At 75.4% G+C, this 180,927-nt stretch carries 178 protein-coding genes, 1 pseudogene and 2 riboswitches; of the genes and pseudogenes, 104 read left to right on the forward strand and 75 right to left on the reverse strand.

The window, feature by feature from the left end; genetic code table 11:
• The first annotated feature begins 218 nt into the window (after positions 1 to 218).
• From ACI79R_RS09775 to ACI79R_RS09810, 8 genes are all read left to right on the forward strand, one after another.
• The gene (locus ACI79R_RS09775) at positions 219 to 416 is read left to right on the forward strand and encodes a Flp family type IVb pilin (protein ID WP_456573411.1); all 198 of its coding nucleotides are present in this window, start codon (positions 219 to 221) and stop codon (positions 414 to 416) included.
• A gap of 96 nt (positions 417 to 512) precedes the next feature.
• Positions 513 to 902, forward strand: coding sequence for a TadE/TadG family type IV pilus assembly protein (locus ACI79R_RS09780; protein WP_456573412.1), 390 nt, complete (start codon positions 513 to 515; stop codon positions 900 to 902).
• Positions 890 to 1,843: a pilus assembly protein TadG-related protein gene (locus ACI79R_RS09785; protein ID WP_456573413.1), complete on the forward strand. Its 954-nt coding sequence runs from the start codon at positions 890 to 892 to the stop codon at positions 1,841 to 1,843. Before ACI79R_RS09780 ends, ACI79R_RS09785 begins: the two co-directional genes overlap by 13 nt.
• A gap of 8 nt (positions 1,844 to 1,851) precedes the next feature.
• Positions 1,852 to 2,589 (forward strand): Flp pilus assembly protein CpaB, encoded by a 738-nt coding sequence (gene cpaB, locus ACI79R_RS09790; protein ID WP_456573414.1) that lies wholly within the window; start codon positions 1,852 to 1,854, stop codon positions 2,587 to 2,589.
• Positions 2,586 to 3,776 (forward strand): AAA family ATPase, encoded by a 1,191-nt coding sequence (locus tag ACI79R_RS09795; RefSeq protein WP_456573415.1) that lies wholly within the window; start codon positions 2,586 to 2,588, stop codon positions 3,774 to 3,776. The genes cpaB and ACI79R_RS09795 overlap by 4 nt, the downstream gene beginning before the upstream one ends.
• Before the next feature lie 28 nt (positions 3,777 to 3,804).
• The gene (locus ACI79R_RS09800; protein WP_456573416.1) at positions 3,805 to 5,208 is read left to right on the forward strand and encodes a CpaF family protein; all 1,404 of its coding nucleotides are present in this window, start codon (positions 3,805 to 3,807) and stop codon (positions 5,206 to 5,208) included.
• The gene (locus tag ACI79R_RS09805; RefSeq protein ID WP_456573417.1) at positions 5,205 to 6,146 is read left to right on the forward strand and encodes a type II secretion system F family protein; all 942 of its coding nucleotides are present in this window, start codon (positions 5,205 to 5,207) and stop codon (positions 6,144 to 6,146) included. Before ACI79R_RS09800 ends, ACI79R_RS09805 begins: the two co-directional genes overlap by 4 nt.
• Positions 6,146 to 7,039: a type II secretion system F family protein gene (locus ACI79R_RS09810; RefSeq protein WP_456573418.1), complete on the forward strand. Its 894-nt coding sequence runs from the start codon at positions 6,146 to 6,148 to the stop codon at positions 7,037 to 7,039. The genes ACI79R_RS09805 and ACI79R_RS09810 overlap by 1 nt, the downstream gene beginning before the upstream one ends.
• Positions 7,040 to 7,089: 50 nt before the next feature.
• Here the strand turns inward: ACI79R_RS09810 and ACI79R_RS09815 are convergent, their stop codons facing one another.
• Complete coding sequence (locus tag ACI79R_RS09815) at positions 7,090 to 7,434, reverse strand: hypothetical protein (protein WP_456573419.1); 345 nt, start codon at positions 7,432 to 7,434, stop codon at positions 7,090 to 7,092.
• A gap of 141 nt (positions 7,435 to 7,575) precedes the next feature.
• On the opposite strand from ACI79R_RS09815, the gene ACI79R_RS09820 reads away from it, so the two are divergent.
• The 7 genes from ACI79R_RS09820 to ACI79R_RS09850 are packed head-to-tail and all read left to right on the forward strand — an operon-like array spanning position 7,576 to position 10,954.
• A complete protein-coding gene (locus ACI79R_RS09820; RefSeq protein WP_456573420.1) occupies positions 7,576 to 8,709 on the forward strand; it encodes a baeRF2 domain-containing protein in 1,134 nt (377 codons plus the stop codon).
• Positions 8,710 to 8,749: 40 nt separating this feature from the next.
• Positions 8,750 to 9,007: a DUF2795 domain-containing protein gene (locus ACI79R_RS09825; RefSeq protein WP_456573421.1), complete on the forward strand. Its 258-nt coding sequence runs from the start codon at positions 8,750 to 8,752 to the stop codon at positions 9,005 to 9,007.
• 9 nt (positions 9,008 to 9,016) lie between these two features.
• The gene (locus ACI79R_RS09830) at positions 9,017 to 9,247 is read left to right on the forward strand and encodes a hypothetical protein (RefSeq protein ID WP_456573422.1); all 231 of its coding nucleotides are present in this window, start codon (positions 9,017 to 9,019) and stop codon (positions 9,245 to 9,247) included.
• On the forward strand, positions 9,244 to 9,636 hold the full coding sequence (locus ACI79R_RS09835) for an acyl-CoA thioesterase (RefSeq protein WP_456573587.1): 393 nt from the start codon (positions 9,244 to 9,246) through the stop codon (positions 9,634 to 9,636). Before ACI79R_RS09830 ends, ACI79R_RS09835 begins: the two co-directional genes overlap by 4 nt.
• A 9-nt stretch (positions 9,637 to 9,645) precedes the next feature.
• Positions 9,646 to 10,215, forward strand: coding sequence for an alpha/beta fold hydrolase (locus ACI79R_RS09840; protein ID WP_456573423.1), 570 nt, complete (start codon positions 9,646 to 9,648; stop codon positions 10,213 to 10,215).
• Positions 10,216 to 10,224: 9 nt separating this feature from the next.
• Entirely contained in the window at positions 10,225 to 10,455 is a 231-nt protein-coding gene (locus ACI79R_RS09845) for an alpha/beta fold hydrolase (RefSeq protein WP_456573424.1), read from the forward strand.
• Positions 10,456 to 10,486: 31 nt separating this feature from the next.
• Positions 10,487 to 10,954 (forward strand): ChaB family protein, encoded by a 468-nt coding sequence (locus ACI79R_RS09850; RefSeq protein WP_456573425.1) that lies wholly within the window; start codon positions 10,487 to 10,489, stop codon positions 10,952 to 10,954.
• Between the two features lie 3 nt (positions 10,955 to 10,957).
• On the opposite strand, the gene ACI79R_RS09855 is transcribed toward ACI79R_RS09850, so the two are convergent.
• Together ACI79R_RS09855 and ACI79R_RS09860 are read right to left on the reverse strand one after the other, a co-directional pair.
• The gene (locus ACI79R_RS09855; protein WP_456573426.1) at positions 10,958 to 12,268 is read right to left on the reverse strand and encodes a M24 family metallopeptidase; all 1,311 of its coding nucleotides are present in this window, start codon (positions 12,266 to 12,268) and stop codon (positions 10,958 to 10,960) included.
• A gap of 80 nt (positions 12,269 to 12,348) precedes the next feature.
• Positions 12,349 to 13,509, reverse strand: coding sequence for a diguanylate cyclase domain-containing protein (locus ACI79R_RS09860; protein ID WP_456573588.1), 1,161 nt, complete (start codon positions 13,507 to 13,509; stop codon positions 12,349 to 12,351).
• A 123-nt stretch (positions 13,510 to 13,632) separates the two neighbouring features.
• Between ACI79R_RS09860 and ACI79R_RS09865 the strand changes: the two genes are divergently transcribed.
• From ACI79R_RS09865 to ACI79R_RS09880, 4 genes are all read left to right on the forward strand, one after another.
• Entirely contained in the window at positions 13,633 to 14,103 is a 471-nt protein-coding gene (locus tag ACI79R_RS09865) for a cupin domain-containing protein (RefSeq protein WP_456573427.1), read from the forward strand.
• A 67-nt stretch (positions 14,104 to 14,170) separates the two neighbouring features.
• Entirely contained in the window at positions 14,171 to 14,353 is a 183-nt protein-coding gene (locus ACI79R_RS09870) for a hypothetical protein (RefSeq protein ID WP_456573428.1), read from the forward strand.
• A gap of 19 nt (positions 14,354 to 14,372) precedes the next feature.
• On the forward strand, positions 14,373 to 15,065 hold the full coding sequence (npdG, locus tag ACI79R_RS09875) for an NADPH-dependent F420 reductase (RefSeq protein ID WP_456573429.1): 693 nt from the start codon (positions 14,373 to 14,375) through the stop codon (positions 15,063 to 15,065).
• Positions 15,066 to 15,088: 23 nt separating this feature from the next.
• Complete coding sequence (locus ACI79R_RS09880) at positions 15,089 to 15,541, forward strand: DUF2784 domain-containing protein (protein ID WP_456573430.1); 453 nt, start codon at positions 15,089 to 15,091, stop codon at positions 15,539 to 15,541.
• Here the strand turns inward: ACI79R_RS09880 and panB are convergent.
• Complete coding sequence (panB, locus tag ACI79R_RS09885) at positions 15,435 to 16,265, reverse strand: 3-methyl-2-oxobutanoate hydroxymethyltransferase (RefSeq protein WP_456573431.1); 831 nt, start codon at positions 16,263 to 16,265, stop codon at positions 15,435 to 15,437. The genes ACI79R_RS09880 and panB overlap by 107 nt on opposite strands.
• Positions 16,262 to 18,097 carry an NAD+ synthase gene (locus ACI79R_RS09890; RefSeq protein WP_456573432.1) on the reverse strand — a complete coding sequence of 612 codons (1,836 nt, stop codon included), beginning with the start codon at positions 18,095 to 18,097 and terminating at the stop codon, positions 16,262 to 16,264. Before ACI79R_RS09890 ends, panB begins: the two co-directional genes overlap by 4 nt.
• A 164-nt stretch (positions 18,098 to 18,261) precedes the next feature.
• Here ACI79R_RS09890 and glnA (ACI79R_RS09895) point away from each other — a divergent pair, with 164 nt between their 5' ends.
• From glnA (ACI79R_RS09895) to ACI79R_RS09915, 5 genes are all read left to right on the forward strand, one after another.
• Positions 18,262 to 19,602 (forward strand): type I glutamate--ammonia ligase, encoded by a 1,341-nt coding sequence (gene glnA, locus ACI79R_RS09895; RefSeq protein ID WP_456573433.1) that lies wholly within the window; start codon positions 18,262 to 18,264, stop codon positions 19,600 to 19,602.
• A gap of 35 nt (positions 19,603 to 19,637) precedes the next feature.
• On the forward strand, positions 19,638 to 20,372 hold the full coding sequence (locus tag ACI79R_RS09900) for a type 1 glutamine amidotransferase (protein ID WP_456573434.1): 735 nt from the start codon (positions 19,638 to 19,640) through the stop codon (positions 20,370 to 20,372).
• Positions 20,369 to 23,464 (forward strand): bifunctional [glutamine synthetase] adenylyltransferase/[glutamine synthetase]-adenylyl-L-tyrosine phosphorylase, encoded by a 3,096-nt coding sequence (locus tag ACI79R_RS09905; protein ID WP_456573435.1) that lies wholly within the window; start codon positions 20,369 to 20,371, stop codon positions 23,462 to 23,464. Before ACI79R_RS09900 ends, ACI79R_RS09905 begins: the two co-directional genes overlap by 4 nt.
• Positions 23,465 to 23,522: 58 nt before the next feature.
• Entirely contained in the window at positions 23,523 to 23,813 is a 291-nt protein-coding gene (locus ACI79R_RS09910; protein ID WP_456573436.1) for a CDGSH iron-sulfur domain-containing protein, read from the forward strand.
• A gap of 113 nt (positions 23,814 to 23,926) precedes the next feature.
• The gene (locus tag ACI79R_RS09915) at positions 23,927 to 24,817 is read left to right on the forward strand and encodes a bile acid:sodium symporter family protein (RefSeq protein ID WP_456573437.1); all 891 of its coding nucleotides are present in this window, start codon (positions 23,927 to 23,929) and stop codon (positions 24,815 to 24,817) included.
• A 9-nt stretch (positions 24,818 to 24,826) separates the two neighbouring features.
• On the opposite strand, the gene ACI79R_RS09920 is transcribed toward ACI79R_RS09915, so the two are convergent.
• The 3 genes from ACI79R_RS09920 to ACI79R_RS09930 all read right to left on the reverse strand — a co-directional run bounded on the left by ACI79R_RS09920 (position 24,827) and on the right by ACI79R_RS09930 (position 29,846).
• Entirely contained in the window at positions 24,827 to 26,332 is a 1,506-nt protein-coding gene (locus tag ACI79R_RS09920) for a methyl-accepting chemotaxis protein (RefSeq protein WP_456573438.1), read from the reverse strand.
• 204 nt (positions 26,333 to 26,536) lie between these two features.
• On the reverse strand, positions 26,537 to 28,627 hold the full coding sequence (locus tag ACI79R_RS09925) for a fibronectin type III domain-containing protein (protein ID WP_456573439.1): 2,091 nt from the start codon (positions 28,625 to 28,627) through the stop codon (positions 26,537 to 26,539).
• 208 nt (positions 28,628 to 28,835) lie between these two features.
• Complete coding sequence (locus ACI79R_RS09930) at positions 28,836 to 29,846, reverse strand: iron-containing redox enzyme family protein (protein ID WP_456573440.1); 1,011 nt, start codon at positions 29,844 to 29,846, stop codon at positions 28,836 to 28,838.
• A gap of 74 nt (positions 29,847 to 29,920) precedes the next feature.
• Here ACI79R_RS09930 and ACI79R_RS09935 point away from each other — a divergent pair, with 74 nt between their 5' ends.
• Positions 29,921 to 30,781 carry an SDR family oxidoreductase gene (locus ACI79R_RS09935; protein WP_456573441.1) on the forward strand — a complete coding sequence of 287 codons (861 nt, stop codon included), beginning with the start codon at positions 29,921 to 29,923 and terminating at the stop codon, positions 30,779 to 30,781.
• 69 nt (positions 30,782 to 30,850) lie between these two features.
• Here the strand turns inward: ACI79R_RS09935 and glnA (ACI79R_RS09940) are convergent, their stop codons facing one another.
• On the reverse strand, positions 30,851 to 32,287 hold the full coding sequence (glnA, locus tag ACI79R_RS09940; protein ID WP_456573442.1) for a type I glutamate--ammonia ligase: 1,437 nt from the start codon (positions 32,285 to 32,287) through the stop codon (positions 30,851 to 30,853).
• Positions 32,288 to 32,455: 168 nt separating this feature from the next.
• Here glnA (ACI79R_RS09940) and ACI79R_RS09945 point away from each other — a divergent pair, with 168 nt between their 5' ends.
• Complete coding sequence (locus ACI79R_RS09945; protein ID WP_456573443.1) at positions 32,456 to 32,878, forward strand: RDD family protein; 423 nt, start codon at positions 32,456 to 32,458, stop codon at positions 32,876 to 32,878.
• 101 nt (positions 32,879 to 32,979) lie between these two features.
• Here ACI79R_RS09945 and ACI79R_RS09950 read toward each other — a convergent pair whose 3' ends face one another.
• The 3 genes from ACI79R_RS09950 to ACI79R_RS09960 all read right to left on the reverse strand — a co-directional run bounded on the left by ACI79R_RS09950 (position 32,980) and on the right by ACI79R_RS09960 (position 36,045).
• On the reverse strand, positions 32,980 to 33,831 hold the full coding sequence (locus ACI79R_RS09950) for a DUF4191 domain-containing protein (RefSeq protein ID WP_456573444.1): 852 nt from the start codon (positions 33,829 to 33,831) through the stop codon (positions 32,980 to 32,982).
• 66 nt (positions 33,832 to 33,897) lie between these two features.
• Positions 33,898 to 34,869 carry a lipoyl synthase gene (gene lipA, locus ACI79R_RS09955; protein WP_456573445.1) on the reverse strand — a complete coding sequence of 324 codons (972 nt, stop codon included), beginning with the start codon at positions 34,867 to 34,869 and terminating at the stop codon, positions 33,898 to 33,900.
• An 84-nt stretch (positions 34,870 to 34,953) separates the two neighbouring features.
• Positions 34,954 to 36,045: a hypothetical protein gene (locus tag ACI79R_RS09960; protein WP_456573446.1), complete on the reverse strand. Its 1,092-nt coding sequence runs from the start codon at positions 36,043 to 36,045 to the stop codon at positions 34,954 to 34,956.
• A 115-nt stretch (positions 36,046 to 36,160) separates the two neighbouring features.
• Here ACI79R_RS09960 and ACI79R_RS09965 point away from each other — a divergent pair, with 115 nt between their 5' ends.
• Together ACI79R_RS09965 and leuS are read left to right on the forward strand one after the other, a co-directional pair.
• Positions 36,161 to 37,090 (forward strand): LLM class F420-dependent oxidoreductase, encoded by a 930-nt coding sequence (locus ACI79R_RS09965; protein WP_456573447.1) that lies wholly within the window; start codon positions 36,161 to 36,163, stop codon positions 37,088 to 37,090.
• 209 nt (positions 37,091 to 37,299) lie between these two features.
• Entirely contained in the window at positions 37,300 to 40,194 is a 2,895-nt protein-coding gene (leuS, locus tag ACI79R_RS09970) for a leucine--tRNA ligase (protein WP_456573448.1), read from the forward strand.
• Positions 40,195 to 40,241: 47 nt separating this feature from the next.
• On the opposite strand, the gene ACI79R_RS09975 is transcribed toward leuS, so the two are convergent.
• The 4 genes from ACI79R_RS09975 to ACI79R_RS09990 are packed head-to-tail and all read right to left on the reverse strand — an operon-like array spanning position 40,242 to position 43,283.
• Positions 40,242 to 40,625, reverse strand: coding sequence for a PPOX class F420-dependent oxidoreductase (locus ACI79R_RS09975; RefSeq protein ID WP_456573449.1), 384 nt, complete (start codon positions 40,623 to 40,625; stop codon positions 40,242 to 40,244).
• Between the two features lie 9 nt (positions 40,626 to 40,634).
• A complete protein-coding gene (lipB, locus tag ACI79R_RS09980; RefSeq protein WP_456573450.1) occupies positions 40,635 to 41,276 on the reverse strand; it encodes a lipoyl(octanoyl) transferase LipB in 642 nt (213 codons plus the stop codon).
• Between the two features lie 21 nt (positions 41,277 to 41,297).
• Complete coding sequence (locus tag ACI79R_RS09985) at positions 41,298 to 42,032, reverse strand: Type 1 glutamine amidotransferase-like domain-containing protein (RefSeq protein WP_456573451.1); 735 nt, start codon at positions 42,030 to 42,032, stop codon at positions 41,298 to 41,300.
• Entirely contained in the window at positions 42,033 to 43,283 is a 1,251-nt protein-coding gene (locus ACI79R_RS09990) for an NAD(P)/FAD-dependent oxidoreductase (RefSeq protein ID WP_456573452.1), read from the reverse strand.
• A 119-nt stretch (positions 43,284 to 43,402) separates the two neighbouring features.
• On the opposite strand from ACI79R_RS09990, the gene ACI79R_RS09995 reads away from it, so the two are divergent.
• On the forward strand, positions 43,403 to 45,118 hold the full coding sequence (locus tag ACI79R_RS09995) for a serine/threonine-protein kinase (RefSeq protein ID WP_456573453.1): 1,716 nt from the start codon (positions 43,403 to 43,405) through the stop codon (positions 45,116 to 45,118).
• Here ACI79R_RS09995 and ACI79R_RS10000 read toward each other — a convergent pair.
• The 5 genes from ACI79R_RS10000 to ACI79R_RS10020 all read right to left on the reverse strand — a co-directional run bounded on the left by ACI79R_RS10000 (position 45,060) and on the right by ACI79R_RS10020 (position 51,383).
• Positions 45,060 to 45,968, reverse strand: a complete 909-nt coding sequence (locus tag ACI79R_RS10000; RefSeq protein WP_456573454.1) for a TIGR01777 family oxidoreductase — start codon at positions 45,966 to 45,968, stop codon at positions 45,060 to 45,062. The two genes, ACI79R_RS09995 and ACI79R_RS10000, sit on opposite strands and share 59 nt — an antisense overlap.
• A gap of 64 nt (positions 45,969 to 46,032) precedes the next feature.
• Entirely contained in the window at positions 46,033 to 47,901 is a 1,869-nt protein-coding gene (gene sucB / locus ACI79R_RS10005; RefSeq protein WP_456573455.1) for a 2-oxoglutarate dehydrogenase, E2 component, dihydrolipoamide succinyltransferase, read from the reverse strand.
• A gap of 51 nt (positions 47,902 to 47,952) precedes the next feature.
• On the reverse strand, positions 47,953 to 49,332 hold the full coding sequence (gene lpdA, locus ACI79R_RS10010) for a dihydrolipoyl dehydrogenase (RefSeq protein ID WP_456573456.1): 1,380 nt from the start codon (positions 49,330 to 49,332) through the stop codon (positions 47,953 to 47,955).
• The gene (locus ACI79R_RS10015; protein WP_456573457.1) at positions 49,329 to 49,868 is read right to left on the reverse strand and encodes a hypothetical protein; all 540 of its coding nucleotides are present in this window, start codon (positions 49,866 to 49,868) and stop codon (positions 49,329 to 49,331) included. The genes lpdA and ACI79R_RS10015 overlap by 4 nt, the downstream gene beginning before the upstream one ends.
• 3 nt (positions 49,869 to 49,871) lie before the next feature.
• Positions 49,872 to 51,383 carry a leucyl aminopeptidase gene (locus ACI79R_RS10020; protein WP_456573458.1) on the reverse strand — a complete coding sequence of 504 codons (1,512 nt, stop codon included), beginning with the start codon at positions 51,381 to 51,383 and terminating at the stop codon, positions 49,872 to 49,874.
• Between the two features lie 65 nt (positions 51,384 to 51,448).
• Here ACI79R_RS10020 and gcvT point away from each other — a divergent pair, with 65 nt between their 5' ends.
• Complete coding sequence (gcvT, locus tag ACI79R_RS10025) at positions 51,449 to 52,567, forward strand: glycine cleavage system aminomethyltransferase GcvT (protein WP_456573459.1); 1,119 nt, start codon at positions 51,449 to 51,451, stop codon at positions 52,565 to 52,567.
• A gap of 44 nt (positions 52,568 to 52,611) precedes the next feature.
• On the opposite strand, the gene ACI79R_RS10030 is transcribed toward gcvT, so the two are convergent.
• Genes ACI79R_RS10030 through ACI79R_RS10045 form a run of 4 tightly spaced genes read right to left on the reverse strand, consistent with a single transcriptional unit; the run spans position 52,612 to position 54,891 of the window.
• On the reverse strand, positions 52,612 to 53,748 hold the full coding sequence (locus ACI79R_RS10030) for a YihY/virulence factor BrkB family protein (protein ID WP_456573460.1): 1,137 nt from the start codon (positions 53,746 to 53,748) through the stop codon (positions 52,612 to 52,614).
• Positions 53,748 to 54,020, reverse strand: coding sequence for a DUF4235 domain-containing protein (locus ACI79R_RS10035; protein ID WP_456573461.1), 273 nt, complete (start codon positions 54,018 to 54,020; stop codon positions 53,748 to 53,750). The genes ACI79R_RS10030 and ACI79R_RS10035 overlap by 1 nt, the downstream gene beginning before the upstream one ends.
• Entirely contained in the window at positions 54,017 to 54,454 is a 438-nt protein-coding gene (locus ACI79R_RS10040) for a DUF3618 domain-containing protein (protein WP_456573462.1), read from the reverse strand. The genes ACI79R_RS10035 and ACI79R_RS10040 overlap by 4 nt, the downstream gene beginning before the upstream one ends.
• Entirely contained in the window at positions 54,451 to 54,891 is a 441-nt protein-coding gene (locus ACI79R_RS10045; protein WP_456573463.1) for a phage holin family protein, read from the reverse strand. The genes ACI79R_RS10040 and ACI79R_RS10045 overlap by 4 nt, the downstream gene beginning before the upstream one ends.
• A 137-nt stretch (positions 54,892 to 55,028) precedes the next feature.
• Between ACI79R_RS10045 and ACI79R_RS10050 the strand changes: the two genes are divergently transcribed.
• Positions 55,029 to 55,241 (forward strand): hypothetical protein, encoded by a 213-nt coding sequence (locus tag ACI79R_RS10050; RefSeq protein WP_456573464.1) that lies wholly within the window; start codon positions 55,029 to 55,031, stop codon positions 55,239 to 55,241.
• Positions 55,242 to 55,278: 37 nt separating this feature from the next.
• Here ACI79R_RS10050 and ACI79R_RS10055 read toward each other — a convergent pair whose 3' ends face one another.
• Both ACI79R_RS10055 and ACI79R_RS10060 read right to left on the reverse strand, forming a co-directional pair.
• The gene (locus ACI79R_RS10055) at positions 55,279 to 56,262 is read right to left on the reverse strand and encodes an aldo/keto reductase family protein (RefSeq protein WP_456573465.1); all 984 of its coding nucleotides are present in this window, start codon (positions 56,260 to 56,262) and stop codon (positions 55,279 to 55,281) included.
• A 29-nt stretch (positions 56,263 to 56,291) separates the two neighbouring features.
• Positions 56,292 to 56,900: a DUF3043 domain-containing protein gene (locus ACI79R_RS10060; RefSeq protein ID WP_456573466.1), complete on the reverse strand. Its 609-nt coding sequence runs from the start codon at positions 56,898 to 56,900 to the stop codon at positions 56,292 to 56,294.
• A gap of 146 nt (positions 56,901 to 57,046) precedes the next feature.
• Between ACI79R_RS10060 and ACI79R_RS10065 the strand changes: the two genes are divergently transcribed.
• Positions 57,047 to 57,403 (forward strand): HesB/IscA family protein, encoded by a 357-nt coding sequence (locus ACI79R_RS10065; RefSeq protein WP_456573467.1) that lies wholly within the window; start codon positions 57,047 to 57,049, stop codon positions 57,401 to 57,403.
• Between the two features lie 74 nt (positions 57,404 to 57,477).
• Here the strand turns inward: ACI79R_RS10065 and asnB are convergent, their stop codons facing one another.
• Genes asnB through ACI79R_RS10080 form a run of 3 tightly spaced genes read right to left on the reverse strand, consistent with a single transcriptional unit; the run spans position 57,478 to position 60,181 of the window.
• On the reverse strand, positions 57,478 to 59,412 hold the full coding sequence (gene asnB, locus ACI79R_RS10070; RefSeq protein WP_456573468.1) for an asparagine synthase (glutamine-hydrolyzing): 1,935 nt from the start codon (positions 59,410 to 59,412) through the stop codon (positions 57,478 to 57,480).
• A gap of 59 nt (positions 59,413 to 59,471) precedes the next feature.
• Entirely contained in the window at positions 59,472 to 59,816 is a 345-nt protein-coding gene (locus tag ACI79R_RS10075; RefSeq protein WP_456573469.1) for a DUF3817 domain-containing protein, read from the reverse strand.
• Positions 59,813 to 60,181 (reverse strand): metalloprotease, encoded by a 369-nt coding sequence (locus tag ACI79R_RS10080; RefSeq protein ID WP_456573470.1) that lies wholly within the window; start codon positions 60,179 to 60,181, stop codon positions 59,813 to 59,815. The genes ACI79R_RS10075 and ACI79R_RS10080 overlap by 4 nt, the downstream gene beginning before the upstream one ends.
• 231 nt (positions 60,182 to 60,412) lie before the next feature.
• On the opposite strand from ACI79R_RS10080, the gene ctaC reads away from it, so the two are divergent.
• Positions 60,413 to 61,282 (forward strand): aa3-type cytochrome oxidase subunit II, encoded by an 870-nt coding sequence (gene ctaC, locus ACI79R_RS10085; protein WP_456573471.1) that lies wholly within the window; start codon positions 60,413 to 60,415, stop codon positions 61,280 to 61,282.
• Between the two features lie 51 nt (positions 61,283 to 61,333).
• Entirely contained in the window at positions 61,334 to 61,735 is a 402-nt protein-coding gene (locus ACI79R_RS10090) for a cytochrome c oxidase subunit 4 (protein ID WP_456573472.1), read from the forward strand.
• 97 nt (positions 61,736 to 61,832) lie between these two features.
• Here ACI79R_RS10090 and ACI79R_RS10095 read toward each other — a convergent pair whose 3' ends face one another.
• From ACI79R_RS10095 to ctaE, 5 genes are all read right to left on the reverse strand, one after another.
• Positions 61,833 to 62,375, reverse strand: a complete 543-nt coding sequence (locus ACI79R_RS10095; protein ID WP_456573473.1) for a putative immunity protein — start codon at positions 62,373 to 62,375, stop codon at positions 61,833 to 61,835.
• A gap of 179 nt (positions 62,376 to 62,554) precedes the next feature.
• Positions 62,555 to 64,231 carry a cytochrome bc1 complex cytochrome b subunit gene (gene qcrB, locus ACI79R_RS10100; protein ID WP_456573474.1) on the reverse strand — a complete coding sequence of 559 codons (1,677 nt, stop codon included), beginning with the start codon at positions 64,229 to 64,231 and terminating at the stop codon, positions 62,555 to 62,557.
• Complete coding sequence (gene qcrA / locus ACI79R_RS10105) at positions 64,231 to 65,343, reverse strand: cytochrome bc1 complex Rieske iron-sulfur subunit (RefSeq protein ID WP_456573475.1); 1,113 nt, start codon at positions 65,341 to 65,343, stop codon at positions 64,231 to 64,233. The genes qcrB and qcrA overlap by 1 nt, the downstream gene beginning before the upstream one ends.
• Entirely contained in the window at positions 65,340 to 66,239 is a 900-nt protein-coding gene (gene qcrC, locus ACI79R_RS10110; RefSeq protein WP_456573476.1) for a cytochrome bc1 complex diheme cytochrome c subunit, read from the reverse strand. The genes qcrA and qcrC overlap by 4 nt, the downstream gene beginning before the upstream one ends.
• A gap of 7 nt (positions 66,240 to 66,246) precedes the next feature.
• A complete protein-coding gene (ctaE, locus tag ACI79R_RS10115) occupies positions 66,247 to 66,861 on the reverse strand; it encodes an aa3-type cytochrome oxidase subunit III (protein WP_456573477.1) in 615 nt (204 codons plus the stop codon).
• 130 nt (positions 66,862 to 66,991) lie between these two features.
• Here ctaE and ACI79R_RS10120 point away from each other — a divergent pair, with 130 nt between their 5' ends.
• Positions 66,992 to 67,423, forward strand: a complete 432-nt coding sequence (locus ACI79R_RS10120) for a hypothetical protein (protein WP_456573478.1) — start codon at positions 66,992 to 66,994, stop codon at positions 67,421 to 67,423.
• The gene (gene trpD / locus ACI79R_RS10125; protein ID WP_456573479.1) at positions 67,420 to 68,475 is read left to right on the forward strand and encodes an anthranilate phosphoribosyltransferase; all 1,056 of its coding nucleotides are present in this window, start codon (positions 67,420 to 67,422) and stop codon (positions 68,473 to 68,475) included. The genes ACI79R_RS10120 and trpD overlap by 4 nt, the downstream gene beginning before the upstream one ends.
• A 15-nt stretch (positions 68,476 to 68,490) precedes the next feature.
• On the opposite strand, the gene ACI79R_RS10130 is transcribed toward trpD, so the two are convergent.
• Both ACI79R_RS10130 and ACI79R_RS10135 read right to left on the reverse strand, forming a co-directional pair.
• The gene (locus ACI79R_RS10130) at positions 68,491 to 68,778 is read right to left on the reverse strand and encodes an Lrp/AsnC family transcriptional regulator (protein WP_456573480.1); all 288 of its coding nucleotides are present in this window, start codon (positions 68,776 to 68,778) and stop codon (positions 68,491 to 68,493) included.
• Positions 68,775 to 70,634, reverse strand: a complete 1,860-nt coding sequence (locus ACI79R_RS10135; RefSeq protein WP_456573481.1) for a DEDD exonuclease domain-containing protein — start codon at positions 70,632 to 70,634, stop codon at positions 68,775 to 68,777. Before ACI79R_RS10135 ends, ACI79R_RS10130 begins: the two co-directional genes overlap by 4 nt.
• 201 nt (positions 70,635 to 70,835) lie before the next feature.
• Between ACI79R_RS10135 and ACI79R_RS10140 the strand changes: the two genes are divergently transcribed.
• The 5 genes from ACI79R_RS10140 to ACI79R_RS10160 all read left to right on the forward strand — a co-directional run bounded on the left by ACI79R_RS10140 (position 70,836) and on the right by ACI79R_RS10160 (position 77,009).
• The gene (locus ACI79R_RS10140) at positions 70,836 to 72,581 is read left to right on the forward strand and encodes a D-alanyl-D-alanine carboxypeptidase family protein (RefSeq protein ID WP_456573482.1); all 1,746 of its coding nucleotides are present in this window, start codon (positions 70,836 to 70,838) and stop codon (positions 72,579 to 72,581) included.
• Between the two features lie 69 nt (positions 72,582 to 72,650).
• Entirely contained in the window at positions 72,651 to 72,956 is a 306-nt protein-coding gene (locus tag ACI79R_RS10145; protein WP_456573483.1) for a hypothetical protein, read from the forward strand.
• 257 nt (positions 72,957 to 73,213) lie between these two features.
• A riboswitch (cyclic di-AMP (ydaO/yuaA leader) is annotated at positions 73,214 to 73,386 on the forward strand.
• A 142-nt stretch (positions 73,387 to 73,528) separates the two neighbouring features.
• Positions 73,529 to 74,503, forward strand: coding sequence for an NlpC/P60 family protein (locus tag ACI79R_RS10150; protein WP_456573484.1), 975 nt, complete (start codon positions 73,529 to 73,531; stop codon positions 74,501 to 74,503).
• Between the two features lie 89 nt (positions 74,504 to 74,592).
• Complete coding sequence (locus ACI79R_RS10155) at positions 74,593 to 75,858, forward strand: M48 family metallopeptidase (protein WP_456573485.1); 1,266 nt, start codon at positions 74,593 to 74,595, stop codon at positions 75,856 to 75,858.
• Positions 75,855 to 77,009: a glycosyltransferase family 4 protein gene (locus tag ACI79R_RS10160; RefSeq protein WP_456573486.1), complete on the forward strand. Its 1,155-nt coding sequence runs from the start codon at positions 75,855 to 75,857 to the stop codon at positions 77,007 to 77,009. Before ACI79R_RS10155 ends, ACI79R_RS10160 begins: the two co-directional genes overlap by 4 nt.
• Here the strand turns inward: ACI79R_RS10160 and ACI79R_RS10165 are convergent.
• Entirely contained in the window at positions 76,997 to 78,790 is a 1,794-nt protein-coding gene (locus ACI79R_RS10165; protein WP_456573487.1) for an AMP-dependent synthetase/ligase, read from the reverse strand. The two genes, ACI79R_RS10160 and ACI79R_RS10165, sit on opposite strands and share 13 nt — an antisense overlap.
• Before the next feature lie 159 nt (positions 78,791 to 78,949).
• On the opposite strand from ACI79R_RS10165, the gene ACI79R_RS10170 reads away from it, so the two are divergent.
• The 4 genes from ACI79R_RS10170 to ACI79R_RS10185 are packed head-to-tail and all read left to right on the forward strand — an operon-like array spanning position 78,950 to position 81,862.
• Positions 78,950 to 79,381: an SRPBCC family protein gene (locus tag ACI79R_RS10170; protein ID WP_456573488.1), complete on the forward strand. Its 432-nt coding sequence runs from the start codon at positions 78,950 to 78,952 to the stop codon at positions 79,379 to 79,381.
• A 7-nt stretch (positions 79,382 to 79,388) separates the two neighbouring features.
• Positions 79,389 to 80,537, forward strand: coding sequence for an ion transporter (locus tag ACI79R_RS10175; RefSeq protein ID WP_456573489.1), 1,149 nt, complete (start codon positions 79,389 to 79,391; stop codon positions 80,535 to 80,537).
• The gene (locus tag ACI79R_RS10180; protein ID WP_456573490.1) at positions 80,534 to 80,866 is read left to right on the forward strand and encodes a hypothetical protein; all 333 of its coding nucleotides are present in this window, start codon (positions 80,534 to 80,536) and stop codon (positions 80,864 to 80,866) included. The genes ACI79R_RS10175 and ACI79R_RS10180 overlap by 4 nt, the downstream gene beginning before the upstream one ends.
• A complete protein-coding gene (locus ACI79R_RS10185; protein WP_456573491.1) occupies positions 80,867 to 81,862 on the forward strand; it encodes an ROK family protein in 996 nt (331 codons plus the stop codon). It begins immediately after the preceding gene.
• A 32-nt stretch (positions 81,863 to 81,894) separates the two neighbouring features.
• On the opposite strand, the gene ACI79R_RS10190 is transcribed toward ACI79R_RS10185, so the two are convergent.
• Together ACI79R_RS10190 and ACI79R_RS10195 are read right to left on the reverse strand one after the other, a co-directional pair.
• Complete coding sequence (locus ACI79R_RS10190; RefSeq protein WP_456573492.1) at positions 81,895 to 82,593, reverse strand: hypothetical protein; 699 nt, start codon at positions 82,591 to 82,593, stop codon at positions 81,895 to 81,897.
• Positions 82,590 to 83,375, reverse strand: coding sequence for an alpha/beta hydrolase (locus tag ACI79R_RS10195; protein WP_456573493.1), 786 nt, complete (start codon positions 83,373 to 83,375; stop codon positions 82,590 to 82,592). The genes ACI79R_RS10190 and ACI79R_RS10195 overlap by 4 nt, the downstream gene beginning before the upstream one ends.
• 128 nt (positions 83,376 to 83,503) lie before the next feature.
• Between ACI79R_RS10195 and ACI79R_RS10200 the strand changes: the two genes are divergently transcribed.
• Positions 83,504 to 84,268 carry a lysophospholipid acyltransferase family protein gene (locus tag ACI79R_RS10200; protein WP_456573494.1) on the forward strand — a complete coding sequence of 255 codons (765 nt, stop codon included), beginning with the start codon at positions 83,504 to 83,506 and terminating at the stop codon, positions 84,266 to 84,268.
• Here the strand turns inward: ACI79R_RS10200 and ACI79R_RS10205 are convergent.
• The 3 genes from ACI79R_RS10205 to ACI79R_RS10215 all read right to left on the reverse strand — a co-directional run bounded on the left by ACI79R_RS10205 (position 84,265) and on the right by ACI79R_RS10215 (position 87,523).
• Positions 84,265 to 84,861 (reverse strand): TetR/AcrR family transcriptional regulator, encoded by a 597-nt coding sequence (locus ACI79R_RS10205; RefSeq protein ID WP_456573495.1) that lies wholly within the window; start codon positions 84,859 to 84,861, stop codon positions 84,265 to 84,267. The two genes, ACI79R_RS10200 and ACI79R_RS10205, sit on opposite strands and share 4 nt — an antisense overlap.
• An 11-nt stretch (positions 84,862 to 84,872) precedes the next feature.
• Positions 84,873 to 85,826, reverse strand: coding sequence for an alpha/beta fold hydrolase (locus tag ACI79R_RS10210; protein ID WP_456573496.1), 954 nt, complete (start codon positions 85,824 to 85,826; stop codon positions 84,873 to 84,875).
• 158 nt (positions 85,827 to 85,984) lie between these two features.
• Positions 85,985 to 87,523, reverse strand: a complete 1,539-nt coding sequence (locus ACI79R_RS10215) for a flavin-containing monooxygenase (protein ID WP_456573497.1) — start codon at positions 87,521 to 87,523, stop codon at positions 85,985 to 85,987.
• Between the two features lie 105 nt (positions 87,524 to 87,628).
• Here ACI79R_RS10215 and ACI79R_RS10220 point away from each other — a divergent pair, with 105 nt between their 5' ends.
• Positions 87,629 to 88,546, forward strand: a complete 918-nt coding sequence (locus ACI79R_RS10220; protein ID WP_456573498.1) for an SDR family oxidoreductase — start codon at positions 87,629 to 87,631, stop codon at positions 88,544 to 88,546.
• Here ACI79R_RS10220 and glpK read toward each other — a convergent pair.
• A complete protein-coding gene (gene glpK / locus ACI79R_RS10225; RefSeq protein ID WP_456573499.1) occupies positions 88,543 to 90,018 on the reverse strand; it encodes a glycerol kinase GlpK in 1,476 nt (491 codons plus the stop codon). The two genes, ACI79R_RS10220 and glpK, sit on opposite strands and share 4 nt — an antisense overlap.
• A 35-nt stretch (positions 90,019 to 90,053) precedes the next feature.
• On the opposite strand from glpK, the gene ACI79R_RS10230 reads away from it, so the two are divergent.
• The 5 genes from ACI79R_RS10230 to ACI79R_RS10250 all read left to right on the forward strand — a co-directional run bounded on the left by ACI79R_RS10230 (position 90,054) and on the right by ACI79R_RS10250 (position 94,624).
• Complete coding sequence (locus ACI79R_RS10230) at positions 90,054 to 90,542, forward strand: polyadenylate-specific 3'-exoribonuclease AS (RefSeq protein ID WP_456573500.1); 489 nt, start codon at positions 90,054 to 90,056, stop codon at positions 90,540 to 90,542.
• Between the two features lie 26 nt (positions 90,543 to 90,568).
• The gene (locus tag ACI79R_RS10235) at positions 90,569 to 91,072 is read left to right on the forward strand and encodes a DinB family protein (protein ID WP_456573501.1); all 504 of its coding nucleotides are present in this window, start codon (positions 90,569 to 90,571) and stop codon (positions 91,070 to 91,072) included.
• Positions 91,073 to 91,147: 75 nt separating this feature from the next.
• Positions 91,148 to 92,173, forward strand: coding sequence for an ATP-dependent 6-phosphofructokinase (locus ACI79R_RS10240; RefSeq protein WP_456573502.1), 1,026 nt, complete (start codon positions 91,148 to 91,150; stop codon positions 92,171 to 92,173).
• Positions 92,174 to 92,200: 27 nt separating this feature from the next.
• On the forward strand, positions 92,201 to 93,538 hold the full coding sequence (locus ACI79R_RS10245; protein ID WP_456573503.1) for a class II 3-deoxy-7-phosphoheptulonate synthase: 1,338 nt from the start codon (positions 92,201 to 92,203) through the stop codon (positions 93,536 to 93,538).
• 84 nt (positions 93,539 to 93,622) lie between these two features.
• The gene (locus ACI79R_RS10250) at positions 93,623 to 94,624 is read left to right on the forward strand and encodes a threonine aldolase family protein (protein ID WP_456573504.1); all 1,002 of its coding nucleotides are present in this window, start codon (positions 93,623 to 93,625) and stop codon (positions 94,622 to 94,624) included.
• A 57-nt stretch (positions 94,625 to 94,681) separates the two neighbouring features.
• On the opposite strand, the gene bfr is transcribed toward ACI79R_RS10250, so the two are convergent.
• The 6 genes from bfr to ACI79R_RS10280 form a co-directional block, all read right to left on the reverse strand.
• A complete protein-coding gene (gene bfr, locus ACI79R_RS10255) occupies positions 94,682 to 95,179 on the reverse strand; it encodes a bacterioferritin (protein WP_456573505.1) in 498 nt (165 codons plus the stop codon).
• A gap of 109 nt (positions 95,180 to 95,288) precedes the next feature.
• Positions 95,289 to 95,486: a (2Fe-2S)-binding protein gene (locus ACI79R_RS10260; RefSeq protein ID WP_456573506.1), complete on the reverse strand. Its 198-nt coding sequence runs from the start codon at positions 95,484 to 95,486 to the stop codon at positions 95,289 to 95,291.
• Positions 95,487 to 95,594: 108 nt separating this feature from the next.
• Positions 95,595 to 96,479, reverse strand: a complete 885-nt coding sequence (locus ACI79R_RS10265; protein WP_456573507.1) for a deoxyribonuclease IV — start codon at positions 96,477 to 96,479, stop codon at positions 95,595 to 95,597.
• Positions 96,480 to 96,487: 8 nt separating this feature from the next.
• Entirely contained in the window at positions 96,488 to 98,488 is a 2,001-nt protein-coding gene (gene pknB / locus ACI79R_RS10270) for a Stk1 family PASTA domain-containing Ser/Thr kinase (RefSeq protein ID WP_456573508.1), read from the reverse strand.
• Positions 98,489 to 98,712: 224 nt separating this feature from the next.
• A complete protein-coding gene (locus ACI79R_RS10275; RefSeq protein WP_456573509.1) occupies positions 98,713 to 100,179 on the reverse strand; it encodes a glycine hydroxymethyltransferase in 1,467 nt (488 codons plus the stop codon).
• A gap of 27 nt (positions 100,180 to 100,206) precedes the next feature.
• Positions 100,207 to 100,292, reverse strand: a riboswitch (ZMP/ZTP riboswitch).
• 16 nt (positions 100,293 to 100,308) lie between these two features.
• The gene (locus ACI79R_RS10280; protein WP_456573510.1) at positions 100,309 to 101,367 is read right to left on the reverse strand and encodes an alpha-hydroxy acid oxidase; all 1,059 of its coding nucleotides are present in this window, start codon (positions 101,365 to 101,367) and stop codon (positions 100,309 to 100,311) included.
• A 13-nt stretch (positions 101,368 to 101,380) separates the two neighbouring features.
• Between ACI79R_RS10280 and ACI79R_RS10285 the strand changes: the two genes are divergently transcribed.
• The 3 genes and pseudogenes from ACI79R_RS10285 to ACI79R_RS10295 form a co-directional block, all read left to right on the forward strand.
• Positions 101,381 to 101,704 (forward strand): Rv2175c family DNA-binding protein, encoded by a 324-nt coding sequence (locus ACI79R_RS10285; protein ID WP_456573511.1) that lies wholly within the window; start codon positions 101,381 to 101,383, stop codon positions 101,702 to 101,704.
• A gap of 10 nt (positions 101,705 to 101,714) precedes the next feature.
• Positions 101,715 to 102,065, forward strand: coding sequence for a lycopene cyclase domain-containing protein (locus tag ACI79R_RS10290; RefSeq protein WP_456573512.1), 351 nt, complete (start codon positions 101,715 to 101,717; stop codon positions 102,063 to 102,065).
• A gap of 44 nt (positions 102,066 to 102,109) precedes the next feature.
• Positions 102,110 to 102,271, forward strand: a pseudogene (locus ACI79R_RS10295) (lycopene cyclase domain-containing protein); the annotation flags it as partial.
• Here ACI79R_RS10295 and ACI79R_RS10300 read toward each other — a convergent pair.
• Genes ACI79R_RS10300 through ACI79R_RS10310 form a run of 3 tightly spaced genes read right to left on the reverse strand, consistent with a single transcriptional unit; the run spans position 102,268 to position 105,832 of the window.
• Positions 102,268 to 103,221 carry a phytoene/squalene synthase family protein gene (locus tag ACI79R_RS10300; RefSeq protein ID WP_456573513.1) on the reverse strand — a complete coding sequence of 318 codons (954 nt, stop codon included), beginning with the start codon at positions 103,219 to 103,221 and terminating at the stop codon, positions 102,268 to 102,270. The pseudogene ACI79R_RS10295 and the gene ACI79R_RS10300 overlap by 4 nt on opposite strands.
• Positions 103,218 to 104,699, reverse strand: coding sequence for a phytoene desaturase family protein (gene crtI, locus ACI79R_RS10305; protein WP_456573514.1), 1,482 nt, complete (start codon positions 104,697 to 104,699; stop codon positions 103,218 to 103,220). The genes ACI79R_RS10300 and crtI overlap by 4 nt, the downstream gene beginning before the upstream one ends.
• Positions 104,700 to 104,701: 2 nt before the next feature.
• Positions 104,702 to 105,832 carry a polyprenyl synthetase family protein gene (locus ACI79R_RS10310; RefSeq protein ID WP_456573515.1) on the reverse strand — a complete coding sequence of 377 codons (1,131 nt, stop codon included), beginning with the start codon at positions 105,830 to 105,832 and terminating at the stop codon, positions 104,702 to 104,704.
• 182 nt (positions 105,833 to 106,014) lie between these two features.
• On the opposite strand from ACI79R_RS10310, the gene metF reads away from it, so the two are divergent.
• A complete protein-coding gene (gene metF / locus ACI79R_RS10315) occupies positions 106,015 to 106,920 on the forward strand; it encodes a methylenetetrahydrofolate reductase [NAD(P)H] (RefSeq protein WP_456573516.1) in 906 nt (301 codons plus the stop codon).
• On the opposite strand, the gene ACI79R_RS10320 is transcribed toward metF, so the two are convergent.
• Positions 106,907 to 107,539, reverse strand: coding sequence for a hypothetical protein (locus ACI79R_RS10320; RefSeq protein ID WP_456573517.1), 633 nt, complete (start codon positions 107,537 to 107,539; stop codon positions 106,907 to 106,909). The genes metF and ACI79R_RS10320 overlap by 14 nt on opposite strands.
• A gap of 43 nt (positions 107,540 to 107,582) precedes the next feature.
• The gene (locus ACI79R_RS10325; protein WP_456573518.1) at positions 107,583 to 108,341 is read right to left on the reverse strand and encodes a lipase family alpha/beta hydrolase; all 759 of its coding nucleotides are present in this window, start codon (positions 108,339 to 108,341) and stop codon (positions 107,583 to 107,585) included.
• 71 nt (positions 108,342 to 108,412) lie between these two features.
• Here ACI79R_RS10325 and ACI79R_RS10330 point away from each other — a divergent pair, with 71 nt between their 5' ends.
• Entirely contained in the window at positions 108,413 to 109,084 is a 672-nt protein-coding gene (locus ACI79R_RS10330; protein WP_456573519.1) for a CDP-alcohol phosphatidyltransferase family protein, read from the forward strand.
• 100 nt (positions 109,085 to 109,184) lie between these two features.
• Entirely contained in the window at positions 109,185 to 110,156 is a 972-nt protein-coding gene (locus ACI79R_RS10335) for a carbohydrate kinase family protein (RefSeq protein WP_456573520.1), read from the forward strand.
• A gap of 111 nt (positions 110,157 to 110,267) precedes the next feature.
• Here the strand turns inward: ACI79R_RS10335 and ACI79R_RS10340 are convergent, their stop codons facing one another.
• From ACI79R_RS10340 to ACI79R_RS10365, 6 genes are read right to left on the reverse strand one after another with little or no spacing between them, the layout of a single operon-like run.
• A complete protein-coding gene (locus ACI79R_RS10340) occupies positions 110,268 to 110,969 on the reverse strand; it encodes a flavin reductase family protein (protein WP_456573521.1) in 702 nt (233 codons plus the stop codon).
• Positions 110,970 to 110,983: 14 nt separating this feature from the next.
• Positions 110,984 to 112,120 carry a glycosyltransferase gene (locus ACI79R_RS10345; RefSeq protein ID WP_456573522.1) on the reverse strand — a complete coding sequence of 379 codons (1,137 nt, stop codon included), beginning with the start codon at positions 112,118 to 112,120 and terminating at the stop codon, positions 110,984 to 110,986.
• Entirely contained in the window at positions 112,117 to 112,917 is an 801-nt protein-coding gene (locus tag ACI79R_RS10350; protein WP_456573523.1) for a carotenoid biosynthesis protein, read from the reverse strand. The genes ACI79R_RS10345 and ACI79R_RS10350 overlap by 4 nt, the downstream gene beginning before the upstream one ends.
• A complete protein-coding gene (locus ACI79R_RS10355; RefSeq protein ID WP_456573524.1) occupies positions 112,914 to 114,551 on the reverse strand; it encodes a phytoene desaturase family protein in 1,638 nt (545 codons plus the stop codon). The genes ACI79R_RS10350 and ACI79R_RS10355 overlap by 4 nt, the downstream gene beginning before the upstream one ends.
• Complete coding sequence (locus tag ACI79R_RS10360; protein WP_456573525.1) at positions 114,548 to 115,141, reverse strand: GNAT family N-acetyltransferase; 594 nt, start codon at positions 115,139 to 115,141, stop codon at positions 114,548 to 114,550. The genes ACI79R_RS10355 and ACI79R_RS10360 overlap by 4 nt, the downstream gene beginning before the upstream one ends.
• Positions 115,138 to 115,656 carry a YbaK/EbsC family protein gene (locus tag ACI79R_RS10365; protein WP_456573526.1) on the reverse strand — a complete coding sequence of 173 codons (519 nt, stop codon included), beginning with the start codon at positions 115,654 to 115,656 and terminating at the stop codon, positions 115,138 to 115,140. The genes ACI79R_RS10360 and ACI79R_RS10365 overlap by 4 nt, the downstream gene beginning before the upstream one ends.
• Positions 115,657 to 115,909: 253 nt before the next feature.
• Here ACI79R_RS10365 and ACI79R_RS10370 point away from each other — a divergent pair, with 253 nt between their 5' ends.
• From ACI79R_RS10370 to ACI79R_RS10400, 7 genes are all read left to right on the forward strand, one after another.
• Positions 115,910 to 116,236, forward strand: a complete 327-nt coding sequence (locus tag ACI79R_RS10370; protein WP_456573527.1) for a DUF6504 family protein — start codon at positions 115,910 to 115,912, stop codon at positions 116,234 to 116,236.
• A complete protein-coding gene (locus ACI79R_RS10375) occupies positions 116,236 to 116,748 on the forward strand; it encodes an SAV_6107 family HEPN domain-containing protein (protein ID WP_456573528.1) in 513 nt (170 codons plus the stop codon). Before ACI79R_RS10370 ends, ACI79R_RS10375 begins: the two co-directional genes overlap by 1 nt.
• Positions 116,745 to 120,500 (forward strand): DNA polymerase III subunit alpha, encoded by a 3,756-nt coding sequence (locus tag ACI79R_RS10380; protein ID WP_456573529.1) that lies wholly within the window; start codon positions 116,745 to 116,747, stop codon positions 120,498 to 120,500. Before ACI79R_RS10375 ends, ACI79R_RS10380 begins: the two co-directional genes overlap by 4 nt.
• A gap of 65 nt (positions 120,501 to 120,565) precedes the next feature.
• On the forward strand, positions 120,566 to 121,183 hold the full coding sequence (locus ACI79R_RS10385) for a GDSL-type esterase/lipase family protein (RefSeq protein WP_456573530.1): 618 nt from the start codon (positions 120,566 to 120,568) through the stop codon (positions 121,181 to 121,183).
• Positions 121,184 to 121,254: 71 nt separating this feature from the next.
• On the forward strand, positions 121,255 to 121,734 hold the full coding sequence (locus ACI79R_RS10390; RefSeq protein WP_456573531.1) for a VOC family protein: 480 nt from the start codon (positions 121,255 to 121,257) through the stop codon (positions 121,732 to 121,734).
• Between the two features lie 58 nt (positions 121,735 to 121,792).
• Entirely contained in the window at positions 121,793 to 122,539 is a 747-nt protein-coding gene (locus tag ACI79R_RS10395) for a class I SAM-dependent methyltransferase (RefSeq protein WP_456573532.1), read from the forward strand.
• Positions 122,536 to 123,705: an alkaline phosphatase family protein gene (locus ACI79R_RS10400; protein ID WP_456573533.1), complete on the forward strand. Its 1,170-nt coding sequence runs from the start codon at positions 122,536 to 122,538 to the stop codon at positions 123,703 to 123,705. The genes ACI79R_RS10395 and ACI79R_RS10400 overlap by 4 nt, the downstream gene beginning before the upstream one ends.
• 19 nt (positions 123,706 to 123,724) lie before the next feature.
• Here ACI79R_RS10400 and ACI79R_RS10405 read toward each other — a convergent pair whose 3' ends face one another.
• The 3 genes from ACI79R_RS10405 to ACI79R_RS10415 all read right to left on the reverse strand — a co-directional run bounded on the left by ACI79R_RS10405 (position 123,725) and on the right by ACI79R_RS10415 (position 126,323).
• Positions 123,725 to 124,696, reverse strand: a complete 972-nt coding sequence (locus ACI79R_RS10405) for a sucrase ferredoxin (RefSeq protein ID WP_456573534.1) — start codon at positions 124,694 to 124,696, stop codon at positions 123,725 to 123,727.
• Positions 124,693 to 125,742, reverse strand: a complete 1,050-nt coding sequence (locus ACI79R_RS10410) for a cupin domain-containing protein (RefSeq protein WP_456573535.1) — start codon at positions 125,740 to 125,742, stop codon at positions 124,693 to 124,695. The genes ACI79R_RS10405 and ACI79R_RS10410 overlap by 4 nt, the downstream gene beginning before the upstream one ends.
• A gap of 257 nt (positions 125,743 to 125,999) precedes the next feature.
• Positions 126,000 to 126,323, reverse strand: coding sequence for a BatC protein (locus ACI79R_RS10415; RefSeq protein WP_456573536.1), 324 nt, complete (start codon positions 126,321 to 126,323; stop codon positions 126,000 to 126,002).
• 251 nt (positions 126,324 to 126,574) lie between these two features.
• Here ACI79R_RS10415 and dinB point away from each other — a divergent pair, with 251 nt between their 5' ends.
• Both dinB and ACI79R_RS10425 read left to right on the forward strand, forming a co-directional pair.
• A complete protein-coding gene (gene dinB / locus ACI79R_RS10420; protein ID WP_456573537.1) occupies positions 126,575 to 127,813 on the forward strand; it encodes a DNA polymerase IV in 1,239 nt (412 codons plus the stop codon).
• A gap of 125 nt (positions 127,814 to 127,938) precedes the next feature.
• Complete coding sequence (locus ACI79R_RS10425) at positions 127,939 to 128,349, forward strand: DUF3040 domain-containing protein (RefSeq protein ID WP_456573538.1); 411 nt, start codon at positions 127,939 to 127,941, stop codon at positions 128,347 to 128,349.
• A 129-nt stretch (positions 128,350 to 128,478) separates the two neighbouring features.
• Here the strand turns inward: ACI79R_RS10425 and ACI79R_RS10430 are convergent, their stop codons facing one another.
• From ACI79R_RS10430 to ACI79R_RS10440, 3 genes are read right to left on the reverse strand one after another with little or no spacing between them, the layout of a single operon-like run.
• Entirely contained in the window at positions 128,479 to 130,866 is a 2,388-nt protein-coding gene (locus ACI79R_RS10430) for a transglutaminase family protein (protein ID WP_456573539.1), read from the reverse strand.
• Positions 130,863 to 132,239: a DUF58 domain-containing protein gene (locus ACI79R_RS10435; RefSeq protein WP_456573540.1), complete on the reverse strand. Its 1,377-nt coding sequence runs from the start codon at positions 132,237 to 132,239 to the stop codon at positions 130,863 to 130,865. Before ACI79R_RS10435 ends, ACI79R_RS10430 begins: the two co-directional genes overlap by 4 nt.
• 2 nt (positions 132,240 to 132,241) lie before the next feature.
• Positions 132,242 to 133,219, reverse strand: coding sequence for an AAA family ATPase (locus tag ACI79R_RS10440; RefSeq protein WP_456573541.1), 978 nt, complete (start codon positions 133,217 to 133,219; stop codon positions 132,242 to 132,244).
• Between the two features lie 389 nt (positions 133,220 to 133,608).
• On the opposite strand from ACI79R_RS10440, the gene mraZ reads away from it, so the two are divergent.
• The 18 genes from mraZ to ACI79R_RS10530 all read left to right on the forward strand — a co-directional run bounded on the left by mraZ (position 133,609) and on the right by ACI79R_RS10530 (position 153,176).
• A complete protein-coding gene (gene mraZ / locus ACI79R_RS10445) occupies positions 133,609 to 134,043 on the forward strand; it encodes a division/cell wall cluster transcriptional repressor MraZ (protein WP_456573542.1) in 435 nt (144 codons plus the stop codon).
• 396 nt (positions 134,044 to 134,439) lie between these two features.
• Entirely contained in the window at positions 134,440 to 135,417 is a 978-nt protein-coding gene (gene rsmH / locus ACI79R_RS10450; RefSeq protein WP_456573543.1) for a 16S rRNA (cytosine(1402)-N(4))-methyltransferase RsmH, read from the forward strand.
• Positions 135,414 to 136,001, forward strand: coding sequence for a hypothetical protein (locus ACI79R_RS10455; RefSeq protein WP_456573544.1), 588 nt, complete (start codon positions 135,414 to 135,416; stop codon positions 135,999 to 136,001). The genes rsmH and ACI79R_RS10455 overlap by 4 nt, the downstream gene beginning before the upstream one ends.
• Positions 136,001 to 137,857, forward strand: coding sequence for a peptidoglycan D,D-transpeptidase FtsI family protein (locus ACI79R_RS10460; protein ID WP_456573545.1), 1,857 nt, complete (start codon positions 136,001 to 136,003; stop codon positions 137,855 to 137,857). Before ACI79R_RS10455 ends, ACI79R_RS10460 begins: the two co-directional genes overlap by 1 nt.
• A 134-nt stretch (positions 137,858 to 137,991) precedes the next feature.
• Entirely contained in the window at positions 137,992 to 139,542 is a 1,551-nt protein-coding gene (locus ACI79R_RS10465) for a UDP-N-acetylmuramoyl-L-alanyl-D-glutamate--2,6-diaminopimelate ligase (RefSeq protein ID WP_456573546.1), read from the forward strand.
• The gene (locus ACI79R_RS10470; protein ID WP_456573547.1) at positions 139,539 to 140,936 is read left to right on the forward strand and encodes a UDP-N-acetylmuramoyl-tripeptide--D-alanyl-D-alanine ligase; all 1,398 of its coding nucleotides are present in this window, start codon (positions 139,539 to 139,541) and stop codon (positions 140,934 to 140,936) included. The genes ACI79R_RS10465 and ACI79R_RS10470 overlap by 4 nt, the downstream gene beginning before the upstream one ends.
• Positions 140,933 to 142,012, forward strand: coding sequence for a phospho-N-acetylmuramoyl-pentapeptide-transferase (gene mraY, locus ACI79R_RS10475; protein WP_456573548.1), 1,080 nt, complete (start codon positions 140,933 to 140,935; stop codon positions 142,010 to 142,012). Before ACI79R_RS10470 ends, mraY begins: the two co-directional genes overlap by 4 nt.
• 92 nt (positions 142,013 to 142,104) lie before the next feature.
• On the forward strand, positions 142,105 to 143,613 hold the full coding sequence (ftsW, locus tag ACI79R_RS10480; protein ID WP_456573549.1) for a putative lipid II flippase FtsW: 1,509 nt from the start codon (positions 142,105 to 142,107) through the stop codon (positions 143,611 to 143,613).
• Entirely contained in the window at positions 143,610 to 144,716 is a 1,107-nt protein-coding gene (murG, locus tag ACI79R_RS10485) for an undecaprenyldiphospho-muramoylpentapeptide beta-N-acetylglucosaminyltransferase (protein WP_456573550.1), read from the forward strand. Before ftsW ends, murG begins: the two co-directional genes overlap by 4 nt.
• A gap of 82 nt (positions 144,717 to 144,798) precedes the next feature.
• The gene (murC, locus tag ACI79R_RS10490) at positions 144,799 to 146,232 is read left to right on the forward strand and encodes a UDP-N-acetylmuramate--L-alanine ligase (RefSeq protein WP_456573551.1); all 1,434 of its coding nucleotides are present in this window, start codon (positions 144,799 to 144,801) and stop codon (positions 146,230 to 146,232) included.
• Positions 146,229 to 147,023: a cell division protein FtsQ/DivIB gene (locus ACI79R_RS10495; protein WP_456573552.1), complete on the forward strand. Its 795-nt coding sequence runs from the start codon at positions 146,229 to 146,231 to the stop codon at positions 147,021 to 147,023. The genes murC and ACI79R_RS10495 overlap by 4 nt, the downstream gene beginning before the upstream one ends.
• 517 nt (positions 147,024 to 147,540) lie before the next feature.
• Positions 147,541 to 148,824 (forward strand): cell division protein FtsZ, encoded by a 1,284-nt coding sequence (ftsZ, locus tag ACI79R_RS10500; protein ID WP_456573553.1) that lies wholly within the window; start codon positions 147,541 to 147,543, stop codon positions 148,822 to 148,824.
• An 81-nt stretch (positions 148,825 to 148,905) separates the two neighbouring features.
• Positions 148,906 to 149,637 carry a peptidoglycan editing factor PgeF gene (pgeF, locus tag ACI79R_RS10505; RefSeq protein ID WP_456573554.1) on the forward strand — a complete coding sequence of 244 codons (732 nt, stop codon included), beginning with the start codon at positions 148,906 to 148,908 and terminating at the stop codon, positions 149,635 to 149,637.
• Positions 149,638 to 149,670: 33 nt separating this feature from the next.
• Complete coding sequence (locus tag ACI79R_RS10510) at positions 149,671 to 150,444, forward strand: YggS family pyridoxal phosphate-dependent enzyme (protein ID WP_456573555.1); 774 nt, start codon at positions 149,671 to 149,673, stop codon at positions 150,442 to 150,444.
• Positions 150,444 to 151,154, forward strand: coding sequence for a cell division protein SepF (locus tag ACI79R_RS10515; RefSeq protein ID WP_456573556.1), 711 nt, complete (start codon positions 150,444 to 150,446; stop codon positions 151,152 to 151,154). The genes ACI79R_RS10510 and ACI79R_RS10515 overlap by 1 nt, the downstream gene beginning before the upstream one ends.
• 93 nt (positions 151,155 to 151,247) lie before the next feature.
• Positions 151,248 to 151,544, forward strand: a complete 297-nt coding sequence (locus ACI79R_RS10520; protein ID WP_456573557.1) for a YggT family protein — start codon at positions 151,248 to 151,250, stop codon at positions 151,542 to 151,544.
• A 94-nt stretch (positions 151,545 to 151,638) separates the two neighbouring features.
• Positions 151,639 to 152,361, forward strand: a complete 723-nt coding sequence (locus tag ACI79R_RS10525) for a DivIVA domain-containing protein (RefSeq protein WP_456573558.1) — start codon at positions 151,639 to 151,641, stop codon at positions 152,359 to 152,361.
• 101 nt (positions 152,362 to 152,462) lie between these two features.
• Entirely contained in the window at positions 152,463 to 153,176 is a 714-nt protein-coding gene (locus tag ACI79R_RS10530; protein WP_456573559.1) for a hypothetical protein, read from the forward strand.
• An 18-nt stretch (positions 153,177 to 153,194) separates the two neighbouring features.
• Here ACI79R_RS10530 and ileS read toward each other — a convergent pair whose 3' ends face one another.
• Positions 153,195 to 156,356 carry an isoleucine--tRNA ligase gene (ileS, locus tag ACI79R_RS10535; RefSeq protein WP_456573560.1) on the reverse strand — a complete coding sequence of 1,054 codons (3,162 nt, stop codon included), beginning with the start codon at positions 156,354 to 156,356 and terminating at the stop codon, positions 153,195 to 153,197.
• A gap of 113 nt (positions 156,357 to 156,469) precedes the next feature.
• Between ileS and ACI79R_RS10540 the strand changes: the two genes are divergently transcribed.
• Complete coding sequence (locus ACI79R_RS10540) at positions 156,470 to 157,981, forward strand: potassium/proton antiporter (RefSeq protein WP_456573561.1); 1,512 nt, start codon at positions 156,470 to 156,472, stop codon at positions 157,979 to 157,981.
• A 57-nt stretch (positions 157,982 to 158,038) separates the two neighbouring features.
• Here ACI79R_RS10540 and ACI79R_RS10545 read toward each other — a convergent pair whose 3' ends face one another.
• Entirely contained in the window at positions 158,039 to 159,532 is a 1,494-nt protein-coding gene (locus ACI79R_RS10545) for a malate:quinone oxidoreductase (RefSeq protein ID WP_456573562.1), read from the reverse strand.
• A gap of 225 nt (positions 159,533 to 159,757) precedes the next feature.
• Here ACI79R_RS10545 and lspA point away from each other — a divergent pair, with 225 nt between their 5' ends.
• The 6 genes from lspA to ACI79R_RS10575 all read left to right on the forward strand — a co-directional run bounded on the left by lspA (position 159,758) and on the right by ACI79R_RS10575 (position 166,953).
• Positions 159,758 to 160,360, forward strand: coding sequence for a signal peptidase II (gene lspA, locus ACI79R_RS10550; RefSeq protein ID WP_456573563.1), 603 nt, complete (start codon positions 159,758 to 159,760; stop codon positions 160,358 to 160,360).
• Positions 160,361 to 160,415: 55 nt separating this feature from the next.
• Positions 160,416 to 161,354: an RluA family pseudouridine synthase gene (locus tag ACI79R_RS10555; RefSeq protein ID WP_456573564.1), complete on the forward strand. Its 939-nt coding sequence runs from the start codon at positions 160,416 to 160,418 to the stop codon at positions 161,352 to 161,354.
• Between the two features lie 8 nt (positions 161,355 to 161,362).
• Positions 161,363 to 162,148: a CPBP family glutamic-type intramembrane protease gene (locus tag ACI79R_RS10560; RefSeq protein ID WP_456573565.1), complete on the forward strand. Its 786-nt coding sequence runs from the start codon at positions 161,363 to 161,365 to the stop codon at positions 162,146 to 162,148.
• Positions 162,145 to 162,588 (forward strand): GNAT family N-acetyltransferase, encoded by a 444-nt coding sequence (locus tag ACI79R_RS10565; RefSeq protein WP_456573566.1) that lies wholly within the window; start codon positions 162,145 to 162,147, stop codon positions 162,586 to 162,588. Before ACI79R_RS10560 ends, ACI79R_RS10565 begins: the two co-directional genes overlap by 4 nt.
• A gap of 214 nt (positions 162,589 to 162,802) precedes the next feature.
• The gene (dnaE, locus tag ACI79R_RS10570) at positions 162,803 to 166,360 is read left to right on the forward strand and encodes a DNA polymerase III subunit alpha (protein ID WP_456573567.1); all 3,558 of its coding nucleotides are present in this window, start codon (positions 162,803 to 162,805) and stop codon (positions 166,358 to 166,360) included.
• The gene (locus ACI79R_RS10575; RefSeq protein ID WP_456573568.1) at positions 166,357 to 166,953 is read left to right on the forward strand and encodes a hypothetical protein; all 597 of its coding nucleotides are present in this window, start codon (positions 166,357 to 166,359) and stop codon (positions 166,951 to 166,953) included. The genes dnaE and ACI79R_RS10575 overlap by 4 nt, the downstream gene beginning before the upstream one ends.
• 99 nt (positions 166,954 to 167,052) lie before the next feature.
• On the opposite strand, the gene ACI79R_RS10580 is transcribed toward ACI79R_RS10575, so the two are convergent.
• Positions 167,053 to 167,856, reverse strand: coding sequence for an LON peptidase substrate-binding domain-containing protein (locus ACI79R_RS10580; protein ID WP_456573569.1), 804 nt, complete (start codon positions 167,854 to 167,856; stop codon positions 167,053 to 167,055).
• A gap of 120 nt (positions 167,857 to 167,976) precedes the next feature.
• On the opposite strand from ACI79R_RS10580, the gene hisD reads away from it, so the two are divergent.
• The 6 genes from hisD to hisH are packed head-to-tail and all read left to right on the forward strand — an operon-like array spanning position 167,977 to position 172,462.
• Positions 167,977 to 169,281: a histidinol dehydrogenase gene (hisD, locus tag ACI79R_RS10585; RefSeq protein ID WP_456573570.1), complete on the forward strand. Its 1,305-nt coding sequence runs from the start codon at positions 167,977 to 167,979 to the stop codon at positions 169,279 to 169,281.
• A complete protein-coding gene (locus ACI79R_RS10590; protein ID WP_456573571.1) occupies positions 169,278 to 170,414 on the forward strand; it encodes a histidinol-phosphate transaminase in 1,137 nt (378 codons plus the stop codon). The genes hisD and ACI79R_RS10590 overlap by 4 nt, the downstream gene beginning before the upstream one ends.
• Positions 170,411 to 171,007 (forward strand): imidazoleglycerol-phosphate dehydratase HisB, encoded by a 597-nt coding sequence (gene hisB, locus ACI79R_RS10595; RefSeq protein WP_456573572.1) that lies wholly within the window; start codon positions 170,411 to 170,413, stop codon positions 171,005 to 171,007. The genes ACI79R_RS10590 and hisB overlap by 4 nt, the downstream gene beginning before the upstream one ends.
• Before the next feature lie 27 nt (positions 171,008 to 171,034).
• Positions 171,035 to 171,211 carry a hypothetical protein gene (locus tag ACI79R_RS10600; RefSeq protein ID WP_456573573.1) on the forward strand — a complete coding sequence of 59 codons (177 nt, stop codon included), beginning with the start codon at positions 171,035 to 171,037 and terminating at the stop codon, positions 171,209 to 171,211.
• Entirely contained in the window at positions 171,208 to 171,777 is a 570-nt protein-coding gene (locus tag ACI79R_RS10605; protein ID WP_456573574.1) for a nucleotidyltransferase family protein, read from the forward strand. Before ACI79R_RS10600 ends, ACI79R_RS10605 begins: the two co-directional genes overlap by 4 nt.
• A 49-nt stretch (positions 171,778 to 171,826) precedes the next feature.
• Complete coding sequence (hisH, locus tag ACI79R_RS10610; protein ID WP_456573575.1) at positions 171,827 to 172,462, forward strand: imidazole glycerol phosphate synthase subunit HisH; 636 nt, start codon at positions 171,827 to 171,829, stop codon at positions 172,460 to 172,462.
• A 6-nt stretch (positions 172,463 to 172,468) separates the two neighbouring features.
• Here hisH and ACI79R_RS10615 read toward each other — a convergent pair whose 3' ends face one another.
• Positions 172,469 to 173,530, reverse strand: coding sequence for a molybdopterin-dependent oxidoreductase (locus ACI79R_RS10615; protein ID WP_456573576.1), 1,062 nt, complete (start codon positions 173,528 to 173,530; stop codon positions 172,469 to 172,471).
• A gap of 107 nt (positions 173,531 to 173,637) precedes the next feature.
• On the opposite strand from ACI79R_RS10615, the gene ACI79R_RS10620 reads away from it, so the two are divergent.
• The 3 genes from ACI79R_RS10620 to ACI79R_RS10630 are packed head-to-tail and all read left to right on the forward strand — an operon-like array spanning position 173,638 to position 176,189.
• Positions 173,638 to 173,970, forward strand: a complete 333-nt coding sequence (locus ACI79R_RS10620; RefSeq protein ID WP_456573577.1) for a hypothetical protein — start codon at positions 173,638 to 173,640, stop codon at positions 173,968 to 173,970.
• 18 nt (positions 173,971 to 173,988) lie between these two features.
• Entirely contained in the window at positions 173,989 to 175,533 is a 1,545-nt protein-coding gene (locus ACI79R_RS10625) for a sensor histidine kinase (protein WP_456573578.1), read from the forward strand.
• A complete protein-coding gene (locus ACI79R_RS10630; protein ID WP_456573579.1) occupies positions 175,530 to 176,189 on the forward strand; it encodes a response regulator transcription factor in 660 nt (219 codons plus the stop codon). The genes ACI79R_RS10625 and ACI79R_RS10630 overlap by 4 nt, the downstream gene beginning before the upstream one ends.
• 38 nt (positions 176,190 to 176,227) lie before the next feature.
• On the opposite strand, the gene ACI79R_RS10635 is transcribed toward ACI79R_RS10630, so the two are convergent.
• The 3 genes from ACI79R_RS10635 to ACI79R_RS10645 all read right to left on the reverse strand — a co-directional run bounded on the left by ACI79R_RS10635 (position 176,228) and on the right by ACI79R_RS10645 (position 178,503).
• Positions 176,228 to 176,539, reverse strand: coding sequence for a hypothetical protein (locus ACI79R_RS10635; RefSeq protein ID WP_456573580.1), 312 nt, complete (start codon positions 176,537 to 176,539; stop codon positions 176,228 to 176,230).
• An 88-nt stretch (positions 176,540 to 176,627) separates the two neighbouring features.
• Positions 176,628 to 177,836 (reverse strand): hypothetical protein, encoded by a 1,209-nt coding sequence (locus tag ACI79R_RS10640; RefSeq protein WP_456573581.1) that lies wholly within the window; start codon positions 177,834 to 177,836, stop codon positions 176,628 to 176,630.
• Positions 177,837 to 177,903: 67 nt separating this feature from the next.
• Positions 177,904 to 178,503: a nitroreductase family protein gene (locus ACI79R_RS10645; protein WP_456573582.1), complete on the reverse strand. Its 600-nt coding sequence runs from the start codon at positions 178,501 to 178,503 to the stop codon at positions 177,904 to 177,906.
• A 62-nt stretch (positions 178,504 to 178,565) separates the two neighbouring features.
• Between ACI79R_RS10645 and priA the strand changes: the two genes are divergently transcribed.
• From priA to hisF, 3 genes are read left to right on the forward strand one after another with little or no spacing between them, the layout of a single operon-like run.
• Positions 178,566 to 179,297 (forward strand): bifunctional 1-(5-phosphoribosyl)-5-((5-phosphoribosylamino)methylideneamino)imidazole-4-carboxamide isomerase/phosphoribosylanthranilate isomerase PriA, encoded by a 732-nt coding sequence (gene priA, locus ACI79R_RS10650; RefSeq protein WP_456573583.1) that lies wholly within the window; start codon positions 178,566 to 178,568, stop codon positions 179,295 to 179,297.
• Positions 179,298 to 179,331: 34 nt separating this feature from the next.
• Positions 179,332 to 179,724, forward strand: a complete 393-nt coding sequence (locus ACI79R_RS10655) for a RidA family protein (RefSeq protein WP_456573584.1) — start codon at positions 179,332 to 179,334, stop codon at positions 179,722 to 179,724.
• Entirely contained in the window at positions 179,721 to 180,530 is an 810-nt protein-coding gene (gene hisF / locus ACI79R_RS10660; protein WP_456573585.1) for an imidazole glycerol phosphate synthase subunit HisF, read from the forward strand. The genes ACI79R_RS10655 and hisF overlap by 4 nt, the downstream gene beginning before the upstream one ends.
• On the opposite strand, the gene ACI79R_RS10665 is transcribed toward hisF, so the two are convergent.
• Positions 180,517 to 180,927, reverse strand: a 411-nt coding sequence (locus ACI79R_RS10665; RefSeq protein ID WP_456573586.1) for a hypothetical protein, incomplete at its 5' end; no start/stop codon positions are given. The genes hisF and ACI79R_RS10665 overlap by 14 nt on opposite strands.

Below are 180,927 nucleotides of genomic sequence, written 5' to 3' on the forward strand. Positions count from 1 at the left end.
GGGGTGGCATGGGCCGGCGCCGGCCCGGGGGGGGGCGCGGGGCGGGGGCCGGGGGGGGGCGGGCGCGGGGGTGCCGCGGCGCGGCGGGCCCCGCGCGGCCCCCCGATGCGGTGGCCGCGGCTCAAGCCGGCCGAACCGGGACCCGACCGGACTCCTCAAGCCGCACGGCCGGGTCAGCCGATCCGGACCAGCCGGCCCCCACCCCCCAGGGAGAGACCGTGATCAACCCGTTCGCCACCCTCGTGACCCTCACCGCGCTGGCCAAGGACCGTCTCCGCAGCGAGGAGGAGGGCGCCACCGCCGTCGAGTACGGCCTGCTGGTCGGCCTCATCGCCGCCATGATCATCGGCGTCGTCGCCTTCCTCGGCACCGACCTGATGAACCTCTTCCAGGACATCGTCAACGCGCTGCCCTGACGCAGCCCGTACGCCCGTGCCGGCGCGGCGGCCCCACCCCCGGGGGGCCGCCGCGCCGTCGCACCCCCCCCGTCCAGCGAGAGGAGGAGCCGTTCCATGACCCGTGCGCACCGCGAACGCGGCGCCAGCGCCGTCGAGTTCGCCCTGGTGATGCCGCTGCTCCTGCTCCTCGTGCTGGGCATCGTCGAGTTCGGCCGGGGCTTCCAGGTGCAGGGCACCCTGTCGGCGGCCGCCCGCGAGGGCGTGCGCCTCATGGCGCTGCAGAACGATCCGGCCGCGGCCCGCGCCGCCGTCCGGTCGGTGGCCTCGTCGCTGGACCCGGCGATCACCGACGCGCAGATCGCCATCACCCCGCAGCACTGCACCCCGGGCACGGGGTCGACGACGGTCCGGCTGACCATCACCTACGAGATGCCCTTCCTCACGGGCTTCTTCGGCGCGGACGTGGACCTCACCGGCACGGGGGTCATGCGGTGCGGCGGCTGACCCGGCGGCTGCGGACCGGGGACGAGCGCGGCGCCGCCGCCGTCCTGGTCTCGCTGCTGCTCGTGCCGGTGTGCGGCTTCGCGGCCATCGCCATCGACGTGGGCGCGGTCTACGCCGAGCGGGCCCGGCTCCAGGTCGCCGCCGACGCCGCCGCGCTCGCCGTGGCGCAGGACTGCGCCCGCGGGGCCTGCGGCGACATGCAGGCGACCGCCGACGCCATGGTCGCGGCCAACGCCGGCGAGGCGACCGCGGCACCCCCGGTGCTGTCCAGCCGGCCGACCAGCGTCACCGTCACCGGCAGCCAGCCGACCGAGCACTGGTTCGCCCCGGTGATCGGCATCGACGCGACCACCGTGACCGCGACGGCGACGGTCGCGTGGGGCGCTCCCGGCGGCGGGACCGCGGTGCTGCCGCTGGCCTTCTCCTGGTGCGAGTTCGCGCAGCAGACCGGTGGCGGCCTGCCGTCGGGCAGCACCGTGCGCACCGTCCGGCTGACCAAGACCTCGGGCACGACCGACTGCACCGGACCCTCGCGCAACATCGTCCCCGGCGGCTTCGGCTACCTGGTCACCGATCCGGGGCGGTGCGCGGCGACCAGCGCGGTCGGCGGCCGGTCGCCGTCCTCGACCGGCAACACCCCGCCGTCGTCCTGCTCGCCGGCGGACTTCACCACGCTGGTCGGGCGCACGGTGCTGCTGCCGATCTTCGACGAGTTCGGGGGCAGCGGCAGCAACGCCTGGTACCACGTGTACGGCTACGCGGCCTTCCACATCACCGGCTACGCGCTGGGCGGCCAGTTCGAGACCCGGCCCCAGCCGTGCTCCGGCAACGACCGCTGCATCTCCGGCTACTTCACCCGCTGGGTGGAGCTCTCCGATGCCTTCACGTCCTCCCCGACCGCGCCCGACCTGGGCGCGGAGATCCTCCGGCTGATCCGATAGGTGCCCGCGTGAGACGACTGCTGGCCGCCCTGGCGGCCCTCCTGCTCGCCCTCGTGGGCACGGTGGTCCTGGCCGCCTACGTCCGGGGCGCCGACGCCCGCGCCCTCGAGGGCGTCGAGACCGTCGAGGTCCTCGTCGTGGCCGAGCCCGTGCCCGAGGGCACCCCGGGCGAGGCACTCGGCGACCTGGTGACCACCGAGCTCCTCCCCGCGAAGGCCGCGGTGCCCGGCCGGGTCACCGACCTGGCCCAGCTCACCGGGCTGGTCGCCGTCGTCGACCTGGCGCCCGGCGAGCAGGTGCTGGCCGAGCGCTTCGCCGAGCCCGAGGCGCTCGGCGTCCCCGGCACGGTGCCGGTGCCCGAGGGCCTGGGCGAGATCAGCGTCGCGCTGGAGCCCCAGCGGGCGGTCGGTGGCCGGCTGGCCGCCGGCGACACCGTGGGCGTCTACCTGTCCCTCGTCTTCGAGGACGGCACGGCCACCACGCACGCCGTCCTCCACTCGGTGCTGGTCACGCAGGTGCAGGGCGCTCCCGTGCAGGGCGCCGAGACCGCCGCCGACGACGGCGGTCCGGCCGCCCCCGTCGGGAGCCTGCTCGTGACGCTGGCCCTGCCGGCCGGCGACGCCGAGACGGTCGTCTACGGCGCCGAGCACGGGACGCTCTGGCTGTCCCTGGAGCCCGAGGGGGCCGACACGGACGGCACGCAGGTCATCAGCCAGATGGACGTCTACGGAGAGGTGCCCAGATGAGTCGCGTGGTGCTCGCGGCGGCCGACGCCGACCTGGCCGGCCGGGTCTCCCTCGCCGCCGACGGCGACGTGGCGGTCCTGCCCCCGGGCCGGCTCCCGGCCGACCCCGCCCGGCTGTTCGAGCAGCTGCTCGACGGCGAGCTGCCCGACGTGCTGGTCGTCGGCCCGGCGGCCGCGCCGGCCGAGGCGCTGTCCCTGGCCGCCCGGCTGGACGTGCAGTGCCCGGGGATCAGCCTGGTGCTGGTGGCCGAGCCGACGCCGCAGCTGTGGCAGGCGGCCATGCGCGCCGGCGTCCGGGACCTGCTGCGGCCCGCCGCCGACCCCGCGGAGCTGCGCGCGGCCATCGAGCGGGCCGGCGCCGCGGCGGCCGGCCGGCGGCGGGTGCTGCGCCCGCCGACCGAGACCGCGCGGTACACCGGCCGGGTCCTCACGGTCGCCTCTCCCAAGGGTGGGGTCGGCAAGACGACCGTGGCCACGAACCTGGCCATCGGCCTGACCGCCGCGGCGCCCCAGTCCACCGTGCTGGTCGACCTCGACGTGCAGTTCGGCGACGTCGCCTCGGCGCTCGGGCTGACCCCCGAGTACAGCCTCCCCGACGCCGTCCACGGTCCGGCCAGCGAGGACACCATGGTCCTCAAGACCTTCCTCACCCAGCACCCGTCGGGCCTGTTCGCGGTCTGCGGCGCGGACTCGCCGGCCGCCGGCGACCTGGTCACCGCCGACGACGTCACCCGGCTCCTGGCCGCCCTCGCCCGGGAGTTCCGCTACGTCGTCGTCGACACCGCCCCCGGCCTGTCGGAGCAGACGCTGGCGGCGCTCGATCGCGCCACCGACGTGGTGATGCTGAGCAGCATGGACGTCCCCGGCGTCCGCGGGCTGCGCAAGGAGCTCGACGTGCTGCGCGAGCTGTGCATGATCCCGGCCGGGCGGCACGTCGTCATGAACTTCGCCGACGCGCGCGGCGGGCTGTCGGTGCGCGACGTCGAGACCGCGATCGGCATCGGGATCGACGTCGTCCTGCCGCGCTCGTCGGCCGTGCCGGCCTCCACGAACGCCGGTGTGCCGCTGCTGCAGGCCGGCACCCGCGACCCGATGGCCAAGGAGCTGCGCCGGCTGGTCGCCCGCTTCGCCGCCACGCCGATCGTCCGTCCCGGCCGGTACCGCGCCAAGCACCGGGCGGCCTCGTGACCTCGGCCTCGATGCACCGGGCGGCCTCGTGAGCTCGCTCGCCGACCGGCTCTCCGCCGCCCGCGGCACGCCCGCCGCACCCGCCGTCCCGGCCGGCGTGCCCGCGCCGCGGCCGGTGGCTGCGTCCGCCGCGCCGCCACCGGACGCGCTGAGCCGGCTCAAGGAGCGCGTCGGCAAGGCGCTGTTCGAGCGCATGGGCAGCCGGATGACCGACGCCGGCCTCGGTGAGGAGCAGCTGCGCACGATCGTCCTCGGCGAGCTCGACGAGGTGGTCGAGGAGGAGAAGGTCCCGCTCAGCGCCGAGGAGCGGGCCCGGCTGACCGCCGAGCTCGCCGACGACGTGCTGGGCCTCGGGCCCCTGCAGCGGCTGCTCGACGACGACTCGGTCAGCGAGATCATGGTCAACGGCCCGGAGTCGATCTACGTCGAGCAGGGCGGCAAGCTGCTCCGCACCGCCGTCCGGTTCGCCTCGGAGGAGCACCTGCGCCGGGTCATCGACCGGATCGTCAGCCGGGTGGGCCGGCGCATCGACGAGTCCTCGCCGCTGGTCGACGCCCGGCTGGCCGACGGCTCCCGCGTCAACGCGATCATCCCGCCGCTGGCCTTCAGCGGCTCGACGCTCACCATCCGCAAGTTCTCGAAGGACCCGTTCACCGTCGAGGACCTGCTCGGCTTCGGCACGCTCTCGCCGGAGATGGCCGAGCTGCTGCGGGCCTGCGTGGAGGCCCGGCTCAACGTCATCGTCAGCGGCGGCACGGGCACGGGGAAGACGACGCTGCTCAACGTGCTGTCCTCGTTCATCCCCGAGGGCGAGCGCATCGTCACGATCGAGGACGCCGTCGAGCTGCAGCTGCAGCAGGAGCACGTCGTCCGGCTGGAGTCGCGCCCACCCAACATCGAGGGCCGCGGCGCGGTCTCCATCCGCGACCTGGTGCGCAACTCGCTGCGCATGCGGCCGGACCGGATCGTGGTGGGGGAGTGCCGCGGGGGCGAGAGCCTGGACATGCTCCAGGCGATGAACACCGGCCACGACGGGTCGCTGTCCACGGTGCACGCCAACTCCCCGCGGGACGCCGTCGCGCGGCTGGAGACGCTGGTGCTCATGGCCGGCATGGACCTGCCGCTGCGGGCCATCCGCGAGCAGATCGCCTCCGCCGTCGACGTCGTCGTCCAGCTCACCCGGCTGCGCGACGGCACCCGCCGGGTCACCCACGTCACCGAGGTGCAGGGGATGGAGGGCGAGACGGTGACCCTGCAGGACGCCTTCCTCTTCGACTACTCCGCCGGGGTCGACGCCTCCGGCCGCTTCCTCGGCCGGCCGGTGCCGACCGGCGTGCGCCCGCGGTTCACCGACCGGTTCGCCGACCTGGGCATCACCCTGTCGCCGCGGGTCTTCGGTGCCGAGCCGCTGCGGCAGCGGGGGTGGGCGTGAGCACGCTGCTCCTGGTGGCCGGCGTCGCCGCGGTGCTGGCCGCGCTGCTGCTCGTCGCCCTCGTCGTCCTGCCGTCCGGGCCGGCGCGCGTGCCGTTGTCCCGGCTCGACCCCGCCGTCGCGCCGCCGGCCTCCGCGCTGGCCGGCGCCGGCGCCGTGGCCGGCGCGGCCGTCCAGCGGGTGCTCGTCCGGCGTGGCCGGCTCGCCGCCGGCAGCGCCGCCCTCGAGCGCGCCGGCCTGGGGGTGTCCCTGGCCGACTTCGTCCTGCTCACCGGGCTGGCCACGCTCGGGCTCGGCGTGGTGGGCGCCCTGCTCGGCGGGCTGCTGCTGTGCCTGCTGCTGGCGCTCGCAGGCCCGCTGGGCGCCAAGCTGCTGCTCGTCGTCCGGACCGGCCGGCGGCAGTCGGCCTTCGCCGACCAGCTCGACGACTCGCTGCAGCTCATGGCCAGCAGCCTGCGCGCCGGGCACAGCCTGCTGCGGGCGGTCGACGCGGTGTCGCAGGAGGCCGAGGCGCCGACGTCGGAGGAGTTCGCCCGCATCGTCAACGAGACCCGCGTCGGCCGGGACCTGTCCGACGCCCTGGACGAGGTGGCCGCCCGCACGGGCAGCGACGACTTCGCGTGGGTCGCGCAGGCCATCGCGATCCACCGGGAGGTCGGCGGCAACCTCGCCGAGGTGCTCGACGTCGTCGGCGGCACCATCCGCGAGCGCAACGCGCTGCGCCGCCAGGTGAAGGCGCTGTCGGCCGAGGGCAAGCTGTCGGCGGTCGTGCTCATGGCGCTGCCCTTCGGCGTCGCCGGCTTCATCGCGCTGACCAACCCCGCCTACCTGAGCGCCTTCACCGAGACCACGGCCGGTGTGGTGATGCTGGTCGTCGCCGGGTTGCTGCTGGTGGTCGGCGGCTGGTGGCTGTCCAAGATGGTGAGCATCCGGTTCTGATGAGCGCCGTCCCCGTTCCGGTCCTGGCGGCCGCGGCCGCCGTCTCCCTCGCCGTGCCGCTGCTCGGCTGGGCGCTGCTCGCCCGCCCCGGGGCGGCCGCCGCCCGGGCGCGGGACAACCTGGTCCGCGGCCTGGACGCCGCCGTCGCCACCCCGGTCCGCTCCGGCCCCCGCCCGCTGACCCGGCTGGTCCGGGCGCTCACGCCGGGCGGCACCGTCTCCCGCGTCGACCGGCTGCTGGCCACCGCCGGCCGGCCGGCCGACTGGCCCGTCGGGCGGGTGATCGCCGCCAAACTGGTCCTCGTCGCCGTCGCCGGCGGGCTCGGGACGCTGGCGGTGAGCGCCCGGCCGGGCCTGCTGCTGGTGCTGGTCGTCACGGCCGTCACCGTCACCGCGTACTTCCTGCCCGAACTGCTGCTCAGCAGCCGCGGTCAGGAACGGCAGCAGGAGATCGCCCGGGAGCTCGCCGACACCCTCGACCAGATGACCATCGCCGTGGAGGCGGGGCTGGGCTTCGAGTCCGCGCTGGCCCGGGCCGGTCGCAACGGCACCGGGCCGCTGGCCGAGGAGCTGGTGCGCACGCTGCAGGACATCGGCGTCGGCCAGCCGCGCCGGGAGGCCTACCTCGCGCTCGCCGAGCGCACCGGCGTCCCGGACCTGCGCCGCTTCATCCGTGCCGTGGTCCAGGCCGACGCCTACGGGGTCTCGATCGCCGACGTGCTGCGCACCCAGGCCGCGGAGATGCGGCTCAAGCGGCGGCAGCGGGCGGAGGAGAAGGCCATGCAGATCCCGGTGAAGGTGATCTTCCCGCTGATGACCTGCATCCTGCCCGTGCTGTTCATCGTGCTGCTGGGGCCCGCGGCCATGGACATCGCGGAGGCGTTCAGCGGCTGACCCGCAGCGCCCGGCGGGACCGCGCGGTCGCGGTCCCGCCGGGGCGGCGATCAGCCGGTGGAGCGGGGCTGCGCGGGGTTGGTCGGGTCGCCCTGGGACGGCGGGTTCATCGCCGGACCGGTGGTCGCCTCCGACACCTTGGACCCCGTGGCGGCGTGCACCGGGTCGTCGGCGGCCGGGGCGGCGGGGTCGCCACCCGAGGGCTGGGCGCCCTCCCGCAGCGACTGCAGGCGGTTCTCCATGATCGTGACGACCTGGAGCCGGTTGGCGTGGGCCCGCTCGTACTCCAGCACCGTCTCGAGCTCGCCGGCCTCCAGCGTGCGGATCCGCGAGGTCAGCCCCTCCACGGGCAGGTGGTCGTAGTCGGGCAGGGGCAGCTGGTCGTGCTCGGTCATGGCGACCGCCTACCCGTGCCTCCGCCATCCGACACCGGGTGTGAGGTGCGGGTCGGTGGGTAGGCGGCTCGGGACGGCGCCGCCGCCCCCAGCCCGCGGGCGCACGCGCACCCCCGATCGACCGAGGAGATGTCCCACCTCATGAACGTGTCCTTCCTTGAGCCGGTCTACGCAGCCTCCGGGCCCTTCGCCACGGTCTGCGCCGACGTCACCCACACCACCGAGAACGCCGACACGGAGCTGGACCTGCGGGTGCGCGCGATCGCCGAGCGGCTCGCCGAGCAGGGCGCGCCGGAGGCGGTGGTCGAGGCGGTGCGCGGGCGGCTGCTCGAGGGCAACGACGGCGGCGAGGCCGGCACCCTCAAGGGCCGCGCCGTCGTCGTGGCCGCCGACGGCAGCGTCGTGCTCGACCAGGCGCTGGCCGACGTCCCGGTGCGCGAGGTCGCCGAGTGGAGCCCCCAGCCTGACCTCCTGCCGGTGCTGCGTGCGCTGCCCGGCCGGGTGCCGCACATCGTCGCGATCGTCGACCGCGTCGGCGCCGACATCTCCTACATCGGTGCCCCCGGCACCGTGGAGGAGGAGGAGACCGTCGAGGGCGACAGCTTCCAGATCCGCAAGTTCCAGGGCGGCGGCTGGGCGCACCACCGCTACCAGCACAACGCCGAGAACAAGTGGATCCACAACGCCGAGGAGGTCGGCAGGACCATCGCCTCGATGACGCGGCGGCTGGCGCCCCGGTTCGTGCTGATGGCCGGCGACATGCGGGCCCGCCAGATCCTCACCGACCGCGCCAGCGACCTGTGGTCGGACCTCATCGTGTCCATGGACGAGGGCGGCCGGGCCGCCGGCGCCGACCGCGAGCCGGTGGACCGGCGCGAGGCCGAGCTGGTCGCCGAGCACGAGGCGCACGCCGAGGCCCAGGCCGTCGAGCAGATCTCGTCGGCGGGCGCGCACGGCCTGGCCGTCACCGGGACGGCGAACGTCGTCGAGGCGCTGCGCAAGGGCCAGGTCGAGACGCTGGTGCTCGCCGACCCGCCGGACGAGGAGAAGCTGCTGGTCGGCTCCTCCCCGCTCGAGCTCGGGGTCGACCAGGCCGACATCGACGCCCTCGGCAGCCAGGAGGCGCACTCGGTGCCCGCCGAGCGCGCGCTGCTCGCCGCCGCGGTGGCCGGCGCCGCCGAGGTGGTCGTCGTCCCGCGGGCGGCGATGCCCGGCGACATCCCGGTCGCGGCGATCCTGCGCTACACCGACGACTCCACGCCGTCCCCGCAGTGACCCCCGCACCCCCCGACCCCCGACGACGAGGAGACCTCCCGTGACCGACCCGCACACGCCCGCCACCGCTCCCGGCACCGACGAGGGGAGCATCGAGCGCCGCGCCGCCCTCGCCGAGGCCCTCGGCAAGGAGGTGTGGCCGGCCGACCGCGACACCCTGCTGGCCAAGGCGCAGGAGGGCACCCCGCCCGACCGCGTGCTGGCCGACCTGCGCCGGCTCCCGGAGGGCCGCACCTTCGGCAACGTGCAGGAGGTGGCCGAGGCGCTGGGCCTGGGCACCGAGCAGCAGCGGTTCTGAGGGGCGTCCGTGACCACGCAGAAGAAGCCCAGCCCGGAGGCGCTCGACAACGTCACCGAGGACAACATCACCACCCGCTCGCAGCTGCTCCCCGAGGAGGCCGAGCTCGCCGGCAGCGGCATGGAGGAGGTGGCGGCCGAGGTGATCCTCGCCGAGTCCGAGGAGCGCACCGTCAACACCGACCCGGACGACGCCCAGGGCGCCCACCGGCAGTCCGCCGAGACGGCGGACCTGCCCTGAGCTGCGTCCACGAGCACGAGGTCCAGCTCCGCTGGTCGGACCCGGACATGCTCGGCCACGTCAACCACGCCCGGGCACTCGCGCTCATCGAGGACGCCCGGCTGGCCATGGCCGACGGGGCCCCGGCCGGGTCGGGCATCGTCCTGGCCCGGCTGGAGGCCGACTACCTCCGGCAGTTGTACTACCGGGTGCACGAGCGGCTCTGCGTGCGCAGCACGGTGACCCGGCTGGGCACGCGGTCGGTCACGGTGCGCCAGGAGCTCGTCCAGGACGACCAGGTCGCCATCCGTGCGTCGGTGGTCCTGGTCTCCTTCGACTTCGCCGCGGATGCCAGCGTGCCGCTGACCGAGGGGCAGCGGGCGCACTGGAGCCGGTACCTGGCCGGCTGAGGAGGGCCGATGCCGTTCTTCGCCGGCTTCGCGGAGTCGCGGATCGAGGTGGGGGACGGCGTCGTCCTCCGGGTGCGCACCGGCGGGAGCGGACCGCCGGTCGTGCTGCTGCACGGCCACCCGCGCACGCACACCACCTGGCACCGTGTGGCCCCGCTGCTGGCCGCCGGCGGGCACACCGTCGTCTGCCCGGACCTGCGCGGGTACGGACGGTCGAGCAAGCCGCCGACCGCTCCGGACCACGCCCCCTACGGCAAGCGCGCGATGGCCGGTGACGTCGTCGCGCTGATGCGCCGGCTCGGGCACGAGCGGTTCGCCGTCGTCGACTGCATCCCGATCGTCGAGCACCTCGACCGCGCCGACGCCCGCTTCGCCACAGCCTGGTGCCAGGAGGACCACCCTTCCCCCCACGCCTCGCAGGCTCGGCGCGGGCCCCTGAAGGGTGGCCGGCCTGGTACGGCGCCCTGCAGCCCGGGCGCCGCGAGGCGATGGGCCCGGAGAACCACGACGACCACCTGGGCGCCATCCGCGACCCGGCCACCGTCCAGGCCATGCTCGAGGACTACCGCGCCGGCCTGACCGTCGACCGTGCCGCCGACGAGGCCGACCGCGGCGGCCGGACGACGGGTTCCGGCGCCCACCCTCGTGCTGTGGTCGGCGCGCGACGACCTCGAGGAGCTGCACGGCGATCCGCTCGCCGTCTGGCGGGCCTGGACGACCGACCTGCGCGGCGGCGGGCCGCTCGACAGCGGCCACCACGTGGCCGAGGAGGCGCCGGAGGAGCTGGTCAGGGCGCTGCTGCCGTTCCTGGACATGTGATCTTGGGGTGCGACCGGGGTAGGGGCCGGTCATGCCCAAGACGACGAAGAGCGGCAAGGCGAAGAAGAGCGAGATCCCGAGCACCCTGCAGCGCTCGGACGCCAAGGCCCAGCGCACGTTCGCCAAGGCCCACGACTCCGCCGCTGATCAGTACGGCGACGAGCAGCGCGCCAACCAGGTCGCGTGGGCGGCGGTCAAGCACACCCACGAGAAGGTCGGCGACCACTGGCAGCCCAAGGAGAAGGGCAAGAAGGGCCCGTCGGACGCGCAGGCCGCGGGCGGCAGGGACACCAACCGGAAGACGGCGGGCGGCGTGGACGCCAACGCCTCCAAGGACCACCTGCTGAAGCTGGCCAAGAAGCTCGACATCAGCGGCCGGTCGACGATGAAGAAGAAGGAACTGGTCGCCGCCATCCAGAAGGCGAACGACAAGGAGACCGGCGCCGCGCGGAAGAAGAAGACGAACGGCACGTCGAAGCCGAAGGCGAAGAAGAAGTAACCCTCAGCCGCCGGGCACGAGCACCAGCCGGGTCTGCCGCCCGCCGAGGTAGCGCACGCCGGCGTCGGTGAGCGCGACGCCCTCCTCGAGGCCCATCCGCACGCACTGGCCGCCCCACTCGGGCACCGCCACGCGCACGCACAGCTCCAGCGCGTAGACGGTGTCCGGGTGCAGGGCGTGCTCACCGGCCCCTGGCACGTGCTCCTGCTGGTCCCACAGCCCGATCGCCGGCCCGGCGCCGTGCCCGTGCACGCCGACCGGGTGCGAGTAGACCTCGCCCTCGATGCCCTCCGCGGCGGCGGCCGCCCGGACGGCGGCCAGCACCTCGTTGCCGGTGCGCCCCGGCCGCAGCTGCGCGGTGGTGAGGTCCTGCAGCCGGTTGCCCAGCGACAGCGCCCGGCGCAGCCCGGCGGGCGCCTCCGTCTCGCCCGGGCGCAGTACGTACGCCGTCCGCTGGCTGTCGGTGCGCAGGCCCAGGGTCGACGTGCCGACGTCGCAGTGCACCAGGTCGCCCGGCTGCACCGGGCTGTCGTACGGGACGGCGGGCAGCAGCGTGCCGCGGTCGGGCACCGGCGGCACCCCCGCCCGCTGCAGGTCGACGACGGGCTGGAACCAGGGCTCCAGCCCCCGGTCGGCGAAGCGCTGCCGCAGCTCCCAGGCGAGGTCCGCGCCGGTGGTCCGGCCGACCTCCAGGACGGCGGGGGAGAGCACCTCGTCGACCACCGCGTGCACCACCGCGTTGAGGGCGTCGAGGACGGCGATCTCCTCCGGCAGCCGGGTCTCCAGCCAGCGCACCACCAGGTGCTCCGCGGAGACCACCCGCTCGGCGTAGGGGCCCAGCGCCGCCAGGAGCAGGCCGTGCTCGGTGTGCGACAGCCCGTCGGCCAGCGCGAAGTCGGCCGAGACGTCGACGCCGATCCGCTGCGGGTCGGCCTGCTCCACGAACCGGCGCACGGTGGCCCACTGCGAGGCCTCGGCGTCGAGGCCGGGCACCTCGCCGGGGGTCCAGGCCGGGAGGAACTGCCCGACCGGGTAGCGCGACACCGCCACCGGGGTGACGCCGTCGTCGCTGCGGTGCAGCGCCAGCACCGTCCGCCGCCGCGCCGACAGCCACGACGCCGGCAGCAGGGTGGCCAGCACCGGGTCCTCGTTGTACTCCCGGCCCACGACCAGCCACAGGTCGATGCCGGCGTCGTCCATCAGACCGGGCAGCACGTCGAGCAGCCGCTGGGTCAGCCAGCGGTCGCGGACGTCGGCCTGCTCGCGCAGCGTCAGCGGCACCGTACGGGTCGGATCCGCCACGACGAGCGTCATGCCGGTCGCCGAACGGTCGTGCCCATGCCACCAGGGAAGCAGAGTTCGGCGTCCCCCACCGGTCGAGACCGGGAGCGAGGTCAGGCGACGTCGGTGCCGGCGGTCTCCCCGGCCGTGCCGGTCGGCCGGTGCGCGTCGTCCGGAGCGGTGCGGGGCCGGGGGGTGATCATGGCCGCGACGCGGTCCCGGCCGGCCTGCTTGGCCTCGTACATGGCCCCGTCGGCGCGGTCGATGAGCCGCCACAGCCCGTCGGCGGGGTCCTCGCCGTCCGCCGGGCGGACCAGCGCGATGCCGATCGAGGCGGTGACCCCGTGGCCGCCGTCGGTGCGGGTCGAGGCCACGGCGCGGCGCAGCCGCTCGGCCAGCCGGTTGGCCTCGGCCGGGTCGGACACCATGCCGAGGACCACGAGCTCCTCCCCGCCGAGGCGGGCCAGCACGTCGCTGGGCCGCACCGACGACGACAGCGCCTCGGCGACCGCCTTGAGGACGGCGTCGCCGGCAGCGTGCCCGTGCTCGTCGTTGAGCGCCTTGAAGTGGTCGAGGTCGAGGACCATCGCGGTGACCCGGCTGCCCTCCCGGCGGGCCTGCCGCCAGACGCGGGCCGCCTGCTCCTCGAGGTGCCGCCGGTTGCACAGCCCGGTGAGCGGGTCGAGGCGCGAGAGCTCCTGGGTGGCGGCCAGCAGCCGCTGCACGCGCCGGCGCAGGAGGTACACCCCGAACGTCGTGCTGGCCAGCACGCCGGCGTTCACGCAGATCTGGATCACCAGCCCGGCGGTGTTGGCGTAGCTGTTCCACAGGCCTGCGGCGACGGCCACCGGCGTGAGCGCGAGGTGGACGGCGAACATCCACCGGTCGAGGAACCAGGCCGCGGCGATGGCGGGGAACAGCAGCATCAGCGGCGTGGCGTACCGGATCGGGTCCTCGATGCAGACGGCGACGACCACGTAGATCAGGTCGCCGAGCAGGACCAGCCCGAACGTCTCCCAGCGGCCCAGCCGGCTGCGCAGCCCGATGGGGACGGCGGCGATCAGGAGCAGCGCCATCGTGCCGCCGTACAGCCACCGGGGGGCGCCGTCGCGCAGGACCCCGTCGACGAGCAGGTTGACCGAGCCCATGAGGCCGCCGAGGAAGGCCAGGGCGGCGACGCACACGGCGGCCAGCCGCGGGTCGACGGCGCGGCTGGCCGGCGGCTCCAGGTACGCGTCGGCGGACCGGGCCTTCTCCCTGCGTGGCCGTCCCATCACCGAGGCAGCATGCCGTACCGATCCCGTTCTGCGGGCATCGGGACGCACGAGAGGACGGCGCCGTTCCGCGGACGCCTTGCAGCTCCCCGCGCCGGCCGGGCCGGTGCCAGGGTGGGCGCCATGTCGCACCCCGATCCCGCCCTGGTCGACGTCCGCCTGGTGGCCGACAACCCGCTGCGCGAGGCGGGCTCGGCCGCGCTCCGGATGGTGGCCCCAGGGGCGGCCACCGCCGGCCGCTTCGGACTGGTCGAGTACCGGCTCGCCGCACGCAGCGCCGGCGCGGCCCCGCACTACCACCAGACCTTCTCCGAGTCGTTCTACGTCACCGGGGGTGAGCTGACCCTCTACGTCGCCGGCCGGTGGCAGCCGTACCGGCCGGGCGACTTCGCCATCGCCCACGAGCGGGGCGTGCACGGCTTCCGCAACGACGGCGACGAGCCGGCCACCTTCCTGATCCTGTTCACCCCCGGCATCGCGCGCGAGCTGTTCTTCGCCGAGATGGCCGAGCTGCGGCGCAGCGGGCGCACCCCCTCGGCCGAGGAGATGACCGCCTTCTACGCCCGCCACGACCAGGTGATGGTCGAGGGCTGAGCGGGTGTCCCGGCCCGGCGGTCTGGGCAGGGAGACGTCGAGCGACGTCGAGCGGGAGGAGACCGGCATGACCACCGGGCCGTGGTTCTACTGCCTCAAGCACAGGACCGTGGAGACCAAGGACGGCTGCGCCGAGCGCCACCGGCTGGGCCCCTACGCGACCCGCGAGGAGGCCGAGCACGCCCTGGAGTCGGTCGCCGAGCGCAACGAGAAGCTGGACGCCGAGGACCGCGCGTGGGAGTCGGACTGACCGCGTCCGGAGCGCGGCGATGACCGACGGGCGGGTGGTGGAGGAGCTGCTGGTCGGGGTGCTCGGCGGGCCCGGCACGCAGGGCCCCGGCCTGGCGGTGCGGCTGGCGGCCGCCGGGCAGCGGGTGCTGCTCGGCGCGGCGGACGCCGGGCAGGCCGAGGCGACCGCGGCCGGGCTGGCGCGGGCGGCCGCCGCCGCGGCCGGCGGCGAGGTCTGGCTGCGCGGCGGCGCGGACGTCGACGTCGCCGGGGCGGCGGACCTCGTCGTGGTCGCCGTGCCGTTCGCCGGGCACGCGCGGCTGCTGTCGGCGCTGGCGGCGCCGCTGGCCGGCAAGGTGGTCGTCGACTCCGTCGTCCCGGTGGACGCCGACGAGTTCGGCCCCTACGTGCTGGCCGTGCCCGAGGGGTCGGCCACCCAGCAGGCCGCGGCACTGCTGCCCGACAGCCGGGTGACCGGCGCCTTCCACCACCTGCCGGCCGCGCTGCTGGAGGACCTCTCCCGGCCGACGCTGGACGCCGACGTCCTGGTCGTCGGCGACGACCGGGAGGCGACCGACCTCGTGCAGGCGCTGGCCGGCCGGCTGCCGGGGATGCGCGGGGTGTACGCCGGGCGGCTGCGTGACGCGCGCCCGGTCGAGGCGCTGGCGGTCAACCTCGGCGCGGTGCAGGCCCGGTACGGCGGCCACGCGGGGCTGCGGGTCACCGGCGTCTGAGCCGACGGTGCGACACTGCGGTCGTGCTGCTCGTGACCGCGGTGGCCGTCCTGCACGGCCTCGCCGTCCTCGTCATGCTCACCGGCGCGCTGCTCGCCCTCCGGTGGCCCCGGCTGGCGCTCGTGCACGCCCCGCTGGCGGCGGCGATCCTGGCGGTCAACCTCGCCGGAGCCGACTGCCCGCTGACCGACCTGGAGCTCGCGCTCCGCGAGCGCGCCGGCGCCGGCGGCCTCGACGGTGGCTTCCTCGGCCACTACCTGTTCGGTCCGCTGGGGCTCGACGTCCGCGCCGCCTCCGTGCAGGTCGGGATGTACGCCGTCGCCCTGGGCCTCAACGCCCTCGGCTACGGACTGCTGGCCGCCCGCGCCCTCAGTCGAACGAGTGCTCCGGACCCGGGAAGGTCCCCCCGCGGACGTCGTCGGCGTACTCCCGGGCCGCCCGCAGCAGCTCGCCCCGCAGGTCCGCGTACTTCTTGACGAACCGCGGCACCCGCCCGCCGTTGAGCCCGGCCATGTCCGGCCAGACCAGCACCTGGGCGTCGCAGCCGGCGCCCGCGCCGATGCCGACCGTCGGGATGGCCAGCTCCGCGGTCACCCGGGCGGCCAGCTCGGCCGGCACCATCTCGAGGACGACGGCGAACGCGCCGGCCTCCTGCACCGCGCGGGCGTCGGCGAGCAGCTGCTCGGCGCCGGCGCCGCGGCCCTGCACCCGGAACCCGCCGAGGGCGTGCTCGCTCTGCGGCGTGAACCCGATGTGCGCCATGACCGGGATGCCGGACTCGGTGAGCAGCCGGATCTGCGGGGCGACGCGCACGCCGCCCTCGAGCTTCACCGCCTGCGCCCCGCCCTCCTTCATCAGCCGGACGGCGCTGTCGAAGGCCGGCTGCGGGCCGGACTCGTAGCTGCCGAAGGGCAGGTCGGCGACGACCAGCGCGCGGGTGGTCGACCGGGTGACCGCGCGGGTCATGAACAGCATGTCCTCGAGCGTCACCGGCACGGTGCTGGTCAGCCCCATGACCACGTTGCCGGCCGAGTCGCCGACCAGCAGCACCGGGATGCCGGCCTCCTCGAACACCGCCGCGCTGTAGGTGTCGTAGGCGGTGAGCATCGCCCAGCGCTCGCCGCGCTCCTTGGCCTGCTGCAGGTGGTGGATGCGGACGCGGGCGGTCGAGGCCCCGCCGTAGAGGACCGACTCGGTCATGACTGCTCCGCTCCCTCGCGCACCGTCGGCAGGGTCTCCCGCCAGCGGTTGGTGATCGGCAGCCGGCGGTCCCGGCCGAACGCCTTCAGGCTGATCTTGGTGCCCGGGGCGGACTGGCGGCGCTTGAACTCCGCGGCATCCACCAGACGGAGGACCCGCGCCACGACCTCGGGGTCGTGCCCGCGCTCGAGCAGCTCGGCCATGCCGAGGTCGCGGTCGACGTAGTCGGCGACGACGGCGTCGAGCTCCTCGTACGACGGCAGCGAGTCGGTGTCCTTCTGACCCGGCGCCAGCTCGGCCGACGGCGGCTTGTCGATCGAGTTCTGCGGGATGGGCTCGACCTCGCCCCGCTCCCGGGCGTACGCGTTGCGCCAGCGGGCCAGCTCCCAGACGAGGGTCTTGGGGACGTCCTTGATGGGGGCGAACCCGCCGGCGGCGTCCCCGTAGAGGGTGGAGTAGCCGACCGCGACCTCGCTCTTGTTGCTGGTGGCCAGCAGCAGGTGGCCGTGCTGGTTGGACAGCCCCATCAGCAGCGTGCCGCGCACCCGGGCCTGCAGGTTCTCCGCGGCCACACCCGACAGCTCCACCGAGCCCTCGAACGCCGCCACGATCGGCGCGATCGGGACGACGGAGTAGTGCAGCCCCAGCCGCTGGGCCGAGTCCTCGGCGTCGGACAGCGAGTGCTCGCTGGACCACCTCGACGGCAGGCCGACGCCGTACACCCGGTCGGGCCCGAGCGCGTCGACGGCGAGCGCGGCGACCAGCGCCGAGTCGATCCCGCCGGACAGGCCGAGCACCACCGAGGGCAGGCCGTTGCCGTCGATGAAGTCCTTCAGGCCCAGCACCAGCGCCCGCCACACCTCCTCGCAGTCGGTCAGCGGCTCGGCGACGCTGCCCGGCCGCGCCTCGAACGCGGCGACCGGCTCCTCGGAGAGCACGGAGCGGGTGACCGTCATCGGCCCGACCCGGCCCTCCCGGCGCTCGGGGACGGCGGCGGGGTCGACGGTGAGGTCGACGGTGAGCAGGTGCTCGACGAACTGCGGCGCGCGGGCCAGGAGCGTGCCGTCGGCGGCGACGGCCATCGAGTCGCCGTCGAAGACCAGCTCGTCCTGGCCGCCCACCTGGTTGCAGTAGACGATCGTCGCCCGCGCCTCGGCGGCGCGGCGGCGGACCAGCGGCAGCCGCAGGTCGTCCTTGGCCCGCTCGTAGGGCGAGGCGTTGGGGGAGACCACCAGGTCGACGCCGGCCTGCCCGGCGACGCCGCACGGACCGCCCTCCACCCAGAGGTCCTCGCAGACGGTCATCGCGATGTCCACCCCGTGCAGCCGGACGACGGGCAGCTCGGTACCGGGCACGAAGTACCGGGCCTCGTCGAAGACGCCGTAGTTGGGCAGGTGCCGCTTGTAGTAGCGGGCCACCACCTCGCCGCCGTGCAGCAGCGCGGCCGCGTTGCGGGGGGCGCCGCGGCGCGGGTTGGCGTCGGCCGGCCGGTCGTCGTCGGTCGGCGGGGTGTCGATCGGTGCCGGCCCGCTGCCCTCGGTGTGGGCGAGGTAGCCGACCACCACCGCCAGCTCGCCGAGTCCCTGCTCGGCCAGCTCGCGGGCCAGCTCGACGACCCCCCGCTCGCTGGCCCGGGCGAACGACTCGCGCAGCACGAGGTCCTCGGCCGGGTAGCCGGTGAGGGTCATCTCCGGGAAGACGACGACGTGCGCCCCGGCGTCCCGGGCCTTCGCGCTCCACTGCCTGACCCGCTCCGCGTTGCCGGCGAGGTCGCCGACGCGCGTGTCGACCTGGGCCAGCGCCACCCGCAACTGCACCGTCTGTCCGCTCACCAGGCCATCCTCGTCTGCGGGCCGCGGCATCGGCCACCGGGTGCGGGCGTGGCCGGCGACACGTCGGCGGGTCGCGGCCCGCGATGATGTGCCCGGACGGCGGAGCAGGCAGGCTGGGGGACGACGTCACACCCCGGAAACGAGCGGACGCGATCATGGCGAGCATGGACCGACAGCAGGAGTTCGTCCTGCGCACCCTCGAGGAACGCGACATCCGCTTCGTGCGGCTGTGGTTCACCGACGTCTCGGGCTATCTCAAGGCCGTCGCCGTGGCACCGGCCGAGATCGAGGCCGCCTTCGCCGAGGGCATCGGCTTCGACGGGTCGGCGATCGAGGGCTTCGCCCGCGTCTACGAGTCCGACATGCTCGCCAAGCCCGACCCGGGCACCTTCCAGGTGATGCCCGCGCGCGAGGGCCGCGCCAGCGACACCGCGCGGATGTTCTGCGACATCACGCTGCCCGACGGCTCGCCGGCCTGGGCCGACCCCCGGCACGTGCTGCGCCGCGCGCTCGGCAAGGCCGCCGACATGGGCTTCACCTTCTACACCCACCCCGAGGTGGAGTTCTTCCTGCTCAAGGACCTCCCGACCGACGGGCGGCCCCCGGAGCCGGCCGACACCGGCGGCTACTTCGACCTGTCCACGCACAACGTGGCGCACGACTTCCGCCGCGAGGCGGTCTTCGCGCTCGAGGCGATGGGCATCTCGGTGGAGTTCAGCCACCACGAGGTCGCCCCCGGCCAGCAGGAGATCGACCTGCGCTACGCCGACGCGCTGTCGATGGCCGACAACATCATGACGCTCCGGCACGTCGTCCGTGAGGTCGCGCTGGCCCAGGGCGTGCACGCCACCTTCATGCCCAAGCCGTTCACCGACCTGGCCGGCTCGGCGATGCACACCCACCTGTCGCTGTTCGAGGGCGACCGCAACGCCTTCCACGACCCCGACGACCCGCTGCGGCTGTCGACCACCGGCAAGCAGTTCATCGCCGGGCTGCTCACCCACGCCCGCGAGGTCACCGCGGTCACCAACCAGACGGTGAACTCCTACCGGCGGCTGCTCGCCGGCACCGAGGCGCCGACCGCCGCGACGTGGGGCCGGGCCAACCGCTCGGCCCTGGTGCGGGTGCCGTCGTACAAGCCGAGCAAGGCCCAGTCGGCGCGGGTGGAGGTCCGCTCGCCGGACTCGGCCTGCAACCCGTACCTCACCTTCGCCGTCCTGCTCGCCGCCGGGCTGCGCGGCATCGAGAAGGGCTACGAGCTGCCGCCGGAGGCCGAGGACGACGTCTGGTCGCTGACCGACACCGAGCGGCGCGCGGCCGGCTACGAGGACCTCCCGGTCTCCCTCGGCGAGGCGCTGACCGCGATGCAGGGCAGCGAGCTGGTCGCGGAGACCCTCGGCGAGCACGTGTTCCAGTTCTTCCTGCGCAACAAGTGGGAGGAGTTCAACTCCTACCGCCAGAACGTGACGCCGTTCGAGCTGCAGCGCTACCTCCCCGGCTTGTAGCGGGAGGCGACGGCGGCCGAACTACGCTCGGGGTCGTGTCCGGCCGCCTGCTCGTCGTCGTGCCCAGCCCCACGGACCCACCCGCCCGGCTGGGCGAGTGGCTGGCGGAGGCCGGCCTCGAGCTCGACGTCCGCTCGGTGCTCGAGGGCGACGAGCTGCCGGCCGACCTGAGCGGCCACGAGGGGCTACTCGTCCTCGGCGGGCCCCAGTCGGCGACCGACGACCCGGCCCGGCGGCCCGAGCTCGTCGGCGTGCGCGACCTGCTGGCCAAGGCACTGGCCGACGACGTCCCCACCCTCGGGGTGTGCCTCGGCGGCCAGCTGCTGGCCCAGGTGGGCGGCGGGCGGGTGCGGGTCGGGGCCGACGGGCCGGAGGTCGGCGCCTCCCTCGTCGCCAAGCGGGACGCCGCCGAGCGGGATCCGCTGTTCGGCCCGCTGCCGCTGTCACCCGACGTGGTGCAGTGGCACCACGACGAGATCTCCGAGCTCCCGCCCGGTGCGGTGCTGCTGGCCGGCAGCCCGCGCTATCCCCACCAGGCCTTCCGCGTCGGGCGGCAGGTCTACGGCGTGCAGTTCCACGTCGAGACCACCCCGGAGATGGTCCGCGAGTGGGCCGAGGGCGATCCGGTGGGCGTCGCGTCGACCCCGTTCGACGTCGACACGCTGACCGAGCGGGCCGCCGCCGTCGACGACGACCTCGCCGAGGTCTGGTCGGCGTTCGCCGCCCGGTTCGCCGACCTGGTCCGCGCCGCCGCGGCGCAGCGCCGGTGAACCCCGCGCGGGAGATCCCGCGCCGCGCCGTCGTCCGGCTGGTCCGGTTCGGCTTCGAGGACGGCGAGCGCGCGGCCCGGCTGCTGTCCGATCCGTCCCTCGGGCTGTGGGACCTCGACCTGAACGAGCCGGCCGATCCCGAGGCCGGCCCGGTGGTCTCCGCGCTGGCCCGCGCCGGCGACCCCGACCTCGCCGTCCGCTCCCTGGCCCGGCTGGTCGAGGCGCTCGACGCCGCCGACCCGGCCGGCGGCTCGGCGGCGGCCCTGCTGGCCCGGCTGCGCGGCTCGGCCCGGCTGCGCAGCCGGCTGCTGTCGGTGCTCGGCGCCAGCTCCGGGCTGGCCGACCACCTGGCCGCGCACCCCGGTGACTGGACGGTGCTGGACGCCGATGACCGCGGGGCCTTCCGCCCCACGTCGCAGGCCCTGGTCCGGCAGATGCTGGTCGCCGTGGGTGCCGACCCCGACGATCCGCCGTGGGGCGTGCGGCTGGGCAAGCCGGCGCCGGACGCCTCCCCCCAGCGGATCGCGGACCTGCGGCTGGCCTACCGGCGGGCGATCCTCTCCCTCGCCGGCCGCGACCTGGGCGAGGGACTGGCCGCCGAGGACGCCGCCGCCGAGCTCGCCGACATCGCCGGTGCGGTGCTCACCGCCGGGCTGGCGATCGCCGTCGCCGAGCAGCCCGCCGGTGCCGCGCCGTGCCGGCTCGCGGTCATCGGGCTGGGCAAGTGCGGCGGCCGGGAGCTCAACTACGTCAGCGACGTCGACGTCGTCTTCGTCGCCGAGCCCGTCGAGCCCGGCGATCCGGAGTCCGCCGCGCTGGGCAGCGCCACCCGGGTCGCCGCCGCGCTGATGCGGATCTGCCACGAGGCAGCCTGGGAGGTCGACGCCGCGCTGCGCCCGGAGGGCAAGGCGGGGGCGCTGGTGCGCACGCTGGCCGGGCACGCCGCGTACTACGACCAGTGGGCCAGCACCTGGGAGTTCCAGGCGCTGCTGAAGATGCGGCCGGTGGCCGGCGACCCCGACCTCGGCCGGTCCTACGTCGAGCGGCTGTGGCCCCTGGTCTGGAAGGCCGGCGACCGGCCCGGCTTCGTCGCCGAGGTGCAGGCGATGCGCCGACGGGTCGAGGAGAACATCCCGCCCGCGCAGGCCGACCGGGAGCTCAAGCTCGGCCGGGGCGGCCTGCGCGACGTCGAGTTCGCCGTCCAGCTGCTGCAGATGGTGCACGGCCGGGTCGACGAGCGGCTGCGCGTCGGCGGCACGCTGCCGGCGCTGATGGCGCTGTCGGCCGGCGGGTACGTCGGCCGCGAGGACGCCGCGACGCTGATCGCCTCCTACCGGTTCCTGCGCACCGTGGAGCACCGCCTCCAGCTGCTGCGGCTGCGCCGCACCCACCTGCTGCCCACCGACGAGCAGCAGCTGCGCTGGCTGGCGCGGTCGCTGGGCTACAAGCCCGACCACCGCGGCAGCGCGGTCGACGTGCTGGACGCGGAGCTCGCCCTGCACACCCGCGAGGTGCGCCGGCTGCACGAGAAGCTCTTCTACCGCCCGCTGCTGTCGGCGGTGGCGCGCGTGCCGGGCGAGCACCTGCACCTGGGGTCGAAGGCGGCGGGGGACTGGCTGCGCGCCCTCGGTTTCGCCGATCCGGACGGCGCGCTGCGGCACCTGGCCGCGCTGACCGGCGGGGTGTCGCGCTCGGCGTCCATGCAGAAGTACCTGCTGCCGGTGGTGCTGCAGACCCTCGCCGACGCCGCCGACCCCGACGCCGGCCTGCTGGCCTACCGGCAGGTCAGCGAGGCGCTCGGGGGCAACCAGTGGTACCTGCGGCTGCTGCGGGACGAGGGCCAGGTGCCCGAGCGGCTGGCCAGCCTGCTCGGCAGCGGGCAGTTCGTCGCCGGGCTGCTCACCCGCACCCCCGAGGCGCTGCGGCTGCTGGCCGACGACGACGAGCTCGTGCCCCGCTCGGCCGAGGCGCTGTGCCGGGCCTGGCGGTCGGCGGCATCCCGCGCCGCCGACCCCGAGGGCGGCATCCGCACGCTGCGCGGGCTGCGCCGGCAGGAGCTGCTGCGGGTGGCCTCGGCCGACCTGCTCGGCCGGCTCGACGTGCTGCAGGTGGCGCGGGCCCTGACCGACATCGCCGTCGCCACCCTGCAGGTCGGGCTCGACCTCGCCGTCCGCGCGTACGCGGGCACCGCCGGGCTGACGCCCGAGGAGGTCCCGATGGACCTCGCGGTCATCGGCATGGGCCGGCTGGGCGGCGCGGAGATGGGCTACGGCTCCGACGCCGACGTCCTGTTCGTGCACCGCCCGCGGGCCGGCGCCGACGAGACGAAGGCGACCTCGGCGGCCAACGCGGTCGCGCACACCCTGCGCCGGCTGCTCGGCGAGCCGGCCCCCGACCCCGCCTTCGAGGTCGACGCCGACCTCCGCCCGGAGGGCCGGCAGGGCGCGCTGGCCCGGAGCCTGCCGGCCTTCAAGGAGTACTACGAGCGCTGGGTCTCGGTGTGGGAGATCCAGGCGCTGCTGCGCGCCGCTCCCGTGGCCGGCGACGCGGACGTGGGCGCGGCCTTCGTGGAGCTCGTCGATCCGCTGCGCTACCCGGCCGAGGGCCTGGCTGCCGACCAGGTGGCCGAGATCCGCCGGATCAAGGCGCGGGTGGAGCGCGAGCGGCTGCCCCGCGGCGCGGACCCCGCCACGCACACCAAGCTCGGCCGCGGCGGGCTGGCCGACGTGGAGTGGACCGTGCAGCTGCTGCAGCTGCAGCACGCGGCGGCCGAGCCGGCGCTGCGGGTGACCTCGACCGTCGACGCGCTGGAGGCCCTCGGCCGGGCCGGCCTGCTCGACGACGAGCAGACCGAGGCGCTGCGGTCGGCGTGGGAGCTGGCCAGCCGCGCGCGCAACGCGGTCTTCCTGGTCCGCGGCCGGGCCAGCGACCAGCTGCCCCGGCCCGGCGTGGAGCTGTCCCGGGTGGCACGGGCCAGCGGCTACGGCGCCGACACCGACCCCGGGCAGTTCCTCGACGACTACCGGCGGGCCACCCGGCACGCGCGGGCCGTCGTCGAGCAGGTCTTCTACGGGCAGCCGGCCGGTGGCTGATCGCCCGGACGGGGGCCCGGGCGTGTGCGCACCGGACGGGCCGGGCACGGGGGAGGGCGTGACCCGACCCCTGCCCGACGAGCCCCGCGAGCCCGCGACCGGCGGCGCCACGATCACGCCCTACCGCGACGGCCCGCTGATCGTGCGCGGCGACTTCCGCCTGGTCGACCAGGACGGCGGCGAGATCGACCCCGGGCGCGACACCGTGGCGCTGTGCCGGTGCGGGAAGTCGGGCATCAAGCCGTTCTGCGACGGGTCGCACAAGCGGGCCGGCTTCTCCGCGCCCAGCGCGCCGAGCCGGCCGCGGCCGGCCGCGCAGATCGTCCGGGCGGAGCGCCGGGAGGGCTGAGCGCCCCGTTCGGCCGATCCCGGCCGCCGTCGGCTACCGGAAGCGCCGCCCGTCCCGCAGGATGAGCGCCACGTCGGCGGCGGACCCCCGCGCCGCGTCGGATCGGAGGTCGCGTGGACTCGGCTCTGAGCACCGTGGCGCTGCCGGCGGCCCTCGCCGTCGTGATGCTGGGCCTCGGCCTCTCCCTCACCGTCGGCGACTTCGCCCGGGTCGGCCGGCACCCGCGGGTCGTCGTGCTCGCCCTGGCCCTGCAGCTGCTGGTGCTGCCGGCCGTGTGTGCCGGGCTGGTGCTGCTGTTCGACCTGCCGCCGCTGCTCGCGGTGGGCATGCTGCTGCTCGCCGCCTCGCCGGGCGGCACCACGGCGAACCTGTTCAGCCACCTGTTCCGGGGCGACGTCGCGCTCAACATCACCCTGACCGCGGTGAACTCGCTGATCGCCGTCGTCACCCTGCCGCTGATCACCAACCTGGCCATCGACTGGTTCGACCCGGCCGGGGCCGGGAACCTGGGCCTGCAGTTCGGCAAGACCGTCCAGGTGTTCGCCGTGGTGCTCGTCCCCGTCGCGATCGGCATGGTCGTCCGGCGGCAGGCACCGGCGTTCGCCGACCGCATGGACCGCCCGGTCCGCGTCCTGTCGGCCGTGGTGCTGGCCCTGGTCATCGTCGGCACGATCCTCGCCGAGCGCGAGAACGTCGGCGGCTACCTGGCGGACGTCGGCCTGCCGGCCCTGCTGTTCTGCCTGCTCAGCCTGACCGTCGGCTTCGCCGTGCCGCGGCTGCTCGGGATCGTGCGGCGGCAGGCGATCGCCAGCGCGTTCGAGATCGGGGTGCACAACAGCACGCTGGCGATCACGGTGGCCATCAGCGTGCTGGACAGCGTGGAGCTCGCCGTCCCCGCCGCCGTCTACGGCGTCCTGATGTTCCCGGTCGCGGCGGTGTTCGGCTGGGCGGTCACCCGGTGGACCCGCGAGGAGGCGGGCACCGACCGTCCGGTCCCCGCCTGAGCCGGGAGGTCAGCCGCGGCCCTCGAAGGCCCGCGCCATCTGCACCTGCTGCTCGAGGACGTCGTTCATCCGGGCCTGGACGGCGTCCAGCCGGCCGATGACCTCCGACGTCGCCAGGATCCCCGCCGACACCTGCTCGCTGCTGGCCTGGATGCCGGCGATCTGCTCGGAGACCCGCTTGGTCGCCGCCGCGGTCTCGCGGGCGAGGTCCTTGACCTCGCTGGCCACGACGGCGAAGCCGCGGCCGAGCTCGCCGGCCCGGGCGGCCTCGATGGTCGCGTTGAGGGCCAGCAGGTTCGTCTGGTCGGCGATGCCCGAGATGATCTGGATGACGTCGCCGACGGCGGCCGACGCGGTGCCCAGGGCCTCGACCTCGGTGGTCATGGCCGACGCCTGCGACACGGCGTGCTCGGCGACCCGGCCGGCGTCGGCCGCGGCGTCCCGCAGCGCGGAGACGGTCTCCAGCAGCGCGCGCGAGTTGGCCGTGTCGGCGGCCGACCGGCGCAGGATGTCCAGCCGCTGCGACACCAGCTGCTGCACGTTGCGCAGCGCGGCGGCGCGGGACTCGGACAGGTCGATGGTCTCGGTGACGAAGAAGTCCATCGTCCCGACGACCTGCCCGTCGGCGGTGACGGGGAAGCAGACGCCGGAGCGGACCCCCGCCCGCTGAGCGGCAGGTGCCCGCACGCAGTCGGTCACCTGGGCGAGGTCCCGCACGAAGACCAGGTCGCGAGCGCGCCAGGCCCGGCCGGACAGGCCGACGCCCTCGGCGAAGCTGGCGGCCAGGGTGACCTGGCGGAACTCCTCCCCGGCGGAGCCGGACTCCTGGCTGAAGCGCAGCACGGAGGCGGTCTCGTCCAGCGCCCAGAACGAGCCGTAGGCCCACCCGAAGGCGCTGCGCACGGTGTCCAGCGCCAGCCGCAGCGCCTCGGCCTCGTCGCGGGCCTGGCCGACCCGGGAGACCACGGTGGTGACCGCCTCCCGGTCGTCGAGCGTCTCCTGGAGGGCGGCGGCGGCCAGCGCCTGGCGGCGGGCGTGCGCGGCCACCCGCCCGATGGCCCGCCACTTCTCCGCCCGGCCGCCGAAGAACGGCAGGTCGCCCCGGGTGTAGTACTCCTGGAGCGCGACCACCCGGCCGTCCTCGACGATCGGCAGGAAGCACCCGCGCCGCGCGCCGGCCGCCGCGGCGGCCGCCCAGCGCAGGCACGACCGGGTCTCGGTGGTGCGGTCGCACTGCACCTCCCGCATCTCCCGGACCGCCTGGCCGCCCAGCCCGTCGCGCGAGGTCATGACGTCCTCGCGGCGCCACGCCCGCCCCATCGCGGGGGCGAGCTCGCCCATCTCCGCCACCAGCCGGAACCCGTCGTCGCCGGCCGGGAGCCACACCGCGCCGTACGCCATGCCGAGCGCCTTGCACAGCGCCGTCATCACCTTCACGTGCGCGTCTGTCTCCCCGGACACGCCTTGGTCGAGGACGGCGAGCACGTGCTCCAGCGCCTCGACGTCGCGAGGCATCCCCCCGGGCGGGAGGGGGGCGGGGGAGTGGAGTTCGGTGCGGCGCCACATGGGGGTCCTCCGGGGGATCGGAACTGCGGGGGGAGTTTCGGCACCGGGTGCCCGGAGTGCAGCGGAACCGGCCGGTCCGGTGCCGCACGCGCGCCGGCCCCCGCACCCGCCGGGCAGGCGGGTACGGGGGCCGGTCGCGGAGCGCGCAGCCGGTCAGTCGGCCGGCCGCGGCTCCACCGCCGTGCCGACCGCGCGGCGCCGGCGGCCGGTGACCACCAGGGCCGCACCGGCGACGAGCAGCAGGCCGCCGGCGACGGCCACCGGGACGGCCTCGAACGGGGTGCCGGTGTAGGCGAGGCCGCCGGTGACCGTGCTGGAGGCGACGGGGGTCGCACCCGGCTCGCCCACGGTGATGGCCATGGCCATGCTGTGCGGGTCGCCGTCCGGGTCCACGCCGTAGGCGACCAGCGTGTGCTGGCCCGCGGCCAGCGTCGTCGGCACCCGGATCGTCTTCACGAAGTTCCCGTTGGCGTCGGTGGTCGCGTAGCCGAGGGTCTGCGGCGTGGAGTAGACGACGAGGGTGACCGTCGAGTACGGCAGGAAGCCGTGGCCGATGAGGGTGATCTCCTGGCCCGGCTCGGCCGTGGTCAGGTCGCCCTTGTCGGTGGTGAGGTCCGTCGTCGTGGCCGGGTCCGGCGGGGACGACGGCACCTCCGGCTCGGCGACGGCCGTGGTCACCACGGTCGCGGCCGGGCCGCTCAGGCCCTCGGCGGAGACCGCCACGACCGAGATCGTGTAGGCGGTGTCGGCCTCCCCGCCCAGCACGCAGGAGGTGCCGGTCGTGGTGCAGGTGGCCTGGCCCGGGGTGGCGGTGACGCGGTAGCGGGCGGCCGCCGTGCCGGAGGACGGCGGGGTCCACGAGACGCGGATCGAGGAGCGCTCGGCCGCGGCGGTCAGCGTGCCCGGGGCGCCGGGGGCGGTGGGCGACGGCGGGGTCGTCACCACGGGAGGAGTGACCGGCGTCGACGGGGTGCTGACGGTGAGCGTGGAGCTGCCGACGCCGTTGGACAGACCGGTCAGCGCGCTCGCCGAACCCCGGGCGATCGCGTACGAGCCGTCGGACGACGCGGTGACCGGCACCGAGGTCACGCAGTTGGTCGTGGCGCCCACGCTGCCGCCGGCCAGCGTGATGCTGCCGGCCCCGGCGGACGCGGTGAGCGTGCCGCCGCAGCCGTTCACCGGGGCGCCGGCAGCGACGGTGAGCCCGGCCGGGAGGGCGAAGGTGTAGCCGATGGGGCTGGTCGGCTCCAGCGCGGTGTTGACCACGTTGAGGTCCAGCAGCACCGGGGCGCCGGGCGCGGCGGTGCTCGCGCGGAAGGCCGCGGTCAGGCTGGCTCCCTGGAAGTTGACGAACGTCTCCATGGCGTGGGTCTGCGTCCCCGCGGTGGTGCCGAGGTCCCACTGGACCATGAGGCCGGCGTCGTGCGACTCGGTCTCGGTGACGAAGCCGATGTCCTGGCCGGCGGCCACGACCTCGTACGGGTCCCAGTAGTCCGCGGCCCGGGCGCCGTCGAACGGCTTCTCCCCGGGGATCTCCCGCTCGCCGACCTGGATGTGCGAGCTGGGGTTCAGCGAGATGACCGAGCGCACCGGGCTGGTCAGCTGGATGCCGTAGCCCTCGTCGCTGGAGCCGGGTGCGGTGTCGCCGCCCTTGTAGAAGCGGACGACCTCGCTGTTGCCGGCCGGGATGGTGAAGGTGTACCGGTCGGTGAAGTAGTCGTTGGGGTAGGTGTAGCTGACCGTGCGGTCCATCGTGTAGGTCAGCCCGCCGCGCTCGACGGTGTACCGGAGGGTGGCCGAGGCGTCGCCGGTGGCCGTGCCGCCGGTGGTGCTCGCCGCGCCCGAGGTCGAGACGACGGACAGGCCGGTGAAGCTGGCGGCCGTCCCGTCGCCGTCGTCGTACGCGGGGCCGGCCTCGCCGTAGAGGTCACCGCCGATGCTCAGCATCGGGGCGACGGCGGTGCAGCAGTACTGGTAGGTGCCGGCGAAGTGGAGCTGGTCGCCTCCGCGCGCGCTCGAGTCGCCGCGGTTGAGGACGATGCGCAGCCCGTCGGCGCCACCGGCGTCCTGGCCTCCGCCGGGATTGAGGACGACCTCGGGCTGGCCGTGCTGGTCGTTGCCGGCCGAGGCGGCGGTCGCGCCGCCCAGCACGGTGAGGCCGGTGACGCCCAGCGTCACGGCCAGTCCGAGGGCCGCCGACGCCCAGCGCGTCGCGCGTCCACCCCCGTGGGTTCGTGTGGTCATGCGGCGACGCTAAGTCACCGCTGATCACGCACCGTCGACGTCAGCGACGACGCGCGGGCCGGCGCCCCGCTGTCACCTCGGACCACACCGTCACAATGCGTGGAGCAACCAGTCACGGAAACGCACCAAGCGTCAGGTCGTCGACGCGCCGTTGCTGTCGGATCGTGACGTGTGATGACGCCCACCGCCGCACGAGCTGCCAGGGTGCTCAGGCGGCGAGCGGACCCGCTGTGCGCAGCGCCGACCGGCCCGACTCCCACGCCCCCAGCAGGTGGCGCGCGGTCAGCCCGTCGGCGGCCAGGGCGCACGCGGCCCCGAACAGCACGTCACCGGTGAGCTCGGGGAACTCGGCCACCAGCGAGCCGCACATGTCGACCGCGGCGATCTGCTCGTGGACGGCGTCGGCCTCCACGTGCTCGTCGTAGAACACCGTCGTCGACTCGTCGAAGCCCAGCCGGCGCAGCCCCGCGGAGTAGCGGCGGCTCGGCTCCGAGGAGGTCATCTCCACGGCGGTCAGGTGGCCCAGGGCGGCCGCTCGCCAGCGGCGGTGCAGCCCGAACAGCGACATGGTGTTCACCGACGCGAAGGCCGGCGCCGGCGCGGCGTCCCAGAGCGCGCCGTAGCCGCTGTCCAGCTCCAGGTCCCGCATCAGGCCCGCGAACAGCTCGCTGTGCATCCGCTGCGGCGAGCCGCCGCCGTACTCGTCGGCCTGGATCTCCACCATCGCAGCCTTGGTGCGGCCACCCAGCCGCGGGATGGCGAAGGTGTGGGGATCGCCTTCCTTGAGGTGGTAGACCGAGCGCAGCGTCAGGTACTCGCGCCACTGCTCGAGCGTGCCGCGCTTGGCCATGTAGCTGGACAGCGACGGGCCGTCGTCCGCGGCGATGAGCGCGGTCAGCTGCCGGTCGACCGGATCGCCGGTCACCGTAAGGGGGCCGACCAGCTCGCGCAGCGCGGTGCTGTGCGCCCTCTCCAGGTGTGCCCGCAGCGTGAGCAGCGCCGGATCCCACTCCCAGCCGTCGTCGACGCCGTCGAAGCCGCGGTAGTGCAGCTCGTAGCAGACGGCCAGGGACAGCTGGAGGTCCTCGTCGCCGAGCGGGTCCGCGCTGGTCCGGGCCACTCGCCCGGCCAGCGTCACGGTGGTCGCGGGGAGCTCGCCGGTGGTCAGGGCGGTGGTCAGGGCATCACCGAGAGGACCCCGTGGCTCAGGGAGCTGCATGACCCGGCCATGCCCAGCCGGGCGACGATCGATGCACCCCTGTGTGCGAGGTCGCCCGCGGGTAGGACATGCCCATGCGACGCGACCCCTCGTCCCCTCTCTCCGACCGGGTGGTCCTGGTGACCGGCGGCAGTGCCGGCATCGGCCGGGCCACGGTGACCCGGCTGGCCGCCGCCGGCGCGCGCGTGGTCACCTGCGCGCGGGGTGGTGACCGGCTCGAGGAGGCGCTGGCCGGGCTGCCGGGCGTCACGGGGGTGGTCGCCGACGTGGCCGACGGCCGGGACCGGACGGCCCTGCTCGACCGCGTGCTGACCGAGCACGGCCGGCTCGACGCCGTCGTCCACAACGCCGGGCTGGGGTACGCCGCGCTCCTGGAGGACACGCCGGGCGAGGCGGTCGAGGGGATGATCGCGCTCAACCTCACCGGTGTGGCCGAGCTGACCCGGCTGGCGCTGCCGCACCTGCTGGCCGCGGCGGCCGGGCGCGGCCGCGCGGACGTCGTCTGCGTCGCCTCGGCCGCCGGCTGGTCGCAGGTGCCCCCGCTGACGGTCTACTCGGCGACCAAGGCCGGCGTGGTCGGCCTCGTGAAGGGCCTGCGCCGCGAGCTGACCGCGCGCGGCGTGCGGGTGCACAGCATCAACCCGGGGCCGGTCTCCACCGAGTGGCTGGTCCGCGGCCGGGGCGCGCCGCCGGTGTCGGACGCCGACGCCCCGGGGCGGCTCTCGCCGGGCATCGCGCCGGAGCGGGTCGCCGTCCAGATCGGCCGGTGCCTGACCTCGCCGTGGTCGCGCACCGTCGCCGTCCCGCGGTGGTTCGGGATCGCCCGCCTCGGTGAGGTGCCCCCGGTCGACCGGTTGCTCGACGTCGTCCTGTCGCGGCAGGCCGACCGGATCCGCCGGGGCACCGACCGGATGGTCGACGAGCGCACCGGCTGAGGCGGCCCGCACGCACCGCGGCCCCCGACCTCGCAGGAGGTCGGGGGCCGCGGCGGGTGGGACGGTCGATCAGATGTCGTAGTACATCGCGAACTCGTGCGGGTGCGGGCGCAGGCGGATCGGGTCGATCTCGTTCTCCCGCTTGTACTCGATCCACGTCTCGATCAGGTCGGGGGTGAACACCCCGCCGTCGATGAGGTACTCGTGGTCGACCTCGAGCCGGTCGAGGACGGCGTCCAGCGAGGCCGGCACCTTCTCGATGCCCAGGGCCTCCTCGGGCGGCAGCTCGTAGAGGTCCTTGTCGACCGGGGCCGGCGGCTCGATCTTGTTCTTGATGCCGTCGAGGCCGGCCATCAGCATCGCCGAGAAGGCGAGGTAGGGGTTGGCCGACGGGTCGGGCACGCGGAACTCGATGCGCTTGGCCTTGGGGCTGTCACCCGAGATCGGGATGCGGCAGCAGGCCGAGCGGTTGCGGGCCGAGTAGACGAGGTTGATCGGGGCCTCGTAGCCGGGCACCAGGCGGTGGTAGCTGTTGACCGTCGGGTTGGTGAAGGCCAGCAGCGACGGGGCGTGGGCCAGCAGGCCGCCGATGTAGTGGCGGGCGGTGTCGGACAGGCCCGCGTAGCCGGTCTCGGCGTGGAAGAGCGGCTCGCCGTCCTTCCAGAGGCTCTGGTGGCAGTGCATGCCCGAGCCGTTGTCACCGAACAGCGGCTTGGGCATGAAGGTGGCGGTCTTGCCGTGCGCCCAGGCGGTGTTCTTGATGATGTACTTGAACAGCATCAGGCTGTCGGCCGAGCGCAGCAGCGTGTCGAACTTGTAGTTGATCTCCGCCTGGCCGCCGGTGCCCACCTCGTGGTGGCCGCGCTCGAGCTCCAGGCCGGCGCGGGCCAGGTTGACCATCATGTCGGCGCGCAGGTCGCTCTGCTGGTCGTAGGGCTCGACGGGGAAGTACCCGCCCTTCATCCGGGCCTTGTAGCCCAGGTTCGGGCCGACGCCGTTCTCGCCGGTCGGCGACCCGGTGTTCCAGGAGCCCTCGACCGAGTCGATGTGGTAGTAGCCCTCGTTGATGCCGGTCGAGTGCCGGATCGAGTCGAAGACGTAGAACTCGGCTTCGGGGCCGAAGTACGCGGTGTCGGCGATCCCGCTGCTGGCCAGGTAGGCCTCGGCCTTCTTCGCCACGTTCCGCGGGTCGCGGCTGTAGGCCTCGCGGGTGATCGGGTCGTGGATGAAGAAGTTGACGTTCAGCGTCTTGTGCTTGCGGAACGGGTCCACGAACGCGCTGTTGGCGTCGGGCAGCAGCAGCATGTCCGACTCGTTGATCGCCTGGAAACCGCGGATCGAGGAGCCGTCGAAGCCCAGGCCGTCCGAGAAGGTGTCCTCGCCGAACGTCGACGCCGGGATGGTGAAGTGCTGCATGACGCCGGGCAGGTCGCAGAAGCGCACGTCGACGAACTCGACGTCGTTGTCGCGGATGTAGGCGGCGACCTCGTCGGGACTGGTGAACATCGATCCTCCGGGATTGGGCGGACAGCCGTCGAACACGCTAAGAGCGCGCCGTTCCCCCCGGGTGTCTCCCGTGTTTCCGTCCGGTAACACCGCGCCCCGGCGTGTCGGGCGGGGGAGCGGTCGGCGCTGCTCGGGGTGCCGCGGGGGCGGGGTCCTACGCTTGCGGTCATGGTCAGGGATGCGCAGCCACCCTCTCAGGAGCGTCGGCGCGGCGCCTCCCTGGGGTTGCCGGCCGAGGGGCCGGGCTCCCTGGCGACGTTCGGCAGCCGGCTGGGCGCCTTCTTCGTCGACGCCATCGCCTCGGCCCTGGTGGCCGGCGCCTTCACCGCGCCGTCGTTCCCCGGGAACTGGAGCCTGCTGGCCTTCGCGCTGATCACCGTCGTCAGCCTGGTCGCCGTCGGGCAGACGCCGGGCATGCGGCTGTTCTCCCTGCGCCTGGCACATCCGCGGGAGGGCGAGCGGCTGGCGCTGTGGCGCGGCGTCGTCCGCACCGCGCTGCTGTGCCTGCTGGTGCCGGCGCTGGTGGTCGACGCCGACGGGCGGGGGCTGCACGACCGGCTGACCGACACCGCCGTCGTCCGGGAGCGCTGAGGGAGGACCTCCCGCCCCCAAGGCATAGGAGGCTCTACGCACGTCTTGGGCTCCAGGACGTGCGCGAAGCCTCCTATGCCTGCACAGGACGGCGCGGGCGACTACCGCCGGCGGACCTGCCGCTGGCTCACCGACATCTGCCGGCCGCCGGGCAGCGGGCCGCCGGGCACCGGCATCCGCTGGCCGCCGAGCGCGGCCATGCGCTTGCCGAGCGCGTTGAGCTCGGCGCCGGAGAGGTTGCGGGGCAGCTTCATGACGTGCGCGCTGAGCTTGCGCAGCGGGATCTGGCCCTCGTCGTCCCCGACGATGATGTCGTAGATCGGGGTGTCACCGACGACGCGGGCGATCTTCTTCTTCTCCTGCGCCAGCAGGCTGCGCACGCGGGACGGCACGCCCTCCGCGACCAGGATGACCCCGGGCCGGCCCAGCACCCGGTGGACGGCGTCGAGCTGGGTGGTGCCGGCCACGCCGGAGGTCACCCGCCAGTCACCGCGCATGCCCTCGAGCACCCACGCGGCGGCGCCGGGCTGGCCCTCCACCTGCCGGTAGGCCGAGCCCTGCGCGCGGCGGCCGAAGACGACCAGCGCGGCCAGCAGGCCGAAGGGGATGGCGATGACGAGCGTCAGGAACGGCGCCCCGAGCAGGATGCCGATCAGCTCGATCAGGCCGGCCACCACCACGAAGGCGATGAGCATGATCCACGGCAGCTTGGGGTCGTTCTTGTAGGTCAGCGAGTAGGCCTGCTTGATCATGCGGGCCTGGTTGCCGGCCCGCTTCAGCCGGCCGACCTTCGGCTTGCCGTCCTTGCCGAGCTTGCCCTCGGCCTTCTCGGCCCCGCGGGCCGCCCGGCCCGATGCCGTCGCACCCCCGGACCGGCCGCGGCCGCCCGCGCTGGGGCCCCGGCCGGCCTTGCCGGTCGGAGCGGGGGAGTCGGTGGGCTTGCTGCGTGCCATGTCCCCAGGATAGGGGCGCCCGGCATCCGCTCCGGAGGACGGCGCGCACCGGCCGACCCGCAGGGGTCAGGCGCGGCCGGCCAGCCCGCGCGCCTCGATCGCCTGCTGGTACAGCCGGCCGGCCCGGTACGAGCTGCGCACGAGCGGCCCGGCGAGCACCCCGGGAAAGCCGATCCGCTCCGCCTCGGCCTGGAACTCGACGAACTCGTCGGGCTTGACCCAGCGGACGACGGGGTGGTGCCGCGGCGAGGGCCGCAGGTACTGGGTGATGGTGAGCAGGTCGCAGCCGGCCTCGTGCAGGGCGCGCATCGTCTCGACGACCTCCGCCGGCTCCTCGCCCATGCCCAGGATCAGGTTGGACTTGGTGACCAGGCCGGCCTCGCGGGCCGCGGTGATGACGGCCAGGGAGCGCTCGAAGCGGAAGCCGGGCCGGATCCGCTTGAAGATCCGCGGCACGGTCTCGACGTTGTGCGCGAGCACCTCCGGCCGGGAGGAGAACACCTCGGCCAGCTGGTCGGGGTCGGCGTTGAAGTCGGGGATGAGCAGCTCCACGCCGCAGCCGGGCAGGGCCGCGTGGATCTGCCGGACCGTCTCGGCGTAGAGCCAGGCGCCGCCGTCGGGCAGGTCGTCGCGGGCGACGCCGGTGACGGTGGCGTACTTCAGGCCCATGGTGGCGACGCTCTCGGCGACCCGGCGCGGCTCGTCGGCGTCGAACTCGGCGGGCTTGCCGGTGTCGATCTGGCAGAAGTCGCAGCGGCGGGTGCACTGGTCACCGCCGATGAGGAACGTCGCCTCCCGGTCCTCCCAGCACTCGTAGATGTTGGGACAGCCGGCCTCCTCGCACACCGTGTGCAGGCCCTCGCGGCGGACCAGCGACTTGAGCTCGGTGTACTCGGGGCCGGTCCTGAGCCGGGTCTTGATCCACTCGGGCTTGCGCTCGATGGGCACCTGGCTGTTGCGCACCTCCAGGCGCAGCAACTTGCGGCCGGCGGGCCCGATCTCCGAGGGGGAGGACGTGGTGGCCACCGGATCACTCATGCCCTGCACGGTACTCCCGGACGCACACCGCCCCCGGTGCCTGCGGGCAGGCGCCGGGGGCGGTGTCGGACGGGCAGCGGGCGGTCAGACCTGCTTGTCGTCGGGACCCGCGGTCGCACCGCCGGAGAGGTTGCCGCCGCTGGTGAACGGCTCCGGCGCGGTCTCGGTCGGGTCGGTGGCCCCGGTGTTGTCGTCGCCGGCGACGTTCTGCGCGTCGCGGATGCCCATGTCGGACTCGTCGGGTGCGGAGTCGCCGGCCTCGAACTGGGCGTCGGAGACGGTCTTGCCGGACATGTCGTTGCTCGGGGAACTGGGCACGGGGTCCTCTCGGTAGCTGGGCACGGGCCCGTCGCCGGCCGGCGCAGGAGTCCACGTGTCGTCGGAGCGGCGGCGGAGGACGGCGACCGCCGCGACCGCTGCCGCGATCGCCAGCAGCCAGGGCCAGCGCCGCGACCGCGTCTCCAGCCCCGCCTTCGCCCTGGCCTTGGCCGCGGCCTTCGCCGCCTTGGCGTCGGCCTTCTTCTTGGCCTGCTTGCGGGCCTTCTTCGCCTTCCTACCCGTCTCCTTGGCCGCCAGACCCGTCGCGGCCACGAGTTCGTCGCGGCGGGTCTCCAGCTCGGTGCGGGCCGTCTCCAGCCCGGCGGCCAGCGTGCCGCGGGCGTTCTCCAGGGCGGGGCTCACCGCCTCGCGGGCGGCGGCGACCCGGGGCAGCACCTCGGTGGTCAGTGCCTTCTGGGCGGCCTTCTGCGCGGCCTCGACGCGCGGCGCGAGGTCGGCCGCGGCCTTGGTGGCCGCCGCGGTCGCGGCCGCCACGGCGGAGGTCACCGCGGGACCGGCCGCCTCGCGGGCGGCCTCCACGCGGGGGGCGAGGGCCTCGAGCGCGGCCTCGACCCGGGGGGCGAGGGCGTCGCGGGTGGCCTCGACGCGGGGCCCGAGCGCCTCGCGGGCGGAGGCCACGGCGGGCGCGGCGACGGCGACGGCGGCGGCGACCTTGGGGACGACGGCCTCGCGGGCGGCCTCCAGGGCGGGGCCGGCCGCGTCACGCGCGGCCTCGATGCGCGGCGCCAGCTGTTCCGCCGCCGCCCGCCCTGCCTCGGTGACCGCCACCCCGATGTGGCTCAAGCCCTCCTGGAGTTCGGCGCCGATGACCTGGCCGCGGGTCTTCTTGCGGAACACGGGATGCACCTCCGGTTGATCGACTCGGCGGCCATCCTGCCCGGTGATCGCGATGAGCACACCCCGAGCGGGCGCCGGATCGGCGGGCCGGGACGGCGCTGGTTAGCGTCGGCGGGTGCAGCTACGCATCTTCACCGAGCCCCAGATGGGTGCCACCTACGACGACCTGCTGGCCGTCGCCCGCCGCACCGAGGAGTGCGGCTTCGACGCCTTCTTCCGATCCGACCACTACCTGACGATGGGTGGCACCGGGCTGCCCGGCCCGACCGACGCCTGGCTCACCCTCGCCGGCCTGGCCCGGGAGACCAGCCGCATCCGGCTGGGCACGCTCGTGACCGCGGCGACCTTCCGGCTGCCCGGGCCGCTGGCGATCTCCGTCGCCCAGGTGGACCAGATGAGCGGCGGGCGCGTCGAGCTCGGCCTCGGCGCCGGCTGGTTCCAGGCCGAGCACGAGGCCTACGGCATCCCGTTCCCGGAGGTGGGGGAGCGCTTCGACCGGTTCGAGGAGCAGCTCGCCATCGTCGACGGGCTGTGGCGGACGCCGCTCGGGGAGACCTTCGACTTCGCCGGCGAGCACTACCGCGTCCAGGACTCACCGGCCCTGCCCAAGCCGGTGCAGGAGGGTGGCATCCCGATCGTGATCGGCGGCAAGGGCGCCCGCCGGACCCCGCGTCTGGCGGCCCGCTACGCCGCGGAGTTCAACGTGCCCTTCTCGCCGGTCGAGGAGAACACCCGCCTGTTCGCCGGGGTCCGGGCCGCCTGCGAGGAGTCCGGCCGCGACCCGGGCTCCATGGTGTTCAGCTCCGCGCTGGTCCTGTGCGTCGGGCGCGACGAGGCCGAGATCGCCCGGCGGGCCGCGGCCATCGGCCGCGAGGTCGACGAGCTCCGCGAGCACGGGGTGGCCGGCACCCCCGCCGAGGCGGTCGACGTGATCGGCCGCTACGCCGAGGCCGGCGCCGAGCGGGTGTACCTGCAGGTGCTGGACCTCGCCGACCTCGACCACCTGGACCTGGTGGCCGCCGAGGTCGCGCCGCAGCTCGGCTGACGCTCGGGGCGGCCGCCGGCTCGCGGCCGCCCCGAGCACCGCCCGGGCCCGTGAGCCGCGGCGGTAGAGTGATCGCGTGACCGGGCGGCGGCTCCTGCTCCACCGGCCGCGCTGACCGACCCGTTCGACAGCGCGGCGACCCCTCCTGTGCGAGGGGTCTTTTCATGTCCGCCCGCAGCAGCACCCGCAGACGACCCCGGAGCCCGACGATGAGCCAGACGGCGAGCCAGCCCACCACCGACCCGACCGGCGACGGGGTGCCGCCGCACCGCTACACGCCGGCGCTGGCCCAGGAGATCGAGCTGGCGTGGCAGGACCGGTGGGAGCGCGAGGGCACCTTCCACACGCCCAACCCGACCGGCCGGCTGGCCGCGGGCTTCGAGCGGGTCGCCGACCGGCCCAAGTACTTCGCCATGGACATGTTCCCGTACCCCTCGGGGGCGGGCCTGCACGTCGGGCACCCGCTGGGCTACCTGGGCACCGACGTCACCAGCCGGTTCCGCCGGATGGACGGCGACAACGTGCTGCACCCGATGGGCTACGACGCCTTCGGGCTGCCGGCCGAGCAGTACGCCGTCCAGACCGGGCAGCACCCGCGGGTGACCACCGAGGCCAACATCGCCGCGATCCGGGCGCAGCTGCGCCGGCTGGGCGTCGACCACGACGACCGGCGGTCCTTCGCCACGATCGATCCGGGCTACTACAAGTGGACCCAGTGGATCTTCCTGCAGATCTTCGGCTCCTGGTTCGACGAGACCGCCGGCAGGGCGCGGCGGATCGAGGAGCTGGTCGCCGAGCTGGACGCCGGTACCCGGGAGCCGGCGGAGGGCACCAACCCGTCCGGCCGGCCGTGGGCGGAGCTGTCCGACGTCGAGAAGCGTGCGGTCGTCGACGCGCACCGGCTGGCCTACCTGCACGAGGCACCGGTCAACTGGTGCCCCGGGCTGGGCACCGTGCTGTCCAACGAGGAGGTCACCCCGGACGGCCGGTCCGAGCGGGGCAACTTCCCCGTGTTCCGGCGTCCGCTGAAGCAGTGGATGATGCGGATCACCGCCTACGCCGAGCGCCTGCTGGCCGACCTGGACCGGCTGGACTGGTCGGACTCGCTGAAGCAGATGCAGCGCAACTGGATCGGCCGCTCGACCGGCGCGCGCATCCGGTTCGCCTGCGGCGACCGGTCCATCGAGGTCTTCACCACCCGCCCCGACACCCTGTTCGGCGCCACCTACATGGTGCTGGCGCCGGAGCACCCGCTGGTCGGCGAGCTGACCGCCGACGCCTGGCCCGACGGCACCGACCCCCGCTGGACCGCCGGCGCGGCCACGCCCCGCGAGGCCGTGGCGGCCTACCAGCGGCAGGCCTCCCGCCGGTCGGAGCTGGACCGCCAGGCCGAGGGCCGGGAGAAGACCGGCGTCTGGCTGGGCGTGACGGCGGTCAACCCGCTGACCGGCGGCGAGCTGCCGGTGTTCATCGCCGACTACGTGCTGACCGGCTACGGCACCGGCGCGATCATGGCGGTGCCCGGTGAGGACACCCGCGACTGGGAGTTCGCCGAGGTCTTCGGCCTGCCGGTCGTGCGGACGGTGCAGCCGCCGGAGGGCTTCGACGGCGGCGCCTACACCGGCAGCGGCCCGATGATCAACTCGTCCAACGAGGAGATCTCGCTGGACGGCCTGGAGGACAAGGCCGCGGCGATCGCGGCGGTGACCGACTGGCTGGTCGCCAAGGGCCACGGCGAGGCCACCACCACCTACAAGCTGCGCGACTGGCTGTTCAGCCGGCAGCGGTACTGGGGTGAGCCGTTCCCGATCGTGTACGGCGAGGACGGTCTGCCGCGGGCGGTGCCGGAGTCGATGCTGCCGGTGCTGCTGCCCGAGGTCGACGACTACTCGCCGAAGACCTTCGCCGACGACGACGCCGACTCCGCACCCGAGCCGCCGCTGTCCCGGGCCAGCGAGTGGACGACGGTCGAGCTGGACCTGGGCGACGGGCCCCGGCGCTACCGGCGCGAGACCAACACGATGCCCAACTGGGCCGGCTCCTGCTGGTACTACCTGCGCTACCTGGACCCCGGCGACGACACCCAGATGGTCGACCCGGAGCTGGAGCGCTACTGGCTGGGCCCGCGCGAGCCCGGTGACGTCGGCGGCGTGGACCTGTACGTCGGTGGCGTCGAGCACGCGGTGCTGCACCTGCTGTACGCCCGGTTCTGGCACAAGGTGCTGTTCGACCTGGGCTACGTCTCCAGCGAGGAGCCGTTCCGCCGGCTGGTCAACCAGGGTTACATCTCCGCCTACGCCTACACCGACGAGCGGGGCTTCTACGTGCCCGCCGCGGAGGTGGTGGAGTCCGACGGGCAGTTCCTGTACGAGGGCAAGCCGGTCAACCGTGAGTACGGGAAGATCGGCAAGAGCCTGAAGAACATGGTCACGCCGGACGAGATGATCGGCGCCTACGGCGCGGACACCTTCCGGGTCTACGAGATGTCGACTGGGCCGCTGGAGCAGTCGCGGCCGTGGGAGACCAAGGCCGTGGTCGGCTCGCAGCGGCTGCTGCAGCGGATCTGGCGGGTCGTCGTCGACGAGGAGACCGGCGCGGTCCGGGCCGCCGACGACGTGCAGCCCGACGACGACACCTCGCGCGCCCTGCACCGGGCGATCGCGGGCGTGCGCGACGGCATGAGCACGCTGCGGTTCAACATCGCGATCGCACGGATCACCGAGCTGACCAACGCGCTGACCGCGACCTACGGTGCGGACAGGCCGGTGCCGCGCTCGGTGGCCGAGCCCCTGGTGCTGATGGTCGCGCCGCTGGCCCCGCACGTGGCCGAGGAGCTGTGGGCGCGGCTGGGCCACGCCGAGTCGCTGGCGTGGGCGCCGTTCCCGGTGGCCGACGAGCGGTGGCTGGTCGAGGACACCGTGGAGGTCGCCGTCCAGGTCAACGGCAAGGTGCGTGCCCAGGTCACCGTGCCGGCCGACGCGGACGCCGCGGCGCTGGAGGCGGCCGCGCGGGCGGAGGAGAAGGTGGCCGCCCAGCTGGAGGGGAAGACGGTGCGGCGGGTCGTCGCGGTGCCCGGCCGGCTGGTCAACTTCGTCGTCGGCTGAGCCGGGCGGAGTGGCAGGGCGCGGGGAACGCGCCCCTGCCACTCCGCTCAGGCCGGCCGGATGCGCAGGATCGCGTGTCGCTCGGTGCCGCGCCGGGTGAGCCGGTGCCACAGCCGTGAGGCGACGTAGCCCAGCTGGAAGCGCAGGCCGTAGGTGCGGCGCAGCGCTGCCAGGGCCTGCGGCCACTCCGCGCGGTCGACGAACTCGCCGGTGGCCTCGACGGCCGGCCCGCGCACCCGGCCGCGGACGTCGCACGGGGCCACGGTCACCCGTGCCGTGTGCCGCAGCCGCTTGACCTTGCCGGAGTCGGCGCGGGTCCAGACGACGAGCGAGTCGCCGTCCGGCGCCGCCCACACCGGGGTGGGGACGGCGGCGCCGGTGCGCCGGAACGTGGTGAGGCTGACGTAGGTGCTGTGCGGGAGCGCAGCCATGCGGCGCGGTCAGCCGGCGACGACGGGGGAGAGGACCCGCCGCATCGCCGTCTCGACCGCGTCGATGACCTCGCCGACCGGGACGTCGCGGCCCAGCTCCGCGCTCAGGGACGTCGCGCCGGCGTCGACGATGCCGCACGGGATCATGTTCGAGAACGCCGCCATGTCGGGATCGCAGTTGAGCGCGAAGCCGTGCATGGTGACCCCCCGGGCGACCCGGACGCCGATCGCGGCGACCTTGCGGTCGGGGCCGCGCGCGTCGGCACGGACCCACACCCCGCTGCGACCCTCGACGCGCTCGGTCGCCAGGCCCAGATCGGCGCAGACCTCCATCAGCGCCTGCTCCAGCCGGCGGACGTGCGCGACGACGTCCACCGGATCGGGCAGCGCGACGATCGGATATCCGACGAGCTGGCCGGGGCCGTGCCAGGTGATCTTCCCGCCGCGGTCGACGTCGATGACCGGGGTGCCGTCGAACGGCCGCTCGTGCGGCTCCGTGCGCCTGCCGGCGGTGTACACCGGCAGGTGCTCCAGCAGCAGCAGGGCGTCGGGGCCCTTTCCGGCCACCCGGGCGGCGTGCAGCTCGCGCTGCATGGCCCAGGCCTCCTCGTAGGGAACCGTGCCAGCCCGGATCACGCGCAGCTCGCTCACGGGCCCAGCCTATGCCCGTCGTCAGCGCAGCCGGCGCGGCTCGACCCGCGTCTCGACGGCGTCGCCGCCGGGACCGCGTGCCACCCGGTAGGCGGCCTTGCCCGGACGGTCGGCCACCGCCTCGACCAGGTCGGTGCCGCGGTAGACGAGACCGACGCCGTCGTCGGTGGCGTGCCCGGCGGGCAGCGTGCCGTCGGCGACCAGCCGGTGGTACAGCGGCCGGCGCTGCGCCTCGGAGTCGTAGTGCACCCCGTTGGAGGTCGGGATCAGCCCCAGGCCGTCGGTGACCGGCCGGAGGTCGGGGCCGTAGGAGTCGGTCGTGCCGCCGACGTGCCAGCACAGCGACCCCGCCGACACCCCGCCGAGCACGACGCCGGCCTCCCACACCTCGCGCAGCACCTCGTCGAGACCGTGCACCCGCCACACCGCGAGCAGGTTGGCCACGCTGCCCCCACCCACCCACACCACGTCCTGGTCGAGCAGGTGGCGGCGGAGGTCGGGCACCGTGGGCATGGGGAACAGGCTCAGGTGGCTGACCCGCACGGAACTGCCGGCGAACGCCCCGTAGACCCCCGCGAGGCGGACCGGGTCGTCGCCGGTGGCGGTGCCGAGGTAGCACAGCCGCGGCCGCTCGGGCGCCCCGGCGAGCTCGATCGCGAGGTCGAACACCGGGCCGGGCGCCCAGTCGTAGGGCCCGCGGCCGCGCGAGTCGAAGCCGATGCTGGTGGCCAGGATGGTGGGGGCGGTGGCGGGCACTCAGGCGGCTCCTCGGTTCGTGCCGGACGGGCGCAGGGCGTGGAGGACGGCGCGCGCGGTTCGCGCGCCGCTGGCCATCGCACCCTGGATGGACGGGGTGTCCCGGTGGTCGCCGCAGACGTACAGGCCGTTGCCGAGGTCGACGGGGCGTCGCAGCTGCAGCGGCGGCAGCGCGGCCGGCTGCGCGCCGGGCACGGTGACCGTGGTCAGGTGGGCGAGGTCGGCGGTGACGACCCCGTGCAGCTCCGCCACCTCGTCGCGGATCTCGTCCTCCCGGGTGGGGGCCAGGCTGGAGCTGGCGACGAGCGCGCGGCCGTCGGGGGCGTAGGCCGGCTGCGCGTCGGTCAGCACGACGGTGTTGACCAGCCGTCCGCCGGGCCTGCCCAGCACGATCAGCGGATCGGGCCACGGCGAGGCCGGCAGCACGTGCAGGTGCGTGGTCACCTGCCGCGGCGCCGACGCGTCGAGGCCGGGCACCAGGACCGCCGCGGTCGCCGGGTCGGTGGCGACCACGACGGCGTCGGCCCGGACCTGCCCCTGCGCCGTGGTGACCGAGGTGCCGGTCACCGCCGTGACCGCGACCCGCAGGTGCATCCGCTCCGCGCCCACCCGGCCGGCCAGTTGCTCGCCGACGGACTGCATGCCCCGGGCCGGCAGCCCGATCCGGCCCCGGGCGAAGCTCCGCCACAGCAGGTCCAGGTAGCGGCTGGAGGTGGCCAGCTCGGCCTCGAGCAGCACCCCGGCGAGGAACGGCCGGAAGAACCGCTCCAGCGCCGGCTCGCCCACGCCGGCGCCGCGGAGTCGCTGCTCGGCCGTCCGTTCCGGCGCCCGGAGCAACAGTGGGACCGGCGTGTAGCCGGCCAGCGCCGAGTACGCGGCGATCGCCGCCTTGGCCGGCAGGCCGCCGATGGGCGAGCGCAGCGTGGCGGCGGCGTCCTGCGGGCGCTGCCGCGGGTCGACGACGCGGTGCGCCCGCCCGTCGACGCGCACCACCGCGCCGGAGAGGAACCACCCGAGGTCGAGGTCGGCCAGGTCGAGGTCGGCGACGCGGGGGTAGCCGGTGTTGAGCACCTGGAACCCGCGGTCGACGACGAACCCGTCGACGACCGCGGTGGCCAGCCGCCCTCCGGCGTGCCCGCCCGCCTCGAGCACGTGCACGTCGCACCCCGCGGCGGCCAGCCGGTGCGCCGCCGACAGCCCGGCGAGGCCCGCGCCGACCACCACGACCTCGGCGCGGGTGGGGAGGGACACGGCACGAACCTATGCCGCTGGACGGCGTGCCACCCGTCGGTCACCGCCGTTGTGGACGGCGGGGCCGCCTGTGGACAGCCGCCGCGTCGGGGGCGCCGACCGCCCTACCGTCCCGACCCGTGACCGATGCCAGCCCTCCTGCCCCCGACCTCGGCGTTCCGCCGCCGGTGCCGGGCTACCGGCTGCGCCGGCTGCTCGGCCGCGGTGGTTCGGGAGAGGTGTGGGAGGCGGAGCCGCGCACCGGCGGCGACCCGGTCGCGGTCAAGGTGCTGGTCGCGGGCGACCCGGAACGGCAGGCCCGTGAGGCCGCGCTGCTCGGGGAGCTCGACCACCCGCACCTGGTGCGGCTGCTGGAGGTGGTGCACCAGCCGCGCCTGGGCGGCCGGGCCCGGGTCGCCCTGGTCCTCGAGCTGCTGGAGGGCGGCAGCCTGGCGGCGCTGATCGCCCGGCGCGGCAGGCTGCGGCCCGGCGAGGTGGTGACCGCGCTGGCCCCGGTGGCCGCCGCGCTCGCGCACGCCCACGACCAGGGGGTGGTGCACGGTGACCTGTCCCCGGGCAACGTCGTCTTCACCGGCGAGGGTCGCCCGGTCCTGACCGACCTCGGTGTGGCGCGCGTGATCGGGGACGCCGCGGCGGCGGAGGTGACGCCGGCGTACGTCGACCCGACCGTCGCCCGGGGCGGCGCCCCCGGGCCCTCCTCCGACGTGTTCGGAGTCGCTGCCGCCGCCTTCCACGCCCTCACCGGGGTGGCGCCGTGGAACGGGGCCACCCCGGCCGACGTGCTGGCCGTCGCCGCCGCCGGGGAGCTGCCGGACCTCGCCGCCCTGGCACCCGAGGCCCCGGAGGAGTTGCTGGCGGTGGTCCGGAGCGGCCTGGCCGAGGACCCGCACGACCGCCCGACCGCCGCGGCCTTCGCGCTCGACCTGCGGCACGCGTGCATCCCTGAGCCGGTGCGGCTGGCCAGGGCCGGCGCCGCGGGGGAGGAGCCGGGAGGTACGGGAGCGCGGCCGAGGACCGAGCTCACCGCGGAGGTGCCCGGTCGCCGGCCCCGCCCGGCTCCGGTCGTCCGCGCGCGGCGCGGTGGCCGCGGGCGGGTGCTCGCCGGCCGGGTGCTCGCGACCGACCCGGTGTCCCGGCGCCGGGCGGCCGTGGTGCTCCTCCTCGGCGCCGTGCTGGCCGGCGCGGTGTGGCTGGGCGGCCGGTGGGGGGCCGATGCGGTCGACCCGGTGTCGGCCGATCCGGCGGTGTCCTCGGCCGACCGGTCGCCCGGACCCGCGCCTGCCTCCTCCGCGGCTCCGTCCCCGTCGGCAGCGCCCTCGACTGCCACGCCCGCCTCCTCACCGCCGAGCCCCGGCGAGGCGGCGTCGGAGGACCCGGTCACCCCGGAGGGCTGGGCGGACCTCCTGGCGGAGCTCTACGACCGGCGCGCCCAGGCGTTCGGGACGGCCGAGGCCGAGGCCCTGGACGACGTCTACACGCCCGACAGCCCGCTCCTCGTGGCCGACCGGGCGGCCGTCGCTGCGCTGGCCGCGGCCGGCGAGGTGCTCGGCGGCTTCGCTCCCGAGGTCGTCGAGGTGCGGTCGGTGGCGGTCACCGGTGACCGGGCGGTCGTCGAGGCCGTGGACCGGCGACCGGAGCACGCCGTGCTGGCGGCGTCCGCGCCGGACGGGCCACCCCTGCGGATGCAGCCGGGACGGGCGGAGGCCGCGGTCCGGCTGGAGCTGGTCCGGACGCCGGACGGCTGGCGGATCGCCGCCGCAGCGCTCGGCGAGCCGCTCAGTCGCGGCCGAGTGCCGCCCGCAGCGCCGCGCCCAGGTCCCGGTGGGTCCAGGTGAACCCGGCGGACTCCAGCGCTGCGGGAACGGCACGCTGCCCGGCCAGCACCCCGACGGCCGCGAACTCGCCCAGGGCGATGCGCAACGCGATGCCCGGCACGGGCAGTACCGCAGGACGGTCCAGCACCTGGGCGAGCACGCGGGTGAACTCGGCGTTGGTGACCGGGCCGGGGGCGGTCAGGTTGACCGGGCCGGACACCGGTGCGGTGAGCAGGAACCGGATGGCGTCGACCTCGTCGCGGAGGCTGATCCACGGCCAGTACTGCCGCCCGGAGCCCAGCCGTCCGCCCAGCCCGAGGCGGAACAGCGGGGCGAGCCGGCCGAGCAGTCCTCCTCGGCCGAGCACGAGGCCGGTGCGCAGGGTCACCATCCGTACGCCGGGGGCGGCCGCAGCAGCGGCGGTGGCGGCCTCCCACTGCTCGCAGACCGAGGAGAGGAAGTCCGCGCCCGCCGGCGCGCGCTCGTCGACGATCCGGTCACCGGTGTCGCCGTACCAGCCGACCGCGGATCCCGACAGGAGCACCCGCTCCCGGGCGGGATCGGCAGCCGCGGCGTCGGCGAGGGCCTGGCTGATCGTGGCGGTCGCGTCGACCCTGCTGCGCAGCACCGCCTGCTTGTGCTTCTCGCTCCAGCGGCGGTCGGCGATGCCGACCCCGGCCAGGTTCACCACCGCGTCGACGTCGGTCAGGAGACCGGGGTCGATCCGCCGGTGCTGGGGGTCCCAGCGGTGCTCGTCGGCGGTGCGGGGCGTGCGCCGGACCAGCCGGAGGACGTCGTGGCCGTCGTCCTGCAGTGCCGGCACCAGCGAGGAGCCGATCAGGCCGGACGAGCCGGTGACCGCGATCCGCATCGAGCACCTCCGCGAGCAGACAGCGGAGGGGCCCCGGCAGAGGCCGGGGCCCCTCCGGGGAACGTCAGGCCAGTCCGAGGTCGCCCTGGAACTGACCGGCCTCGAGCCGCTCCCGCACCGTGGTGAGGAAGCGGGCGGCGTCGGCCCCGTCGACGATGCGGTGGTCGTAGGTCAGGGCCAGGTAGACCATCGACCGGACCGCGATGACCTCGCCCAGCTCCGGGTCCTGGACGACGACCGGCCGCTTGACGACGGTGCCGGTGCCCAGGATCGCCACCTGCGGCTGGTTGATGATCGGGGTGTCGAACAGCGCGCCCCGGCTGCCGGTGTTGGTCAGCGTGAAGGTGCCGCCGCCGAGCTCGTCGGGCGTGACCTTGTTGGTGCGGGTCCGCTCGGCCAGATCGCTGATCTTGCGCGCGATCCCGGCGAGGCTGAGGTCACCGGCACCGTGGATGACCGGCACCAGCAGCCCGCGCTCGGTGTCCACCGCCACGCCGAGGTTCTCCGCGTCGTGGTAGGTGACCGTGCCGGCCTCCATGTCCACCGACGAGTTCACCGACGGGTGCGCCTTGAGGGCCTCGACCGCGGCCTTCGCGAAGAACGGCAGGAAGGAGAGCTTGACGCCCTCGCGGGCCTCGAAGTCCTTCTTGGCCTTGTCCCGCAGCTTCGCGATCCGGGTGACGTCGGCCTCGACGACAGTGGTCAGCTGCGCGCTGACGGCCAGCGACTCCACCATCCGCCGGGCGATGACGCCGCGCAGGCGCGACATCTTCTCGGTCCGGCCGCGCAGCGACGGGTCCGGCTGCGCCGCCGGGGAGGGGGTGGTCGGCCGGGAGGTGCTCGCGGCCGGCGCAGCGGGGGCCGCAGCCGGAGCCGAGGCCTTCTCGGCCGCGGCGAGCACGTCCTGCTTGCGGATCCGGCCGCCGACCCCCGTGCCCGTCACCGTCGACAGGTCCACGCCCTGCTCGGCGGCCAGCCGCCGCACCAGCGGGGTGACGTACTGACCGCCGCCGTCACCCGAGGACGCCGCGGAGGACGACGCCTGCGGAGCGGGCGCCGAGGACGCCGGAGCCGGCGCCTGCGGTGCGACCGCAGCCGCGGGGGAGGGCTGGTCGGTGGGGGACGCGGTGGGCAGCGCACCGCTGGACCCGTAGTCGCCGCCGGGGATCTCCGAGGCCGGCTTGGCGGTGGCGGGCTCCCCCTGCTGCGGCGCGGGAGCCGCCTGCTGCTCCGCGGCAGGGGCGGCGGGGGCCGGGGCGGCGCTGCCGCCGCCGGCGGAACCGCTGCCGATGACCGCGAGCTGGGCGCCGACCTCGACGGTCTCGTCCTCGTTGACGGAGATGGAGAGCAGGGTGCCCGACACGGGCGCGGGGATCTCGGTGTCGACCTTGTCGGTCGAGACCTCGAGCAGCGGCTCGTCGGCGGTCACCTCGTCGCCGACTGCCTTCAGCCAGCGGGTCACGGTGCCCTCGGTGACGCTCTCGCCGAGCGCCGGCATCGTCACCGGGGTGCCCTCGCCGCCACCGGCCGAGCCACCCGACGCGCCGCCGTCCCCGGACGGGGCCTGCGGTGCGGGCTCGGACTGCTGCTCCGGCTCCGGCGCGGCGTCGTCGACCTGCTCGGTGGGCGTCTGCGGGAGGTCCTCGTCCTCGGCCGACGCCGGCGGGGCGCCCGCGGGGGCGCCGCCGCCGTCGCCGTCACCGCCGATGACGGCCAGCTCCGCGCCGACCTCCACCGTCTCGTCCTCGGCCACGAGGATCTTGGTGAGCACGCCCGCGGCCGGCGACGGGATCTCCGTGTCGACCTTGTCGGTCGACACCTCGAGGAGGGGCTCGTCGACCTCGACCTGCTCCCCCTCCTGCTTGAGCCATCGGGTGACCGTGCCCTCGGTGACGCTCTCGCCCAGGGCGGGCATGGTGACGGAGGTCGGCATCGGGGCGGGGCTCCTTCGTGGTGGCGCTGGGTGGGGGTGGGGGAGTCAGGGTCAGCCGTGCACGTGCAGGGGCTTGCCGGCGAGGGCCAGATGGGCCTCGCCGAGAGCCTCGCTCTGCGTCGGGTGCGGGTGGATGAGGCTGGCGACGTCGTCGGCCTCGGCCTCCCAGTTGTAGATCAGCTGCGCCTCGGCGATGAGCTCGCCGACCCGGCTGCCGACCATGTGCACGCCGACGACCGGCCCGTCGACGGCCTGCACGAGCTTGACCGCGCCCTGGGTCTTGAGGATCTGGCTGCGGCCGTTGCCGCCCAGGTCGTAGGTGAGCGTCTTGATCTCGCCGAAGCGCTCCTTGGCCTGGGCCTCGGTGAGCCCGACCGAGGCGACCTCGGGGTCGGAGTAGGTGATCCGCGGAACGCCGGCGTAGTCGATCGGCGCGGGGTTGAGGCCGGCGAGCCGCTCGGCGACCAGGATGCCCTCGCCGAAGCCGACGTGGGCCAGCTGGAGGGTCGGGATGAGGTCGCCGACGGCGGAGATGGTCGGGATGTTGGTCTGGCAGTACTCGTCGACGAGGACGTAGCCGCGCTCCATGGCGACGCCGACCTCCTCGTAGCCCAGCCCCTGGCTGACCGGACCGCGGCCGACGGCGACGAGCACGAGCTCGGCCTCGATCTCCTTGCCGTTCTCCAGCGAGACCTTCACGCCGTTCTCGGTGGTCTGCACACCGGAGACGCGATTGCCCAGCTCGAAGCCGATCTTGCGGCGGCGGAACGCGCGCTCGAGCAGCTTGGACGAGGACTCGTCCTCCAGCGGGACCAGGTGCGGCAGGGCCTCGACGATGGTCACGTCGACGCCGAAGGACTTCCAGGCGCTGGCGAACTCGCAGCCGATCACGCCACCGCCGAGGATGACCGCCGAGGCGGGCACTCGGTCGAGGTTGAGGGCGTGGTCGCTGGTGATGACCTTCGTGCCGTCGATCTCGATGCCGGGCAGCGTGCGGGCGTAGGAGCCGGTGGCCAGAAGGACGTGGCGGCCCTCGTAGGTCTGGTCGCCGACCTGGACGGCGGTGGCGGAGACCAGCCGGCCCTCGCCCTCGACGTAGTTGATCTTGCGGCTCTTGATCAGCCCCTGCAGACCCTTGTGGAGCCGCGAGATGACGCCGTCCTTGTAGCCGTTGACGCCGTCCATGTCGATGCCGGCCAGCGACGTCTTCACGCCGAACTGCTCGCCCTCGCGGGCGAGGTCGGCGACCTCGCCGGCGTGGAGCAGGGCCTTGGTCGGGATGCAGCCACGGTGCAGGCAGGTGCCGCCGACCTTGTCGCGCTCGATCAGGACCACCGACATGCCGAGCTCGGCGGCGCGCAGCGCGGCGGCGTAGCCACCCGAGCCACCACCGAGGATGACCAGGTCGGCGGGGGACGTGGGTGCGCTCACGAGGACTCCTCGATGCTGTCGTTGCCGCCCCGCTCGAACGCGCGGGACGCGGTGCCGTTGTCATCCTGCCACTCCGGGAACGGCGGGGCCGCCAGCGCCGTTGACGTGCCGGAACGCGCCGTGTCACAGGACCGGGCGACGGGGAGCGGGGCATGGGGCTGTTCGACCGATTGCGCGGCCGGCGCCGCCGCGACCGACCCGGGAACGACGGGCGCGGCACCCTGGACCGCGCCTCGGGGCGGGGTGACCTCGGCCACCTCGAGCAGTTCGTCGCCAGCCGCCGCGGCGTCGAGGGCTATGTCGAGCCCCGCACCGCCGTCACCGAGACGACGATCGTCCTCGTCGCCGCCGACGGTGAGTGGACCCGGCGCCGGATCGCCGGCCCCGAGGTGGCCCGCAGGCTCTCCCGTGACCTGGGCGTCCCGGTGTACGACGCCCAGGTCACGGGCTATCCGCAGCGGATGCGGGACTGGAGCAAGGACCGCAGGCCCCCGCCGCTCGCTGACGCCCGCGTCGGACCCCCTGCCTGCGGCCACACCTCACCGGGCGATGAGGTCCTCGATGGTGGCCAGGAGGGTGCGCACGGGGACGCCGGTGCCGCCCTTGGGGGTGTAGCCCCACGGGCCGCCGGTGTTGTAGCTCGGCCCGGCGATGTCGATGTGCGCCCACGGCAGGCCGTCGGGCACGAACTCCGCGAGGAAGTGGGCGCCGACCAGCATGCCGCCCATGCGGTCGGCGTTGGCGTTGACGAAGTCGGCGATCGGCGAGTCGAGGCCCTTGCGCAGCTCCGGCGGCATCGGCATGGCCCACATGGCCTCGCCGGTGCGGCGGCCGGCGGCGACGACTGCGTCCCGCAGGTCGTCGCTGCCCATGACTCCCGAGGTCCGGGTGCCCAGCGCGACCATCTGCGCGCCGGTCAGCGTGGAGGTCTCGATCAGCACGTCCGGCCCGTCCTCGGCGGCGCGGGCGATCGCGTCGGCCAGCACCACGCGGCCCTCGGCGTCGGTGTTGGTGATCTCCGCCTTCTTTCCGTTGCGGAAGATCACCACGTCGGCCGGGCGGTAGGCCGTCCCGCTGGGCAGGTTCTCGGCGATCGGCACGGTCGCGGTCACCTCGACCGGCAGGCCGAGCTGGGCGACCAGGCACACGGTGGCGATCACGGCGGCGGCGCCGGCCATGTCGCTCTTCATGTCCTCCATCTTCAGTGCGGGCTTGATGGACAGACCGCCGCTGTCGAAGGTGATGCCCTTGCCGACCAGCGCCACCTTCTTCGTCGCCTTCTTGCCCGAGTAGGTCAGCCGCAGCAGGCGCGGACCACGGGTGGAACCACCGCCTACCGCCAGGACGCCGCCGTAGCCGCCGGCGCGCAGGTCGTCCTCGTCGAGCACCTCGACCGAGAGGCCGGCGGCCTTTCCCGCCGCGGCGCCGCGCGCGGCGAGCTCGGCCGGGTAGAGGTCGTTGGGCGGGGTGTTCACCAGGTCGCGCACGAGAGCCACCGCGTCGGCGACCGCGCGGACGCGGGCGAGGGGCTCCTTGGCCGCGCCGGCGTCCGGCACGACGACCGTGTACTCCCGCGGCGGGGTCGGCCGGTCGGCCGGCAGGTCGGACTTGTAGGCGGTGAACTCGTAGGCGCCCAGCAGCGCCCCCTCACCGACGGCGTGCAGCCGCTCCGCGTCCGGAGCCCCGCCCACGGCGGCGAGCAGGGTCACCACCGAGCCGCGCCCGGTCAGGGCCCGGCTGGCCGCCCCGGCGGCCCGGCGCACCGCCTCCGGCGAGTAGGCGCCGGTGGCCGACGGCGCGCCGAGACCCACCGCCGCCACGACGGGGAAGGGGCCGGTGCCGAGCGTCGGCACGCGGGTGACCTCGTCCTCCGCGCCGCGGGCGCCCAGGTCGGCCAGCGCGGGCAGCAGACGGCCGCCGAGCAGACGGTCCACCGCCTCGGCACCCGGGGTGGGCAGCAGTCCCTGCGGGCCCTTGCCGATGCCCACGACGACGGCGTCGGCGGGGACCTTCTCGAGGGGACGGTCGGTGGCGGAGATCGTGGGCGGCACGGCGTCGATCGTAGGAGGACCCTTCCGACCCCACCGTCCGCAGGCCCCGGCGCTACCGTGCCGACGTGACCGCCCGGACCTCGCCCCTGCACGACCGCCACGTCGCGGCCGGCGCCAAGCTGGCCGACTTCGGCGGCTGGTCCATGCCCATCGAGTACGCCGGCGGCGGAGTCCTGGCCGAGCACACCGCCGTCCGCACGGGGGTCGGCCTGTTCGACGTGTCGCACCTGGGCACCGGCACCGTGCGCGGGCCGGGTGCGGCCGCCTTCGTCGACTCCTGCCTGACCAACGACCTCGGCCGCATCGGTCCGGGGCAGGCCCAGTACACGCTGTGCTGCGTCCCCGACGGCGAGGCCTCCGCGGGCGGCGTCATCGACGACCTGATCGTCTACCTGCACGGTCCGGACGACGTCCTGCTGGTGCCCAACGCGGCCAACGCCGCCGAGGTGCTGGGGCGGCTGGCCGACGCGGCGCCGTCCGGGATCACGGTCACCGACCGGCACGAGGAGGTGGCGGTCCTGGCCGTGCAGGGCCCGCGCTCCCCGCAGGTGCTCGCGCTGCTGGGCCTGCCGGGCGAGCTGCCCTACATGTCGTTCGTCACCGGGGTGGGCGGCGGCCGGGCCGAGGTGACGGTCTGCCGCACCGGCTACACGGGGGAGCACGGCTACGAGGTGCTCGTGGGTGCCGACCGTGCGGGCGAGCTCTGGGACGCCCTGGTCGACGTCGGCAGCGACGAGGGTCTGCGGCTGTGCGGCCTGGGCGCCCGCGACACCCTGCGCACCGAGATGGGCTATCCGCTGCACGGCCACGAGCTGTCCCGCGACATCACGCCCAACCAGGCGCGCAGCGGCTGGGCGGTCGGCTGGGGGAAGCCGGCCTTCTGGGGACGCGAGGCGCTGCTGGCCGAGCGCGAGGCCGGCGCCGCCCGGCTCCTGTGGGGGCTGCGGGCCAGCGGGCGAGGCATCCCGCGTCCGGGCATGGCCGTGCTCGGCCCGGGAGGTGAGCGGATCGGTGCGGTCACCAGCGGCACCTTCTCGCCGACGCTGCGGACCGGGATCGCCCTCGCACTGCTCGACCGGGCGGCGGGGATCGAGGAGGGGGCGGAGCTGGCGGTCGACGTCCGCGGCCGGCCGCAGCCGGTCATCGCGCAGCGCCCGCCGTTCGTGCCGTCGCACGTCCGCTGACGCCGGGGGCGCGGGGCGCCGGGCAAGCCGGCGCCCCGCGCCCGTCACTGCTTCGGGTGGGTCTCCTTCGTCGGCACCGGCGGATCGGGCAGCTCGTCGGCCATCGTCGCGTTGCGCTGCCCCATCGGCACGGGGTCGCCCTCCGTGGTGTCCACCGCGGTCTGGTGCTCGGCCTCGGAGTTGATCTCCGCACCGAGCAGGACGAGGTAGCAGGTCAGGTACAGCCACAGCATCAGCACGATGACGCCGGCGATCGTGCCGTAGGTCTTGTCGTAGGACCCGAAGTTGTTCACGTAGAAGCTGAAGCCCAGGCTCACCAGCGCCCAGATGACCGTGACCACGACGGCGCCGAGGCTGACCCAGCGCAGCCGCGGGGCATCCCGGTCCGGGGCCACCCGGTAGAGCACCGCCAGCGACCCGGCGAAGACGCCGAGCAGCAGCACCCACCGCACCACGTGGGCGAGGATCGTGCCGACGATGCCCAGGGGGAGCGCGTCGAGGACGATCGGGACCACGGCCACCAGCGCGAAGGTCACGAGCACGAAGACGATCGCGCCGAGGGTCAGGCCGAGGGCCAGCGCCTTGCGCTTGACGAAGCTGCGGGTCTCGACCTCGTCGTAGGCGATGTTGATCGCGCTGATCACGTTGCCGGTGCCGCCGGACGCCGACCACAGGGCACCCAGCACCGAGATCACCAGGCTCAGCGACAGCGCGCCGCCGCTGTTCTCGGTGATCGCGGTCAGCTGCTCGCCGATCAGCTCCGCGGCGCTCGCCGGCAGCTGCGCCGAGAGGTCCTCGACCTGCTGGGCAACGGTCTCGGGGGAGGCCACCAGGCCGTAGATGGAGATCGTCGCGATCAGCGCCGGGAAGATCGCCAGGAAGGCGAAGAACGCGACGCCGCCGGCGATGATCGGCATGTTGTCGGCGTTGTTCTCCGCCCACGCCCGCTTGACGATCTGCTTCCAGCCCTGCGCCGGGATCCGGGTGGGCCGGTCCGCGTGGATGCCCGGCAGCTCCTTCGCCGACGGGGAGCCGGCCGGGGGCCGGCCCGGGTCCGGCGCCGGCTCCCCGCGGGCGGCCCGCTCGGCCGCCTCCCGCGCCGCCGCGCGCCGCGCCGCCTTCTCCTCGACCCGCTCCCGGATGCGGTCGACGGCGCTGTCGCGGTGCCTCGTGCCGGCCATCAGTCGCCCGGCCAGCTACCGGTCAGCTTGGTGAACCCGCGCGCGCCGGCCCGGTCGATCGCGGCCTTGGTCGCGGCGAAGATCGCACCCTGGAGCGCGGCGGCGATGACGACCTCACGCATCCGGTACTCGCTCTGCAGGGCGCCCGGGGCGTCGTCCTCGTTGGCGGCGAGCTTCCAGATCTGCTTGAACAGCGCGCCGGACAGGACACCGGCCAGGACGCCCCCGAGCAGGCCGATCGGACGGTAGGCGAGCTTGGCTCCCTTGCTCACTTCTGCTTCCTCCTCGCGGCCCGGCGGGCCCTCTTCGCCGCGGTCGCGGCGTCCTTGCGGGCTGTCCTGCGTGCGGCGGCGACCTCGCGGACCGCCCGCCGGCGGACCCGGCGCGTCTCGGCCTGCGCGGCCGCGACCGCACCCACTGCGGCGGCCCGGCGCCGCTTCCTGCGGCGGCGCCAGACAACCAGACCGACCAGGCCGGCGACCGCGGCACCTGCACCGATGACCGCCGGCGGGCTCTCCCGGTAGGTCTCCACGGCGGTGTCCTTGGCCCGCGCCGCACCCTCCTTGGCCCGGGCGGGGACGTCGAGCCGGTGACTGAGCTCGTCGACGGTGCGGCTCAGCTGCTCGCGGGTGGCCTCGATCTCGGCCTTGATGGCGTCGGGGTCGTTCGACCCGCCGGCCGGCGTCCTGTCCTGGGGGGTGCTCATCGGGCGGCCGCCTTCTTGACGGTGGCGATGTCGGCCTTGGTGCTGGCGATCGCCTCGGTCGGGATCGGCGGGGTGCCCTGCTGCACGTCCTTCTTGCCGACCAGTGCCAGGACCCCCGCGCCGGCGAAGAGGACGACGGCCACGATCAGCGCCGCCAGCCACGCCGGCAGCGCCAGGGCGAGCAGCAGCACGATCGCCGCGATCAGCACGCCGAAGCCGAAGAAGGCCAGGAAGCCGGCCGCCCCGAACAGCCCGGCGCCGATGCCCAGCCGCTTGGCCTTCTGGGTGACCTCGGCCTGGGCCAGCCGGGCCTCGTCACGGACCAGGCGGCTGATCTGGTCGGTGAGCTGGCTGACCAGCTGCCCGGTGGAGGTGTCCTCGGGGGCCGGCGGTGGCGCGGTCGCGCGCGAGGCGCCGCCGGTGGTCGGCAGGGTCATCGGTCCTCCGGTGCTGGGGAGACGGTCGATGCACCTCCATGCCCGGGGAGATCGCCCGGATAACCAGCGCCGCGTCACACCCCGGCCACGATCTGGCGCCGCACGCGCTCCGGCCGCCCGGTCACTAGCCTCGGCCCATGAGCTGGCACTGGCGCCTGGAGGCCCCCACGGGGGAGACGGTGGACCCCGCCGCGCTGGGGATCGAGGTGCCCGAGTCGGACAACCAGAGCGACGCCGAGTCCTGGCTGGGGGAGCACTGGCGCGAGCTGCTGTCCCTCGGGGTGGCCTCGGCGACCCTGTTCGACGGGGAGACGAGGGTCTACGGGCCCATGGCGCTCGCCCCGAGCTGACGCCGGTCCGGGCGGCGGGCCCGGACCGGCGCCGGGCTCAGCCCCGGGCGGTCCGTGCGGGATCGCGCTCGACGACGTCCCCGAGGACCTCGTCGATCCGGGCCAGGACGTCGGCCTCCAGCCGGACGCCGGCGGCGGCGACGTTGTCGTGCACCTGCTCCGGCCGGGTGGCGCCGATGATCGCGGCCGCGACGTTGCGGTTCTGCAGCACCCAGGCGACCGCCAGCTGCGCCATCGACAGGCCGAGGTCGCCGGCGATCGGGCGCAGCTGCTGCACCCGCGTCAGGACGTCGTCCCGGAGGAACCCGCGCATCGACTGCCCGGCCTCGGCGTGCCCGCCGCGGCTGTCGGCCGGCGGCTGCTCCCCGGGCAGGTACTTGCCGGTGAGCACGCCCTGCGCCAGCGGCGACCACACGATCTGCGACAGGCCCTCCCGCTCGGAGGTGGGCACGACCTCCTCCTCGATGACCCGCCAGAGCATCGAGTACTGCGGCTGGTTGCTGATCAGCTGGATGCCGAGGTCGCGGGCGAGCGCCGCGCCGGCGGCGATCTCGTCGGCCCGCCACTCCGAGACGCCGACGTAGAGCACCTTGCCCGCGCGCACCAGGTCGGCGAAGGCGGTCATCGTCTCCTCCAGCGGCACCGTGGGGTCGTACCGGTGCGCCTGGTAGAGGTCGATGTGGTCGGTCTGCAGCCGCTGCAGCGAGGCGTGGCAGCTCTCGGTGATGTGCTTGCGGGACAGCCCTCGGTCGTTCTGTCCCGGTCCGGTCGGCCAGTAGACCTTGGTGAAGATCTCCAGGCCCTCGCGGCGCTGCCCGGCCAGCGCGCGGCCGAGCACCGACTCGGCGCGGGTGCCTGCGTAGACGTCGGCGGTGTCGAAGGTGGTGATGCCGGCGTCGAGCGCGGCGGCCACGCAGGCGCGGGCGGCGTCCTCCTCGACCTGCCCGCCGTGCGTGAGCCAGTTGCCGTAGGCGATCTCGGAGATGGTCAGGCCGGAACGGCCGAGGCGTCGGTACTCCACGCGCTCCGACCGTAGTCGCGCCGCGTTCCTCAGACCTGGGCGCCGACCTCGACCTCGGGCTTGGGGAAGCGCCAGCGGCGGATCATGGTCGACCGGCTGATGCCGTACCAGACGAGGCCCTTCATCTTGTGGTCGCCGTCGGGGAAGCGGGCCCGGATCGTCTTCGACAGCCGCCGGCCCAGCACGACCGAGTCGACGATGAAGAACAAGAAGTAGGCCATCCACACCAGGACGGTGTAACCCTGCACTGCAGGGTTGGGGATGAAGTAGCCGATGAGGATCAGCGCCGCGATCGGCAGGAAGAACGAGCCCAGGTTGCGCCGCGCGTCGACGACGTCGCGGACCAGCTTGCGCACCGGCCCCCGGTCACGCGCCGGCAGGTAGGAGTCGTCGCCGCGGGCCATGCCCTCGCGGACGCTGGTGCGGCGGGCGGCCTGCTGCTCCCGCATCCGCTTGTACGCCTCCTTGCGCGTGGTCGGCGGCGGGGGAGGCGGACCCGGACGGCGTCCCTGGGCCTCGCTGCGCTTGGGGGTGGGCCGCCCCTTGCCGGTGGTCCGGACCAGGTGCTCGGTGAGGTCGGCGGCGGTGTCCGGCGCGGTCTCGGAGCGGTCGCGGCGGCCGGGGAGGCGGAGCTTCACGACTCCGCAGTCTACGTGCGCGTCCGGGTGATCCCCCGCGTCCGGCGGGAGGTTCGCCGTACAGTGGGAAGAGGCTCCGCCACGGCGGTGTTGGTCCGCGGCAGGGAGTGCCGCAACGGACGCCCTCGGATGTGGGAGGACACGACATGACGGTGCAGGACACCACGACCCCCGGCAGCACGGGCGTGCTGCTCAGCGAGCCGGCCGCGGCCAAGGTCAAGGCGCTGCTGGACCAGGAGGGCCGCGACGACCTGCGACTGCGGATCGCGGTGCAGCCCGGTGGCTGCTCCGGTCTGCGGTACCAGCTCTTCTTCGACGAGCGCTTCCTCGACGGCGACCAGACCTTCGAGTTCGGCGGCGTCGAGGTCATCGTCGACCGGATGAGCGGCCCGTACCTCGGCGGTGCGGTGATCGACTTCGTCGACACGATCGAGAAGCAGGGCTTCACCATCGACAACCCGAACGCCACGGGCTCCTGCGCCTGCGGCGACTCGTTCAGCTGAGGTGAGGCCCCTCTGCTCCTAGCAGAGGGACGGACGACGGCCCGGCTCCCCAGGGAGCCGGGCCGTCGTCGTCCTCAGAGCCGCACGGGGTAGACCGTCTCCGGGACGTCGGGCTTGATCCGCTCCTCGACGAAGATGCCGTGCCAGACCATGAAGACCAGGACCTCCCAGACCTGGCGGGCGGTGCGCTTGCTGGGCACCTCCGCCGTGCGCAGCCGGTCGAGCAGCGTGAGCACGTGCCCGCGGTCCAGCCACTGGTCGGTCTGGCTGTCGCCGACGATGTCGCGCGCCCACTGGTGCAGCGGTCCGGCGAGGAACTCCGCGGTCGGCACGGGGAAGCCGAGCTTGCGCCGGTTCATGATCCGGGGCGGCACGATCTGCTTCATCGCCTGGCGCAGCGCGTACTTCGTCGCGTCCCCGCGGCGGGGCACCCGCTGCTCGACCGGGATGGTGCTGGCCAGCGCGAACACCTCGGGGTCGAGGAAGGGCACCCGCAGCTCGAGGGAGTTGGCCATCGTGACCTTGTCGGCCTTGACCAGGATGTCGCCGCGCAGCCAGGTGAACAGGTCGACGTACTGCATGGCGGTCACGTCGTCGTAGCCGGCCTCGCGGGTGCGGCGGTAGAGGTCCTCGGTCACCGCCACGTGCGACAGGTCGGGGTCGCGGCCGGGCAGCAGCGCGGCCAGCTCGTCGTCCCGCAGGTTGCGGGCGTTGCCGTAGTAGCGCTCCTCGAGCGGCATGGAGGCCCGGCGCAGCAGGTCCTGGCCGCGGACGCCCTCGGGCACCAGGCGGGACAAGCCGGCCAGCGCCCGGCGCCCGGCGGCGGGCAGCTTCGACGCCCAGGCCAGGCTGAGGGGCTCGCGGTAGATCGTGTAGCCGCCGAACAGCTCGTCGGCGCCCTCGCCGGAGAGCACCACCTTGACGTGCTTGCGGGCCTCGCGCGCCACGAAGTACAGCGGCACGAGCGCGGGGTCGGCCACCGGGTCGTCGAGGTACCAGACCACCAGCGGGATCGCCTCGGCGAACTGCTCGGCGGTGACCTCCACCGGCACGTGCCGGACGCCGAGGATCGACGCCGACTCCGCGGCGATCTCGATCTCGGACTGCTCCTGCCGCTGGAAACCGACGGTGAAGGTCATCAGGTCGGGGTTGTAGCGGTGCGCCAGCGCGGCGATCGCCGTGGAGTCGATGCCGCTGGAGAGGAAGGACCCGACGGTCACGTCGGCGCGCATGTGCTTGGCCACCGACTCGTCGAGCGTGGCGGCGATCCGGTCGTAGAGCTCCTGCTCCCTCCCGGCCGGCACCGGCTGCGGCTTCCACGCCGGGTGGAAGTAGCGGCTGGTGCGCAGCTCGCCGTCGACGACGGTGAAGCTGGTGCCGCTCTCGATCCGGCGGATGCCGCGGTGCAGGGTGGCCGGTTCCGGCACGTACTGCAGCGTCAGGTAGTGCTGCAGGGAGGCGGGGTCGACGCCGCCGGCGGCCTCGCTGCCGCCGAGCATCTCGAGCACGGCCTTCTTCTCGGAGCTGAACACCAGCCCGCCGTCGGCCAGGCGGGCGACGAACAGCGGCTTGATGCCGAACGGGTCGCGCGCGCCGAACGCCGTCTTCGTCTCGGTGTCCCAGATGACGAAGGAGAACATCCCGCGCAGCTTCCGGACGACGTCCTGGCCCCACAGGTGGTAGCCGGCGACGATCGTCTCGGTGTCCCCGTGCGTGGACAGCTCCGCGCCGGCGGCGGCGAGCTCCTCGCGCAGCTCGACGTAGTTGTAGATCTCGCCGTTGAACAGGATGCGGTAGCGGTCGCCGGCGTAGGGGAGGGGCTGCGGGCTGCCCTCGACGTCGATGATCGACAGCCGGTTGAAGCCCAGGACGACGCGCGCGTCGGACCACACGGCGGTGTCGTCGGGCCCCCGGTGGTGCAGGCAGTGGAGGGCGTCGCGGACACCCGTGACGATGGGCTCGCCCACCCGGTCGGCGTCGGTGGACAGGTAGGCCAGCAGGCCACACATCAGGCGCAGGTCCTCGGAGTCGGCGGGGTCCCCGGGCGGGGAGGTCGGTCTCGGGGTGGTCAGACGCGCTCGCCGGCGCGGGTCCGGCGGGTCACGATGCGCTCGGCGACGAACGACAGGAACGGGATGGTGCCGGCCAGCAGGACCAGCACGGTGCCCTTCGCCGACCACCGGGCGCGCAGCGCGAGGTCGAAGGCGGCCAGCAGGTAGACGGCGTAGAGGAAGCCGTGCGCGGTGCCGATGACGGCGACCGGACCCGGGACGTCGGCCAGGTACTTGAGCGGCATCGCCACCAGCACCAGCAGGATCAGCATGACGCCGACGATGTAGGCGAGCGCCCGGTAGCGGACCAGCGCGGCCGGCACCCCCGGACGGGCAGCGGTCGTGGTGCGCCCGGCGGTCACCGGCGGCCTCCCTGGTCGGCCTGGCCGAGGGCGCGCTCGTTGAGCTCGGCCAGGTAGGCGTTGTAGGCGGCGAGCTCGGGGTCGCCGGTCGTGTCGATCCGGGGCCGCTGGTAGAGCACGAGCTCGTTGCCCGGGGCCCCCTCGTCGGGATCGCGGTTGAGCTCGTCGCGGACCATGCGCACGTAGAACCACAGGCCCATGAAGCCGTAGAGCGGCCACTGCAGGGCGTAGCTCCAGTTGACCGCGCCGCCGCCGTTCTCGGCCTTGCTCAGCTGCCAGTACCCCAGGAAGAAGGTGGCCACGAAGAGCACGGCCACCAGGAGGTGCAGCAGCACCCACTTGGGGGTCAGCAGCCGGGAGAACACGAGGTCGACTCTAACCGCCGTCCCTCGCGCGCCGGGGACAGCAGTGAGGGCTCTCACCACCCGCGCCGCGACCCGCCGCGGGTCGCACCTCTCCGGTGCGGAGCCGACCTGCGGGGTCGGCTAGTCTCGCCGCAGACTGTGGTCAGCGGATCGGGCCGCCCGCCGGGACGGCGGCGGCCCACCGTGAGGACCGTCCGGACCGCCGGACGGAGGACGAGGAGGCAGCGAGCAGTGGCTCGAGGCAGCAGGCTCGCGCGGGGTGCCGCGCTCGGTCTCCTGGGGGCGCTCACCCTCACCGGGTGCGACCTCAACAACGAGTTCTGGCGCTGGGGCTGGCCCGAGGGGGTCACCGACCAGTCCGAGGACATGCGCCAGCTGTGGGTGTGGTCGGTCATCGCCGCGCTGATCGTCGGCATCCTCGTGTGGGGCCTCATCGCCTGGTCGGTGGTCATGCACCGCAAGAAGAGCGACGAGCTGCCGCGGCAGACGGCCTACAACCTGCCGCTGGAGATCGTCTACTCGATCATCCCGTTCTTCATCATCGCCGGCCTGTTCTTCTTCACCGTCGGTGTGCAGAACCGCGTGCAGGAGCGCAGCGAGGACCCGGACGTGACGGTGACCGTCCAGGCGTTCAAGTGGAACTGGGAGTTCATCTACAACGACACCGGCGACAGCGACGAGGAGCGCGTCAGCACGGTCGGCAACAGCGACGAGATCCCCGTCCTGGTGCTGCCGACCAACGAGACGGTGCAGTTCCACGTCCGCTCCGCCGACGTCATCCACTCGTTCTGGGTGCCGGAGTTCCTCTTCAAGCTCGACGTGATCCCCGGCAACCAGAACGGGCGGGACAACGTCTTCGAGGTGACCATCCGCGAGGAGGGCGCCTTCGTCGGCCGGTGCGCGGAGCTGTGCGGCACCTACCACGCCTACATGAACTTCGAGGTCCGCGCCGTCTCCTCGGAGCAGTACCGGGAGTACCTCGACCTGCGCGAGCAGGGACAGAGCACCTACGACGCCCTGGAGCAGGTGACCGGTGAGGGTGCCGCGATCTCCACGAAGCCGTGGGACCTCGCCGACGACCCGCAGATGGCCGATGGCTGAGCCGCGGCCGGGTCAGCACACCATCTCGACGACGCAGGGGGGACGACGCTCGTGAAGGTCGAAGCCATCATCTTCAACATCCTGGCCGTCTTCTGCTTCGTGGTCGCCGTGGTCTACGGCGTCTGGTCGAGGGAGCCGATCGGGACCACCGCGCTGGCGCTCTCCGGGGGCCTGACGCTGCTGGTGGGTGGGTTCTTCTGGTTCGTCTCGCGGCGCATCGACGCCCGCCCGGAGGACCGCAAGGACGCCGACATCGCCGACGGCGCCGGCGAGCTGGGCTTCTTCAGCCCGGCCAGCTACTGGCCGTTCGGCCTGGCCCTCTCGGCCGCGCTGATGGGCCTGGCGCTCGCCTTCTTCTACGCCTGGCTGATCATCCTGGCCGCTGCCGCGCTGCTCATCACCGTGGGCGGTCTGCTGTTCGAGTACTACGTCGGGCAGAACGCGCACAGCTGAGGCCACCGGCCGCCTCAGCCACCGAGGGCCCCTCCCGCAGTGCGGGAGGGGCCCTCGTGGCGTCCGGGCGTCCTCGCGGCGGGGGAGGGTCACGGCCTCACCGCCGGCAGCGCAGCGCGGCGTCGAGCCGGCGGACCAGCTCACCGACCCGGCCGCCGCCTGCCGGCGCCGGTGGGTAGCGGCGGAGGACGGCGACGACGGTGGGGCCGGCTCGCTCCGCCGCGGCTGCCAGGGAAGCGGTGCCCTCGTCCGGGCCGCCCCGGTCGGCGAGCTCGGCTGCGTGCGCGGCGTGGGCGGCCGACCCGAGCAGGTGCCGCACCTGGGTGGCGTGGGCCAGAGGGTGGAGGTAGGCCGCCCCGGCAGCCGCCATGGCGGCCCGGGCAGCCTCGCGTGCGGCGGGTGTGCCGGCGTCCTGCGCGGCCCTCAGGGCGGCCCAGGCGGTGTCGCGCAGCGCCCGCCCGCGGTCGCCGCCACCGGCGAACCGCTCCGCCGCGGCGATCGCCTCCCGTGGTCGCACGTCCTCCGGCCGGCCGGCCTCGAACACCTCGAGCACCACCGCCGCGCAGGCGGCGGCGAACCGCGTCACCGCGCGCAGCTCCTCGGTGGACAGCGCCACGTGGTCGGGCCGGCCGTCTGGCACGCAGCCATCCTCGGCCACGGGCGGACCGGATCGGGCAGCGGTCGGGCCGACCGGGTGCGCGCACCGCCCGCGGCCGGGGGAGGGGAGTGCTCACCGCTGGAGGGCGCAGCGGTCCCCTGGGAAGCAGCAGGGCCCCGGCGGGAGTCCGCCGGGGCCCTGCTGTCGGTGCTGGAGTGCGATCAGTCGCGCGGCTCCTGCGGCCGCCCGCCCTCGGCGGGGCGGCCACCCTCGCTCGGCCGGCCGGAGCTGGTCAGCTCGCGGTCGGCCGAGGCGGCGCCGTGCTCCTCGCGACGCTGCTCGAGCTCGACCTGGGCCGGCTCCTCGATCGGGGTGAAGAAGCCCCGGATCGCGCGGCGGGCGCCACCGATCTGGTTCATCTTCTTCGGCACCGGGGCACCGCCGTAGGCCAGCTGGCCGTGGCCGTGCTCGTCGACCGGCCCCAGGGGCTGGTGCACCTCGATGAACTCACCGTGCGGCAGACGCCGGATGACACCCGTCTCGATGCCGTGCTCGAGGACCTCGCGGTCGTGCTTCTGCAGACCGAGGCAGATCCGGTAGGTGAGCACGTACACCAGCGGCGGCAGCAGGACCAGGCCGAGGCGACCGATCCAGGTCATCGCGTTCAGGCTGATGTTGAACTTGTCCGCGAGGACGTCGTTGCCGCCCGAGATGAGCAGCACCACGTAGAACGTCAGCGCCATCGTGCCCAGCGACGTCCGCACGGGCACGTCGCGCGGCCGCTGCAGCAGGTGGTGCGACGCGGTGTCGCCGGTGAGCTTGCGCTCGATCATCGGGTAGAGCGCCAGCAGGGTGAACAGGATGCCCGGGAGCACCAGCGTCGGCCAGAACAGCGCCGGGATCGTGTAGTCGCCGGGCAGGTTGATGTCCCACGCCGGGAACAGACGCGTGGAGCCGTCCAGGAACATGACGTACCAGTCGGGCTGCGACGCGGCCGAGACCTGTGCCGGGTTGTACGGACCCCACAGCCACAGCGGGTTGATCTGCACCAGGCCGCCCAGCGCGGCGATGACACCGAAGACCACGAAGAACAGACCGGTCGCCTTGCCCGCGAAGGTGGGGAAGAGGCGGTTGCCCACGACGTTGTGCTCGGTGCGGCCGGGGCCGGGGAACTGCGTGTGCTTCTGCTTCACCAGGATCAGCAGGTGGACCGCGATCAGGGCCAGCAGGATCGCCGGGATGAGCAGCACGTGGACGATGTAGAACCGGCCGATGATCAGCTCGCCGGGGAAGTCCCCGCCGAAGATCGCGAAGTGCGCCCACGTACCGATGACCGGGATCGCCAGGAAGATCGCGCTGATGATCCGGAGGCCGGTGCCCGACAGCAGGTCGTCGGGGAGGGTGTAACCGCTGGCGCCCTCGAGCAGGGCGAGCACCAGCAGGGCGACACCGATCAGCCAGTTGGTCTCACGCGGCCGGCGGAAGGCGCCGGTGAAGAAGATCCGGAGCAGGTGGCAGATGATCGACGCCACGAACAGCAGCGCGGCCCAGTGGTGCACCTGGCGGATGAACAGGCCGCCGCGGACGTCGAACGAGAGGTCGAGCGCCGACTCGTAGGCGGCCGACATCTCCACACCGCGCAGGGGTGCGTACGCGCCGTTGTAGACGACCTCGCGCATGGAGGCGTCGAAGAAGAACGTCAGGTACGTGCCGCTGATCAGCAGGATGACGAACGAGTAGAGCGCGATCTCCCCGAGCAGGAAGGACCAGTGGTCGGGGAAGACCTTGTTCAGCGTGCGCCGCAAGGGCCCGGCGACGATGAGGCGGTCGTCCACCTCCAGCGCCATCTTGCCCAGCCGGGTGGTGGGAGCACCCGGTGCCGTCGCGGTTCGGGCCATCAGATGCGCTCCCGATTCCAGTAGGTGGGGCCTACGGCCTCAATGTAGTCGCTGCGGGCGACGAAGTAGCCCTCCTCGTCGACCGTGATCGGCAGCTGCGGCAGCGAGCGGGTGGCCGGGCCGAAGACCGGCTTGGCGCCCTGCGTGACGTCGAACTGCGACTGGTGGCACGGGCAGAGGATGCGGCTGGTCTCCTGCTCGTACAGCGACACCGGGCAGCCGGCGTGCGTGCAGATCTTGGAGTAGGCGACGTAGTCGCCGTAGCCGAAGTCCTCCTGGCCCTCGCGGTACTCGAGCTGGTCGAGCTGCTCGGGACGCAGTCGGATGAGCATCGTCGCGGCGTCGGACTGCCGGTTGCCGCCGGGGACGTTCGGGAACACCGTCTCCAGCGAGCCGGGCTCCTGGTCGCCGGGACGGACGAAGCTGCCGTCGTCCCGGGTGAGCCGCACGCCCTCCGCCCACTGGGTGGTGCCCAGCGGGTCACCCTTGTTGGGGTCGCGGATCAGGCCACCGAGCGGGGCGACGAGCATCAGGCCCAGGCCGCCGCCGAGGAACAGCAGCGAGCGGCTGATCAGCTTGCGCCGGGCCAGCCCGCTGTTGTGCAGGCCGCCGACGAGCGTCGCGCCGGTGGTGACCCGGTCGAAGTGCGAGCCGTCGTGCTTGTCCTGCACGGCCGTCTCGTGGGGGAGGAGCTTCTTCGTGTAGAGCACCAGGCCCACGCCGACCAGCAGCAGCGACAGGCCCATGAGGGTGCCGAGCAGCGGGGTGAACAGCGTGCTCCAGGTGCTGCTGTCGATCTCCCACTGCCAGTCGGGCAGGAACCAGCCCGAACCGACGTAGACGACGACGAAGGCGAACCCGGCCAGGCCGGCGAGGAAGAACGTCAGCCCGACCTGGCGGACGGCCCGGCGCTCCATCGGCGAACCCGGGTCGGGGCCCGGCTCGACGTGCAGGATCTCCACGCCGTCGTAGCGGGCGCCCAGGCGGTCGAGGTCCTCCCGCCGCATGGCGGCGAGCTGCTCGGGCGTGTAGTCGTCGTCCGGTCCGCCGTGCAGCGGGCCCGGGGTGTCCGCACCACCGGCGGCGCCGGGGCGGGTGTCGTGCGTGGTCACGCCTTGGTCCCCATCCAGAAGATCCCGAACATCAGGGCGCTGATGCCGACGAGCCAGATCACCATGCCCTCGCCGACCGGGCCGATGCGACCGATGCCGGCGCCACCGGGATCGGGCATGTTCTTCACGGTCTGCACGTAGTTGATGATCGAGGCCTTCTCCTCGGGCGTGAGCTGGTTGTCACCGAAGACCGGCATGTTCTCCGGCCCCGTCAGCATCGCCGTGTAGATCTCGAGGTCGTTGGCGTCGTGCAGGTTCGGCGCGTGCTTGCCGGACGAGAGGGCGCCGCCCTCGCCGACGAAGTTGTGGCACGAGGCGCAGTTCAGCCGGAACAGCTCACCACCGAGGGCGAGGTCGCCGTCGCGGATCTGGCCGCTGTCGTCGGTGGGCGGGATGGCCGGGCCACCGCCGTTGGCCTGCACGTAGGCGGCCAGCTGCTGGATCTCGGTCTCGCTGAACACGGTCGGCTTGTCCGGCGCCTGGGCCTCCTGGCGGACCAGGGGCATGCGTCCGGTGTGGACCTGGAAGTACACCGCCGCGGCACCGACGCCGACCAGCGACGGACCGCGGTTGTCGACGCCCTCGAGGTTCTCGCCGTGGCAGGTGATGCAGCTGTTCTCGTAGATCTCTCGGCCGGCCTCCTGGGCAGCCGCCGAGCTGCCGTCGACCTCCTCGGCGGAGCTGGCCGGGGCGAGGGCCCCGTACAGCACGCCGGTGAGGACCAGGCCGGCCATCAGGGCGGCCACGTTGGCCGTGCGGCGGCGGGCCTTGGACAGCCGCCGGGCACGTGCGGCGGCGGCCGGCGTGCCCGCAACGGGGCGGCGGCCCCAACGCCGGCGGGAGTGACGCGACTCGTCGCCGGGCTGGGCCTCGGACTGCGGGTTCGTGGTGGACACCGGTTCCCTAGCGGATCAGGTAGATCGTGGCGAAGAGCCCGACCCACACGACGTCGACGAAGTGCCAGTAGTAGGAGACCACGATCGCCGAGGTCGCCTGTGCCGGCGTGAAGCGGCCCATGGTGGACCGGATGAGCAGGTAGACGAACGCGATCAGGCCACCGATCACGTGCAGGGCGTGGAAGCCGGTCGTGATGTAGAAGACCGAGCCGTACGTCGAGCTGGCGATCGTCGTGTCGTGGTCGACCACCAGCACGCGGTACTCGTTGGCCTGGGCCAGCACGAAGATCAGGCCCATCACGAACGTGATGGTGAACCAGCGCCGCAGGCCGTAGACGTTGCCGTTCTCCGCCGCGAACACGCCGAGCTGGCAGGTCACCGACGACGCCACGAGGATGATCGTGAAGACCAGGGCGTACGGGAGGTTCAGCTCGGTCGGCTCGGGCGGCCACTCGCCCTGGGCCCGCGCCCGGGCGGTGAAGTACATGGCGAACAGGCCTGCGAAGAACATCAGCTCGCTGGCGAGCCAGATGATCGTGCCGACGCTGACCATGTTCGGTCGGGTCAGGGAGTGCACCCGTGAGGTGTCGAAGGTGCCGCTCGCGACGGGAGCCGTTGTCACGCCGCCCATCATGGCATCGGCACTGCGAGGGCCACGACCGCGGGTGGGCGGGCGTGGCGACCCGTGACCTCCCCGAGATCAGACGGTCGGGTGACCGGGCCCGGGGGCCCGGACCACTAGGCTCCCGGGCGTGAGCGCCACCGGTGGAAGTGCGGCCGTTCCGGCCACCGTCCTGGTCTACAGCTCCCGGCCCGAGGTGCGGGAGGCCGTGCGCACCGCCGTCGGCCGCCGGCCGGCCCCGGACGTGGGGCCGATCACGTGGGTGGAGTGCGCCACCGGCGAGGACGTCGTCGACACCGTGGACGGCGGCGGGATCGACCTCTGCATCCTCGACGGCGAGGCCCAGCCGACCGGTGGGATGGCACTCAGCCGCCAGATCACGGTGGAGGTGGCCGACCGCCCCGCGCTGTGCGTCCTCATCGCCCGCCAGCCCGACCGCTGGCTGGCCCACTGGTCCCAGGCCGACCTGACGCTGCCGCTGCCGATCGACCCGCTGACCGCGCCCGGCGCGGTGGCCGATGTCCTCCGCGCGCGCGTGGGACGCCCGGCCGTGCGGCGGTGAGCGGCCGCACCGCGGCGGGGCCGACCTGGCCGGCCCTGCTCACCCGGCTGCTGGCCCGCGAGGACCTCACCGCCGCCGACACCGCCTGGGCGATGGGCGAGATCATGAGCGGCGAGGCGTCGCCGGCGCAGATCGCCGGTTTCGTGGTGGCGCTGCGGGCGAAGGGCGAGTCGCCGGCGGAGGTCGCCGGCCTGGCCGACACGATGCGCGACCGGGCCACGCCGGTGGACCTGCCGCTGGCGTGCGTCGACATCGTCGGCACCGGCGGCGACGGCGCGCACACGGTCAACATCTCCACGATGGCGTCGGTGGTCACCGCGGCGGCCGGGGTGCCGGTCGCCAAGCACGGCAACCGCGCGGCGTCGTCGTCCTCGGGGGCCGCGGACGTCCTCGAGGCCCTCGGCGTGGTCATCGACCTGCCGGCGCCGGCGGTGGCGCAGTGCGTGCAGGAGGCGGGGATCGGCTTCTTCTTCGCCCCGGTGTTCCACCCGGGGTTCCGCCACACCGCCGCGCCCCGCCGGGACATGGGCATCGGCACGGTCTTCAACTTCCTCGGGCCGCTGACCAACCCGGCCCGCCCGGTGGCCGCGGCCATCGGCTGCGCGGACCGGCGGATGGCGCCGGTGCTCGCGGCCGTCCTGGCCGGCCGGGGCACCAGCGCGCTGGTCTTCCGCGGGGACGACGGGCTGGACGAGCTCACCACCCAGACGACGTCGTCGGTGTGGATCGTCCGCGACGGGGGCGTCGAGCCGGCGCAGCTGGACCCCGCGGACCTCGGCGTGGAGCCGGCACCGGAGGGTGCCCTGCGCGGCGGGGACCCGGCGCACAACGCCGAGGTGTTCCGCCGGGTGGTCGGCGGGGAGCGCGGACCGGTCCGCGACGCGGTGCTGCTCAACGCCGCGGCCGCGCTCGCCGCGTCCGCCGGTGTGCCGGGCTCGCTGACCGAGGCGCTCGGCGCGGGGCTCGAGCGGGCCGCGGCGGCCGTGGACGACGGCCGCGCGGCGGCGCTGCTGGACCGCTGGGTGACCGTCAGCCGGGCCGCGCGTCCCTGAGCGGCCCCCTCCGCCTCAGTCGGTGCTCTCGAAGCCGATCGCGAAGGCCGCCTCGAGGTCGTGCCGGGAGTAGGCGCGGAAGGCGATGTGGGTGTCGGTCTCCAGCACCCCCGGCACCTTGTTGATCCGCCCGGCGATCACCTCGGCGATCTGCTCGAACTCGCGCACGCGGACGATGGCGATGAGGTCGGCGTCGCCGGCGACGGAGTAGACCTCGCTCACGCCCTCGAGGTCGGCGACGGCCTCGGCCACCTCGCCGATGGCGTCGGTGGCCGCGTCGATCATGACGATGGCGGTGATCACGCCGGGGATGCTATCCGGGCGAGCGGCTCCGCGGAGACCGCACGCGGGGTGGGGGAGACCCGCTCCGGGCGGGCCCGGGTGCCCAGGGACCGCCCGTCGGCGAACGGATCCCGGTCGCGGTGGCCGGCCTCCACCCGGTCCAGGAAGCCGGAGTAGCCGCCGGTGCCCGGCACCGGGCAGGCGAGCGTGCCGTCGACCTCGACCAGCCGGGTGCCGGGCTTCTCCATCCAGCGCAGCACCAGCTCGGTCTCGTCGACCGAGGCGGCCAGCTCGTCGTCGGGGCCCAGCGGGGTCTCGGAGGTGGCCAGCAGGCCGCTGAGCGCCGCGCGCACCGACGTCCCGCGGGGGGCGCAGCCGGCCGCCACCAGCCGGCCGCGGCGCACCACCGACAGGTGCCAGCCGCCCTCGCCGTCGGGCCGGGCGAGGACCAGCTGCGGCACGCGCGCCAGCGACTCGAGCCGCTGCCGCCGGCGGACCGCGCGCACCAGGACCGCGATCCGGTCACGGAGGACGGCGGCGTCCTCGTACCGTTCCTCGGCGGCCAGCCGGTCGACCCGCTCCAGCAGCGGGCGCAGCAGCGCGTCCGGGTCGGCGGCGACCGCGGTGCGCAGCACCGCTGCGACGGCGGCGTAGTCCTCGACCGACTGGGCGCCGGTGCAGGGCGCGCCGCAGCGGCCCATGCCGGCCAGCGCGCAGGCGGTGCCGAGCACCCGCAGCGACAGGCGGGTGGTGCACTGGCGCAGCGGCAGGGACTCGTGGATGGCGGCGACGGCGGCGTCGGCCGCCCGCCGGTCGGGGAAGGGGCCGAGGGACACCCCGGCCCCGGGTTGCACGCGGCGGACCACCGACAGCCGCGGGAAGGTCTCCTCGGTGAGCCGGATCCACAGCGCCCGCTCCGGGAACCGGGACCGGCGGTTGTAGCGCGGCTTGTGCTCGGCGATCAGCCGCAGCTCGCGGACGGCGGCCTCGAGGTCGTGCGCGCAGGAGACGGTGTCGACCCGCTGCGCGAGGCCGACCATCTCGGTGATCCGGCTGCGCTGCTCGCTGGAGGAGAAGTAGCTGCGCACCCGGCTGCGCAGGTCGGTCGAGGTGCCCACGTACAGCGGCTCGTCGCGGGGCCCGCGGAAGAGGTAGACGCCCGGGCCGGAGGGCACGCCGTCGGCCAGGTGCCGCTTGCGCCGCCGTTCCGGGTCGACCTGGCGGGTGAGGCCGGTGAGCTCCTCGAGCGAGGTGATGCCCAGCGGCCCGAGGCGCTCGAAGAGCCCGTGCAGGACGTCGACGGTGGCCCGGGCGTCGTCCAGCGCGCGGTGGCAGGGGGCGGTGTCGGCCCGGAAGAAGGGCGCCAGGGTGGCCAGCTTGCAGTTGGGCACCTCGTCGCGGCTGAGCAGCCGGCGGGCGAGGACGGCGGTGTCGACGGAGGCGGCCGCGGGCCAGGCGATGCCGTTCTCCGCGCACGCCGCCTTGAGGAAGCCCAGGTCGAACGGGGCGTTGTGGGCGACGAGGACCGCGCCGCGGGCGAACTCCAGGAAGCTCGGCAGCACGCTGCCGATGCGCGGCGCGGCGGCCACCATCGTCGTGGTGATGCCGGTCAGCACGCTGATGTAGGGCGGGATCTCGCAGCCCGGGTCGACCAGGGTCTGGAACTCGCCGAGCACCGCCCCGCCGCGCACCTTGACCGCGCCGATCTCGGTGATCGCGCTGTCCTTCGGCGACCCCCCGGTCGTCTCGAGGTCCACCACCACGAAGGTCACGTCGGCCAGCGGCGTGCCCAGCTCGTCGATGGTCGCCTGCACGTAGCGCGGCGGCCCTCCGGCCGCGGGAACCGGTACGGCAGGGGCGGGAGGGAGCGGTGGCACGTCGTGGACGCTAGGTCGCAGCAGTGACAACTCCGTGGCTCCCACGCCGGGGGCCGGGCCGGTCCGTCCCGGGTCCGGCGGCGCCCCGGGGTCGCCCGCACAGGGGAACGTGCAGGTCGTCGCGGTGGCGCGGCTCCATGACCTGGGTCACCATGCTCCGTCGGGGGCCACCGTCGGCCCCCTCGTCGCAGAGGTGGTCCGATGCTCCCGCGCTCCCGGTGGCGCGCCCGTCGTCCGGTGGTCCCCGCCGCGGTCGTGGCCGCGACGGCGGCGCTGCTGCTCGCCGTCCCCCTCGCGGGTCCGGCCGGGGCCGTCCCCAGCGACCAGCCCGGGGGCACCACCGCCGTCCTCGACAGCTCGGCGCTCGACGCGCTGCAGCAGCGGGCCGCCGAGGTGCAGGCCGACCTGCAGGCGCGCCAGTCGGAGGTCGTCGACGCGCAGGAGGCGCTCGCCGCCGCGCAGGCCCTCGCCGCCGAGGCGGAGTCGGTCGTCTCCGACGCCGACGCCGAGCTCGCCCGCCACCAGGCCGTCGTCGCGCAGTACGCCTCCGCGGCCTACCGCGACGGCGGCGCGCTGAGCCCGCTCACCCTGCTGCTGACCGGCGCCGACCCCGGGGAGGTCATCGCCGCGATGGGCTACCTGGAGGCCGTCGACCGGCACACCGCCTCCGTGGTGGCCGCGGCCGAGGAGCAGCGGCGGGCCGCCCTCGCCGAGCGTGACGGCGCGGCCGCCGCGCTCGCCGAGGCCCAGGCCCGGGCCGACGCGCTGGCCGCCGAGGTGCGTGAGCTGGAGGACGCCGCGGCCGCGGTCACCAGCGAGCTGGACGCCGCGCTCGGCGACGTCGACCGGCAGCTCGCCCAGCTCCAGCAGGAGCAGCTCGACGTCAACGACCGGACCGCGGCCAGCTGGCAGGCCTACCTCGACGAGCTCCGGGCGGCCGGCGTCACGCCGCCGCCGGCGGCGCAGATGCGCCAGCCGGCGGCGGGTCTGCCGGGTGGGCTGGTGCCCGTCGCGGCCTCGGGCGGCGGTGCCCAGGCGGGCGCGGCGCAGCTGCCCCGCCAGCCGACGTCGCTGCTGGTGCTCCCCGCCGAGACCCTGACCGCCGTCACCACCGCCATGGACGCGCTGAGCCTGCCCTACGCGCCGGGCACCGCCGGGCCCGAGTCGTGGGACTGCGGCTCGCTGGTCCAGGCGGCCTACCGCTCGGCCGGGGTCGAGCTGCCCGGTGACCAGGCCGGGCTGTTCGCCGTCACCGTGCCGGTCGCCCCGGCCGACGTGCTCCCCGGCGACCTCGTCTTCCTGGGCACCGGCGAGTCCGGGCTCGGGCACGTGGGCATCGCCCTGGACCCGCAGACGATGCTGGCCGCCGACGCCCGCGCCGGCGCGGTCGTGGTGCGGCGGCTGCCGGCCGACCAGGTGCTCGGCATCGGCCGGCCGAGCCTCGGGCAACGACCGCCGGTCGACGCCCCGGCGCCGACCGGCGGAGCTCTGCGGGTGGAGTGCGGCAACACCGTCTACCCGCCGAGCTACGACGGCGCGCGCTCGTGGGGCGGCTACCCCAACGGGCTGATCCCGCCCAGCGCCATGTGCCCGTTGGGCGTCGCCGGGCACACGCTGCGCTGCGACGCGGCGGCGGCCTACCGGGCCATGAGCGCGGCCTTCGCCGCGTCCTTCGGGACGCCGATCTGCATCACCGACTCCTACCGCACCTACGCCAGCCAGGTGCGGCTCTACGGGCAGAAGCCCGCGCTGGCGGCGGTGCCGGGCACCAGCAACCACGGCTGGGGGCTGGCGGTCGACCTCTGCGGGGGCATCGAGGTGTTCGGCACCCCGCAGTACCAGTGGATGGTCGCCAACGCCGGCCGGTTCGGCTTCCTGCACCCCACGTGGGCCGACCCGGGCAACGGCCGCGAGGAGCCCTGGCACTGGGAGTACGCCGGCACCTGAGCCGGAATTGTCGGTGGCGCTCCCTACCGTCCGGCGCGGAAGAGAGACCAGCCATCGAGGAGAGCAGCCATGCTCATCGACTGCGACACCTGCACCGCCCGCGGCACCGGCTGCGCGGACTGTGTGGTCACCGTGCTGCTCGGCGTCCCGCCGACGTGGCAGACCGAGGACCCGGCCGTCGTCCCCCTGGCCGGGCGTCCCGCCCGGACGCCGGCACCCGAGGTGGCCGCGCCCGGCCCGGGCGTGGTCGTCGACCTGGACGACGTCGAGCGCCGGGCCGTGCGGGCGCTGGCCGACGTCGGCCTGGTGCCGCCGCTGCGGCACGAGCCGGGGGCGGCCCCGGGGCGGGGGAGCGGGCGCCGGCGGACCGGCTGAGGGGGCGGCCCGGTGACCGGCACGGATCACGGACAGCAGCCGCCGTCTGACGCTGCGTGGGCTCGCGCACCCCAGTGGTCACGCCACGGAGTGGCGTCGCTCCTCACAGTGGGTATTCCCACAATCCAGGGGGTGCGCGTTTGTCACAACTGCATCACGTCCGTACCGTGTCAGCGTCCGACCGAGTGGTCGTCACCCGACACGGGGTGACCTCGGCCGGGCACCGCCGAATCACCGTCCGGTGTGCGGGGGCCCTCGGGTCCGCGTCGCCGGGGGTGAACCGGGGACCCACCGCAGCACTGGGGTGAGTTCTCGCGTGCGCCGGTCCGCCGGGGCACACGTCCCGCGGCAGCGGGGCGCAGAGATAGGGCACCTTTTCTTCCCAGCCCGAACCCGTCAGCTAACTCGGTAGGCGGTTGCTGAGGAAGAACGGAGAGCCGCCGCCCGTGGCGACCCCTCGCCCTGTACTGGGGCATGCACGCGAACAGCTCCACCCCGGCTCCGCGAACGGAGCGGGCCGCCTTCCCCTCTTCCGCCGCCCCGTCGTCCGACGGTTCAGCCGCGGCGTCCTGGTGGGGACCACCGCCGCCCTGACGCTCACCTTCCTGCCGGGCACCGCCGCGGCGGACCCGGAGCAGGCCGGCAGCGCCGCCGAGGCCGCCCAGCTGGTGGCCGACGCCAGCCACCAGCTCGAGGTCGTCTCCGAGCAGGTCAACGAGGCCCGCGAGCAGCTGGCGGCCCAGCAGGCGGCCGCCGAGGCCGCGCGCCAGGCCGTCGCCGACGCCGAGGCGCAGCTCGGCGAGCTGGACGGCCAGATCCGCCAGGTCGCCCGCAGCGCCTACACCAGCAGCAGCGACATGGCCACGCTCGACCTGCTGATGACCAGCGAGTCGGCCGAGGACTTCGTCGCCTCGCTGGCCACGCTCGACCAGATCGCCGGGCACACCACGGCCGTCCTGGCCGACGTGTCCGAGGCCGCCGAGGCCGCCGAGCAGGCCCAGGCCGACGCCGACGCCGCCGAGGCGGAGGCCGAGCAGACGCTGGACGACCTCACCGCGCAGGAGCAGCAGCTCCAGGACGACATCGCGGAGTACCAGGCCCAGTACGACCGGCTGTCGGCGCCGCAGCAGGCAGCGGTCGTCGCGGCGCACGCCGGTGAGTCGGTGCCCGTGGTCGCTCCGGTGGCGGCCGCCAGCGGCGCTGCCCAGGTGGCGGTCGACACCGCGCTGGCACAGGTCGGCGACCCCTACGTCTGGGGCGCCGGCGGGCCGAACTCCTTCGACTGCTCGGGCCTGACCCAGTACGCCTACGCGGCGGCCGGGATCAGCCTGCCGCACTCCAGCCGCATGCAGTCGCAGATGGGCCAGGCCGTCTCCCGGGCCGAGCTGCAGCCGGGCGACCTGATCTTCTACTACAGCCCGGTCAGCCACGTCTCGATGTACATCGGCAACGGCCAGATGGTGCACGCCTCGACCTCCGGCCAGCCGGTCAAGGTCGTCAGCGTGGACTCGATGGGCGGGATCACCGCGATGCGCCGGATCGCCTGACGACAGGGTCCAGCGACGCGGGCCGGTGACCTCCCTCGAGGTCACCGGCCCGCGTCGTCTCCAGGGCCGGCCGCTCTAGGATCGGCCGGGTGAGCGCCCGTCGGGCCGCGCTGGTGGTCGCGGGCGTACTCGCCGCGGCCCTGGTGCTGGTCATCGTCCTGCGCACCCCGTGGACGCTGCTGCCCGAGCCGCCCGGCGGAGCGACACCGATCCGGCCGGGCGAGGGGCTGCCGGCGGACGTGGTGGCCCGGGCCGAGGCCTTCGCCGCGTCGATCCGCCCGGCGTCGCTGACCTCGCTGCTGCTCGGCCTCGCCGTCTCCGCCGTGCTCGGCCTCACCCGGCTCGGCGGGCGGCTGGTGCGCCTGGTGGCCCGTCCGCTGGGTGGTGGCTGGGGATGGCAGGTGCTGCTCGGCACGATCGCGCTCCTCGTCGTCGGCCGGCTGGTCACCCTTCCGGTCTCCGCCTACGGCGAGGTGCTGCGCCACCGGTACGGACTGTCCACCCGCAGCTGGCCGCTGTGGCTCCGGGACGTCGCCGTCTCCACCGCCATCGACGCCGCGCTGACGGCGGTGGGCCTGCTGCTCCTCGTCTGGCTGGTGCGGCGGGCTCCGCGGACCTGGTGGGCCTGGGCGTCGCTGGGCGCGGCCGGCCTGGTCGTCGCTGGCTCGTTCCTGTACCCCGTGTTGATCGAGCCGGCGTTCAACCGCTTCGAGTCGCTGCCGGCCGGCCAGCTGCGCACCGACCTGCTCGAGCTCGCCGAGGAGAGCGGCACCCCGGTCGAGGACGTCCTGGTCGCCGACGCCTCGCGACGGACGACGTCGTTGAACGCCTACGTCTCCGGGTTCGGGTCGACGCGGCGGATCGTCCTCTACGACACGCTGCTCGACCAGCTGCCCGACGACGAGATCGAGTCGATCGTCGCCCACGAGCTCGGCCACGTGGCCACCGACGACGTCCTGACCGGCACGCTGATGGGTGCGCTCGGCGCCGCGGCCGGCATGGCCGCGCTCGGCTGGCTGCTGAGCTGGACGCCGCTGCTGCGCCGGGCCGGCGCCGAGTCGCCCGGCGATCCCCGGGCGGTCCCGGTGGTGCTGCTGCTGATCGGCGTGGGCGCCCTGCTGGGCACCCCGGTGCAGAACCTGGTCTCCCGGCACGTCGAGGCCCGGGCCGACCTGCACGCCCTCGACCTCACCGGGGATCCGGAGGCCTTCGTCGCGATGCAAAACCGGCTGGCGGTCACCAACCTCTCCGACCCCGATCCGCCGGCCGCCTGGCAGTGGTTCTTCGGCTCCCACCCGACCGGGCCGCAGCGGGTGGCGATGGCCGGTGACTGGACGAGGCTGGGACCGCGGTGACCGGCACCGGGCGCACCCTCGTCGTCACCAACGACTTCCCGCCGCGCCAGGGCGGCATCCAGACCTTCGTGGCCGCCCTGCTGGCCCGCCGGCCGCCGGAGTCGCTGGTGGTCCTGGCCTCCCGGTCCCCGGGGTGGGAGGAGTACGACGCCGCGCTGCCCTACCCGGTGGTGCGCCGGCCGACCGCGATGCTGCTGCCGACACCGGGGACGGCCCGGGTGGCGGTGGACCTGGTGCGCCGGTACGGCTGCGACACCGCGTTCTTCGGGGCGGCCGCGCCGCTGGGCCTGCTGGCACCGCGGCTGCGCGCCGCAGGGGTCCGGCACCTCGTCGGCGCCACGCACGGGCACGAGACCGGCTGGGTCGCCGTGCCCGGCGGGCGGGCGCTGATGCGCCGGATCGCCACCGGGCTGGACACGCTCACCTACATCAGCGAGTACACCCGCAGCCGGCTGGCGCCGGCGCTGGGGGAGCGGGCCCGGCTGGCCCAGCTGTCCCCCGGGGTGGACGTCGAGGCGTTCTCCCCGGCCGCCGACGGCGCGGTGGTGCGCCGCCGGCACGGCCTGGGGGACGCGCCGGTGGTCGTCTGCGTGTCCCGGCTGGTGCCGCGCAAGGGCCAGGACGTGCTCGTGGCCGGCTGGCCGCAGGTGCTGGCGCGCCACCCGCGCGCGCGGCTGCTCCTCGTGGGAGGGGGGCCGGAGGAGGCACGGCTGCGCCGGGCCGTCGCCGCGCGCGGCCTGCAGGACTCCGTCGTCCTCACCGGTCCGGTGCCGCCGGACCAGCTGCCCGCCCACTACGCGGCCGGCGACGTCTTCGCGATGCCGTGCCGCACCCGGCGCGGGGGCCTGGACGTCGAGGGGCTCGGGATGGTCTACCTGGAGGCGGCCGCGGTCGGCCGCCCGGTGGTGGCCGGCACCAGCGGGGGAGCGCCCGAGGCGGTGCAGGACGGCGTCACCGGCCGGGTCGTGCGGGACCCCCGCTCACCCGGCGAGGTCGCCGCGGCCGTCGCCGACCTGCTGTCCGACGCCGGCCTGCGCCGCGCGATGGGCGCGGCCGGCCGGGCGTGGGTGGAGCAGCGGTGGTCGTGGGAGACGATCGCGGCGACCTTCGCAGCGTTGCTGGCGCCGGGACCCGGCGCTCAGCGGGAGTAGAGGGCCTCGACCTCGGAGCCGAACTCCTTGAGGACCACCCCGCGCTTGAGCTTCAGGCTCGGGGTCAGCATCCCGTTGTCCTCGGTGAAGTCGGTGGTGAGGACCCGGTACCGCTTGATCGCCTCGGCCTGGGAGACGGCCTTGTTGGCGTCGGCCACCGCGGCGTCGAGCTCGGCCTTGATGTCGGGGTCGTCGACGAGGTCGGCGACCTTGGTGTCGGCCGGCTTGCCCTTCGACTGCAGCCACTGCGGCAGGGCTTCCTCGTCGAGGGTGATCAGCGCCGCGATGTACGGGCGCTGGTCGCCGACGACGATGCACTGGCTGACCAGCCGGTGGGCGCGCAGCCGGTCCTCCAGGACGGCGGGGGCGACGTTCTTGCCGCCCGCGGTCACCAGGATCTCCTTCTTGCGGCCGGTGATCTTGAGGAAGCCGTCCTGGTCGATCTCGCCGAGGTCGCCGGAGTGGAACCAGCCGTCGGCGTCGATGGCCTCCTTGGTGGCGGCCTCGTTCTTCCAGTAGCCCCGCATGACCACGCCGCCGCGGAGCAGGATCTCGCCGTCGTCGGCGATCGCGGCCGCCACGCCCGGCAGCGGCCGGCCGACGGTGCCGATGCGCAGCGCGTCGTCGTGGTTGACCGCGGCGGCGGCGGTGGTCTCGGTCAGGCCGTAGCCCTCGAAGACGGTGACGCCGATGCCCCGGAAGAAGTGGCCGAGCCGGTCGCCCAGCGGAGCGCCGCCGGAGATGGCGCCGACGCACCGGCCGCCGAGGGCGGCGCGCAGCTTGCCGTAGACCAGCTTGTCGAACAGCGCGTGCTGGGCGCGCAGCGCCAGGCCGGGGCCGCCGGTGTCCTGGGCGCGGGACCAGTCGATGGCCACCTGCGCGGCCTTGTCGAAGATCTTGCCCTTGCCGTCGCCCTCGGCCTTGGCCTTGGCCTGGTTGTAGACCTTCTCGAACACCCGCGGGACGGCGAGCACGAAGGTCGGCTTGAAGGCGCCGAGATCCTCGACCAGGTTCTTCACGTCGGGGGTGTGCCCGGTGACGGTGCGGGTCTTGACCGCGCCCACCTGCAGGACGCGGGCGAGCACGTGGGCCAGCGGGATGAACAGCAGCAGCGAGCCCTGCATGTTCATGAACCGGCCCAGCAGGCTCATGCCGTTGCCGATCTCGAACAGGAAGTTGCCGTGCGTGAGCTCGCAGCCCTTCGGCCGGCCGGTGGTGCCGCTGGTGTAGATCAGCGTGGCCAGGCTCTCGGCGTTGAGGGTGGCGCGGCGGGCGGTGAGCTCGCTGTCGGGCACCTCGGCGCCCGCGGCGATCAGCGTGCCGACGGCGTCGTCCTCGATCACGTAGACCGGGCCGAGGTCGGGGGCCTGGTCGCGGACGGAGTCGACGGCCGTGGCGTGCTCGCCCTTCTCCACGATCATCGCCGTCGCGCCGGAGTCGGCGAGGATCCAGGCGACCTGGTCGGGGCTGGAGGTCTCGTACACCGGGACGGTCACCGCCCCGGCCGTCCAGATGGCGAAGTCGATCAGCGGCCACTCGTAGCGGGTCTTGGCCTGCAGGGCGACGCGGTCGCCGGCCTGGACGCCGGCGGCGATCAGGCCCTTGGCCACGCCGCGCACCTGCTCGCCGAACTCGCGCCAGGTGACGTCCTGCCAGGTGCCGTTCCGCTGGACCCGCAGGCCCACCTCGTCGCCGTGCTCACGGACGTTCTCGTCGAGCATGTCCGTCAGGGCCTCGTCCGGGCCGACCTCGATGGTCGCGGGGACGCTGAACTCGCGCACGCCTCGTCCTCTCCTCCCCGCCCGGCCCCGGGCACCGTCGCCCGGCCGCCCTCGGTGGGGCACGTCTGGCGCCAAATCTAGCGGCTCCCAGCTACCGATGAGTAGCTGAAGCGGGGACGTCGTCCCTGCACGCACGCGGGGAGCGGTTAGCCTGCTGGCATGGCCGACCAGTCCACCCAGTCGATCGTCGTCGACGCCCCCGCGGCCGACGTCATGGCGGTCATCGCCGACTTCGACGCCTATCCCCAGTGGGTCGCCGCCGCCAAGCGCGTCGAGGTGCTCGAGGCCGGCCCCGACGGGCGCGCCAAGAGGGTGCACTTCGTCCTCGACGCCGGGGCGGTCAAGGACGACTACGTCCTCGACTACACCTGGGACGGCGACCGCCGGGTCTCCTGGAACCTGGTCAAGGGCCAGATGCAGAAGCGGCAGGAGGGCTCCTACACCCTCGTCGAGAACGACGGCCGCACCGAGGTCACCTACGCGATCACGATCGACCTCTCCATCCCGATGCTCGGGATGATCAAGCGCAAGGCGGAGAAGGTCATCCTCGACACCGCGCTCAAGGAGCTCAAGAAGCGCGTCGAGGGCTGACCGCCCGGTGCCCACGCTGCTCCTGACCGGCCCCGGTGGGGCCGGTACCTCGACGCTGGCCGCGGCCGCGGCCGTGCGGTCGGCCCGTTCCGGCGCCCGGACGCTGCTGCTCACCCGCCAGGCGCCGGCCGTTCCGGACCTGGCCGGCGTGCCCGGGCTGACGGTGCGCACCGTCACCGCCCAGCGCGCGCTCGAGGACCTCTGGTCCGGCAGCGCCGCGGCCGTGGCGGCCGCGCTGCCCGAGCTCGCCCTGCCCCCGGCCACCTCGGTCGTGCCGCTGCCCGGTACCGCCGACGTCGCCCTGCTCGCCGAGGTGACCCGCGCGGACGCCGACCTCGTGGTGGTCGACGCCGGCCCGCTGGAGGCGGCGACCGCGCTGGTCGCGCTGCCCGGGGTGCTGCGCTGGTGGCTGACCCAGCTGCTGCCCACCCGCCTGCGGATGCTCGGGGCGGTGCGCACCGCGGCGGTGCGCTCGGGCACGGTCCGACGCGGCCCGGTCGACGCGCTCCTGGCCCTGGTGCCGGTGCTCGAGGGGCTGCTCGAGCGGCAGACCCTCGACGACCCCGCCCGCACCGAGGTGCGGCTGGTCGCCCCGGCCCGGCCGGGCGCCCCGGCCGTCCTGCGGGCCGCGGTGACCACCCTCGCGCTGCACGGTCAGCGGCCGGCCGCGCTGCTCGCCCGCCCGCTGGCGCTCGACCCGGGCGCCGGCGGCTGGGCCGCCGAGCGCGCGGCCGAGCAGGCCGCGGTCCTCGACGAGCTGGCCGGGATCGCTCCGCTGGTGAGCGTTCCGGAGACCGCGCGCGCCCCGCGGGACGCCGACGCGCTGGCCGCCCTGGCGGCCGCGGAGGCACCCTCGGCGCCGTCCGCGGAGCCGCCGGGTCCCGAGCGCGTGCCCGGCGGCTGGCGGCTCACCCTGCCGCTGCCCTTCGCCGAGCGGGGGCGGCTGGAGCTCACCCGCTGGGACGACGACCTGGTGGTCACCGTCGGTGGCGCCCGCCGGTCGGTGCGGCTCGACGCCCTGCTGCGCCGGTGCACGGTGACCGGGGGTAGCCTCCTCGACCCCGGCACGGCGGCCGCCCGGCTCGAGGTCACGTTCGCGCCCGATCCGCAGCAGTGGCCGGCCGATCTGCTGGCCGCCGAGGGGAGTCCGTCATGAGCACAGCGAGCGACTGGGTCGAGCAGGCCCGCCGGCTGGTGGCCGGTCTCGGCCAGACCCTGGCCGCCGACGCCGGGGCGTCCGAGGGGCAGGCGGGCGCCGAGCACGCTGCCGACTGCCGCTGGTGCCCGGTCTGCCAGGTCGCCGGCCTGGTGCGCGGCGAGCGCCCCGAGTTGGCGCACGCGCTCGCCGACGCCCTGACCGCCGCCGCCGGCGCGCTGCGCACCTTCGCCGCCGCCCACGAGCCGGCCGCGACCACGGAGGACGCCGAGACCCCCGAGCCGGAGAGCCGGCCGGAGGCCGCGGTGCAGCACATCGAGATCGCCTGAGTGACCGCCGGCAGCGATCCGGCGGTCCTGCCCGCGCTGGGCATCGACATCGGCGGCACCAAGGTCGCCGGAGGCGTGGTGGCCCCGGACGGCCGGGTGCTGGCCACCGCGCGGCGGGCGACCCCGGGCGGCTCGGTGCCGGAGACCGAGGACGCCATCGCCGCCGTCGTCGAGGAGCTCGTGGCCGGCCACGAGCAGCCGGTCGTCGGCGTCGGCATCGGCGCCGCCGGCTGGTTCGACCGCACCGGGGACACGGTGCTGTTCAGCCCGCACCTGGCCTGGCGGCACTCCACGCTCCGCGCCGACCTCGCCCGCCGGCTGGGCCGGCCGCTCTGGGTGGGCAACGACGCCGACGCCGCCGCCTGGGCCGAGTACCGCTTCGGTGCGGCGCGCGACGCCGAGCTGGCGCTGGTCATCACCCTGGGCACCGGCATCGGCGGCGGCATCGTCGCCGGGGGCCGGCTGCAGCGGGGGGCGCACGGCGTCGCGGGGGAGTGGGGGCACATGCGGGTGGTCCCCGACGGCCGGCTGTGCGCCTGCGGCAACCGCGGCTGCTGGGAGCAGTACGCCAGCGGGACGGCCCTGGCGCAGACCGCGCGGGAGGTGGCGCGCAGCTCCCCGGCCGTGGCCGCCCGGCTGCTGGAGCGGGTGGCCGGCGAGCCGCAGCGGCTCACCGGCGAGGACGTCGCCGAGGTCGCCGCGGCCGGTGACCCGCTGGCCCGGGAGCTGATCGCCGAGGTGGGCGAGTGGCTCGGTCAGGGCATCGCCGACCTCGCCGCCGTCCTCGACCCCGACGTCGTCGTCATCGGCGGGGGGCTCAGCGCGCTCGGCGAGGCGGTGCTCGGTCCCGCCAGGGACCGGCTGGAGCGGGTGCTGCCCGGGCGCGGCTTCCGGCCGGGCCCGCGCGTCGTCGGTGCCCGGCTGGGCGCGTCGGCGGGACTGGTCGGCGCCGCGGACCTGGTGCGCAGCGAGGTCGCCGCGACGCGAGCGGAGTAGGAGGGGCGCGGAAACCGCGCCGTGGCACTCCGCTAGACCACGGCGCCGTCGTCGCCGTCGTCGGTGGACCGCTCGCGCATCCGCGAGACCAGCAGCCCGACCCCGCCGACGACCCCGGCCACGCCGAGCACCAGGCCGACGTCGGAGGACAGCCCCAGCAGCCGCGGCGCGACGACCAGCACCGCTCCGGCGGCGATCAGCAGCACCGCGTACAGCGAGGCGGGCGCGGGCAGCGGCACCGGCGGCGCCGGCGGCGGCTCGAAGTGCTCCTCCGGCCGGTCGAGGACAGGGAGCTCGGCCGGTGGTGGCGGCGGCAGGACGGCGGGCTCCTCGTCGACGACCCGCCGGCCCTCCTCGGCCTCGTAGGCGGCCACGATCCGCGCCCACTCGGCGTCCTCGTCGAGGTCCCGGCGCAGCGGCAGGCGCTCGGGCAGCGGCCCGCGGGCGTGCTCCTCCACGTGCTCGTCGACGTGCCGCTCCACCAGGCTGCGGCCCTCACCGGAGCGGGCCCGGTCCACGTAGAGCCGGTCGGTCGGCGGGCTGGGCAGGAAGACGGTGCGGGTGTAGGGCCCCACGTCGGCGGCCGGCTCCAGGTACGCGGCGATCCCGGCGTCGCGGAGCACGTCGAGCAGGTGCTCGCCGACCCGCGGGTCGACGTCGCGCAGCGGGGTCCACAGGGTGGCGTCCAGGCCGTTGTCCCGCCGCCCCCGGCCCCGGCGGGGCGCGCTCACGCGCCGGCCTCCCGGGCCGGCACCCGCGCGCGGATCCAGTCCACCGAGCCGGCGAAGATCCTCGGCGCGTCGTTGTCGAGGGTGGCCACGTGGTAGCTGTCCTCGAGCAGCACCTCGGTGGCGTCGGTGCTGCCGATGCCGGCCATCAGCACGCGGCCGGAGGCCGGTTCCACGACGTGGTCGACGGTGCTGCGGAACAGCAGCACCGGGCAGGTGACCGAGGCGAGCTCGGCGCGGGTCGCCGTCCAGAGCCGGCGCAGGCCCAGCACCGCGCGGGTGGGCAGCTTGGGATAGGCCCGCTCGCTGACGCCGGGCTTCTTGATGTCGTCGCCGATCGCCTTCCAGCTGGGGGTCAGCCGGGCCAGGACCGGCAGCAACTTGGCGTCCAGCCGCTCGGTGAGCAGCGAGGGGTTGACCAGCACCAGGCCGGCGACGTCGTCCGGGCGCAGCTCGGCGAGCCGGATCGCCAGCGTGCCGCCCATCGACAGCCCGGCGACGAACACCCGGTCGCACTGGGCGAGCAGCTCCTCGAAGGCGCCGGTGACCGCGGTCAGCCAGTCCTGCTCGGTGGTCAGGTTGCAGTCCTGCCAGCGGGTGCCGTGGCCGGGCAGCAGCGGCGCGCGGACGGCGAAGCCCTCGGCGGCCAGGTGCTCGCCCCAGGGCCGCATGCTGAACGGCGACCCGGTGAACCCGTGCACCAGCAGCACGCCGGTGCCGGCGCCGGCCGGGGAGCCCGGGAAGGCGAACGGCTCGGCGCCGGCGAGGGGCTCGGGAGTGGGCACGGAGGTCCTCCTCGGCGGCCGGCGGGGCGCCCGGCACGGGGATCGGCGGGGGAGTGGCGAGCGGAACGCCGGCGGCCGATTGTCCAACCGCCGTCGGGCTCCCTAGTCTGGCAGTTCACAGGGGAGGCGTGTTGTTCTACTGGTTCCTCAAGTTCGTGGCGGTCGGGCCGGTCGCCAAGCTGGTCTTCCGGCCGCAGGCCGAGGGCGTCGAGCACGTCCCGTCCTCCGGTGCGGCGATCATCGCGAGCAACCACCTGTCGGCGGCGGACTGGGTGTTCATGCCCCTGTCGCTGCGCCGGCGGGTCACCTTCCTCGCCAAGGCCGAGTACTTCACCGGCACGGGCGTGAAGGGCTTCCTGCAGCGCGCCTTCTTCTCCGGTGCCGGGCAGGTGCCGATCGACCGGTCCAGCGCCTCGGCGGCGGAGAACGCCATCCAGACCGGCATCCGCATCCTCCGCGAGGGCAAGCTCCTGGGCATCTACCCCGAGGGCACGCGGTCGCCCGACGGCCGGCTGTACCGCGGCAAGATCGGCGTGGCCCGCATGGCGCTGGAGACCGGCGTCCCCGTCGTCCCGGTGGCGATGACCTACACCCCGCGCAAGCTCCCGCTGATCGGCAAGCGGCTGCCCCGGGTGCGCGTCCGGTTCGGGCCGCCGCTGGACTTCTCCCGGTACGAGGGCCTGGCCGGTGACCGCTTCGTCGAGCGGTCGGTGACCGACGAGATCATGTACGAGGTCATGACGCTGTCTGGCCAGGAGTACGTGGACGTCTACGGCGCGACGGTGAAGAAGTCGATGGACGCCACCGGCGCCAGCGCCTCGGACGTCGTCCGCTCGCTGCAGCCGCCGCCGCAGGAGGCCGCGGACCGGGCACCGGAGAGCCTCGCAGGCTAGTCGCCGACGGCCGTCGGGCTGACCAGGACGTCGAGCACGCGACGCAGCTGCGCCAGCAGCTCCTCGCGGCTCGTGGTGGGCTCGCGCACCCAGGAGTGCACCAGCTCCTCGGTGAAGGCGAACCACGCCCGCACCAGCTGCCGGCGGGCCGGCTCGTCGGGCAGCCCGAGCGCGCCGAGGGCGAGGTCGACCAGCTGCTCGCGGGTCTCGTCGTAGACCTCGGCCACCCAGGGATCCCCGCCGGAGGCGCCCCGGACGAACGCGAGGTGGGTCTCCCGGTAGGTCTCCACCCAGGTCACGTAGCGGTCGAGCATCCCGGTGGCCTGCTCGTCCCGGGGCACGCCCGGCCGTGGCGCGAGGTGGCCGATCAGCAGCTCCGCCGCCGCGCGGGTCACCGCCGTGTAGTACTCGCGCTTGGTGCTGAAGTAGTGGAACAGCAGGCTGCGGCTGATGCCCGCCCGCCGGGCCACCTCGTCGATGGTCAGCTCCTGCACCGGGGTGGTGGGCAGCAGCTCCAGCCCGATGGCCACCAGCTGGGCCCGCCGGTCGCCGGCCGAACGCCGGGACCGGGCGGGACCCTCCTCGCCGGCCACGCGCGCCACCGTCAGGCGGCCACCCGGTCGCCGGCGGCGACCTCGAGCAGCCGGCCGATCGCCGCCACCACGAGCTCCGGGTGCTCCTGCAGCAGCATGTGCCCGGTGCGGGGGACCACCTGCAGCCGCGCCTCCGGCAGCGCCTCGACCAGCTGCTCGCTGTGCCGCTTCGGGGTCAGCTTGTCGCTGTCGCCGACCAGGATCTCCACCGGCACCCGGCTCAGCGCGGCCAGCTCGGCGCGCTTGTCGTGCGCCCCCAGCGCCGGGTAGAAGACGGCGAACGCCCGGACGGTCGACGCGTGCATGATCCGCGCGCCCTCGAGCACCATGTCGTCGGTCGCGTCGGGCCCGTAGACGAGGTCGCGGACGATCGTCCGGTGCCGCCGGCTGGTCGGTGGCACGGCCTGCCGCAGCGCCTCGACCACGCGGGCGCCGGCCAGCGCACCGGCCACCAGGCCGGGAGTGAGCCGGCGCAGCAGCTTCTCCGGCGCCGTCCGCGGCTCGGGGGCCAGGTCGCCGGCCGACGTCGACACCAGCACCGCGCCGCGGACCCGGTCCCCGAACAGGTCGGGCCGGGCTGCGGCCAGGCACATGATCGTCATGCCGCCCATGGAGTGCCCGCCGAGCACCACCGGACCGGTGGGCGCCAGCGCGTCGAGCACCTCGCCCAGGTCCTGGCCGAGCCGGTCGATGGTGACCTCGGCCGGCTCGTCGGCGGCCGAGCCCCAGGTGGAGCGCCCGTGGCCGCGCTGGTCGTAGCGGATCAGCCGCAGCTCGCCGTCGGCGATCCGCGGCACCAGCGCCGCGACCGGGTCGTCCCAGGAGGCCTGGGAGAGCGTCCAGCCGTGGGCGAGCACGAGGGTGACCGGCGCGTCGTCGGACCCGTCGATCGTCGCGTGCAGGAGGGCGCCGTCCGGGGTGCGGACGGCGGCCGTCCGCCGCTGCCGGGTCCGGGTGCTGCTCACGGCATCTCCTGGTTCGCTCCCGCGGGGCGCTCCGCTCCTCGCTCGTGCCTCGCTGCGATGCTCACGCCCCTGTCCGCTCACGGCGCCTCCTGGTTCGCTCCCGCGGGGCGCTCCGCTCCTCGCTCGTCCCTCGCTGCGATGCTCACGCCCCTGTCCGCTCACGCGGCCACCTCCTGGGCCGGCGCCGCCGCCGGCACGCCCACGTAGTTCTCCCGGTCCAGCTGCCGGGTCAGCCTCCGGAACCGGAAGGTGAAGTCCGGCCACAGCGTGGTGTTGTGCCCGTGCTGGTCGAGGTACCAGCTGGCGCAGCCGCCGGTCAGCCACACGGTGCCCTTCGACTTGCGGGCGATCAGGTCGCGGTAGGCCTGCTGGGCCTCCGGCGTCGTCTCGAGGACGGCCAGGCCCTCGGCGGCCATCGTCTGCAGGGCGTCGTCCACGTAGGCCACCTGCGACTCGATCATGTAGACCATCGAGGTGTGCCCGACGCCGACGTTCGGGCCGACCAGCAGGAACAGGTTGGGGAAGCCGGCCACCGTGGTGCTGCGGTTGCTGACCATGCCGTCGGCCCAGACCTCGGCCAGTGTGCGGCCGTCGCGCCCGGCGATCCGCTCGGCGATCGGCAGGTCGGTGACGTGGAAGCCGGTGGCGAGCACCAGGGTGTCGGTGGGCCGCTCCAGGCCGTCGCGCGTGACGATCGAGTGCGGGCGGATCTCCGCGATGCCCGCGGTCACCAGCTCCGTGTTGGGCGCGCTGATGGCCGGGTAGTAGTCGTTGCTGATCAGGATGCGCTTGCAGCCGATCGTGTAGTCCGGCGTCAGGGCGTCGCGCAGCCTGGGGTCGCGGACCTGCCGGGCGAGGTGGGCCTTGGCCAGCCGGCCCACCGGGGCGAGGAAGCGCCGCCGCTTGGCCATGCCCACCACGAGGAACTCGCGCAGCACGTAGAGCAGCGCGCGGACCAGCTTCTGGAAGCCGGGCACCCACCGGTAGAGCCGCTGCATCCACGGCTTCACCGGGTGGTCGGTGCGGGGCACGATCCACGGCGGCGTCCGCTGGTAGACCGCCAGGCTCTCCACCACCGGCTGGATGGCCGGCACGATCTGGATCGCCGAGGCGCCGGTGCCGATCACGGCCACCCGCTCGCCGCGCAGGTCGTGGTCGCCGTCCCAGCGGGCGGAGTGCATGACCGTGCCGGCGAAGGTCTCCAGGCCGGGGATGTCGGGGTAGGTGGGGTCGGCCAGCGCGCCGGCCGCCGAGATCAGCACGGTGGCGCGGAACTCGCCGGCCGTCGTCGTCACCAGCCAGCGCTGGGCGGCGTCGTCCCAGCGTGCGGCGGTGACCTCGGCGCCGAAGACGCAGCGCTCGCGGACGCCGTAGCGGTCGGCGGTGGCCTGCAGGTACGCCTGGATCTCCGGCTGCTCCGAGTAGGACCGCGGCCAGTCGGGGTTGGGCGCGAAGGAGAACGAGTAGAGGTTGGACTGCACGTCGCAGGCCGCCCCCGGGTAGTGGTTGTCCCGCCAGGTGCCCCCGACGTCGTCGGCCCGCTCCAGCAGGACGAAGTCCTCCTGGCCGCGGCGGCGCAGGGCCACGGCCATCCCCAGCCCGGCGAAGCCCGAGCCGATGATCGCCACCCGCACCTCCCGCGGCGCGCCGGCGGACCCGGCGGCGGGGGAGGGGGTGGTCTCGAGCGTGCTGGTCACCGATCGGCTCCTTCGCAGGTCCCGGCTTGCTGCCCGTCCGCGGGGACGCTACAACGGCAGTTGAGCAGTGCTCAACACGAGCGCGAGAGACCCCGAGGAGCACCGATGGCGCGACGCCTGCCCCTGCTGCAGCGGAGCCGCACCCCGCTGACCGGGAAGACCGTGCTGATCACCGGCGCCGCCCGAGGCATCGGTGCCGAGCTGGCCCGCAAGGCCGCCGCCCGGGGCGCGCGGGTGGCCCTCGCCGGTCTGGAACCCGACCTGCTCGCGCAGGTCGCCGACGAGCTGGGGCCCGAACACCTCTGGGTCGAGTGCGACGTCACCGACCCGGAGGCGCTGAAGGCCGCCGTGCAGCGGACCGTCGACACGTTCGGCGGGCTGGACGTCGTCGTCGCCAACGCCGGGATCGCCCCGCTCACCACCGTGCTGACCAGCTCGGCGCACGCGCTGGCGCGCACGATCGAGGTCAACCTGACCGGCGCGATGCTCACCGCGCACGCCGCGCTGCCGGAGATCGTGGAGCGCCGCGGCCACGTGCTGCTGGTCAGCTCGGCCGCGGCGTTCACCGTGCTGCCGGGCATGAGCGCCTACTGCGCGGCCAAGGCCGGGCTCGAGCGCTTCGGCGACGCGCTGCGGTTGGAGGTGGCGCACCGCGGCGTCACCGTGGCCAGCGCGCACCCGACCTGGATCGACACCGACATGGTGCGCGACACCGAGGCCGCGCTGCCGACGTTCGCCGAGACCCGCAAGCGGCTGCCCGGCCCGCTGGGCGCCTACACGTCGGTGGAGGAGTGCGCCGAGGCCCTGGTCGAGAACCTCGAGACCCGTGGCCGGCGGGTGTTCGTGCCGCGCTCGGTCGGCACGGTCGCCGCGCTGCGGCAGGTGGTCACCGGTGCCGTCGCCGAGAAGCTGATGCTGCCGATCACCCGGAAGGCAGTGCCCCAGCTGGAGGCCGACATCGCGAAGCTGCAGGGGCGGGAGTTCGGCGCCTCGTCGGTGGGGGCGCGCAAGCGGGCCTCCTAGCCCGCCCAGCGGCCGGCCCGGCCCAGCGCCTCCCGCCAGCGGTCGTGCCGGCCGTCGTCGCGGCGGCCGGGCTCGGGCTCGAACCGCCGGTCCAGTGCCCAGGTGGCGGCCAGCTCGTCCTGACCGCTCCACACCCCGGTGCCGAGGCCGGCGAGGAAGGCCGCGCCGAGCGCGGTGGTCTCGGTGACCTCCGGACGGCGCACCGGCACGCCGAGCTGGTCGGCCTGCAGCTGCAGCAGCAGGTCGTTGGCGCTGGCCCCGCCGTCGGCGGACAGCTCGGGCACCGACAGCCCGGCCTCGGACACCATCACGTCGACGACGTCGCGCACCTCGAAGGCGATGGCCTCCAGGGTGGCCCGCGCCAGGTGCGCCCGGGTGGTGCCGCGGGTGATCCCGACGATCGCGCCGCGGGCGTGCGGGTCCCAGTGCGGCGCGCCCATGCCGGTCAGCGCGGGCACGAAGACGACGTCGCCCGAGTCGGCGACGGTGCGGGCCAGCCCCTCGATCTCGGCGGCGGAGTCGATGAGGCCCAGCCCGTCGCGCAGCCACTGCACAGCTGCGCCGGTCACGAAGATGGAGCCCTCGAGGGCGTAGGTCAGCCCGTCGCCGAGGTCCCAGGCGACGGTGGTCAGCAGGCCGGCGTCCGAGCGCACCGGCGTGCTGCCGGTGTTGGTGAGCACGAACGACCCGGTGCCGTAGGTGCACTTGCTGTCGCCGGGGGAGTAGCAGGCCTGCCCGAACAGCGCGGCCTGCTGGTCGCCGGCGATGCCGGCGACCGGCAGCTCCAGGCCGAGGAAGGCGTCGGGGTCGGTGGTGCCGACGACGCCGGAGCTCGGCACCACCTCGGGCAGCGCCGCGCGCGGGACGTCGAACAGCTCGCACAGCTCGTCGGACCAGCCGCCGGCCTCGAGGTCGTAGAGCAGCGTCCGGCTGGCGTTGCTGGGATCGGTCACGTGCGCCGCGCCGCCGGTCAGCCGGTACACGACGTAGGAGTCGACCGTGCCGAGCGCCAGCGACCCGTCGCGGACGCCGTCCCAGAGCCGCGGTTCCTCAGCGGCCAGCCAGCAGTACTTGGTGCCGGTGAAGTAGGGGTCCAGCCGCAGCCCGGTGAGGGCGGCGACCCGCTCCTCGTGCCCGGCCTCGCGCAGCCGGTCGCAGACCCCGGTGGTGCGCCGGTCCTGCCAGACGATGGCCGGCCGGGGTGCCTGCCGGGTGCGGCGGTCCCAGACCACGGCGGTCTCGCGCTGGTCGGTGATGCCCACGCAGGTCGGCTGCTGGTCGGTGCCGGCGAGGGCCTGGCGGCAGGCGGCGACGGTCGCCGTCCAGATGTCCTCCGGCTCGTGCTCGACCCACCCGGGGCGCGGGAACAGCTGCGCGAACTCGCGGTAGCCGCGGGAGAGCAGCCGTCCGTCCTCGCCGACGACCAGCGCGGTCACCCCGGTGGTCCCTGCGTCGATGGCCAGCACTGGCATGGAGGCGAACCTATCGGCGACCTACGGTGGTCGCCGTGCGGCGCTTCTTCTACGACACCGAGTTCATCGAGGACGGGACGACGATCGACCTCGTCTCCATCGGCGTCGTCGACGAGACCGGCCGCGAGTTCTACGCGGTGAGCACCGAGTTCGACGAGCGCAAGGCCATCCCGTGGGTGCGGCGCAACGTGCTCGACCAGCTGCCCGCGCCGTCGGACCGCGCCTGGCGCGACCGCCGCCGCATCCGCGACGACCTGCTGGCCTTCCTCACCGCCCCCGGCGAGGAGATCGAGCTGTGGGCCTGGTTCGGCGCCTACGACCACGTGGCGCTGTGCCAGCTGTGGGGCGCGATGCCGGCGCTGCCGCGGCCGGTGCCCCGGTTCACCCGCGAGCTGCGCCAGCGGTGGGACGACCTGGGCCAGCCGCCGCTGCCGCCCAAACCGGCCGGCACCCACGACGCGCTGGTCGACGCCCGCTACAACCTCGAGCGCTGGCGGGCCATGGAGGCCGCCCGGCCCCGCTGAGCGCGGCACCGACGGAGGCGATCGACGTGGACGACGGGCGCACCGAGGTGCCGCGCACCGGCGGCGAGCGCGAGCTGCTGCGCGCCTACCTGGACTTCCACCGGGAGACCCTGGCGCTCAAGTGCGCGGAACTGCCGGACGACGAGCTGCGCCGGGCGCCCACGGCGTCGTCGCTGTCGCTGCTCTCGCTGGTCCGGCACATGGCCGAGGTGGAGCGAGCCTGGTTCCGGCGGGTGCTCGACGGGCAGGACGTGCCGCTGGTCTGGTCGCCCGAGGGGGACGTCCAGGCCGCCTACGACGCGTCGGGCGCGGCACCGGAGGAGGCCTTCGCGGCGTGGCAGGCCGAGATCGCCATCGCCCGCGACATCGAGGCGGCCGCGCCGGACCTCGACGTGACCGGGGTGGACCGCCGGTCGGGCGAGGTCTACTCGCTGCGCCGGGTGATGGTCCACCTGGTCCAGGAGTACGCCCGGCACAACGGCCACGCCGACCTCATCCGGGAGGCGCTCGACGGCAGGACCGGCGTGTGACGCAGCCCCTCCATCGGGTCTGACCTGCGGCATCATGACGCCGGCACCGTCCGCCCCGTCCCCCGGAGGTCCTCCGTGCGCATCGGCATCCTGACCGGCGGAGGCGACTGCCCCGGGCTCAACGCGGTGATCCGCGCCGTCGTCCGCAAGGGCACCGGCCAGCACGGCGACGAGGTCGTCGGCTTCCGCGACGGCTGGCGCGGCGTGCTCGAGGACGACGCGGTCGACCTGGACCTCGCCGCGGTGCGCGGGCTGCTGCCGCGCGGCGGCACCGTGCTCGGCACCTCGCGCACCAACCCGCTGGCGCTCGACGACGGGCTGGCGCGGGTGCTGGCCACCCTCGAGCGGCGGCGGATCGACGCGCTGGTGCCGATCGGCGGGGAGGACACCCTGGGGGTGGCCGCCCGGCTGGCCGAGGCCGGCGTCCGCGTGGTCGGCGTCCCGAAGACGATCGACAACGACCTCGACGCCACCGACTACACCTTCGGCTTCGACACCGCCGTCGGCGTGGCCATGGAGGCCATCGACCGGCTGCACACCACCGGCGACAGCCACCACCGCACCCTCGTGGTGGAGGTGATGGGCCGGCACGCCGGCTGGATCGCGCTGCACGCCGGGATGGCCGGCGGCGCCACGGTGGTGCTCATCCCGGAGCGGCCGTTCGACGTGGAGGCCGTCGTCGAGCACTGCCGCCGCCGGTTCGCCTCGGGGTTCTCGCCGATCGTCGTCGTCTCCGAGGGCGCCCGGCCGGCCGACGGCGACCTGGTGACCTCGACCGGGCAGACCGACGCGTTCGGGCACGTCCGGCTCGGCGGCATCGGCGCGGCCCTGGCCCAGGTGATCGAGGAGCGCACCGGACGCGAGTCGCGGGCCGTGGTGCTCGGTCACGTGCAGCGCGGCGGCACGCCGTCGCAGTTCGACCGGGTGCTGGCCACCCGCTTCGGGCTGGCCGCGGTCGACGCCGTGCACGACGGGCAGGGCGGGGTCATGGTGGCGCTCCGCGGCACCGACATCGTCCGCGTGCCGCTGGCCGCGGCCACCGCCCAGCTGAAGCTGGTGCCGGTGGAGCGGTACTCGGAGGTGGAGGTGTTCTTCGGCTGATCCGACCGGCCGCCTACCCTGGGGTCTGTGAGTCTGACCCAACCTGCTGAGCTGGTCCCCGATCTGGACCGGTGGCGGGAGCTGCCCGCCGCCCAGCAGCCCGAGTGGCCCGACCGCGCCGCGCTCGACAGCGTGCTCGGCACGCTGACGACGGTGCCCCCGATCGTCGCCCCCAGCGAGGTCGACGCGCTGCGCGCCCAGCTGGCCGACGTCGCCCAGGGCAAGGCCTTCCTCCTGCAGGGCGGCGACTGCGCCGAGACCTTCGACCTCAACACCGAGCCGCACCTGCAGAGCACCACCCGCACGCTGCTGCAGATGGCCGTGGTGCTCACCTACGGCGCCAGCGTGCCGGTGGTGAAGGTCGGCCGGGTGGCCGGTCAGTACGCCAAGCCGCGCTCGTCGAACACCGACGCGCTGGGCCTGCCCTCCTACCGCGGCGACATGGTCAACTCGCTGGAGCCGGTGCTCGAGAAGCGCATCCCCGACCCCCACCGGCTGGTGCGGGCCTACGCGAACTCGGCCGCGGCGATGAACATGATCCGCGCCTACGCACGCGGCGGCCTCGCCGACCTGCACGCCGTCCACGACTGGAACAAGGACTTCGTCGCCAGCTCGCCGGCCGGCGTGCGGTACGAGGTCATCGCGCGGGAGATCGACCGCGCGCTGGCGTTCATGAAGGCCTGCGGCGTCGACGACACGGCGCTGCGCGGCGTCGAGCTCTACAACAGCCACGAGGGCCTGATCCTCGACTACGAGCGCGCGCTGCTGCGGGTGCACGAGGGCCGGGCCTACGCCTCGTCGGCGCACTTCGTCTGGATCGGCGAGCGCACCCGCCAGCTGGACGGCGCGCACGTGGAGTTCTTCTCCCGGATCGCCAACCCGATCGGCGTGAAGATCGGCCCGACGACGACGCCGGAGCAGGCCGTCGAGCTGGTCGAGCGGCTCGACCCCGACGGCATCCCCGGCCGGCTGACCCTGATCAGCCGCATGGGCAACGGGAAGATCCGCGACGTCCTGCCGCCCATCGTCGAGAAGGTCACGGCCAGCGGGCACAGCGTCGTCTGGCAGTGCGACCCGATGCACGGCAACACCCACGAGTCCTCGACCGGCTACAAGACGCGGCACTTCGACCGCGTCGTCGACGAGGTGCTCGGCTTCTTCGACGTGCACCGGGCGCTGGGCACCTGGCCGGGCGGCATCCACGTCGAGCTGACCGGTGAGGACGTCACCGAGTGCCTCGGCGGCGCGATGGAGATCAGCGACGAGGACCTCAACAGCCGGTACGAGACCGCCTGCGACCCGCGGTTGAACACCGGGCAGTCGCTGGAGCTGGCGTTCCTCGTGGCCGAGATGCTGCGTGGCTGAGGACCCCCTCCTCCTCACCCTTCGCACGCTCGGGGCGGGCCTCCCGACGGGGCCGTCCCCATCCGAACCCCATGGGGTGCTGCTGTGTCCCTGATCGACCTGCGCTCTGACACCGTCACCCGCCCGACGGCGGGCATGCGGAAGGTGATGGCCGACGCCGAGGTCGGCGACGACGTCTACGGCGAGGACCCGACGATCCGCGCCCTGGAGGAGCGGGTCGCCGGGCTGCTCGGGCACGAGGCCGGGCTGTTCGTGCCCTCGGGGACCATGGGCAACCAGATCGGGCTGCGGCTGGTCTGCGAGCCGGGCCAGGAGGTGGTCTGCGACGCCGACGCCCACATCGTCACCTACGAGATGGGCGCGGCCGCCGTCCTGTTCGGCATCTCCACGCGCACCGTCGTCTCCGCCGGTGGCCGGCTGGACGCCGACGCGCTGCTCGACCAGGTGCGCCCGCGCGACGACTGGCACCTGACGGCCACCGCGGCGGTCGCGGTCGAGAACACCCACAACCGCGGCGGCGGCCTGGTGCAGCCGCTGGACCAGCTGCAGCGGCTGTTCGACCGGTCCCGCGCGGCCGGGGTCGCCGTCCACCTCGACGGCGCGCGGCTGGCCAACGCCTCCGTCGCCTCCGGCATCGACCTCGCCACCTACGGCCGGCTGGCCGACACCGTCTCGCTGTGCCTGTCCAAGGGCCTGGGCGCGCCGGTGGGCTCGGTGCTGGTGGGCTCGGCCGAGCGGATCGCCGCCGGCCGGCTCTGGCGCAAGCGCCTCGGCGGGGGCATGCGCCAGGCCGGCGTGCTGGCCGCCGCCGGGCTGTACTCCCTGGACCACCACCTCGACCGGCTGGCCGACGACCACGCGCACGCCCGGCTGCTGGCCGAGCGGCTCGGGGTCGACCCCGCGGGCGTGGACACCAACATCGTCGTCCTGGACGACGTCGCGGCGCCGATGGTCGCCGAGGCGGCCAAGGGCGAGGGCGTGCTGGTCAGCCAGGTGAGCCCGCGGCGGCTCCGGCTGGTCACCCACCTGGACGTCGACCGGGCCGCCGTCGAGCGGGCCGCGGACGTGCTGGCCGCCCTGGTCTGACACGACGACGGGCCCGCACCCCGGGAGGGTGCGGGCCCGTCGGCCGTGCGGGGGGAGTTACTCGTTCTCGCCGGCGCCGGTGGCCGGCTGCTCGATCTGGCTGGCCAGGTAGAGCGGCTCGCCGAGGGTGTCCAGCAGGTGCAGCTGGGTCTCGAGGTAGTCGATGTGGTGCTCCTCGTCGGCGAGGATCTGCTCGAAGAGGTTCTTGCTCACCCGGTCGCCCACCGACTCGCAGTAGGGGATCGCCTCGCGCAGGCGGGCGATGACCTCGACCTCGATGGCCATGTCGGACTCGAACTGCTCGCGCACGTTCTGCCCGATGCGCAGCGGCAGCAGCTTCTGGTAGTTCGGCAGGCCCTCGAGGAAGAGGATGCGGTCGGTCAGCCGCTCCGCGTGGACCATCTCCTCGATGGACTCCTTGCGGGTGTAGGCCGCGAGCTTGTTGTAGCCCCAGTTCTCCTGCATCTTCGCGTGCAGGAAGTACTGGTTGATGGCGGTCAGTTCACTGGTGAGCTGCTCGTTGAGCAGCTCGATGACACGGGCGTCACCCTGCATGGTGGTCCTCCTGCGGTCCGGCTGGGCCGAGGTTAACCGGAGGTGCGGAGGGGCCATCCGCTCAGGTTCCCCTTGCCAAGGACAGGCTCGCCTGCGGTTTCGCGGGCGGTCAGGCGGCGGGGGCGGCGACCCCGAGGCCGTGCAGCGGGTCGACGGCGCGCAGCGTGTCGCAGATGCGGTCCAGGCAGTTGCCGCAGCCGGTGCCGGCGCCGCAGGCGTCGCCGACCTCCTCCTCGGTCCGCGCGCCGTCGGCGATGACCGCGTCGAGCTGGCGGTCGCTCACGGCGTAGCAGATGCAGACGTACACGCGGGCTCCCGGAGTGACTCAGGCAGGGAAGGCATGCCTAAGTTAGCGGAGCCTCACCGATCTGCCAAGGGGTCGGACCGATCCGTTCCGCGCACCGGGAGGAACGCGTCAGGCGGCGGCGTCCACCGCGCCGTCGCGCAGCGCGCACAGCAGCGCGATGTCCTTGGCGTGCCCGTCGTCCTCCGACGGGGTCTCGACGACCACCGGGACGCCGGACGTCGACGGGTGCGCCAGCAGCTCGGCGAACGGCGTCACCCCGAGGGAGCCTGCGCCGATCGTGGTGTGCCGGTCCCGCTTGCTGCCGCAGGTGTCCAGCGAGTCGTTGGCGTGCACCAGGCCGAGCCGGCCGGGCCCGACGGTGGCCTCCAGTGCGTCGAGCGTGGCGGTCATGCCGCCCGGGCTGGCCAGGTCGTGCCCGGCGGCCCAGGCGTGGCAGGTGTCGAAGCAGACGCCGACCAGCGGGTGCATGTCCAGCGCGGCCAGGTAGGGCCCCAGGTCCTCCACGGTGGCCGCCAGCGACTTCCCGCCACCGGCGGTCGGCTCGACCAGCAGCCGGGGCGCGCCGTCCGGCAGCGCGTCGAGCACCGGCAGCAGCCGCTCGTGCAGCTGGCGCAGCGCCGGCTCGTAGCGGTCCTCGCCGACCGCCGAGCCCGCGTGCACGACCACGCCCTGCACGCCCAGCTGGGTGCCGCGGGCCAGGTTGTGCGCGATGGTCGCGATCGACTGCTCGACGGTGGCCTCGGTGGGCGAGCCGACGTTCACCAGGAAGGGCGTGTGGATGAACGAGGGCACGCCCCGCTCCGCGCAGCCGGCGGTGAAGGCGGCGTCCTGCTTCGGGTCGCCGGCGGTGAGCTTCCACCCGCGCGGGTTGCCGACGAAGACCTGCACGGCCCGCGCGCCGACCGCGTCGGTGTAGGCCAGGCCGCCCTTGGCGAGGCCGCCCTTGATCTGGATGTGCGCGCCGATGGGCGGCGCGACACGAGCTGTGCGCACGAACCGTCCTAGAAGAAGCTGACGAGGATGTCGACCGTCGTCCCGAGCTCGACGACCTCACCGCCGCGGGGGCTCTGCGAGCGCACCCGGTCGCCGGCGATGAAGTTGGTGACCTCCGCCTGCAGGCCCGCGGCCTGCAGCGCGGCCACGGCGTCGGCCTCCGACAGGCCGGTGACGTCGGGGACGGTCACCTGGGGCAGCCCCTCGGAGACCTGGATGGTCACCTGGCTGCCGTAGGGCGCGGCCTCTCCGGGAGCGGGGGACACCGCCATGACCTCGCCGGGGTCGACGTCGGCGCTGCGGCCGGTGGTCTGGGTGACGGTGAAGCCGAGCGCCTGGAGGTTGGTGGTGGCCGCCTCCGGGGTCAGGCCGACCACGTCGGGCACGGCCACCGGCTCGTGCCCCTTGCTGACGAACACGGTGAGCGGCTGCCCGCGCTGTAGCTGGGTGCCGGCCTCGGGCTCGAAGCCGGTGACGTTGCCGATCGGGATGTCGTTGTCGAAGTCCTCGACCACGCTGATGACCACCGGGACGTCGGCGAGCGCGGCCAGCACGTCGTCGCGCGGCTGGTTGACCAGCGCGGCGTCCACCACGAACCGCTCCGGGCCCTTGGAGACGACGAGCTCCACGTCGCTGCCGCGGATGGCATCTCCGCCGTCGGGGTCGGCGGAGATGACCACGCCCGCGGGCACGGTCTCGCTGAACTGCTCGTCGGCGAAGACGGGGTCGAGGTCGGCCTCCTGCAGCCGGCCGATCGCGGTGTCCTTGTCGGCGCCGACGAGCTCGGGCACCTGGGTCCAGCGGCCCGAGCCCAGCCACCAGCCCACCGCGCCGACGGTGACGGCGAGCAGCAGCACGATGGCCACGGCCAGCCGGGTACGGCGCCGCCGCACGTGCTCGGGAACGCCGGGGCGTACCCGCGCGAGCGGCGGCCGGGCGTCGCCCACGTCGGTGGTCGGGCCGGCGCCCATGCCGGGCAGCATGCTGGTGCGCGAGCCCCGGCCGCCGGGGCGTGTGCCGCTGCCGAGCACCTCGGTGCCGGGGTCGCCGGCGCGGCCGGGGTCGCTGGGGTGCTTGGGCCGGGTCGGCCGGTTGGTCGGCCGCAGCGTGCCGGGGCCGGCCGACGAGCGGCCGGTGGGCACGGGCACGCGGGGGACGCCGACGTCCTTGCGGACGTCCTCGAGGTCGGCCAGGAACGCGCCGGCGTCCAGCGGCCGGACGGCGGGGTCGCGGCGGGTGGTGCGGGCCACCAGCTCGTCGACCTGCCAGGCCAGGCCCGGCACCTCGTCCGACGGCGCGGGCACGTCGTGGTGCACGTGCTGGTAGGCCACCGCCAGCGGGGTGTCGCCGCCGTAGGGCGGGTGGCCGGTGAGCATCTCGTAGAGCACGACGCCGGCGGCGTAGACGTCGCTGCGGGCGTCGGCGCGGCCGCGCTCGAGCTGCTCGGGGGAGAGGTAGGCCACGGTGCCGATCAGCACGCCGCCGGTGTGGCTGGTCTGCCCCGTGCCGGCGACGGCGCGGGCCAGGCCGAAGTCGGCGACCTTGACGACGCCGTCGTGGCCGATGAGCACGTTCTCGGGCTTGATGTCGCGGTGCACGATGCCGGCGCGGTGCGCGGCGGTCAGGCCGGAGAGCACCGGCTCGAGGACGGCGAACGCCTCGCCGACGGTGAGCCGGCCGCGGGCCTGCAGCAGATCGCGCAGCGTACGGCCGCGGACCAGCTCCATGACCAGGTACACCAGCCCCTGGTCGCTGCCCTGGTCGCTGACGCTCACCACGTTCGGGTGGCTGAGCATCGCCGCGGCCCGCGCCTCGCGGGTGAACCGGTCGACGAACGTGGGGTCGTGGGCGAGGTGCTCGGCCATGACCTTCACCGCGACGGTGCGGTCCAGCCGCAGGTCGGTGGCCGCGTAGACCACCGACATGCCACCGCGTGCCAGTCGCTCCTCGAGGCGGTACCGCCCCTCGAGGAGGAGGCCGACCACGGGGTCGGTCACGGCGGTGTCCACCTGATCGAGTGTAGGAGCGGCGGGACATCGATCGGCCCGTACACGCGGGCCGTCGTCGTCAGCGGGCACCTCCCGTCCCACCGGTCCCGGTGGGGTGGGCGCGAAGATGATCAGGGTCCCTGATCGTGCAGGGTCCTCCCCGGCGGTGCACGGTCGGGGAGGACCCCACATGACCAGGGACCCTGATCATGTCCGCGGGCAGCGGACAGCGGGCGCAGGGCGCCTCAGGCGAGGTCGAGCCCCGGGTACAGCGGGTGGGCGGCCAGCAGCTCGGCCGACGCGGCGAGGGTCTTGTCGGCGATGCCGGCGTCCATCGCGTACTTGGCCTTGGAGACGCCGCCGTCGCGGGTGGCCGTCGGCGTGGTGGCCGACAGGACGTCGACGATCAGCTCGGCCACCCGGTCGAACTCCGCGGCACCGAAGCCGCGGCTGGTCAGCGCCGGGGTGCCGATGCGGACGCCGGAGGTGTACCAGGCGCCGTTCGGGTCGGCCGGGACGGCGTTGCGGTTGGTCACGATGCCGGCGTCGAGCAGCGCCGACTCCGCCTGCCGCCCGGTCAGCCCGAAGGAGGTGACGTCGATGAGCACCAGGTGGTTGTCGGTGCCGCCGGTGACCAGGGTCGCGCCGCGGCGGGCCAGCCCCTCGGCCAGCGACTGCGCGTTGTCCGCCACGGCCTGGGCGTAGGTGGCGAAAGCCGGCCGGCGGGCCTCGGCGAAGGCGACCGCCTTGGCGGCCATGACCTGCGGCAGCGGGCCGCCGAGCACCATCGGGCAGCCGCGGTCGACGGCGTCGGCGTACTCGGGCTGGGCCAGCACGAACCCGCCGCGGGGGCCGCGCAGCGACTTGTGGCTGGTGCTGGTGACCACGTGCGCGTGCGGCACCGGGTCGAAGTCGCCGGTGAGGACCTTGCCGGCGACCAGCCCGGCGAAGTGCGCCATGTCGACCACGAGGGTCGCGCCGACCTCGTCGGCGATCTCGCGCATCTTCGCGAAGTCGACGCGGCGCGGGTAGGCCGAGTAGCCGGCCATGAGGATCAGCGGCTTGAACTCGCGGGCCCGGGCGCGGACGGCGTCGTAGTCCAGCAGCCCGGTCGCCGGGTCGGTGCCGTAGGAGGACTGCTCGAACATCTTGCCGCTGATGTTCGGGCGGAAGCCGTGGGTGAGGTGGCCGCCGGCGTCGAGGCTCATGCCGAGCATCCGCTGGTCGCCGAGGGCGTGCCGCAGCGTCGTCCAGTCCTCGTCGGTGAGGTCGTTGACGTGCCGGACGCCGGCCTTCTCCAGGGCCGGGGCCTCGACGCGGGTGGCGAGCACGGCCCAGAAGGCGACCAGGTTGGCGTCGATGCCGGAGTGCGGCTGGACGTAGGCGTGCGGGGCGCCGAACAGCTCGCGGGCGTGCTCGGCGGCCAGGGCCTCGACGGTGTCGACGTTCTGGCAGCCGGCGTAGAAGCGGTGGCCGACGGTGCCCTCGGCGTACTTGTCGCTGAACCAGTTGCCCATGGTGAGCAGCACCGCGGGGCTGGCGTAGTTCTCGCTGGCGATCAGCTTCAGCGACGCCCGCTGGTCGGCCAGCTCGGCGGTGATCGCGTCGGCCACGCGCGGCTCGACCGCACCGATGACCTCCAGGGCGGCCCGGTAGGCGGTGGTGGCCGCCGCGGCGTCGAAGGGCGTGGCGTGGCTGGGTGCGTCGGTCATCGGGGGCTCCTGCGCGGGTGTCGACGGAGAAGGTGCCCAGGCGCCCGGCGGGGGACTGCAGGCCGCTCCCCGGTGGTCGGCTCCACCTCGATGCGCCAGTCACGGCCCGCCTGCGATGGTACCGGCGGCTCAGCGGGCCGGGGTCACGGTGTCCCGCGCGACGGAGGTGACGTCGGTGACCCCGCAGAGCGTCATCGTCGTCGCCAGCTCGGCGGTCAGCCCGCCCAGGACGGCGGCCACGCCGTCGGCGCCGCCGGTGGTCAGCCCCCACACCGCCGGCCGGCCGACGAAGACCGCGCGCGCCCCGAGCGCCAGCGCGGTCAGGACGTCGGAGCCGGCGCGGATGCCGCCGTCGACGTAGACCTCGGCGTCGTCGCCGACCGCGTCGACCACCTCGGGCAGCGCGTGCGCGCTGGCCACCACCGGATCGGCCTGGCGCCCCCCGTGGGTGGACACCCAGACGGCGGCGGCGCCGGCCCGCACGCAGGCGGCGGCGTCGTCCCCGCGGAGCACCCCCTTCACCACCACGGGCAGGCCCGAGAGCCGGGCGAAGCGTCCGATGTCGTCGAAGGTCCACGCCGGGCTGTCGGCCGGGCCGAGGGTGCCGTCGACGGGGCGGTTGGGCATCGCCAGGCCGGCCGGCCAGGTGAACCCGTTGACCAGGTCGCGCAGCCGCCGCCCAGCCACCGGCACGTCCGCGGTGAGCACCAGGGCGCGGTAGCCGGTGTCGCCGGCCCGGCGGGCGAGGTCGTCGGTGGCCGCGGGGGAGGACAGCCGGTAGAGCTGGAACCAGCGCGGCCCGGCGGGCTCGGCGGCGGCGACCTCGGCCAGCCCGGTGGTCGCCGCGGTCGGCACGGTCATCAGCGCGCCGACCGCGGCCGCGCCGCGCGCGGTGCCGCACTCGCCGTCGGGGTGGGCCAGCGCCTGGAACCCCCACGGGGCCACCCCGATCGGCGTGGCGACGTCGGTGCCGAGCAGCGTGGTGCCCAGCGCCACCGACGTCGCGTCGCGCAGCACCCGCGGCCGCAGCCGCCACGACCGCCAGGCCGGCGTCGCCTCGCGCAGCGTCGTCTCGGACTCCGCGCCGCCGGAGTAGTAGTCGGCGATCCCCCGGTCCAGCAGCTCGCGGCCGCGCGCCTCCAGGGCGTCGAGGTCGAGGTGCGGTCGAGCGGGGTCGGGCAGCGCCATAGGCTGGGAGCCTATGGAGACGCTCACGCCCGCGGAGGTGGCCGAGGCCCTGGGCATCTCGGCCAACCGCGTCCGCCAGCTGCTGCGCGAACGCAAGCTCATGGCGGTGCCGGGAAGCGGCAACAGCAAGATCCCCGCGGCCTTCCTGCAGGACGGCGCCGTGCTGCGGCACCTGCCGGGCCTGCTCACCGTCCTCAAGGACGGCGGGTTCAGCGACGAGGAGGCCTTCGAGTGGCTCTTCCGCGCCGACGACTCGCTGCCGGGCACCCCGGTGGAGGCGCTGCGGCACGACCGGCACACCGAGGTCACCCGCCGCGCCCAGGCACTGGCGTTCTGAGCCCCCGACCGTGGGCTCCCTGACCTACCTGGCGCTGCTGGCCGGCTGCCTGGTGGTCACCGCGCCGCTGGAGCTGGTGCTGCGGGTGCGGGTCTACGCCCGCTGGCGGCGGCTGCTGCTGGCGGTGCTGCCGGAGTTCACCGTGTTCGTGGTGTGGGTGCTCTACGCGATCGCGCAGGGGCACTGGGACTACTCCTCGACGCTGACCCTCGACGTCCGGCTGCCCGGCGGCATCCCGGTCGAGGAGGTGCTGTTCTTCCTCGTCGTCCCGCTGTGCTCGGTGCTGGCGCTGGAGGCGGTGCGCAAGGTGACCGGGTGGGACGCGGGCTATCCCGCCGAGGAAGCGGAGACGGGCCGGTGAGCTACTCCGCGCTCGCGGTGACCGCGGTCGTCGCCGTCCTGGTGGTGGACCTGGCGGTCTACCGCACCCGGATGGTCACGCGACGGGTGTTCTGGGTGGCCTACGCCATCGTCGTGACCTTCCAGCTGCTGATGAACGGCGTGCTCACCGGGCTGGAGGTCGTGGTCTACGACCCCGAGGAGATCTGGGGGCCGCGGATCGCCTACGCGCCGGTCGAGGACCTGCTGTTCGGCTTCGCGATGGTGACCCTCACCCTGGCCAGCTGGGCGGCGGTCAACCGGCGGGCGAACACCGCCAGGCGGCGCGGCTTGGACACCCGCACCCGGCGGTCGAGCACCCGGTAGTCGGCCCGCTCGATCTCGGTGAGGATCCCGCCGTAGAGGTCGGTGGCGGCCCGCACGCAGTCGCGGGACTCCGGGGCCAGCATCGGCGTGCCGGGCGCGGCGTCGTCGTAGCGCCGCCGCACGATCGCCACCATCTCCTGCATCAGGGCGCGGAACCGGCCGTCGAAGCGCTTGGCCTCCAGCTGCTCGCGGGTGACGCCGTGCGCGGCCATGAGGTCGGCCGGCAGGTAGACGCGGCCGCGGTCGACGTCCTCGGCGACGTCGCGCAGGAAGTTGGTCAGCTGGAACGCCTCGCCCAGCGCGATGGCGTGCGGGGCGGCCTCCTCGCGGCCGACGCCCGGCGCGGTGCCGAGCACCGGCAGCACCTGCAGGCCGATGACCGCCGCCGAGCCCCACATGTACCGGTCGAGGGCGTCCATGTCCGCGTAGCCGGTGACGTCGAGGTCGCTGGTCATCGCGGCGAGGAAGTCGACCAGGTGCTCGACGGCGATGTCGTACCGGCGGTAGGTGTGCACGAGCGCCAGCCGCACCGGGTCGTCGGACCAGCCGGCCTCCAGCTCCTCGAGCACCGCGCGCGACCAGGCGGCGAGGTCGCCGGCGGGGTCGGCACCGGGATGGTCGACGAGGTCGTCGGCGGTGCGGGCTGCGGCGTAGAGGGCGTGCACGGCCGGCCGGCGGTCGGGGGTCAGCAACCGGGTGGCCAGGTGGTAGCTCTTGCCGTGCGCGGCGGCGATGGCCGCGCAGTGCCGGTAGGCGGCGTCGAGCAGCGCCTGCTGCTCGTCGCGGGAGCGGGGCGGGCGCAGCGCGGTCATCCGGTGATCCGTTCCGCGGCCAGCCGGCCGCTGATGACGACCATGGGGACGCCGACGCCCGGCTGCACGCTGGACCCGGCGAGCACCACGTTCTCCGGACCGCGGCGGGGCAGCGTCGAGGGCCGGAAGGGCCCGGTCTGGCCGAAGGTGTGGGCCAGCGCGAACGGCGTGCCGGCGGCCATGCCCTGCGCGGCCCAGGTGAGCGGGGTGTCCATGTGCTCGACCTCGATGGCGTCGGAGACCCCGGTGTACCCGCGCGCCTCCAGGGTGGCCAGCAGCTCCTCGCGGTAGCGGGGCGCCAGGGCCGTCCAGTCGATGCCGGGGTTGCCGCCGCTGCGCCGGTCGAGGTTCGGCGTCGGGGCGACGACGCTGAGCACCTGGCCGCCCTCGGGCGCCAGGCTGCGGTCGGTGACCGAGGGCATGCTGATCAGCAGGCTGGGGTCGCTCATCGGCCGGCCGTCGCGGGTGAGCTCGTCGAACACCTGCCGCCAGGCCGCGCCGAAGCTGATCGTGTGGTGCGCCTGGCCGGCCAGCGGGGTGCGCACGCCCAGGTGCAGCGCCACGCAGGACGGCGAGTAGACCGGCCGCCGCGGGCCGCGCAGGCCGGGCACCAGCGTGTGCGGCGCGTCGGTGGTGACGACGACGGCGTCGGCGGGCAGCCGCTCGCCGTCGTCCAGCACCACGCCGGTCACCCGGCGGCCGCGGACCTCCAGCCGCGCCACCCCGGTGTCGTACCGGAGCGCCACACCGGCGTCGGCGGCCGCGCCGGCCAGCGCGCGCGGCACCGCCCCGATGCCACCGGCCGGGTGCCAGACCCCCGCGCCGATGTCGAGCTGGGCGATCACCGCGTAGGCGGCGATCGCCCGGTACGGCGACACCCCGGCGTAGAGGGCCTGGAAGCTGAACAGCCGGCGCAGCCGGTCGTCGGTGAAGAACCGCTCGACGTGGCGGGACAGCCGGCCGAAGCCGCCGCGCCGGACCAGGGTCAGCAGCTCGGGGCCGAGGAGGTCCAGCGGGGTGTCGAGGTTGCGGTCGATGAAGGTGTCCAGCTGCAGCCGGTACAGCGTGGCGAGGTCGGCGAGGTAGCGGCGCAGCGCCGCGGCCTCGGCGGGCCCGCACAGCGTCTCGACCTCGGCGGCGAAGGCGTCGGGGTCGGCGTGCACGTCGAGGTGCGAGCCGTCGGCGAACTGCGCGCGGTAGGAGGTCTCCAGCCGCACCATCGGCAGCCGGTCCTCGAGCTTCTCGCCGACCGCGGCGAGGGTGTCGGCGACCAGCTCGGGTGCGGTGAACACCGACGGGCCGGTGTCGAGGGCGTAGCCGGCGGACTCGATCCGCCCGGCGCGCCCGCCGGGACCGGCGGCCCGCTCCACCACGGTGACCTCGCGGCCGGCGCCGCGCAGCCGCAGCGCGGCCGACAGCCCGGCCAGGCCCGCGCCCACCACGACGACCCGCCCGGTGGGGCCGGGGACGGTGCGCACGCTCAGGCGGTGCGGGACGTCGCGGCCACGGCCAGCGCGTCCAGCGCGGTGCGGGCCTCCTCGGCCAGCGGTGCCTCGGCGATCGCGGCGCGGGCGACGGCGGTGTTCTCGGTGATCCGCTCCTCGACCCGGGCGCGGGCGCCGGTGCTCTCGATCAGCCGGCGCAGCGCATCGAGCTCGCCGGCGGCGCAGTCCGGGTTGCCCAGGCAGTCGCGCAGCAGCCGGCGGCCGTCGGCGTCGGCGGCCTCCTCGGCCAGCGCGATGAGCAGCGTCTGCTTGCCCTCGCGCAGGTCGTCGTCGGCGGACTTGCCGGTGACGTCGGGGTCGCCGAAGACGCCGAGGACGTCGTCGCGCAGCTGGAAGGCCTCGCCCAGCGGCAGGCCGATGGCGGTGTAGACCTCGGCGGCCCGCGGGCCGGCGCCGGCGATCGCGGCGCCCAGCTGCAGCGGGCGCTGCACGGTGTAGCCGGCGCTCTTGTAGCGGGCGACGGTCAGCGCGCCCTGGGCGCCGGGCAGGCCGCCGGCGGCGCGGAGCAGGTCGAGGTACTGCCCGGCGGTGACCTCGGTGCGCATGGTGTCCCAGACCGAGCGGGCGCGGGCCAGCGCGGCGGGGGAGATGCCCGAGCGGCGCAGCAGCTCGTCGGACCACACCAGCGCGAGGTCGCCGACCAGGATCGCCGCGCCCACGCCGAAGGCGGCGCCGTCGCCGGTGAACGCCTCGTCGCCGTGGCGGGTGGCGAACCCGACGTGGGTGGCGGGACGGCCGCGGCGGGTGACCGCGCCGTCCATGACGTCGTCGTGCACCAGGGCGCTGGCGTGCACGAACTCCAGCGCGGCGACCGCGCGGAGCACCGCGGCGTCGTCCTCCCCGGGGGCGGGAACGCCCTCGGTGACCCCGCGCCAGCCCCAGTAGGCGAAGGCCGGCCGCAGCCGCTTGCCGCCGTCGGCCACCGCGCACACCTCGTCGACGACGGGGGCCAGGGCGGCGTCCATGCCCGCGAGCACGGTGCGCTGCTCCTCCAGGAAGCCGGTCAGCGCCGCGGCGACCGCGCCGCGGATCCGCGGCAGGTCGGCCGCGGTCAGGTCGGGTGCGGGACGGGGCGCGGGAGGGCGCCGCTCCGTCCCGGTGATCACCGGTCCAGTATCGCCCCACAGGGTCGCGGACGTCCTGTCCGGGCAGGGCTGCTCACGCAGGGTCACGGGACCGTCCTCCTCGGTCGGCGGGCTTCGGGAACCCTTCGCCGGGGAGGGCGCGGTCGGATGCACGCGGCGGCGCAGCGGGGACCGGGACGGCGGCGCACGTATCCTCCCGACCCATGACCAGCACCGTCCGCGAGCTGCTCGCCCAGGGCCGCCCGACGTGGTCCTTCGAGTTCTTCCCGCCCAAGACGCCCGAGGGCGAGGCCCAGCTGTGGACGGCGCTGCGCCAGCTCGAGCGGCTGCAGCCCTCGTTCGTCTCGGTCACCTACGGCGCCGGCGGCTCCACCCGCGAGGGCACCGTCGCGGTGACCGAGCGGATCGCCACCGAGACCACGATGACGCCGCTGGCCCACCTGACCGCCGTCGACCACAGCGTGGCCGAGCTGCGGCACGTGGTCAGCCGGCTGGCCGCGGCCGGCGTGCGCAACCTGCTGGCGCTGCGCGGCGACCCGCCGGGTGCCGATCCGCAGGCGGAGTGGATCGCCCACCCTGAGGGGCTGCAGTACGCGGCCGAGCTGGTCGAGCTGATCCGGTCGATGGGCGACTTCTCCGTGGGCGTCGCGGCGTTCCCCGAGCGGCACCCGCGCTCGCCGGACTTCGACACCGACGTGGAGATGTTCGTCGCCAAGTGCCGGGCCGGCGCCGACTTCGCGATCACCCAGATGTTCTTCCGGGTGGAGGACTACCTGCGGCTGCGCGACCGGGTGGCCGGCCGGGGCTGCGACGTCCCGATCATCGCGGGGGTCATGCCGGTGACCAACGCCCGGCAGATCGCGCGGATCGTGCAGCTGTCGGGCCAGGCGTTCCCCGAGGAGCTCGCCGCCCGGTTCGCCGAGCTCGACGGCGACCGCCCCGAGGACAAGGCCGCGGTGCGCGCCTACGGCGTCGAGGTGGCCACGGCGATGTGCCGCCGGCTGCTGGACGAGGGGGTGCCCGGCATCCACTTCATCACCATGAACCGGTCGACGGCCACGCGCGAGGTGCACGCCAACCTGGTGCCGGCGGCGGTCACGCCGGCCTGACACCGATGACCTGGGCCGCGCGGGCGGCGGCCCGGCGCAGCCCCTCCCGCTCGGCCGCGTAGCCGCCGAGGACGCCGACCACCGGCAGGTTCGACAGCGCGCGGTGCCGCAGCTTGCCCTTGGGGCGGGCGTCCAGGGCGTCGTCGATCCGGCCCAGCAGCCGCGCGGCCCGCCACAGCGTGCGGGCCGCGCCGCGGACGCCGGAGCGCTCCTCCTTCGCGCCCAGGGCCGCCTCGCTGTAGGCGCCCCTCGTGCGCTCGAGCAGCGGCTGCACCTGCGCCGGCGGGAGGTCGCGGTCCAGCAGCACCCGGGCCAGCAGGGACACCCGGTCGGCGGGGTCGGTGACGCCGCGCTCGCCGGCCACGCCCAGGACGACGAGGGCCTGCACCGCCGCCCCCACGGTGTTCTGCAGCGGCAGCAGGTCGGCGAGCTTGCCGGCGAACCGCGGAGCGGCGCTGACCCCGGCGGCCACGCGGGAGACCCGGTCGGCCCACCACTGGTCGCGCTCGGCCTGGGGCAGCGCGGGCGGACGGCCGAGCCGGCGGACCAGGGGGGCGGTCAGCCGGTCGACCCGGCGGAGGACGTCGACGACGGCCGCGTCGGAGGTGGAGGCGGTCATGCCCGGGCCCCTACCCAGGCAGCCGCGCCGCGCACGCGTGCGCTCAGCCACCCAGCCGGGCGCAGTCGGCGGCGTCCAGCGGCACGGGGTCGCCCGCGGCGAGCTGGGCGACCACGATCGCCTGCACCAGCGGATCGCGCGGCAGGTCCTGGTGGCCGAGCTCGGCGTCGGCGCAGATGGACTGGACCGGGAGGTTGAGCGCTCCGTCCAGCCGCGCGGACTCCGGCGGGGTGACCGTGCCGTCCTGCTCGGTCCAGATCGACACCCAGGTCGGCCCGTCGGGCGTCTCGTCGTCCGCGTTGAGCCCGGCGACCAGGTCGCTGTCGGTGGTCATCTGCCGGCAGGCCTCGGGGCACTGCGCCGGGGCGATCGCCACCGCCAGGTCGGCCAGGGTGGTGCCGTGGTGCGGGGAGCCGAGGGTCACCACCCGCCGGACGTCCCCGGCGCCGTCGTCGGCGATCCAGAGCCGGGCCACCAGCCCGCCGGCGGAGTAGCCGACGACGTCGACGCTCTCGGCGCCCGTGCGGTCCATGGCGTCGGCGGCCGCGGTGCGCAGCGCGTCGGCCGCCCGGTCGAGGTCGCCGGTGCCGCCGTCGGGGACGGCGACGACGGTGGCGTCGCGGCCCTCGGCGGTCAGCCGGTCGGCCAGCGGCTGCATCGACGCCACCGAGCCGCCGTACCCGGGCACGAGCAGCACCGGGCCGGGCTCGTCCGCCGCGGCCGGCTCGTCGGCCGGCTCCGCCGAGCAGGCGGGGAGGAGGGCGGCGAGCAGCACGAGGAGGGCGGCGCGGACGGCGGGCACCTCCCCACTGTCCCCGGTCCCGGCCGGGCCTGGTGGACTGCGTCCATGGGGACGGCGGGCAGGGGGACGGCGTGCTGAGCCGCGACGAGTACCTGGCCGCCTGGTCGACCTGGCACGGCGGGACCGACCCGCTCGGGAGCGGGCTGGTGCGCGGCTGGCTGGGCCTGGCCTACGCGCTGGCCCGGCCGCTGGCCGGGCTGCCACCCCTGCTGGCCACCGCCGCCGGGCTGCTGGTGGCCGCCGGCGCCGCCGTCCCGGCCGCCGCCGGGGGACGCTGGCTGGTCCTGGCCGGGGTGCTCGTCGGGCTGAGCGGGTTCCTGGACTCCCTGGACGGCGCGCTGGCCATCGCCACCGGCCGGGCGTCGCGCCGGGGGTTCGTCCTCGACTCCGCCGTCGACCGGCTCACCGAGGCCGGCTACGCCGTCGCGCTGTGGGTCGCCGGTGCGCCCGGCTGGCTGGCCGCCGCCTTCGGCGCGCTGTGCTGGCTGCCCGACTACCTGCGGGCCCGCGCCGGCCAGGCCGGCGTCACCGAGACCGGGACGCTGTCGGTGTGGGAGCGGCCCACGCGCGTGGTGATGACCGGGTTCACCCTCGGCGGGGCCGGGGTGGTGGCCGGGAGCACCGTCGGCGGGCGGGACCTGGCGACGGTCGTGGTCACCTCCGGCGCCGCCGTCGGGACGCTGCTGGGAGCCGTCGCGGTGGTCCAGCTGGGGGTCTCCCTGCGCCGGGCGCTCGGGGACTGAGGTCCCCGCGGGGCAGCGCCGCGCGGAGGCGGCCCCTAGGGTGTGCGGTGCCCGTCCGCACCGGCGGTCCACCGTCTCCAGCCCGCCAGGGAGCGTCCCCGTGCCCGTCGTCGTCACCGGTTCCATCGCCACCGACCACCTCATGACCTTCCCCGGGAAGTTCACCGAGCAGTTCGTCGAGGGTCAGATGGAGAACGTCTCGCTCTCCTTCCTCGTCGACGACCTGGTCCAGCACCGCGGCGGGGCCGGGGCCAACATGGCCTACGGCCTCGGGCTGCTCGGCGTCCGGCCGGTGCTGGTCGGCGCCGTCGGCAGCGACTTCGCCGACTACGAGGCCTGGCTCAACCGGCACGGCGTGGACACCGCCAGCGTGCGCTGGTCGGAGCTCAAGCACACCGCGCGCTTCGTCTGCACGACCGACGTGGTCAACAACCAGATCGCGTCCTTCTACTCGGGCGCGATGTCCGAGGCCTGCGAGATCGAGCTCCAGCCGGTCGCCTCCCGGGTCGGGACGCCGGACCTCGTCGTCATCGGCCCCAACGACCCCACCGCGATGGTGCGGCACACCCGGGAGTGCCGGGAGCGCGGCTTCCCCTTCGCCGCCGACCCCAGCCAGCAGCTGGCCTGGGCCGACGGCGCGATGATCCGCGACCTGGTCGACGGCGCCGAGCTGCTGTTCACCAACGAGTACGAGGCCGCGCTGCTGCAGCAGAAGACCGGCTGGAGCGCCGAGGAGGTGCTCGACCGGGTCGGCTGCTGGGTGACCACGCGGGCCGCCGAGGGCGTGCTCGTGCGCCAGGCCGGGGAACAGCCGCTGCAGGTCAAGGCGGTGCCCGAGACCAAGCCGGTCGAGCCCACCGGCGGCGGCGACGCGCTGCGGGCGGGCTTCATCGCCGGCCGCACGTGGGGGCTGAGCCTCGAGCGGGCCACGCAGCTCGGCTCGGCGGTGGCCACCGAGGCCGTGGAGGTCATCGGCACGCAGGAGTACGAGCTGGTGCGCGACCGGTTCCTCGCCCGGTTCGCCGAGGCGTTCGGGCAGGAGGCGGCCGACGAGGTCGCGCCGCACCTGTGACGCCCGTCGTCGGCGTCGGCGTCGGGGTCGGCGTCGTCCCCCACATGATCAGGTGACCTGATCCCGTGGGGTCCTCCCCGGCGGTGGGACGTGGGGGAGGACCCGACACGATCAGGGACCCTGATCGTGTGCGCGGCGCCGAGCCGGCGACTCGCCGCGGATGCGCTCACCGATCGACGGGTCGGCCGCCCACGTCCGGTAGGGGATCCGCGGAATCGTCCGCACCTCCCCGATCGTCGACCACTCGTTGCCGCCCAGCCGGGCCAGCGGCGCCAGCGCCTCGATCCGCGGTCGGCCGTCGCGCACCGCGCTCTGCCACACGCTGATCCGCTGCACCCGCCCGAAGACCACGGTGCTGTCGCCCAGCCCGAGGGTGGCGTGCAGCGTGCACTCGATCGACACCGGGGACTCGGCGACCCGCAGCGCGCCGACCGTGTCGCTCGGCTCGAGCCGCACCCCGGCGTGCTCGGCCTCGTCGTGGTCCGGCGGGAAGTCGGTGCCGGTGGCGTTGACCTGCTCGAACAGCGCCTCGGGCGTCAGGTTCACGGTGAACTCGCGGGTGGCCTCGATGTTGCGCAGCGAGTCCTTGCGGCCGACCGAGGTGAACTGCACGACCGGCGGGGAGACGCAGGCGACGGTGTAGAAGGAGTGCGGCGCGAGGTTGTGCACCCCGTCGGCCGAACGGCTGCAGACCCACGCGATCGGCCGCGGGACGACGACGGAGTTCAGCACCCGGTAGAAAGCGCCGGCCTCCATCGCGGCCGGGTCGAAGACGGTGCGCTCGTGCGCCGGGGTGCGGTCGGGTCCACTCACCCGGTCATCCTCGGTCAGCCCGCCGACCCCGGCCCGTCGGCCCCCGCACCGAGCGGCCGCCCCCGCCAGGCCAGCGTGCCGCGGCGGTGCCCGGCGATCGAGCGGGCGAGCAGCAGGTCGAAGGCGAGCACCGACAGGGGGTGGGCCAGCGCGTCGGGCCACACCCGGGTGCCGGTGGCCGCCGCCGTCACCACCCGGCCCGCGACGCCCGCCGCGTAACCGGCCAGCCCGGCGCGCGAGCCGCCCAGCGCGGCCAGCGCCGGCACCACCCACACGGCGGTCAGCGCGGCCGCCGCGGCGGCGCTGCCGGCCGGCGAGCCGCCCACCGAGGCCCACAGCGACTTGGTGTACCCGGCCTCCAGCTGGGCCCAGCCCTCGTACATCCGGCAGTCGGCCAGCCGGGCGCCGGCCACCGGCACCGCCCGGCCGCCCGCCCGCTTCACCGCGCGGGCCAGGGCGACGTCCTCGATCACCTCGCCGCGCACCGCGGTGTGCCCGCCCGCGCGGACGTAGGCCCGCCGGGTCACCACCAGGAACTGGCCGTTGGCCGCGGTGAGCGACGGGCGCGGGGAGCGCTCGGCCAGCCGCAGCGGCAGGGTCGTCGCCCACAGCCACGGCGACAGCGGCTGCACCAGCCGCTCGGCGGCCGTGCCGGCCACCGGCCGGGGCCAGGGGGAGACGAGGTCCAGGCCGTGCCGCTCCAGCACCGCGACCGCGGCGGCCACCGCGTCCGGCGCCAGCCGCACGTCGGCGTCCAGGAACACCAGCACCTCGTCGTCCGCGGCGTCGTCGGCCTCGGCCACGCCGGTGGCACAGGCGTGCGGCTTGCCCAGCCAGCCCGGTGGCGGGGGATCGGCGGACACCAGCCGCACCCGCGGATCGGCGTGCCCGCGGACGGCGGCGGCGGTGCCGTCGGTCGAGCCGTCGTCGACCACGACCACCCGCAGGTCGCGCACGCCGCGCTGGGCCAGCACTGCGGTCAGGCAGTCGCCGACGTGCGCCTCCTCGTCCCGCACGGGCAGGACGACGGTCACCGGCCGGCGGACCGGCGGGGGCTGCCGCGGCGGGCGGCGCAGCAGCGCGAGGTTGACCGCGGCGTGCAGCGTCCCGGCGGCGGCGGTCGCCGACAGCGCGGCCACCAGCCGGCTCATCGGCCGCGCCGGGCCCGGACGGCGAGGGTGACGAGCACCGGCACCGCGAGGACCACGCCCCACGCGGCCGACCCCGGGAGGTCCAGCCAGCCGGCGTGCGCCAGCGCGCCGCCGAGGGTCATCCAGGCGAGGGCGGCCAGCGGCGCGCCGTCGCCGGTGCGCGGAGGCGCCGCGGTGCGGGCGACCAGCACGTCGAGCAGGGCCATGAGCACCAGCCCGGCGACCAGCCAGCCGGCCAGGTTGGTCAGCGGCACGGTGTCGATGCCGGGCAGCCCGGGGTCGGGGTGCGCCCAGGTCCAGTACCCGGCCTGCACCATCTGCGGGTCGAGGACGACGTCCCACGCCGCGAACACCGCCGCGGCGACGGCCACCCGCGCCGGCCGGGGCGCTCCCGCGCCGGTCAGCCGGACGGCGAGCAGCCAGCTGGGCCACGCCATCATCAGCCAGGCCAGCGGCACCAGGAACGGGACGCCGAGCAGCGTGGGCCCGAGGTCGTCGCTGTAGGAGTACTCGCCGTAGGGCACGCCGGTGGCCAGCCCGACCGACTCGAACGCCACCGCGGTGACGGCCACGAGCCCGAGCACCCCGGCGCCGGTGCGCCCGCCACGGCTGAGCGTCGCGTGGGTGACCGACAGCGCGCTGCCCAGCAGCACGATCGCCCAGCTCACCCCGTTGCGGGCGTCGCCCGAGGTGAGCGGATAGGCGATCGCCGTGAGCACCAGGGCGGCGGTGAGCGCCCACGGGACCGCCGTCCGGACACCCACCCGGCGCAGCCGCACGGCGGCCGGGACGTTCACCGGCGCGCTCCGGCGAGAGCCCGCCCGACCGCGCGCCGGGCACGGGCCAGCGGCCGCCGGTCGGCGAGCACCGCCCGCGCCGCGGACCGGCCGGAGTTGCCCGACACCCCGCCGCCGGGGTGGGTGGAGGCGCCGGCCAGGTAGAGGCCGGGCAGCCCCGGCACCCGGTAGCCCGACAGCGCGGCGGAGGGGCGCAGGGTGAACATGCTGGCCAGGCCCATCTCCACGTGCATGACGTTGCCACGCAGCAGGGACAGCTCGCGTTCCAGCAGCACGGGGGTCTGCACGTACAGCTGCCGCACCGAGTCGGCGAAGCCGGGGGCGTACCGGTCGACGGCACGCACCAGGGCCTCGGCGGCGGGCTCGGCGATCGCGTCCCAGTCGGCGCCGTCGGCCAGCGCGTAGGGGTACCACTGGCCCCAGACGGTGACCACGTGCTGCCCGGGCGGGGCGAGGGTGTCGTCGCCGGCCGAGAAGCACATCGCCAGCGGCACCGGCTCGCGCGGCAGCCGGCCGGCACCCCAGTCGCCGTACGCGGCGGCCAGCTGGGCGCGGTCGGTGCACAGGAGCTGCAGGCCGCCCAGCGCCTCCTCGGGGGACGCCCCCGGATAGGACGGCGGGGCGTCGGTGAGCGCGCGGACGACGAGGCCGAAGCCGTTGCCCAGCGGCGGGTCGAGGTCGGCCAGGGCGGGTGGCGCGGCGGCCCCGGCGAGGTCGCGGGTGGCCAGCACGTGGCAGGCGGCGACGACCACCGGTGCCCGCAGCTCCCGCCCGGACGCCGTCCGCACGCCCGCGACGGCGCCGTCCTCCACCAGCAGGGACGCGGCGGCGTCGCCGAGCGCGACCCGGCCGCCGTCGGCCTCCAGCCGCCGGCGCAGGGCGGCGGTCAGCCCGCCGGAGCCGCCCACCGGATGGCCCGGCGGGACCTCGTGCAGCAGCGCCACCCAGCCGACCATGGCCGCCGTGCCGGGCTCGGACATCGGCGGGCCGGACTGCGCGCCGAACCAGGCCAGCGCCGCCTTGAGCCGCTCGCTGGTGAACCAGCGGTCCAGCAGCGCGTCACCGGAGCCCAGGAAGTCGGCGGCCAGCTCGCCGCCGGGGGTGCGGGGCCGGCCGCCGGACGGCGCCCCGAGCGGCCAGAACGAGCGGACCAGCGCGCCGGGGGTCGGCGCCCGCCCGAAGGAGGCGACCACGGCCCGGCTGCGCGGGGCCCACACGCCGACGAAGCGCCGGTAGGCCGCGGCGTCCTCCGGACCGCAGGCCGCGGCGATCGAGGCGCAGGTGGCCTCGAGGTCAACGGAGAAGACCAGCGGCCGCCCGTCCGGCCCGGGGGAGCCGGGCGCCGGCGCGGGGGCGAACCCCCACGGGTCGCAGTCGAGGTAGCGCAGGCCGTGGTCGGCGAGCTGCAGGTCCTCGACGATGCCGCTGTGCCGCACGATGACGTGCGCGCTGGAGCCGCGGTCGACCCGCACGCCGGGCCAGCGCTCCACGGTCGACACCGCACCGCCGAGCACCTCGTCGCGCTCGACGACCTCCACCCGCAGGCCGGCCCGAGCCAGGTAGCAGGCGGCGACCAGGCCGTTGTGGCCCGAGCCGACGACGACGGCGTCGAGGGTGGCGGCGGAGGAGGTCACGCCGGGGAGTTCGCCGGCGAGGACCCCGGTGGATGCAGCGGCAGCCGCGCCCCGAGGATCGCGAAGGGCCGGGCGTCGCCGGGGAAGTGGTAGCCGCGGGCCAGGTCGACGAAGCCGTCGGCGTGGTACAGGCGGAAGGCCTTGGTGTCGGCGTCCGGGGTGGACAGCAGCGCGACCGGGTTGGGCAGGTCGGCGCACAGGGCGTGCAGCAGCTGCCGGCCCAGGCCGCGGCTCTGGTAGTCGGGGTGGACGTGCAGCTCGCACACCTCGAACGCGCCGGGCAGCCAGCGCTTGGCGGTCCGCCGGTCCAGCGCGGCGCGCACCTGGTCGTGCCACCACTGGCCGGGCGCCACCTCGTAGCCGTAGCCGAAGCCGACCAGGTGCTCCCCGTCGGGCCCCTCGGCGAAGGCGCCCACGGCACGGAAGCCGGTGCGCTCGGTGTGCTGGATGGCGTAGCCGTAGCGGCCGGCGACCACCGAGGGGGAGTAGCCCATCGCCGCGCCGTAGATGGACAGCGCCTCGTGCATGTGGTCGCGCATCCACCGGGTGGGCAGCTCGGTGACCCGTGTCGCGGGGGTGGTGCCGGTCATGCGCGTACCGCCTCGGGGAAGGCCGTCTCCGACGGTCCGGGACCCACCTCGGCGGGTGTGCCCTCGGTGAGCCGCAGGAGCTCGTCGTAGGTGGTGGGGAAGACGGTGCGGGGGTGGCCGGCGGCCGCCCACACCTCGGGGAAGCGGGCCAGCTCGACGTCGACGAGGGTGCCGATGGGCGCCGGGTGGCCGATGGGGGCGACCCCGCCGATCGGCTGGCCGGTGTGCTCCCGCACGAACTCCGGCCGGGCCACCCGGACCTCGGGCACGCCGAGCAGCCGGGCGACCGCGTCGGTGTCGACCCGGTGGGCGCCGCTGGTGAGCACCAGGAGGGGCTCGCCGCCGACGTCGAAGACGAGGCTGTTGGCGATCGCCCCGACCGGCACGCCGAGCTGCGCCGCGGCCAGGGCGGCGGTGCGGGCGCTGTCGGGGAGCTCGCGCACCTCGCCGGTCGCGCCGGCCTCGGCGAGGAGGCGGGCGATCTCGGCCACCCGGGGGTGCTCGGGTCGGCTCATGTCCCGATCCTGCCACCGGCCGGGGGCGGGTGCGCCGGGCGGGACCGCGACCCCGGGCTGCCCTCCGCCCGCCGGACCCACGGGGCCGGCGCGCCGGGGCGCGTCCGGCTTGACGGCGGCTCGGGGGTCGGGTGTACTCGACGTGTTCGAACAGGCGTTCGAACTGCGTCGCTCTCCGCGCCGGCCGGGTCCTTCCCCACCCGCGGTGCGGGTCGGGCCGGCGCGCCGGGTGCGACAGCGGTGGGGAGTGGACATGAGCCGGGTGCTGGACGGGGTCGGTGGTCGGGTCGGCGAGGAGGTCCAGGTGGAGCGGGGGCCCCTCGGTCCGGTGCAGTTCTGGCGCGGGCAGTCCCGGTACGTCGTCGGCGAGCTGCTCGACTCCTGGGTGGAGACCCCACCGTGGTGGCGGCGTGCGGGAGCCCCGGGCGAGGGGGCCTCGGCCGACCTGGTCGCCCCCCGCGAGGTGTGGCGGCTGGAGGCCGTGCGCGCCGGCCGGTCGCGGATGAGCTTCGCCGGTGTCTACGACCTGTGCTGGGACGCCGCGGACAACCGCTGGTCGCTCGTGCGGGTGCACGACTGATGGGCGCCGTGTACGCCGTGGCCGACCAGCTGCCCCTGCCCCCGCCGGTGCCCGTGGCCGCCGCCCAGCTGCTCGACCAGGCCCACCGCGGGCTGGCCGAGGCGCAGGCGACGACCGACGTGCGGCAGCGCTACGCCACCGCCCACCTCGGTGCGCTGCGCGGCGCCGCGGCGGTGCTGGCCGCCCGCACCCGCCCGGAGTCCGGCCGGCGGCGGCCGCGCAGCGCCTGGGTGCTGCTCGGCGAGGTCGCCCCCGAGCTGGGGGAGTGGGCCACCTTCTTCGCCGCCGGCGCCGCCAAGCGGGCGGCGGCGGAGGCCGGGCTGTCGCACGCGGTCACCGAGCGGGAGGCCGACGACCTGGTCCGGGACGTCGCTGCCTTCCTCACCGTGGTCGAGAGCTGCCTGGCCGCCACGCCCGAGCCCGCTCCGCGGCCCCGGGTCGTCGGGGGCACCGCGCACCGGGGCACCACCTCGCGGGGCGCCACCCCGCGCGGCACCTCCCGCCGGAGGTGACCGACCCCTTCGTCCACCTGCACGTCGCCTCGGGCTACTCCATGCAGTACGGGGCCAACCACCCGGCCGACCTCGTCGCGCGTGCCGCCGAGCACGGCATGCGGGCGCTGGCCCTGACCGACCGGGACGGGCTCTACGGCGCGGTCAAGTTCGCCCTGGCCTGCCGGTCGGCCGACATCCGGCCGCTGTTCGGGGTCGACCTCGCGGTCACCCCGACGGTCGACACCGCCGTCCCGCCGGCGCTGGCGCACGTGCTGGGGGAGGGGCCGTCGGGGCCGCGGCACCGGTCGCGCCGCCCCGGCCCGCCGGAGGAGCCCGGCGGTGCCGCCGCGCGCGGGCGCCGGTCCCCGGCCCGGGGCGGGGCCAGCGTCGACCCGCGGCTGCCGCGGGTCACCTTCCTGGCCCGGGACGGCGAGGGGTGGCGGTCGCTGTGCCGGCTCACCAGCGCCACGCACCTGCGCGGCACCCGTGGCGAGCCGGTCAGCTCGCTGGCGCTGGCCGCCGAGCACCCGCTGGGCCTGGTCGCCCTGCTCGGGCCGGACTCCCCGGTCGGGCGGGCGCTGGCCGCCGGCCGGGCCGACGTCGCCGCCGCGCGGCTGGCCGCCTGGCGGTCGGTGTTCGGCCCGGGGCAGCTGGCGCTGGAGGTGGTGCACCACCGCGGCCGGGGGGACCGCTCCCGTGCCCAGGCGATGCTGCGGTTCGCCGCGGAGGCCGGCGTCCCGGTGGTGCTGAGCAACGCCGTCCGCTACGTCGACGCCCTCGACGCGCCCACCGCCGACGTCCTCGACGCCTCCCGGCGGCTGGTCGCCCTCGACCAGCGGCACGTCGACCGGCGCACCGCCGAGGGCTACCTGAAGTCGGGCAAGGAGATGGCCGAGGTCGCCGAGGACCTCGTCGGCCCCGACCGCGACGCCGCCCTCCGGCTGCTGGAGCGCACCGCCCGGCTGGCCGAGCAGTGTGCGGTCGACGTCCGGGAGGACCTCGGCATCGGCACCGTCCGCTATCCCGAGCTCGACGTGGTCACCACCGCCGCCGAGCAGGGGATGAGCCCGGCGCAGGTGCTGCGGGCCCGCTGCGAGGCGGGCCTGGGCCGGCGCGGGATGGGCCGCAGCACCGAGGTGGAGCGGCGGCTGGAGGAGGAGCTGGCCGTCATCGAGCAGCTGGGCTACCCGTCCTACTTCCTCACCGTCGCCGACGTGGTCGACCTCATCTCGAGCTTGAGGGTGAGGGCGGCCGCCCGCGGGTCGGGTGCCGGCAGCCTGGTCACCTACCTGCTGGGCATCTCCGACGTCGACCCGATCCGCTACGGGCTGCTGATGGAGCGCTTCCTCTCGCCGCTGCGCCACCAGCTGCCCGACATCGACATCGACGTCGAGTCCGCCCGGCGCATGGAGGTCTACGACGCGGTGATCGAGCGCTTCGGCGCCGAGCGGGTCAGCTGCATCTCGATGATGGACACCTACCGGGTGCGGCACGCCATCCGCGACGTCGGGGCCGCGCTGGGCCTGCCGCCGGCCGAGGTGGACGCCGTGGCCAAGGCCTTCCCGCACATCCGGGCCGACCAGGTGCACGCCGCCCTGCGCGACCTGCCGGAGCTGCGGGCCAGCCGGTACGGCTCCCGCCGCGCCGGTGGCACCGGAGACCTCGACCTGCTGTTCGACCTGGTCGCCCGGCTCGACGGGCTGCCGCGGCACATCGCGCTGCACCCGTGCGGGGTGCTGCTGTCCGACGCCACGCTGCTGGACCGCACGCCGGTGGAGAACAGCTACCTCGGCTATCCGATGAGCCAGTTCGACAAGGACGACGTCGAGGAGCTCGGGCTGCTCAAGCTCGACCTGCTGGGCATCCGGATGCAGTCGGCGATCGCGCACGCCCTCGACGAGGTGGCCCGGGTCGACGGCGAGGAGGTCGACATCGACGCCGTCCCCCGCGACGACCCGACGACCTTCGAGCTGATCCGGAGCACGCGGACGCTCGGGATGTTCCAGATCGAGTCGCCCGGGCAGCGCGAGCTGGTCGGCAAGTTCGGGCCGCAGACGTTCGAGGACATCATCGTCGACATCTCGCTGTTCCGGCCCGGTCCGGTGAAGAGCGACATGGTGACCCCGTTCCTGCTGGCCCGGAACGGCTGGCAGGAGCCGGTGTACCCGCACCGCGACCTCGCGCCGTACCTGGAGCAGACCGCCGGGGTGGTGGTCTTCCACGAGCAGGTGCTGCAGATCGTGGCGCAGATGGCCGGGTGCACCCTGGCCGAGGCCGACGAGGTGCGCCGGGCGCTGGGCGAGAAGGACCTGCACGACGAGGTGCGCGCCTGGTTCATGCCGGCCGCCCTGCAGCGCTATCCGGTCGAGGTGGTCGAGCAGGTGTGGGGGGTGCTGGTCGCCTTCGGCTCGTTCGGCTTCTGCAAGGCCCACGCCGCGGCGTTCGCGCTGCCCACCTACCAGTCGGCCTGGCTCAAGACCCACCACCCGGCGGCGTTCCTCGCCGGGGTGCTCACCCACGACCCGGGCATGTACCCGAAGCGGCTGATCCTCGACGACGCCCGCAACTTCGGCGTCCGGGTGCTGGGCCTGGACGTCAACGCCTCGGCCGACACCTACCGGGTGGAGCGGGTCGACCCCGCCGAGCGGCCGTGGTCGCGACCGGAGTGGATGCCGCCGTCGATGGCCGACCCGTCGCGCTACGGCATCCGGCTGTCGCTGGCCGACGTCAAGGGCATCTCCGACGACGAGGTGGCGCGGATCGTCGCCGGCCAGCCCTACCGCTCGCTCACCGACTTCTGGTCGCGGGCGTCGGTGTCCCGGCCGGTCGTCGAGCGGCTGGTGCTCGCCGGGGGCTTCGACTCCCTCTACGGCTTCGGCGTGCGCGACCGGGAGGCCGGGCGGCCCACCCGCACCCGCGGCCAGGTCACCCGGCGCGACCTCCTGCTGCAGATCGGCGAGCTCGACCGCTGGACCCGCAGCGGGGCGAAGGCCGGCTCGGTGGGCCAGCTCAGCCTCGACCTCATGGGGCTGGAGCTGCCCGGCGACGAGCCGGCTCCGGAGGAGACGACGCTGGAGTGGGCGGCCGGCAGCGGGCTGCCCGAGTTCACCGACGCCGAGCTGGTGCGCGCCGAGCTCGAGGTGCTCGGCCTGGACGCCAGCCGGCACGTCGTCGACTTCTACCGGCCGTTCCTGTCCGCGATCGGTGCGGTGCCCGCCGGGGAGCTGCTCGGCAGCCGCAGCGGCGCGGAGGTGCTGGTGGCCGGGGTCAAGGTGGCCACCCAGACGCCGCCGATCCGGTCGGGCCGGCGGGTGGTGTTCGTGACCCTCGACGACGGCACCGGCTGCACCGACTCGACCTTCTTCGAGGACGCCCAGGGGCCCTACGCCGCGACGGTGTTCCACTCGTGGCTGCTGGTCATCCGCGGGGTGCTGCGGCGCACCGGGCCGCGCGGTGTCTCGCTGCGGGCCACCGGGGCGTGGGAGCTGCCGGCGCTGCACGAGGCCTGGGAGACCGGCGGGCCGGCCGCGGTCGCCGAGCTGATGGCTGCGCCGGGGGAGTACACCGAGCAGGCCATCGCCGGGGCGGCGGCCTCGCACGGGTCGCGGCCGGTGGTGGTGCGGCCGGTGCTGGTGCACCCCACCGGGTTCCGCATGTCGCCCTACGCCGACATCAAGCCGGCCGGGGAGGACACCAAGGTGGCGGCCCGGCGGGCCGCGGCGGCGCCGCGGAAGCTGTGGCACTCCAGCCCGGGCAGCTCGGGGCACTGAGCGCGGGGCACCGAGCGCGGGGCACCGAGCGCGGGCATGGTGCCGGTGCCCGGCACCATGCCTGCGTGACCCCGGACCTGCGCGTGTGCTTCGTCGGCGACTCGTTCGTGGCGGGGGTGGGCGATCCCGAGCACCGGGGCTGGGTCGGGCGCCTCTGCGCCGGCAGCGCCGCCGCCGGCCGGCCCCTCACCGGCTACGTGCTCGGCGTCCGCCGCGACACCAGCCGCGACGTGCGCGCCCGCTGGACCGCCGAGTGCGCCGCGCGGCTGGGCGGCGAGTGGGACAGCCGGGTCGTGGTCTCCCTCGGCGTCAACGACACCACCGCGGAGGGCGCGGGCACCCGGGTGCCGCCGGAGCAGTCGGCCGCGAACCTCGCCGCGGTGCTCGACGGCATCGCGGAGCGCGGGTGGCCGGTGCTCGTCGTCGGCCCGCCGCCGGTCGCCGACCCGGCCCAGGACGAGCGCACCGCTGCGCTCGACGTCCGCCTCGCCGCCGTCTGCGCCGACCGCGGCGTCCCGCACGTGCCGGTGCACGCGCCACTGCGCGCCAGCAGCACCTGGATGGCCGAGGTCGCCGCCGGCGACGGCGCCCACCCGGCCGCGGCCGGCTACGCCGAGCTCGCCGGCCTGGTGCTGCCGCACTGGCTGGCCTGGCTGGACCGCAGCTCCCCGGCCGGCCGATGAGTTCGGCCGCCTGCCGCGGTCTCCCCTCCTGACGCCGGCAGCCCGCCGGCCCGCCCGCGGAGGAGCCCACCGTGCCCAAGCAGATCCCGTGCCTGTGGTTCACCGACCAGGCCGAGCAGGCCGCCGTGCACTACACCTCGGTCTTCCCGAACTCCTCGATCGGCGCGGTGACCCGCTACGGGCCGGACATGCCGCTGCCCGAGGGCACCGTCATGACCGTCGCCTTCACCCTCGACGGGCAGGAGTACACCGCCCTCAACGGCGGCCCGGAGTTCACCTTCAGCGAGGCGATCTCCTTCCAGATCATGTGCGCCGACCAGGACGAGGTCGACCACTACTGGAGCCGCCTCACCGACGGCGGCGAGGAGAGCCAGTGCGGCTGGCTCAAGGACCGCTTCGGCGTCTCCTGGCAGGTCATCCCCGAGGAGCTGTACACGCTGCTCGGCGACCCCGACCCCGAGCGGGCGATGCGGGCCACCCAGGCGATGCTCGGCATGCGCAGGATCGACCTCGCCGAGATCCGCCGCGCCGCCGACGGCGTCCCGGCCTGACAGGGGCGGCAGGCGCGACGACCGGTGCGCCGGCCGCCGCGCCACTAGGCTCCGACGGGTGCCGCCGTCTGCCCCTGCCTCGCCCGCCGCGGAGCAGCTGCCCGCCCGCACCGCCGCCGTCTGGGCCGCCCTCGACCCGGTGGTCCGGGCCGGCGCGCCCCTGACGGTCCTCGACGTGGGCGGCGGCAGCGGCATCCTCGCCGTTCCGCTGGCCCGCCTCGGGCACGACGTCACGGTGGTCGACCCCAGCGCCGACGCCCTCGCCACGCTGGCCCGCCGGGCCGCCACCGAGGGGGTCGGCGAGCGGGTGCGCGGCGTCCAGGGCGACGGCGACCTCCTGCACGAGCTGCCCGTGCCGGCCGACGGCGGCTACGACCTCGTGCTCTGCCACTCCGTGCTCGAGGTCGTCGACGACCCCGCGGTCACCCTGGGGGAGATGGCCCGCACCCTGCGCGCCGGCGGCACGCTCAGCGTGCTCACCGCCAACCGCGCCGGCGCCGTGCTCGCCCGCGCGCTCGGCGGCCACCCGGTCGAGGCCCTGGCGCTGCTGGAGGACCGCGACCCCGCGCCCGGCCGCGCCCGGCCGGCCCGCCGCCGGTTCGGCCCCGAGGACCTCCTGGCGCTCGTCCGCGACGCCGGCCTCGAGCCCGGTCCCTGGCGCGGCGTCTCCGTCGTCGCCGACCTGCTCGACGCCGCCTCCGGCGCCAGCCCCGACGCCGTCCGCCGCCTGGAGCTGGCGCTGGCCGGCACCTCGCCCTACCGGGACGTCGCCACCGGGCTGCACCTGCTCGCCACCCGCCCGTGACCCTCCCGGCCGACCTCGCCCGTCCCGCCTACGGCACCGCCACGCTGGCCGACGTCCTCCCCGGCGCGGCCGCCGCCCTCGGCGTCCCGGTGTCCCGCGGCGACCTGCCGGCCGATCCGCTGGGCCTCACCGAGCTGCTCGGCGGCGCCCGCCGGGTCGCCGTCCTCCTGGTCGACGGGCTCGGTGCCGACCTGGTCCGCGCGCACGCCGACCTCGCGCCCACCCTCGCCGCGCTGCCCGGCCCGCTGGGCGACCTGCAGGCGCCGTGCCCCAGCACCACCCCGGTCAGCCTCACCACGCTGGGCACCGGCCTGCCGCCGGGCAGCCACGGCGTGCTCGGCTTCGTCACCGCCGTGCCGGGGGAGGACCGCACCCTCAACCACACCGCCTGGGCCGACGACCCCGACCCCCGCGACTGGCAGGCACAGCGCACCGTCTTCGAGCAGGCCGCCGACGCCGGCCTCGCCGTCACCGCCGTCGCGCCCTACGCCTTCGCCGGCTCCGGCCTCACCAGCGCGGCCTACCGCGGCGCCGACTACTCGGGCACGGTCAGCGCCGGCGACCTCTCCGCGGGGGTCCTCGCCGCGCTGGCGGCCGCCCCGCGCAGCCTGGTCTACGGCTACACCGCCGAGCTCGACCTCACCGGGCACATCCGCGGCGTCGACTCGCCCAGCTGGCGGGCCCAGCTGCAGCTGGTCGACCGGGTCGTCGCCCAGGTCGTCGACGGCCTGCCCGACGACGCCGCGCTGCTGGTCACCGCCGACCACGGCATGCTCGACGTCTCCGCGCACACGCGGCTGGATCTCGACGAGGAGCCGGAGCTGCTCGAGGGGGTGCGGCTGCTCGCCGGCGAGCCGCGGGCCCGCTACCTGCACACCGTCCCCGGCGCCGCCGACGACGTCGTGGCCCGCTGGCGCGCCGAGCTCGGGCACCGCGCCTGGGTGGCCGGCCGCGACGAGGCGGTGGCGACCGGCGTCTTCGGCCCGGTGGCCGGCGCCGTGGCCGAGCGGATCGGCGACGTGGTCGCCCTCGCCCGGGGGAACTGGGTCATGACCGCCGGCCGGCGCGAGCCGGGCCCCAGCCGGCTGCGCGCCTACCACGGGTCGCTGACCGCCACGGAGCTGGCGATCCCCCTGCTGGTGGCCCGGGGTCGCGCGCTGGGCTGAGCAGCGCCGGGCCGCGGGCTCAGACCTGCCGGTGCACCGTCGAGGTGACCGTCCGCCCGCCCGCGGACACCGCCATCGACAGCACGTGCCAGGTGCGGGTGTGCGCCGGGTGCGTCGCCGAGCAGGTCAGGTGCGCCGCCTCGGCCGACGGCCGGCTCTCGATGCCGACCACGACGTCGCCGTCGGCGCCGGCCAGCGTGACCACCCAGCGCTCCACGGCGGCGCCGACCGGCGTCAGCCGGGTCATGCCCAGCGGCGGCAGGTCGTCGACGCCCAGCTGGCCGAGCTCCTCCCGCGCGAAGTGCTGGGCGGCCTGCACCGGCGGCGGCAGCCCCGCCCGCCCGCGCAGCCACGGCAGCGCCACCCGGCCCTCGCGGTGCGCGGCGACGACCTCAGCGCCGTCCCCGGGCACCTGCCCGTAGTAGTGCCCGTGCGGCAGGACGACGACGTTGGCGGCGAACCGGTCCCCGCCGAGGTGGCTGCACTCCCACACGTCGGCGCCGGCCTCGGCCATCGCCCGGGCCAGCGGCCGGCCGCGCAGCGCGCAGCAGGCGTCGTGCCCGCCGTGGCTGCACACCAGGTAGGTCAGCCCGTCGGTGCGCTCGCCGGCCGTGCCGTCCCACGGCGCGGTCAGCAGGTCGGCGTCGGAGTCGCGCACCGACCACCAGGTGCCCCGGTGCCCGGGCCGGCTGTCGACGTAGGCCCAGCGCCGTCCGGAGTCGGCCAGCCGGCCGTCGGGACGGCGCACCAGCAGCAGCCGCACCCCCTCGGCGCGGGCCCGCCGGGCCAGCTCCGGGGCCACCTCGGCGTCGAACCGCGACTGCAGCAGGGCGTCGCGGCCCCACGGGCCCGGCTGCTCGACCAGCACCCACCGCTGCGCCGGTGCCGCCGTCCCGACCGCCGAGTCACCCCGGGCCAGCGCGCGCGCCGAGCAGCGGCCCTCCGCGATCCGGCCCGCGGGGCGGGCCGGGCGCCGGGCCGGGTCGCTCACCCTGGCGGCGGGGCGTCGGGCAGCCGGGCGTCGCGGACGACGGCGATGGACTCGGTGACCAGCCGGCGGGCGAGGGTGAGCCGATCGGCGGCGTCCAGCCCGGGCAGATCGGTCACCTTGAGCTCGCCGGCGCTCAGCAGCTCGGCCAGCGCGGGGGCGGTCCCGGCGGGGAACTCGTGCCGGCGCCGGCCGCCGATCAGCACCACCCGGCCGTCGGCGGGCTCGCGCAGCTGGCAGCGCAGCCGGCGGCGCAGCCGCAGCACGGTGTCCGGCGTCAGCGCCGCGGCGGCGCCGGCCTGGGCCAGCGGGGCCACCGGCTCCGGGCGCACCTGCGACCAGGTGCGCGCCCGCAGCCGCTCGGCGACCTCGGCGGGGTCCACCCGGTCCAGCCAGGCGCGCAGCGCGGCGACGACGTCGGTCACCTCGCCGGTGACGGCGCCGGGGTCGGCCAGGTCGACGCCCAGGGGCAGCGACGACCGCAGCGCGGGGTCCTCGGTGGCGAGCTCCCGGACGACGTCCAGCGCGGCCTCCGCGGCCGCCCACCGGGTCACCGAGTGCACGCCGACGGTCAGGTGCGCGCTGATCTCCCCGAGCGCGGTGGCCGAGTGCAGGTAGCCGCGCGGCAGGTAGAGGGCATCGCCGGGCCGCAGCACCGTGTCGATCACCGGCTCGCCCTCCGCGGCGGCGGCGACGGCGGCACGGCGGTCGGTCCAGGGCTGGGTGCGCAGTGGGTCGGGGAGCACGGGGGCGTGGATCGTCCAGTGCTTCTCGCCGGCGACCTGCAGGACGAAGACGTCGTGCACGTCGTAGTGCGCGGAGAACCCGCGCGAGGACGGCGGGGTGATGTAGGCGTTGACCTGGGTGGGGTGGCCGAGGTCGGCGGCCAGCTGGTCGGCGAACTCGATCAGCGGCGGCCAGAGCCGGTGCAGCCCCTGCAGCACGACGGTGCTGCCCTCGGCGAACAGCCGCAGCACCGCGTCGGAGGAGACCTGGTCGGCGACCTCGGCGCCGGCGCCGCCGGAGGTGGTGAAGCGCGCGGCGGGCACGACCTCGCCGTCCTTGGCGATGCGGAGGAACGGCGTGCGCAGGCCGCGGCGGGAGAGCAGCTCGTCGACCGCCTCGAGGGTGAGCAGGTCACGGAAGTCCGCGCCGGTCTCCTCGGCGCGGGTCAGCAGCGGGGCACGGCCCCAGTACTGCTCGGCGAAGACCTGCGGGTCGACGTCGGCGCACCGGCGCAGGGCCGGGCGGACGTCCTCCCCCGGGGGAGAGACGCCCGCCCGGTCCCCGCCGGTGGGGTCCTGGCTCAGGCCGAACCGTCCGCGCCGCCGTCGGCGCCACCGTCGTGGACACCGGGGGTGCCGCCGCCGGAACCGGCGTCGTTGGGGCCCTGCTGGCCGTTGTCGGCGCCCATGGCCGCGCCGCTGTCCGCCCCGCCGTCGGCACCGCCGTCCGCGCCACCGTCACCGGCACCGCTGTCCGCGCCGCCGTCGGCCCCGCCGTCGCCGGCGCCGCTGTCCGCGCCGCCGTCGGCCCCGCCGTCACCGGCGCCGCCGTCGGCCCCGCCGTCCGCGCCGCCGTCCGCGCCCCCGTCACCCGCGCTGATGATGTCCTCGTCGTCGAGTGCCATGTCTCTCCCGTCTGGGTCGAGGGCCACCGGGTGGTGGCCGTCCGGGCGTGCTGTACCTCCCCGATCCTGCTCTCACACCCGCTCCCCGACCAGCGGGAACGACGAGTGGCGGCACGCTGGGCAACGGTCCGGTCACGACACGGCTCCGGGATGCCCGCCGCCCGGGACGGGCCGTACTGTCCTCCCCGTCGGTCGAACACACGTTCGAGGAGGGGGTCGGGGTGCCGGGGAGCCGGGCGGCGGGGTGCGGCGTGCTGCACGTCGACATGGACGCCTTCTTCGCCAGCGTCGAGGTGCGCCGGCACCCCGAGCTGGCCGGCACCCCGGTGATCGTGGGGGGCACGGGCGGCCGGGGGGTGGTCACCTCGGCCACCTACGAGGCCCGCCGGTACGGCGTGCACGCGGCGATGCCGACCGCGCGGGCGCTGCGGCTGTGCCCCACGGCCACCGTCCTGCCGGGCGACCTCGCGCTCTACGCCGAGGTCTCCCGGTCGGTGATGGCGCTGTTCCGGTCGATCACCCCGCTGGTCGAGCCGCTCTCCCTCGACGAGGCGTTCCTCGACGTCTCCGGGGCCGGCCGGCGGCTGGGGGACGCGGCGGAGATCGGCGAGTACATCCGGGCGCGGGTCTTCGACGAGCAGGGCATCACCTGCTCGGTCGGCGTCGCCGGCACGAAGTTCGTCGCCAAGCTGGCCTCCACGCACGCCAAGCCCGACGGGCTGCTCGTCGTCCGCCCGGCCGAGGTCATGGACTTCCTGCACCCCCTGCCGGTGGGCGCCCTCTGGGGCGTGGGCGCCAAGACCGAGGAGGTGCTGCTGCGGCTGGGGCTGCGCACCGTCGGCGACCTGGCCCACGTGCCGGCCCGCACCCTGCAGCGGGCGGTCGGCGTCGCCGCCGGCAGCCAGCTGCACGAGCTGGCCTGGGGGCGCGACCCGCGCCGGGTGGTGCCCGACGAGCCGGAGCGCTCGGCCGGGCACGAGGAGACCTTCGCCACCGACGTCGACGACCCGGCGGTCGTCCACCGCGAGCTGCTGCGGCTGGCCGAGCGGACGGCGGGGCGGCTGCGCTCGGGCGGCTGGCTGGCCCGCACGGTGAGCATCAAGGTGCGCTTCGCCGACTTCACCACCCTCACCCGCAGCCGCACCCTCGAGGTGCCCACCGACGTCGGCCAGGAGCTCTACGACACCGCCCGGGCCCTGTTCGACGCCCTCGGCCTGCAGCGGGCCCGGATCCGGCTGGTCGGCGTGCGGGGTGAGCGGCTGGTCCCCGCGGGCGACACCCCCCGCCAGCTCGAGCTCGGCGCCCGGGAGCACGGCCGCCGCGAGGCCGAGCTCGCCGCCGACCGGGCGGCCCGCCGGTTCGGGGCCGGAGCGGTGCGCCCGGCCACCCTCCTGCGCCGCGCGGGGGAGGGTCCGGGGCCGGCGCGTCGGGAACCCCGGACGCCGTTCATCCGTCCTCTGTCCGAGCCGGCGACCCACCCGCGAGAGTGATCGTCGGGCGCGTGCGGCGGGTCGCGGTCGACTCGCCTTTCGCGCCCCGCAAAGGGCTCGTATCCTCGATGTCACCGTCGGCGGGAGCCTCCGACGGCCATGGCTCCGCCCACCTGGAGGTCTCGGTGCCGCTCTCCGAGCACGAGCAGCGACTGCTGGAGCAGATCGAGCGCGCCCTCGTCGATGACGATCCCAAGTTCGCCTCCACGGTCAGGACCGGCGATCGCCGGGTCAAGGCCCGACGCAAGCTGCAGATCGGCGCGTTGCTGGTCATCGTCGGGCTGGTCCTGCTCGTCGGCGGGCCGGTCACCCACCAGTTCATCCTCGGCGCCCTGGGCTTCCTCGTGATGTTCGCCGGCGCGGCGCTCGGCGTCCTCAACTACCGCTCGGCCACCGGCGCGGTCGAGGGGGGCGCCCAGGCCCCGGCCGGGGGTGCCGGCGGCAGGGGCGCGGGTGGCCGCGGTCGTGGCCGGGCTCGCCGCCAGCCGCTGAAGAACCGCCTCGAGGAGCGCTTCCGCCGCCGCTACGACCAGTAGCCGCAGCGGTCGCACCACCCGCTCGTCCCGGCAGCCGCCGTCCGGACCGGACGGCGGCTGCCGCGCGTCCGGGGTCGGTCCGGCGGTGCGGAGGGTCCGGCCGTGCGGTGGGTCGGGCGGTGCGGCCGGTCAGGCGGTGCGCCCGGCCAGCGCCCGCAGCCGCCGGACCGGGGCGCTGTCCCGCAGCCCCGCCGGCACCGACGCCGGCAGCAGCAGCGCCCGCAGCCGGGTCGCCGGGGCGGCCGCGCCCAGCAGCCCCCGGCGGGCGGTGCGCAACGCGACCGCCAGGTCCGCCGGCGGCGCGCTGCCCGGGCGGGCGTAGCTGGCCGCCTCCTCCGCCCCGGCCAGCACCGCGACGGCCTCCCGCGCGCCGGGGCCGCCGGCGGCGCGGCCGGCCCGGTGCGCGCCGCCCGAGCCGGGCAGCGCCTGCGCCAGCCGCGCGGCCACCTGCCGCGGGGTCTGGGTCTCGGCCCAGGGCAGCCCCAGGTCGCGCGCGGTGGCCGCGAGCTCGTCCCACAGCGCGGCCGGCGTGCCGGTCGCCAGCCGGCGGCGGCGCTGCAGCGCGCGGACCCCGGCCGGCAGCGCCAGCAGTGCGGCCACCGCCAGGAGCACGCCGAGCACCGGAAGGGCCGGGCGCAGCCAGCCCGCGGAGTCCGCCGCGGCCGCGGCCTCCGGCGCCTCCTCGGCGACGCCTTCGACCGGCGCGACGGTCGGCTCGGGCACCGGCGCGGGTGCGGCGGTGACGTCGGTGCGCGGATCGACCTCGAGGTCCTGCGGCCGGGGCGCCCACGGCAGCTCGACGGCCCGGTCCACGTCGATCGGCGTCGGGTCGTAGGGCACCCAGCCGGAGCCCTCGAAGTAGACCTCCACCCAGGCGTGCGCGTCGTCGCTGCTGACCAGCCGGCTGCCGTCGGGCTGCACCAGCCCGGGGGTGTAGCCCAGTGCCACGCGGGCGGGCACGCCGGCGGCCCGCACCATGACCGCCATCGAGCCCGCGTACTGCTCGCAGTACCCGCGGCGCAGCCGCAGGAAGTCGGCCAGGTCGTCCCCGCTGGTGCCGGGGGCGGTGGCCAGCGAGTAGATCCAGCCGTTGGCCCGGTCGGTGAGGAAGCCGTAGACCGCCTGCACCCGCTCGTACGGGGTCTCGGCACCGGCGGTGAGCGAGGCGACCAGGTCGGTGACGCCGGGGTCGAGCTCGGGCAGGGCGGTGTAGCGCTCCTGCAGGGGGTCGCCGGGCGGGAGGGCCGGGGTGTCGACCAGCTCGGCGGGGGAGGGGCGCGGCTCCTGCGCCAGCTGCCGGTAGGTGTGCCCGGCGGTGGTGGTGTCGCGGCCGAAGACGGTGCTCGTGGTCGGGTCGAACCGCCAGTCCGGGGCGTCGTCGATGGAGACGGCGACCGGGGCGTACAGCAGCGGGAGGAACCGGTCGTCGTGCTCGATGGCGGTGATCTGCGCCTGCACCTGCCGGTCGGTCGCGCTGCCCGGCAGGGAGCCCAGCCGGTCGCCGTCGACGGTCGTCTCGCCGTCGAGGTTGGACAGCGTCCAGCCGTTCTCGCTGTCGTACACGTCGAGGGCGACCGCGCGCAGGTACCCCGGGTCGGGGACCGAGGCCTCCAGCCGCAGCAGGTCGATCGGCTCGTCGCGGGTCAGCTGGCCCTGCAGCTCGGCGACGGGGTCCAGCGAGGTGCCGGTCGACCCGCCGCCGCCCGAGCCGTCGCCCCAGCCGGCGGCCAGCTCGCCCTCGGCCAGCGTGGGCACCAGCCCGCCGAGCAGCACGGCGGCCACCAGCGCCAGGGCGCCGGTGCGCAGGGCGGCGCCCGCGCCGGTCAGCAGGGTCGACCGCCGGCCCTGCCGGGGCCGCCAGGCCAGCCGCCGGTGCTGGTCGGCCCACAGCAGCAGGGCCAGCCCGGCGGCGGGGGCGGCGACGGCGGCCAGCCCGATGCCGCCGGTCACCGTGCTGACCGGGACGCAGAACACCAGCAGCAGGCCGAGCGCGGCCAGCGCCGGCTGCCTCCCGCCGACGGCGATCAGGTCGATGGTCACCGCGACGATGCCCACCAGCAGCGCGGTCAGTGCGACCAGGCCGGTCAGGGGGAGCGCCGGCGTCGTCTGCTCGCGGATCTCCGCCGAGCCGTCGGCGAGCACCTGGCCGAGGTCGGCCAGGCTGGCGGGCGTCGGCAGCCACCCGAACAGCGCCTGCCCGGGGGCGAACAGCGCGGTGAACAGGCAGGCCAGGGCGGCCAGCTGGCCGAGCGGCACCAGGGGGACGCCGAGCGCCCCCCACCGCGGTGGCTCCGACCGGCCGGCCGTCACGCGGGCCCACAGCACCGCGCCGGCGGCCCGCAGCACGAGACCGGCCGCGGCCACGACGGCGACGGCCGCGAGCACCGGGGGGAACCAGCCGCCGGCGGTGAAGACGGGGGACAGGGCCACCGCGCCCAGCAGCGTGGCGGCCGCGGCGGCGAGGGTGGTGCCGGCGTCCAGCGCCAGCGGCGAGGGCCCGGGGTCGGCCGCGGTCACGCCGGCACCCCCATCGGGCCGGCCGGGAGCGGCGCCGCGCCGGCGCCGAGCAGCGCGGCCCAGGCCTGCTCGACCGGGTCGGGCGCCCCGGCGACCACGACCCGCCAGCCGGCGCCGCGCAGCAGCCGCGCGGCCTCCTCCTGCTGGCGGGCGAGCTGGTCGCGGGCGGCACCGGACAGCGACCGGCGGCTGCGGCCCCGCCCGTCGACCACCCAGCTGCCCACGTCGACGAGGACGGCCAGATCGGCCGAGGGCCCCGAGCGCGCCCGGGCCAGCCCGGCGACGTCGTCCGGCCCGACCGCGCCGAGCAGGGCCACCACCGGGCCGTCGCCGGCCAGCCGCGCGAGCCGCTCCACGCCGGCGTCCAGGGTGGCCAGCCGGGAGGCCTGCAGCACCGCCAGCCGGTCGAGCAGCTCGGCCGCGCCCAGCCCGCCGCGGCCCTCGGCCGGGGCCAGCTCGCCGGCGTCGGTGACCACGCGCAGCTCGGCCCCCCGCCCGGCCAGCGCGCTGCCGATGCTGGCCGCGGCCTCCACCGCCCACTCCAGGCTGTCGGCCGGCGGCGCGTCGTCGCCGGCCGGGCCCGGCACCGGGCCGCTGCCGCCGCGGGCCAGCAGGTGGGCGCGCACGCGGGTGTCGAGCAGCAGGGTCGCCTGGGCCCGCCAGGGCCGCTCCTCCAGCCGCACCATCAGCTGCCCGGCGCGGGCGGTCGCCCGCCAGTGCACCTTGCGCAGGTCGTCGCCGTGGCGGTACTCGCGGGTGCTGACGTCGTCCTCGCCCTGGACGGCGATCGACCGGCGGGCGCCCTCACCGCCCCGCCCGGCGCCACCGGCCAGCCCGCCCGCCGGCAGGGACCGCACGCGCGGCACGACCAGCAGCGGGGTGGTCTCGGTACCGGCGACGCTGCGCATGACCAGGCCGAAGGGGTCGACCAGCCGCAGCCGCAGCGGCCCGAGGGCGAAGCGGCCGCGGCGGGCGCCGTGCAACGCGTAGTGCAGGGCCGCGGTGGACCCGGCGGGCAGCCGCTCCACCACGTACCCGGGGGCCGGGCCCAGTTCGGCGGGCAGCTGCTCGGACAGCAGCCACAGCCCGCCGGTGCGGCGGTCGGCGTTGGTGACCTCGAGCAGCACGTCGGCGTCGCCGCCGCGCGGCACGCGGGCCGGGGTGACCGTGCGCCGGGTGGACAGCCGGAACCGGGAGCGGGCCACCGTCGCCGCAGACAGCAGCGGCAGCACCAGCACGAAGACCGCGACCTGCACCAGCGGCAGCTCGCCGAGCAGCGCGCCCAGGCCGAGCAGCGTGGCCCCCGCGGCGATCAGGCAGCGCCCGCGGAGGGTGAGGGACGACAGCGCCGTCCCGACCGGGCCGCGCGCCATCCTCAGCGTCCGCGGGGGACCGGGGTGGCGCCCAGCAACCCGCCGACCACCTGCTCGCCGGTGCGCCGCGCGGCCGCGGCGTCGGGGGTGAGCAGCAGCCGGTGGGCGAGGACCGGGACGGCGACGGCCTGGACGTCGTCGGGCAGCACGTGGTCGCGGCCGGCCAGCGCGGCGGTGGCGCGGGCGGTGCGCAGCAGCTGCAGGCCGGCCCGGGGCGAGGCGCCCAGGCGCAGCTCGGAGGAGCGGCGGGTGGCCTCGACCAGGGCGACGACGTAGCGGCGGACGGCCTCGGAGACGTGCAGCGTGCCGACGGCGGCGACCAGGGCCCGCACGGTGGCGGCGCTGGCGACCGGGGAGAGGGAGGCCAGCGGATCGGCCGTCGACTGGTCGTCGAGCATCGCCAGCTCGGCCTCCCGGTCGGGGTAGCCCATCGACACCCGCGCGGTGAACCGGTCGCGCTGGGCCTCGGGGAGGGGATAGGTGCCCTCCATCTCCACCGGGTTCTGCGTCGCCATCACCATGAAGGGGCGGGCCAGCTCGTAGCTGACGCCGTCCACGGTGACCTGGCGCTCCTCCATGCACTCCAGCAGCGCCGACTGGGTCTTGGGCGAGGCGCGGTTGATCTCGTCGGCGACCACGACGTTGGCGAAGACCGCACCGGGCTTGAACTCGAACTCCCGGCTCTCCTGGTCGTACACGGCCACGCCGGTGACGTCGCTGGGCAGCAGGTCCGGGGTGAACTGGATGCGCCGCACGCTGGCGTCGATGGAGCCGGCCAGCGCCTTGGCCAGCGTGGTCTTGCCCACGCCGGGCACGTCCTCGATGAGCAGGTGTCCCTCGGCCAGGAGGACCACCAGCGCCAGCCGGACGACGTCGGGCTTGCCGTGCACGACACGGGCCATGTTCGCCGCGATCCGGGCACCCTCCACGGCCACGTCGACCGAGGGGGTGCCGGGCGTGGTGCGGGACACCTCGGTCACGGGATCCACCGTACGTGGCGCCCGGCCGCCGCGGCGGGCCGCGCGGACTCCCCACCCCCGCCCCACCGCGCCCCACGAACCGCCCCACCGGGCCCCACCGGGCGCCCCCCGGCCCTCCACCGGCCGCCCCCGGCGCCCCTCCGGGCCGGTCGAGGGGCCCCGCCGGGCGCCCGCCGGAGGGCTCCGCCGGCCCTCCCGGACGCCGGTGGCCGGGGTGCGTCCGCCCAGGTCACCGGGGAGCGGGGCGGTCGTGGGGGGAAGCGGTCACGACATGGTGTCGAGTGGTGTCCAGTGGGGCCCAGTGGGTTACTGTGTGGCCCGGTGGGGAGGCAGGGCCGGTCCCGGGGTCCCCGCGGACGTCGAGGAGGACCCATGGGGGAGGTGATCCGGTGTTCGTCGGCAGCTACCCGTTGCGCCTCGACGAGAAGGGCCGGCTCGCACTCCCCGTCCGCTTCCGCGAGCAGGTCGGCGACGGCATGGTGATCAAGAAGGGCCAGGAGCGCTGCATCTACGGCCTCACCATGGCCCGGGTCGCCGAGCAGAGCGCCGCCGCGGCCGCCATGGCCCCCGCCGACACCGCCCAGGCCCGCATGCGCGCCCGCATGAGCTTCGGCTCGATGGTCGAGGTCGAGCCGGACAAGACCGGCCGCATCACCATCCCGGCCGGGCTGCGCGAGTACGCCGGCCTCGACCGGGACGTCGTCGTCGTGGGCGTCGACACCCGCTTCGAGATCTGGGACGCCGCCACGTGGGACGCCTACGTGGCCGAGCAGGAGGCCGCCTACGCCGACATGGAGAGCGAGGGGATGCCCACCCTGTCCTGATCCCTCCCCGCCCGCACCGCCCCCTGCGACCTGCCTGGCCCACCCGCCGACCGAGCCGACTTCCCCGCGGCTCGACCGGTCCGGCCCGAACCGACTTCCCCGCGGTTCGGACCCCCGCGAGCCAGGCACCCGACATCCGTCGGAGCGTCGCGACCGGCATCCGCCGCGACCGGCGCGGGCCCCCGTCCCCGCGGGGCACCACCTGACGCTCTTCCCCGACGCCAGGCGGGCCCCGCGGGGGGCGGGCCGGTCACCCCCTCATCTCCCCGCGGCCCCGGGAGCCCCACGCGCCCCCCGCGCCGCGCCGCGTCACCTCCACCGCCGACCGCGCCCCCCGCGCGACCATGTCGGGACCCGACCCCGGTCCCGCCCCGACCCGTCCAGGAGCCGTCGACGATGAGCAGCACCGAGCCCGTGCGGCCCGCGGTGCACGTGCCCGTCCTCCTCGAGCGGGTCACCGAGCTCCTCGCTCCCGCCTGCGCCGCGCCGGGCGCCGTCCTCGTCGACGCGACCCTGGGCCTGGCCGGGCACACCCTGGCGCTGCTCGCCGCCCATCCCGGCCTGCGCGTGATCGGCCTGGACCGCGACCCCGACGCCCGCGCCGAGGCCGCCCGCCGCATCGACGCCGCCGGGCACGCCGACCGGGTCACCCTCGTGCCCGCCGTCTTCGACGAGCTGCCCGACGTCCTCGACCGGCTCGGTGTCCCCGAGGTCCAGGGCGTGCTGTTCGACCTCGGCGTCTCCTCCCTGCAGCTGGACCGCCCCGACCGCGGCTTCAGCTACTCCCAGGAGGCCCCGCTCGACATGCGCATGGACCCGGCCGGCCCCCGGACGGCGGCCGACGTGGTCAACACCTACAGCGCCGCCGAGCTCGCCCGCGTGCTGCGGGTCTACGGCGAGGAGCGCTTCGCCGGCCGGATCGCCGCGGCCATCGAGCGCGAGCGCGCCCGCGAGCCGTTCACCACCACCGGCCGGCTGGCCGAGCTGGTGCGGGCGTCGATCCCGGCCGCCACCCGGCGCACCGGCGGGCACCCGGCCAAGCGCACCTTCCAGGCGCTGCGGATCGAGGTCAACGACGAGCTGGGCGTGCTGGAGCGCGCCCTGCCCGCGGCGCTGGAGGCCCTCGCCGTCGGCGGCCGCATCGCCGTCATCACCTTCCACTCCCTCGAGGACCGCATCGTCAAGCAGACGCTCGCGGCCGGCGCCACCGACCGGACGCCGCCGGAGCTGCCCGTGCCCGTGCCCGAGCTCGGGCCGGTGCTGCGGCTGCTGACCCGCGGGGGCGAGGCGCCCTCCGACGCGGAGGTCGCCGCCAACCCCCGCGCCGCCTCGGCCCGGGTGCGGGCCGCCGAGCGCATCCGGAGGGCCGCGTGAGCGCGACCGCCCGCGCGCCCCGGCCGGAGGACCGGCCCGGCCGCACCGCCGCCCCGGCGCGGCCCCGCGCCGCCCGCCCGGCGGCCGTCCCCGCCGTGAGCGGCCGCGCGCACTCGGCACCGCTGCGCACCCGCCCCGCGCGTCCGGCGACCCGCCCCGCCCCCGGGGCGGCAGCGCGCCCGTCGGCCGCCGCGCCGCGCGTCGTCCCCACCGCGCCGGCCCGTGTGCGGGCGGCGGCCACCCCGGCCGCCCGCCGCGCGCCGTTCGTGCTGCTGGTCCTCGCCCTGCTGGTCGGCACCACGCTGGCCCTGCTGTTCCTCAACACCGCCATCGCGGTGGACAGCCTCAAGGCCACGCAGCTGCGCGCGGAGAACGCCCAGAAGGCCCAGCGGATCGAGCAGCTCGAGCAGCAGGTCGTCGCGGGGAACACCCCCGCGGCGCTGGCCTCGGCCGCCGCGACCGCCGGGCTGGTGCCCGCCGGGGCCGCCGCCTACCTCGTGCTCGCCCCGGACGGCAGCGCCACGCTGCGCGGCACCCCCGAGCCGGCGACCGCGCCCGCCGACCCGGCCGAGGGCGGCGGCTGATGGCCCCGCCGCTCCGCCCGGCGCCCGGCCGCCGGCCGGCCGAGCGCGTGCCCGCCCGCGGCGCCGCCCGCTCGGGCGCCCCGCGCTCCGGTGCCTTCGCGCCCCGCCGCCCGCCCGGCCGGCGGCACAGCGGCATCGTGCTCAGCCCCAGCCGCTCCCGGCTGACGATCGGCTTCGTCCTGGTCGTCGTGCCGCTGCTGGTGATCGTCGGCAAGCTGGTCTTCCTGCAGGGCGTCGACGGCTCCCGCTACGCCGCCGACGCCGCCCAGGAGCGGCTGCGCACCTTCGTCGACACCGCTCTGCGCGGGCAGATCCTCGACCGGGACGGCCATCCGCTGGCCTACACCGTCGACGCCGCCCGGGTCACCGCCGACCCCTCTTTGATCGCCGACCCCCAGCGGACCGCGCTGGCGCTCACCACGCTCCTCGACGTCCCCGCCTCCGAGCTGACCGAGCTCCTGTCGGCCGACGGCCGCGACGTCACCCTCGCCCGGCAGGTCTCGCCGCAGACCGTGGACGCCATCGAGGAGCTGCAGCTGGCCGGCATCTTCTTCCGCGACGACCCGGTGCGGCTGTACCCGGCCGGCACCGTGGGCGGCCAGGTGGTCGGCTTCGTCGGCAGCGACGGCGACGGCCTGGGCGGCATCGAGCTGCGCTTCGACGACCAGCTCTCCGGGGTCCCGGGGGAGCGGCGGGTCGAGGTCGGCAGCGGCTCGAACCCCATCCCGTCGGGCATCGACGAGAGCACCCCGGCCGTCGACGGCAGCGACGTGCAGCTCACCGTCGACCAGGACGTGCAGTACGTGCTCGAGGAGCGGCTGGCCGAGGCCTGCCGGGACGGCGCCACGACCCGCGCCTCCGGCGTGGTCCTCGACGTGCACACCGGCGAGGTCGTCGCCATGGGCTCGTGCCCGGGCTACGACCCGGCGCAGGCCCGCAGCACCGATCCGGCCCTGCTCGGCAACCCGCTGGTCTCCCAGGTCTTCGAGCCCGGCTCGGTGATGAAGGCGGTCACCCTCGCCGCGGCGCTGGAGGAGGGGGTGGCCACGCCGGACACCGTGCTCACCGTGCCGGGGCACATCCAGGCCGGGGACGCCGTCGTCACCGACGCCCACGACCACGAGCCGGTGGACTGGACGGTCACCGGCATCCTCGCCAAGTCCAGCAATGTCGGCACGATCATGCTGGCCCGCGAGGTCGGCGACGCCACGCTGGAGGAGTACCTGCGGGCCTTCGGCGTCGGCAGCACGACCGGCGTGGAGCTGCCGGGGGAGAGCGCCGGCATCCTGCAGGACTCCGCGGACTGGACGGCCAGCCGCGCGGCCAACGTGCCGATCGGGCAGGGCGTGTCGGTCACCACCCTGCAGATGGCCTCGATCTACCAGGCCATCGCCAACGGCGGGGTCCGCATCGAGCCGCGGATCGTGGCATCGGTGACCGCGCCGGACGGCACGGTCACCCGCCCGGCCGCCCCCGAGCCGACGCGGGTCGTCAGCGAGGCCACCGCCGACCAGATGGCCTACATGCTCGAGGCCGTCGTCGGGCCCGGCGGCACCGCGCCGCTGGGCGTGGTCGAGGGCTTCCGGGTCGCCGGGAAGACCGGCACCGCCCAGCGGCCCAACCCCGAGACCGGCGGCTACGCCGGCGGCGGGTACGTCACCACCTTCGTCGGCTTCGCCCCGGCCGACGATCCGCAGTACGTCGTCGCCGTCGACCTGGAACGTCCCACCAGCGCGGCCGAGGGCGGGCAGGTCGCCGCTCCGGTGTTCGCCGACGTCATGCGGTACGTCCTGACCGCCGGCGGCGTGGTGCCCTCGGGCACCGCCCGCCCGGAGTTCCGGCTGACCGGCGACTGACCGCACCGCCGCGTCGGGCGGGGCCGCGGCCGCCCGCCGGTAGGATCCCCAACCGCGGGAGCGCACCAGCGTCCCCCCGCCCCGACGGGGGAGGGCACGTGCGCGTGCCCGTCGAGGACCAGCGAGGAGAGTGCGTGAGCCCGACCGCACCCGGGTCGGTGCCCCGACCCGCGGGGACGCCCCCGTGTCCCCTCGGTGACCTCGCCGACCTCGTCGGGGACCCCGTGCAGGGGGATCCCGCCACCGCGGTCACCGGCGTGACCCTCGCCTCCGGCGACGTGCGCCCCGGCGACCTCTACGCCGCCCTGCCCGGTGCCCGCACCCACGGCGTCCGCTTCGCCGCCGACGCCGTCGCCCGCGGCGCGGTGGCCCTGCTCACCGACCCCACCGGCCGCGACGACGCCTGCGCCACCGGCCTGCCGGTGTGCGTCGTCGACGACCCGCGGGCGGTGCTCGGCGCCGTCGCCGCGCGGGTGCACGGCGAGCCGGCCCGCCGGCTGCGGGTCATCGGCATCACCGGCACCAACGGCAAGACGACGACGAGCTACCTGGTCGAGGCGGGCCTGGCCGCCGCCGGCCTGGGCACCGGGCTGATCGGCACCGTGCAGACGCGCATCCGCGGCCGCGGCGCCGCCGAGCCCACCGTGGTGCCCAGCGTGCGCACCACCCCCGAGGCGCCGGTGCTGCACGCGCTGCTCGCGGACATGGCCGGCTCCGGGGTGGACGCCGTGGTCATGGAGGTCTCCAGTCACGCGCTGGTGCTGGGCCGGGTGGGCGGCGTGCCGTTCGCGGCCGCCGGCTTCACCAACCTCAGCCAGGACCACCTGGACTTCCACGCCGACCTGGAGCACTACTTCCGCGCCAAGGCGCTGCTGTTCGACGGCCGCGCCGCCGCGGAGGTCGTCGACGTCGACGACGCGCACGGGCGTCGGCTGGCGGAGATGCTCGCCGCGGCCGGCCGGCCGCCGGTCACCGTGGCCTCGGCCGGCTCCCCGGCGGACTGGACGGCGACCGACGTGACCACCGCCGGCGACGGCGGCTCGGCGTTCACCCTCACCGGTCCCGGCGGCCGCCGCTGGCCGGCGCGGGTGCGGCTGCCCGGCCGGTTCAACGTGGCCAACGCCGTCCTCGCCGTCGCGCTGCTCGACGCCGTCGGCGTGCCGGTCGAGGCCGCGCTGGAGGGCATCGCGGGCACCGTCGTCCCGGGGCGGATGGAGCCGGTGGACGCCGGCCAGCCCTTCGTCGCCGTCGTCGACTACGCGCACACCCCCGACGCCGTCGCCACCGCGCTGGCCGCGCTGCGCGCCGCGACGTCCGGGCGGGTGATCACCGTGCTCGGCTGCGGCGGCGACCGCGACCCCGGCAAGCGGGCGGCCATGGGCGCCGCCGCGGCCACGGGCAGCGACCTGCTCGTCGTCACCGACGACAACCCCCGTTCCGAGGACCCCGCGGCCATCCGCGCCGCGATGCTGGCCGGCGTGCCGGCCGACCGCCGCGACCGCGTGGTCGAGATCGGCGACCGGCGGGCCGCGATCGCCGAGGCGGTCGCCCGCGCCGGTGCCGGCGACACCGTGCTGGTGGCGGGCAAGGGACACGAGACCGGCCAGGAGGTGGCGGGGACGGTGACCCCGTTCGACGACCGTGCGGTGCTGCGCGAGGTGCTCAGCGGGCTGGTGGCCCGGTGATCGCCCTGACCCTCGCCGAGATCGCGGAGGCGGTCGGCGGCGCCCCGACCGGCGACGGCCGGGTGACCGGCGCGGTCACAGTCGACTCGCGCACCGTGGGGCCCGGCGACCTGTTCGTCGCGCTGCCCGGCGAGCGGGTGGACGGCGCCGACTTCGTGCCCGCGGCCGCCGCGGCCGGCGCCGCCGCCGCGCTGACCACCCGGCCGGACCCCGCGCTGCCGTGCGTCGTCGTCGACGACCCGGTGGCCGCGCTGGGCCGGCTCGCCGCGGCGGTGCACGCCCGGCTGGTGGGGGCAGGGGGACACGGCCTGCTCACCCTCGGCATCACCGGCTCGTCGGGCAAGACCTCGACCAAGGACCTCCTCGGCCAGGTGCTGGCCACCGCCGGCGCCACCGTCAGCCCGCCGGGCTCGTACAACAACGACATCGGCCTGCCGCTCACCGTGCTCTCGGCCGGCGAGGACACCCGCTACCTCGTGCTCGAGATGGGCGCCCGCGGGCCCGGGCACATCGCCCGGCTGTGCCGGGCCGCCCCGCCGCGGATCGGCGTGGTGCTCAACGTCGGCTCGGCCCACCTCGGCGAGTTCGGCTCGCCGGAGGGCACCGCCCGGGCCAAGGGCGAGCTGGTCGAGGCGCTGCCCGAGGACGGCACCGCCGTGCTGAACGCCGACGACGCCCGCGTCGCGGCGATGGCGTCGCGCACCCGCGCCCGGGTGCTGACCACCGGCCGCGGCCCCGGCGCCGACGTGCGCGCCACCGGTGTGGAGCTCGACGAGGCCGGCCGGGCCCGGTTCGAGCTGGTCGCGGTGGGGGAGAGCCACCCGGTCGCGCTGCAGGTGGTCGGCGAGCACCAGGTCGCCAACGCCCTGTCGGCCGCCGGCGCGGCGCTGGCCGCCGGCCTCGCGCCCGCCGACGTCGCCGCCGGGCTGTCGGCCGCGCAGTCGCGCAGCCGGTGGCGCATGGAGGTCACCCGCCGGGCCGACGGCGTCACCGTGGTCAACGACGCCTACAACGCCAACCCCGAGTCGATGCGGGCCGCGCTCGCGGCGCTGGCCGGGCTGGCCGGCACCCGCCGGATCGCCGTCCTCGGCGCGATGGGGGAGCTGGGCCCGGCCGCCGCGGCCGAGCACGAGCGGCTGGGCCGCGACGCGGTCGGCGCCGGGGTCGACGTCGTCGTGGCCGTGGGGCCCGATGCGGTAGGGATAGCTGTCGGGGCCCGCGCCGCGGGTGCCCGGGACGGAGAGGGAGCGGTGCACGTGCCGGACCGGGCTGCCGCCCGCGAGCTGCTGTCGGAGGTGCTGGTGCCCGGAGACGTCGTGCTGGTCAAGGCCAGCCGGTCCTACGGGCTCGAGCTGCTGGCCGCCGACCTGCTCGACGGTGGGCCGGCCGCGTGAAGTCCGTCCTCATCGCCGGCGCCTTCGGCCTGATCATCTCGATCCTCGCCACGCCGATGGCGGTCTACGCCTTCCGCCGGCGCGGCTTCGGCCAGGAGATCCGCGACGACGGCCCCGAGAGCCACCTGTCGAAGAAGGGCACGCCCACCATGGGCGGCACCGTCATCGTCGGGGCCACCGTCGGCGGGTACCTGATCGCCCACCTGTTCCTGCTCGGCCAGCCCGGCCGCGGGGTGACCGCCACCGGCCTGCTCCTGCTGTTCCTCATGGTGGGGCTGGGCACCGTCGGGTTCCTCGACGACTACCTGAAGATCCGCTACCGCCGCAGCCTCGGCCTGAACAAGACCGCCAAGCTGGTCGGCCAGCTCGTCGTCGGCGTCACCTTCGCGGTGCTGGCGATCAACTTCCCGGACGACGCCGACATGACCCCGGCCTCGACGTTCGTCTCCTACGTGCGCGACATCGCCCCGCTGGCGCTCGGGCCGATCCTGTTCGTCGTCCTCGCGTACCTGTTCATCGCCGGGTTCTCCAACGCGGTCAACCTGACCGACGGCCTCGACGGGCTGGCCGCCGGGTGCTCGGCGATGGTGTTCGGCGCCTACGTCGTCATCTCGTTCTGGCAGTTCACCCACGACTGCAGCGCCGTGCTGGTCGACGGCTGCTACCAGGTCCGCGATCCGCTGGACGTCACGCTCGTGGCGGTCGCGGCGATGGGCGCCTGCCTGGGCTTCCTGTGGTGGAACACCAGCCCGGCGAAGATCTTCATGGGCGACACCGGGTCGCTGGCCCTCGGCGGCCTGCTGTCGGGCCTGGCCATCGTCACCCGCACCGAACTGCTGCTGGTGGTGCTGGGCGGGCTGTTCGTCGCGGTCACGCTGTCGGTGGTCATCCAGGTGGCGTTCTTCCGGGCGACGCGACGGCGGGTGTTCCGCATGGCGCCGCTGCACCACCACTTCGAGCTGGCCGGCTGGACGGAGAACACCGTCATCGTCCGGTTCTGGCTGGTCACCGCCATGGCGGTGGCCTTCGGGCTGGGCCTGTTCTACGCCGACTGGCTCGCCTTCACGGGCCTGTGAGCGCCTCCCCGGGCCACCCGGCCGGCGGGACGGCGGCGCGACACGCCCCCGGGCTGCCCGGCGCGGCCGGGCCCAGCGGCGACGATGGCCGGATGGACTCCCGCGCAGGTCAGGCCGCACGCGGCCGCGCCCCCGCGGCGCGCGAGCGGACGGAGGTCCGGCGCAGCTGGGCGCCGGCCTGGCTGGACGGCCCCATGACCAGCTGCCACCTGGTGATCGGGGCCGCCGGCCTGCTGCTGGCCATCGGGCTGGTGATGGTCTTCTCCGCCTCGGCGATCGAGGCCGCCCTGGACGACGAGCCGGCCTGGGCCCCCGGGGTCAAGCAGGTCGTGTTCGCCTGCATCGGCCTGGGGGCGCTGGCCGTCGCCGTCCGGCTGCCGACCGGGCTGGTCCGCCGCTGGTCGCCGCTGGCGCTGGTCGGCGTGGCCGGCCTGCTGGTGCTCGTGCTGATCCCCGGCGTGGGGGTGCAGCTCAACGGCGCTCGGCAGTGGTTCGACCTCGGGGTCACCCACCTGCAGCCCAGCGAGATCGCCAAGCTGGTCTTCGCGCTGTGGGGCGCGCACATCCTGGCGATGCGCGAGCGCCACCTCACGGTCAAGACGCTCCTGGTGCCGCTGCTGCCGGTGTTCGCCGTGCTGTCGATCCTGCTCATCCTCGAGCCCGACTTCGGTGCCGTGGTCAGCCTGGGGCTGGTGCTCGTCGGCCTGCTGATGGCCGCCGGCGCGCCGTGGCGGGTCTGGGTCGGCTTCGCCGCCGTCGGCATCACCGGCATCGTCGGCCTGATCGCGATGGCGCCCTACCGGGCGGCCCGGATCACCGCGTTCCTCGACCCGTTCGCCGACCCCACCGACGGCGGCTTCCAGGCCATCCGCGGCTTCTACGCGCTGGCGACCGGCGGGCTGTGGGGCGTCGGCCTGGGCAACAGCGCCATGAAGTGGGACCTGCTGCCGCACGCCGAGTCCGACTACATCTTCGCGATCATCGGCGAGGAGCTCGGCTTCCTCGGCTGCCTGGTCGTGGTGACCCTGTACGCGGTGCTGGCCTACGCCGGCTTCCGCATCGCCCGCCGCTCGGCCGACCGCTTCGTCCAGCTGGCCTGCGTGGCCATCACCGTGTGGCTGGTCGGGCAGGCGGCGATGAACATGGGCTACGTGGTCGGCGTCCTCCCGGTCACCGGTGTGCAGCTCCCGCTGATCTCCGCCGGTGGCACCTCCCTGGTCCTCACCCTCTTCATCGTCGGCCTGCTGATCCGCTTCGCCCGCTCCGAGCCCGAGGCGATCGAGCACCAGCGCTCCCGCCGGCGCAGCCGGCTGTCGCGGCTGCTGCTGCCGGTGCCGGCGCACGCGGTCGACCCGGTCCGCAAGCCGCGCCGGCCCGAGCCCGAGCGCGCCGCCCGCCGCGGCCCCGACGCCCGCGGGCGCACCGTCGTCCGCGTGCCGCCGGAGCGGGACCGCCGCGAGCGGGTCCCGGCCGCCCGCGACCGGGCCGCGGCCCCGCGCGAGCGCCGCGCGGCCGACCGCGGGCGCGGCGCGGAGCCGCGCCGCCAGCCCCCGGCGCGGGCGCGCGTCTCCACCCCCGACGTGCCGCGGCGGCCGCGGTGAGCGCGCCGCTGTCCGTGGTGCTGGCCGGCGGCGGCACCGGCGGGCACATCGAGCCCATGCTGGCGCTGGCCGACGCGCTGCGCCGGCGGGCCGACCGGATCCCCGGCGGGCTGCGGATCACCTGCCTGGGCACCGCCCGCGGCATGGAGACCCGGCTGGTGCCCGCCCGCGGCTACGACCTGCGGCTGATCCCGCCGGTTCCGCTGCCGCGCAAGCCCACCCCCGACCTGCTGCGGGTGCCCGGGCGGGTGCGCCGCTCGGTGCGCGAGACCCGCGCGGTGCTCGAGGAGGTCGGCGCCGACGTCGTCGTCGGGTTCGGCGGGTACGTCGCGCTGCCGGCCTACCTCGCCGCGCGCGGGCGCGTGCCGGTCGTCGTCCACGAGCAGAACGCCCTGCCCGGCCTGGCCAACCGGGTCGGTGCCCGCATCGCCGTCCGCGTGGCGGCCACGCTGCCCGGCACCCCGCTGCGCGGCGCCGAGCACGTCGGCATGCCGCTGCGTCCGGCGATCAGCACGCTCGACCGCGCCGCGCGCCGCGCCGAGGCGCGGACCACCTTCGGCCTGGACCCCGACCGGCCGACGCTGCTGGTGTTCGGCGGCTCCCAGGGCGCCGCGTCGCTCAACCGGGCCGCCACCGGCGCCGCGGACGCCCTGACGGCGGCCGGCGTCCAGGTGCTGCACGCCCGGGGCCCGAAGAACACCGACGTCTCGGTGCCGGCGCGGCCGGCCGGCAGCGCCCCGTACGTCGTCGTCGACTACTTGGAGCGCATGGACCTCGCCTACGCCGCCGCCGACCTCGCCCTGTGCCGGTCGGGGGCGGTCACGGTGGCCGAGCTGTCGGCGGTCGGGCTGCCGGCGGTGTTCGTCCCGCTGCCGATCGGCAACGGCGAGCAGCGGCGCAACGCCCTGCCGGTGGTGGAGGCCGGCGGCGGGCTGCTGGTCGACGACGCCGCGCTGACCCCCGACTGGATCGCCGGGCACGTGGTGCCGATCCTCACCGATGCCGGCGCGCTGGCCGGGTACGCGGCCCACGCGGCCGCGGCCGGGGTGCCCGACGCCGACGAGAAGCTGGCGGACATCGTCCTGGAGGTGGCTGGACAGTGAGTGCCGCGAAGCCGACGGGCGAGCGAGCATCGCAGCGACCCGTGCAGGCGAGCGAGGAGCGGAACGAGTCCGGAGGCGAGCAGTGAGCGCCGCGGCTGTGGCGGCGTGGAACGAGCCCGTGCCGTCCCTGGCGGAGCTGGGCGCGGTGCACTTCGTCGGGATCGGCGGAGCGGGGATGAGCGGCATCGCCCGCATCCTGCTGGCGCGCGGCGTCCGGGTGTCGGGCAGCGACCGGCGGGACACCCCCACGCTGCTGGCCCTGCGCGCCCTGGGCGCCCGCGTCGGCCTGGGCCACGACCCGGCCCACCTCGGCGACGCCGACACCGTCGTGGTCTCCACCGCCATCCGGGACGACAACCCCGAGCTGGTCGCCGCCCGCGAGCGCGGGCTCCGGGTGCTCCCGCGCGCGGTCGCGCTGGCTGCGGTCATGGCCGGACGGCGCAGCGTGGCGGTCGCCGGCACGCACGGCAAGACCTCCACCACCTCGATGCTCACCGTCGCGGTGCAGGCGTGCGGGGTCGATCCGTCGTTCGCCATCGGCGGCGACCTCAACGAGTCGGGCAGCAACGCCCACGCCGGCGAGGGCGACGTCTTCGTGGCCGAGGCCGACGAGAGCGACCGGTCCTTCCTGCTCCTGGCCCCGTTCGGGGCGATCGTCACCAACGTCGAGGCCGACCACCTGGACAACTACGGCGACCTGGCCGCGGTCGAGGCCGCCTTCGACCGGTTCCTGACCACCGTCGACCCGGCCGGGTTCGTCGTCCTCTGTGCCGACGACCCGGGCTCGGCCCGGCTGCGCGGCGTCCCGACGCCGGCGCGGGTGCGCACCTACGGCACCGCCGAGGACGCCGACCTGCGGCTGGTCGACATCGAGGTCGGCCCGGAGACGACGGCGTGGACGGCGCTGCTGGACGGGCAGGTGCTGGGCCGGGTGTCCATCCGCGTGCCCGGCGAGCACATGGCGCGCAACAGCGCCGCCGCGCTGCTGGCCGGGCTGGAGCTCGGGCTGCCCGCCGACTCTCTTATCGCCGGCCTCGGCCGCTTCGGCGGCGTGCACCGGCGGTTCGAGTTCAAGGGCGCCGTGGGCGGGGTGCGGGTCTTCGACGACTACGCCCACCACCCGACCGAGGTGACCGCCCAGCTGCGGGCCGCGCGGGCGGTGGCGGGGGAGGGCCGGGTCGTGGTGGCCTTCCAGCCGCACCTCTACAGCCGCACCCGGGAGTTCGCGTCCGCCTTCGGCGAGGCCCTGGGCCTGGCCGACGAGGTCGTGGTCATGGACGTCTACGGCGCCCGGGAGGACCCCGTCCCCGGCATCACCGGCGCCATGGTCGCCGAGGCCGTGCCGCTGCCGGCCGGGCAGGTGCACTTCGAGCCCTCGTGGTCGGCCGCGGCGCCGGCGCTGGCGCAGCGCGCTCGCCCCGGTGACGTGGTCATCACCATGGGCGCGGGCAACGTCTCCATGGTCGGTCCGGAGGTGCTCGAGGCCCTGGCGGGCGCGGCGGGCGCCGAGCGGTGAGCCGGGCCGGCCTCACCACGCGCGACCGGGCCGGCTCGGCGGCCGCCCGCCGGCCCGCCACCCCGCCGCGGCCGCGCCGGCCCCGGCGGGACACCCCGGCCGACCGGCGCCGGCGGCTGCTGGTCCGGCTGGCGGTGGCGGTGACCGCGCTGGTGGCCGGGGCCTGGCTGGTGTGGGGCAGTCCGGTGCTGGGCGTGCACGAGGTGCGCGTGGACGGCGCGAGCTCGCTCACCGCGGAGGAGGTGCGCGCGGCCGCCGGCATCGCGGACGGGACGCCGCTGCTGCGGGTCGACGTCGACGCCGCCGCCGCGCGGGTGGCCCGGCTGCCCCAGGTGGCCTCGGTCGAGGTGACCCGCGGCTGGCCGCGCAGCGTCGTCGTCACCGTGGTGGAGCGGGTTCCCGTCGCGGTGGTGGAGCGGGCCGGCACCCGGTCGCTGGTGGACGCCGACGGCGTCCTGTTCGACACCGTGACCGGGCAGCCGCCGGCCGGTGTGGTGCCGCTGCGGGTGGCCGATCCGGGCCCGGAGGACACCGCCACCCGCGCGGCGCTGGGCGCGCTGGTCGCCCTGCCGCGGGACGTCCGCGAGCAGGTCGCGCAGGTCTCGGCCACCACTGCGCAGGACGTGACGCTGACCCTCGCCGACGGCACCACCGTGCTGTGGGGCAGCGCCGAGGACGCCGAGGACAAGGCCGCCGCGCTCGTGGCGCTGCTGGAGCAGATCGCCGCGGGCGCCCTCGAGCCGGCCGTCACCATCGACGTGAGCGCGCCCTCGTCGGTCGTCCTGCGCTGACCGCCCCGCCCCCGTCAGCGGCGCGGTGGGGGCGGCGCGCACATGATCAGGGTTCCTGATCGTGGGGTGTCCTCCCGGACCGCGCACGCTCGGGGAGGACCCGGTACGACCAGGGACCCTGATCGTGTGGAGGGCAGTGCGCGGGGTGCGGCGGTGGCGGCCGCTCGCGGACGGTGCCCGCACCCCTCCGCAGCGTCCGCGCGGGCGCCGGGGACCCGACACGCCGGTCCGCGCGACACGCCCGACACGACCAGCGACTTCGCCACAGCGGCCGAGCGGCGTGTTCCCCGGCTTCGACCCCGACATGAGACGCCGACCAGGCGAGTCGTCACGGTCAGTGGTGCGGATGTGACATCTGAGTCGCGGGAGTTCGGTGGGACCGGCCCTTTCCGACACGCCGGGCCGGAGGCGGTGCTTGTAGCGCCCCTCGCGCCCCACCTAACTTCGTCCGCGTCGACCCAGTTGACATAACTATAAGGCTTTACTTGAGGATGAGGGTCGAGGTCGGGAGCCCCACATGACACCTCCGCACAACTACCTCGCGGTCATCAAGGTCGTCGGCATCGGCGGCGGCGGGGTGAACGCGGTCAACCGGATGATCGAGGTCGGCCTCAAGGGGGTCGAGTTCATCGCCATCAACACCGACGCCCAGGCGCTGTTGATGAGCGACGCCGACGTCAAGCTCGACGTCGGCCGCGAGCTCACCCGCGGGCTGGGCGCCGGCGCGCAGCCGGACGTCGGCCGGCAGGCCGCCGAGGACCACCGGGAGGAGATCGAGGAGGTGCTCAAGGGCGCCGACATGGTCTTCGTGACCGCCGGCGAAGGCGGTGGCACCGGCACCGGCGGCGCCCCCGTCGTCGCCTCGATCGCCCGCAAGCTCGGCGCGCTGACCATCGGCGTGGTCACCCGCCCGTTCTCCTTCGAGGGGAAGCGGCGCGCGGTCCAGGCCGAGTCGGGCATCGAGGAGCTGCGCAACGAGTGCGACACGCTCATCGTGATCCCCAACGACCGGCTGCTGCAGCTGGGCGACCGGAACGTGAGCGTCATGGACGCCTTCCGGACCGCCGACCAGGTGCTGCTCTCCGGTGTCCAGGGGATCACCGACCTGATCACCACCCCGGGCCTGATCAACCTCGACTTCGCCGACGTCAAGTCGGTCATGTCGGGGGCGGGCTCGGCGCTCATGGGCATCGGCAGCGCGCGCGGTGACAACCGCGCCCTGCTGGCCGCCGAGCAGGCGATCGCCAGCCCGCTGCTGGAGGCGTCGATGGAGGGTGCCCACGGCGTGCTGCTGTCGATCTCCGGTGGGTCCGACCTCGGGCTGTTCGAGATCAACGAGGCCGCCTCGCTGGTCTCCGACGCCGCGCACGCCGACGCCAACATCATCTTCGGTGCGGTGATCGACGACGCCCTCGGCGACGAGGTGCGGGTGACCGTCATCGCGGCCGGCTTCGACAGCGGCCGGCCCAGCGCCCGCAAGGACGCCGGGGTCGCCTCGCTGCCGACCGCGCCGCCGGTCGCCCCGCCCGTGGCCGCCCGCCCGTCGGTGGTGCCGCAGCCGGTCGTCCAGTCCGCGCACCCGGCCCCCGCGGCCACGGGGGAGCGGCTGGTGGGCTCCGCGGCGCCGCAGGCCGCCCAGCCCGCGCAGCCTCAGGCGCCGGTCCGGCCGGTCGCCGCGGCCGGCGGGGGCATCAGCGTGCCGCCGCTGCCGCCGATCCCCGGCCCGGTGGCCGGTCGCCGGCCGCTGTCCAGCGAGGACTTCGAGGAAGAGCTCGACATCCCGGAGTTCCTGCGTCAGTAAGAGGACCCCGACGCTGCCCCCGCGCTCGGCGGGCCCTGTAGCGGGCCTGACCGCTGGTGGCGGGACGGTAGCGTCGGCTCCATGAGTGGCACCTCGGCCGCCCCCTCGGCGGTGCGACCCCGGCGGGTCGTCACCGACCGGCGGGGCGGCCGGTCCGTTCCTCCCTACGAGTCGTTCAACCTCGGCGGCCACGTCGGTGACGACCCCGCCGCCGTGGCCGCCAACCGCGAGCGGCTGGCCCGCGAGCTGCAGGTGCCGGCCGGGCAGCTGGTCTGGATGGACCAGGTGCACGGCACCGGCGTCGCCGTCGTCGACGGCCCGGTGGAGGGCCCGCTGCCGGCCACCGACGGCGTGGTGACGACGACGCCCGGCCTGGTGCTGTGCGTGCTGGTCGCCGACTGCGTGCCCGTCCTCCTGGCCGACCCCGCCGCCGGCGTGGTCGCCGCGGTGCACGCCGGGCGCGAGGGCGTGCGCCAGGGCGTCGTCCGCGAGGCCCTGGCCGCCATGGCCGGTCTCGGCAGCCGCCCCGGCGACGTCACCGCGCTCCTGGGGCCGGCCGTCTGCGGCGCCTGCTACGAGGTGCCCCGGGCGATGCAGGTGGAGGTCGCCCGGGTGGCCCCCGCGGCCGCCGTCCGCACCCGGAAGGGCACCTACGGGCTGGACCTGCGCGCCGGGCTGGCCGAGGTGCTGCGCGGCGCCGGCGTGGCGCAGGTCGTGCACGACCCGCGCTGCACCGTCGAGGACCGCTTCCTGTTCTCCCACCGCCGCGACGGGGTGACCGGCCGCCAGGCAGGGGTCACCTGGCTCGGCTGAGGTCGCCGGGGCCGGGCGCGGGATGATCGCGCCGTGACCACGCTGGCGGAGAACCTGCAGGCGGTCCGGGCCCGGATCGACGACGCCGCGCGCGCGGCCGGCCGCGATCCGGCGTCGGTGGCGCTGCTGGCGGTGAGCAAGACCTGGCCGGCCGAGGACGTCCGCGCGCTGGCCGCCCTCGGCCACCGGGACTTCGGCGAGAACCGGGCGCAGGAGATGCTGGGCAAGGCCGCCGAGCTCGCCGACGTCGACCTGCGCTGGCACTTCGTCGGCCAGCTGCAGCGCAACAAGGCGGCGGCGGTCGCCCGGCTCGGCGCGGTCGTCCACTCGGTGGACCGGGCCTCGCTCGCCGGCACGCTGGCCCGGGTGGGGGAGGAGGCCGGCCGTCCGGTCGAGGTCTTCCTCCAGGTCGACCTCGGCGGCCCCGGCGGTGAGCTGGCCGCCCGGGGCGGCGCCGACCCCGCCGACGTGCCGGGGCTCGCCGACACCGTCGCCGGCAGCGCCGGGCTGCGGCTGCTGGGCCTCATGGCCGTGGCCCCGCGCGGGGAGGACCCCGCCGCCGCCTTCGCCCGGCTGGCCGAGCTCGCCGCCCGGGTGCGCGCCGACCACCCGGAGGCCACGGAGCTGTCGGCCGGGATGAGCGGGGACCTCGAGCAGGCCGTCGCGGCCGGCGCCACGCTCGTGCGTGTCGGAACCGCGATCTTCGGCCGGCGGCCCCTACCCTCCCCGCAGGATGACGGCTCACCAGCCACGCGAGTCACACCAGTCACACGGGCCCCGGAAGCCCGAGTAGAGGGGGAGGTCTGATGGCCGGAGCCATGCGGAAGATGGGCATCTACCTCGGGCTCGTCGAGGACGACGACGCCCGCGCCTACGGCGGTCGGTACGACGCGCGCGGTGCGGACGGCTACGACCGTCCCGACGACCGCGACCGGCGCTACGGCCGGTACGTCGCCGAGGAGCACTACGACGGCCATCCGGACGACGGCCGGTACGACTACTACGACGACGACCTGCCCGCGGCCGAGCTGCCCCCGGTGGCCGACCCCGAGCCGGTCGTCCTGCGGCGCACCCCCGGCCCCCGCAACCTCGGCGTCGCCCCCGCTGCCGGCTCCACCCGTGCCGGTGGGCTGTCCGCCGTCGCCTCCAGCGGCCCGGTGGCCGCGGCCGGCCTGGCCGCCCGCGAGCCGGTGGCGGCCGTTCCCGAGCCGGCTCCCGCGCCGGCGCCGGCCCCCAAGCCCTACCGGATCACCACGCTGCACCCGCGCACCTACAACGAGGCGCGCCAGATCGGCGAGAGCTTCCGCGACGGGATGCCGGTCATCATGAACCTCACCGAGATGGACGACGCCGACGCGAAGCGACTGGTCGACTTCGCTGCAGGCCTGTCGTTCGGGCTGCGCGGTAGTATCGAGCGCGTCACGGCCAAGGTGTTCCTGCTCAGTCCGCGGGACATCGACGTGACGGCCGAGGACAAGGCGCGGATCCGCGAAGGCGGCTTCTTCAACCAGTCCTGAGCCGTCCCGGGCGGCCGTGGCGCGCGAACCCGCGCCGGGGCCGCCCGGCGCGACTGGAAGGCACCCCACCGGTGCCCTGGACGATCGAGGACCGTGGCTCTCTTCTGGCAGATCGTGTCGTCGGTGCTGCTCGTCTTCCTCGTCCTGCTCTTCGCGAGGTTCGTCGTCGACTGGGTGATGGTGCTGGCGCGCAGCTGGCGCCCGTCCGGCCTCGTGGCCGCCGGCCTGGAGGTCGTCTACTCGACCACCGACCCGCCGCTGAAGGTCGTGCGCAAGGTGATCCCGCCTCTGAACCTGGGGACCATCCGCTTGGACCTCGGGTTTATGGTGCTGTTGATCGCCGTCTACATCCTGCGCGGCATCACGAGAAGTCTCGCCCTCAGCGCATGACCGCTGCTGCCGCCGGGAGCGGCGACGCCGCGCGTCGGGGGCGGTCCGCCGCCGCTCGTCCGAGAACGCCCCTGTTCCCGCCGTCCGACCCGAGGTGAGCCCCTTGCCACTCACACCAGCCGACGTGCACAACGTCGTCTTCAAGAAGCCTCCGATCGGCAAGCGCGGCTACGACGAGGACGAGGTCGACGCCTTCCTCGACGTGGTCGAGGCCGAGCTGGCGCGGCTGATCGAGGAGAACAACGAGCTCCGCTCGAACACCGGGCGCACCGCCCGCGTCGAGGCTCCCGAGCCGCCGGCCCCGGTGCAGGCCCCGCCGCCCCCGCCGGCCGCGCCGCGCGAGGACGACAGCGCTCGCGCCTCGCGGATGCTGGCCCTGGCGACCGAGACCGCCGACCGGTACGTCAACGAGGCCAAGGCGCAGGCCGACGAGATGGTCGCCAGCGCCAAGACCAACAGCGAGCGCATGGTCAGCGAGGCGCGGGCCAAGAGCGAGCAGATGGTCAGCGAGGCCAAGATGCGCGCCGACACGATGATCAGCGACGCGCGTACCCGCGCCGACACGATGGAGCGCGAGGCCCGCGCCAAGGCCGCCGCGCTCGACCAGGACGCCGAGCGCCGCCACATGGAGGTGCTCAGCGGGCTGGAGCAGAAGCGGTCGAGCCTCGAGCGCAAGATCGAGGAGCTGCGCACCTACGAGCGCGAGTACCGCACCCGGCTGCGCTCCTACCTCGAGTCGCACCTGCGCGACCTCGACGGCCGCGGCTCGGCCGAGCCGTCCTCGAGCAGCCGGCAGAACCAGCACGCCAGCGCCTGACGCACCCGCGTCGACGGGCCCCCGGACCAGCGGTCCGGGGGCCCGTCGCGTGTCCGGGCGGTCTGCGCGCGGCACCCTGTGAGCCCAGCTACAGTCGTCCGGTGATCTTGGCGGCCGGACTGCTGGTGCTCGGGGGACTCGCGCTGTTCGTCGGCGGCCTGGCCACCGGGTCCACCACCGCGTACTGGGGCTGTGTCGCCTGCTGCGCCGTCGCGGCCGTCCTGCTGGTGGCGGCACGGCTCCGCCCGGCGGGAGGCGGGAAGCCCGCGGGAACCGAGCCCTCGGCGACCGAGCCGGCCGCGACGAAGCCCGCCGAGACCGAGCCCGCGGAGACGAAGGCCACGGCAACCGCGGCCGCGGGGACCGCCCCCGCGGCGAGCGAGCCGACGGCGAGCACGACCTCGGCGACCGAGCCGGCCCGGACCGAGCCGGCCGCGAGCGCTCCGCTCGAGCCGGTCGTCGCCGCCGAGCCCGATCCCGCGCCGAGCACCGGCCGGCACGCCCGCCACGCCGCCCCCGAGGAACCGGCCGCGGCTCCCGTGCTCGGCGCGGTCACCGCCGACGGCGGGGACCCCGGCGAGGAGGACGTCGAGGTCACCGATCTGCTGCTGGTCGTCGACCTGCGCGACGAGGTGCTCGTCGTCGACGAGCACCCGCGCTACCACCTCGCCGGGTGCCGGTGGCTGACCGGGCGGGAGACGATCCCGCTGCCGGTGGCCGAGGCGCGCACCGACGGGTTCACGCCCTGCGCGCTGTGCCGCCCCGACCGGCACCTGGCCGACGCCGCCCGCTCGCGCCGCTCCTCGGCGGGCTGAGCGGGCGGCGCCCGCCGCTCAGACCGCGGCGCGCGCGAGCCAGAACCGGGAGCCGGCCGGGCCCTCGATGCCCTCGCCGTCGCCGGCGGTGCCGGCGTGCACCCGCACGGCCAGCACCTCCGCGGCGAGCTGCTCGCCGTGCTCGGCCAGCGCCTGCTCCCAGGCGGCGGCGTCGGCGCCCTCGGCGGTCCACCACAGCTCGATCCGGTCGCTGACGGCCAGGCCGGTGGTCTTGCGGGCCTCCTGCACCAGCCGCACGGCCTCGCGCACCAGCCCGGCGCGCTCCAGCTCCGGGGTCAGCTCGAGGTCCAGGGCGACGGTGAGGCCGGCGCCGCTGGCCACCGCCCATCCCTCCCGGGGCGTCTCGGTGACCACCAGGTCACCCTCCTCCAGCGGCACCTGCTCGCCGTCGACGGTCACCGCGGCGGTGCCGGACCGGTAGGCGGCGACCAGCTCCGCGGCGTCGGCCGCGGCGACCGCCTTCGCGACGTCCTGCACCCGCTTGCCCAGCCGGCGACCGACCGCGCGGAAGTCGATCTTCACGCTGACGTCGACCAGGTCGCCGCCGACCGCCGCGAGCTCGTCGAGCGCGGCGACGTTCAGCTCGTCGGCGACCTCGGCGACGAGGTCACGGGGCAGGGCCGCCCAGCCCGGCGCCGCCACGACGGCACGGGCCAGCGGCTGGCGGGTGCGCACCTTGGCGGTGGTGCGGGCGGCGCGGCCGAGCTCGACCAGGCGGCGCACCAGGGCGACCTGCTCGACCAGCTCCGGGTCGCGCGCGGCGTCGTCCACCTCCGGCCACGAGGCCAGGTGCACGCTGTCCGGCGCGCCCTCGCCCAGCCCCGGCACGACCGCGCGGCTCCACACCTCCTCGGTGACGAACGGCGTGAACGGCGCCATCAGCCGGGTCAGGCCGTCCAGCACCTCGTGGAGGGTGGCCAGCGCCGCCGGGTCGCCGTCCCAGAACCGCCGGCGCGACCGCCGGACGTACCAGTTGGACAGGTCGTCGACGAACTGGGCCAGCAGCCGCCCGGCGCCCTGGGTGTCGAAGTCCTCCAGCGCCGCGGTGACGCCCTCGGTGACGGCGGCCAGCTCGGCCAGCGCCCAGCGGTCCAGCAGCGGCCGCTCCGCCCGCGCGGGGGCCGGGGCCGACGCCGGGCTCCAGGCGTTGGTCTCGGCGTAGAGGGTGAAGAAGCTGGCGGTGTTCCAGTAGGTCAGCAGGACCTTGCGGACCACCTCGGACAGCGTCTCGTGCCCCACCCGGCGGGCCGACCAGGGTGAGCCGCCGGCCAGCATGAACCAGCGGACGGCGTCGGCGCCGTGCCGGTCCATCAGCGGGATGGGCTCGAGGATGTTGCCCAGGTGCTTGCTCATCTTGCGGCCGTCCTCGGCGAGGATGTGGCCCAGGCAGAGCACGTTCTCGTAGGAGCTGCGGCCGAACACCAGCGTGCCGACGGCCATCAGCGAGTAGAACCAGCCGCGGGTCTGGTCGATGGCCTCGCAGATGAACTGCGCCGGGTAGGCGGCCCGGAACTCCGGCTCGTTGCGGTAGGGCGCGCCCCACTGCGCGAAGGGCATGGAGCCGGAGTCGTACCAGGCGTCGATGACCTGGGGCACGCGGCGGTAGGTGCCCTCCTCGCCGGGCCGGGTGAAGGTCACCTCGTCGATGAACGGCCGGTGCGGGTCCAGGCCGGACAGGTCACGGCCGGTCAGCTCCGACAGCTCGGCCAGCGACCCGACGACGACCATGCGGGAGGGGTCGGCGTCGTTGCGCCAGATCGGCAGCGGCGTGCCCCAGTACCGGTCGCGGGACAGCGCCCAGTCGACGTTGTTGTTCAGCCAGTCGCCGTACCGGCCGGTCTTGATGTTCTCGGGGAACCAGTTGGTCTTCTCGTTCTCGGCGAGCAGGTCCTGCTTGATCGCGCTGGTGCGGATGTACCAGGAGGGCAGCGCGTAGTACATGAGCGGCGTGTGGCAGCGCCAGCAGTGCGGATAGCTGTGCTCGTAGCGCTTCTCCCGCCACAGGACGCCGCGCGCGGAGAGGTCCTCGACCAGCGCCTCGTCGGCGACCTTGAAGAACCGGCCCCCGACCAGCGGCACCTCGGGCAGGAAGTGCCCGCCGGCGTCGATCGGGTTGACCACCGGCAGGCCGTAGCCGCGGCAGACGGCGAGGTCGTCGGCGCCGAAGGCGGGGGACTGGTGCACCAGGCCGGTGCCGTCCTCGGTAGTCACGTAGTCGGCGAGGACGACGTAGTGCGCGTCCTCGCCCTCGGGGAAGTCGACCAGCTCGAACGGCCGCCGGTAGTGCACCCGCTCCCAGTCCCGGCCGGGCGTGCGGGCGAGCACCTCCACGCCCTCGAGGCCCTCGAAGACCGCCTCGAGCAGCGGCTCGGCGACGACGAGGGTGTCCTCGCCGCGCCGGGCCACGACGTAGGTGACGTCGGGGTTGACCGCGACGGCGGTGTTGCTGGGCAGCGTCCAGGGCGTCGTCGTCCAGATGACCAGGTCGGCCCGGCCGGCCCACTCGCCGCTGGTGACCGGCAGCCGCACGTACACCGACGGGTCGGTGATGCTCTCGTAGCCCTGGGCGACCTCGTGGTCGGACAGCCCGGTGCCGCACCGCGGGCAGTAGGGGGCCACCCGGTGGTCCTCGACCAGCAGGCCCTTGTCGAACACCTGCTTGAGCGACCACCAGACGCTCTCGATGTAGGTCGGGTCCATCGTCCAGTAGGCGGTGGAGTGATCGACCCAGTAGCCCATGCGGTCGGTGAGCTCGGTGAACGCGTCCACGTGCCGCTCGACGGACTCCCGGCAGCGGGCGTTGAACTCGGCGATGCCGTACCGCTCGATGTCGGGCTTGCCGGCGAAGCCCAGCTCCTGCTCGACGGCGATCTCCACCGGCAGGCCGTGGCAGTCCCAGCCGGCACGGCGGGGCACGTGCCAGCCCTGCATCGTCTTGAACCGCGGGAAGACGTCCTTGAACGCGCGGGCCTCGATGTGGTGGGTGCCCGGCCGGCCGTTGGCGGTGGGCGGGCCCTCGTAGACGTTCCACTGCGGCCTGCCCTGCGAGGCCTGCACCGAGCGGGCGAAGACCTGGCCGTCCGACCAGCGCTGCAGCACGTCGCGCTCGAGGGCGGGCAGGTCGACCTGCGGGGGCAGCGCGCGGAAGGGAGAGCTCACGCCCCCATTGTCCCCGAGCCGTCGAGCGGCTCGGCGGCAGGCGCGAGGGACCCGGCACGCAACGGACCCGACACGGGGGTACGGGAGGATGCCCGCATGGTCGGGGGCGCGCGGTGAACACCACGGTGACCCTCGCGCTGGCGATCGGCGCGCTGGTGGTGCTCGTGGCCGCGGTCGCGCTGCGGCTGGCCGACCGGCTGGGCCTGCCCAGCCTGCTGCTCTACCTGGCGCTCGGGGTCGCGCTGGGGGAGAGCGGCCTGGGCATCGAGTTCGAGGACGCCGCGCTCACCCAGAACCTCGGCGTCGCGGCCCTGGTGGTCATCCTGGCCGAGGGCGGTCTGACCACCCGGTGGTCCGACGTGCGCCGCGCCATCGGGCCGGGGCTGTCGCTGGCCACGATCGGCGTCGCGGTCAGCGTGGGGGTGACCGCCGCCGTCACCGTGCTGCTGCTCGGCACCTCGTGGGGGTTCGCGCTCCTGCTGGCGGCGGTGATCAGCTCGACCGACGCCGCCGCGGTCTTCGCCGCGCTGCGCCGGCTGCCGCTGCCGCGCCGCCTGGCCGCGGCCATCGAGGCCGAGAGCGGGCTCAACGACGCCCCGGCGATCCTGCTGGTCACCGCGCTGGCCGCGCACCTCACCGACGCGCACGCCGAGACCTGGTGGCTGATCGCCGCCGAGGTGGTGCTCGAGCTGATCGGCGGCGCGGCCATCGGGGTGGCCCTCGGCTTCCTCGGCGCGGCGCTGCTGCGGCGGGTCGCGCTCCCGCTGGCCGGCTTCTACCCGCTGGCGATGCTCGCGCTGTGCGTGCTGGCCTACGCCGCGGCGACCCTCGCGCACACCTCCGGGATCGTCGCGGTCTACCTGTGCGGTCTCGTCCTCGGCAACGCGGCGCTGCCGCACCGGTCGGCGAGCATCGGGTTCGCCGAGGGGATGGCCTCCCTCGCCCAGATCGGGCTGTTCGTGCTGCTGGGGCTGCTCGCCTCGCCGGGCCGGCTGCTCGACGCCCTGGGCCCGGCGCTGGTCGTGGGGGGCGCGCTGCTGCTGGTCGCGCGGCCGCTCTCGGTCGGGCTGTCCCTGGTCTGGTTCCGCTGGCCGCTGGCGCAGCAGGCGTTCGTCTCCTGGGCCGGCCTGCGCGGCGCCGTCCCCATCGTGCTGGCGACCTTTCCGCTGACCCTCGACGTGCCCGGCGCCGAGCGGATCTTCGACACGGTGTTCGTGCTGGTCGTCGTCTTCACCGTGGTGCAGGGCTGGTCGCTGCCGTGGGTGGCCCGCCGGCTGCGGATCGCCGCCCCGGTCACCCCGCGCGACATCGAGGTGGAGGCCGCGCCGCTGGAGGAGCTCGACGCCGAGCTGATGCAGCTGCGGGTGCCGGAGGGCTCGCGGCTGCACGGCGTCTACCTGCCGGAGCTGCGGCTGCCCGAGGACGCCGCCGTGGTGCTGATCGTCCGCGACGGGCACTCCTTCGTCCCCGACGCGACGACCCGGCTGCGGCGCGGGGACCAGGCGCTGCTGGTGTCGGCGCGGCGGTCGCGGCCGGAGGCCGAGCGGCGGCTGCGGGCGGTCAGCCGGGCCGGCCGGCTCGCCTCCTGGCGCGGCGAGGACGGCCGGGCCACCGAGACCGACTAGAGACGCCGAGAGGCGCCGGACGGGTGGTCCGGCGCCTCTCGGGTGGTGCGGGGCTGGTCAGCCGTTGAGCTCGAGGGTCTGCATCGTCTCCGCGCGGACCCGGGCCAGCAGCTCCGGCTCCTGGGACAGCTTGTGGCCGTAGGAGGGGATGGCCTCCTGCAGCAGCGGCCGCCAGGTGTCCATCCGCTGCGGGAAGCAGCGCTCCAGCAGCGTCAGCATCGCCGACACCGCGGTCGAGGCGCCGGGAGAGGCGCCCAGCAGGCCGGCGATCGAGCCGTCGGCGCCGACCACGAGCTCGGTGCCGAACTGCAGGATCGGCTTGCCCGAGGTCTCGTCGCGCTTGATGACCTGGACCCGCTGGCCGGCGGTGATCATGTCCCAGTCCGATGCCTCGGCCAGGGGCATGAAGTCGGTGAGGACGGCGTGCCGCGACTTGGCCGACTTCATCAGCTCGGTGATCAGGTACTTGGTCAGCGGGACGTTGTCCTTGGCGACGCCGAGCATCGAGCCGATGTTGTTGCCGCGCACCGACATCGGGAGGTCCCAGAGCTTCCCGGCCTTGAGGAACTTCGGGGAGAAGCCCGCGTAGGGGCCGAACAGCAGCGAGTGGTCGCCGTCGATCAGCCGCAGGTCCAGGTGCGGCACGGACATCGGCGGCGCGCCGACCGCCGCCTGGCCGTAGACCTTGGCCTGGTGGCCGGAGACCAGCTCGGGGGAGCGGGTGCGGAGGAACTTGCCGCTGACCGGGAAGCCGCCGAAGCCGCGGATCTCGGGGATGCCGGCCTTCTGCAGCAGGGGGAGCGCGCCACCGCCGGCGCCGACGAAGACGAAGCGGGTGCGCACGGTGCGGTGCTCGCCGGAGCGGGTGTCGCGGACGGTCACCTTCCAGCGGCCGTCGGAGAGCCGCTCGATGCCGGCGACCCGCTGGTTGACGTGCACGTGCACGCCGCGGCCCTCGGCCTGGGCCAGCAGCATCCGGGTGAGGGCGCCGAAGTTGACGTCCGTGCCGGCCTGCGAGCGGGTGGCGGCCACGATCTGCTGCGGATCGCGCCCGGCCATCATCAGCGGCACCCAGGAGGCCAGGGTGTCGGGGTCGTCGGTGTACTCCATGCCCTCGAACAGCGGCTCGGCCGACATCGCGGCGTACCGGTTGCGCATGTACGTGCGGCCGGTCTCACCGGTCACGAAGCTGATGTGCGGAACCGGGGTGATGAAGTCCTTGGGCGAGCCGGTCAGGCCCTGACGGACCAGGTGCGACCAGAACTGGCGCGACACCTGGAACTGCTCGTTGATCCCGATGGCCTTGGTGGGGTCGACCCGGCCGTCGGGACCCGCGGGCGTGTAGTTCAGCTCGCAGAGGGCGGCGTGGCCGGTGCCGGCGTTGTTCCAGGCGTCCGAGCTCTCGCCCGCGACGCTGCCCGCGGACTCGAAGACGGCGACGCTCCAGTCGGGGGCCACGACACCGAGCAGCGACGCCAGCGTCGCGCTCATGATGCCGCCGCCCACGAGGACTACGTCGGGGTCGGTCGCTGGTGCGATCTCGGTGGACACAGCTGCCTCTCTGGCCGGTTACGTGCTCCCCTCCGACCTTCGGCCGATCCGGTGCCGTTCACGCCCCCTCGGGGGTGTGAGATTCGTCGGGGGCAGGGTGAGAAGGATCACCCCGGGCTCGGGTGTGCACCTGCCGGACGCTGTCGACGGGTACCCCGGACCATGGTCTCCGCACGGCTATCGTCGTGCAGGTCGGCCCCGCCGGGGCCCCGAGCCCTGGAGCGCGTGCTGTCCGACGAGCCCGCGGACGCCCGCGACGACGTCCCTGGTGATCCGCCCCCCGCCACCCCGGCCCGGCGCCCGTACACCCGGCTGCTGCTCTCCCTCGCCGCCGGCGTCTTCCTGCTGGACCTGGTCACCAAGGTGGTCGTGGTCGCCACCGTCGAGCCCGGGGAGGACATCCGCGTGCTCGGCGGCCTGGTGTACCTGACCCACTACCGCAACCCCGGTGCGGCGTTCTCCTTCGCCGAGGGCTTCACCATCGTCTTCACCGTCATCGCCGCCGTCGTCGCGGTCGTCATCGTGCGCACCGCCCGCAAGCTGTTCTCCCTGGGCTGGGCGGTCGCCCTCGGCCTGGTGCTCGGCGGGGCCCTCGGCAACCTGGTCGACCGGGTGTTCCGCGATCCGGGGTTCCTCCGCGGCGCCGTCGTCGACTTCGTCTCGGTGTTCGCGCCCGACGCGCAGGTGTTCCCGGTGTTCAACGTCGCCGACTCGGCGATCGTCTGCGGCGGCGTCCTCGGCGTCCTGCTGGCCCTGCGGGGCATCGAGTTCGACGGCACCCGGGCCGGCAGCGGCTCGCGGGAGGACGATCGGCCGGCCGCCGGGTGACCGGCGCGCGCGAGCGCTCCGCCGCGCCGTCGGCACCAACGGTCACAATGGGGGCGTGACCAGCACCCCCGGCCTGCACCGCGCGCTGCCGGTGCCCGACGGGCTGGAGGGCCAGCGGGTCGACCAGGCGCTCAGCCGGCTGTTCGGCCTGACCCGCGCCGCTGCCGCCGAGCTGGCCGACGCCGGCGCCGTCGTCGTCGACGGCCGGGTGCGCGGCAAGGGCGACCGGCTCACCGGCGGCAGCTGGCTGGAGGTCGAGCTCCCGCCCCCGCCGGGCGAGCCCCCGGCTCCGCAGCCGGTGGCCGGGCTGACCGTCGTGCACGACGACGACGACGTCGTGGTGGTCGACAAGCCGGTCGGCGTGGCCGCGCACCCCAGCCCCGGCTGGGACGGGCCGACGGTCGTCGGCGGGCTCGCCGCGGCCGGCTACCGCATCTCCACCTCGGGGGCGGCCGAGCGGCAGGGCGTGGTGCACCGGCTCGACGCGGCCACCACGGGCCTGATGGTCGTGGCCAAGAGCGAGCGGGCCTACACCCTGCTCAAGGCCGCGTTCAAGGAGCGGACGGTCGACAAGGGCTACCACGCCCTGGTGCAGGGGCACCCCGACCCGTCGCGCGGCACGATCGACGCGCCGATCGACCGCCACCCCCGCTCGGACTGGAAATTCGCCGTGGTCAGCGGCGGGCGCCCCTCGGTGACGCACTACGAGGTGATCGAGGCCTTCCCGGCCGCCAGCCTGGTCGACGTCCACCTCGAGACCGGCCGCACCCACCAGATCCGGGTGCACTTCTCCGCGCTGCGCCATCCGTGCGTGGGTGACATGACCTACGGCGCCGACCCCTCCCTGGCCGCCCGGCTGGGCGTCTCCCGGCAGTGGCTGCACGCCGTGCGCCTCGGCTTCGCCCACCCCGCCGACGGCTCGTGGGTGGAGTTCACCAGCGACTACCCGGCCGACCTGGCCGGCGCCCTCGCGATCCTGCGGGCCGAGGCCTAGGAGCCGTCGTGGCCGGGCTGCCCGCGGAGCTGGCCGACTACGGGCCGGCAGCGCTGTCGGCGGTGGTCGTCGGCGGGTACCTGGTGCTCGGGGAGCCGCTGGTCGGTGCCGTCCTGCACCGCCGCTTCGAGGGCCGGCTGCGCACCGACGCCCGCGCCCGCCGGTCGTTCTACCTGCGGCTGCTGGTGCTCGAGTGGGGGCTGGCGCTGCTCGCGCTGGTCATCTGGCTGTCCGCCCCCGGGGTGGACGCCGCCGCCGTGGGGCTGCGCTGGCCGCAGTCGTGGCCGGGCCCGGTGTCGGGCGTGGCGACCGTGCTGGTGCTGCTGCTCGTCGTCGTCTCGACGCGGGCGCTGCGCTCGGGCGCGCTGACCGCCGAGCCGGCACCGGCGCGCAGGGCGGGCGACGGCCGGCACGCCGAGGCCCCGGTGCACTCGACGCTGGCGCTGCTGCCGCGCACCCGTGCGGAGCGGCGGCTGTTCACGGTGGTCGGCCTGACCGCCGGCATCTGCGAGGAGTGGCTCTACCGGGGCTTCTTCCTCGCGGTGGTCGCCGCGGTCAGCGGGGGCCTCTCGAACGCCGTCCTCGTCGTGGTGGCCGCGGTCGCCTTCGGCGTCGCGCACGCCTACCAGGGCGTCGCGGGCATCGTCACCACCGGCGTCCTCGGCGCCGTGCTCGCCGGCCTCTACCTGGACACCGGCTCGCTGCTCCTGCCCGTGCTGCTGCACGCGCTGATCGACCTGCGCTTCCTGCTCGTGCCCGGCGCCGCCCTCCCGGCCTCCTCGGTGCTGCGGTGAGCGGCGTGCCCGCCGGCCCGGCCAGCCCCGCCGACTGGCCCGAGATCGCCGCGGTGCGCACCCGCGTCTTCGTCGAGGAGCAGGGGGTGCCGGCCGAGATCGAGCAGGACGCCGCCGACGCCACCGCCGTCCACGCGCTGAGCCGGGACGACGCCGGCCGGGTGGTGGCCACCGGCCGCCTGCTGGTCCGCGACGGCCGTGGCGTGATCGGCCGCATGGCCGTCGACGCGGCCGCCCGCGGCGCGGGGCACGGGGCCGCCGTGCTGGAGGAGCTGCACCGCCGGGCGGTGGCCCTCGGCCTGTCCGAGGTGGAGCTGCACGCCCAGCTCACCGCCCGCGGCTTCTACGAGCGGGCCGGCTACACGGCCGTGGGGGAGGAGTACGAGGAGGCCGGTATCGCGCACGTCACGATGCGCCGGCAGCTGCCGCGTCGGATGTGACGGGCCGGTCCGCCTGTGAGGAGACACGTTCTGTCAGACCCTCGGCGTAGACCGTCCCCAGTGCGAGGATCGACCCACCGACCCGACCGCCGAGCCGGCACCGGCCCAGTGGTCACCGGCGTCGCCCCCGCACCAGCCCTGCCGGTCTTCCCCGCCGGTCGCCCGCCGGTCCCCGACGGCCGGGCACGCACGACCTGTGAGGAGTACTGACACCGTGAGCAGCACCGACTCGTTCGTGCACCTGCACGTCCACACCGAGTACTCGATGCTCGACGGTGCCGCGAAGCTGCCGGAGGTCACCAAGGCCGCGGCCGAGCAGGGCATGCCCGCCCTGGCCATGACCGACCACGGCAACGTCTTCGGCGCCTACGACTTCTACAAGCAGGCCAAGGCCGCCGGCGTGAAGCCGATCATCGGCATGGAGGGCTACTACACGCCCGGCTCGCGGTTCGACCGCGCCCCGTTCGACTTCGGCGACCAGCTGATCGACGAGGAGGGCGACGGCGGCTCCAACCGCGGCAAGGCCGCCTACACCCACATGACGCTGCTGGCCCGCACCACCGAGGGGATGCACAACCTCTTCCGCATCTCCTCGCTGGCCAGCCTGGAGGGCCAGTACCGCAAGCCCCGGTTCGACCGCGACCTGCTCGAGCGCTACGGCAAGGGCCTCATCGCCACGACCGGGTGCCCGTCGGGCGAGGTCAACATGTGGCTGCGCGCCGGCAAGTACGACCGCGCCCGCCAGGCCGCGGCCGACTTCCAGGACATCTTCGGGCGCGAGAACTTCTACGCCGAGCTGATGGACCACGGGCTGTCCATCGAGAAGAAGACCCGCCCGGAGCTGATGAAGATCGCCGACGAGCTCGGCATCCCGCTGCTGGCCACCAACGACCTGCACTACACGCACAAGGAGGACGCCGACGCCCACGACGCCCTGCTGTGCATCCAGACCGGGTCGCGGCTGAACGAGACCAACCGCTTCCGGTTCAACGGCGACGGCTACTACCTGAAGAGCGCTGCCGAGATGCGCGCGCTGTTCCCCGGCGAGCTGGCCGCGGCCTGCGACAACACCCTGCTGGTGGCCGAGCAGTGCGAGGTGTCGTTCACCGAGGGCGCCGACCTCATGCCCCGCTTCCCGCTGCCGCCGGGGGAGGACGAGACCTCCTGGTTCGTCAAGGAGGTCGAGCGCGGCCTGCACAAGCGCTGGCCGAACGGCATCCCCGACCACGTGCGCAAGCAGGCCGACTACGAGGTCGGGATCATCACCCAGATGGGCTTCCCGGGGTACTTCCTCGTGGTCGCCGACTTCATCAACTGGGCCAAGGACAACGGCATCCGGGTCGGCCCCGGCCGTGGCTCGGCCGCGGGCTCGCTGGCCGCCTACGCCCTGGGCATCACCGACCTCGACCCGCTGGCGCACGGGCTGATCTTCGAGCGCTTCCTGAACCCCGAGCGCGTCTCGATGCCCGACGTCGACATCGACTTCGACGACCGCCGCCGCGGCGAGGTGATCCAGTACGTCTCGCAGAAGTACGGCGAGGAGCGGGTCAGCCAGATCGTCACCTACGGCACCATCAAGGCCAAGGCCGCGATCAAGGACGCCGCGCGCGTGCTCGACCGGCCCTACTCGGTGGGCGACGAGCTCACCAAGCTCATGCCGCCGGACGTGATGGGCAAGGGCATCCCGCTGTCGGGGGTCTTCGACCCGGCCCACCCGCGCTACAAGGAGGCCGCGGAGTTCCGCGCCCGCTACGAGTCCGACCCGGGCGCGGCCGAGGTGGTCGACCAGGCCCGCAAGCTCGAGGGCCTGAAGCGCCAGTGGGGCGTGCACGCCGCCGGCGTCATCATCGGCCGGTACCCGCTGATCGACAGCATCCCGATCATGCGACGGGAGGCCGACGGCGCCATCATCACGCAGTTCGACTACCCGACCTGCGAGACGCTCGGCCTGCTCAAGATGGACTTCCTGGGCCTGCGCAACCTCACGGTCATCGACGACGCGCTGCGCAACATCGTCGCCAACGGCAAGCCGCCGGTCGACCTCGACGAGATCAGCAAGGACCTCACCGACAAGGCCACCTACGACCTGCTGGCCCGCGGTGACACCCTCGGCGTCTTCCAGTTCGACGGCGGCCCGATGCGGTCGCTGCTGCGGCTGATGCGGCCGGACAACTTCGAGGACATCTCCGCCGTCGGCGCCCTCTACCGGCCCGGCCCCATGGGTGCGAACTCCCACACCAACTACGCGCTGCGCAAGAACGGCCAGCAGGAGATCACCCCGATCCACCCCGAGCTGGCCGAGCCGCTCGAGGACATCCTGGGCGGCACGTACGGCCTGATCGTGTACCAGGAGCAGGTCATGGCCATCGCGCAGAAGGTCGCCGGGTACTCGCTCGGCAAGGCCGACCTGCTGCGCCGGGCGATGGGCAAGAAGAAGAAGTCGGTCCTGGACGCCGAGTTCGTCGGCTTCGAGGCCGGCATGAAGGAGCGTGGCTTCTCCGACGCGGCGATCAAGACGCTCTGGGACATCCTCGTCCCGTTCGCCGACTACGCGTTCAACAAGGCCCACTCGGCCGCCTACGGCCTGGTCTCGTACTGGACGGCCTACCTCAAGGCCAACTACCCGGCCGAGTACATGGCCGGGCTGCTCACCAGCGTCGGCGACGACAAGGACCGCCGGCCGGTCTACCTGGCCGAGTGCCGCCGGATGGGCATCAAGGTGCTCCCGCCGGACGTCAACGAGTCCTCCTGGGACTTCACCGCCGTCGGCGACGACATCCGCTTCGGCCTGGCCTCGGTGCGCAACGTCGGCCACAACGTCGTCGAGTCGATCGTCCGCGCCCGGGAGGAGAAGGGCGCGTTCAAGGACTTCGCCGACTTCCTCCGCAAGATCGACGCGGTCGCCTGCAACAAGAAGGTCATCGAGTCGCTGGCCAAGGCCGGCGCGTTCGACTCCCTCGGGCACTCCCGGCAGGGCATCACCGCGATCCACGCCCAGGCCGTCGACGCGGCGATGGGCCTCAAGCGCAAGGAGGCCGAGGGGCAGTTCGACCTGTTCGGCGGCTTCGGCGGCGACGGCGCGGACGACGACCCGTTCGGCGGCGCGCTGGAGATCGCCATCCCGACGGCGGACTGGTCCAAGTCCGAGCGGCTGGTCTTCGAGCGGGACATGCTCGGGCTCTACGTCTCCGACCACCCGCTGCACGGCGTCGAGCACGTGCTCGCCTCGCACGCGGACACCCCGATCGCGGAGATCAACGCCGGCGGTGTCGAGGACGGCGCCACGGTGACCATCGCCGGCATCCTCACCGCGGTGGGCCCGCGCACCAACAAGCAGGGTGCGCCCTGGGCGATCGCGACCCTGGAGGACCTCGAGTCCGGCATCGAGGTGCTGTTCTTCCCCAAGACCTGGGCCGAGGTCTCCGACAAGGTGGTCCGCGACCAGATCGTCGTGGTCAAGGGCCGGATCAGCCGCCGCGACGACCAGCCCTCGCTGTTCGCCGCCGAGGTGAGCATCCCCGAGCTCACCGAGGGCCCCCGCGGCCCGGTGATGGTGTCGATGCCCGCCGCCCGCTGCACCCCGCCGGTGGTGGAGCGGCTGCGCGAGGTGCTCGGCAGCCACCCCGGCACGACCGAGGTGCACCTGAAGCTGCTGAACGGGGGGCGCGAGACCGTGCTGCGGCTGGACCACGGGCTGCGGGTGCGGCCGAGCACCGCGCTGATGGGCGACATCAAGGCGCTGCTCGGCCCCACCAGCGTGGCGCTGCTGTGATGCTGCCGGTCGACGGGCCGCCGGCGCGGACGGCGTGGCCGCGCTACGACGCGCGGGCCGAGCTGCGCGCCGACCGGGACGTCGCGCTCTGGATCACCGTCGGCCTCGGCTTCAGCGGCCTGGTCACCGGCCTGCTCTGGTGGGCGCTGGCCCCCCGGCAGGACTACCGAGTCACCGCCGACGGCGTGCAGTCGATCGGGCTGGCCTCGGCGGAGCTCAAGGCCGGTGACGACACGGTGTTCGTCCTGGTCATGGCCGGGCTCGGGCTCGTGGCGGGAGTGCTCGCCTGGCAGCTGCGGCGCCGCCGCGGGGTCGCCGTCCTCGGGGCGCTGGCGCTGGGCTCGCTGATCTGCGGTGCGCTGGCCTGGCAGCTGGGCGTGGCGCTCGGGCCCGCCCCGACGACGGCCGAGCTGCAGCAGGTCGGGGCGGTGGTCACCACCCCGCTGGAGCTGCGGTCGGTGGCCGCGCTGGCCGTGGCGCCGTTCGTCGCGGTGCTGGCCTACGTCGTCGGCACGCTGTTCGCCGCCGGTGAGGACCTCGGCCGCGACGACGTCCCCGAGGCGGCCGAGCTCACCGGGAGCGGTCGCCCGTAGCGAGGCCCGGCCCCGGGCACGTGCGAGGGGTGGGGAGGTGTGGCCCCCTCCCGGGTACCGCCCCGAGCGTGCGAGGGGTGGGGAGGAGGGGGTCCTTCCTCAGTTGACGCTGCGCGGACCGGCCAACCGCGTCAGCGGCACGGGCACGGCGCCGAGGGTCTCCAGCAGCGTCAGCTCGCGGCGCAGCAGCCGCGACTCCAGCGCCAGCCGCCGGCGGGTCGCCGACTCCGCCAGCAGGGTCTGCCGGTCCTCGGTGGTGAGCAGCGCCGCCGAGGCCACGAGGTAGGACAGCGCGCGCGGATCGTCGCCGACGGCCTGCAGCAGGGCGGCGGTCTCCGCGTCGGCGGCCGGATCGGAGTCGAGGTCCTCCCCGCGCAGCCCGGCGACCGCGCCCACGTACCGGGCGAACAGCTCGCCGACGTTGCGCACGAGCACCCCCATCGAGCCGCGGGCCACCGAGGACACCAGCTCCTCGAGGTCCTCGCCGCCGGCGTCGACCAGCCCCTCCTGGTCGCCGGCGGCCTCCTCGGCGGCCTCCTCGTCGGCCAGCCACTCCACCTCGGCCTGCAGGTACGGCGGGTCGTCGGCGACCAGGACGTCGAGCAGCCGGAACCGGCTGCCGCCGACGGTGACGATCCGGAAGCCGCCGTCGGGCTGGGGGCGGACGGTCTGCAGCCGGGCGGTGCAGCCGATGTCGTAGAGAGCCTCGGCGGGGGAGACCTGCTCGACCTCCCAGCCCTGGCGGATGGCGACCACGCCGAAGGACCGGTCCTCGAGCGGGCCGGGGGTGGCCAGCAGGTCGTGCATCAGCCGCCGGTAGCGGGGCTCGAACACCTGCAGGGGCAGGACGACCCCGGGGAACAGCGGCGTCCCGAGGGGGAACAACGGGATGACCTCGCCCACGCGGGGAGCCTACGGCGCCCCCGTGCGGCCGGGTCCGTCGCAGGTCCCGACTACCCTGAGGTGTTCCCGTTCCACCGCCGTGGGCCCCGTCGCGGGGTCCGCCGTCCCGGAGGTCAGCCCGTGCTCGCCCGCATCGACCTGCGCGGATCGGCACTTCCCGGGGTGCGCGAGCTCTCCGGCCTGCTGCCGCGCGCCGCCACCGACATCGACTCGGTCCTGGCCACGGTCCGCCCGCTGTGCGAGGACGTGCGCATCCGCGGCGCCCAGGCCGTCCGCGAGATCACCGCCCGCCTCGACGGCGTGGACGCCGAGGACTTCGCCGTCCCCGTCGAGGCGATCCAGCAGGCGCTGGACACCATCGACCCCGCCGTCCGCGCGGCGCTGGAGGAGGCGATCAGCCGGGTCCGCCGGGTGCACGCCGACCAGCGGCGCACCGACGTCACCACCCAGGTGGTGCGCGGCGGCACGGTCACCGAGCGCTGGCTGCCGGTGCGCCGGGTGGGCCTGTACGTGCCCGGCGGGCTGGCGCCGCTGCTGTCCAGCGTGGTCATGAACGTCGTCCCCGCGCAGATCGCCGGGGTCGAGTCGATCGCCGTGGCCTCCCCGCCGCAGCGCGACAACGGCGGCCTGCCCGACCCGGGCGTGCTCGCGGCCTGCGCGCTGCTGGGCGTCACCGAGGTCTACGCCGTCGGCGGCGCGCAGGCGATCGCCGTCTTCGGGTACGGCGCGGGCTCCTGCGAGCCGGTCGACATGGTCACCGGGCCGGGCAACGTCTACACGACCGCGGCCAAGCGGCTGCTCCGCGGCCTGATCGGCATCGACTCCGAGGCCGGCCCCACCGAGGTCGCGATCCTCGCCGACGACACCGCCGACCCGGTGCACGTCGCCGCCGACCTGATCAGCCAGGCCGAGCACGACCCGCTCGCCGGCGCCGTGCTGGTCACCGACAGCGAGGCGCTGGCCGACGCCGTCCTCGAGCTGGTGCCCGGCCAGGTCGCGGCCACCAAGCACTCCGACCGGATCACCACCGCCCTCGACGGCAGCCAGTCCGGCATCGTCCTCGTCGACGACCTGGACGCCGGCCTGCGCGTGGTCGACGCCTACGCCGCCGAGCACCTGGAGATCCAGACCCGCGACGCCCACGACGTGGCGATGCGGGTGCGCAACGCCGGCGCGATCTTCGTCGGCGCCTGGTCGCCGGTGTCGCTGGGCGACTACTGCGCCGGTTCCAACCACGTGCTGCCCACCGGCGGCTGCGCCCGGCACTCCAGCGGGCTGTCGGTGCAGTCGTTCCTGCGCGGCGTGCACGTCGTCGAGTACGACGAGCAGGCGCTGGCCGAGGTCGCCGGGCACATCGACGCCCTGGCCACCGCCGAGGACCTCCCGGCGCACGCGGCCGCGGTGCGGGCCCGGCAGCGCGCATGACCCTGCACCCGACGACGCGGCTCGACCAGCTCCCGCTGCGGCCCGAGCTGCGCGGCCGCACGCCCTACGGCGCCCCGCAGGTGCCGGCCGCCCACCGGCTCAACACCAACGAGAACCCGCACCCGCTGCCCGACGAGCTCCTCGCCGACCTCGGCACGGCGCTGACCGAGGCGGCGGTGGGCCTCAACCGCTACCCCGACCGCGACGCCACGGCGCTGCGGGCCGACCTCGCGACCTACCTGGCGCGCACCACCGGCGAGCCGGTCGAGCCCGCGCAGGTGTGGGCGGCCAACGGCTCGAACGAGGTGCTGCAGCAGATCCTGCAGGCCTTCGGTGGCGCGGGCCGGACGGCGCTGGGCTTCACGCCCTCCTACTCCATGCACCCGGTCATCTGCGCCGGCACCGGCACCGGCTGGGTCGACGGGCACCGGCGCGCGGACTTCACCATCGACGCCGGCCAGGCCGTCGCGCAGGTCCGCGAGGTCGCCCCGGACGTCGTCTTCGTGACCAGCCCGAACAACCCGACCGGCACCGCCGTCGCGCTGGAGACGATCGAGGCGATCCACGACGCGACGACCGGCGTGGTGGTCGTCGACGAGGCCTACACCGAGTTCGCCCGCACCGGCACCCGCTCGGCGGTCACCCTGCTGCCCGGCCGCCCGCGGCTGATCGTCAGCCGGACGATGAGCAAGGCGTTCGGCATGGCGGGCCTGCGGCTGGGCTACCTCGCCGCCGACCCCGCGGTGGTCGAGGCGCTGCAGCTGGTGCGGCTGCCCTACCACCTGAGCTCGCTCACCCAGGCGGCCGCGCGCGCCGCGCTGGCCCACACCGACGCGCTGCTGGCCACGGTGGACGCGGTCAAGGCCGAGCGCGACCGGATCGTCGCCGCGCTGCCGACGCTGGGCCTGACCAGCGTGCCGAGCGACGCGAACTTCGTGCTCTTCGGCCGCTTCGGCGACGCCGCCGCCGCGTGGCAGGCGCTGCTCGACCGCGACGTCCTCGTCCGCGACGTCGGCCTGCCCGGCTGGCTGCGGGTGACCGCCGGCACCGCCGAGGAGACGACCGCCTTCCTCACCGCCCTGGGTGAGGTGGCGCCGCTGTACCGCACGGGTGAGGGAGACTCGGGATCATGAGCCGCACTGCACGCGTCGAGCGCGCGACCAGCGAGACCAAGCTGGTCGTCGAGGTCGACCTCGACGGCACCGGGAAGAGCTCGATCAGCACCGGCGTCGGGTTCTACGACCACATGCTGACCGCGCTGTCCAAGCACAGCGGCATCGACCTCACCGTGCAGGCCGACGGCGACCTGCACATCGACGCCCACCACACCGTGGAGGACGTCGCCATCGCCCTCGGGCAGGCGTTCGCCGAGGCGCTGGGCGACAAGCGCGGCATCACCCGCTACGGCGACGCCACGATCCCGATGGACGAGGTGCTCGTGCAGGCGGCGGTCGACCTCTCCGGCCGGCCGTACTTCGTGCACGCCGAGCCCGAGAACATGACGCCGATGATCGGGCCGGACTACCCCACGTCGCTCACCAAGCACGTGCTGGAGTCCTTCGCGTTCAACGCGCGGATCAGCCTGCACGTGCGGGTGCTCTACGCCGGCCGCGACGCCCACCACATCGTCGAGGGGCAGTTCAAGGCGCTGGCTCGCGCGCTGCGCACCGCCGTCGCCCTCGACCCGCGCATCTCCGACGTGCCCTCGACCAAGGGCGCGCTGTAACCCGATGCCGCAGCTCCGGTTCCTCGCATGACCTTCGGACTGACCCTGCTCATCCTGGGCGGCTTCCTGCTCGGCGGCGCCTGGAGCATGTGGAAGGCCGACTCCGACACCAAGGGCCGCACCGGTCCGCAGGTGGCGGTGGCCGTCGTCCTGCTGGTCGCCGCCGGCCTGGCCACGGCGGCGGGGATCCTGCGCCTGGTGTGAGCGACGAGGAGCGCTTCCTCGAGCTCGTCCTCGCCGACCCGACGGTCGCGGCCGTCCTCGCGCGGACGCCGTCCCTGGGCGTGGGCGAGTGGTGGCTCACCGCCGGCCTGCTCATGCAGACGGTCTGGAACGCGGTGACCGGCCGCCCGGCCGGCACCGGCATCCGCGACGCCGACCTGTTCTACTTCGACCCGGACACCTCCTGGGACGCCGAGGACGCGGTGATCCGCCGCGGGGCGGAGCTGTTCGCCGACCTGCCGGTGCCGGTGGAGATCCGCAACGAGGCCCGCGTGCACCTCTGGTACGCCGACCGCTTCGGCACGCCGGCGCCGCCGTTCCGCGACTGCCGCGACGCGATCGACTCCTTCGCCGCGGTGTGCTGCTGCCTCGGCGTGACCGTCGGCGCCGGCGGCCCCCGGGTGTACGCGCCCTTCGGCTTCGCCGACCTCTTCGGCCTGGTCGTGCGGCCCAACCGCCGGCTCGCCCCGCGCGCGGTCTACGAGGCCAAGGCCGCACGGTGGTCGTCGGTCTGGCCCGAGCTCACGGTGCTGCCGTGGGCGGCCTGAGCCGGGAATCCCGGCGGGGGCGCCTGCGCTGCTCGGTACCGTGGGAGCCGTGAAGAAGGTCGTCGTGCTGGACTACGGGTCGGGCAACCTGCGCTCGGCAGAGCGGGCGCTGGCCCGCGTGGGTGCCGACGTGACGGTCACCGCCGACTCGCAGGCCGCGCTCGACGCCGACGGTCTCGTGGTGCCCGGGGTCGGCGCGTTCGCCGCCTGCATGGACGGCCTGCGCGCCGTCGACGGGCCGCGGGTGATCGGCCGCCGCCTCGCCGGCGGGCGCCCGGTGCTCGGCGTCTGCGTCGGCATGCAGATCCTCTTCGAGCGCGGGGTCGAGCACGGGCACGACGCCGAGGGCTGCGGCGAGTGGCCCGGCGTCGTCGAGCCGCTGGAGGCCCCGGTGCTCCCGCACATGGGCTGGAACACCGTGCAGGCCCCCGAGGGCACCGTCCTGTTCGACGGCCTCCAGGACCAGCGGTTCTACTTCGTGCACTCCTACGGCGTCCGCGACTTCACCCTCGGCCAGGACGGCCCGCCCACCCGGCTCAAGCCCCCGATGGTCACCTGGGCCGAGCACGGCGACCGGTTCGTCGCCGGGGTCGAGAACGGCGCGCTGTCGGCGACCCAGTTCCACCCCGAGAAGAGCGGGGACGCCGGGGCGCAGCTGCTCACCAACTGGCTGCAGACGCTCTGACCGGGCTCACTGCAGCGGGAACGGCGACTGCAGCCACCACGGCGCGTCGACCACCTCGACGCGGTCGACCCACTTGACCCACCAGAAGCCGCGCCGGCCGGGGGCCACCAGCCGCACCGGCGCGCCGTGGCCGAGCGACAGCGGCTCCCCGGCCGCGTGCGTGGCCAGCAGCAGCGATCCCGCGTCGGACAGCGGCAGCCGGCGCCGGTAGCCGGTCCGCGAGACGACGTCCACGCTGCCGTCGGCCGGCAGGCCGCCGGGCAGCTCGGCCAGCAGCCGGTCCAGGCGGACGCCGCGCCAGTCCTGCTCGGCGTACCAACCACCGGTGCAGTCGAGCAGCGCGCGGAGGGTGTCGCCGCGGTCCAGGTCCTCGGCGCTCAGCCGCCGGGTCCGCCCGCCGGCGACGAGGGTCAGCGTGGCCGCCGCCGACGAGGGCACCTCGTCGGCGACCCACTGGGTCACCGGCATCGCGGACGGGTCGTCGGTGCCGCGCTCGTGCGATCCGGTGGCCCGCCGCTGCCCGCCGGGCGCGCCGGTCAGCCGGAACAGCCCCTCGACCGCGGCCCACAGGGCCACCGAACCGCCGGCGAGAGCGCCGGCCTGCAGCAGCCGCCGGCGGCCGAGGTCGGCCCGGCGCGGCCGCTGCCGGCTGCCCCAGGCGTGCATCGCCAGCAGCAGCGCCAGGAACAGCGCCGCGCCCACGTGCACCTGCAGCGCCGCGACGCCGCCGAGCGCCGGCCAGGGCCCGGGGGCGCCGGCCGCGTGCAGCACGCCGGTGGCGACGGTCAGCAGGGTGAGCACGCCGAGCGCCACGGCCGTCGCCGGGTCGCGGCGGTGCACGGCCCGGCCGCGACCGCGGCGGACGACGACCGCCTTCCACGGCACGAGCAGCAGCAGCCCCAGCCCGGCGGCCCCGTGCGCGGCGACCACGACGCGCGAGGGCAGCGGGGTGCCGACGCCGTAGGCCAGGACACCGGTGGCGCCCGCGGTCAGCAGCAGCGCGAGCAGGCCGAGGTTGGTGCGGCGGCCGGCCCGGCGGGGGAGCCGCGGGCGGGGCAGCGCGGCCATGGCAGCGAGTGTGCACCCGTGCGCGGGGACGAGGCCCGCGCCGATCGATGAGACGGCTCTCATCTCCGTCTCACCCCGTGGCCATGCCCGCGGACCAGGCTCCCGGCGTGCGCTCCCGCCTGGTGCTCGCCGTGCTCACGGCGGTCGCCGTCGTGCTCCTGGCCGGCGGCACGGCGTGGGTGCTGCTCGGCGGCGCGGACCGGCCGGTGCCGGAGGCGCCGGCCCCGATCGACGTCCCCGCCCGCGAGGCGCCGGGCGGCAGTTCTACCGGACCGGTGCCCGGGCCGGCTCCGTCCCCGCCCGCACCGCAGCCCGCGCCGGCGCCGACCGACGTCGTCCCACCCCCGCCGCTGACCGACGACGATGACGACGACGATGACGACGACGGCCCGGACGACGGCCCGGCCGAGCAGGAGGACGACGGCGACGATGACGGCTGAGCCGGCGAGCGCCGGGCGGTGACCGGGCAGCCGGGCGGGCCGTCGGGCCGGCGCGAGCGGATCCGGCGGCGGCTGGTGCCCCGGGCCGCCCGGACGCGGATCCTCGGCTGGGTCCTGCTGCTGGTCCTGCTGGCCCTCGCCGTGGTGACGCTGGTGACGTGGCGGCTGCTGGTCCGCGCGACCGACGAGCGCATGGACGTCGCCCTGCAGGCCGAGGTCGCGGAGTTCGACCGCATCGTCGCCTCGGGGATCGACCCCGAGACCGGCGTTCCGTTCGCCTCGGTCGCCGACGTGCTGCGGACGGTGATCACGTACAACCTCGCCCGGCCCAACGAGAAGTTCCTCGGCTACGTCGACGGCGCGTACCGGTTCCAGAGCCGGATCGAGGCCCCGGTCCTGCTGAGCGAGGACGCCGCCTTCACCGAGCTGGTGGGCGACGTGCGCGAGCCCGCGGCCGGGCGGTACGAGAGCGGCGCGGGCGAGGTGCGCTACCTCGCCGTCCCGGTGACGCTGGCCGGCGACCCGTCGCGCGGGGTGGTCGTGGTGGCCTACTTCGCCGACCAGGAGCGGCAGGGCGCCCACGACGTCGTCCGGCTCATGCTCGGCGTCGGCGGGGTCACCCTCCTGCTGGCCGCGGGAGGCGCGTGGGTGGTGGCCGGTCGGGTGCTCCGCCCCGTGCGGCAGGTCGCGGCGACCGCTGCCGGCATCACCGAGACCGACCTGTCCGGCCGCATCCCGGTGGCGCCCGACGCCCACGACGAGCTCGCCGAGCTGGCCCGCTCGGTCAACGCGATGCTCGACCGGGTCGAGCGCGGGGTCGCCGCCCAGCGCCGGTTCCTCGACGACGCCGGCCACGAGCTGCGCACGCCGATCACCATCGTCCGCGGGCACCTGGAAGTGCTCGACCCCGCCGACCCCGCCGACGTCCGCGAGACCGTCGCCCTGGTCGACGACGAGCTGGGCCGGATGAACCGGATGGTGTCCGACCTGCTCCTGCTGGCCCGCGCCGAGCAGCCGGAGTTCGTGCGCCTGCAGCCGGTCGACGTCGCGGAGCTGACCGCCGAGGTGCTCGGCAAGGTGCGCCGGCTGGGGGACCGCGCGTGGCAGCTGGGCGGCACCGCGCGCGCCGACCTGCTGCTGGACCCGCAGCGGCTCACCCAGGCCCTGGTCGCCCTCGCCGACAACGCCGTCCACTACACCCGCCCCGGCGACCGGGTGGTCATCGGCAGCCGGCTGGCCGGCGACGAGCTGCACGTCTGGGTCGAGGACAGCGGCCCCGGCATCGCCGAGGCCGACCGGGAGCGGGTGTTCGAGCGGTTCGCCCGCGGCGGCGCGGGGGCCCGCCGCACCGACGGGGCCGGGCTGGGCCTGTCGGTCGTCCAGGCCATCGCCGGCGCGCACGGCGGCTCCGTCGAGCTGCACAGCCGCCCGGGCGAGGGGACGACGTTCACCCTGGTGCTGCCGGCCCGCCCCGCACCGCCGGACGACGCCCCGCCGGACGACCCGGCGTTCGCCGCCGACCCCGGCCCCGCGGTGGCCCGAACCCAGGGAGGACCCCGGTGAGCCGGGTGCTGATCGCCGAGGACGAGCCGCGCATCGCGGCGTTCATCGAGAAGGGCCTGCGGGCCAACGGGTTCGTGACGGCCGTCGTGGGCGACGGCCTCAGCGCCCTCGACCGGGCCCGCAGCGGCGAGTTCGACCTCGTCGTCCTGGACATCGGGCTCCCCGTGCTCGACGGCTTCGCCGTGCTCCGGGCCCTGCGCGCCGAGCGGAGCACGATCCCCGTCGTCGTCCTCACCGCCCGCGACAGCGTCCAGGACACCGTGGCCGGGCTCGAGGGAGGTGCCGACGACTACATGCCCAAGCCGTTCCGCTTCGAGGAGCTGCTGGCGCGGGTGCGGCTGCGGCTGACCGGCGCGCGCCAGGCGGAGGTCACGGTGCTCACCGTCGGGGACCTCTCGTTGGATCTGCGCACGCGGCGGGCCACCGTGGGCGACCGCACGGTCGACCTCTCCGCCCGGGAGTTCGCCCTCGCCGAGACCTTCCTGCGGCACCCCGGCCAGGTGCTCGCCCGCGAGCAGTTGCTCAGCCACGTCTGGGGCTACGACTTCGACCCCGGCTCGAACGTCGTGGACGTCTACGTGCGCTACCTGCGCCGCAAGCTGGGCGCCGAGCGGATCGAGACGGTGCGGGGGATGGGGTACCGGTTCGGTGCCTGACGCGCCTCCCGGGCCGGGCCCGGGAGGCGCGTGGGCGCTCAGTCCTCCTCGGGGCTGTCGGCGCCGTCGTCGGGGGTGGCGTCGTCGGGGGTGGCGTCGCCGGGTGCCGCGTCCGGGCTGTCGACCGCGCTCTCCGCCGGGGAGTCGGCCGTCTCGGGCGAGGCGTCGGCCGGGGCCGGGGCTGCGGGGTCGGGCGAGTCCGCGGTGTCGTCGGCGGCCACGGAGATGGCGGCCGGGGCCGGGGCGGGGCCGTCGTCGTCGGCGGCGGCGACGCCCGCGCCGGCGAGGCCCAGGCCGGTGAGCGCGGTGCCCAGGGTGACGATCTTCCAGGTGGCGGGGCGGCGGGTCACGGGTTCCTCCAGGTGGTCGCTGGTGTGCTGACACCTCCACGGTGTCCCGCGCACGTGAGGCGACCGGGAGAGCCGGATGAGGTCGTTCTCATCCCGGGATCCGGCACCGCAGCCCCGCCCACTCCTCGGCGAGGGCCACGCGCGCCTCGGTGGCGGCCGCCCAGTCCGGCTGCTGCACGCGGAAGGGGCCGGTGGCCAGGCCGACGAGCACCGCGGCGACGCGGGCGCGCAGCTGCGGCTCCGGCTCCCGCCCGGCCAGGTGCCGCTCGACGCGCGCCCGGTAGGCCGCCACCGGGGCGGGGTCGGTGGCCAGGTGCTCCAGCAGCGCCAGGTGCGCCACCAGGGTGGCCCAGTCGTCGATCCGGGCCCCCGGCCCGGCGGTGTCGACGTCGAGCAGGCCGACCACCCGCCCGCCGTCCACCAGCAGCTGCGCCTCGTAGAAGTCGCCGTGCACCGGGACGACGGGAGCGGTGCCGGCCGACGCGGTCACGGCGGCGACGAGCCGGTCCAGCCGCGGGACCAGCTCGGGGCAGGTCAGCCCGACCACGGTCGCGTACGCCCGGAGGCGCCGTCCGGGATCGGTCGGGTCCTGCCGGCCGGGGGGCGTCCCGACGGCGGGCAGCGTGTCGAGCAGCTCCTCCAGCGCGGCAGGCGAGGGGAGGGCGCCGGGGTCGCCGGCCAGCGCCGTCCGCATCGGCGTGCCGGGCAGCCCGGGGAGCACGAGCACCCCGTCGCCGGTGGCGCCCACGACCGGGGGCACCGGAACGGCTCCGGCCAGCGCCCGGTGCCGGTCGGCCAGCGCGCCGGCGGCCTGCGGGCGCACCACCTTGAGGAACCAGCGGCCGGCCGGCGAGGTGACCTCGACGACGGCGCGCCGGCCCGGCCGGTAGGCGCGCAGCCGCAGCCGGGGCGTCCCGACGTCGAGCCCGAGCCCGGCCAGCCGCTCGGCCGCGCGCGCCGCGGAGGCCGCCCAGGCCAGGCCCGGGAGGGCGGGGTCGTGCGGCCAGCGCCACAGGCCGACCGACACCGGCCGGCCGCCCGCCTCGCCCTGCAGCACGGCGGCGCCCGGCGGGATCCGGGTGCCGGTCGTCGCGGCGAGGGACTCGCGGGTGACCCGGCCGTCGGCCCACGCCACGTCGGCGGCGTAGCGGACGGTCGCCGAGCCGTCGGCGCGCAGGGAGACCGTGCCGGCCCGCAGGTCGGCCAGCCGGCCGGACAGCGGGGCGAGCACGGCGCTCCAGAGCTCGCCGGCGGCCGGGCCGAGGAGCAGGTCCAGGGCCGGCGGGGGAGGGGGCATCCGGCCAGCGTGCCGTCGGGGCGTGACACCCCGATGAGAGCCCGATGAGCCGGCTCTCATCCGCCCCTCACCACCGCCCGCGGTGCACGACCTCCTCGACGCCGCGCCGCCCGCGGCGCAGGGACGGCGACCGGCGGTCCTCCCCGCCGGGGTAGCCGATGGTCAGGCAGCCCACCGGGCGGTAGGCCGCCGGCACCCCGAACGCCTCCCGGAAGGCCGCCACCCGGCCGGCGGGGACGCCGGAGAAGCAGGCGCCCAGCCCCTCGTCGACCGCGGTGAGCAGCACGAGCAGCGCCGCCATCCCGGTGTCGACGTCCCAGTAGGGCACCGGCCAGCGCGCCTCGTCCCGGTCGGTCCAGCCCTTGTCCGGCTCGGCGTACCGGTCGAGGTAGGCGCTCTTGTTCGACAGCGGCAGCACCAGCAGCGGTGCCCGCCGCATGCGGGTGAGCCACGCGTCGGGCGCCCCCTCCCCGGCCGTCGCCGTCCAGTACCGCTCCCGCTCCTCCGGCGTCTCCAGCACCAGGAACGCCCAGCCCTGGGTGAACCCGGCCGACGGCGCGCGCACCGCGGCGGCCAGCAGCCGCTCCCGGACCTCCGCCGGCACTGGCCGGTCGGGGTCGTAGTCGCGCACCATGCGCCGGCGGCGGACGACCTCTGCGAACTCCACCGCGACAGCCTGCCGCAGGGGCCCGGCGAGTCCGGCGCGGGTGCGCTCCTAGGCTGGTCGCCGTGCCGAAGCTGCAGCTGCTCCCCGCCGTGGACGTCGCCGACGGTCAGGCCGTCCGGCTCGTACAGGGGGAGGCCGGCAGCGAGACCTCCTACGGCGACCCCCTCGACGCGGCCCTGCAGTGGCAGCGCGACGGCGCCGAGTGGGTGCACCTGGTCGACCTCGACGCCGCCTTCGGCCGCGGCAGCAACCGCGAGCTCCTGGCCCGCGTCGTCGGCGAGCTGGACGTCGACGTCGAGCTCTCCGGCGGCATCCGCGACGACGAGTCCCTGGCCGCCGCGCTGGCCACCGGCTGCCGCCGGGTCAACCTCGGCACCGCCGCGCTGGAGTCCCCCGAGTGGTGCGCCCGTGCCATCGCCGAGCACGGCGACCGCATCGCCGTCGGCCTCGACGTCCGCGGCACCCGGCTGGCCGCCCGCGGCTGGACCAAGGAGGGCGGTGAGCTGTACGAGACCCTCGCCCGGCTCGACGCCGAGGGCTGCGCCCGGTACGTGGTCACCGACATCACCAAGGACGGCACGCTGCGCGGCCCCAACCTCGACCTGCTCCGCGAGGTCTGCGCCGCCACGCCGCGCCCGGTGGTCGCCTCCGGCGGGGTCAGCTCCCTCGACGACATCCGTGCCCTGGCCGGCCTGACCGCGGTCGGCGTCGAGGGCGCCATCGTCGGCAAGGCCCTGTACGCCGGGGCCTTCACGCTGCCCGAGGCGCTGCGGGTCACCGAGGAGCTGGCGTGAGCGGAGCGGTCCGCGGGAGCGAACGGGGAGCATCGTGACCGTTCTCAACCTCGGCTCGGCCAACCCCTGGGAGCCGGTCGTCGGCTACAGCCGGATCGTCGTCCGCGGCGACACCGCCTGGGTGAGCGGCACGACGGCCGTCGTCGACGGCGTCGTGGTCGGCAAGGGCGACGCCGCCGCGCAGACCCGCCAGGTCCTGGCCACCATCCGCGAGTCGCTGGAGCGGGCCGGGTTCACCCTCGCCGACGTCGTCCGCACCCGGATGTACGTCACCGACATCAGCCGCTGGGAGGAGGTCGGCCGGGCGCACGGCGAGGTCTTCGGCGACATCCGCCCGGCGGCCACCATGGTCGAGGTGTCCGCGCTGATCGACCCCGACCTGCTCGTCGAGATCGAGGCCGACGCCATCCGGGAGGGGGCCGCGTGAGCCTTGCCGTGCGGGTGATCCCGTGCCTGGACGTCGACGCCGGCCGGGTGGTCAAGGGCGTCAACTTCGTCGACCTGCGCGACGCCGGCGACCCGGTGGAGATGGCCCGCGTCTACGACGCCGAGGGCGCCGACGAGCTGACCTTCCTCGACATCACCGCCAGCTCCGGTGACCGGGAGACCACCTACGACGTCGTCCGCCGGACGGCGGAGAGCGTCTTCATCCCGCTCACCGTCGGCGGCGGGGTGCGCAGCCCCGACGACGTCGACCGGCTGCTGCGGGCCGGCGCCGACAAGGTCGCGGTCAACACCGCCGCCGTCGCCCGGCCCGAGCTGATCAGCGAGATCGCCGACCGGTTCGGCAACCAGGTGCTCGTGCTCTCCCTCGACGCCCGTCGCTGCCGGGACGGCGCGGTCACCGACTCCGGCTTCGAGATCACCACCCACGGCGGTCGCCGCGGCACCGGCCGCGACGCCGTCGAGTGGGTCGTGCAGGCCGCGCAGTTGGGCGTCGGCGAGGTGCTGCTGAACTCCATGGACGCCGACGGCACCCGCGCCGGCTTCGACCTCGAGCTGATCCGCGCGGTCCGCCGCGAGGTCACCGTGCCGGTGATCGCCAGCGGCGGCGCCGGCGCCGTCGAGCACTTCCCGCCCGCCGTGGAGGCCGGCGCCGACGCGGTGCTCGCCGCCAGCGTCTTCCACTTCGGCCAGCTGCGGGTGCCCGACGTCAAGGCGGCGCTGGCCGCGGCCGGCGTCCCGGTGCGCGGGGAGGCCGACCACCCGCAGCCGCCGGTCAGCGGGAGCTGACCGGCCGGAGGCGGTACAGGGCGGTGCCGGCGGCCATCACCGCCAGCGACATCGCCGTCTGCACCCAGGTCCACCAGCCGACCGGCGTGTGGCCGGCCAGCGGGCAGAGGATCGTCTCGACGGCCATGAGGCAGCCGGCGGCCACGGCGAGCGGGGCCGAGTGCCGGCTGCCCCGCCACAGGGCGGCCACCGCGCCGACGATCGTGCCGACCGCCGCGACGTCGACGGGGAGCTGCCACAGGGGATAGACCGCGTCGTGGTGCGGCATCGGCTCGACGGCCGGGCACACCAGCCAGGCCAGGGCGAAGGCAGCCGCCCAGAGCCGCCCGGCGTTCCGGCTCAGCCCGTGCCCGGGGCGGGCCGCCGCGACCGGGCCCGGGGTCGGTGCCGCCGGCGG

This window comes from Blastococcus sp. SYSU D00820 (genome assembly GCF_054050695.1).

Excerpts from the sequence above, each read along its gene's own strand:
- ACI79R_RS10280 (WP_456573510.1), bottom strand. The coding sequence starts at position 101,367 with ATGGCGCTGCCCGACCCCGCTCGACCGCACCTCGACCTCGACGCCCTG.
- pgeF (WP_456573554.1), top strand. The coding sequence starts at position 148,906 with ATGAGTGGCACCTCGGCCGCCCCCTCGGCGGTGCGACCCCGGCGGGTC.
- ACI79R_RS10365 (WP_456573526.1), bottom strand. The coding sequence starts at position 115,656 with ATGAGCCGACCCGAGCACCCCCGGGTGGCCGAGATCGCCCGCCTCCTC.
- ACI79R_RS10415 (WP_456573536.1), bottom strand. The coding sequence starts at position 126,323 with ATGGCACTCGACGACGAGGACATCATCAGCGCGGGTGACGGGGGCGCG.
- asnB (WP_456573468.1), bottom strand. The coding sequence starts at position 59,412 with ATGTGTGGCCTGCTGGCCTACCTGTCCACCGACGCCGACCGGGTGGGC.
- rsmH (WP_456573543.1), top strand. The coding sequence starts at position 134,440 with ATGAGCAGCACCGAGCCCGTGCGGCCCGCGGTGCACGTGCCCGTCCTC.
- leuS (WP_456573448.1), top strand. The coding sequence starts at position 37,300 with ATGAGCCAGACGGCGAGCCAGCCCACCACCGACCCGACCGGCGACGGG.
- ftsZ (WP_456573553.1), top strand. The coding sequence starts at position 147,541 with ATGACACCTCCGCACAACTACCTCGCGGTCATCAAGGTCGTCGGCATC.
- ACI79R_RS09810 (WP_456573418.1), top strand. The coding sequence starts at position 6,146 with ATGAGCGCCGTCCCCGTTCCGGTCCTGGCGGCCGCGGCCGCCGTCTCC.
- ACI79R_RS10050 (WP_456573464.1), top strand. The coding sequence starts at position 55,029 with ATGAGCTGGCACTGGCGCCTGGAGGCCCCCACGGGGGAGACGGTGGAC.
- ACI79R_RS10345 (WP_456573522.1), bottom strand. The coding sequence starts at position 112,120 with ATGAGCCGGCTGGTGGCCGCGCTGTCGGCGACCGCCGCCGCCGGGACG.
- ACI79R_RS09930 (WP_456573440.1), bottom strand. The coding sequence starts at position 29,846 with ATGCAGCTCCCTGAGCCACGGGGTCCTCTCGGTGATGCCCTGACCACC.
- glnA (WP_456573442.1), bottom strand. The coding sequence starts at position 32,287 with ATGTTCACCAGTCCCGACGAGGTCGCCGCCTACATCCGCGACAACGAC.
- ACI79R_RS09920 (WP_456573438.1), bottom strand. The coding sequence starts at position 26,332 with ATGCCTCGCGACGTCGAGGCGCTGGAGCACGTGCTCGCCGTCCTCGAC.
- ACI79R_RS10320 (WP_456573517.1), bottom strand. The coding sequence starts at position 107,539 with ATGACCGCCTCCACCTCCGACGCGGCCGTCGTCGACGTCCTCCGCCGG.
- ACI79R_RS10300 (WP_456573513.1), bottom strand. The coding sequence starts at position 103,221 with ATGACCGCGCTGCGCCCGCCCCGCTCCCGCGACGAGCAGCAGGCGCTG.
- ACI79R_RS10515 (WP_456573556.1), top strand. The coding sequence starts at position 150,444 with ATGGCCGGAGCCATGCGGAAGATGGGCATCTACCTCGGGCTCGTCGAG.
- ACI79R_RS10040 (WP_456573462.1), bottom strand. The coding sequence starts at position 54,454 with ATGAGCACCCCCCAGGACAGGACGCCGGCCGGCGGGTCGAACGACCCC.
- ACI79R_RS10000 (WP_456573454.1), bottom strand. The coding sequence starts at position 45,968 with ATGCGGATCGCGGTCACCGGCTCGTCCGGCCTGATCGGCTCCTCGCTG.
- ACI79R_RS09795 (WP_456573415.1), top strand. The coding sequence starts at position 2,586 with ATGAGTCGCGTGGTGCTCGCGGCGGCCGACGCCGACCTGGCCGGCCGG.
- metF (WP_456573516.1), top strand. The coding sequence starts at position 106,015 with ATGACCAGCACCGTCCGCGAGCTGCTCGCCCAGGGCCGCCCGACGTGG.
- ACI79R_RS09780 (WP_456573412.1), top strand. The coding sequence starts at position 513 with ATGACCCGTGCGCACCGCGAACGCGGCGCCAGCGCCGTCGAGTTCGCC.
- panB (WP_456573431.1), bottom strand. The coding sequence starts at position 16,265 with ATGACCGAGTCGGTCCTCTACGGCGGGGCCTCGACCGCCCGCGTCCGC.
- ACI79R_RS09975 (WP_456573449.1), bottom strand. The coding sequence starts at position 40,625 with ATGGCTGCGCTCCCGCACAGCACCTACGTCAGCCTCACCACGTTCCGG.
- ACI79R_RS10180 (WP_456573490.1), top strand. The coding sequence starts at position 80,534 with ATGAGCACAGCGAGCGACTGGGTCGAGCAGGCCCGCCGGCTGGTGGCC.
- ACI79R_RS10170 (WP_456573488.1), top strand. The coding sequence starts at position 78,950 with ATGGCCGACCAGTCCACCCAGTCGATCGTCGTCGACGCCCCCGCGGCC.
- ACI79R_RS10600 (WP_456573573.1), top strand. The coding sequence starts at position 171,035 with ATGACCTTCGGACTGACCCTGCTCATCCTGGGCGGCTTCCTGCTCGGC.
- ACI79R_RS09815 (WP_456573419.1), bottom strand. The coding sequence starts at position 7,434 with ATGACCGAGCACGACCAGCTGCCCCTGCCCGACTACGACCACCTGCCC.
- ACI79R_RS09850 (WP_456573425.1), top strand. The coding sequence starts at position 10,487 with ATGCCCAAGACGACGAAGAGCGGCAAGGCGAAGAAGAGCGAGATCCCG.
- ACI79R_RS10030 (WP_456573460.1), bottom strand. The coding sequence starts at position 53,748 with ATGGCCGGCACGAGGCACCGCGACAGCGCCGTCGACCGCATCCGGGAG.
- glnA (WP_456573433.1), top strand. The coding sequence starts at position 18,262 with ATGGACCGACAGCAGGAGTTCGTCCTGCGCACCCTCGAGGAACGCGAC.
- ACI79R_RS09840 (WP_456573423.1), top strand. The coding sequence starts at position 9,646 with ATGCCGTTCTTCGCCGGCTTCGCGGAGTCGCGGATCGAGGTGGGGGAC.
- qcrB (WP_456573474.1), bottom strand. The coding sequence starts at position 64,231 with ATGGCCCGAACCGCGACGGCACCGGGTGCTCCCACCACCCGGCTGGGC.
- ACI79R_RS10590 (WP_456573571.1), top strand. The coding sequence starts at position 169,278 with ATGACCCTGCACCCGACGACGCGGCTCGACCAGCTCCCGCTGCGGCCC.
- ACI79R_RS10285 (WP_456573511.1), top strand. The coding sequence starts at position 101,381 with ATGGAGACGCTCACGCCCGCGGAGGTGGCCGAGGCCCTGGGCATCTCG.
- ACI79R_RS09925 (WP_456573439.1), bottom strand. The coding sequence starts at position 28,627 with ATGACCACACGAACCCACGGGGGTGGACGCGCGACGCGCTGGGCGTCG.
- ACI79R_RS10615 (WP_456573576.1), bottom strand. The coding sequence starts at position 173,530 with ATGGCCGCGCTGCCCCGCCCGCGGCTCCCCCGCCGGGCCGGCCGCCGC.
- ACI79R_RS10065 (WP_456573467.1), top strand. The coding sequence starts at position 57,047 with ATGACGGTGCAGGACACCACGACCCCCGGCAGCACGGGCGTGCTGCTC.
- ftsW (WP_456573549.1), top strand. The coding sequence starts at position 142,105 with ATGGACTCCCGCGCAGGTCAGGCCGCACGCGGCCGCGCCCCCGCGGCG.
- ACI79R_RS09950 (WP_456573444.1), bottom strand. The coding sequence starts at position 33,831 with ATGGCACGCAGCAAGCCCACCGACTCCCCCGCTCCGACCGGCAAGGCC.
- ACI79R_RS10145 (WP_456573483.1), top strand. The coding sequence starts at position 72,651 with ATGCTCATCGACTGCGACACCTGCACCGCCCGCGGCACCGGCTGCGCG.
- ACI79R_RS10640 (WP_456573581.1), bottom strand. The coding sequence starts at position 177,836 with ATGCCCCCTCCCCCGCCGGCCCTGGACCTGCTCCTCGGCCCGGCCGCC.
- ACI79R_RS10140 (WP_456573482.1), top strand. The coding sequence starts at position 70,836 with ATGCTCCCGCGCTCCCGGTGGCGCGCCCGTCGTCCGGTGGTCCCCGCC.
- ACI79R_RS09820 (WP_456573420.1), top strand. The coding sequence starts at position 7,576 with ATGAACGTGTCCTTCCTTGAGCCGGTCTACGCAGCCTCCGGGCCCTTC.
- ACI79R_RS10275 (WP_456573509.1), bottom strand. The coding sequence starts at position 100,179 with ATGACCGACGCACCCAGCCACGCCACGCCCTTCGACGCCGCGGCGGCC.
- ACI79R_RS09865 (WP_456573427.1), top strand. The coding sequence starts at position 13,633 with ATGTCGCACCCCGATCCCGCCCTGGTCGACGTCCGCCTGGTGGCCGAC.
- sucB (WP_456573455.1), bottom strand. The coding sequence starts at position 47,901 with ATGCCGACCTCCGTCACCATGCCCGCCCTGGGCGAGAGCGTCACCGAG.
- ACI79R_RS10370 (WP_456573527.1), top strand. The coding sequence starts at position 115,910 with ATGAGCCGGGTGCTGGACGGGGTCGGTGGTCGGGTCGGCGAGGAGGTC.
- ACI79R_RS10460 (WP_456573545.1), top strand. The coding sequence starts at position 136,001 with ATGGCCCCGCCGCTCCGCCCGGCGCCCGGCCGCCGGCCGGCCGAGCGC.
- ACI79R_RS09860 (WP_456573588.1), bottom strand. The coding sequence starts at position 13,509 with ATGGGACGGCCACGCAGGGAGAAGGCCCGGTCCGCCGACGCGTACCTG.
- ACI79R_RS09935 (WP_456573441.1), top strand. The coding sequence starts at position 29,921 with ATGCGACGCGACCCCTCGTCCCCTCTCTCCGACCGGGTGGTCCTGGTG.
- bfr (WP_456573505.1), bottom strand. The coding sequence starts at position 95,179 with ATGCAGGGTGACGCCCGTGTCATCGAGCTGCTCAACGAGCAGCTCACC.
- ACI79R_RS09870 (WP_456573428.1), top strand. The coding sequence starts at position 14,171 with ATGACCACCGGGCCGTGGTTCTACTGCCTCAAGCACAGGACCGTGGAG.
- ACI79R_RS10375 (WP_456573528.1), top strand. The coding sequence starts at position 116,236 with ATGGGCGCCGTGTACGCCGTGGCCGACCAGCTGCCCCTGCCCCCGCCG.
- glpK (WP_456573499.1), bottom strand. The coding sequence starts at position 90,018 with ATGCCAGTGCTGGCCATCGACGCAGGGACCACCGGGGTGACCGCGCTG.
- ACI79R_RS10435 (WP_456573540.1), bottom strand. The coding sequence starts at position 132,239 with ATGGCGCGCGGCCCGGTCGGGACGGCGCTGTCGTCCCTCACCCTCCGC.
- ACI79R_RS10360 (WP_456573525.1), bottom strand. The coding sequence starts at position 115,141 with ATGACCGGCACCACCCCCGCGACACGGGTCACCGAGCTGCCCACCCGG.
- lipA (WP_456573445.1), bottom strand. The coding sequence starts at position 34,869 with ATGAGTGATCCGGTGGCCACCACGTCCTCCCCCTCGGAGATCGGGCCC.
- npdG (WP_456573429.1), top strand. The coding sequence starts at position 14,373 with ATGACCGACGGGCGGGTGGTGGAGGAGCTGCTGGTCGGGGTGCTCGGC.
- ACI79R_RS09945 (WP_456573443.1), top strand. The coding sequence starts at position 32,456 with ATGGTCAGGGATGCGCAGCCACCCTCTCAGGAGCGTCGGCGCGGCGCC.
- ACI79R_RS10045 (WP_456573463.1), bottom strand. The coding sequence starts at position 54,891 with ATGACCCTGCCGACCACCGGCGGCGCCTCGCGCGCGACCGCGCCACCG.
- ACI79R_RS10220 (WP_456573498.1), top strand. The coding sequence starts at position 87,629 with ATGGCGCGACGCCTGCCCCTGCTGCAGCGGAGCCGCACCCCGCTGACC.
- hisB (WP_456573572.1), top strand. The coding sequence starts at position 170,411 with ATGAGCCGCACTGCACGCGTCGAGCGCGCGACCAGCGAGACCAAGCTG.
- ACI79R_RS09855 (WP_456573426.1), bottom strand. The coding sequence starts at position 12,268 with ATGACGCTCGTCGTGGCGGATCCGACCCGTACGGTGCCGCTGACGCTG.